The organism is Pseudomonas costantinii, assembly GCF_001870435.1.
GTDB lineage: Bacteria > Pseudomonadota > Gammaproteobacteria > Pseudomonadales > Pseudomonadaceae > Aquipseudomonas > Aquipseudomonas costantinii.
In genome coordinates this window covers 227992-394052 of sequence record NZ_MDDR01000057.1, presented here as the reverse complement: position 1 = coordinate 394052, position 166061 = coordinate 227992, and the positions used below count along the sequence as shown (strand labels likewise).

Genomic DNA, 166061 nt, shown 5'->3' with positions numbered 1-166061 from the left:
GGGGACTGTCATAAATTTTGTGTTCGGGCATAACATGTTGAAGAGGTGCATGTATGCCGACCAAAAAGAAACCGGCCCGTGAGGCCCAGCGCGACCTTCCATCGATTCCAAAAGAGCTGATCGACCAGTTCGTCAGTGGCCCGATGAGTGCCGAAGCCATTCAGGACGCCTCGATGGCGTTCAAAAAGGCGCTCATCGAACGAGCCCTCGGTGCCGAACTGGGTCATCACCTTGGCTATCCTCAGGGCGCGGAGCGCCCTGAGGAGTCGAGCAATCAGCGCAACGGAAAAAGCGGTAAGACAGTGTTGACCGATGACGGCCCACTTCGCCTGGATATTCCCCGAGATCGCGATGGAAGCTTTGCGCCGATCTTGATCCCCAAGCATGAACGCCGTTTTACCGGCTTTGACGACAAAATCATTGCGATGTACGCCCGAGGCATGACGGTGCGTGAGATCCGTGCGTTTCTGTCGGAACAGTACGGAACAGACGTCTCGCACAACTTCATCAGCTCGGTGACCGACGCCGTTTTGGAGGAAGTCACCGCTTGGCAACAACGGCCGCTTGAGCCGATGTACCCAGTGATTTTCTTCGATGCCTTACGCGTCAAAATTCGCGATGAAGGTTTGGTACGTAACAAGGCTATCTACTTGGCGCTGGGTGTTTTACCAGACGGCACGCGAGATATTCTGGGCATTTGGATTGAGACAACCGAAGGCGCTAAGTTCTGGATGAAAGTCTTCAATGACCTGAAGATCCGGGGTGTCGAGGACGTCTTGATTGCGGTAACTGACGGTCTGAAAGGCATGCCCGAAGCCCTGGCTGCAGTGTTTCCTGACGCGACATTGCAGACCTGCATCGTTCATCTGATCCGTAACAGCCTTGAGTACGCACCGTGGGATAAGCGTCGCGAACTGGCAAAAGCACTGAAGCCGATCTATCAAGCGCTTAACGCGGACACGGCCGAACAAGCGCTTCTGGCCTTCGAAACAGGGCCTTGGGGCAGGCAATATCCGACGGTGGTAGCTGCTTGGAAGCGCGCTTGGGATCGCGTCATTCCGTTCTTCGTGTTTCCCCCGGCGATACGAAAAGTGATCTACACAACGAACGCCATCGAGAGTATCAATGCTCAATTGCGAAAGATCATTAAGACCCGAGGCCACTTCCCGACGGACGAAGCAGCGACAAAGTTGATCTGGCTGGGCTTACGCAATATCACTGCGAACTGGGGCAGCGCAGCTCATGATTGGAAGAATGTGATGAACCAGTTTGCGATCCTGTACGGAGACCGATTTATCAGACCGACCTGGTAAAACCAAGGCCTGCCTGAAGGCAGGCCGCTACCGGCCCGCACACAAAAAATCTGACACTCTCCCTTACAGCGACTCACTTTGGGGCTTTTCCAAAGTGAGTCGCTGTAAGGGCGAAACCATACGCGGCCGTTACCCAAACAACGGATATGTACTCACCCAGCAAACCGCTCAACCCGCCCGAGAGCCCTGGCCGCCTGCTCAGGCAACCCCAACGCTTCATAAACCCTGACCAAACTCCGATTAGTCGGCACATCCCACCCGTCATACCGCCGCCGCAATTCCAGCGCCTGCTGCGCCCCAAACCAATCCCCAGCCTGCAACCGCGCATCCAACTCAACCTGCGCAAACAAATCCCGCTGCGCATGGCTCCCACCAATCTCATTCAACCGCGGCAAGGCGATCGCCAGTTGCTCCAACGCCCTCTGCGCATCCCCCCGCGCATGCGCCAACAACCCCCGTGCCAATGGCAACGTCACCTCACCCCACACCGGCCGCGCCTCAACACTATATTGGTGCAGCGCCGCCAGCAGCTCATCCGCCTCAGGCTTGCCCGCCCGCGCCAACCCATACACATACTGCACGCTGAGAAACGGCTGCACCGTATCGCCAACCCGCCGCTGCAGGTACGGCGCCAACGCCTGCCAGCGCTCCCCCACATCAATCCCCGCCAACTCCAGCCGCGCCAACAAGGACACCGCACCAACCTGGTCCTGAGAGTATTCCGGCAAGATGCCCCACACGTGCTGGTCGTAAATCTCCAACACACGTTGATCCTCCCCGCGCGCCAGGTAGAACAGCGCCAGGTGCCACCAGTTATGGGTGTACATGAACGAGTTCAAGCCGGACCAGTGATGCGCCACGCTTTCCAGAAACGCCGTGCCTTCTTCGACACGCCCCTGGGTCAGCATCACATGGGCCAACGCGTGCTGGGCCCAGGGCTCAGACGGTTGCAAACGCAGGGCTTGCAACGCACTGGCTTCGGCCTCTTCGAGCAGGTGGCACTGCTCGTAGGCGAAGGCCAGCAAGCCGTGGCTGTGGGCGATATCCGGGGCACCGGCTACAGCCTTGAGGCCGATGCGCAACAGCGCCGGCCAGTTGCCTCGGTTGAACTCCAGGTACTGGTTGAGCTTGGCGGCAAACAGGTCGCGGGGGTAGCGCTCCAGCAGGTGTTCGCTCAGATGCAGGACTTGCTCCAGGTCGTCGTGGACCCAGGCGTGCAGCAGTGCCAGGTACAGCTGGGTGCGGGGGTGGTCGGTGTTAACGGCTGCGGCGCGTTGGCGGTATTGCTCGGCCAGCGCCGGGCCTTCGGGGGACTCGATAAACATCAGCAGCAACCCGGCGAAGGCATTGGCCAGCGCGGAGCCGGGGTTGGCATCGGCGGTGGCGAGGATGCCTTCGGCGCGGGGCTGGTAGCCGAGGAAACCACCGATGAAATCGTCCAGGCCCTGGCGGGTGGCGGAATCAGTGGTGTCGATGGGGTTGCCCAGGTAATCCAGTGACATGGTGTGAAGGCTCATTGGTTCAGATCAATGCGGCTTCGCAAACCTTGTGCCACCCGCCGCCGTAGCAGCTGTCGAGCCTTGGCGAGGCTGCGTTTGCGGTGTGTCAGGTACGCCCTCGACGCAGCCTCGCCAAGGCTCGATAGTGGCTACGCGAAATAGAGGTGTTGTTTTTTGCGCACTCATACCAGCCACTGTGGTTTTTTCATCACCCCGCCTGCCATCAGCCCCAGCAATCCCTGTCAAAACCCCCATGGCACAGCCCTTGCAAAATCCCCGGTATATCTTTCAACCCGAGGAGCATCCATGCGCTCATTCTCTTTCCGCCGCGTCCTCTCGTCCGTGGGGCTGTGCACCGTGTTGCTGGCCGGCCAAGTCCAGGCGCAACCACAAGACGGCGGGGTGCTGAACCTGGTGGCCCAGCCTGAACCGCCGTCGCTGATGCACGGCGTGGTCAGCCACGTGTCCACCCAATACGTCAGCGGCAAGATCCTCCAGGGCCTGCTGACCTACGACACCGACCTCAAACCCAAGCCGGTATTGGCCAAAGCCTGGACTATTTCACCCGACGGCCTGACCTACACCTTCGATCTTCAGGATGGTGTGCACTGGCACGACGGCCCGGCGTTCACGGCCGATGACGTGGTGTTCAGCTTCCAGACCTTCTACCCCGAGGTGGACAAGCGTCTCGGTGGGATCATCACCGAGTACGTCGACAGCATTACCGCCAAGGGCCCGTTGCAGGTGGTCTTCCACCTGAAGAAACCCTTCGCGCCGTTGCTCTCGGCCTTGGGCAGTGGCCTGCGTCCGGTGGTGCCCAAGCACCTCTACGAGAACACTGACTTTCGCAACAACCCCTACAACCTCAAGCCGGTCGGTACCGGGCCGTTTGTGTTCGTCGAGTGGAAGCGCGGGGCCTACATCAAGCTGGCGAAGAACCCCAACTATTGGAAAAAAGGCCTGCCGCACCTCGACGGCATCATTTTTCACGTGATTCCCGACGGCTCCTCGCGGGCCGCTGCGTTTGAGCGCAACGACGTGCAAGTGCTGCGCAGCGGCGATGCCGATTACTCCGACCTCAAGCGCCTCAGCGCCTTGCCGGATGTGCAGTCGTCGGAGCAGGGCTGGGAGTTGTATGCGGGCCTGGCGTTCCTGCAAATCAACACGCGCAAGCCGCCGCTGAACAACCCCAAGGTGCGCCAGGCGATCCTGTATGCGCTGAACCGCCAGTTCATTGTCGACAACATCTTCTTCGGCTCGGGCAAGGTGGCGCAGGGCGAGTTCGTGTCGACCACGCCGTACCACGATCCGCAGTTGCCGCAGTACACCTATGATGTGAAAAAGGCCAAGGCGCTGATTGCCGAGTCTGGCGTGGACGTGGGCGCGGTGCGTATTCGCCTGCTCAATGGCGAGAAGGGCGGTGCCTGGGAGCGTTTGGCCGAATACACCAAGCAGTCCTTGCAACCCCTGGGCTTCAAGGTGCAAGTGGTGACGTCGGATGCGGCGACCTGGTTCCAGCGCGTCAGTGATTGGGACTTCGACCTGACCTACAACTTCATCTTCCAGATCGGCGACCCGTACCTGACCAGCGCCTACCTGTTCCGCTCCGACTACATCCTCAAGACCTCGCCGTTCGCCAACGTCAGCGGTTACAACAGCCCGGAGGCCGATGCCCTGTGGACCAAAGTCGCCGACACCCCGGAAGGCCCGGAGCGCAAGAAACTCTACAGCCAGCTCGAAAACCTACTGAACACTGATCTGCCGATCGCGCCGATTTTCGAAATGCGCTACCCGACGTTGTTTCACAAGCAGGTGAAAAACCTGCTGCAAACCGCCACCAGCCTTAACGAAGACTATGAAAGCGTCTACCTCGAGGCCCCTGCGCCATGAACGGCGCGCTGTATATCAGCGGGCGCTTGTTCAAGGCGCTGCTGATGGTGGTGGCGGTGTTGGTGCTGAGCTTTTTGCTGATCCACCTGGCGCCGGGTGACCCGGCGTTGCTGCTGGCCGGTGAGGCGGGGGTGGACGATGTGCAGTTTATCGAGCAACTGCGCCAGACCATGGGCCTGGATAAACCGTTGCTCCAGCAGTTGTTGATTTACCTGGGACATATCGCCCATCTGGATCTCGGTTACTCCTATCGCAACCAGACTTCGGTGTGGTCTTTGATTGCCGAGCGTTTGCCGGCGACATTGGCGCTGATGGGCTCGGCGTTTGTGGTTTCTTCTGTGTTGGGTGTGACCCTCGGCGTAGTGGCCGCGCAGGCACGGCAGAAGCGTCACTGGTTGGACGGGCTGATCTCCCACGGCGCGTTGCTGCTGTATGCGATGCCGCCGTTCTGGTTGGCGATGCTGTTGATCCTGTTGTTTTCCGTGAGCCTGGATTGGTTGCCGGCATTTGGCATGGAGAGCGTGGGTCAGGACTTCTCGCTGCTGGACCGCTTGCAGCACTTGCTGTTGCCCTGCCTGTCGCTGAGCGTGTTGTTCTTAGCCTTGTATATCCACCTGACGCGCGCCGCCGTGCTTGACGCCCTCAGCCAGGAATACGTACGCACCGCCCACGCCAAAGGCCTGCATCCGCGGCGGATTCTCTACGTGCATGTGCTGCGCAATGCGTTGTTGCCGGTGGTGACCTTTGCCGGTTTGCAATTGGGCCAATTGGCCAGCGGCGCCTTGCTGGTGGAGGTGGTGTATTCCTGGCCCGGTATCGGCCGCTTGATGTATGACGCCCTGGCTCAACGCGATTACGGCGTGTTGATGGGGGGCTTTCTGGTGATCTCGATTCTGGTGGTGGGCTTCAATGTGTTGACCGATGTGATCTGCCGTTTTCTCGACCCGCGTATTGGCGCTGGAGGGCTGGGCTGATGGCGGTGCTCAGACGCTTTATTCGCCAACCTTCAGCACTGGTCGGCGCAGTGTTTTTGCTGGTGTTGGCAGCATTGGCGATTGCCGCCCCATGGCTCACCAGCAGCTCGCCCTGGGAGATGAATACCCAGCCGATGCTTGCACCGTTTCATGACCCGGCGCATTGGCTGGGCAGCGATCTACTTGGCCGTGATCTCGGCAGCGGCTTGCTCTACGGTGCCCGGGTGTCACTGGCTGTGGCCGCGCTGGCCAGTCTGGCGACGTTGCTGGTGGGGCTGATCGTCGGCGCCATCGCCGGTTATTTCGGTGGGTGGCTCGACGGGCTTTTAATGCGCGTGGCTGAGTTTTTTCAGATCATTCCGCAACTGGTGCTGGCGGTGATTCTGGTGGCAGTGCTGGAGCCATCCCTGGGGACTATCGTGTTGGCGATTGCGCTGGTCGCATGGCCGGCGGTGGCACGCTTGGTGCGTAGTGAGTTTCTTACCCTGCGTCAGCGCGAGTTTGTGCAGGCTGCGCGGGTGCTGGGTCAGTCGCCATTGGGGATTATCACCCAACAAATCCTGCCGAATGCCCTGGCGCCGTTGCTGGTGGTCATGACCTTCGTCATGGCCACCGCGATCCTCACCGAAGCCGCCCTGGCATTCCTCGGCTTGAGCGACCCGGAAGCCATGAGCTGGGGCTACATGATCAACGCATCCCGTGGTTTGTTGCGGGATGCCTGGTGGATGAGTTTTCTGCCGGGCCTGGCGATTGTGTTGTGCGTGTTGGCGGTAAACCGGGTGGGCGAAGGCTTGCGCGTGGCCTTTGAACCGGGGAGGTCGCTATGACGTTATTGAGTGTCGAGAACCTGCGCATCGCCTTGCCGCGCGGTGCAGACCGCAGCCATGCGCTGTATGACTTGTCATTGCAACTGCGCAGCGGCGAATGCCTGTGCGTGGTGGGCGAGTCCGGCTCGGGCAAGTCCATGTTGGCCAAGGCGCTGCTGCGCCAATTGCCGGTGCCGCTGACGGTGGAGAGCGGGCGGCTGGTGTTTCGTGATGAAGACCTGGCTGCCCGCAGTGAAGCCGCTATGCGCCAGCTACGCGGGCGCGATATCAGTATGGTGTTCCAGGAGCCCATGAGCGCGCTGAACCCGTTGATGCGGGTGGGTGAGCAGATCGATGAAACCCTGCGTGCCCATGGGGTGAAATCGACTCAGGAGCGTCGTCGGCGTGTTTTGGATTTGCTGGGTTATGTCGGCCTGCCGGATCCGCAGCGACTGCGCCTGGCCTATCCCTTTGAGCTGTCCGGTGGCCAACGCCAGCGCGTGGTGATCGCCATGGCCCTGGCGTTCGATCCGGCGCTGCTGATTGCCGACGAGCCGACCTCGGCCCTTGACGTGACCACCCAGGCGCAGATCCTCGATCTGTTGCGCAAAATCCAGCAGGACAAGGGCATGGCGCTGTTGTTTATCACCCATGATTTTGCTGTGGTCGAGGCGATTGCCGACCGCGTGCTGGTGCTGGAAAAAGGGCATCTGGTGGAGCAGGGCAGTGCGCGCCAGGTGTTGCGCGAGCCGCAGGCGCTTTATACCCGGCAACTGCTGGCGGCGGTGTCGGCACAACCCCTGGCACCGCGCGCGCCCGTGGCGGGTTCGGTGGTACTCAAGGCCGAGCAGTTGGGCAAGGTCTTCAGTACCCGCAGCGGTTGGTGGGGGCGCCGCACGACGCTGGCGTTGGATGCCGTCCAGTTGCAAGTGCGCGAAGGTGAAACCCTGGGGATTGTCGGCGAGTCCGGCTCAGGCAAATCCACATTGGGCCGCTGCCTCGTGCGCTTGTTGCGTGCCGACAGTGGGCATATCCAATGGCTCGGTCAAGAGGTGGTGGGGTTGTCTGAAGCGCGTCTGCGGCCGTTGCGCAGTGAGGTGCAGATGATCTTCCAGGACCCGTTTGCCTCCCTCAATCCGCGCCAGACGGTGGGCCGGATCATCATGACCGGACCGCTGGTGCAGGGGCGTTCCAAGGCGGATGCCGAATACCGTGCGCGGGAGTTGCTGGCGTTAGTGGGCTTGCCGGCCACTGCATTCGAGCGCTACCCCCATGAGTTTTCCGGGGGGCAGCGACAACGTATCGGCATCGCCCGGGCGTTGGCGGTGGAGCCGAAAATTCTGATTGCCGATGAGTGTGTCTCGGCCCTCGATGCGCTGATCCAGGTGCAGATCCTGGAGCTGTTGGAGTCCCTGCAACGGCGCTTGAAATTGAGCATCGTCTTTATCACCCATGACCTGCGGGTGGCGGCACGTTTATGTGATCGCATTGCCGTCATGCAAAACGGGCGGGTAGTGGAGCAGGGCGAGACCACGAGGTTGTTTGCCGATGCTCGCCATCCCTACACCCGAACCCTGTTGCAATGCGTGCCGAGTACAGCAGTGCTTGAGGCTGACGCTATCTAATGTGGGAGCAGGCCTGCGATCGTGTTGTGACAGCTTGTATTTGCGGTGGCTGACACACTGCTATCGGGGCATGGGGGTATTCACAAATCTTTTTATGGGTGGGGTTCTATGGTTGTTGCTGGTGTGCTGAGTACATATCCGTTATTGGGCAACGGCGGATTATGGTTTCGCCCTTACGGCGACTCACTTTGGAAAAGCCGGAATGCCGGCCCAGCCCAAAGTAAGCAAAGGGCTCTTGCCCCACCACTCGGCACACCGAGCCACAGCGAGGTGCCGAGTGGTGGGGCAAGAGCCTTTTGGTTACTTTTGGGCTCCTTTCAAAAGTGACCCGCTGTAAGAGCGGAACCAATAGCGGCCGTGACCCAAACAACGGATATGTACTCAAAAAACTACCTAAAGAAACCGGCCAAGACCGCCACGCAAGCAAGCTCCCACACTGACCGAATTTATTCATTGAGGAATGTGGTGTTTATGAGTGACAACGTTAGAGATCTGCCAATGGTGCGCGGTGAGATTGTCGAAATTCGCCCAAACCGCTCCCTGAGCATCGCCCACCACCCAGGCCCCCGCCAGCCCGACACCGTGGTGCTTTTCTGCCACGGCGCCGGTGGCAACAAGGACCAATGGCGTGCGCAATGGCTGGCACTCAAGACGCAAGGCTACAGCCTGGTGGCCTGGGACCTGCTCGGTCACGGTGACAGCGCCAAGCCTCGGGATGAAGGGGCCTACGCCTGGTCGGAACTGGTGGCCGATTACCTGGCGATCCTGCAGCGCTACGGCGGCGCGCGTAATGTGATCGTGGCCCATTCGTTCGGCACGGGTTTAAGCCTCAGCACATTGCTGGCCAAGCCTGCTGTACCTATCGACGCAGCGCTGTTGCTGGGCACGCAGCTGTATCGACCTGTCACGAGCGGTGGGTTGATGTCATTGCCCGCGTGGCTGCTTGAATGGCTGCGACCCCTCTTGGCCAAGGGCTTTCGCGAGCGCGCCTGGGATGCAACGGCCGACCCGGCACTGGTAGCGTATGAAGAGAAACTCACCGAACGCAACCGCCTGTACATGTTCAAAGCGCTGATGAAAAACGCCCAGTGGCCGGATGCCGACCAGCTCCCCACCCTGGTGTTGCCGGTGAGTGTACTGGCGGGGGACAGCGACGGCCTGACGCCAGCCAGCGGTGGGCAGGCGCTGGCCAGTCATTTGCCCAACACGGATTTCCAAGTGCTGGACGCGTGCGGTCACCAGCTAATGCTGGAAAAACCGCTGGAGGTGCTGAAGGCGTTCAACACACTCATGGCAAAGTTGGTGTAGGGATAAACGCCACACTGCCTGCCGAACGCTTCTTGAATAGCCGCTCGCCATTGTCCGGCTGGGTGGTGATCACCTGATGGTCCGCGCCCAGGTAGGCCAGCGGTGTCGGATCGTCCTTGGAATACTGCGCGACGATAATCGTGCGCTGTGGATCGAAGCCCTGGCCGCTGGTTTTTACCAGCCAGGCCATTAACGCGGCACTGTCGCCCTGGCGCGGGAAGTCCTGGGCTTCATTCACGTAGTAGAACGGCTTACCACCATTTTGCAGGTACATCGGCAGCTTGTTATCGACTTCCACCAGCACCATCTGCCACTGATTCCACGGCGCGCTTTTCACTGCCTGGGCTTGTACATCTTCGGCGAAGCGGGTCACGCCGCCGTTGCCGGTGGTCCACGGGTAGACGACCCCAAGCACCAGCAGCAACAACCCGGCGGTGAAGCCAAAGCCTTTTTGCCAGCGCGGCCAGCTGGCCTGTTTTTTCTCGAGGCGTTCACTCAACCACCAGGCGGCCAGCAATTGGGCAAACGGTACCAGCGGCAGCACGTAGTAACTGCGGCGGCTGCCACTGGCCGTAAAGAACACGAACAGCAGACCCAGGCCCCACACCAGCCAGCGCACGTTGGGTGGCGTTTGGCGCCAGTGTCGCAGCGCCAGCCACAAGCCGAGCAGCCAGCACGGCGCCCATGGCAGGGTGTAGGCGGGCAGGTAGATCAGGTAGGTGTAGATCGGCCCCATGTGGTCGAAGGGGTCGAAGAAACGCACGACGTTTTCTTTGAAAACCAGTTCCAGGCCGCTCTCGCCATAGGTCGGTGCCCCGTAGAGGTGGGACAGTACGAAAGGAATCGCGTAGAACGCCGCAGCGATCACCATCGCCAACAACAGGCGCAGGTTGAGGTGACGTTTGTAGCGGTGCTCGCTGAGCAGGTGCGGCAACAGCACCAGGCCCGGCAGCACAAAGCCGATCAAGCCTTTGAACAGCGACGTCGCCGCTAGCAGCAGGAAAAACACCGTGTAGCGTCCAAGCCGTGTGTCATCCGGCCCGCGCCAATACCACCAGACCGACGCCAGTACGCCACACACGGTCAGCACATCGGCGGTGGCCACGCGTGCCCAGAATAGAAAGTAGAAGGTGGTGGCCAGCATCCAGCCCGCGATCAACCCCGTGCCTTTGCGAAACAGGCGCTCGCCGATCAGGTAGACCAGCCAGATGCTCAGCCACGCTGCGATCACTGACGACAGGCGCAGTGACCATGGGCCGAGACCTCCCATCAGGTTGGCGAAACCGGTGATCAGCCAATAAGAGGGCAGGGGTTTGTCGTAGTAGGGCGCGCCCTTGAGATAAGGGTCGAAGTAGTCGCCGCTCTGCAACATTTGCAGGGCGATGTTGGCCCAGCGAGTTTCCGGCCCCCACAAGTCGCGACTGCCCAGGCCCAGTAGCAGGAGTAGCGCGGAGACGCCCAGTAGTAACACCAGGGCGCCGCGTTCGGTTTTCCAGAAGCTCATGGGTTTTTCCTGTGGCAGACGCGCATTTAAGGTTGTTGTGGGTAAATGACCATCAGCAGATCGCCTTTGCGGTAGCGCTTGCCACCTGGTGGCAGTTGCCCTTCTTCCCGATGTTCACTGGTGCTTTTGACTCGCATCAGCACGCCTACCGAACCTTGCTGGCGCGCGTCGGCGAGCCAGGTCTGGACGCTGTCCAGGTCGACCTTGCGGTGTACCGAGTCTGCATACTGCAAGCCGTAGCGCAGTTCGCCCACCGTGTCATAAAACGCCACTTCAGGCCGACGCAGGCGCCAGGACAAGGCGGATGCTGAGCCGAGTTCATTGCTGATCAGAGCATGGGTTTGTTGCAGTTCGTCCATATGTTCGAGCACGAACTGGTCAGGCATTTCGTTATCCGTGATCATTTCCGGCATGCCCACCGGCAACAGCGCCACCAGCAAGCCAATACCCAGGGCCGGCATCGCCCACAGGGTCAGTGGGCGAACCGCTTGCAACAGGTTGGCCAGGATCCACACCAACAGCACGATAAAGGCCAGGGACAGGCTGAACATCTCGGCGTGGCTGTTACCGTACATTGGGTTGGTGACTTGCAGGTAGATCAACGCCACCATCGCAACCAGGCCGATCACGAAGTTGACCAGGCCATTGATGAGGATCGTGCGCGTCTTGCCTTGTTTGATGAGGTCGATCAAGGCGTGCCCCATCAACAAGGCCAGGGGCAGCAGGCACGGCATGATATAGGTTGGCAGCTTGCCTCTGCTCAGGCTGAAGAAGGCCAGAGGCAGCAGCATCCACAGGGCGAGAAAAACAATCGCCGGCTGGCCTTTTTCTTTCCAAGTCTTGATCAGTGTTGTCGGCAACAGCGCGGCCCAAGGCAAGCACGCCACCACCATGATCGGCAGGAAGAACCACCACGGCCGCGTGTGCTGTGCGTTGTCGGCGGCAAAGCGGCGGATGTGCTCATGCCAGAAGAAGAAGCGCCAGTAATCCGGCTCCTGCAGGTGGATCGCCAGGGCCCACGGTACGCAGACCAGCGCGGCGACCAGAATCGCCAGCGGGCCATACCGCAACAGTTCGCCCACGCGGCGCTGCCACAGCAGATACGGCACGGCGATCAATACCGGTAACAGCCACGCCAGGAACCCCTTGGTCATGAAGCCCATGCCGCAGGCCACTCCCAGCAGTGCCCAGGCGCCAAGCCGGCCGCGCGATGTGCGGCTGTCGAGGGCAAACCACAGCGCGACCAGGCTGAGGTTGACCCAGAAGGTGAACTGCGGATCAAGGTTGGAATACCCCGCTTGCCCTGCCACCAACCCAAAGCTCATGTAGAGCAGGGCACAGGCAAAGCTTTTGCGTGGGTCGTTCCACAAGCGACGTGCGATGAGATAGGCGAGCATGACGCTCAGGCCGGTGGTCAAGGCTGAGGCGATGCGAACGCCGAACAGGTTTTCACCGAACACCGCCTGGCCGAGGGCAATCAGCCAATAGCCGGCGGCAGGTTTTTCGAAATAACGTACACCCATGAAATGCGGTGCGACCCAATTGCCGCTCAGGAGCATTTCCTGGCTGACCTGGGCATAGCGGGTTTCATCGGGGATCCACAAGCCGTGCAGACCCATGGGCAACAGATAAAACACGGCGAAGGCCAGCAGCAATAAAGGTAAGGGCTTCAATCGGGTCATGAAAACGTCGCTCCCTGACGTTCAATGGTGGAGTATGGGTGTGTGCAATTATTAGCGGAAAGCATTAAAAAATTCACTAAGCTGCTGAAAGTATTCATGACGTCCTGAAATAACGGGCGCAGTTAAACATGCCAGAGGAGGGCTGTCGTTTCGCTGAATAGGCGTGGCTGTAAATGTAAAAGAGTGTCTACAGCTTCTTCAGTACGGCAGCCCAGGCCGTGGTGTTCATGATGCCCAGTGTCTCGAACTTGCCGTTTGCCAGCACTCGAACAAACAAGGCACTGCCGTACTCTGAAAAATGCGCGCGGGGGAAACCCAGGGCTTTTTCGAAGTCGGCGATACAGCCACTGTGGGTGACAAATACCAGGTTGCGTCCAGGCTGTTTGCGGCTGAGAAGTTCTTCACCCATGGCCGCACCGCAGATAGCTTGTGCGCTTGAGGTCAACTCGACCTTGCCGAACATAAAGTGCGAGGTTTGGGCTGTGCGAATGGCGGGGCTGGCGATCACGTCGCTGCCTTCCATACCGAGTGCCTTAAAGGCCTTGCCCAGCTCTTCTGCGCGTTGAGTGCCCAAGACCGTCAGGCCTTCAGGTGGTCCGAAGCAGGGGTTTGTCGAGCGATCGCAGCGTTCTTCGTGGCGTACCAGCACGACCAGTTCGCCCTTGCGCCAAGCGGGCAGGACTTGTGAGCTTAACAGGCGATCACCAACACCCAGGTTGCGCGGCGACGACGGCCACAGCAGGAAGCCTGCGAGCAACAGGACGACGACGGCAAGCCCCGCCCACCACTTCATATAACGCTTGATAAAGCCCCGGCGTGAGCGCGGTTTGGTCAGGGTAAGGTCAACCACATCATTCACCATGGGCACTGTTGGCAGTGTTTTATTGAGTAGGCGCAACGCATTGACGGATGCCCGTAGGGGAGCAAGAGCCTGTCATAGGACTGCTGTCTTTTCGCTGAACATGTTGCGGTTAAAAAATGTCGCGGCTGGCAACTGACAAGTGGCCGAATTTCGCTGCCTGGAGGGCAATTTAGAGAGGCGAGAGTGGGCAAGCGGTGAAATCCATGTGAAAAATTTGCGTAGGGCCGATAGTCAGCCGTTATTCTCGTTTGCAATCCCTCAAACGAGCGTTCTTATGCTGCAGGTGCAAGGTGTCCTTAAAAGCTACGCCACCCCGCAAGGCAAGCTGGAGGTATTGGCGGGTGTCGACCTGTACCTGGGTGAGCGTAGCAGCTTGGCGCTGATGGGCGAATCAGGCAGTGGAAAAAGTACGTTGTTGCATCTGGTGGCCGGGCTTGATCGGGTAGACGGCGGCCGAATCCAGGTTGGCGAGCAGCGCCTTGACCAACTGAGTGAGGCCCAGCTCGCCCACTGGCGGCGCACTGAAATTGGCCTGGTGTTCCAGCAGTTCAACCTGATCGGCAGTTTGCGCGTCGAGGACAACCTGGCGTTTCAGGCTCGGCTGGCGGGGCGCTTTGACCGGCAGTGGCAGGCGCAGTTGGTGGAGCGTCTGGGTCTGGGGGAATTGCTCGAGCGGTATCCCGAACAACTCTCCGGTGGCCAGCAGCAACGGGTCGCGGTGGGGCGCGCGTTGGCGTCGCGCCCAGGCTTGCTGTTGGCCGATGAGCCGACTGGCAATCTTGATGAAGCCACCAGCGATGAAGTCCTGCAACTGCTGCTGGACTTGCTTCGCGACAGCCCCACCAGCCTGTTGATGGTCACCCACAGCCCGCGTATCGCTGCGCGCCTGGACCAACAGGTGGTGTTGCATCGTGGTCGTGTCGTACCTGCGGACGCCCGTTGAGATGACGGTGTTTTATTGGACGTTACGCGCGCTGCTGAGCCATTGGCGACGTCATCCGGTGCAATTTTTCAGTGTACTCACCGGTTTGTGGCTGGCTACCGCGTTGTTGACCGGAGTACAGGCGCTCAACAGCCAGGCGCGGGATAGCTATGCGCGTGCCAGCCAACTGATTGGCGGTGAGCCTCAAGCCAGCCTCAGTGCACCGGACGGCGCCGGCTTCCCACAAGCACTGTTTGCCGAACTGCGTCGCGCCGGGTGGCCGGTATCGCCGGTGGTGCAGGGGCGGTTGGTGCTCAAGGGGCATGAGGATCAACGCCTGCAATTGATGGGTATCGACCCGTTGTCGTTGCCTGGCAGCGGAGTGGTGGCGGGGCAGCGTTTGAGCCAGGCGCAAATGCTCGCGTTTTTCGAGCCGCCGGGGCGTACCTGGATTTCGCCGAAAACCTTGTTGGCCCTTGGACTGCACGAGGGTGAGCAGCCACTGACGACAAGCGGGAAAACCCTGCCACCGTTGCAGGTTCAGCAGGATATGGCCCCAGGCATGCTGCTGACTGACATCGGCTTTGCGCAATCCTTGCTGGAGATGCCTGGGCAACTGTCGCGTTTGCTGCTGGATAAGGCATTTGCCGCCACCCATCCCACCCCGCCTGCCGCGTTGCAACTCAAGCAGGGTGAGGACAACAACCTCTCGCGCCTCACCGAAAGCTTTCATCTGAACCTTGATGCCCTGGGATTTTTGTCCTTTGTAGTGGGGTTATTTATCGTCCACGCCGCCATCGGCCTGGCGCTGGAGCAACGACGAGGGTTGCTGCGCACCTTGCGTGCTTGTGGGGTCAGCGCGCGTATGTTGATCCTTAGTCTGGGCGTTGAGCTCGGTGTTTTGTCTCTGCTCGGTGGTGTGCTTGGCGTCGCCAGCGGTTACTTGCTGGCCAGCCTGTTGCTGCCGGATGTGGCGGCCAGCCTGCGCGGTCTGTACGGTGCCGAGGTGCCGGGTCAATTGAGCCTGAGCCCTTGGTGGTGGGCTGCGGGGCTGGGTTTGAGCCTGCTTGGCGCGCTGCTCGCAGGGGTTGGCAGCCTGTGGCGGGCAGCGCGTTTGCCACTGCTGGCGCTGGCCAACGCCCAGGCCTGGCATGACGCCCATGGACGCTGGTTGCGGCGCCAGGGCTGGGTGGCGGGTACGGCACTGGTGATTGCACTCTTGGCGCTGTGGTTGGGCGACAGCCTGGCCGCCGGTTTTGTGCTGATGGCGGCCTTGTTGCTGGGGGCGGCGCTCGGTCTGCCGGTGGTACTTAGCGGCCTGTTGAAGGCGGTGCTGGGGCGCAGCCGTTCAGTACTGGGCCAGTGGTTTCTCGCCGACTGTCGCCAACAGCTGCCGGCCTTGAGCCTGGCGCTGATGGCGTTGCTGTTGGCCCTGGCAGCGAATATCGGTGCGGGCTCCATGACTTCAGGCTTTCGCCAGACGTTTAATCACTGGCTGGAACAGCGCTTGACCGCCGAGTTGTACCTCAACCCACAAAACCCGGCTCAATCAGACCAATTGCGTACCTGGTTGGTGCAGCAACCGTTGGTGCAGACGGTGCTGCCCACCTGGCAGGTTGCGCTACAATTGCAAGGTTGGCCGGCAGATCTATTCGGCGTGGTCGACGACCCCACCTATCGCCAACATTGGCCGTTGCTGGAGGCTGTGAGTGAGCCCTGGGATCGGTTGCTGCAAGGCGACAGCGTGATGCTCAGCGAACAACTGGCGCGACGGCTGAATGTGCAGTTGGGCGATGCGGTCGCTGTCCCAACGCCTCAGGGTGTTTGGTCGCCCAAGGTGGTGGGGATTTACGCCGACTACGGCAACCCCAAAGGCCATCTGCTGGTGAATTCGCAGCACTTGTTGGCACATTGGCCGACGCTGGCACCGGGGCGCTTCAACCTGCGTGTGGCGCCGAAAAACGTGGCGCTCCTGGTGCAGGCCGTACAGCACGAGTTTGGCCTGGAAGACAGTCGCATCGTCGATCAGCAGCAACTCAAAGGCTGGTCGAGCCAGGTGTTCGAACGTACTTTCGCGGCCACCGCCGCCTTGAATAGCCTCACCCTCGGCGTCGCGGGTGTTGCGCTGTTTATCAGCCTGCTGACCCAGAGCCAGAGCCGTCTTGGTCAGCTCGCACCGCTATGGGCGCTGGGTGTGACGCGTCGGCAATTGATGCTGCTCAATCTGGGCCAAACCTGGTTGCTGGCGGTACTCACCTTGGTACTGGCGTTACCGTTGGGACTCTTGTTGGCGTGGTGCCTGGATGCGGTGATCAATGTGCAGGCGTTTGGTTGGCGCCTGCCGTTGCAGGTGTTCCCGTGGCAGCTTGCTCAACTGTTGGGGCTGGCGATGCTCGCCACATTGTTGGCGTCGGCCTGGCCGCTGTTGCAGTTGTACCGCAGTCGCCCGGCGGATTTGTTGAGGACTTTTGTCCATGAAGATTAAGGCGCTGGTGTGGGCCGCGTTGTTGCTGTTGGGGGCGTGCGACAAAGTACCCGCGCCTGAAGAGAGCTTCGCCGGACTGGGCAGCGATGCGGCTGACTTTGCCCAAGTGGTGCCCGGCAAGGTCTTCAGTTTTCCCGAGGACCACGGCCCCCATGAGGGCTTTCGCATCGAATGGTGGTACGTCACCGCCAACCTCAAAGATGCACAAGGCAATGTGTTCGGCGTGCAATGGACGTTGTTTCGCAATGCGTTGAAGGCGGGCCCAACGCAATCGGGTTGGAGCGACTCAACCATTTGGCTGGGCCACGCCGCCGTCACGTCCGCCACCCAGCATTACGCCGCTGAACGCCTTGCCCGAGGTGGCATCGGACAGGCCGGTGCCCAGGCGGCGCCGTTCAACGCCTGGATCGACGACTGGAATTTTGCCACCCGTCCCGGCGCCGCAAACCCACTGGCGGATATGCAACTCAAGGCCAGCGGCCCGCAATTCGCGTACGACTTGCACCTGACCTCCAGCCGGCCACTGGTGCTGCAAGGCGACAACGGCTACAGCCGTAAATCCGACCAGGGCCAAGCGTCTTACTACTACAGCCAGCCGTTTTTCAACGCTGCCGGCAGCGTCAGTATCGACGGCAAAACTTATCAGGTCAGTGGCCCCGCCTGGCTAGACCGCGAATGGAGCAGCCAACCCCTGGCCGCCAACCAGACCGGCTGGGACTGGTTTTCCCTGCACCTGGACCATGGCGAGCAACTGATGCTGTTTCGTGTCCGGCAAAAAGACGGTGCGGGTTACCTGACCGGCACTTGGATCGACAGGCAAGGTCGCACCGAGACCCTGCACAATGCCGACATCCAGCTCACACCCTTGGCCTCCACCGACATCGACGGGCGCCGTATTCCTACGCGCTGGTCGCTGAAAATCCCCGGCAAACAGCTGGATATCATCACCCAGGCCGTCAACCCGAAGGCGTGGATGAACTTGAGTATTCCGTACTGGGAAGGGCCGGTGCAATTTGAGGGCGGGGTGGGGTATCTGGAGATGACGGGTTACTAGAAGGAGTAAGTCGCTCTCAAAAAAGCTGGACATATATACAGTTGTTGGTTAGATTTCTTCCCAGGTGACCGGATGTCGCCTGAGCTTCACTTTTTAACTATGGATGGATAAAAAATGAAATCGAAAAAAGCCCTGATACTGGGCGTGGCCATGATGGCCTCCTGTGTCGTTTCGGCCTTTGCCCTGGCCGAGCAACCCCTTCCCAAACTCAGTACTGGAACGGTCAATCAGGCCGCGTTCAAGGCGCTGAAACCTGGCGGCACGCTTGATGCTGCGAAGGTTCCGGCCGAGCACCGGCAAAAGCTTCTGGATGCCAGAAATGGTCCGACTAAAACAGCGGCCAAGACGGTCAAGTCCGCACCGTTCAACACGGTCGTCGGCGAGCTGAAAAAACCTAGCCAGGCCGAGCTGAAAAGTGTTGCCGTAGCTGCCTTTGAACCGCTGTTCCCGACCCTGGAGATCAACACCCTTTACACCATCACCGAGGTGCAAGCGGGCCAGGAATTTCCTTACCACTTCAATCTGCCGCAAAACGCTCGAGTACTCGTGCAGTTGATTGATCAGAGTGCCGGCGCCGACATGTCGTTGACCCTGTTCCGTGATGATGGCCAAGGCAATCCGCAGCTGATTGATACGTCCGACAACCCAGGCAATGCCGATGAATACCTGGGTGGCGTGCTGCCTGCGGGAGATTATTACTGGTACATGGTGGCCAAGGTCGCGAGCAACGCACAGTTCAGTTTCGGCGTGGCCGTGGACACCAACATCGATGCCTTTGAACCCAACGACACTGCACAAACCGCGTTTGTGCTGCCGGACTCGATTAATAAAGTGACCGGCAACATCGACAACGCCAACGATGTCGATTATTTCGACTTCAAAGCGGTGCGTGGGCAGAGTGTGAGCATGTACCTGGCGGGGGATGACGGCGGCAGCCGCAACCAGTGGATCTTCGAGCGCTTCGATGGCGTCAATTGGGTCACCGTGCCAGCGGGTTCCACCTCGACCTATCCAAGCGTAACGCCCGGCACCAGCGTCAAGGTGCGCGTGCGTGCCAACCCTGTTGTGGCTCAGGACCCAACCAAGTATTACCAACTGAGCCTGGGCTCCACGCCGCGCTTGAACACGCATAGCGTGAAAGGCGACAACATCGTGCGGGTGCCGGTGAGTGAGATGCCGCTGGCCACGCAGACCGCGCGCCTTTTGAACTGGTCGACCCAGTGGTCGGATTCCACCGGTGCGCCGCTGTTGGGCGTCACCCCGGTGTTGCGAGTGGATAGCCACTTCATCGACTTCAACTACCGTTGGGTCGACTATAAGGCGACCACCGACAGCGCCGGTGTTTCTTCGGCCACGGCGAATATCGGCAGTTGCTTCGGTGATTTCCGTACGGTGATCAACGACAGCAGCACCGGCGTACCGTACAAGTGGGACACCACCTACAACCAGGGTGGCTGGCGCATCGAGTTGGCCGAGTTCCCGGGAGTGGGGGTGGGCGGTGACAACGTGCAGTACGTGAGCCTGGGGCATATTTGTACCCAGAACATCATCCGCTGATGCGTTGAGTTGAGTGAGAAGGGGCAGCCTCTGTGGGCTGCCCCTTTTTTATTCGCGGGCCAGCGCGAGCTTCAACGGCAGGCGCGCCATGCTCGTGTTTTTCAACGAGCCCAGGTACAGCCAGTCGCCATATTCCCTGGCAGTGGTGATCGGCGAGTAATTGCCGCTGCTGCCGTCCTGCAAGTTGGCGATGACCTTGCCATCAGTATCCAGCCCGAGCACGAACGCTTTGCGTTCGATGGGTTTGGGTATGACCATCAACGCCCGTACCATCACCTTGCGCAATACGGGATAGCCTGCGAGGCCATCCAGCAGAGGATTGCGTGGCGAATACAGGGCTACCCAGAAACGATCACGACCGTTGAAACTGAGGTTGTCCGGCAGGCCAGGGAGGTTATCGATAAACAGGTCGTGACTACCGGCCCGGTCGCCCTTGAGCCAGTAGCGGCTGATGCGATAGGCGCCAGTTTCATTCACCAGTACGTAGTTTTCATCCGGTCCCAGCGTGACGCCATTGGCGAATTGCAGTTGGTTGAGCAGCACCTCGGTGGTGCCGTTGCTGAAGTCATAGCGCAATAACCGTCCATCACCGCCATGTTCGATAACCGCTTCACCGTCTTGCCCGTAACCCCAGCGGCTCGATGCATCGCTGAAATACGCATAGCGGCCGCCGGCGTCCACCGTCACATCATCGGTAAAACCAAAAGGCACGCCATTGGCACTGGTGCTTAAGGAGGTGAGTTGGCGATTTGCATCCAGTGCGAGCAAACCCTTGACCCCATCGGCAATGATCAAACGCCCGTCCGGGTGCAACGCCAGGCCCAGGGGGCGGCCGCCGGTGTTGGCCAACACTTGCAGGGTGTGGCTGTCGGGCGAGGTGCGGATGATTCGCCCGTCATGCAGCCCACTGATCAGAAAGCCTTGGACATCGAGTATCAAGGCTTCGGGACCTGCAATGTCCTGGGCGCCGATTCTCTGTGCGTCTTTGAGGCGCTGGTTTTCGGCATAAGGGCCGTCTTTCATTGACGGCGCTTTCGGTGGCGCCCAATTCACTGGCTGTACTTTTGTGGGCATCAGCAGCAGAAAAGCGATCGCCGCGAGAAACAGTACAAACAGCAGGTGACGCAGTTTTTTCGGGCGACTACTCATGAGGATTCCTGGTTGTCGTTGGTGGCCGGCTCCCAATGCAAGGTGCCGAACAGGTAATCCATCAGCGGCAGGACGATATTGAAGTTGCGCCCCTGCATCAGCTCACGGCGGTGATGCAGGGCGTGCAGTTGATGCATCTGGCGAATCCACGGCAGGCGCGCCACCGGATGGTCGGCGGGTAGGTGTTCGCAGGCGTGGAACACTTCGTAGAGCAGGTAGCCGAGGATCATGCACCCGGCAAACAGCCCGGCGACGTTGGGGCTCAGTTGTTTGAGCAGCCACCAGGCGGGGAGGGTGATCGCCAGGCTGTGGAGCACGATCAGCCAGGCGGGAAACAGGATCACGCGCCAGTCCCTGGGGGTGTCGTAGGTCATGTGGCCAGGGGTGAAGAAGCTGTGGTGGTCGCCGGTGTGGCGGGCGTAGAACAGCCGGGCGAAGGTGTGTTTGTGATGACCGAGGTGGCGGTGGACGAGGTAGATGGCGAGGTTGAAGAACACCAGGGTCAGGGGGATGGTTAGCCACTCGAAGGGGGTGATGTTTTCGGTGGAGGACCAGGCCAGGGTGATGCAGGTTGTGCCGTAGGCGAGCACGAATAGGGCGTGGAGCCAGGGGTTGTAGTGGGGGGTGATTTGGGCGCGGTAGTGGGCGCGGAAGGCTTCGGTGGGGTGGGGCATTTGGGGGCGCTCGGTGTCTTTTTTGTTGGAGGGTGAGCTTAGTTGGTGGTGGGGAATGTGCGAGTGCATATCCGTTTTTTAGGTAACGGCTACTTAGGGTTCCGCCCTTACGGCCAGCTCTTTCAAGGTCTTTGAAAAACTGGCCATATCTGGCTGATACCAACCAGTTAAGGGCGAACACTGTCCCTGTGGCGACCCGACAAGCCCGCTCGCCACAGGTTACTTATTGCCTGTTCTATCTAAAGACCTTGAAAGGGCTGGCCGTAAGGGCGGAACCCTAAGTGGCCATGACCAACGAAACGGATATGTCCCCGGCAGCCGACCAACGGGCACTTGCGCATCCCACACTTCCTTGGTAGTTTCTCGAAAAATGTTATCGATAACATTTGCTCTAAAAACAAAAACAAAACAGAGACCCATGCTATGAAAATGCTCCCGAAAGCCCTGTGTTTATTGGCTGCAAGCATCACCCTAGCCACCGCTTCCCCAGCGTTTGCCGACGCTGCCAAGCCCATCCGCATCGGCGCGTCTTTCCAGGAAATCAACAACCCCTATTTCGTCACCATGAAAAACGCCCTTGAAGAAGCCGGCGCGACCATCGGGGCGAAACTGATCATCACCGACGCCCGCCACGACGTGTCCAAGCAAGTCAGCGATGTCGAAGACATGCTGCAAAAAGGCATCGACATCCTGCTGATCAACCCGACGGACTCGGTCGGTGTGCAATCCGCCGTCAAGTCCGCCCACGCCGTAGGTGTTGTGGTAGTCGCGGTAGACGCCCAAGCCGATGGCCCGCTGGACTCCTTCGTCGGCTCGAAAAACTTCGACGCCGGCTTCCAGGCCTGTGAATACCTGGCCAAGAACATCGGCGATAAAGGCAATATCGCGATCCTCGACGGCATCGCCGTGGTACCGATCCTTGAACGTGTACGCGGTTGCAAAGAGGCCGTGGCCAAGCACCCGGACATCAAGATTGTCAGCGTCCAGAACGGCAAGCAGGAACGTGATCAGGCGCTGACCGTCACCGAGAACATGCTGCAGGCCCAACCGACCCTCAAGGGCATTTTCAGCGTGAATGACAACGGCTCACTCGGCGCGCTCTCGGCGATTGAAGCCAGTGGCCTGGACGTGAAGCTGGTAAGCGTCGACGGCGCGCCGGAAGCGATCAAGGCGATCCAGAAGCCCGGCAGCAAATTCATCGCCACCTCGGCCCAATACCCGCGTGACCAAATCCGCCTCGCCCTGGGCATCGCCCTGGCCAAGAAGTGGGGTTCGCAAGTGCCCGCCACCATTCCGGTGGACATCACCTTGATCGACCAGGCCAAGGCCAAGGACTTCAGCTGGTAAATCGCCCAGGCCCCACGCAAACCGTGGGGCTTAAGGTTTCCTTCTGAATACGAGGTCGGCGGTATGAGCAGTCTTCTGAAGCTGGAAAATATCTGTAAGCGTTATCCGGGGGTGCAGGCCCTCAAGTCGATCAATCTGCAAGTGGAACGTGGCGAAATTCACGCGTTGCTTGGGGAAAATGGCGCGGGCAAATCAACCCTGATGAAAATCCTCGGCGGCGTCGAGCATCAGGACGAAGGCCAGATTCTGATCGACGGCCAGGCGCAGCATTTCGCGACCTACCGCGATGCAATTGCCGCCGGTATCGGCATCGTGTTCCAGGAATTCAGTCTGATTCCCTACCTCACAGCGGTGGAAAATATCTTCCTCGGCCATGAGCTGAGCAACCGCTTTGGCCTGCTGCGCAAACGCGAGATGGTCGAGGCGTCCGAGGCGTTATTCAAGCGCCTGGGCGTGACCATCGACCTGCAATGCGCGGTCAAGCACCTGAGTGTGGCCGAGCAGCAGTTTGTCGAAATCGCCAAGGCCCTGGCTCTGGATGCGCGCTTGCTGGTGCTGGATGAACCGACCGCCACCCTCACACCCAGCGAAGCCGAACTGCTGTTCGAGATCATGCGTGAACTCAAGCGCCAGGGCGTGGCGGTGATTTTTATCTCCCACCACCTGGAGGAGATTTTCCAGGTGTGCGATCGCATCAGCGTGCTGCGTGACGGCGGCAATGTGGGGGTTACCGATGTGGCTGACAGCGACATCGACCGCCTGGTCGAGATGATGGTGGGCCGTCGCCTGGAAAGCAGTTTTCCGCCCAAACCGACGAACGAACGCGGCCCGCTGTTATTGGAGGTCAAGGACATCCAGCTGGTACGCAACGGTCCCCACAACAGTTTCCAGCTGCACAAGGGCGAGATCCTCGGCTTCGCTGGTTTGGTCGGTTCCGGTCGCACTGAACTGGCGCTGGGCATGATGGGCGCGCTGCCGTCGGTGAGCAAAGACGTGTGGCTGCGCGGCGAAAAGGTCACGCTGGACGACCCGGCGCAAGCCCTGGCCCATGGCATTGGATTGCTCCCGGAAAGCCGCAAGAGCGAGGGGCTGATCACCGATTTCAGCATTCGTGAAAACATCTCCCTGAACAACCTGCCCAAGTACCAGAACGCCTCGGGTTTGATCGACAAGGGCCGCGAGTGCGCGAGTGTCGACAGCCTGATGAAGCAACTGTCGATCAAGGCCCCCAGTGGCGAAAGCCGAGTGTTCAACCTCAGCGGTGGTAACCAGCAAAAAGTCGTGATCGCGCGCTGGATCAACCACCACTGCGACGTGCTGGTGTTCGACGAGCCCACGCGCGGCATCGACGTTGGCGCCAAGGCGCAGATCTACGCCTTGATGCGCAGCCTCACCGAGCAGGGCTACGCAATCATCATGATTTCCTCCGAACTGCCCGAAGTCATCGGCATGTGTGACCGCGTCGCCGTGTTCCACAAGGGCGCCATCGTCAAGCTACTCGAAGCGTCCGCCGTCAATCCTCAAGAGGTCATGCGCCATGCAACAGGGGGCTCAAGTGAATATGTCCATTAACACCGCTGACAGCGGCCGCCTGCGCCTGAACCTGGCGCGGTTGGTGCGTTCACCGGCGTTTTATCCCTTTGTCGGGCTGGTGGTGGTGACCCTGGTGATGATCCTCGCCAGCGACACATTCCTGACCGCCAGCAACCTGTCGAACATCGCCCGCCAGGTGTCGATCAACGCGATTATCGCGGTGGGCATGACCTGCGTGATTCTCACCGGCGGTATCGACTTGTCGGTGGGGCCGGTGATGGCGTTGTCCGGCACCTTGACCGCCGGGTTGATGGTTGCGGGCTTGCCACCAGGCTTGGCGATTGGCGCGGGCATGTTGATCGGCGTGGCCTTCGGTATCGGCAACGGGTTGTTCGTCGCCTACCTGCATATGCCTCCGATCATCGTCACCCTGGCGACCATGGGCATCGCCCGTGGCCTGGGCTTGATGTACACCGACGGCTATCCGATTTCCGGGCTGCCGGAGTGGTTCGGCTTCTTCGGTCGCCAAAGCCTGTTCGGCATAGACGTACCGATCCTGATCATGTTGATCACCTATCTCGCGGCCTATGTGCTGCTGCAACACACGCGTATCGGTCGCTACATCTACGCCATCGGCGGCAATGAAGAAGCGGTGCGTTTGTCCGGGGTGCGGGCGGCGCGCTTCAAGTTGCTGGTGTACGGCATCAGTGGCCTGACCGCGGCGATTGCCGGGCTGGTGCTGACCTCACGCCTGATGAGCGGCCAGCCGAATGCCGGCGTCTCGTTCGAGCTGGATGCAATCGCGGCCGTGGTGTTGGGCGGAGCTTCGATCGCGGGTGGGCGCGGTGTGATCGTCGGCACCTTGCTCGGCGCCATGCTGCTCGGCGTATTGAATAACGGATTGAACATGCTCGGGGTCTCGCCCTACGTCCAGAGCGTGATCAAAGGCGCAATCATCTTGCTGGCGATCTTTATCAGCCGTCAGCGCCATAAATAAACTCCTAACAAAAACAGGACCGAACACCATGGACAAACACACCGAAATGCAAGCCGTCGTCTGCCACGGCCCGAAAGACTATCGCCTGCAGCGCATCAGTAAACCCCAGGCGCGCCCTAATGAACTGGTGATCCGCATCGCCGCCTGTGGCATCTGCGCCAGTGACTGCAAATGCCACTCGGGCGCGGCGATGTTCTGGGGTGGCGATAACCCGTGGGTCAAGGCGCCGGTGGTGCCGGGGCACGAATTTTTTGGCTATGTGGTGGAAGTGGGCGAGGGTGCCGAGGAGCACTTCGAGGTCAAGGTCGGCGACAAGGTGATCGCTGAGCAGATCGTGCCGTGCGGTAAGTGCCGTTTCTGCAAGTCGGGCAAATATTGGATGTGTGAAGTGCACAACATCTTCGGCTTCCAGCGTGAAGTGGCCGAAGGCGGCATGGCCCAATACATGCGTATTCCCAAGACGGCCATCGTGCACAAGATTCCGGAGGCAGTGTCGCTGGAAGACTCGGCGTTGGTGGAACCGATGGCCTGTTCGATCCACACGGTCAACCGTGGCGATGTTCAGCTCGATGACGTGGTGGTGATTGCCGGCGCGGGCACCCTCGGCCTGTGCATGGTCCAGGTCGCAGCGCTGAAAACCCCGAAAAAACTGGTCGTGATCGACATGGTTGACGAGCGCCTGGAGCTGGCGAAGAAATTCGGTGCCGACGTGGTGATCAACCCGTCCCGCGACAACGCCCGCGAGATTATCAACGGCCTGACCGATAACTACGGCTGCGACGTGTATATCGAAACCACCGGCGTACCGGCAGGTGTTACCCAAGGCTTGGATCTGATCCGCAAGCTCGGGCGTTTTGTCGAGTTCAGCGTGTTTGGTGCCGAGACCAGCGTCGACTGGTCAATCATCGGCGACCGCAAGGAGTTGGACGTACGCGGTGCCCACCTCGGGCCTTACTGCTACCCGATTGCCATCGACTTGTTCGAACGAGGCCTGGTCACCTCCAAAGGCATCGTCACCCATGACTTCCCGCTGGATGACTTTGCCGAGGCGTTCGAGCTTGCCAACTCGACGAAGTCGATCAAGGTGCTGTTGAAGCCGGTGCTTTGATATGAATTACGTAATGGGTGTCGATATTGGGACCCAGAGCACCAAGGCATTGCTGGTGGATGGTCAAGGCACGATCATCGCCCAGCACAGCCAGGGGTATCGCGTGGATACCCCGAAAGTGCGCTGGGCCGAGCAATGGCCGCAGGTCTGGCTGGATGCGGTCCAGGCGTGTGTTTCACAGTGCATGGTCAAGGCTGGCGTGGCATCGGAGCAGGTCAAGGCGCTGTGTATCAGCAGCCTGTACGGCGGCTCGGGGATTGCGGTGGATGCACAGATTACGCCGCTGCATCCGTGTCTGATCTGGATGGATCGCCGCGCCGGCGAGCAGGTGGCGTGGGTGCGTGAACACGTGGACCTGGAGCGGTTGTTCGAGGTCACCGGCAACTCGGTGGACAGCTACTACGGTTTCACCAAGATGCTCTGGCTCAAACAGCATCAGCCTGATGTATGGGCGAACACGCGCTACTTGCTGCCGCCCAACAGCTATATCAACTGGTGTTTCACCGGTGAGTTGGCGGTGGACCACAGCAGCGCCGGCAATATTGGCGGCGTTTACGACGTGAAGACGCGCGGTTGGTCCGCCGAAATGCTCGATGCCTTGGGCATTCCGCAGGCGATGATGCCGCAGCGGTTGGTGTATTCAGGCGATGTGGTGGGCGGCCTGCAAGCTCACTGGGCTGAGCGCCTGGGCTTGCAGGCGGGCACGCCGATACTGGCCGGTGGCGTTGATGCGGCCATGGCCACCCTGGCCGCTGGCGTCACGCAGCCGGGCAATCATGTGGCGATGATCGGCACCAGCATGTGCTGGGGTTATCTGAACCAGCAGGTGGATGCACACCATGGTTTGGTGAGCATGCCCCACGTCTACAACGGCCATCAGGACCTGTACATCTTTGGTGGCGCGATCACCGCCGGGGCGTCGGTCAGTTGGTTTCGCGAGCAGTTTTGCCAGGCCGAAGAGCAACAGGCCAAGGCCACCGGGCAAGACAGCCTGGCGCTACTGGAACAGGCAGCGATGAAGATCCCGGCGGGCAGCGAAGGTTTGTTGTTCCTGCCGTATTTGATGGGTGAACGCAGCCCGGTGTGGGACGACCACGCCAGTGGCAGTTTTGTCGGACTCAACCTCTATCACAGCCGGATTCACCTCTATCGTGCGGTGCTGGAGGGCGTGAGTTTTGCCCTGCGCCATAACATCGAGGCGGGCACGCGTGGTGCGCACTCGCTGGACCCTCGCCTGATTGTGGTAGGGGGTGCCAGCCATTCGGATTTGTGGATGCAGATCATCGCGGATGTCACGCGCTACCCGGTGTACACCATTGTTCAGGAGGTGGAAGCGGCCTTGGGTGCGGCGTTGTTGGCGGCGCATACCGTGGGGTTGGTGAGTGATGGGGAGATGGAGCAGGGGTGGGTGCAGTTGGAACTGCGGGCGCAGCCGAAGCGGGAAAATGTCACGGCCTATGAGCAAGCGTTTGCCGAGTATTTGAAGCTGTATCCCGCCCTCAAACCCATCATGCATAGCTTGCAAAACAACTGAATTCACACGGTCCAGAAATGTGGGAGCAGGCAAGCCAGCTCCTACATTGGATCTTCATTGTTTTTGAGATTTTTATTCATGAACGCAGCCTTCGATTTCACTCACCAGCGCATACTCGTCACCGGCGCCAGTAGCGGCATCGGTCGCGAAATCGCCCAGCAGCTGATCGCCAGCGGCGCCGAAGTCTTCGCGCTTGGCCGTGACGTGCAAGCCCTGTCCCAATTGGGCTGCCACACGCTGAGCATGGACATCGCCGACAGCGTGGCCCTCGACAAAGCCTTGCAAGACCTTCCGCCCCTCCACGGCCTGGTCAACTGCGCGGGCATCTCGCGCCTCGAACCCGCCGCCGCCATCAGCGCCGACGCCTTTGACCAAGTGATGAACGTCAACGCCCGCGCCGCCGCCCAGGTCGCCAGCCGTGTCGCCGCAAAGATGATTGAGGCGAACATTGCCGGCAGCATCGTCAACGTCTCCAGCCAGGCGTCGTTGGTGGCGCTGGATGATCACCTCAGTTACTGCGCCTCCAAGGCTGCGTTGGATGCAATCACCCGCGTGCAATGCGCCGAATGGGGTCGCTTTGGTATTCGCGTCAACAGCGTCAACCCCACGGTCACCCTCACGCCAATGGCAGCCATGGCCTGGTCTGACCCGGCCAAACGCGACCCGGCGCTGGCGGCCATCCCATTGGGGCGTTTCGCTGAGACGGTGGAAGTCGCGTTGCCGGTGCTGTTCCTGCTGAGCGATGCCGCCAGCATGATCAGCGGCGTAAGCCTGCCGATCGACGGCGGCTACACCAGCCGTTAGCCGTTTTCCAACTTCCCGGCGATGACCACCTTGTCCCGTGGTTTGTATGGGTCTTCCAGGCGGTCGAGCAGCAGGCGAACCGCGCTGCTGCCCGCCAGGGACGCATCGTGGGCCACGCAGGCGATCGGCACGCCGAAGATGTCGGCGAAGGGCAGGCGGTCGATGCCGCAGATGGTCAGGCTGTCGTGGGGGATGTTGTGCATGCGCAGCGCGCGCAGGGCGCCGAGGGTGATCAACTGGTTGAACCCCATGATCGCGTCCGGCGCGGCGTGTTCGGCCAGGTAGTCGAGGGTGTGCAGGTAAGACGGCATCAGCGTGTAGTCACCGGCTTGTACTTCGACCAGCACCTGTGGGTGTTCAGCCAGTACCTCGCGCAGGCCTTTGAGGCGCTCCACGGTGATGCGTGAATGCTCGGGGCCGGTGAGCACCAGCAGGCGCTTGAGGTCTGGTGTTTGGCGCAGCAGGTAGTGCGCGGCCTGGATGCCGCTGTGGTAGTTGTCGAGTACCACGCGGCTGAACGGGCTGTCATGAATGGTGCGGTCGAGTAGCACCACCGGGGTCTTGCCGTTACCCAGGCGTTCCAGGTAGTCGGGTTGGTAACTCGGCTCGTCGGAGACCGGCGACAGGATGATTCCTGCTACGCGGTAGCCCAGCAGGGTGTCGACGGCTTTGCTTTCCAGCTCTTCCAACTCGTCGGTGTCCACCAGCATGATGGTGTAGCCGTGCTGCTTTGCCTCGCGGGAAATCGCCTTGATCATCTCGCTGTAGAACGGGTTATCAACCGACGCGGTGATCACGCCGATGATCAGGCTTTCGCTGCGCTTGAGCCCACGCGCGAAGGTGTTGGGCACGTAGTCCAGCTCTCGCGCCACTTCGAGAATGCGCGCCAGGGTGGCAGGCTTGACCAGGTCGGGTTTGCTCAGCGCACGGGACACCGTGATGGTGGTCATGCCGACTCGTTTGGCGATGTCGCTGATGGTGACAGACTTTTTCTTGTTCATCGGTAAGGCTGCGAAAGGAAACACCCGCAGGCTAGCATGCGCGGCGGCATCGGGTGATTCAAATCAGCGGGTCCCAGCGTTGTGACCAGTCGGTTTCGGCCTTGACCACGCCGCGCAGCAGCTCTAGCGCCTGTTGCAATACCGCCGAGTCCCGCGCCCGCGAATACACCACGTACGTCGGGAAGTTGAACTCCGGCGCCTTGGGCACACGTCTCATCACGCCGCTGTCCAGATAGCTCTGCACCACCCGCGTGCGGAAATAGCCGGCACCGCCGTTCTCGAGGATGTACTGCAACGCCAGCGGGCCGAGGTTGAAACTCACGGCGGCGCGCGCTTTGTCGGGCAGGGCGGCGTCATGCTGCTGGCGAAAGCCCGGGCCCCAATCGTTGTAGACATAGGGGTCTGGCTTGCTCACCAGTTGCACCAGGATCAGTTTTTCTTCCAGTACCTGCTCCACCTGCAATCCCGGCCAGTATTGCGGCTGGAACACCAGCGCGGCATCGAGCACGCCCAGTTCCAGTTGGCGCAGCAGGTATTCGCCTTCGCGCACTTCGGTGCGCAGGGCATGTCCCGGGATATGTTCGCGCAGGGCCTGGGCCCAACCGAGCATCAGCGGGTTGCACAGGCTGACTTCGCCACCGATATGCAGCACATTGCGGTAGCCGTCGGGCAGCGGCAGGTCACGCCGCGCGGCTTCCCAGGTTTGCAGCAACTGGTTGGCGTACACCACAAACGCCTCGCCATCCGGCGTCAGGCGTGCACCGGCGCGGTTGCGCACAAACAACGTGCTGCCTAGCTGGCTCTCGAGGTTTTTGACCCGCGCGGTGATCGCGGTCTGGGTGACGTGCAGTTTCTCGGCGGCTGCGGCCAGGCTGCCGCAGCGGGTGATTTCGAGGAAGGTGCGTGCCAGTTCGATGTCCATGGGGTGCCCATTTCAGATGAAGGGCTAGTGTAGAGCATGGGGATTTGGTGTGGGAGCTGGCTTGCCAGCGACGCAGGCACCTCGGTGTATCAGGCAGACCGAGGTTGTGCTATCGCAGCATAGGTATCTACACAACTTTTAGTGTTGCGTGAGGCCTGTGGCGAGGGAGCTTGCTTGCGTGGGGGGCCTCGGGTTGGGCGTTTTCTTTTGGTGGGTTTTTGAGTACATATCCGTTGCTGCGGTAACGGCCGCTTATGGTTTCGCCCTTACGGCGACTCACTTTGGAAAAGCCCCAAAGTAAGCAAAGGGCTCTTGCCCCACCACTCGGCACCTCGCTGTGGCTCGGTGTGCCCGCACGCAGTCTTGAATCCGTGGGCCGCCGCGATGGGCCATCCTTGGCCCAGCGCGGCTAAACCGGCATCCTTGCCGGTTTACCCGCTCCACCGTGCCTACTTGCGGCCAGCGTGGTTAATGGGGCGCCTAAGATCAAGATCAAAAAGATCAAAAGCAGAGCACGGCGGCCTGAAAGCCGACCTGAGTGGTGTGGATCAAAAGCCAGATCAACAGCAGTGGGTGTTTTCCTGATGCATGGAGATTAAAAATGTGGAAGCGGGCTTGCTCGCTCACATGTTTTACCGCTTTTGATCTACACCACTCAGGTCGGCTTTCAGGCCGCCGTGCTCTGCTTTTGATCTTTTTGATCTTGATCTTAGGCGCCCCATTAACCACGCTGGCCGCAAGTAGGCACGGTGGAGCGGGTAAACCGGCAAGGATGCCGGTTTAGCCGCGCTGGGCCAGGGATGGCCCATCGCGGCGACCCGCGCAGCCGTGCCTTCGTTCGGGCACACCGAGCCTAGGCGAGGTGCCGAGTGGTGGGGCAAGAGCCCTTTTGGTTACTTTTGGCTGGGCCGGCATTCCGGGCTCTTTTCCAAAAGTGACCCGCTGTAAGAGCGGAACCAATAGCGGCCGTTACCCAAACAACGGATATGTACTCAGCAAAAAAGATGTGTAGACACCTATGGCTATCGCAAACAAGCCACACACATTTGATTGGATTTCAGGCCAAGTCTCTCGGCGCATGCAGGTGCTGGGTGGGGAATGCCGTCGCATACGCCTGGCACACCCGCAGCACCTGTTCATCGGCAAACCGCGCGCCCACCACATGCAACCCCACCGGCAAGCCATTGGCTAACCCGCATGGCACCGAGGCCGCCGGCTGTTGGGTCAAGTTGAAGGGGTAAGTAAACGGCGTCCATTGCGTCCATTCCTGCATACCCGAACCGGGTGGCACGTCGTGCCCAGCCTCAAACGCGGTGATTGGCATCATCGGCGACACCAGTACATCGTAATGTTCATGGAACGCTGCCATCCGTGCCACCAGCGCCGCGCGGGCTTCGAGGGCGGCGCTGTAGTCGCTTAGGGTGAGCTGTTCACCGCGTCTCGCGATGCGCAGCAAGCCTGGGTCCAGCCGTTGTTTTTGTGCCTCGCTCATGGGGCCGGTCAGGCGTGCGGCGCCGGCAGCCCACAGGGTACTGAATACTTCCAGCGGGTCGCTGAAACCGGGATCGATCTGCTCGACATGCGCGCCCAACTGCACCAAGCCTTGCACGGCTTGGGCGACGACTTTGGCGACCTGCGGGTCGACGTCCACATAACCGAAGGTAGGACTGTAAGCCACGCGCAAGCCTTTCAGGTCCGCTCCCGGCGTCAACCACGGTGTAGACCTCGGTGCACCGATCAAGCCATCTCGAGCATCCGGCTGTGCGATGGTTTGCAGCATCAGCACGGTGTCTTCCACGGTTCGAGTCATCGGCCCCAAATGCGACAGGATCGTCATGGAACTGGCCGGCCACTGCGGCACATAACCAAACGTCGGCTTGATGCCGAAGGTGCCGGTAAACGCACACGGAATCCGGATCGATCCCCCAGCGTCGCTGCCCTGATGCAGCACACCCAGGTTCAACGCCGCTGCCGCGCCAGCGCCACCCGACGAACCGCCCGCCGTGGTGCGCGTATCCCACGGGTTTCGGGTGATGCCGTACAGCGGGTTGTCAGTGACGCCTTTCCAGCCGAACTCCGGGGTGGTGGTTTTGCCCAGTAGCACTGCGCCGGCTTTGCGCATCAAGGCCGAGAACGGTGCGTCTACGTCCCACGGTCCCTCGGCGGATGTGGTGCGCGAGCCTTTGCGCGTGGGCATGCCGATCGTCAGCGTAAGGTCTTTTATTGAAGACGGTACGCCGTCCAATGCACCGCAAGGTTCACCTTTGAACCAGCGCTGTTCGGACGCCCGCGCGGCCGTCAATGCACCTTCCGGGTCGACGTGGCAATAGGCGTTCACCACCGGGTTGTAGCGTTCGATGCGTAGCAAGGCGTCTTCGGTGACATCCACCGGCGACAAGCTCTTGTCGCGAAAATGCTGCAGTAGTTGTACCGCCGTCAGTTGACCCATCTCACTCATGCCACTTCCCCCTGAGCTGCGTTCACCATGGCGCGCAGCAATACCGCGCAGCCTGCCGCCAGGTCCTCCGGCGCGGCGTTTTCGATTTCGTTGTGGCTGATGCCGCCTTCGCACGGCACAAAGATCATCCCGGCCGGGCCTAGTTCGGCGACGAAAATCGCGTCGTGCCCGGCGCCGCTGACGATGTCCATATGGCTCAAGCCCAGGGCACTCGCGCCGTCACGCACGGCGTTGACGCAGGCCGAGTTGAAGTCCAGTGGCGGGAAGTCGGCGGTGGGCGTCAGTTCAAACGTCAGGCCATGGTGCTTGGCCGTCGTTTCGATCACGCCGCGCACTTCATCGACCATGGCTTGCAGCTTGTCGGCATGCAGATGGCGCAGGTCGATGGTCATGTGCACTTGGCCGGGAATCACGTTGCGCGAACCTGGGTGCAGGCTCAGGCAACCGACGGTGCCGCAGGCGTGGGGTTGCTGCTGATGGGCGATGCGGTTGACCGCGCTGACCACCTCGGCGGCGCCCACCAGGGCATCCTTGCGCAGGTGCATGGGCGTCGGGCCCGCGTGGGCTTCGACGCCGGTCAAGGTCAGGTCGAACCACTTCTGGCCGAGACAGCCCATCACCACGCCAATCGTAGTTGCCTGGTCTTCCAGCACCGGGCCTTGCTCGATATGTGCCTCGAAATACGCGCCCACCGGGTGGCCCAATACCGCGCGGGAACCGGCATAGCCGATGCGCTGCAACTCGGCACCCACCGACAGGCCCTGGTCGTCGAGTTTGTCGAGGGTGTCCTGCAAGTCGAACTTACCGGCGAATACGCCGGAGCCCATCATGCACGGCGGGAAACGCGAGCCTTCTTCGTTGGTCCACACCACCACTTCAATCGGTGCTTGGGTCTCGATGTTCAGGTCATTCAGGGTGCGGATCACTTCCAAACCGGCCATCACCCCATAGCAGCCGTCGAACTTGCCGCCGGTGGGCTGGGTGTCGATATGGCTGCCGGTCATTACCGGGGGCAGGGCCGGGTTGCGTCCGGCGCGGCGCGCAAAAATATTGCCGATAGCGTCGACCGTCACACTGCACCCGGCCGCCTCGCACCAGTGCACAAACAGATCACGGGCCTGGCGGTCGAGGTCGGTCAGCGCCAGGCGGCACACGCCGCCTTTGACGGTGGCGCCGAGTTGGGCCAGCTCCATCAGCGATTGCCACAGGCGGTCGCGGTTGATCAGCGGGGCGTTGCTCTGGAGCGGTTGCGCGAAACTATTCATCTGCAATCTCCGGTCAGGCACTCAGGGCCAGGTAGCGGTTCTTGATCGTCGGGTCGGCGCGGAAGGCGGCGGCGCTGCCCTCGTACACCACGCGGCCCTGTTCGAGCACGTAATGGCGGTCGGCGAGCTTGTCGCAGACCATCAGGTTCTGTTCCACCAGCAGCACGGGCAGGCCGTCTTCCTTGACCTTGCGCAGGATCTTTACCAGCTCATCGACGATCACCGGGGCGAGGCCTTCGGTGGGTTCATCGAGGATCAGTAGCTTGGGGTCGTTGAGCAGTGCGCGGGCGATAGCGAGCATCTGCTGCTCACCGCCGGACAACGCGTGGCCCGCGTTTTTGCGGCGTTCCTTGAGGCGCGGGAACATGCCGTAGACGTCCTCCATCTGCCAGCGGCTGGTCTTGCGCACGGCGATACGCAGGTTTTCCTCGACGCTGAGCAGGCGGAAAATCCCACGGTTCTCCGGCACCAGCGCTAAGCCCTGACGCGCGATTTCAAAAATCTTCTGGCCTACCAGCGCCTGGCCGTTGAAGTGAATCTGGCCCTGACGCGGACAAATGATTCCCAGGATGCTGCGCAGCGTGGTGGTCTTGCCGGCGCCATTGCGGCCGAGCAGGGTCACCAGTTCACCGGGGTTGACGGTCAGCGACACACCTTCCAGTACATGGCTTTTGTCGTAGTAGGAGTGGATATTCTCGACGATCAGCATCAGGCGGCCTCTCCCAAGTAAGCGGTGCGCACGCGCTCATCGGCGCGCACGAATTCCGGTGTGCCTTCGACCAGGATCTGCCCGTGGCTCATCACCGTGATGCGTTGGCTGATGGACATGACGATGCTCATGTTGTGTTCGATCAGCAGCACCGTGTGGTCGCGGCCGAGGTCGCTGATCAGCTGAGTCATGATCGGGATGTCATCGATGCCCATGCCCGAGGTGGGTTCGTCGAGCATCAACAGTTTGGGTTTGGAACAGATCGACATGCCGACCTCCAGCACCCGCTGCTGGCCGTGGGACAACTCGCCGGCCAGGGTGTCGGCGCGGGCGGTGAGTTGCAGGCGTTCCAGCACCTGATCGGCCATTTCCACGTGCTCGCGTTTGCTGTCGACGCGGCGCCAAAAATTCAGGGCACGGGCGCCGTCACGGCCTTGGGCGGCCAGGCGCAGGTTTTCGCGCACGCTGAGGTTTTGGAACAGGCTGGTGAGCTGGAACGAGCGCGCCATGCCCAGGCCAACACGGCCGTGGGCCGGTTTGCGGATCAGGTTCTTGCCGTCGAAATGAATCGCCCCGGCAGTGGCCTGGCGCTCGCCGGTCAGGCAGTGGAACAGGCTGGTTTTGCCTGCGCCGTTGGGGCCGATGATGGTGTGGATGGTGCCGGCTTCGACCTTGAGGTTGACGCCGTTCACCGCGTGGAACGCGCCATAGGCCAGTTCCAGGTCTTTAGTTTCCAGCAGGATGCTCATAACAGCTCCTCCTTGGTCACGACGCTGGCCTTGCGGCTGCTGCGTACCTTTTCAAACAGTGACGACAAACCGCCCCACAACCCACCGCGCATAAAGATCACCACCAGGATCAGGATGATCCCGAGCAGCATCAGCCAGCGCGGCCACAGGTCGGAGAGGAAGTCTCCCAGCAACACGATGGACCCGGCGCCCAGCAAAGAGCCGAACAACGAGCCGGTGCCGCCGACGATGGTCATGATCAGAATGTTCTCGGACATCGCCAGGTCGATATTCGACAGCGGCACAAAGTGCAGCAACATGGCGTAGAGCGCCCCGGCGATGCCGGTGACCGCGCCGGACAGCACGAATACCAGGATCTTGAAGTGGCGGGTGTCGTAGCCGATGGCAGAGGCACGAGTTTCGTTTTCGCGGATCGCCATCAGGGTGCTGCCGAACGGCGAGGCGATTACCCGGCGTGCGCCGATGAAGATCAGCAGGAACAGCACCGCGACAAAGCCGTAGAACGCGCGGGCGTCGGTCAACGACAGCAGCACCGTGTCACCGATGCGGATTTCCGGGCGTGGCACGCTGAGCAGGCCGTTATCACCGCCGGTCCAGTCGCTGAGGGTGTAGGCGACGAAGTAGGCCATCTGGCTGAACGCCAACGTCAGCATCACGAAGTAAATGCCGGTGCGGCGGATCGCCAGGGCGCCGACCAAAAAGGCCAGGAAACCGCCCGCTACGGCAGCGCCGATCAACGCGCTGAACAAGCCCAATTGCAGATGAATCATCAGCAGCGCGGCACAGTAGGCGCCGGCACCAAAGAAGATGCCTTGGCCAAATGACAACAGGCCGGTGTAACCCAGTAGCAGGTTGCAGGCGAGGGCGGCCATGGCAAAGATCAGGATCTCGGTGGCCAGGGTCGCCGAGGGCAGGATCAACGGCAAACCGATCAGCACCGCCAGCACCCACAGCAACATCGCCTTGGATTGGGTTTTTGCGAACGGCAGGGGGTTTTTCTCGCTCATGTCAGGCTCTCCCGAACAGGCCGTAAGGGCGTACCAGAATCACCACGGCCATCGCACCGTAGATCATCAGGCTCGCGCCCTGGGGCCAGAGTGTGGTCATCAGGCTTTGCACCACGCCCACCAGCAAACCGCCAACCAACGCACCGCTGAATGAACCCATGCCGCCGATTACCACGACAACAAAGGCGACGCCGAGGATTTCCGGGCCGACAAAGGGCTGGGCACCGCGTAATGGCGCGAACAACACGCCAGCAACCCCGGCCAAGGCCACGCCGAGGGCAAAGGTCATGGAGAACAGGCGGAAGATATTGGTACCCAGCAGCGATACGGTTTCGGTGCTTTCACTGCCGGCCCGCACGAGTGCGCCGAAGCGCGTGCGTTCCAGCAGCAGCCACAGCCCCAAGCCTACCAGCCCGGAAAACACGATCAGGAACAGGCGGTAGTAGGGGTAGACGAAATCACCCACCACCAGCACGCCGCGCAGCAGTTCCGGCACGGCGACGCTTTTGCCCACCGGGCCCCAGATCATCACGCTGGCTTCCTGGATGATCAACGCGATACCGAGCGTCACCAGGATCTGGAACATATGCGGCAAGTGATAAATCCGCTGGATCAATAACCGCTCGATCACCCACGCCAGTGCAGCCACCACCAGCGGCGCGATCAGCAGCGCCAGCCAGAAGTTGCCGGTGAGGCTCACGGCGGTGTAGCAGATGTAGGCGCCCAGCAGGAAGAACGCGCCGTGGGCGAAGTTGACGAAGTTGAGCAGGCCGAAAATGATCGTCAGCCCGACCGCGATCAGGAAGTAAATCATCCCCAACCCAAGGCCGTTAAGTATCTGGAACAGGTAAAGATTAAGCATGCGCAAACCCTCGAACAGGTGGCCGCCGAGGCGGCCCTGTCGTGTGCAACCGGTAGTGTTTTAGCGGATCAGCCGAGCACGCAGCCCGTGGCTTCCACCGGCGGGAACGACTGGCCGGCGCTGAGCACCTTGGCGAGGTCGTCCTTGTCGGCCATGTCGGCGGTAGCCTTGCCGATCATCAGGTAGTAATCCTTGATCACCTGGTGGTCGCCGGCGCGGATCGATTCCTTGCCGGTGGGGCCTTCGAAATTCAGGCCTTGCATGGCCTTGGCCACGGTTGGGCCGTCGAAGCTGCCGGTTGAAATGATGGTGTCGAGCATGACCTTGGTGCTGATGTAGTCAGCGGCCAGCGGGTAGGTGGGGTTGATGCCGTATTTGGCCTGGGTCAGCTTGACCAGTTCACGGTTGAGCGGGGTGTCGACCTGGTGCCAGTACTGCGCGCCCAGGTACACGCCTTCGAGTACATCGCTGCCCAGTTCCTGGAATTGGTCGAGGCCGGCGGACCACACCAGTAGCACTTTCATGCGCTGCTTGATGCCGAAGTTCACCGCCTGGCGCAGGGTGTTGGACGACTGGCTGCCGAAGTTGAGCAGCACCAGCACGTCGGGTTTGGCGGCGATGGCGTTGGTCAGGTAGCCGGAGAACTCTTGTTCTTGCAGCGAGTGATAGCTGTTGCCGACATGCTCCAGGCCGTTGTCCTTGAGCACGCTCTTGGCGCCTTCGAGCAAGGCTTCGCCAAACACGTATTGCGGCGTGATGGTGTACCAGCGCTTGGCGTCCGGCAGCAACTTGATCAGCGGCACCATGGTTTCGCGGATTGCGCCGTAGGTCGGCACTGACCAGCGGAACGTCGCACTGTTGCAGTCTTTGCCGGTGACTTCATCGGCGCCCACCGGGGTCATGAACACGCCGCCGACCTTGCTCACTTCCTTGGCCACCGCCAACGCGGATGACGACAGCGTGCAGCCCTGGAAGAAGCGCGCGCCGTCTTGCTGGATCGCCTCCTGCACCTTGCGCACCGCCTTGCCGGCGTTGCCTTCGGTGTCGATGACCTTGTAGTTCAACGGGCGGCCGAGAAGGGTGGGGTGTTGTTCCACCGCCAGGCGCGAACCCATGTCGGCAAACTTGCCATAGCTGGCAAAGGCGCCGGACATGGACTTGAGGCCGTAAAAGGTAAAGGGCTCGGCGGCGAATGCAGAACGCACACTCAGCGGAAGGCTGAGGGCGGCTGCGGCGGTAAGACTGGCTTTCAACAACGTACGACGCTGCATGGGGTGACTCCCTGGTTTAGTTATTGGCAGGAGCGGCAAGGGCGATACGGTGGAGCAGGGCCTGTGGGCAGGCCTGTTATTAAGTTGGGTGAAACGCTCAAACGGTTGGAGCTCGGTGAAATGTGGGGTGTGCTCAGCGGTGATCGAACTCCAGCAAAAAGTGCGGGCTGACTTCGCCTTCAAGGGCGGTCATGTGGTGTTCGGCGTCACACATGTGTTCATGCATCAAGCCTCGCACTGCGCTTTCGTCACCGGCGCGAAAGGCAATCAGCAGTTGCTTGTGATAATCGAGGTTGGCCGCATCGAACTGTTTGCGCTTGGGTTTGTAGGCTTTTTTCAGCACCACCAGGTCGCGCAGCAGGTCATTGAGAAACTGCGCCATAAAACTCAGCAGTGGGTTGGGGCAAGCCTTGGCCAGCAGGTTATGGAACTCCAACTCCGCCAGTCGCTGTTCGCGCTGGCCCGCTTCGCTGTCTTCCGGTGCGCTGCAAAAATCCACGTTGTCTTGCAGGGCCAGGTAGTCGTCTTCGCTCAAGCGTCCGAGTACGGACACGGCGAGTTCCACTTCAATGACCTTGCGCAGTTGGTACACCTGCTCGCCGTCCAAATGCTGGAAGTGCAGGTAGTTACGCAGCGCACGACTGGCGGGCTCAGTACCGGCCTGGTTCAGGTAAGCCCCGCCGCTGGGACCGGTGCGGGTACTTACCAGGCCTTCCACTTCAAGGGCCTTGAGCGCTTCACGGGCCGAGCCCTTGGAGCATTGGAAGCTTTCCATCAGCTCACGCTCGGTCGGCAGTCGGTCGCCGGGCTTCAGCGCATCGGTGACGATAGAGCGCTTGACCGATTCGACAATCACGTCGGAGAGCTTTTGGCGTTTGCGTCGTAGCGGGCGGCTGAGCATGGTGTTCTATTTATCCTATTAATGCGGATTAATAGCACTTAATAACGATTGGGCGAGAGCGTCAACGCAGGGTGTCGTTTTCGGCGTGAAGAGGTCGTAAACGCGGCGATTATTCCCAACTACCGCGGTCGAGACAGCGCGTGGAGGCCGGTGGCTGTTTGCCGTTGACCAAAAAACCACCCACCCATTGGTTGACACACCCGGCGGCGATGGTGCCGGGCCGACTCGAGTCTTTGAGCAGCAACAGGTCGACGCCAGCGGCGACGGGTTCACCGTGCCCGACGTTGACCAACACCATGCGTGCGACGCGCTCGGGAAACAGCTTGGCATACCGACTGCCGAGCCGGGTTGCAACAGCGTTGCCGAGGTAGTTGAGCTGTGCATCGCCCAGTTGCGCGCGTACAAACTCCATGTCCCGCGCAGCCTGCTCGATCGCATTGTCTTGATTAAGGTCGCGAGTGCTCAACTCGATCACGTCGTAGCGGTTGGCCAGCGTGCGATAGGCCGGTGTGGCGTAAGACTCCCAGCGACTGACCAACTGGAGGGCGAACGTTGCGTCTTGGCCTTGTTGCGCCTCACCGGCCTGGATGAACACCACGCCCTCGCGGCTGAGCGGCTCTCGGGCGCCCACACGTGTCAGCGTCAGGCGCACAGTGCCGCGCGCAGGCGCGGCGTGGTCGCGGGGTACGTTCACCGTGCCGCATTGGGTTCGGTCAAGCACCTCGGGGTCCGGCCGTTGTAAAGCGGGGAAGGGGCAGTCCAGCAGCCAGTCAATCGCAGTAGGCGCGATCAGCGGCTCGGCAAAGCCCAGGCTCGCTATAAGCCAGAGGCAAGCGCACGCCAGGCTTTTTACAAGAACGCTGGATTTCATCGGGACGTACCGGGCAGCCGTGTGAGGACGGCTTTTTACCAAGGACCCGGGGTCAAGGAATGTAGGATAAATAAACGCTTTGTGTAAGGAATCGGAGTTTCGTTATCGGATATCCACTTTCCAGCCGCCACCCAAGGCTTTGTACAGGGCAATGCTGGCTTGCAGCCGTGACAGCCGTAGCTGCACGTTCAAGTCCTGGGCCGCGTACAGCGTGCGTTGGGTTTCCAGCACGGTCAGCCAATCTTCTGCACCGGCCTGGTAGCGGCTTTCGGCGATCTGGAACGCAGTCTGGGCCTGTTGCAGTTCTTCGGTTTGCCATTGGCGCTGCTGGTCCAGGCGCGTGATGCTGCTGAGGGATTTCTCCACATCGGCAAAGCCCTTGATGATTGCGCCACGATAGGTTTGCAGCAGCTCGTCCTGGCGGGCGCGAGCCTTGTCGCGTTCGGCGCTTAAACGGCCATTGTTGAAGATCGGCGCCATCAGGCCGGAGGTCAGGTTGTAGAAGGGGCTGCGTAGAATATCGGCGGCCTTGTCGGACCCTGAGCCAAACGTTGCGCCCAAGGTCACGGTGGGCAGCATCGCCGCGCGGGCCACCGTGACATCGGCACTGGCCGCAGCAAGCTGCGCTTCGGCCTGGGCGAGGTCGGGGCGACGACTCAACAGTTGGCTGGGCGCGCCCGCACCAATGGTCGGCCAGGTCAGTGCCTGGAAGGGTTCGGTGCCAAGGTTCAGGGCTTGCACGGGTTGACCGAGCAGGGCGGCGAGAGTGATCAAGGATTCTTCGGCCAGTTGCTGAATCAGCGGCAGTTGCCGTTGCTGGCTGGCGACCAGGCTTTTCTGTTGGGCCAGCTCCAAGGCCGTGGCGGAGCCAGCGTCGTAGCGGGTTTGGACCAGGTCAAGCACATTGCGCGCATTTGCCAGGTTCAGCTCGGCGATCTGTTGGCGTTGGCGGGCGGCGAGGGTTTGCGCGTAGCGGTCGGCCACGCTGCTGAGCAGGGTCAGTTCCACGGTGGCCCGGTCGAACTCACTGGCCCGCAGGGTTTGCAGGGCGCTGTCCCGGGCGGCGGCGCGGCCACCCCAGAAATCCACTTCGTAGCTGGCGGTAAGGTTGGCACCGAAACTGTCGACCGTGTTGTTGCTTTGCGTCGCATCGAGTGAAGCGTTACCGCTGCCATGCAGCAGCTTTTCACGGCTGGCGGTGAGGTTGAACTTCACCTCGGGCAACAGCGGCGCGCCGGCAATGACTGCACTTGCCTGGGCCTGGCGCACCCGCGCCATGGCGGCGGCCACGTCATAACTGTCACGACGGGCCTGGTCGATCAGACGGTTCAATTGCGGGCTGCCGAATTGCATCCACCAGCGCTGGTTGGTGGCCTGTGCAGCGTCACGCTCGGCGTATTGCCAGGCAGCGGGCGGCGCAATGCCGCTCTCCACAACGGGCGGGTTACCGGCGCAGGCGTTGAGCAGCAGGCACAGGCTTAGGAGGGACAGGTGCGGTGTGATGGATCGTTTATTCACTGGTCAATGCCTTAACCGGATCAAGCCGGGCAGCTTTACGGGCCGGCATAAAGCCGAATACGACACCGGTGACCAGCGCACAGCCAAACGCGCCAAGCACCGCCACCAGGGAAAACTGCACCGCCACTTTGGCCAGTACCAGCACGCCACCCACCAGCAGAGCCAGGGCGATACCGCACAGGCCGCCGACCACCGAGAGCATCACCGCCTCGGTGAGGAACTGGCGCAAGATGTCGCGCTGGCGCGCACCGGTGGCCATGCGGATACCAATTTCGCGGGTGCGTTCGCGCACCGTCATCAGCATGATATTCATCACGCCGATCCCGCCTACCAACAGGGAAATCGCGGCAATCGAACCCAGCATCAACGACAGTGTATTTTGCGTGCGCGCCTCGGCCTGGATCATCGCGGCGTTATTGGTCAATTGGTAATCGCGCTTACCGTTGTGCAGCTTGAACATAAGTTGGTCGATCGCCTGTTCGGCCTCATGCACCTTGCGCGCATCGGCGGCGGCAATCGCCACGTATTCGGGGTTATAGGTGCCAAACAGGCGCACGCTGGCGGCGGTGTAGGGGATGGCGACACGGTCGTCGCTGTCTTTATTGCCGGAGCTGGAGCCTTTTTCCGCCAGCACGCCGATCACCTGGAAGGGCACGTTTTCAATCAGGATGTATTGGCCGATGGGGCTGGCCACACCCTTGAACAGCTTCTCGCGGATACGATGGCCGATCACCGCCACGGTGGCACCGGCGCGTTCGTCGGCCTCGGTGAAGTAGCTACCCTCGACCACCGGCCAGTTGAAAATCGCTGGAAAGTTGACGTCGTTGCCGCCCACGTACGCCAGGTAGTCCAGGTTGCCGAAGCGTACCCCCGCGTCGTTGCCGTTGACCGGCATGATGCGCTTGACCTGGGGCAGCGCCGCCAAGGCCGCGACATCGTTGAGGGTCACGATACCCAGTGGCGTGCGCGGGTTAGGCGAGGAGCCGCTGAGGTAGATAATGTTGGAGCCGAACGCGCCCATCTGTGCCATGACCTGGCGTTTGCTGCCTTCACCCACCGCCAGCATCACCACCACCGACGCCACGCCGATGATGATCCCCAGGAGTGTCAGTGCGGTGCGGAACCGGTTGATCCACATTACCCGCCAGGCAGCCTGAATGGCATCCTTCAGTTCGGCCTTCCAGGCGCCGTTGTGCTCGGCGCCGTCGGCCAGACGCTGGCGCAAGTCCACGGCCTGCAAGGCATCGCTGTTGGCGGTCGCCGGTACATAGGTTTCACCCTCGGCCGAGTCGCTGATGATCAAACCGTCGCGAATCTCGATGATGCGGTTGGCGCGCGCCGCTACTTCGCGGTCGTGGGTAATCAGGATGACCACATGGCCCTGGCTCGCCAGCTCGTCGAGCAGCGCCATCACTTCGGCGCCGCTGTGGCTGTCAAGGGCGCCGGTGGGTTCGTCGGCGAGGATGATATGGCCGCCGTTCATCAGCGCGCGAGCAATCGAAACGCGTTGCTGCTGGCCTCCGGAAAGCTGGTGTGGACGGTTGCCGGTGCGGTCGGCCAGGCCCAGTCGGGTGAGCAGGGCCTTGGCGCGGGCATGCCGTTCGGCGGCGCTGATGCCTGCATAGATCGCCGGCATCTCGACGTTTTCCTGGGCCGAGCCCGATGGGATCAAGTGGTAGCCCTGGAACACAAAACCAAAGGCCTCACGGCGTAGCCAGGCCAGTTCGTCGCTGTCCAGATGGGCGACATTTTCCCCGGCGAACAGGTAGTCACCGACGGTGGGGCGGTCGAGGCAGCCGAGGATATTCATCAGCGTGGATTTGCCGGAACCGGAAGCGCCGACGATGGCCACGAATTCCCCGGCATGGATCGACAGGTCGATCCCTCGCAACACGTCGACTTGTGGGCTGTCGCCGCCGCCGTAGGATTTGCGGATGTTCTTGAGTTCGATCAACGGCGTGGTCAAATCAACCCCCGCTGCCGTCGACTGGGCCAATCAGCAAGTGATCGCCTTCATTCAGACCCTCGATCACTTCGACCCGCAGGCGATCGCTGATACCCAGGCGCACGGCACGTTCCTCAATAGAGCCGTTTTTTGCCACCACGCGGGCGATCGGTTTGTCGGCGCCGTGGTTGCTCAACAGGGCGGCGACCGGCGCCGTGAGGGCGTCCTTGACTTGGCCCGCGACGAAAAACACCTGGGTGGTCATTTCGGGCATCAGCGCATTGTCGGCGTTGTCCACATCCAGCAGCACGGTGTACAGCACCACGCGGCCGCTGCCGCTTTTGTTCGAGCTGCTGGGGCTGCCACTGCCTTGGCTGGTTTCATTCAACGGTTTGGGCGGGATTGGCAGGATCTGCCGTACGGTGCTGGTCCAGCGGCGGCTGCCGCCGCTGAGCGTGGTGAAATAGGCAGTCATACCGGGTTTGACGTGGCCGATGTCGGCTTCGGACACTTCGGCCCATACGGTCATCGGCGACAACTTGGCGATGCGCAGGATCAGCGGCGTCTGTTGCTGGGCGTTGAGGGTTTGGCCGACCCGCGCATCCACCGCCACCACGGTGCCGGTCATTGGCGCGAAGATCCGCGTATACCCCAACTCGGCTTCGTCGCTGCGCAGGCTGGCTTGGGCCTGGCGAATCTGCGCCTGGAACATGTCGACCCGCGCCTGGGTCGCGCTCAGCTCGGCCTTGGCGGTTTGCACATCTTCTTCGCGGGTGGCGTTACCGGCTGCCAGGCGCTGCTGGCGCTGGTACTTCTGGCGCGCCAGTTCATGTTGGGCTTTCTGTTCTTGCAATTGGGCCTTGAGGTTTTCGATGGCGTAGCGGCTGGCGTCGAGTTTGGCCTTCTGGGTGGAAGGGTCGATCTCCACCAGCAATTGGCCTTCCTTGACCTGGTCGCCGGCCTCGACGTGAATCTTCTGGATTTGCCCGGACGCCTGGGCCCCCACGTCGACATAACGGCGCGGTTGCAGGGTGCCCAAGGCGGTGACGCTGCTTTCGATGTTGCCGCGGGTCACGGTGACGGTGGCCAGGGTGTCGCGGCCCGGTGGCAGCACTTGCCAGGCGGCGACGGCGAACACAGGAATCAGGCACGCCACCACAAGCAGGGCGCGTCGGGCAGGTCGAGGGCGTTTCATGCTTAGGTTCCAGCCAGGAAAGATCGGAGCGCAGTTGCGCAGAGCTGACTGTTAAACGAGAGAATTACTTGGGGATTTAGGCCGTTACACAATCAGTAACAGCTGCGCTGAGTAAAAAAAGTCGACGGTTGATGCAAGACTTCTTTAAAAGTAGATGAGAATTATTATAAATTGCACACATTCAAACTGCCATCATCCATGGGCTGCCTTTTTAGCACTCAAGGATCAAATACTGTCCCTCTGCGGGCGGACGGGAGTCATGTTGGAAAACTACTATCGCGAGCTGGTGTGTTTCCTCAACGCCAAGTTGGGCAACCGTCAGGTGGCCGAAGATGTGGTGCATGACGCTTATGTGCGGGTGTTGGAGCGAGCCAGCGATACGCCGATCGAACAGCCACGGGCGTTTCTGTATCGCACCGCGCTGAACCTGGTGATTGACGGCCATCGGCGCAACGCCTTGCGCCAGGTCGAACCCCTGGAAGTACTGGACAGCGAAGGGCGCTTCGCCACCTGTTCACCCCACGCCAGCCATGATCAGGGGCAGCGCCTGGAAATGCTGGAGCGTGCCTTGGCGGAACTGCCGGCCGTGTGTCGCGACAGTTTTCTACTGCGCAAACTCGAGGGCCTGACCCACCTGCAAATCGCCGAACGCCTGAGCATTTCCCGCAGCCTGGTGGAAAAACACATCGTGAACGCCATGAAGCATTGCCGGGTGCGCATGCGCGAGTGGGATGCTCACTGACAGCTCATCGGCTAAATTTTATTTCATTGTCCTCGTTTCCTATCAACACACGACCTGTTGATCAGCCTTCAGGTCTCGAAGGTATTCCCGCCCCACCGCCACGGGGCTTATCCAGAGGACACTGGAATGACACAGGCAATTGCTTCGCCCGCGGTTCATGACCTGATCGGTATCGGTTTCGGCCCCTCGAACCTGGCGCTGGCCATCGCGCTGCAGGAACGTGAGAAGGCCCAGGGCAAACTGGACGTGCTGTTTCTCGACAAGCAGGCTGACTACCGCTGGCACGGCAATACCCTGGTGACCCAGAGCGAACTGCAGATTTCTTTCCTCAAGGACCTGGTGACCTTGCGCAACCCCACCAGCCCTTACTCCTTCGTCAATTACTTGAAAGCCCATGACCGCCTGGTGGACTTCATCAACCTGGGCACCTTCTACCCCTGCCGCATGGAGTACAACGACTACCTGCGCTGGGTCGCAGGCCAGTTCCAGGTCCAGGGCCGCTATGGCGAGGAAGTGCTGGCCATCGAGCCGATCCTGCATCAGCAGCAGGTTGAAGCGTTGCGCGTGATTTCCCGTGATGCGCTGGGCGAACAGCATGTGCGCACCACCCGTTCGGTGGTGGTCAGTGCCGGTGGCACGCCGCGTGTGCCGGTAGCATTCAAAGGCCTCAAGGATGACGGCCGGGTGTTCCACCATTCGCAGTACCTGGCGCGCATGGCCCAGCAGCCGTGCGTTGACGGCAAGCCGATGCGCATCGCGATCATCGGCGGTGGGCAGAGCGCGGCCGAAGCCTTTATCGACCTGAACGACAGCTTCCCGTCGGTGCAGGTCGACATGATCCTGCGCGGCTCGGCACTCAAGCCCGCCGATGACAGCCCGTTCGTCAATGAAGTGTTCTCGCCGGCCTTTACCGACCTGGTGTTCCAACAGGTTGGCGCCGAGCGTGAGCGCCTGGTCGCCGAGTACCAGAACACCAACTACTCGGTGGTGGACCTGGACTTGATCGAGCGCATTTACGGTATTTTCTACCGCCAGAAAGTCTCCGGCATCGCCCGCCATGCCTTCCGTACCATGACCGTGGTCGAGAAAGCCGTCGCCGGCCCGTTGGGTGTCGAGCTGACCCTGCGCAACAACGCAACCGGCGAAACCAGCCTGGGTCATTACGACGCCGTGGTGTTGGCCACCGGTTACGAGCGCCAGATGCACCGCGAATTGCTGGCGCCGCTGGACGCCTACATGGGCGATTTTGAAGTCAGCCGTGACTACCGCATCGTGACCGACGAGCGCTGCAAGGCCGGGATCTACATCCAGGGTTTCAGCCAGGCCAGCCATGGCTTGAGCGATACCTTGCTGTCGATCCTGCCGATTCGCGCCGACGAGATCGCCGCGTCGCTGTATGAGCACGACCGCAGCCGGGGCAAAGCGCGCTCGGTACAGGACCTGCTGTTGGCAACGGCCAGCTGACAGGCCGTACTTGTGACAAGAGGTTGCTGCTGATACTGTACAAAAAACCAGTATCGGTAGCCCTCCATGCAGTTGATCGAAAAACTCAGCATCCTCGCCGACGCCGCCAAGTACGACGCATCCTGCGCCAGCAGTGGCGCGCCCAAGCGCAGTTCCGAGGGCAAGGCGGGGCTGGGTTCGACCGATGGCATGGGCATCTGCCACAGCTACACGCCCGACGGGCGTTGTGTGTCGTTGCTCAAGGTGTTGCTCACCAACTTCTGTCTTTACGACTGCCAATATTGCGTCAACCGCCGCTCCAGCGACGTGCCCCGTGCACGCTTCAGCCCGGAGGAGGTGGTCACCCTGACCCTGGATTTCTACCGACGTAATTGCGTCAGCGGGCTGTTTCTCAGTTCCGGCATCATTCGCTCGGCCGACTACACCATGGAGCAGTTGGTCCGAGTCGCCAAACTGTTGCGCGAAGAGCATGACTTTCGCGGTTATATCCACCTCAAGACCATTCCCGAAGCAGACCCTGCGTTGATCACCGAGGCGGGGCGCTATGCCGATCGGCTGAGCGTGAATATTGAATTACCCACCGACGCCAGCCTGCAAACCCTGGCGCCGGAAAAGCAGATCGTCTCGATCAAGCAAGCGATGCAAACCATCTACACCGGCGAGCAGACTGTACTTAACGAACCGCGTGCGCCACGGTTTGCCCCGGCCGGGCAGAGCACGCAGATGATCGTCGGCGCCGACGACACCGACGACAGCACCATCCTTCACGGTGCCGAAGCGTTGTATGGCAACTACAAGCTGCGCCGTGTGTATTACTCGGCGTTCAGCCCCATCCCCAACAGCCCGAAAAGCGTACCCCTGGCCGCGCCGCCGCTGATGCGTGAGCACCGCTTGTATCAGGCGGACTTCCTGCTGCGCAGCTACGGTTTCAGCGCCAACGAGTTATTCGAAGGTCCTGGCCACCTGGCGCTGGATATCGACCCCAAGCTGGCCTGGGCGCTGGAACACCGCGAGGTATTCCCCCTGGACCTGAACCGCGCCGAACCGACTTTGATCGCACGTATCCCCGGCATTGGCCTGCGCACCACCCAGCGCCTGGTGGACCTGCGCCGCGAACGCAAGATCCGTTTCGAAGACCTGGCACGCATGCGTTGCGTGTTGGCCAAGGCCAAGCCGTTTTTCATCACCAGCGACTACCACCCGCAACAGGCGGACAGCACCAGTGTGCTGCTGCGCGAGCAACTGCGTGATCGCCCGCAACCCCAGCAAATGGGGCTGTGGGGATGATCAGCCTGGAGTGCGGCAACCTGTTCGGCACCTGGCGTGAACAGGCGCGCTGGCTGCTCAGCCATCAGGTCGATCCCAGCCAGGTGAGCTGGGGCGAGGCGGAAGTGGCGGACCTGTTTGCCACAGACGAACCGATTCCCGAGGAGCTTGGCCCGTTCCAGGCGCGTATTCCCAAGGCGTTACTGGCGTTGCTGGAATCCGCTGCCGGTTACCACGGCGACCAGCGCTGGAGCCTGTTGTATGAAGTGTTGTGGCGGGTTAGCCATGGCGACCGCACGGCGATGCTGGCGGGGGACAAGCTGGGGAGTGAGTTGCAACGGCGGATCAAGCAGGTGAGTCGCGAAGCCCATCACCTGCATGCGTTTGTGCGGTTTATTGCGTTACCCGCCGGGGCGGGGGCCGAGCTGCCGGAGTATGTGGCCTGGCACGAACCGGCTCACGATATCTTGAAGTCGGCCAGCCAGCATTTCATAGGGCGCATGGGGCGCCATCGCTGGATGATCGCCACGCCACTGGACGGGGTGTATTACGACGGCGAGCAGTTGATTCATCAACGTGAGTGCCCCGAGGCGTGGCGGCAATTGGCGCAGAATGTCGACGATCCCCACAGCGCCATGTGGCTGACGTATTACAGCCACATCTTCAACCCGGCGCGGTTGAATCCCAAGGTGATGGAAGGGCACTTGCCGAGTCGGTTCTGGAAGAATTTGCCGGAGGGCAAGTTGATACCCGGGTTGATCAGTGAGGCGCGGACGGGGAAGCAGAAGGATGGGCAGGCAAAATGGGTTGGGGCCAAGCCCGGTAAGCGGATCAACACCTCACTGTAGGAGCCGGCAAGCCAGCGCCTACAGTGGACAGGTTAGGTCAGCTCCGTGGCAGTGTTTTTCACTACCGCCAACTCCGGATGCGCCACCAACTTATCAATGTGCAACTCATCGTTGTTCAACCAGGTCTCCGTCAGCACGCGGTAATGCTCCATATCGCGGCAGCGCATGCGCAGGCTGTAGTCGAACGGCCCGCTGATCAACTGGCATTCAAACACCTGCGGGCAAGCTTTGACACACGCCTCGAAAGCCTTCTGCGCCGAGCGCCCGCTCTGATTGGACAAGGCCACCAGCACCAGCAGCGACAGGCCCGGTGAGACCATCTGCACATCAATGATCGCCCCATATCCGCGAATCACCCCGCGTCGTTCCAGCTTGCGCACCCGTTCCAGGCAGGGCCTGGGGGTCAGGTGCACCAAGGAGGAGAGCTTTTCGTAGGTGATACGCCCCTGGTGCCGCAGCACGTCGATGATTGCCTCATCGATGCGGTCCAGCGCGGGGGAAGAATGGGGTCCGTTGGCCTTGGTATCCATGAGTTCACTTCAAACGGTTGGAAAGAAATTGCTGCAAGCGTTCGCTGTTGGGGTGGTCGAGGATTTCGGCGCCGCCTTGCTCCTCGACCCGACCCTGGTGCAAAAACAGCACTTGGCTGGACACCTGGCGGGCAAAGCCCATTTCGTGGGTGACCATCAGCATGGTACGACCTTCCTCGGCCAACGTCTGTATGACTTTGAGGACTTCTCCTACAAGTTCTGGGTCGAGCGCTGACGTCGGTTCATCGAACAGGATGATCTCCGGTTCCATCGCCAAGGCGCGGGCGATGGCCACGCGCTGTTGTTGGCCACCGGACAGAAATGCCGGGTATTGATCTGCCACACGGCCCGGCAAGCCGACTTTGTCCAGGTACATCCGCGCACGTTTTTCCGCCTCGGCGGCGCGGACCCCCAGCACCCGGCACGGGGCCATGGTGATGTTTTCCAGCACGGTCATGTGGCTCCACAGGTTGAAATGCTGGAACACCATGGCCAGGCGTGTGCGCAGGTTTTGCAGTTGCGCCTGGTGCGGCGCGCGCGTGCCGGCGCGGCCTTGCTGCATTTCGATGCTGATGCCGTCCAGGGTGATCACTCCGGCGTCCGGCTGCTCCAGAAAGTTGATGCAACGCAGCATCGTGCTTTTGCCCGAGCCGCTGGCGCCGATCAGGCTGATCACATCGCCATTGCGTGCGTTAAGGGACACGCCCTTGAGCACTTCGTGTTCGCCGTAGCGTTTATGGATGCCTTCGACCTGAAGCTTGATCGCAGCGGTTTGTGTGGTTGTTTTGGCTGCGGGTTCATCAACAGGATAAGTGGCCAGGGCCTGCGCGGACTGATTCATGGGTTAGCCTCGGGTAGGAACAAGAAAACGCATCCAGCGACGTTCGGCCAGTCGAAACAGGCCCACCAGTGCAAAGGACAGCAGCATGTAGAGCAGGGCGGCGATACCGAACGCCTGGAACGTCAGGAACGTTTCGGCATTCGCGTCGCGCGCCACCTTGAGGATGTCGGCGACGGTGGCGGTAAACGCCAAGGACGTTGCGTGCAGCATCAAGATCATTTCATTGCTGTAGGACGGCAGCGCACGACGCAGCGCCGCGGGCACCACCACAAACAGGTTCAGCCGCCAGCCGTGCAGGCCATAGGCGCGTGCCGCTTCGATTTCGCCGTGGGGAATATTGCGGATCGCCCCGGCGAAAATTTCTACGGTGTAGGCGCAGGTGTTGAGCACGAAGGCCAGCAGCGTGCAGTTCAGTGCATTGCGGAAAAACTGGTTGAGCAGGGCGTTGTCCTGCACCACCTCCAGGCTGTACAGCCCGGTGTAGCAAATCAGCAGTTGGATATACAGCGGCGTGCCGCGAAACAAATAGGTGTAGACCTCCACCGGCCAGCGCAGCCAGAAGTGCTCCGAAACGCGGGCCAGCGCCAGCGGGATCGACAGGAAAAACCCCACGACCACGGAGATGATGAACAGCCACAAGGTCATGGCGACACCGGACAACCCCGTGCCATCGCTGAACAGATAGGCCAAGCCGTATTGCTGGAACAGTTCGATCATCGCGCCATCCCCTTGATGCCGAGGTTGTAGCGCCGTTCGAGGCGCTTGAAGATGCGGTTGGAGAGGGTGGTGATCACCAGGTAGACCAGGCCCGCGAGGATCAGGAAGTACAGCGGCTCATTCGTGGTTTTGCCGGCGTTCTGCGCGGCCTTTACCAGGTCTGACAGGCCGATGATTGACACCAGCGCCGTGGACTTGAGCAGCACCAGCCAGTTATTGCCCAGGCCCGGCAGGGCAAAGCGCATCAACTGCGGGAACAGCACCAGGTGAAAACGCTGCCAGCGGCTCAAGCCGTAGGCGGTCGCGGCTTCCAACTGGCCGGCGGGCACGCTGAGGATTGCGCCACGGAAGTTCTCGGTGAAATACGCGCCGTAGATAAAGCCCAAGGTGACCACCCCGGCGGTAAACGGGTCGATTTCAAAGTAATCCCAGCCGAACATTTCGCTCAGGTCGTTGAGCCACAGTTGCAGGCTGTAGAAAATCAGCAGGATCAGCACCAGGTCCGGCACGCTGCGGATCAGCGTGGTGTACAGCGTGGCCGGCACCCGCAGCCATTTGACGCTGGAGAGCTTGGCGCCGGCGGCAATCAGGCCGAGGGCGAGGCTCAGGGCCAGCGCCAGGAGCGCCAGCTTGAGCGTCATCCAGGCACCCTGGGCCAGCATCGGGCCGTAGCCCTGCAAGTTGAAGAATTCGTTCACGGGGGAGATCTCCATTGGACATCGAACCGCCATCACCCGCCGTAGCAGCTGCCGAGCCCCGGCGAGGCTGCGTTGGGCGCACCGCTGATTCTGGACCGAGGTGCGGCCAACGCAGCCTCGCTTAAGCTCGACAGCTGCTACGTGTGGGGAAACGGGGGGTTACTCGTTGTAGATGTCTTGATCGCCGAAGTATTTTTTCTGGATTTGTGCGTAGGTGCCATCGGCCTGCACGGCGGCGATGCCCTTGTTGATCAGGTCGCGCAACGCCTGGTCGTTCTTGCGCAGGCCCATGGCGATGTCCAGGGGCAGCGTCGGGTCCTTGAAGGCTGGGCCGGTCTTGAAGTCGGCGCCTTCGGGCTTGGACAGGAAGTTAAGCTGGGCTTCGAGCTTGTCGGTCAGGGTGGCGTCGAGTCGACCGTTTTGCAGGTCGGCGTAGTTCTGCTCCTGGGACTGGTACGCCTTGATCTGCGCACCGAGCTTGGCCAGGTGCGCGCGGGCATAAGCCTCTTGCAGCGAACCTTGCAGCACGCCCACCTGCTTGCCTTTCAGCGATTCAGGGGTATCGCCGAAGTCGGCGCTTTTGCGGGTGATCACCGAGGTTGGGCTGAGGAATAGCCGGTCGCTGAAGTCGATGACTTTCTCGCGGGCCGGGGTCACGGCCATGGAGGACATGATGGCGTCGAACTTACGTGCGCGCAGGGCTGGGATCATGCCGTCGAATTCGTTGTGCACCCAGGTGCATTTGACCTCGAGTTTGGCGCAGATTGCGTTGCCCAATTCGATATCGAAGCCTTGCAGGCTGCCGTCAGCGGCGACGGATTCGAAGGGTGGGTACTCGGGGAATACGCCGAAGCGGATTTCTTTCCAGTCCTGGGCGTGGGCGGCGGTGGCGCACAGTGGCAACAGCAACGCGGCGAAGAGTGATCGCAGTGGAGTCATGTGGAGTCCCTATATTTTGTAATTGATGTCAGGGCAGTGAAAAGGGTACGGCTTGCATTCATTTGCTGACTCTTTGGTCGCGCTCAGAATGCTTCATGATGGTGCGTTTTTTGTGTCGTTTACCCCGTGCAGAAACCGCGAATTGCGCTGTTAAAAAGTGCAATGCAGCGGAATCGGCTGCTGCATGCGCTGAATCGGCTTTTTACCTGTGAGGTTCTGGCCCGCCTTGGGCGCAAAGCGGCAGGCCAGAGCGGTCTCAGGCGCGCTTTTTGTGCTGTGCGCGAGGCTGTTGGGCCAGACGCGCAAACAGGTTTTTCGGGTCGGCCAGGTCCGGCACCAGCTCAAGTGTGCTGCCCACCTCCAACGCCTTGGCCACGTCCAGCACGTAGCGCAGGGCCGAGTAGTCTTCGATGGCAAAACCCACCGAGTCGAACAGGGTGACCTGGCGTGCATTCTCTCGACCAGGTTTCTGGCCGTTGATGACTTGCCACAGCTCGGTCACCGGCGAGTCTTCCGGCATGTGCTGGATTTCCCCTTCGATGCGGCTTTGCGGCTCGTACTCGACGATCACGCGGGAGCGCTCGACGATGCGTCGGTCCAGCTCGGTCTTGCCTGGGCAGTCGCCGCCGACGGCATTGAGGTGCATGCCGGGCTCGATCATCTCGTCGGTCAAGATGGTCGCGTAAGCCTTGTCGGCGGTGACGGTGGTGACGATGTCCGCGCCCTTGACCGCTTCGGCCACGCTGCTGGCCAGGATCACCTTGATCGCCGGGAAGGCCTTGAGGTTGGCCGCCAGCTTGGCGGTGGCCTTGGCGTCGATATCGAACAGGCGGATCTCAGTGATGCCGAGCATCGCGTGGAAGGCCAGGGCTTGGAATTCGCTCTGGGAGCCGTTGCCGATCAGCGCCATGCTGCGGCTGTTATCACGGGCCAGGTAGCGCGCCACCAATGCTGAAGTGGCGGCGGTGCGAATCGCGGTGGTCAGGGTCATTTCCGCGAGCAGCACCGGAATGCCGGTGTCCACATCACCCAGCGCGCCGAAAGCCATCACCGTGAGCATGCCGGCCTGGGTGTTTTTTGGGTGGCCGTTGACGTACTTGAAGGCGTACAGCGACGCGTCGGACACCGGCATCAGCTCAATCACGCCATCCGGGGAGTGGTTGGCCAGGCGCGCGCATTTCTCGAAATCCTGCCAGCGCAGGTAGTCGGCGCGGATGTACTCGGCCATTTCGCTGATGCAGGTCAGCAGGCCTTTTTGCGAGACCAGGTAGCTGAGGTCGTTGACGTCGATATAGCGGGTCATGGCAAGACTCCTTTATTTATTGGAAGGTGGCGCGGGCGGGCAGATGCACTTCCGCCAGCATGCAGCGGGCACTGCCGCCGCCGATGCGTTCGATGTTGTCGATGTTCACCACCACCGGCCGAGTGTGGCGTTCCACATGCTGGCGCTGCGCGGGCTGCAGGGCGCCCCAGGCGCTGGCGGACATCACCAACAGCGGCTGGCCGTCGCGGTCGTGAACTTCGAGCATGTTGCCGGCGAAGGCTTCGAGCTGGTCGAAGTCGAGGGCGAGGATGTCTTTGCCGGTATCGCGCAGGGAGCGTTCCAGGGCCTGGCGTTCGTCGGTGTCTGGCAGGGCTTGCAGGCAGACCACCGAGAGGTCGCGGCCGACGCTCATCATCACGTTGCTGTGGTAGATCGGTGCTTGGTGGCGGTCGACGGCGTGGAATACGCACAGCTGGTAGTCGAGGCGTTCGGCGAACTGGCGCAGGGCGTCATGGTGGGTGCGCCCGGAGTGGCAGGCGTAGCTGATGCGGTGTTGGCGGTCGAGCACCATGCTGCCGGTGCCTTCGAGGAAGATATTCTGTTGTTCGAGGTGGCTCAGGTCGATGGTGCTGTTGATCGCGAAGCGTTGCTCCAGTACTTGCAGCACGCCTTTATTGCGCTCTAGTCGTCGGTTCTGGCCTTCCATCGGGTACAGCACCAGGCTGCCATCGGCGTGGCTGCTCCACCAGTTGTTGGGGAAGATCGAGTCGGGGGTGTGGGGCGCCGGGGTGTCCTGTACCACTAGCACCTCCACGCCGTGTTGGCGCAGGGTGTCGACATAGCCGTCGAACTCTTCCAGCGCTTTGTGCTGCGCGCTGAGTGGATCGAGGGGTGGGCGCTGGAAGCGGTTGTTGATCGCGGTGTCCGGGTTGAAGGCAAAGCGCGCCGGGCGAATCATCAAGACGGTGTTAGTGGTTTGCATGGGTGCACGAAATCCATGGGGTGAGCAGTGGAGCTATTTTGTGCGTTGTGGTGGGTGAATCCCGGCTGAAACAGAGGGGCTGCTCAGCCGGGAGAGCTGAAAAGTGGGGTTTGGCAGCCGAATCGGCTGTAAGGGCGAAACCATAAGCGGCCGTTACCGCAGCAACGGATATGTACTCAATCTACCTAAAGAAAATGGCCAAGCGCCAAGAGCTGTGTAGATATCTATGGCTATCGCAGGCAAGTCAGCTCCCACATTGTTATTGTGGCGTCTGACATAGTTGCGTCAGCCAGGAGGAATCATGTCTACCGCCGTTCGTCTCGCCCAGGCAGCCGATGCCGAGGGGATCAGCCAGGTCATCCTGGCGGCCTTGCACAGCAGCAATGCGCGGGATTACCCGGCGGATGTGATCGCCCGGGTTGCGAGTAACTTCACCCCGGATGCCGTGTTGGCGTTGCTGAAACGTCGCGTTGTGCTGGTGGCAGTCCAGGGCCAAGTGATTGTCGCCACCGCTGCCCTCGATGCCAATGTGGTGCGCTCGGTGTTCGTCAATCCGACGCTGCAAGGGCAGGGTATTGGCCGGCTGCTGATGATTGAAATCGAGTTGCGTGCCCGTGAAGCGGGGGTGACGGTCTTGAGTGTGCCGTCATCGCTGACTGCCGAGCCGTTCTATACCAAGCTTGGGTTTCATACTGTGCGCGACGTTTACCATGGCAACGAGCGCACGCTGGTGATGGAAAAGCCTTTGTCGTCCCGGCACCCCATTGGGCTATACCGCGACCGTCAACATCGGGCACAGGTGGCTGCCTTGTGGCAGGCGGCTTTCGGCTATGACACCGCTCACAACTTGCCGACCCTGGCGATCGATAAAAAACTGGCGGTCAACGACGGGCTGTTCTTCGTGGCCACGGATAAAAAAACCGTGATCGGCACCCTTCTCGCCGGGTACGACGGCCATCGTGGTTGGCTGTATTCGGTGGCGGTGCACAGTGACTATCGTCGGCAAGGCTTGGGTGCCTCGCTGGTGCGGCATGCGGAGCAGGCGTTGATCGCCCTGGGTTGCATGAAGATCAACCTGCAGATCACCGGCGGCAATGATGGGGTGATCGGGTTCTATGAGGCGTTGGGGTATGGGGTGGAGCCCAGGATCAGTATGGGCAAGAAGATTGCGCAGAATATCCCCAAATAAACAAGAACCCCGCCAATTTGGCGGGGTTCTTGTTTAAAGCTGTGTGGCTTAGACCTTGACGATCCAACCTGCTGGCGCTTCAACGTCGCCAGTCTGTACACCGGTCAACTCTTTGTAGAGTTTCTGGGTGATCGGGCCGACTTCGGTCTCGCTGTGGAACACGTGCAGCTTGCCGTTGTACTGGATACCGCCGATTGGCGAGATCACAGCAGCAGTACCGCAAGCGCCGGCTTCCTTGAACTGATCCAGTTTGTCGATGAACACTTCGCCCTCGACCACTTTCAGGCCCAGGCGGGTCTGGGCCAGTTCGATCAGCGACAGACGAGTGATGCCTGGCAGCACCGAAGGCGACTTCGGCGTGATGAACTGGTTGTCGTGGGTGATCCCGAAGAAGTTGGCCGAACCGACTTCTTCGATTTTCGAGTGGGTCATTGGGTCCAGGTAGATCGCATCGGCGAAACCGGATTTTTTAGCTTCCGACCCCGGCATCAGGCTGGCGGCGTAGTTGCCACCGACCTTGGCGGCACCGGTGCCTTGTGGCGCGGCGCGGTCGAAGGTGGAGATCTGGAAGTTGTGTGGCACCAGGCCGCCCTTGAAGTAGGCGCCGACCGGGATCGCGAATACCGAGAAGATGAACTCCGGTGCGGTACGCACGCCGATGTTGTCACCGGTGCCAATCACGAACGGGCGCAGGTACAACGCGCCGCCGCTGCCGTACGGCGGGATGAACCGCTCGTTGGCTTTGACCACTTGTTTGCAGGCTTCAATGAACACGTCGGTCGGTACATGCGGCATCAGCAGGCGGGCGCAGCTGCGTTGCATGCGCGCGGCGTTCTGGTCCGGGCGGAACAGGTTGATCGAGCCGTCTTTGCAGCGATAGGCCTTGAGACCTTCGAAGCACTGCTGGCCATAGTGCAAGGCGGTGGAGCCCTCACTGATGTGCAGCACGTTGTCTTCGGTCAGGGTGCCTTCTTGCCATTCGCCGTTTTTCCAGACCTGGAGAAACCGCTTGTCGGTCTTGATGTAGTCAAAACCCAGCTTGTCCCAATTGATGCTTTCGTTACCCATGACACCCTCTATCTCTGGTCAACCGCCTGGTCGAAGGCAGGCTTGTCGGTTTTTTTCTGGATGGGCGCAACAATACTTCATTCTTGCTTTGTGTGGGAGCGGGCTTTACAGGTGCAGCGCGTGGCCCAAAGCTCTTAACGCGGCTTCCTGCACAGCCTCGCCGAGGGTCGGATGGGCGTGGACAGTGCCCGCCACATCTTCCAGGCGTGAGCCCATTTCCAGGCTCAGGCCGAAGGCGGTGGACAGCTCGGACACGCCGACACCCACGGCTTGCCAGCCGACGATCAGGTGATTATCGCGTCGCGCCACCACCCGTACGAAGCCGGTTTTCGATTCCAGGGTCATCGCCCGGCCATTGGCCGCAAACGGAAAGCTGGAGACGATACAGTCCAGGCCCGCCGCCTTGGCTTCGTCCGGGGTCTTGCCGACGACCACCAGTTCCGGGTCGGTAAAGCACACTGCGGGGATTGCGGCCGGGTTGAATTCGCGGTGTTGACCGCTGATCAGTTCGGCAACCATTTCGCCCTGGGCCATGGCGCGGTGGGCCAGCATCGGCTCACCGCTCAGGTCGCCAATGGCATACACATTGCGCATGCTGGTCTGGCAACGGCTGTCGATCTTGATCGCCGAACCGTTCATCGCAAGGTTCAGCGCTTCGAGGTTCCAGCCCTGAGTGTTGGGTTTACGACCCACGGCCACCAGCACCTGATCGGTTTCCAACGACAGGGTGTCGCCATTCGGGTCACGCACTTGCAGGCAGTTGTTCTCGAAACCGGTGACGCTGTGCTTGAGGTACAGCTTAACGCCTAAGTGCTTCAGGGATTCGTTGACCGGTTGGGTCAGCTCGGCGTCATAGGCGGGCAGGATACGATCCTGCGCCTCGACCACACTGACCTCGGCGCCCAGCTTGCGATAGGCAATGCCCAGCTCCAGGCCGATATAGCCACCACCGACCACGATCAGCCGCTTGGGCACGCTTTTAGGGGCCAGGGCTTCGGTGGAGGAGATGATCGGCCCGCCAATCGGCAGCATCGGCAGGTTGACGCTTTTCGAACCGGTCGCCAGCAACAGGTGTTCGCACTGGATGCGCTGATTGCCGACATCGACGGTTTTGCCGTCCACCACCTTGGCCCAGCCGTGGATCACTTGCACTTTGTGCTTTTTGAGCAGTGCGGCGACGCCGGTGGTCAGGCGGTCGACGATGCCGTCTTTCCATTCCACGCTTTTGCGGATGTCCAAGGTCGGTACATCCACTTCGATACCCAGTTGCGAACCCTGGCTGTGGTGCACGGTTTGCTGGAACTGCTCAGCCACATGGATCAGGGCTTTTGATGGGATACAGCCGATATTCAGGCAGGTGCCGCCCAGCGCCTGGCCTTCCACCAGAATGGTCGGAATGCCCAGCTGGCCGGCCCGAATCGCCGCCACATAACCGCCAGGGCCGCCGCCGATAATCAGCAGTTTGGTATTCAAGGTTTGCATCACTTACTCCAGGAACAGGCTGGCGGGTTGTTCGAGCAGGCCGCGAATGGCCTGGATGAATTGCGCCGCGTCCATGCCATCGACCACGCGGTGATCGAAGGAACTGGAGAGGTTCATCATCTTGCGGATCACGATCTGGCCTTTGATCACCATCGGCCGCTCAACGATGCGGTTGACGCCGACGATGGCCACTTCCGGCAGGTTCAGCACCGGCGTGCTGACGATACCGCCCAACGCACCCAGGCTGGTCAAGGTAATGGTTGAACCCGACAGCTCATCGCGGCTGGCCTTGCCATTGCGCGCGGCGGTGGCCAGGCGTGCGATTTCCTCGGCATTGCCCCACAGGCTGCGGGCTTCGGCGTGACGTACCACCGGCACCATCAAGCCAACGTCGCTCTGGGTGGCGACACCCACATGCACCGCGCCGAGGCGGGTGATGACTTGGGCTTCGTCGTCGTAACGTGCGTTGATCTGCGGGAAGTCACGCAATGCCACGACCATGGCGCGCACGATGAACGGCAGCAGGGTCAGCTTGCCGCGTGTGGCGCCGTGCTTTTCGTTGAGATGCACACGCAGCTCATCCAGGGCGGTGACGTCGATCTCTTCCACATAGCTGAAATGCGCGGCGCGCCGGGTGGCGTCCTGCATACGCTGGGCGATCTTGCGGCGCATGCCGATCACCGGGATCTGTTCTTCGTTATTGCGTTCAGCGTACGGGTTGGCCGTGGCCGAGTGGTTTGCCGGACCCTGGAGCAAGAACGCGTCCAGATCTTCGTGCAAAATCCGGCCCGCCGGGCCAGAGCCCTGAACCAGACGCAGTTGAATCCCAGCGTCCAACGCATGTTTGCGCACAGCGGGGGAGGCCAGGGGGCGTTCGTCGGCTTCACGGGCCACGGGCGCTTGAGCCGCTACGACAGGCACGGGCTTGCTTTCAAGCGGAATCGGTGCCGGTTTGGCTTCGACCACGGGCGCGGCTTTAGCGGGTTCAGCCAGCACTGGTTTATCAAAAACCGGCACATCCTTGGTGTTGCCCGCGCCTTCCACTTCAATGCTGATCAAAATACTGCCCACGGCCATGACTTCACCCGGCTCGCCGCCGAGGGAAATCACTTTGCCGTGCACCGGCGAGGGAATATCCACCATCGCCTTGTCGGTCATTACATCCGCCAGCACCTGGTCTTCAACCACCAAGTCGCCGACCTTTACGTGCCATACCGACAGTTCAACTTCTGCAATGCCTTCGCCAATGTCCGGCATCTTGATAACGTGCGTGCCCATTCAGACCTCCATAACCCGTTTCAACGCCGCGCCCACTCGGGACGGCCCTGGGAAATACGCCCACTCTTGCGCGTGCGGGTAGGGGGTGTCCCAACCGGTGACGCGTTCGATCGGCGCTTCCAGGTGATGGAAGCAATGCTCTTGCACCAGCGACACCAGCTCGGCACCAAAGCCGCAGGTGCGGGTGGCTTCATGCACCACCACGCAACGGCCGGTCTTTTTCACCGACTTGACGATGGTTTCCAGGTCCAGCGGCCACAGGCTGCGCAGGTCGATGACCTCGGCGTCGATGCCGGTTTCTTCGGCGGCGACTTGCGACACATACACGGTGGTGCCGTAGGTCAGCACAGTGACGGCCGAGCCCGGACGCACGATGGCGGCTACATCCAGGGGCACGGTGTAGTAACCATCCGGTACTTGCGCTTGCGGGTGTTTCGACCACGGCGTAACCGGGCGGTCGTGGTGGCCGTCGAACGGGCCGTTGTACAGGCGCTTGGGTTCGAGAAAGATCACCGGGTCATCGTTTTCGATGGAGGCAATCAGCAGGCCCTTGGCGTCATACGGGTTGGACGGCATCACCGTGCGCAGGCCGCAGACTTGGGTGAACACCGCTTCGATACTCTGGCTGTGGGTCTGACCGCCATAGATGCCGCCGCCGCACGGCATGCGCATGGTCAGCGGGGCAGTGAACTGGCCCGCCGAGCGATAACGCAGGCGCGCAGCTTCGGAGATGATCTGGTCGGTGGCCGGGTACACATAGTCGGCGAACTGAATTTCCGCGACCGGACGCAGGCCGTAGGCACCCATGCCCACCGCCACGCCGATGATGCCGCTTTCGGAGATCGGTGCGTCGAATACCCGCGAACTGCCGTATTTGCTCTGCAAGCCTTCGGTGCAACGGAACACGCCGCCGAAGTAACCCACGTCCTGACCGAACACCACTACGTTGTCATCACGTTCGAGCATCACATCCATGGCCGAGCGCAGGGCCTGGATCATGGTCATGGTGGTGGTGGTCATGGCGGTTTCCAATTCGATGCTGTTGTTGTGATCGTTCATGTCAGACCCCCAACTCTTGACGCTGGCGCTTCAAGTGCTCCGGCATCTCTTTATAGACGTCCTCGAACATGGTCGCGGCGCTTGGAATCTGGCCGCCGGCAAGGGTGCCGTACTGTTCGGCTTCTTTTTGCGCGGCAATCACTTCGGCTTCAAGCTCGGCACTGACCGCCGAGTGTTCCTCTTCGGACCACTGGCCAATCTTGATCAGGTGCTGTTTGAGACGGGTAATCGGGTCACCGAGAGGGAAGTGGCTCCAGTCATCGGCAGGGCGATATTTGGACGGATCATCCGAGGTTGAGTGCGGACCTGCGCGGTAGGTGACCCACTCAATCAGCGTTGGCCCCAGGTTGCGGCGCGCGCGCTCGGCAGCCCAGGCGGAGGCGGCGTACACCGCGATAAAGTCGTTGCCATCCACGCGCAGCGAAGCAATGCCACAACCGACGCCGCGTCCGGCGAAGGTGGTGGCTTCACCCCCGGCGATGGCCTGGAAGGTGGAGATGGCCCACTGGTTGTTGACCACGTTGAGAATCACCGGCGCACGGTACACGTGGGCGAAGGTGAGGGCGGTGTGGAAGTCGGCTTCTGCGGTGGCACCGTCGCCGATCCAGGCCGAGGCGATCTTGGTATCGCCCTTGATCGCCGAGGCCATGCCCCAGCCCACGCCTTGTACGAATTGGGTGGCCAGGTTGCCGGAAATCGTGAAGAAACCGTGATCGCGCACCGAATACATGATCGGCAACTGGCGCCCCTTGAGCGGGTCGCGCTCGTTGGACAGCAGTTGGCAGATCAGGTCCACCAGCGGCACTTCACGGGCCATCAGGATGCTTTGCTGGCGGTAGGTGGGGAAGCACATGTCGTCGATGTTCAAGGCCAGGGCCTGGGCGCTGCCGATGGCTTCTTCGCCAAGGCTTTGCATGTAGAACGACATTTTTTTCTGACGCTGGGCGACCACCATACGGTTGTCGAAGATCCGGGTCTTGAGCATGGCGCGCATGCCTTTGCGCAGGATCTCGACGGGAACGCCTTCAGCCCATGGGCCCAGGGCTTGGCCCTGGTCGTCGAGCACGCGAATCAGGCCCTTGGCCAAGTCGGCGGTGTCGGCGGGTTCTACGTCGATGGCGGGTTTGCGCACCAGGCCGGCGTCGGTCAGGCGCAGGTAGGTAAAGTCGGTCTTGCAGCCTGGGCGGCCTGAGGGTTCAGGCACGTGCAGGCGCAGTGGTGCATACGGCTGGGTCATGGCTTTCTACGCTCTATCTTGTGAATTTCTTGTAGTGGGCGCGCTAGCTGACAGTCAGTCTCCGGGTAGGAGAAATCTTGTCCTACAACAATCATAGGCGTGGCGTAGAAGAATATTTATCTCTGTTTCGTTGCACCTGAGATCATTTGCGGATAAAAAAACTGCATAAACATAATAAACAGGTGATTTTGTCTCATGCGCAAACTGGACCGTACCGATATCGGCATTCTCAACGCCCTGCAGGAGAACGCCCGCATCACCAACGCCGACCTGGCCCGCTCGGTCAACCTGTCGCCCACGCCGTGTTTCAACCGGGTGAAGGCGATGGAAGAGTTGGGCTTGATTCGTGACCAGGTCACGTTGCTGGACGCCGACCTGCTGGGGCTGCATGTCAATGTGTTCATTCATGTGAGCCTGGAAAAGCAGAATGAACTGGCATTGCAGCAGTTCGAAGGCGCGATCTCGGACCGGCCGGAAGTGATGGAGTGCTACCTGATGGCCGGCGACCCGGACTATTTGATCCGGGTACTGGTGCCGACGATTCAGTCGCTGGAGCGTTTTATGATGGACTTTCTGACCAAGGTGCCGGGGGTGGCCAACATCCGGTCAAGCTTTGCGCTTAAGCAAGTGCGCTACAAAACGGCGCTGCCGTTGCCGGCCAATGGCATCAACCTGGGCGTTTAGGCGGATAGGGCTATGACGCGCTTGTCGCGTCTGCTGTCTCGCTGGCCGCCCATTTTTCATAGCAATAGGATTTCTGGTCGGCATAACCCGATGCTGTTTCGCCTGCTGCGCTGATTTCACGCTCCAACAACCAGTGGCATTGAAGCTCGGCTCGGGTGATGCCCACATAGGCAAGACGCAAGGCCTCGTCGGCCTGGGCACGGTCATAGGCCATAGGCTTGCCGTCCCCCAGGCCCGCCAAGTTATACAGCTGATTGCGCTTGGATTTGGTCGGCTTGTAAAAGGTATCGCCGATGACGAATACGGTTTGTGCTTGCAGCCCCTTGGACTTGTGAAACGTCATCAACTTGACGTTTCGGTCGTGTTTTCTGGCATCACGCAACAACCCACTCAGGGCCCGCCTGTAGGCGGTGACCACTGTGCCTACCCGAAATACCATCAGGATGCTGTGCCCGTCTTCGTAGGCTTTTTGGACAAGATCCAGAATCGTTTTGTCGGGCTGAATGATCTTTGTCTTGGCCTTCACGTAATGCAAATACACCGGCGATAGGCGGTCAACCACCTTGGCATTCGAGGCGACACCGTGCTTGGCCTTGTCATTCGACGTTGAGCACACCACCTGTTCTGCCGCATCAATGATTGCCTGATGGGAGCGGTAGTTGTTCTGCATGTAGAGCGTTTGTCGTGTGTGGCTGAGAAAGTGCTGGTGAAAGTCCATCAGGTACTGCGGCGAGCTGCCACGCCAGCCGTAAATGCTCTGCCAATCGTCGCCGACCGCCATCAACGAGTTGCCGATACCGGTCTGACCCTGGTTGCGGCGACGAATCTCCTTGCAGCACTGGCGAATCCAGGAAATGTTCAAGCCGGAGACATCCTGGAATTCATCGATCATCAGGTGACGCATACCGTCCAGTTCGGCGGTGGGGATTTTTTTGATCTCCTCGGGGTTGTGTTCACCAAATAGGGCGAATGCTTGATTGAAGGTGATCAGGGGCTTGGGGGACATGCCTTGAAGGTGCGTATGAAAGGCTCGCCAAAAGCCCTTGAGTGCCAGGTAGAACGATTCACGCGCGTCGCCTGGAACAAAGGTCATCTTGCCGATCGCATTGTCGACGTCCAGCCCAAGGTTTTCGATGTAATTGCCTTCCGAGAAAAATACCTGGATCAGGTTGGTTTCTTTCAGCGTGGTGCCAGGCAAGTCGTATTCGAATTGTGGAGCGCTGATGACCATATGTTCAGCGTTGTCCATCAGTGTCTTTGCTGCCGTCACATGATTGAGCAGCACGAAGTTCTTCTTGTAGCAGTCACTGATGATTGCCTGCCTGGCCCAGCTCTCGCGCTTGAGGTTGACGCGGGCGCCCTCGCGAAAAGGGATATCGTCCTGGGTCACACCGGTATCCGGCCAGCCGAGAATCAGCGCTGCGTCATATTCCTCCAGGTACCCATTGACGATATAGGGATGGCCTTCCAAGGTAATGATCTGGCGCTCGCCCACGCCTGCAATCGGCCACAGTCCAAGATCCGTCCAGGCCTTTTCGATGGCGTCACACACTGCCAGGTCTCGCTCGGAGGTCGCCTTGATCGTGTGGGCTCGGTTTTTGCGCATTTTGTCCGTCATCGGCATTGGCGGTGCAAACGCTACCGATTTATAGAGGGCCAGGATGTGCTTTTTGAACTCGGCATCGTGCTTATAAAGGTCATTGAACACCTTATAGAGCACTGCCAACTGTTCGGTGTTGAGGGTGGACGAAAACGGGTTGTCGAGTTCCTCGTCATCGTCCTTCATGTCGGGGCCTAAAAAATCAAAATAACCAAGGGGGCCCCCGGTAAGGGCTTTCATAAAACCGAATATTTTGCTGTGGAACGTGCGCACCAGGCTCTTGATTTGGTCTTCACCGAGAGGGATACCCCAGAGCCCAAAGATCTTGATGATTTTTTTTATCAGGTCTTTTTTCGATTCTTTCGTGAACGTCGTGACTTGAAGGTGATTGAGTGGAATGCCTAAGTGGACGTATTTCAGCACGACCCGCAACGCCAGGGTCGTCGACTTGCCCGAGCCCGCGCCGGCAATCACCGAGGTACAGGTTTTTTCGGCGAAGATCATTGCCCATTGTTCTGCGCTCGGTTGCTCGTGTTCGGGTAAAAACCTGGCTACCTCGGCACGCATTTTTTGCTTGATGGTCTCGGTGACCGGCAGTAACTCGTCATCGAATAAACAGTGATCTTCGCCCGGCAAGGGTGCGACGCTTCGCAGGTCGTTGAACTCAAGAACGGCACGCCCCGCCGCGTAGCCGTCGTCATAACCGATGAGCTTTCCTTCCTCGATGCCGCGCTGTGTGCCTTGCTTGAGCCCCACGGACTTTCCCTTGAGAAACGAAGGGGCATTTATCGCGCCCAGCCCATCGAGTGAAAGGGATAAGAGAGAGGCTAGTAGGCGTTGGGTTACAGAGAGGTGTTGATTCAGGCTGGACGCGGACTCTTCGCCGGGTTCAGGGGAGGGGGGTTGGGTACTCATAGTGTCCTTGCCAATAAAATCCTGACGACGAAGAGCGTCTTCGACGAAAACCGTGTAGTAACAGGCCGCAGAAGCGCACAGGGCCTGGGTGGGAAATATCTATTTCCGAATACTACACGGTGCTGGCTTTTTGGCTACGCCGCGATTGACCTCCACCTGTCTCCGTGCCTGGATCGTTGCAGCCTCGACAAGGGACTGGGTTCTAAAGTTGATTGAGCGGGATTTTCAAATACACCACACCGTTGTCTTCCGCCGGCGGCAAATTCCCCGCCCGCACATTCACCTGGATCGCCGGAAGCAGCAACGTCGGCATCCCCAGTCCGGCATCGCGTTTGGTGCGCATCGTCACAAACGCCGCCTCATCCACGCCGTCATGCACATGAATGTTCCCCGCGCGCTGTTCGGCCACCGTGGTCAGGCATTTGGCTTCACGGCCTTCAGGCGGATAGTCATGGCACACGTACAGTTGGGTTTCAGCTGGGAACGCCAGCAACTTGCGCATCGATGTATATAACTGGTGCGCATCACCGCCAGGAAAGTCGCAGCGGGCAGTGCCGACATCGGGCATGAACAGGGTGTCGCCGACCAGGATCAATCGGTCTTCGATCAGGTAGGCCATATCCGCCGGAGTATGCCCGGGAACATGCAGCGCCTGAGCTTTCAAATTGCCGATATGGAAGATTTCATCGGGGGCAAACAGGTGATCGAACTGCGAGCCATCCACTCGAAACTCCGGCTCCAGGTTGAACAGCTTTTTGAACACGTCCTGAACCTTGCTGATCGACTGGCCAATGGCGATTTTGCCGCCCAACGTGCGGCGCAGGTAAGGCGCTGCGGACAGATGATCGGCGTGGGCGTGAGTTTCCAGCAGCCATTGCACGTGCAGATCGTGCTCACGCACAAAGGTGATCACGTTGTCGGCCTGGGCAGTGTCGGTACGCCCCGAAGCCGGATCGTAGTTGAGCACCGAGTCGACGATGGCACACGGGCCACCGTGGTGTTCATAGATGACGTAGGTGTAGGTCGACGATGCCTCGTCCAGAAAGGCTTGAATCAACGCTGGCATGGCGGCTGTCCCCGATGAAGAAAAAAGTGGTTACAATCAGTTTACGTTTACACATAATGTTTTGAGCTTAAGTGACACAAAGGACCCGAAGCAAATGGAATCTACTCTGAGTGAAGGCGAAGTCGCCCAGTTGCGGGCGTCGGCGTCCAAGGCCTGTTCCTTGCTCAAGGCGCTGGCCAATGAAGACCGCTTGTTGATTCTCTGCCAGTTGACCCAGGGCGAGCGCAATGTCGGTGAGTTGGAAACCATGACGGGCGTACGCCAGCCCACCTTGTCTCAACAGTTGGGCATCCTGCGCGACGAAGGGTTGGTCGCCACCCGTCGAGAAGGCAAATACATCTACTACGGGCTGGCCAGCCACGAAGTGATTCAAGTGATGAAGACCCTGTCCGGGCTGTACTGCGGCGCGGTCATCAAAAGCTGGGCGTGACGCCATCCGGCAGCGACCCTTGTGTGCACGACTATAAGAAAGGCGATCGACCATGAATGACCAACACTGGGGACCGACCATCAGTGGCGATATCGTAGTCATCGGCGGCGGCTCGGCAGGCATCGGCCTGCTGGCCAGCCTGCTCAAGCGTGACCCGCACCTGAATATCACCCTGATCGAACCGAGTGAATACCACTGCTACCAGCCCGCCTGGACCCTGGTGGGCGGCGGTGCCTACGACGTAAAAAAGACTCGGCGCCCCCTCGCTGACGTGCTGCCCAATGGCGTCACCTGGGTGCAGGCCGCCGTCACCGAAGTGCTGGCGGACGAACAGACCCTGGTGCTCGACAGCGGCCAGCGTGTGACCTGGAATAACCTGATCGTCTGCCCCGGCCTGCGCCTGGCCTGGGAGAAAATCGAAGGCCTGGAAGACACCCTCGGTCAGCACGGCGTCACCTCCAACTACAGCTACGAGCACGCCGCCTACACCTGGCAACTGGTGCAGCAACTCAAGGGCGGCAAGGCGATCTTTACTCAGCCGGCCATGCCGATCAAATGCGCGGGTGCGCCGCAAAAAGCCCTGTACCTGTCCTGCGATCATTGGCTCAAGCAAGGCCATCTGAAAAATATCGACGTCGAATTCAACCTCGCGGGTGCCGCACTGTTTGGCGTCGCAACGTTTGTGCCGCCGTTGATGAAATACATCGAGAAATACAAGGCTCGCCTGGCTTTCAACGCCAACCTGGTCAAGGTTGACGGCCCGGCGCGCAAGGCTTGGTTTGAGGTGAAGGATGCCGAGGGCAAGGTCACGGTCGAAGAAAAAACCTTCGATCTGCTGCACGTCGTCCCACCGCAAGTGTCTCCGGACTTTATCCGCCAAAGCTCGCTGGCCGACGCCGCCGGCTGGTGCGAGGTGAACCCCCACAGCCTGCAACACGTGCGCTACTCACATATCTTCGGTCTCGGCGACGTGTGTTCCACCACCAATGCCAAAACCGCCGCCGCCGTGCGCAAGCAAATTGTAGTGGTCGCCGAAAACCTGCTGGCCCTGCGCAAGCAGGCGCCGTTGCCGCTCAAGTACGACGGTTACGGTTCCTGCCCGCTGACGGTGGAGAAGGGCAAGGTGGTGCTGGCCGAGTTCGGCTACGGCGGCAAGCTGCTGCCGACCTTCCCTCTGGACCCGACCCAGGCGCGTCGCTCGATGTGGTTCCTCAAGGCCACGCTGCTGCCGTGGTTCTATTGGAACGGCATGCTCAAGGGGCGCGAGTGGCTGACCGGCCTGAGCAAGGTGGATTAAATGCTGCTGGCCAGTGTGTTGGGATTATTGATGGGCTTGGTCATGGGCCTGACCGGTGCGGGTGGTGGCATTCTCAGTGTTCCGGCGCTGGTGCTGGGGCTGGGTTTGACCATGACCCAGGCCGCCCCGGTGTCGCTGTTGGCGGTTGGCGCGGCGGCAGCGGTCGGGGCGGTCGATGGTTTGCGCCATGGCCTGGTGCGCTATCGCGCGGCGTTGTTGATTGCCTTGCTGGGTGGCTTGTTTTCGCCAGTGGGGGTGTTTTTCGCCCACCAATTGCCGGAGCAACTGCTGATGGGCCTGTTCAGCGCACTGATGGTGCTGGTGGCCTGGCGCATGTTGCAGCGTGAAAAGGTCGAGGCCGGGCCGAGTGACCATGGTACTGCTTCATGGGGGCAGAAGAACTGCATGCTCGATCAGCAGACCGGACGCTTTGCCTGGACCGCCAAGTGCACTGCCACCTTGGCCGCGTTGGGCGCGGTGACTGGCGCGGTATCGGGCTTGCTGGGTGTCGGCGGCGGTTTTCTGATCGTGCCGGCGTTCAAGCAACTGACCGATGTGCAGATGCGCGGGATCGTCGCCACGTCGCTGATGGTGATCAGCCTGATTTCATTGATTGGCGTGGCCGGCGCGTTTCACGCCGGGGTGCGCATCGAACCCATGGGGTGGGTGTTTATCGGTGCGAGCATTGTCGGGATGTTGGTCGGAAGGCGCCTGTGTGCGCTGATCTCCACGCGTACGTTGCAAGTGGGGTTTGCCAGCCTGTGTGTGCTGGTAGCTGCCGGCATGTTGTTAAAGGCTTTCCTCTGAGGGGGCTTGCTGGCGTAGCGCGTTGACACCTGTCAACACGCCGCGCGACGGTTTGCCCCATGCTGCCTTCCTGATGTGAAGGCCGACGGAGAACCCCATGAGCGCCCCCGCAACAACCGCTGCTGCATTCAAGTTACCCCTGGGCCTGGTGGTCGCCGTGCTGGTGATGGTCGGGGTGCTGCTGTTGCCGCTGCCCGCTGACTTACCGGTGGCCGGGCACCGGATGCTGGCGATCCTCGCGTTTGCCGTGGTGGTGTGGATCAGCGAAGCGGTGTCCTATGAAGCCAGCGCGATCATGATTACTGCGTTGATGGCGTTTCTCTTGGGCACCGCACCGTCACTGCAAGACCCTGCGCGCCTGATCGGCTCCAGTCCGGCCATCAGCATGGCCCTCACCGGGTTTGCCAATCCCGCGCTGGCCTTGGTGGCCGGCGCGTTGTTTATTGCCGCCGCCATGACCCACACCGGCCTGGACCGGCGCATCGCCCTGGTGACCTTGACCCGGGTCGGCACCAGTACCCGAGGCATTTTGCTGGGGGCTATTGCCGTGACCATTCTGCTGAGCCTGGTGGTGCCCAGCGCCACGGCGCGCAGTGCCTGTGTGGTGCCGATCATGATGGGAGTGATCGCCGCATTCGGCGTCGACAAACGTTCCAATATTGCCGCTGGAATCATGATTGTCGTGGCCCAGGGTACGAGTATCTGGAATGTCGGTATCCAGACCGCTGCTGCGCAGAATCTGCTGACGGTCGGGTTTATGGACAAGATGCTCGGCCAGCGAGTGTCGTGGATCGACTGGTTGATCGCGGGTGCGCCGTGGGCGGTGATCATGTCGGCGGTGTTGCTGTTTTTGGTGATCAAACTGCTGCCGCCGGAAGCCGATAGCATCCCTGGTGGTAAGGAAGCGGTGGCTCAGTCGCTGGTGGACATTGGTCCGATGACGGGGCCACAAAAGCGCCTGCTGACGGTGTCGGTATTGCTGCTATTGGCTTGGGCCACCGAAGGGCGCTTGCACAGTTTCGATACCACCTCGACCACCTATGCGGGTTTGGTATTTCTACTGTTGCCGGGAATTGGGGTGATGACCTGGAAGGATGTGCAGTCGCGTATTCCGTGGGGTACGGTGATTGTGTTTGGTGTTGGCATCAGCCTTGGTACGGCGTTGCTGACCACTCAGGCCGGGCAGTGGCTGGGGTCTCAGGTGGTGGCGCACACTGGGTTGGATCAGGTCGGGTCGTTGGGGGTGTTTGCGATCCTTGGGGCGTTTCTGATTGTGATTCACTTGGGGTTTGCCAGTGCCACGGCGTTGACCTCGGCGTTGTTGCCTATTTTGATCGCGGTGTTGCAGACCTTGCCCGGTGAGTTCAGTCGGCTGGGGATGACGATGTTGCTGGGGTTTGTGATGAGCTACGGGTTTATCCTGCCGATTAATGCGCCGCAGAATATGGTGTGCTTGGGGACTGGGACGTTTACGGCGCGGCAGTTTGCCAAGGTGGGGATTTTGGTGACGCTGGTGGGGTATGGGTTGATGCTGGTGTTTGCGGCGACCTATTGGAGCTGGTTGGGGTGGATTTGATAGGCCAGTTGGTTGTGCCGGGTACATATCCGTTGGTGCGGTAACGGCCTCTATTGGTCCCGTTTTTACAGCCAGCCCTTTCAAGGTCTTTAGGTAGAACAGGCATAAGTACCCTGTGGCGACCCGACAAGCCCGCTCGCCACAGGGGCAGTGTTCACCCTTAACTGGTTGGTATCAGCCAGATATGGCCAGTTTTTCAAAGACCTTGAAAGGACTGGCTGTAAGAGCGGAACCAACCCCCGCCATACCCACAAAAACGGATATGCACTCCAACCCTCAATTCCCCCCCACAAACATGGCAAGATGAACTCCGCTCAGGTTTACTACTCCTTGAGTAAGTGCATCACCGACCTTGCACGTCGGATCACCAAGGTCATCGAATGGACAAATACACCCCCCACATCTGGGAGCCCCACGAGCGGCCGAGCCTGCCCGGCTCGCCATCGACCCCATTGCACGCCACGCACAAGCGTTGGCTGTTTGCGCTGGTGGGCGTGCTGGTGGCAATCACCGGCGGCCTGGGTAACGCGTTGGTGATCGCCAACCTGCAATACCTGCAAGGCGCACTCGGCGCGACCACGGCGGAAATGGCCTGGCTGCCCGCCGCCTATGTCATGACCAACGTATGCATGAACCTGCTGCTGGTGAAGTTCCGCCAGCAGTTCGGCCTGCGTGCGTTTACCGAGGTGTTCCTGGTGCTGTATGCGCTGGTGACCTTCGGCCACTTGTTCGTCAACGACCTCAGCTCAGCCATCGCGGTAAGGGCCGCCCACGGTATGGTTGGTGCGGCGCTGAGTTCCCTGGGTTTGTACTACATGATCCAGGCGTTCCCGGCCAAGTGGCGCCTCAAAGCCCTGGTGCTGGGGCTGGGCACCGCGCAGTTGGCGTTGCCCCTGGCGCGGCTGTTCTCTGAAGACTTGCTGCAAATCGCCGAATGGCGCGGCCTGTATCTGTTTGAATTGGGCTTGGCGCTGATCTGTCTGGGCTGCGTGTTCCTGCTCAAGCTGCCACCTGGCGATCGCTTCAAGACCTTTGAAAAACTCGACTTCCTCACCTTCGCCATCCTCGCCACCGGGGTCGCGTTGCTGTGTGCGGTGCTGTCCCTGGGCCGTATCGACTGGTGGCTTGAGGCGCCGTGGATCGGCGTGGCGGCGGCGTGTTCCCTAGTGCTGATCATGACCGGTTTGGCCATCGAGCATAACCGCGCCAACCCAATGCTGATGACCCGCTGGCTCGGCAGCGGCGTGATGATTCGCCTGGCGCTGGCGGTGATCCTGATTCGCATGGTGCTGTCCGAGCAGTCCACCGGCGCGGTGGGTTTCATGCAGATGTTGAACATGAGCTACCAGCAGATGCACACGCTGTACGTGGTGATGTTGGCCGGGGCGATTGCCGGGTTGGTGGTCAGTGCGTTGACGATCAACCCGGCGCATTTGCTGATGCCGCTGATCATTTCCCTGGCGCTGATGGCCGTGGGGTCGGTGATGGACAGCTTTTCCAGCAACCTGACCCGCCCGGAGAACCTGTACATCAGCCAGTTCCTGCTTGGCTTTGGCGGCACCTTCTTTCTAGGGCCGACCATGGTGCTGGGCACGAAAAACGTGCTGACCAACCCGCGCAACCTGGTGAGCTTTTCGGTGATGTTCGGGATTTGCCAGAACCTCGGCGGCCTGATTGGTGCAGCGTTGCTTGGCACCTTTCAGATCGTGCGCGAGAAGTTTCACTCCAGCATGATCGTCGAGCACCTGACCTTGCTTGACCCGCGTGTGGCCGCGCGGGTGCAGAGCGGCGGTTCGGCCTACGGCGGTATCATTGCCGACCCGGAACTACGCAACCTGATGGGCATTCGCAGCCTGGCCACGGCGGCGACCCGTGAGGCGAACGTAATGGCCTACAACGATGTGTTCATGCTGATCGCGATCATCGCGATACTGACCATGCTCTGGATCTTTACTCGCAGCCTGTGGCTGATGAGCACGACTAAAGCGGCAACCCCTCCCGTTCAACCCAGCGGCGCGACTTCATGACCGAACCTTCAACGACTACCACCACCGCCATCGCTGCCACGCCCGAAGGCAGCACCCCTCCGGGGGCCGTGCCCACCGAGCTGCGGCCGCTGCGGGTGCGCATCGTCTCCTCGCTGGGCTTTGCCGCGATTGCCATCGTCGGCGTGCTGATCGTGCTGTATGCCTGGCAATTGCCGCCGTTCAGCAGCGCGGTGGAAACCACCGAAAACGCCTTGGTGCGGGGGCAGGTGACGATCATTGGCCCGCAGCTCAGCGGCTATGTGTTTGAGGTGCCGGTGCAGGACTTCCAGTACGTCAAGACGGGCGACCTGCTGGTGCGCCTGGATGATCGCATCTACAAACAGCACCTCGACCAGGCGCTGGCGCAACTGGCGGTGCAGAAAGCCGCGTTGGCGAATGTGGTGCAGCAGCGCAACAGCGCTGAAGCCACGATCAAGTTACGTCAGGCCGCGCTGGCGGACAGCGAGGCCCAGGCGCGCAAGGGCACCGCGGACCTGCGGCGTAATGAAGAGTTGATCAGCGACGGTTCGGTGTCCAAGCGCGAGCTGGATGTAACCCGCGCCGCGAATGCACAGACCATCGCCGCTGTCGCCCAGGCCCAAGCGAGCCTGGAAATCGCGCGGCAGGATCTGCAAACGGTGATCGTCAACCGTGGTTCATTGGAAGCCGCCGTGGCCAGTGCCGATGCGGCGGTGGAACTGGCGCGCATCGACCTGTCCAACACCCGTATCACTGCGCCGCGCGACGGCCAGTTGGGGCAGATTGGCGTGCGCTTGGGGGCTTACGTCAACTCCGGCGCGCAGTTGATGGCCCTGGTGCCGCCCCAGTTGTGGGTAATTGCCAATATGAAAGAAACCCAGATGGACAACGTGCAGGTCGGCCAGCCGGTGACCTTCACCGTCGATGCGCTGAACCACCGCAAGTTTCACGGCACGGTGCAGCATATTTCCCCGGCGACCGGTTCTGAGTTCAGCTTGTTGCAGGCGGACAATGCCACCGGCAACTTCGTGAAGATTGCCCAGCGCGTGCCGGTAAGAATTACGGTGGATCCTGATCAGGCCGAGAGCGAGCGGTTACGGCCGGGGTTGTCGGTGGTGGTCAGTATCGACACGGCGGGGCGTTTGAAAAACAGTCCGCCCTGACACACTGCCGATCAAAAATGTGGGAGCTGGTTTGCCTGCTCCCACAGGGTTTTGGGGTGTTACAGAGGTTTGTATTTCAAGTTGAAGGTCAGTTCGGTCGACTGGCCTTGCTCCAACAGCGTTAAGCCCGGCCGACCTGGCAGATGATGAGCATTCACCGGATGACTCACCGGCTCGATGCAAAAGAACTCCAACCCCGGCGGGCAGAACAGCAGGAAGTATTCGCTCCCGGTAGCCTGGCATTCCAACGCATACCCCAACTCGGGCTGCTCAATCACGCAGCGCCCATCCCACTGGCAGAACCCGTTGTCCACCAGCCCCTGCGGCAAGGTCTTGAGTTGCTGGAAGTCCCATTCGGCGGGTACCGGAGCCAATCCCGTGGGCAGTTTTGACGCATCACTCATCCACACCTGCGAAGCCTTGGCCTGCAAACGTGTACCCGGTCTACGTGGCAAATACGGGTGCAATCCCAAACCGTGCCACGCCGCTTTCTCGGCCAGATGGGTCACGCGCAGTGCGATATTCAGCTCCCCGTTGCTCAACCGAAAGTGCTGCTCGGCACGATAGGCAAACGGTGTATCGCACGTCACTGCCAGTACCACTTCATCCGTTGTTTGGCTGACTACCTGCCACGCCTGTTGCCAGGCCGAACCGTGAATCGGCAACGGATCCAGCGAGCTGTTGGGCTTCAGGGCCATCCAACCGTCGGGGTTGTCAAAACCGCCTTCGGCAATCCGGTTGGACCAAGGCGCCAATGGATAGCACCCCAGCTTGCCCGGCAGGCCAGTGTTCAACGCCTGTTGGTCGCTATGCCGCAACAGGGGCTGGCCCGTGGTGCGCACACACCAGTTGACGATGCTGCCCCCCACGGCGGGGGCGAGGGTGAGGTGGGTCAGGTTGTCTTTGAGTTCGATCATCATCGCAATCCCATTAGAGGGCGAAGGTCGGTTCGGGTAAGCCCTGGACGCCGGGGTTAAGGGCGAACACGCCACCGGACAGCGACTGGGCGCTGTGGTCGTCGCGGATCGAGGTGACGAACAAGGTGTCCAGCCGACTGCCGCCAAAGGCACACATGGTGGGTTTTTTCACCGGTACGGCCAGGGACCGGTCCAGGCGACCGTCGGGGGTGAAGCGGTGAATCAGCCCGGCGTCGTTGGCGCAGATCCAGTAGCAGCCGTCGGCGTCTACTGCGGCACCGTCGGGGCGGCCGGGGTACTCGTGCATATCCACAAACAGGCGGCGGTTGGACGGCGTACCGGTGTCGGTGTCGTAGTCGAAGGCCCAGATCTGCTGCACCAACGGGTGTGAATCCGAGGCATACATCGTGCGGCCATCTGGGCTGAAGGCCAAGCCATTGAGGGTGATAAAACCATCTAGCTGAGCATGGGGCGCCACGCCTGCCGTGTAGCGATAGAGGATGCCCTCGGCCGCATTTGCGCCCATGTTCAGCACCATGCTACCCGCCCAGAAACGCCCCTGGCGGTCACAGCGGCCATCGTTCAGGCGCATGTCCGGTCGCGGATGTTCAACACTGGCCAGTGGCGTGGTGTCGAGGCTGCCGTCGTTGTGCGGGGTGAGTTGGAAAAAGCCGGTTTCCATCCCAGCGACCCAATTTCCCGCCGTGGTGCGGGCAATACAGGCGAGCATCTGCGGGGCTTTCCAGGCAGCGAGATGCCCAGTGGCGGCGCTCCAACGCTGCAGTCCACCGTTGGGGATATCCACCCAGTACAGGGCGTTTTCTTCGGGCACCCACACTGGACATTCACCCACGGCATTGCGGGCGTCGACAATCAATTCAGCGGTCATGGCCACTCATTCCCTTGGGTTGATGTGCGCTCAGTCACCGAACGGTCCCGCCGCGCAGAATGCTCCGCCCTGATAGACCTTGGCCGGGTCATTAGCAGCGAGCGGTGGCTGGGTTTCGACCTGGGCGCGGAACACTTCGGAATTGTCCTTCGGTGCAAAACCCAGGTGCGCGGCGTAGCGGTTGTCCCACCAGGTATCGAGGTTGTCGGACATGCCGTAGACCACGGTGTGGCCGACGTTGGGTGTGTACAGCGCGCGCTCCAACAGTTGAGTGAGGTCATCAAAGCTCAGCCAGGTGTGCATCATCCGGCGATTCTGCGGTTCCGGGAACGATGAGCCGATGCGGATGCTCACGGTCTCGATGCCGTAGCGATCGAAGTAGAAACTGGCCATGTCTTCGCCGTAGGACTTGGACAGGCCGTAGTAGCTGTCCGGGCGGCGCGGTGAGTGGGCGTCAATGGTTTCGTCCTGTTTGTAGAAACCGATCACGTGATTGGAACTGGCGAAGATCACCCGCTTCACACCATGGCGGCGCGCGGCTTCGTAGATATGGAAAATGCCGCAGATATTCGCGCCGAGCACTTCTTCGAAAGAGCGCTCCACTGACACGCCGCCGAAGTGCAGGATGGCGTCCACGCCTTCCACCAGATGGTGCACCGCTTGTTTGTCGGAGAGGTCGCAGGCCTGTACTTCTTCGGACTCATCGGCCGCCGGAGCCATGTTGGCAATGTCCGACAGGCGCAACACCTGGGCGTAAGGGCGCAGGCGTTCGCGCAAGACTTTGCCCAGGCCGCCGGCGGCACCGGTGAGCAACAGGCGGTTGAATGGAACAGGCGTGGTGGTGGTCGTGGTCATGAGGGTTCCATTGTTGTTGTAGGTTGTCGTATGACTTGGTGGAAGTATCGTTATGGACTCCCTGGGTTGTCAACGTTCTTGCAGGCGACAACATTCAAATGTGGGAGCTGGCAAGTCAGCTCCCACATTCGGCGAGTTACAACAGTGAGATCGGATAGCTGATAAAGATCCGGTTCTCATCAAACTCATTGTTGCTGAAGTCCCGGCGCATGGTCGAATTCCGCCACCGTACATTCAGGTCCTTCAGCGCACCACTCTGCACTGTGTAGGCCAGTTCCGATTCGCGGCCCCACTCCTTGCCGTTAGTGATTGCCCCGGTGTGCACGTTATCGCCGCTGATGTAGCGGTTCATCATGGTCAGTCCTGGAATGCCAAGCACCACGAAGTTGAAATCATGGCGCACCTGCCAGGATTTTTCCTTGGCGTTGTCGTAGCTCGCGTTGTAGCTGTCGTTGGCCAGGGTGCCGCCGCTGGTGCCGTTGACCCTCATCCACAGGCTGTCGCCGGTGAGTTTTTGCAAGCCGACATAGAAGGTATTGCCGTTGTATTTGGCCGAGAGCAAGGCGTAAGCGGTCTTGTTGTCGAGGTCGCCGGCCAGGGCTTTTCCGTCTTCCTTGCCGTTGAAGAAACCGAGGTTGGCGCCCAGCGTCCAGTCGCCCACAGGCTGGCTGTGGGTCAGGTTGAAAAACTGTTGCTGGTAGATATCGGCCAATTCGGCGTACCACACGCCGACCTGGGTGCGCTTGTCGTTGAAGCTGTATTCGCCGCCACCGAAGTTGAAACGGTTGGAGGTGAACGCGGCTTTGCCGTTCATGAACATGTCTCCCATGCTCGAGTCGTTGCGCGGGCTGTTGGCGCGAAACTGCCCGCCGTAGAGGGTCAAACCGGCGATTTCATTGGACGTGACCTGGCCACCACGAAAGGTCTGGGGCAGGGAGCGGCCATCGTCGGAGCGCAGGATCGGCAACACCGGCATCCATTCGCCGACTTTCAGTTCGGTCTTCGACAGCTTGGTTTTCAACGCCACGCCCAGGCGTCCGAAGTTATCGGCAGGGCGGCCGTCGCTGTCGAGCGGCAGTAACTGGGTGCCGCCGGTGCCTTTGCCGCCATCAAGCTTTTGCGAATATAGGCCCAGCACGTCAAGCCCGAAACCCACGGTGCCCTGGGTGAAGCCGGATTTGGCGTCGAGAATGAAGTTTTGCGTCCACTCTTCGGCCTTGGCTTGGGGGTACGTGGGGTTGGTGAAGTTGCGGTTGAAGTAGGCATTGCGCAGGTTGAGCGTGGCCTTGGCGTCGTCGATAAAGCCGTCGGCATGGGCGCTGAGGGGGAGTGTGAACGCCAGGCTGCCGAGGCCGATAAGGCCGATACGCGAGGAGGAATTACGGGCGAATTGACTCACAGTGAAGCTCCATTTTTTGTTGTTTTTATTATTTGTCGTACGTCGTCGTACAACATCGGAGTGAATATTTGCGAGGTTTTCGAGGCTTGTCAATCAGAAGTTATACGATGACCTGATCGCTATCGATCAACGGTGGGCGCGGTCGATATGGGAGCTGGCTTGTCTGCTCCCACACTAGTTACCAGCCATGACCATTGGAGGGAGCGTGCCGAGGAGGGAAACAACCGCTACAGCTGAAACACCTAATAACCATTCGGCCATCACGCTGGCCTTTAAGCTACTCAGTCGCTCTTCGCAGCGCTCTATACGCAGCCGGTTCAGCAGCGCCAAGGCCAACATGCCCAGCACCAACATCACCTTGATCAGCAGAATCAAGGCGAACCCGTTGAACAAAGGCGTGGGCCACAACTGCCCGGTCAGCACACGCACGTTGATCAAACCCGTCACCAGCAAACCGGCAACCAGGCCGTAACCTACGCCACTGAAGCGCCTGAGGATCGGCTCCAGCGCATAACGTTCAGGGTTCTTGAGGATCAACACCAGCAACAACAACCCACCGAGCCATGCACCCACGCAGACCAGATGCACCACTTGATTGAGGATCAGCAATTGTCCGCTAAGCCCATTGAGCATGGCGCCATGGCCCACGGGTGCCAGCGTCGCGAGCAACAGGGCGGTCAATGGCAGGCGCAAGGCCGGCCAGGGTTTGATCAGCACAATCACCAGCAGCAGGTTCAGCAACAGATGCCAGACCCACACTTGGCCAAAGAAGGTTTTGCCCAGTACCAACTGCACGGTGGCCGGTTGCAGCGCCGCGTCCCAACTGCCCGCCATGCTGGCGGTGATCAACAACAACCAGGCCACGCCGGAGGCAAGCCCCAGCCAGGCCAGGCCACGGGTGATGCGCAGTAATTGCCGGTCCAGCGCCGGCTGCGGTTCAGCGCCGAGTAACCAGGGCCTGAACACACAGGCCCCGAACATTAACAATACGACGATGAAATGCAGGAAGCGGCACAGGACCAGCAGCGTCGCCATGGGTTATTGGCCAACCTTGAAGCTGTACTCACCGTTGCTCTTGTGGGTGTCGACCGAGACCGCGTTCCACACCACCTTGTAGTTACCGGCCGCCAGCGGGGCAGCAGGCGTCACCACCAGGACTTTCTTGTCGGCGTCCGGGGTTTCCAGGCCCTTGATCGCGACTTCGGTGCCGTCTTTGCTCAGGGAGACTTTGGTGAAGGTGGCTTCGACGCCTTCGCTGAAGGTCAGGCGCAGGTCCGCAGGGGCCGCAACGGTACTGTCTGCTGCGGGCGTTGCGCTTTTCAGGTGGGCATGGGCAAACGCCGCCGAGGCGCCCAGCAGGGATGCGAGCAGGGTGACGGTGGTCAGGGTTTTCTTGATCAACATTGTTCAATACCTTCAGGTTTAAGGAGTCGGTAAAGCCATGTGCAGCAAGGGAAAGGGTTTGCCTTCGCCATCCAGCGGCGAGCGCGCGACCTGGATAAAACCATAGTGCAGGTAGAAACCCACGGCCTGGGGGTTTTGTTCGTTCACGTCGACGGTCAAGGTGTCGTGGCGTGCGCGGGCATGGTCCAGCAGTTGACGGCCGATGCCCTGGCCACGGCGCTCGGGGTCGATGAACAGCATTTCCACATTGTGCCCGCCGGTACCGATAAAACCGGCGATGCCGTCGTTGTCTTCAAACACCCATACATCCAACGCGGGCATGGGCAGGTAAGTATCGCGGACCAGGGGCAGCAAACGCTGGATGTCATCCTCGGGGAGGAAGGCATGGGTGGCCCGCACCGAGCGTTCCCACAGCGCTCCCAGCACTGGGTCGTCGGTGGCCACGCGAGGTCGAATAGTCATTGCGATGATCCTTCATAGGGACCGCGATCCTAACCAATCCGTTTTCTCTGGGAAAGGTTCGCGTAAGAAGTTTCATTATGGCCTGTCGCCGCGACTTAGAGCCGATGGTAGTCTCTAACCCAAGTTGTTGTCAGGGAGCCCTTATGGGCAATCACAAGATCGGAATTCGTCGGGTCAACGTCGAAAAAATCCTGCTGGCGGCGGAGAAAGTTTTCGCCGAGAAGGGCTATGGCAGCACCGCCATGGCTGACATCGCCGAAGAAGTGCAACTGCCACGCTCCAACCTGCATTACTACTTCACCACCAAGAGCGAGCTGTACAGCGCGGTGCTGTTTGACCTGCTGGAAGTCTGGAAGCAGGATGCCCTGAGCTTCGAAACCTTCGATGATCCCCGGGTGGTACTCAGCAGCTATATCCGCGCCAAGATGCAGCGCTCGCGTACGCGGCCGTATGGCTCCAAGGTCTGGGCCAATGAAATTATCCACGGCGCGCCGACACTCGGTGAGGCGCTGGATGAAAGCCTGTACGACTGGGCCAAGATGAAGGAGGCGAAGATTCGCCAGTGGGTGGAAGACAAACGCATCCTGCCGGTGGAGCCGTCGAGCCTGCTTTATATGATCTGGGCTTCGACTCAGCACTATGCCGACTTTGATCATCAGGTGAAGATTTTGAATGATCATCAGCCGTTGTCGGATATGCAGTTTGAGAAGGCGATTCAGACGGTGACGGGGGTTATTTTGCGGGGGATTGGGTTGGAGCCTTGAGCCTTGAGGCTTGTGGTGAGGCTGAGGGCCTCATCGCAGGCAAGCCAGCTCCCACATTTTGATGTGTGAATACAATCAAATGTGGGAGCTGGCTTGCCTGCGATAGCGGTCTACAAAACTACACAGCCTCTCGATAAGGATTACGCGGATCCTGCGTCCAATTCAAAAACGGCTTGCCCGTGTCCACCGGCACCATCTCTATACAGTCGGCAACCGGACAAGTGATCTGGCACAAATTGCACCCCACGCACTCATCATCGATCACCTCGTATTTATGCGTCCCGTCCGCCAATTTCAAACTGGCAATCGCTTGGTGCGATGTATCCTCACACGCAATGTGGCAACGCCCACATCCAATACACGCCTCTTGATCAATCTTGGCGATCACCTGGTAGTTGATGTCCAGGTACTTCCAATCCGTGGTATTGCCCACCGCCCGCCCGGAAAACGCCTGCAAGCTTGTGTAGCCCTGACTGTCCATCCACCGCGACAGTCCATCCTTCATCTCTTCCACAATTCGAAAACCATGCAGCATGGCCGCCGTGCACACCTGCACCGCGCCGCAGCCCAGGGCGACAAATTCCGCCGCATCGCGCCAGTTGCCGATGCCGCCAATCCCACAGATCGGCAGGCCTTGGGTCTGCGGGTCGCGGGCGATTTCCGCGACCATGTTCAAGGCAATCGGCTTCACCGCCGAACCGCAATAACCGCCGTGAGTACTTTGGGTGCCGACCATCGGCAGGGCGACCATGCGTTCCAGGTCCACGCTGGTGATGGAGTTGATGGTGTTAATCAGCGACACGGCGTCCGCGCCGCCGCGATACGCAGCGCGCGCCGCCACACGGATGTCGGTGATATTCGGTGTGAGCTTGACGATCACCGGCAGTGAGCAATACGTCTTGCACCAACGCGTCACCTGTTCCACATATTCCGGCACCTGGCCGACTGCCGCGCCCATGCCGCGCTCGGGCATGCCGTGGGGGCAGCCGAAGTTTAATTCGATGCCGTCGCAACCGGTGGCTTCCACCAGCGGCAGGATATTTTTCCACGACTCTTCAACGCACGGCACCATCAGCGACACGATCAGCGCACGGTCCGGCCAATCTTTTTTCACCTGGGTGATTTCCCGCAGGTTGATTTCCAAAGAGCGGTCGGTGATCAGTTCGATATTGTTGATGCCCAGCACTTCACGATTGGCGCCGTAGTGGGCCGAATAGCGTGACGACACGTTAACTGCCGCCGGGTCTTCACCCAGGGTTTTCCACACCACGCCGCCCCAGCCTGCTTCGAAGGCGCGGACCACGTTATAGGCTTTGTCGGTGGGGGGGGCGGAGGCCAGCCAGAAAGGGTTGGGGGCTTTGATACCGGCGAATACAATCGAGAGATCGGCCATTACGCAGCCTCCACATTCAGCATGAGTTGGGTGTGCATGGCTTGCGCGGCCAGTTTGCCGTGCTGCACTGCTTGTACGGTGAGATCCTGGCCGAGACTGACGCAATCGCCCCCCGCGTAGACCCCAGGAATGCTGGTGCGCAGTTGCTCGTCGACGAAAATTCGCTCGCCCACGCGCTGCAGTTGCTGGGCCAGTGGGTCGTGCAGCGCCTCGTTGTCAAAACTTTGTCCGATGGCCTTGAAGATCGCATCGGCGGCCAGTTCAAAGGTCTCGCCGGTGGGGTGAAGGCGACCGTTCTCCATGTGCGTGCGCAGGAAGCGCATGCCGCGGACTTGGCCCTTGTCGTCCAGCAAGACCTCTTCCGGTTGGGCCCACGTCAACAGGCGCACCTGGTTGGCCTTGGCAATGTCTTGCTCATGTTGGGTGGCGCCCATGTCAGCCAGGCCACGGCGGTAGACCAGGTTCACATCGCGGGCACCGAGCCGGGCCATTTGCACGGCCATGTCGATGGCGGTGTTGCCGGCGCCGAGCACGATACAGCGATCGGCCAGGGGCAGTTGGGTCAGGTCATCGGCCTGGCGCAGTTCGCGGATGTAGTCGGTGGCGGCGAGCAGGCCGGGGGCGTCTTCATGAGGTAAACCGAGCTGTTTACTGGCGGCGAGACCCAGGCCGAGGAACACCGAATCGAATTGCTGGTGCAGTTCGCTCAGGGTCAGGTTGTCGCCCAGGCGTTGGCCGTGGCGAATCTCGATACCCCCGATTTGCAGCAGGAAATCCAGCTCCTTCTGGGCAAAGTCATCCACCAGCTTGTACTTGGCGATACCGTATTCATTCAGGCCGCCAGCCTTTTCCCGTGCCTCGAAAATCACCACGTCATGGCCATGCAATGCACTGCGATGGGCACAGGCCAAACCGGCTGGCCCGGCGCCGACCACGGCGATGCGTTTGCCGGTGGGGGCCGCGCGGTGGAAGGGGTGTTCGCTGAAGTGTGCGTTGTCTATGGCATAGCGTTGCAACAGGCCGATCAACACCGGGGCGCATTCTTCGGCGTTGTTGCGCACGCAGGCTTGCTGGCACAGGATCTCTGTGGGGCAGACCCGGGCGCAGCTGCCACCGAGGATATTCGCCGAGAGAATCTTCTGCGCTGCGCCTTGTACGTTTTCGGTGTGGATATTGCGGATGAACGACGGAATATCGATCTCGCTGGGGCACGCATTCACGCAAGGCGCGTCGTAGCAATACAGGCAGCGCGAAGCTTCCAGTTGAGCTTGGCGGGCGTTGAGCGGCGGCGCCAGGTCGGTGAAATGGCTGGCGAGTGTCGGCCCATCTTCGTGGGGATGGGGGAGGTGGGTCAGGGTCTGGATCACGGTATTGGCCTCACGGTTATTGAGGTGCTGCCTCTGATGGGCGATCGTTCCCATGCTCTGCCTGGGAATGCCTCACTGGGCGCTCTTGGGACGCCGAGCGTCCCTGGCTGCATTCCCACGCAGAGCGTGGGAACGATCAAATGTGGGAGCGGGCCTTAGCGTTTCACAGCAGTGGGCCTGGAAAGCTCAGCCCGCTTACTCAACTGCTCAAACACCGCCGGATACGCCGGCCGCTCCACATACCGCCCGGCACCGCGCTCGGCACGCAGGTCGCCATCGGCCCAGACCAGCTTGCCCTGGCTGATGGTGTGGCTCGGCACGCCGCGCACGGTCTTGCCTTCGAAGATGTTGAAGTCGACTTTCTGATGGTGGGTCTTGGCGGAAATGGTCCGCGTACCCTCGGGATCCCACAGCACCAGATCGGCATCCGCACCCACGCGAATCGCACCTTTGCGTGGGTAGAGGTTGAAGATCTTCGCGGTGTTGGTAGAGGTCAGCGCAACAAAGTCCTGCATCGACAGACGCCCGGTGTTGACGCCTTCATCCCACAACAGCGCCATGCGGTCTTCGATACCGGCGGTGCCGTTGGGGATCTTGCTGAAGTCGTCACGCCCGGCGGCTTTTTGCTCGGCGCAGAAGCAGCAGTGGTCGGTGGCGGTGGTGTGCAGGTTGCCCGATTGCAGGCCGTGCCACAGCGCCTCTTGATGCCCGCGCGGGCGGAACGGTGGGCTCATCACGTAGCCGGCGGCGGTCTGCCAGTCGGGGTGCTGATAGACACTGTCGTCCAGCAGCAGGTGGCCAGCGAGTACTTCGCCGTACACCGGCTGGCCCTTGGCACGGGCGTAAGTGATTTCGTCGAGGGCTTCCTGGGTGGACACGTGCACCAGGTACAGCGGCGTGCCGATGGTCTCGGCGATACGAATTGCGCGGCTGGCCGCTTCGCCCTCCACTTGGGACGGCCGCGACAGCGGATGCGCTTCCGGCCCGGTGATGCCCTGGGCCATCAGCTTGCGCTGCAGGTGATACACCAGCTCGCCATTCTCCGCATGCACCGTGGGGACCGCGCCCAGCTCCAGGCAGCGCTCAAAGCTGGCGACCAGGGTGTCATCGGCCGCCATGATCGCGTTCTTGTAGGCCATGAAGTGCTTGAAGCTGTTGATGCCGTGCTGGCTGACCAGCTCGGCCATTTCCTCGCGCACCTGCTCGCTCCACCAAGTGATCGCCACGTGAAAACCGTAGTCGGAGGCGGACTTTTGCGCCCAGCCGCGCCATTGATGAAACGCTTCCATCAAGGATTGCTGCGGGTTGGGAATCACAAAGTCGATGATCGAGGTAGTGCCCCCCGCCAGACCCGCCGCGGTGCCACTGAAAAAGTCTTCACTGGCCACGGTGCCCATGAAGGGCAGTTGCATGTGGGTATGGGGGTCGATGCCGCCGGGCATCAAGTATTGGCCGCTGCCATCGAGTATTTCAGTGCCGGCGGGAACATCCAGATTCGTGCCAATAGCGCGAATTAGACCGCCTGCGCATAAAACATCGGCGCGGTAACTTTCATCATGGGTAATAACGGTGGCGCCACGGATCAACAGCGACATGTCGAGTTCCTCACAGGCTTGACCGGCTTGTGCCAGTTCTAAGTGTTGTAGTACTGCTTGCCGATAGCTGGTTAAAACCTGTCATCGGTGACAGGAATAGAAGCTAGCTCGAGTTTTTATAATGAGCAAGAAGATTTTTTATAAGCTTATATAGTATTTAATTGTTTGATTTATAAGGATAAAAAATAAAAATCACCAAAATGTGGCGACCTCTCACCATTTTGACGCACTTGACAGGTTCTTAAATTGAGCAACATTTCTTATTGCAAATCAGACGCTTGAGACGTGCCTCTTGACGGGGGCAGGAAATAAAAATAATTGTGTTGCACCAGATTGAGTCCTGAGGTTTCGGACAACTTCCGCGCTATTTAGCCTGAGTAACGTGGCAAGTGCCGAAGGCCAATCGGAAAGCTGATAAACATCAGCAAGTTAGTTAAGCGGTGTGGGTTGAAGGGCAGTGGTCGGCACGGTTATTGAGTGCAGTGGCGGCTGGCCGGGCCCGTGATGTCATGTTGTTTACGAGGTACTCCGGCCATCCAGCGTCTAGCGTTGGATGAGCAACAATAATTCGAAAAAACCGTGGAGCGGCCATGCAACAGAACAGATCGCAAGTTATTGAGCGCAACGGCCTGTACGAACTTGAGGCCGGCCCCGACGTCCTCGACAGCCCTCGCTACAACCACGACATGGCACCCACCAAGGTGCGCGAACGAACGTGGAACAAATGGCACATCACCGCACTGTGGATCGGCATGTCGATCTGTGTGCCGACCTACACCCTGGGCGGCGTGCTCACGGCGTATTTCGGGCTGTCGGTGGGCGAGGCGCTGATGGCGATCCTGCTGGCCAACATTGTGGTGTTGATCCCGCTGACCCTTAACGCCTTCCCCGGTACCAAGTACGGCATTCCGTTTCCGGTGCTGCTGCGCTCCTCGTTCGGCATCCTCGGTTCCAACGTGCCATGTTTGATTCGGGCGCTGGTGGCGTGTGGCTGGTTTGGTATCCAGACGATGTTTGGCGGGCTGGCGATTCACTTGTTCCTCGGCTCGATTTTCGAGGGGTGGAAGTCCCTCGGCGGCACCGGCGAAGTGATCGGGTTCATGATTTTCTGGACGCTGAATTTGTGGGTGGTGTTGCGTGGCGCCGAGTCGATCAAACGGTTGGAAACCTTGTCGGCTCCGCTGCTGGTAGCGGTGGGGATTGGCTTGCTGGTGTGGGCGATGCCCAATGTGTCGCTCAGTGAGTTGATGGCGATCCCGCCGAAACGGCCTGAAGGCGCAAGCCTCACCGGTTACTTCATGGCGGGCCTGACCGCAATGGTCGGTTTCTGGGCGACCTTGTCGCTGAATATTCCCGATTTCAGCCGCTACGCCAAAAGCCAGAAGGACCAGATCCTCGGGCAGATTTTCGGCCTGCCGCTGACCATGTTCCTGTTCGCGGCCCTCGGCGTGATCATGACCGCCGCATCGGTGAAACTGGTGGGTGTCAGCGTGTCCGATCCGGTGACCTTGATCGGCCATATCCAAAGCCCGGTGTGGGTGGCCATCGCCATGGCGTTGATCATCATCGCCACCTTGTCCACCAACACCGCTGCGAACATTGTCTCGCCAACCAACGACTTCCAAAACATCGCGCCCAAGCTGATCAACCGCACGACCGCGGTGATTCTCACTGGCCTGGTCGGGTTGGCGTTGATGGGCCATGAGCTGCTGAAAAAACTTGGGCTGATCGTCTCGGATGTGAGCCTGGAGACCGTCTATTCCAACTGGTTGCTGGGCTACTCAAGCCTGCTGGGACCCATTGCCGGGATCATGGTGGTGGACTACTTCATCACCCGTAAACAGCAATTGGACCTGGCCGGTTTGTACCGCGATGACGTGTACCCGGCATGGAACTGGAGCGGCTTTATCGCCTTCGGCGTGCCGGTGGTGCTGACGCTGTTGTCGTTGGGTAGCGACGCGTTCAGCTGGTTTTACAGCTATGGCTGGTTTACCGGTTCGGCGTTGGGCGGCTTGTTGTATTACGGCCTGAACGCCAAGCGCGGGGCCAGCCCCATCGCCATTAAGTCTTCGTTGTGAACACGGCCAAATGATAAGAAATCTAGCCTGAGGAGATCCCCATGAACGCTGCCCTGGACGTTCTGCAATCCACCCATCAGCACATTAACCGAGACCGCTTGTGGCAGTCCCTGATGGACCTGGCCAAACTCGGCGCCACCCCCAAAGGCGGCGTGTGCCGCCTGGCCCTCACCGACCTCGACCGCAAGGCCCGCGACCTGTTTGTGAAGTGGTGTGAGGAGGCCGGTTGCACCGTGACCATCGACGGCATCGGCAACATCTTCGCCCGCCGCCCTGGGCGTAACCCCAACCTGCCGCCGGTGATGACCGGCAGCCATATCGACACCCAACCCACGGGCGGCAAGTTTGACGGCTGCTTCGGCGTGCTCGCCGGTGTGGAAGTGCTGCGCACCCTCAATGACCTCAAGCTGGAAACCGAGGCGCCGTTGGAAGTGGTGGTGTGGACCAACGAAGAAGGCTCGCGCTTTCCTCCGTGCATGATGGGCTCGGGGGTGTTTGCGCAGAAATTTACCCTGGCGGATACCTTGGCCAAGGTGGATGTGGACGGTATCTCTGTGGGCGATGCGCTGAATGCCATTGGTTACGCAGGGACGCGCGCGGAGAGTGGGCATAAGGTTGGCGCCTACTTCGAAGCGCATATTGAACAAGGCCCGATTCTGGAGGACGAGAAGAAAACCATCGGCGTGGTGTTGGGTGCCCTTGGGCAAAAATGGTTCGACCTGAAATTGCGCGGTGTTGAGGCGCATGCGGGGCCAACGCCGATGCATCTGCGTAAAGATGCCTTGGTGGGTGCTGCGGCGGTGGTTGCAGCGGTGAATGCGGCGGCGTTAGGGCATCAGCCGCATGCGTGTGGCACCGTCGGTTGCCTTCAGGCCTATCCCGGATCACGCAATGTCATCCCGGGCGAAGTGCGCATGACCCTGGATTTCCGTCATCTGGAGCCGGCGCGGCTGGATTCGATGATCGCCCAGGTGCGTAAAGTCATCGACGACACCTGTGCCAAGCATGGATTGAGTTTTGAAATGGAGCCCACGGCTGACTTCCCGCCGCTGTATTTCGACAAAGGCTGTGTGGACGCCGTGCGCGATGCGGCGAATGGGCTGGGTTTGTCGAACATGGACATCGTCAGCGGGGCAGGGCATGACGCGATTTTCGTTGCCGAGTTGGGCCCGGCGGGGATGATCTTTGTGCCGTGTGAAGGAGGGATCAGCCATAACGAAATCGAAAACGCCGCGCCGGATGATCTGGCGGCAGGATGTGCGGTTCTGTTACGCGCAATGGTTGCGGCTTCGGCTGCGATTGCCAGCGGCAAACTCGCCGCGTGAAATGCCGGCAGATGATCGTTCCCACGCTCTGCGTGGGAATGTCGCCCTGGACGCTCCGCGTCCGCTCTTGAAGTCGTGACGCAGAGCGTCACAGGATGCGTTCCCACGCGGAGCGTGGGAACGATCAGGTCAGGCGCCGGGTTGCCAGCCGCCGCCAAGCGCGGTGACCAACCCTACACTCGCCTGCAACTGCCGCGTCTGCACCGCTTGCAACGTCCTCTGCGCTTGCAACGCCGCCGTCTGCGCGGTCACCACATCCAGATAACTCACGGCTCCCGCTTGATAGCTGTTCATCGCCAGCGATTGCGTGTGCTGCGCCGCATCTGCCGCCGCCTGCTCATCCTGCGCTTCCTGTTGTAAGTCCCGCAGTTGCGCCAGGTTGTCTTCCACCTCGCGCACAGCTTTCAACACATGGCTGCGGTACTGCGCAGAGGCCTCTTCGAACTCGGCTTTGGCTTGGCGTTCATTAGCACTCAAACGCCCACCGTCAAAAATCGGCACATTCATCAACGGCCCCAACGCCCAATAGCGATTGCCCGCCGAAAGCAAATTGCCAACGCCTTGGGTTTGCCCGCCAATCAACCCGGTCAAACTGAAGTCCGGGTACCACGCTGCCTTGGCCACACCGATATTCGCATTGGCCGCAAACACTCGACGTTCCGCCGCCGCAATGTCGGGGCGACGTTGCAGCAGGTGGCTCGGCAGTTGCGAGGGTATGCCCGGTAAGGCGATCAGTTGCTGACTAGGCGCCAGCGTGAAATCGCTGGCGGCCACCCCCACCAATTCACCAATGGCATGCTCGGTGAGATTGCGCTGGCCGCGCACTTCATCCAGTTGTGCCTTGGCCTCGGCCAACTGATTTTGCGCCCGTGTAAGGTCCAGCTCTGAAGCAATCTGGCCCTCATAGCGGCTGCGCGTCAGTTGCAGCGCCTGGCTGAAGTCATCCAGCGAGCTATTCAAGATTCGACTCTGCGCGTCCAGCCCATTGAGTTGCACAAACAGCGTCGCCAACTGATGCTGCAGACTCAGCCGCGCTACCGCCAAGTCATCACTCGAGGCTTGCGCCTGAGCGTCACCCGCTGCCACTTGGTTGCGGATTTTGCCCCACAGGTCCAGGTCGTAGCTCAACGAAAAACCAGCCGTATTGCTGTTGTACACCGCAGGCTGGGTAGCCCCACGCAATGGTCGCGAGTCCGATTGCCGCTGACGCAATGGCTGTGCGCTGGCGGTGATCTGCGGGAACAGCCCGGCATGCAATTGGCTGGCGTAAGCCTGGGACGCATCGAAGTGCGCCAGCGCCGCTGCCAGGTCCGGGTTGGCCTTGAGTAACTGCTGTTGCAGGTCATTCAGGCGCGAGTCGTTGTAAAGCTTCCACCAGCGGGGTGCCAGTTGGTCGGAAGGTTGCGCGCTGTGCCAGGGCCCATCGCTGGTCTGTTCGCGATAACCCGCCGGTAGGTCGACCGTCGGCACCTTGTAGGTCGGCGCCATCGAGCAACCTTGCAGCGCCAGCAGCATCAACGCCGCGAGGGGTTTAAGCCTTGGGCGCATGCGCACCTCCGGCGTCGGCCAGTTGTACCGGGTCACCTTCGCGCAGGGCGTCGGGTGGGTTGTCGACGATGCGGTCGGCAGGTTTCAGGCCTTGGTCGATCACCAGGCGTTCGCCGAGGTCGAGGCCGATATGGATGTTTTGCAAGTGCACGTGGTTCTGCGCATCCAGCACCGCGACCTGAGTACCTTGGGCGCGGAAAATCAGCGCGCTCGCAGGAATGCTGACGCCGTGGGTGTCGGCTGGGATCGGCAGGGTGGCTTCGGCGTAATCCCCAGGCAGCAACTCTCCGTTGGGGTTGTCGGCGACGAACTGGGCGAGCAGGGTGCCGGAGCGGCGGTCGATGGCGGTGGAGTCACCGATCAGGCGTGCCTTGAAATGCTCGCCGGGGTGCTCGGGCACCGTCAGTTCAGCTTCGAGGCCAGGGTGGATGACCGCCGCATAGTTCTGCGGCACCGGCACATACAGGCGCAACTGGTGCGTGTCGGCGATGTTGAACAGCTCGGGGTCGCTGTCGGTATCGGCCTTGATTAACTGGCCGATATCGGTGTTGCGCGCGGTGATGGTGCCGGCGAACGGCGCGCGGATGGTCTTGTAGTTTTCCAGAGCAGACAGGCGCGCGTAGTCGGCTGCGGCAGCCTGCGCGTTAGCTTTGGCAGCGGCGGCGTTGGAGGTTTTTTCATCGGCCTCCTGGCGCGACACCGAATGGCTGGCCAGCAGGTTTTGCCAGCGTGTAGCGGTGGTCTCCGCCAGGCGCGCATTGGCCTGTTCCTGCACGAGGCGGGCGTGGGTTTGCGCCAGTTGTTGGTCGAGGTCCGGGCTGTCGATTTCCGCCAGTATTTGCCCGGCTTTGACCTGGCTGCCGATGTCGACTTTCCAGTCCTTCAAGTAGCCGCTGACTCGGGCGTGGATCGGCGCCTTGCTCCAGGCTTCCAGGTGCGCGGGCAACCGCAGGGTGTCACCCGCCACGTTCTGTTTCGGTTGGAACACCATCACTTGTGGGATAGCGGCAGTTTCCGTCCAGGCGGTGACCGATTGTTCGTGCATCGTGCGGGCGTGCAGGCCGTTGGCGACCAACAGGGCGGCCAGTGTCAGGCCGCCGACACCCATGAGCATCAGACGCTTGCGCGAGGGTTTGTGATCAGACGACATGTGGGGTTTCTCCAGCAGCAACGCGAGTAGGGTGACGACCGTGGACCAGGCTGAAGACCACGGGAACAAACAACAAAGTGGCGACGGTGGCGAAGATCAAACCGCCGATGACCGCGCGGCCAAGCGGGGCGTTTTGCTCCTCGGAAATCGCCAGGGGCAGCATGCCGATAATCATCGCCAGGGCGGTCATGCACACTGGACGGAAACGCGTGTAACCGGCCTCCATGGCAGCCTTCAACGCGTCGCCATGCTCGGCCAGGCGTTCACGGCAGAAGCTCACCACCAGGATCGAGTTGGCGGTGGCCACGCCCATACACAGGATGGCGCCGGTCAATGCGGGCACCGACAATGAGGTGCCACTGAGGAACAGCATCCACACGATTCCCGCGAGTGCCGCCGGCAAGGCGGTGATGATCACAAACGGGTCGGCCCAGGACTGGAAGTTGACCACGATCAGCAGATAGATCAGTACCACGGCGCCGAGCAAGCCGAAGCTCAAACCGCTGAACGCTTCATGCAGTGCGTCGATCTGCCCATGCAGGCTGATCACCGCACCTTTGGGGCGCATGGAGGCGGTGTCATCCAGCACTTTTTGCACGTCACGCGCCACGCCGCCGAGGTCGCGACCTTGCACGTTGGCGTACAAGTCCAGGGTTGGTTCGATGTTGTAGTGAGTCACCACCGCCGGGCTTTGCACCCTTGCAATGGTTGCTACCCCGCCGAGGATTTGCGACTGGCCGTCGGCACCGGTTACCGGCAATGCTTCCAGAGAGGGCAGGCTGTCGAGGCGGTATTGCGGGGTGGCAGCCACGATCGAATACGACACACCGTTGGCCGGGTTGAGCCAGAAGGTCGGCGCGACCTGGGAGCTGCCGGCGAGGGAGGCGACCATGCTGTTGGTCACATCGCGCTCGGTAATGCCCAGGCCGTTGGCGCGCATGCGGTCAACATTGACCTGTAGCGACGGGTAACCGGTGGACTGCTGGATACGCAGGTCGGCGATGCCTGGTACGTGTTGCAGACGACGTTCCAGTTCCACGGCGTAGGCGCGGTTTTCTGCGTCACTGCGCCCGGAGATTTTCACGTCCAGCGGGGCCGGGGCGCCGAAGTTGAGGATCTGACTGCTGATGTCGGCGGGCAGGAACGCAAAGTGGCTACCGGGGAAACTTTCCGGCAGGGCTTCACGCAGTTTTTTCACGTAGTCGGCGGTGGGCGCGTGGTCCTTTTTCAAGGTGACCTGGATGTCGCCATCCTGCGGACCGATGGTGCCGCTGCTGCTGTAGGCCATGTCGATGCCGCTCAGCGGAATGCCGATGTTGTCGACGATGGTGTCGAGTTCTTCGGCCGGAATGATTTCGCGAATCCGCGCTTCAATGCGGTCGAAGGCGGCGGCGCTTTCTTCAATTCGCGTGCCCAGTGGCAGGCGTACGTGAAGGGCGAGGGCACCGGCATCGGTCGCCGGAAAGAAGTCCTGGCCCAGGCTTGGCAACAGCAGGAATGACGCCAGCACGCAGGCCAGGAACCCGACGATAAAGCGCTTGCGGTTACCCAGCGCCAGCGTCAGCAGGCCATGGTAGGTGTCGCGGACATTCGAGAAGTGACGCTCGAAACCCTGCTGGAAGTTCAGCACCGACTGCAGCACGGCATTGCGCTGCTTCTTGTGCTGTTCACCCTCGTGATGGTTGATGAATTCATCTTCCGGATGGTGTCCCGCACCTTGCTCCGGCACATGCGGTTTGAGCAGGAACATCGCCAGGGTTGGCACTAAAGTCCGCGAGAGGATGAACGAGCTGGCCATGGCAAAGATCACCGCCAGGGCCATTGGCCGGAACAGGTAGCCGGCGATACCTTGCAGCAAAAACATCGGCACAAACACGATGCAGATGCACAGCAACGAGACGAATGCCGGACCGACGATCTGCGCGGCGCCGTCGAGGATTGCGGTCTTCACCGCCTTGCCTTGCTCCAGGTGCCAGTTGATGTTTTCGATGGTCACCGTGGCATCGTCCACCAAAATCCCCACCGCCAACGCCAGCCCGCCGAGGGTCATCACGTTGAGGGTTTGCCCGGTGGCCGCCAACAATGCAATGGCCGACAGCACCGCGAGGGGAATCGAGGCCGCGATGATCAGCGTCGAACGCCAACTGCCGAGGAACAGCAAGATCATCGCGCTGGTCAGCAGTGCGGCGATGATGCCTTCCTGGGCCACGCTGCCCACCGATTGTTTAACGAACACCGAGGCGTCACCCAGCAGCGAAGTCTTCAGTGAAGGCGGCAGGGTTTCGTTGATGCGCGGCAGCATCTGGCGAATGCCGTCGATGATCGACAGGGTAGAGATGCTGCCGTTTTTCAATGCGGGCATCAGTACTGCGCGATGGCCGTCGACGCGCACGATGTTGGTCTGCGGCGGCGAACCGTCACGCACGTGGGCCACTTGGCCGATGGTGATCAGCGCGCCGTCGACGGTTTTGATCGGCAGGTCATTCAGCTCATCGATTGCCTTGGGGCTATTGTTGAGCAGGATTGTGTATTCGTTGGGGCCGAGCTTGGCGGTGCCCACCGGAATGATCTGGTTCTGCAAGGCCAGTGCATTGCCCACATCCTGCGCCGACAAACCTTTGGCGGCCAGCGCCTGCGGGTCGAGGTCGAGGGTGATCTGTCGCTGTTTGCCGCCCATTGGCGTAGGCATGGCCAGGCCGGGCAGGGCGCTCAACGGCAGGCGGATATTGTTCTGCACCAGGTCGCGAATCTTGGCTTCCGAGAGGCTGGGGCTGGAGAACGCCATCTGCAGGATCGGCACCGTGGAGGCGCTGTAGTTGAGGATCAGCGGCGGCGTGATGCCCGGTGGCATCTGCTTGAGCACGGTTTGTGACACGGCGGTCACTTGGGCGTTGGCGGTGCGGATATCCACGCCAGGTTGGAAGAATATTTTGACGATACCCATGCCGGGCAGCGATTGCGATTCGATATGTTCGATGTCGTTAACGGTGGTGCTCAAAGAGCGTTCGTAGGTGTAGATCACCCGACCGGCCATGGCGTCCGGCGACAGGCCGTTGTACTGCCATACGACAGCGACGACGGGGATGCCAATATCGGGGAAAACGTCCGTAGGGGTTCGCAGGGCCGCCATCGGCCCAATGATGCAGATGAATATAGCCAACACGATAAACGTGTACGGCTTTTGCAGTGCGGTCTTTACCAGCCCGAGCATGCGTGAACCTCCGAGGGAGCAAAATTGCAAACCCCGGCAGTCTTGCCCGACCCACCTAACACGCACCTTTCAGCCAGGTGAAGGAACATTTAGTTAACGGCTGAAGATCGTTTCATATGTATTCATTTGTTCTACATAGGATGGCTCTCCAAGCTTGTAGCCCATCGGACGCGACACATTTGAGCCTCGTCCAATGCTTTTTATTGATGTCCTTTGGAGCCCTGCCATGTCACTTAAACCCTTGTTGTTGATTCCCGCCCTCGGTGCTGTATTGCTACTGTCGGCGTGTGCCGGCCCGATCCCGAAAGCTGACCCGAGCGAAGCGTGGATTGGATTAAAAGAGGAAGCGCCGAACGACCTGATGGCCGAGCGCGTTGATGGCAAGCGTGTGGATGACGGGCGCTTCTTTGAAGTGACCCCGGGGGACCATCGCCTTGACGTGACGTTGTTCGAGGAAGAAGCCGGCGACGACAACCAGCAGGACTGCCAGGGCCGGGTCGAGTACAAGAACTTCAAGGCGGGCGAGCATTACACCCTGGTGGAATCGAGCCTGGGCACTACCGTACGTGCTGTCCTCAAGGACGGTCACGGAAAGGAAGTCGCCTCGACTCAGGACTTCAACTGCATGCCAGGCTAGGCATGGTGCACCGTCGCCGTATGCGGTTTGGCGGGTGCAGTGGGTTTGACGTGGGGGTGATGATGCCGGCGGGTAACGCGCATGATCCCCCACAGCATGGCGCCGGCTACCGCCAGCCAGCCGCAGATCAACAGGAAAATCGTTGTAGCAAGGCTCATTCGGGCCTCCTTTCGCCCCACACGGGGCACACAGTCTTCTCAATCGACAGTCTAGCCACCTGGCGGTTGCCCGCTATTGACCAATGGTCGAGTCAGTCCAACTTCTTTGCTCTATCACGGGCGTTTTACTAACGTTCAAGGCTATACCCGCGTTGCCGGGCGCCCTATGATCAAGGCCCTCACCGGCAGTTGATCAAGAGAGTAAAAAATTGCGGTTACGGTCGAATGTTAAAACCTCCTTGCTGTTGGCCTGCGCCCTGGGGCTTGCGGCGTGTTCCGGGCACCCCTCGAAACTGGCGGGCCTGCCGGAGCGCGTCGAACTTAACAGCGTGCCAGCCTTTCGCAGCGAGGCCTACCAGAGCGGTCCCAGCGCTTTAGCCAGCATGCTGTCGCAACAAGGCATCGTGATGACACCCGGTTTGTTGGACAAGCCGCTGCACTTGCCCGGCGCCGAGGCGGGTCTTGAGCGAAACATGCAGGTGCTGGCGCGCGAGTACGGGTTGATGGTGTATCCGCTGGATACCCAACTGACGGCGGTGCTGGCGCAGGTGGCGGCGGGTTACCCGGTGATGGCGCGGATCAACCCCAGTATGTGGTCCGGCACGCGGTATGTTGTGGTGGTGGGGTTCAACCAGCAGAAGAGCACGGTGCTGTTGCGCTCGGGGATGGATCGGCGATTGTTGATGAGCTTCAGTGACTTTGAGTCGGCGTGGAAAAGTGCTGGCAACTGGGCGATCTTGACTCAGCGCCCGAGCCAGTTGCCGGCGAAGGTGGATGCACAGCGTTGGCGCGACTCGGCGAATGCCACTGCACAGGCCGGGCAGGAACAGGCGGCGGCGCAGGCCCTCAAGGTGTTGGCGGAAAGAAAATAAAAAACGGCGCTCAGGCGCCGTTTTTTTTGGAGCGTCGCTTAGCGACTGACTTCTGCAGCGTTCGGGCGGTTCTTCAAATTCTTATCAGCCTTGTAGCGCAGTGCCACATCCGGCACCGAACCACTCTTGCCGGTTTCGACCCAGTTGCGGATGCGGGTGGCATCGGCGAAGTGGGTGAGTTTGCCGAAGGCGTCGAGGATTACCAACGATACCTGACGGTTACCCATCGTTGTCACCAGCACCAGGCAATGGCCGGCCTGATTGGTGAAACCGGTCTTGGTCAGCTTGATATCCCAGTTGGCACGGTTGATCAGGTGGTCGGTGTTGGAGAAACCCAGGGTGTAGTTGGGCTTGCGGAACGATACGGTCTTTTCCTTGGTGGTGCTCAGTTGGCTGAGCATCGGGTACTTGCGTGCGGCAGCCAGCAACTTGCTCAAATCGCGTGCGGTGGACACGTTGTGAATCGACAGGCCGGTAGGCTCAACATAGTGAGTGCTGGTCATGCCCAGCGCCTTGGCCTTGGCGTTCATCGCTGCGATAAACGCTGGGTAGCCACCCGGATAGTGGTGGGCCAGGCTGGCGGCCGCGCGGTTTTCCGAGGACATCAGGGCGATCAGCAGCATTTCCTTGCGCGGCATTTCGCTGCCGATTTTCACTCGGGAGAACACGCCTTTCATTTCCGGTGTGTCTTTGATGTTGATATCGATGTATTCGTCCATGTTCTGCTTGGCTTCCAGCACCACAAGGCCAGTCATCAGTTTGCTCACCGAAGCGATGGGTACCACCACGTCGGGGTTGCTGGAGTAGATGACCTTGTTGGTCTGCAGGTCCACGAGCATGGCGCTGCCGGAAGCGATTTTCAGTTTGGAGGTATCACGCGGGGCCTGGGTGGTTTCGGCGGCGTGCGCGAAGGTGCCTGTCAATGCAAAAAATAGGCTGACGATAGAGAGACGAATTTTCACGCGGATGAACTCGCTAAAAAAGTAAGGAAATACCGTTAGGGAACCGGCTTTTTGACAAATTACGTTACATTCTAGAAGTATGGATCAGAAACTGTCGAATGTTCTTCGAGAACCGGACGAAAGTGCTTAAAAACTAAGAAAAAACAGGTTTTCTTTCGGGCAATAAAAAGCCCTGCGATAAGGCAGGGCTTTTTCAGTACTACTGGTTATTAGCTGTGCAGGGTTTCTGCCGCATACAGCGTATTTTCCAGCAGGCAGGCGCGGGTCATCGGACCAACACCACCTGGTACTGGCGTGATCCATCCGGCGCGGGGCAGGGCGGTTTCGTACACCACATCGCCCACCAGCTTACCGTCTTCCTGGCGGTTGATGCCCACATCGATAACGATGGCGCCTTCCTTGATCCACTCACCTTTCACCAGGCCCGGCTTACCGGCGGCGACGACTACCAGGTCAGCACGACCGACGTGGCCGGCCAGGTCCTTGGTGAAACGGTGGGTGACGGTTACGGTGCAGCCGGCCAGCAGCAGCTCCATGGCCATCGGGCGGCCCACGATGTTGGATGCACCAACGATCACGGCATCGAGGCCGTACAGATCCACGCCGGTGCTTTCCAGCAGGGTCATGATGCCTTTCGGAGTGCACGGACGCAGCAGCGGAATACGCTGTGCCAGACGGCCGACGTTATAAGGATGGAAACCATCGACATCTTTGTCCGGGCGGATGCGCTCCAGCAACTTGGAGGCGTCCAGGTGCTCAGGCAGCGGCAATTGAAGCAGGATGCCGTCGATGCTTGGGTCATCGTTGAGGCTGTCGATCAGGTCGGTAAGTGCCTGTTGGGTGGTCTCGGAAGGCAGGTCGTAGGCCTTGGAAATAAAGCCGACCTCTTCGCAGTCTTTACGCTTGTGCGAGACATAAACCTGAGAGGCAGGATCGCTGCCGACCAGGATCACCGCGAGGCCAGGCGTGCGCAGGCCTTGCAGGCGGCGCTCGGTGACTCGTTTGGCGATCTGCTGGCGCAGGCTGGCGGCGATTGATTTGCCGTCGATAAGTTGTGCAGTCATTACGCGTGATTAACCATCGAGAGGGGGAAGAAAAGTGTGCGCATTCTCGCATGCCAAGGCGTGAGGGCAAAGGCGCTTGGTCTGCAAATTGCCCTAACTCCTTAAATAAAATCAGTTTTTTTCAAAAAAGATTTGACGGCTTTCCGGGCCGTCTATACTATTCGTCGCACTTGTCGGGCACAGCCTAGCACTGGTTAAGAAGGTCAAGCAGAATTGTTATTCTGTAAGGCTGGAAGCACTTAGTTTGTAATCCTCCAAGAGTACAGATTAATAAGGCGCCCGTAGCTCAGCTGGATAGAGCATCCGCCTTCTAAGCGGATGGTCGCAGGTTCGAGTCCTGCCGGGTGCGCCATTAGGCAGCTTTGGCACAAGTAGCGCTATATGGTGGGCGTAGCTCAGTTGGTAGAGCACGGGATTGTGACTCCCGTTGTCGAGGGTTCGATCCCCTTCGTCCACCCCATATTTTAAAAGGCGCCAGATTAATCGTCTGGCGCCTTTGCTTTAAGAGCTTCAAGCGCGGATGTGGTGGAATTGGTAGACACACTGGATTTAGGTTCCAGCGCCGCGAGGCGTAAGAGTTCGAGTCTCTTCATCCGCACCAATTAAGCTTCACTCGGCCTTCGGGTTGGGTAAGGCTAGACAAAGAAGATGTTCGAGTTCTTTGTTGATGCAATATGGTGGGCGTAGCTCAGTTGGTAGAGCACGGGATTGTGACTCCCGTTGTCGAGGGTTCGATCCCCTTCGTCCACCCCATATTCGGAAAAGCGCCAGATCATTGATCTGGCGCTTTTTTTTGTGCCTGGAAATGTCCCCTCTCGTATGTGCTGACGGGAGGGGCTTGGGGTTTTCCGCTATTGATCTGTGTCGGGTGTCCGATAGTTATTGACGCCAATAAAAAACAAGCATTCTCAATGCCTTGGCGTTAGAATCGTTGCCGGTTTTGAGCGTGTAAAACTGATCCGAGGCTATATCGGGGTTGGTGCAGCTATTTAATAGCGAATAACGGCGCAGTACCTGGAAAAGGGCTGTGCCGTTTTTGTTTGAGTGTTTTGAGTTTTTAGGGCGGGGCGTTTCGTCGTTTTTGTGTTTCTCGATGCTGCCGCCGTGCCCTCCGGTCTTGTTTGCAAGGTCGGTAGTCGGGGAGTGTGTCCAGGCTCTTCTATATATAGAAGGGTTGATGCAGAGCCCTGGCGTGATGAGCTGTATTTGCTAACGGGATGAGGTGCATGCGTGCACTTGAACCTATAAATGGCCTGCTGTTTTTCTACCCGTTTTCAGTAGGGTGACTTCTTGAGTTTGACCCACTAGAATGCATGCCCTTGATTCTGGGGTCGGAAACGGCCGGCTAACGTCTGTGCAACGAGGAATATTCATGCAAGTTTCTGTTGAAAATACTACTGCTATCGAGCGCCGCCTGAGCATCACCGTGCCGGCAGAGCGTATTGAGACTGCGGTCAACAAGCGTCTGCAGCAGACTGCCCAAAAGGCCAAGATCGCTGGCTTCCGTCCAGGCAAAGTGCCAATGAGCGAAATCAAGCGTCGTTTTGGCGCCGATGCGCGTCAGGACGCTGTGGGTGACGTGATCCAGGCTTCCTTCTACGAAGCTGTTGAAGCGCAAAACCTGAAGCCTGCCGGTCAGCCTTCGATCGAGCCTAAGTCTTTGGAAGCGGGCAAGGACCTGGAATACGTTGCCGTATTCGAAGTGTTCCCGGAGTTCACCGTTGCCGGTTTCGACTCCATCGCCGTTGAGCGCCTGAGCGCTGACGTGGCGGATAGCGACCTGGACAACATGCTGGAAGTCCTGCGCAAGCAGAACACTCGTTTCGAAGTGGCTGATCGCGCTGCCCAGAACGAAGACCAACTGAACATCGATTTCGTTGGCAAGGTTGACGGCGAAGTGTTCGCTGGCGGCTCCGCCAAGGGTACTCAGCTGGTGCTGGGTTCCAACCGCATGATCCCTGGTTTCGAAGACGGCCTGGTTGGCGCTAAAGCCGGCGAAGAGCGCGTTCTGAACCTGACTTTCCCTGCTGACTACCAGAACCTGGACCTGGCTGGCAAAGCCGCCGAGTTCACCGTTACCGTCAACAGTGTTTCCGAGCCTAAGCTGCCAGAGCTGAACGAAGAGTTCTTCGCTCAATTCGGTATCAAGGAGACCGGCATCGAAGGCTTCCGTACCGAAGTTCGCAAGAACATGGAACGCGAGCTGCGTCAGGCCATCAAGTCCAAGGTCAAGAATCAGGTCATGGACGGTCTGCTGGCCGCCAACCCGATCGAAGTGCCTAAGGCTCTGCTGTCCAACGAAGTGGATCGCCTGCGCGTTCAAGCGGTTCAGCAGTTCGGTGGCAACATCAAGCCTGATCAACTGCCGGCCGAGCTGTTTGAAGAGCAAGCCAAGCGCCGCGTTGTACTGGGTCTGGTTGTGGCTGAAGTGGTCAATCAATTCGACCTCAAGCCTGACGAAGACCGCGTTCGCGAAATGATCCAGGAAATGGCTTCGGCCTACCAGGAGCCTGAGCAGGTTGTGGCTTGGTACTACAAGAACGACCAGCAACTGAACGAAGTACGTTCGGTTGTGCTGGAAGAACAAGTTGTGGATACTGTTCTGCAGAAGGCTAAGGTGACCGACAAAGCGGTCTCTTACGAAGAAGCAGTCAAGCCGGCGGAAGCAGCACAAGCCGACTGATTGTCCAACTCGTTTGAAATACAACCATAAGCCAGCCTCGCGCTGGCTTATGCGTTTTCAAGACATGACTATTTGGGAGTAACTGCAGAGCATGTTCCGTAATTCCTATATTCAGCAGAACTCTGATATCCAGGCCGCTGGCGGCTTGGTCCCGATGGTTGTCGAGCAGTCCGCTCGTGGCGAACGCGCCTACGACATCTACTCGCGCCTGCTCAAGGAGCGAGTGATCTTTCTGGTTGGCCCGGTAGAGGACTACATGGCTAACCTGATCTGTGCGCAACTGCTGTTCCTTGAAGCGGAAAACCCGGACAAGGACATCCATCTTTACATCAACTCCCCAGGCGGTTCGGTGACGGCGGGCATGTCGATCTACGACACCATGCAGTTCATCAAGCCGAACGTGTCGACTACCTGCATCGGCCAGGCGTGCAGCATGGGCGCTTTCCTGCTGACCGCTGGTGCCGAGGGCAAGCGTTTCTGCCTGCCGAACTCGCGCGTAATGATTCACCAGCCATTGGGCGGTTTCCAGGGCCAGGCTTCGGATATCGAAATCCATGCCAAGGAAATCTTGTTTATTCGTGAGCGTCTCAACACGCTGATGGCCAAGCACAGCGGGCGCACCCTGGAAGAAATCGAGCGCGATACCAACCGCGACAACTTCATGAGTGCCGAAGCTGCGCAAGCATATGGCCTGATCGACAAAGTGATTGACCGTCGCCCAGCTTAATTACGCCGCTCAAAATAGGGCTGGTCGGCATGCCCGACCACTTGCGGGCTTGAAAAAGCCCGCATAAGCCTTCATCTTGTGTTGCAAGCCTATCGGATTTGGATCGAACGAATGACTGACACCCGCAACGGCGAGGACAACGGCAAGCTGCTCTATTGCTCCTTCTGCGGCAAAAGCCAGCATGAAGTACGTAAATTGATTGCCGGCCCCTCGGTGTTTATCTGTGACGAGTGCGTCGACCTGTGCAATGACATCATCCGTGAGGAGGTGCAGGAAGCCCAGGCCGAGAGCAGCGCGCATAAATTGCCTTCGCCTAAAGAAATCAGCGGCATCCTTGATCAGTATGTGATTGGTCAAGAGCGTGCAAAAAAGGTTCTGGCCGTAGCGGTGTACAACCACTACAAGCGTCTGAACCAGCGTGACAAGAAAGGCGACGAAGTCGAACTCGGCAAGAGCAACATCTTGCTGATCGGTCCTACAGGCTCGGGTAAAACCTTGCTTGCAGAAACCCTCGCTCGTCTGCTGAACGTTCCGTTCACTATCGCCGACGCCACCACCCTCACCGAGGCTGGCTATGTGGGTGAAGACGTCGAGAACATCATTCAGAAATTGCTGCAGAAGTGCGACTACGACGTAGAGAAAGCCCAGATGGGTATTGTCTATATCGATGAAATCGACAAGATTTCTCGCAAATCCGACAACCCGTCGATCACCCGAGACGTTTCTGGTGAAGGCGTGCAGCAAGCTTTGTTGAAACTGATCGAAGGCACGGTTGCTTCCGTACCGCCACAAGGTGGCCGCAAGCATCCACAGCAGGAATTCCTTCAGGTTGATACGCGCAACATCCTGTTTATCTGTGGCGGTGCGTTCTCCGGGCTGGAAAAAGTTATTCAGCAGCGTTCTACCCGTGGCGGTATCGGTTTCGGTGCAGAAGTGCGCAGCAAGGAAGAAGGCAAGAAGGTGGGCGAGTCCCTGCGTGAAGTCGAACCTGACGACTTGGTCAAGTTCGGTCTGATCCCGGAGTTCGTTGGCCGTCTGCCGGTCCTGGCCACGTTGGACGAGCTGGATGAGGCTGCGTTGATTCAGATCCTCACCGAGCCGAAAAACGCCCTGACCAAGCAATACGCCAAGTTGTTCGAGATGGAAGGTGTAGACCTCGAGTTCCGTACCGACGCTCTCAAATCGGTGGCCAAGCGGGCACTGGAGCGCAAAACCGGTGCACGTGGTTTGCGTTCGATCCTCGAAGGCGTGTTGCTCGACACCATGTACGAAATCCCCTCGCAGTCCGAGGTGAGTAAAGTGGTGATCGACGAAAGCGTTATAGAAGGTAAGTCCAAGCCACTGTATATCTACGAAAACAGTGAGCCGGCTGCCAAGGCTGCGCCAGACGCGTAAGTGTTTTGCAGTTGCAGTACAAGCAAGGGGCCTTTCGGGGCCCCTTATTTTTTAAGGCTACTTTTAAAATCGCGTTTATTCATGCGTTTAACTGCTGGCATTGAGCTTGTTTTTTTTGCATGCAGCCCCCATCTTGGTTTCAAGCTTACTTTTCAACTGTCATAGAGGCGAAATCATGAAGACAACCATCGAATTGCCTCTCCTGCCGTTGCGTGATGTCGTCGTCTATCCGCACATGGTTATCCCGCTGTTTGTGGGGCGCGAGAAGTCTATCGAAGCCCTCGAGGCCGCGATGACGGGCGACAAGCAGATCCTGCTGTTGGCCCAGAAGAATCCTGCTGATGATGATCCGGGCGAAGAGGCCCTGTATCGCGTCGGCACCATTGCCACTGTCCTGCAATTGCTCAAGCTGCCCGACGGCACCGTCAAGGTGCTGGTGGAAGGCGAACAGCGTGGCGCGGTGGAGCGTTTCATGGAGGTGGACGGCCACCTGCGCGCCGAAGTGTCGCTGATCGACGAAGTCGAAGCCCCTGAGCGCGAGTCTGAAGTGTTTGTGCGCAGTCTGCTCTCGCAGTTCGAGCAGTATGTGCAGCTGGGCAAGAAAGTCCCGGCTGAAGTCCTGTCTTCCCTCAACAGCATTGATGAGCCAAGCCGCCTGGTCGATACCATGGCTGCGCACATGGCGCTGAAAATCGAGCAGAAGCAAGATATTCTCGAAATCATCGACCTGTCGGCCCGTGTTGAACACGTGCTGGCGCTGCTGGATGGCGAGATCGACCTGTTACAGGTTGAGAAGCGCATCCGTGGTCGTGTGAAGAAACAAATGGAGCGCAGCCAGCGCGAGTACTACCTGAATGAGCAGATGAAGGCCATTCAGAAAGAGCTCGGCGACAGCGAGGAAGGCCATAACGAAATCGAAGAGCTGAAAAAGCGTATCGATGCGGCCGGCCTGCCGAAAGACGCCCTGACCAAAGCCACTGCGGAGCTGAACAAGCTCAAGCAAATGTCACCAATGTCGGCCGAAGCCACTGTGGTTCGTTCTTACATTGATTGGCTGGTGCAGGTGCCGTGGAAGGCCCAGACAAAAGTACGTCTGGACCTGGCGCGCGCCGAAGACATTCTTGACGCTGACCACTACGGCCTCGAAGAAGTCAAAGAGCGCATCCTCGAATACCTCGCCGTGCAAAAACGCGTGAAGAAAATTCGTGGTCCCGTGTTGTGCCTGGTCGGTCCTCCGGGTGTGGGTAAAACCTCCCTCGCCGAATCCATCGCCAACGCCACCAACCGCAAATTCGTGCGCATGGCCCTCGGTGGTGTGCGTGATGAGGCGGAAATTCGTGGTCATCGCCGGACGTACATCGGTTCGATGCCAGGAAGATTGATTCAAAAGATGACAAAGGTGGGGGTGCGCAACCCGCTGTTCCTGCTCGATGAAATCGACAAAATGGGCAGCGACATGCGCGGCGATCCGGCATCGGCCTTGCTCGAAGTGCTCGACCCCGAGCAGAACCACAACTTCAACGACCATTACCTGGAAGTCGACTACGACCTGTCCGACGTAATGTTCCTGTGCACCTCCAACTCCATGAACATTCCTCCAGCTTTGCTGGACCGGATGGAGGTGATTCGTCTGCCGGGTTACACCGAAGACGAGAAGATCAACATCGCCGTCAAATACCTCGCGCCCAAGCAAATTTCGGCTAATGGCCTGAAAAAGGGCGAGATCGAATTTGAGGTCGAGACGATCCGTGACATCGTTCGTTACTACACCCGCGAGGCTGGTGTACGGGGGCTTGAGCGCCAGATCGCGAAGATTTGCCGCAAGGCGGTCAAGGAGCATGCGCTGGAAAAACGCTTCTCGGTCAAGGTGACGGCTGACTCCCTGGAGCACTTCCTGGGCGTACGTAAATTCAGTTACGGCCTGGCTGAACAGCAGGACCAGGTAGGGCAAGTGACTGGCCTGGCGTGGACCCAGGTGGGTGGCGAATTGCTGACCATCGAAGCCGCAGTCATTCCGGGCAAAGGTCAGTTGATCAAGACCGGTTCCCTCGGTGATGTGATGGTCGAATCCATCACTGCCGCGCAGACCGTGGTGCGCAGCCGCGCCAAGAGCCTGGGGATCCCCCTGGACTTCCACGAGAAGCACGACATCCACATCCATATGCCGGAAGGGGCTACGCCGAAGGACGGCCCTAGCGCGGGTGTAGGCATGTGCACGGCCCTGGTGTCGGCATTGACCGGCATTCCTGTGCGAGCCGATGTGGCAATGACTGGGGAAATTACCCTGCGTGGTCAGGTATTGGCCATCGGTGGCCTGAAAGAGAAATTGCTCGCTGCACACCGGGGTGGTATCAAGACCGTGATCATTCCTGAAGAGAATGTTCGCGACTTGAAGGAAATTCCTGACAACATCAAGCAAGATCTTCAGATTAAACCCGTTAAATGGATTGACGAGGTCCTGCAAATTGCGCTGCAATACGCGCCGGAGCCCTTGCCGGATGTGGCTCCGGAGATAGTCTCGAAGGACGAAAAACGTGAGTCTGATTCCAAGGAAAGAATTAGCACGCATTAATGCGATTAAGCCTGGGGGCTTCCTTGACAGCTTTTTAGAGCCCTTGTTATAAAGCGGCTCTTAAGTGTCTGTAGGCCATTCAGCACTGGTTTTTGCTTTTACCAAAAAACTTAGAATCATACTCAATAGATATATAAGGGGACTTAGAGTGAACAAGTCGGAACTGATTGATGCTATCGCCGCATCCGCTGATATCCCGAAAGCTGCTGCTGGCCGTGCGCTGGATGCAGTAATCGAATCCGTCACTGGCGCTCTGAAGGCCGGCGACTCCGTGGTATTGGTAGGCTTCGGTACTTTCTCTGTGACTGACCGTCCAGCTCGCACTGGCCGTAACCCACAGACTGGCAAAGCACTGCAAATCGCTGCTGCCAAGAAACCAGGTTTCAAAGCCGGTAAAGCTCTGAAAGAAGCCGTTAACTAAGCTTCGCTCAAGCCTTATCCATCCGGGTTGGACGCAGGTCTGACCTGGCAGCGGAGCGGCAATTGACCCAAGTATCCATCGGGTCGCCACGCCGGGGGTGTAGGTTCAAACCCCCGTCCGCTCCGCCAGCTACGAGAAGGCGCATCCTCGGATGCGCCTTTCTTCTATCCGGATTCTACCCACGCTCCACGGTTGCCTAATTTTTGAAGTTCAACCGTTTCTGGGGGACGCATGCTGCAAAATATCAGGGACAATTCACAAGGCTGGATTGCCAAGACCATTATCGGGATCATCGTCGCATTGATGGCGTTCACCGGTATCGAGGCCATTTTCCAGGCTTCGACCAACAACAAGCAGGACGTGGCCAAGGTCAACGGTGAAGAGATCACTCAAACCGAATTGAGCCAGGCCGTCGACATGCAACGTCGCCAGCTGATGCAACAGCTGGGCAAGGATTTCGATGCTTCCCTGCTGGACGAAAAACTGCTGCGTGATGCAGCCCTCAAGGGGTTGATCGATCGCAAGCTGTTGCTGCAAGGCGCTGCGGATTCCAAGTTCGGTTTCTCCGAAGCTGCTCTGGATCAAGTGATCCTGCAGACTCCTGAATTCCAGGTGGACGGCAAGTTCAATGCCGAACGCTTTGACCAGGTGATTCGTCAATTGGGCTACAGCCGTATGCAATTCCGTCAGATGCTGACGCAGGAAATGCTGATCGGCCAAGTTCGCGCAGGTATCGCCGGCAGTGGTTTTGTGACCGACGCCGAGGTGCTGGCATTCGCCCGCCTGGAAAAACAGACGCGTGATTTCGCCACCGTGAATATCAAGGCCAACCCTGCGGCGGTGAAGCTCACCGACGACGAGGTCAAGGCTTACTACGATCAGCACGCCAAAGAGTTCATGACCCCGGATCAGGTGGTTGTCGACTATCTGGAACTGAAGAAGTCTTCCTTCTTCGACCAGGTCACCGTCAAGGACGATGAACTGCAAGCGGCCTATCAGAAAGAAACCGCCAACCTCGCTGAACAGCGTCGTGCCGCGCATATCCTGATTGAAGTCAACGACAAGGTCACCGAGGCGCAAGCCAAGGCCAAGATCGAAGAAATCCAGGCACGCCTGGCCAAGGGTGAGAAGTTCGAAGCCCTGGCCAAGGAGTTCTCCCAGGATCCAGGTTCGGCCAACAATGGCGGTGACCTCGGTTTTGCTGGCCCTGGCGTCTACGATCCGGACTTTGAAACTGCCTTGTACGCGTTGAACAAGGACCAGGTCTCGGCACCGGTGCGCACCAGCTTCGGTTGGCACCTGATCAAGCTGTTGGGCGTTGAAGCACCACAAGTGCCATCGTTTGCCAGCTTGAAAGACAAGCTGACCCGCGAACTCAAGACCCAGCAGGTTGAGCAGCGTTTTGTCGAAGCGACCAAGCAATTGGAAGATGCGGCATTCGAAGCTTCCGACCTGGCTCAGCCGGCGTCTGACTTGAAGCTGACGGTACACACCTCCGCGCCATTTGGCCGTGAAGGTGGCGAAGGCGTTGCAGCCAACCGTGCCGTGGTGACTGCTGCGTTCAGCCCGGAAGTACTGGATGAGGGTGCCAACAGCACCGCCATCGAGCTGGACCCGGAAACCATCATCGTGCTGCGTGCCAAAGAGCACTTGAAGCCTACGCAACTGCCGCTGGAAAGCGTTGCAACGGCGATTCGTGCTCAGATGACCAAGGAGCGCGCCAGCGCTGCTGCCAAGGCTCATGCTGACGAGTTGATCGCCAGCCTGCGTGATGGCAAGACTGCGCTGAACCAGCCGGTCGACGGTCAGGCCTGGAAAGTCACCGCAGCGGCTACCCGTAGCCAGGAAGCGATTGACCCGGCCGTGCTGCAAGCTCTGTTCCGCATGCCTAAGCCTGCGAGCAAGGACAAGCCGACCTTCACCACCGTGACCCTGGCTGACGGTAGCCTGGTGATCGTGCGCTTGAACGGCGTCAACGAAGCGGCTGCTCCGACGGACGAAGAAAAGGCGCAATACCGCCGCTTCCTTGCTTCTCGTATTGGCCAGCAAGACTTTGCTGCGTACCGCAAGCAGTTGGAAACCAAGGCTGACATCAAGAAGTTCTGATGTCGGTTTGAATAGAGAGCCCCCGGTCTGAAAGGATCGGGGGCTTTTTTTTGCGCCCGCTAAAGCGGCCTATCTATGGATGATGCCCGTTGATTTCGCGCGGTCGTCCGGCTCTTTTTCAACTTGCCTGCCGCCGCCTTGAGCAGCCGCTGAAAAGTCGGGCATTGCGCATGATTAGCGGCGGGGCATGCTGCGGCATGACGCAGGCCCTGGCTCATCGCTTTCAGGCGTTTGATAGTCGCGTCGATGTGCTCGGCCTTGTCCAGCAATACCTTTCTGTCGATCTGCAGGGTGCCTTCGGACGGGAGCATGATGCGGATCTCGTCCAGTGAGAGGCCGCCGGCCTGGCCGAGCGCAATCAGCGCCAGCTGATCGAGCACATTGGGTGCAAAGTGCCGCCGCTGGCCTGCGCAACTGGTCGCCTTGATCAATCCCGTCTTTTCATAAAATCGCAGCGTGGAGGAGGGCAGTCCCGTATGCCGGGCAACTTCTGAAATATCCATAATGCACCGCTTGACTTGAAGTTAACTTCAACTTCTATCCTGCCTGTGAACTGGAAACTCATCAATGGGAGGGCAGGTAATGTTATCGATGGACGAGTGGGTAAGGCTGGTATTGATCGGGGTCGGCGCCACAGCCGTGATGGACCTGTGGTCAGTGATTCTGAAGCGCCTGGGCATTCCCACACTTGACTATGCGATGGTGGGTCGATGGGCGGGCCACCTTTGTCGAGGGCAGTTTGCCCATGCCAGTATCGGCAAGGCTGCGCCGGTGCGTAGCGAACGATCACTGGGATGGGCGATTCATTATGCGGTCGGCATCGTGTTCGCGGCTTTGCTGGTAGGCGTCTATGGTGTGAAGTGGTTGCATGATCCTGAGTGGTTACCTGCCGTGATCGTGGGCACAGTAACGGTGGTTTTCCCCTACTTTGTGATGCAGCCGGCAATGGGTGCAGGCATTGCAGCCTCTCGCACGCCCACCCCATGGAGAAATCGCCTGCGTAGCTTGCTGGCGCATGGCATCTTTGGCGGCGGGCTTTATCTATCTGCAACATTGCTCAACCAGGTGTGTAAGTGAGTGGGGCACTTGGAAACAAACAGGCCGTCTGGTAGCGGTCGGTGACGCTGACGAAGGAGTTTCAAGCGTGTTGACTCAAGGAATAGATGACTGGGTAATCCGCCGCGCGAGTGCCGCAGATGCCCCGGCCGTTCTGCAGGTGTTTGATGATGTGATTGCCTGGTTTGTCAGCATAGGCAATCAAGGCCAATGGGGCACTGAACCGTGGTCGGCTTCGGCCGAGCGGGTTGCGCGGATAGCTGAAGCCTGTGCGATGCCCGACGCTTGGGTCGTAGAGGCCCCGGGAGGGCGTATCCGAGCCGCACTCGTGTTGGGCGAACCCATGCCGTATGTGCCCCCCGCGACGGAGCCTGAGGTGTATGTGCGTTTGTTGATCGCTGCACGTGATGACGGCGTGCGCGGTGTGGGTCGGCGTCTGCTGGCCTTTGCCGATGACCGCGCCCGCGCTATGGGGGTGAAGCGCTTGCGTGTGGACTGTTACGGCGGTGGGACTGGCGCTCTGGTAGGTTTTTATGAGTCTTGTGGGTATGCGCGAATCGCCACCTTCGACGTCGAAGGTTGGCCGGGTCAGTTATTGGGCCGCCGGCTGGGGCAGCCGGCCAAAGCCAGTACCATCAGCACAACTACCGCCCATGGAAACGCTGCGACCCCCCAGCCCTGAAGCAATACGCCGCCCGCCAACCCGCCGCCCGCGATCCCCAGGTTCCATACGGTGACCAGCATCGACTGCGCGGCATCCGCCGATGCCCCCGCCGATTTTGCCAGCGCCGTTTGCAGCAACGCCGGCAGGCCGCCGAACGCCAATCCCCATAAAGCGACAGTGATGTAAATCACCGCAGGTAGAGCGATCCAGAATGCCAGCGCCAAGGCGACCAGGCCAAACAGCACACAACTGATCAGGAGCAGAGTACGTAACCACCGATCAATCAATAGGCCGGCCAGCCAGATGCTCAATACAGCCGCAAGGCCGAATACCAGCAGCACGCGGTCGACATCGGCGACAATCCCGGCCGGCTCCAGCAGCGGGGCGATGTAGGTGTAGAGAATGTTGTGGGCCAGCACGTAGGTAAAGGTCACCCACAACACCGGACGAATGCCTGGCAACTTCAGCACTTGGTTGAGCCCCAAGCGTTTGTCCGCTCGTTCGCCGGAGAAGTCCGGGAGCTGCCAGCGCGCCCAAATCAGTAGCAGCAGTGTCAGGCCGGTCATGATCGCAAAGCTCAGGCGCCAGCCAACGGCGGTACCGAGGAAGGTGCCGGCCGGCACACCCAGGGACAGTGCCAGCGGAGCACCCAGCATCGCCACCGCAATCGCTCGACCTTGCAGGTGTGGCGCAACCATACGGCTGGCATACCCCGCCAGCAGCGCCCAGAGTAGCCCGGCAAACACCCCGGCGAAGAAGCGCGCTACCAGGGTCAACCCATAGTGGCTGGACAGCGCCGTCACGCTGTTGACCAACGCAAAGCCGCCGATGGCCACCAGCAGTAAGGGGCGTCGACGCCAGCCACGGGTCCACAGCGTCAGCGGGATGGCCGCCAGCAATGATCCAAGGGCATAGAGGGTTACCAACTGGCCGACCAGTGCTGGCGAAACGCCGAGGCCGTCGCTCATCTGTGGCAGCAGCCCGGCGGGCATGGCCTCGGTGAGGATGGTAATAAAGCCCGCTGAAGCCAGTGCCAGCAAGCCGGCGAGGGGCAGCGCATCGCGTTGGGTTGTGGGTGTAGCATCGGCAAATGAAGGACAGTCGTTCATGTTCCGTATCCATGCAAAAGGGCAAGGAGCCAGAGTAGGGGGCTGTGAACGGCGGAAAAACAGGCTAAGGTTCCGAACTTATCGGACGCAGGCGTCCGCAATCTTCAAGGGGAAGGCCATGGACAGTCTGGGCAGTCTTTCGGTGTTCGTGCAGGTCGCGGAGACCCGTAGCTTTACCGCTGCCGGCCGCATGCTGGGGGTATCATCATCGGCCGTGGGCAAAAGCATCGCACGTACTGAAGAGCGCTTGGGCGTCCGGTTGTTTCATCGCAGTACGCGCAGCATCACCCTGACCAGCGAAGGGGCGCTGTTTCTTGAGCGTTCGCGGCGCATTCTGGCCGAGGTCGAGGCAGCCGAGCAGGAGCTGACCGAGGCCAGCGCTGCGCCCCGGGGCAAGCTGCGCGTCAGCCTGCCGCAAGTGCGCGGCCTGTTGATGCCGGTGCTAAGCGACTTCATGCGTGCCTATCCGGATATCGAACTGGATGTGGACTTTTCCGACCGCATGGTGGATGTGATCGAAGAAGGTTTCGACGCGGTGATTCGCACCGGCAAGCCAGAAGATTCGCGCTTGATGGCGCGTCATCTGGGGCATTACCAGTTGGTTCTGGTCGGCACCCCCGAGTACTTCGCCCAATACGGCACCCCGCAACAGCCCCAGGACTTGAACCGCCACGCCTGCCTGCGCCATAAATTCTGCGCCACCGGCAAGCTGGAGCCCTGGCCATTGCGTCACGTGCCAGGCGCCGCAGAACCGGTTTTGCGCACCCCGCTGGTCAGCACCACGATTGAATCCCTCAACCATGTGGTACATGAAGGGTTGGGCATCGCTTGCCTTCCGGACTTCATGGTCAGTGACGCGGTGCGTGAAGGGCGTTTGCAACGGGTGCTGGACGACTATCTCGAACACCGCGGCAGTTTCTGGATGTTGTGGCCATCAAGTCGCCATGCCTCGGCCAAACTGCGCGTGTTTATCGACCATATGTGTGCCGAGCTTTTTCCTGCGGACACCGTCCTATAGGTCTGTGACGTTTTACCGAACGGAATGCGCGCGCCAAGGCCTCGTTCTGTTGCACAATACCGCCCGGACCGTTTTCCTCAGGATTTTCAATGTCGACATCATTTCACTTGCGCAGCTTCGGGCTGGCGCTGGTGCTGGCGGGCGCCGCGGGCTGCTCGTCACCCAAGACCGCTATTTATGAACATGAGAATTTCGACGACTCCGGTACGTTTTCCCGTGATTACCCGGTCAGTGATGTAGCGGCGTGTGAAGCGGCGCGACGTGCGTTGTTGAGCCAGGGCTACATCATTACCAGCAGCGATCCGAAACTGGTGGTGGGCAACAAGAGCTTCCAGCAGACCGGCGAAACCCACATGCAGATCAGCTTCAACGTGGTGTGTGCCAATGACGGCAAAGGCAACAATCACTCGACGATGTTTGCCAACGCCTTGCAGGACCGTTATGCGTTGAAGAAGGTCAACAACTCGGCGAGCTTGGGTGTGGGTGTATTGGGCTCGGTGTCGATGCCGATTGGTTCCACCGATGACTCGATGGTGAAGGTGGCGAGCGAGACGGTCTCGGCACCGAAGTTCTATGAGCGTTACTTTGCGCTGGTGGACGTGTTCCTGCCGCAGGAAGTGAAGCAGGCTGCGCATATTCCCGAGCAGCCAAAGGCTGAGCTGGGTGTGCCGGAGCCCAAGGTGGCTCCGGCGACCGAGAAAGTCGAAGCACCGAAGGTAGAGCCGGCGGCTGCCGCCGTGTCGGAACCGGTAGCACCGCCAGTTGAGGCGGCGCCGATTACCCCTAAGGTCGAGCCAGTATCGGCACCTGCCGCGACTAATCCGGCTTTGCCGGCGCCGACAGAGGCGATTCCGCCCCTGCCAACGCCCGCACAGTAACTCAGACCGCTACGGGGTTCGCCTTGTCGACGTTGATCCCGTAGCGGCTGATAGCCTCACTGACTTTATCGCGACCCATCACCCCTTCATCCGCCAGCGCCTTTAACGCTGCCAGTACGATGAAATGCCGGTCCACCTCAAAGAATTCACGCAAGGTTTCCCGGGTATCCGATTGCCCGAAGCCATCCGTGCCCAATGCCACAAAGCGGTGGCCCGAGACGAATGGGCGAATCTGGTCGGCAAACAACTTCATGTAGTCAGTTGCTACCACCACCGGTCCCGTCTGCCCGGCCAAGCATTGCTCCACATAACTCAAGCGTGGCTCGTTTTCCGGGTGCAGCAGATTCCAGCGTTCCACCTCGTGCCCGTCGCGGCGTAGTTCGGTAAGGCTGGTCACGCTCCAGACAGCGCTTTGTATGTTGAAATCACTGCTGAGCAATTCAGCGGCGGCAATCACTTCCCGCAAGATTGAACCACTGCCCATCAATTGCACCTGCGCCTGCTTGTGGGTGCTCAATCGGTACATGCCTTTGAGAATCCCACTTTCTGCGCCTTCGGGCATCGCCGGGTGCGGGTAGTTTTCGTTGAGCAGGGTGATGTAGTAGTAGATGTCCTCCTGCTCGACATACATGCGCCGCATGCCCTCACGAATGATGACCGCCAGTTCGTAGGCAAAGGTCGGGTCATACGAGACGCAGCATGGGATCACCGATGAAAGGATATGGCTGTGGCCATCGTCATGCTGCAAGCCTTCACCCATCAACGTGGTGCGCCCGGACGTAGCGCCGAGCAGGAATCCACGCGCTCGCGCATCACCTGCCGCCCAGGCCAGGTCACCGACGCGCTGGAAGCCGAACATCGAGTAGAAAATATAGAACGGGACGGTCATCAGGCCGTGGTTGCTGTAGGACGTACTGGCTGCGATCCATGAGGAAATGGCGCCAGACTCATTCAGGCCTTCCTGCATGATCTGTCCGTCTTTGCTTTCCTTGTAGTAGCTCAGTTGCCCGGCATCCTGTGGGGTATAGAGCTGGCCGACGGCGGAGTGGATGCCGATCTGGCGGAACAGGCTTTCCATGCCGAAGGTCCGCGACTCATCCGGCACGATGGGCACGATCAGCTTGCCCAGGTGCGGGTCTTTGAGCAGGGTGCCGAGGATGCGCACAAAGGCCATGGTGGTGGAGATGGCGCGGTCGCCGGTGTCTTTCAGTTGCGTGACAAATGCATTCAAGTCGGGGATTTTCAGCGACTCGACCGCGCTGTGGCGCGCGGGAACGTAACCGCCCAAGGCTTGGCGACGTGCGGCGAAATAGCGGGCTTCCTCGCTGTCGGCGGCCGGCTTGAGGTAAGGGATTTCGTCGAGTTGGTCGTCGGCCACTTCCAGACCGAAGCGATCGCGAAAGGCTTTTACGGCGTCGGCGCCCATCTTCTTCAGTTGGTGGTTGATGTTCTGGCCTTCGCCGGCTTCGCCCATGCCAAAGCCCTTGACGGTCTTGGCCAGGATCACCGTCGGTTGGCCACTGTGGCGTACGGCGGCGGCGTAAGCGTTGTAGACCTTGTCCGGGTCATGGCCGCCCCGTGAGAGTTTCCAGATATCGTCGTCGGACATGTCCGCAACCAACGCCAGCAACTCGGGATATTTGCCGAAGAAGTGTTCGCGCACATAGGCGCCGTTTTGCGATTTGTAGTTCTGATAGTCGCCGTCTACGCATTCCATCATGCGTTGACGCAGCAAGCCGCTTTTGTCTTTTTCCAGCAGGGCATCCCAGCCACCGCCCCAGATTACCTTGATCACATTCCAGCCGGCAGCGCGGTACAGGCTTTCGAATTCCTGGATTACCTTGGCATTACCCCGCACTGGGCCGTCCAGGCGTTGCAGGTTGCAGTTGACCACGAAGATCAGGTTGTCGAGTTTCTCGCGACCCGCCAGGGATATGGCGGCCAGGGATTCCGGCTGGTCCATTTCGCCATCACCGAGGAACGCCCAGACCTTGCGGCCCTGGTACTGCTTGAGGTTGCGAAACTCCAAATAACGCATAAAGCGCGCTTGATACGCCGCAGTGATCGGCCCGAGCCCCATGGACACGGTGGGGAATTGCCAGAAGTCCGGCATCAGACGCGGGTGAGGATAGGAGGACAAACCCTCACCGCCGGCCTCGCGGCGAAAGTTGTCCAGTTGCGCTTCGCTGATACGGCCTTCGAGGTAAGCGCGGCCATAGATACCCGGTGAGGAGTGGCCCTGGATATACACCAGGTCGCCGTCAAAGCTATCGGTTCGGCCACGGAAGAAGTGATCGAAGCCTACGTCGTACAGCACGGCGGCTGACGCGTAGGTCGCGATATGCCCACCGACGCCTGAGTGTTTACCCGCGCGCAACACCATAGCCATGGCATTCCAGCGGATAAACGCATTGGTGCGACGCTCGATAGCCAGGTTGCCGGGGTAGGGCAATTGGCGGTCTACCGGGATGGTGTTGATGTAGGGGGTGGTCACCCGCCCGTAGAAGTCGCCATGCCGCGCTACGTCGAAATCCAGCAACTGATCAATCAGGTAATGGGCACGTGGGCGGCCTTCGGTGGACAGCACCGATTCGATGGACTCCAGCCACTCGCGGGTTTCCTGTGGATCGTCGTCCAGTCTTACTGCGTTCTTCGGGGTCATGTGAGGCTCCAGGGTAGGCGGATTTCAAGCGGCGAGCTCTTTGTGGGAGTATCGCCAATGTAATTGCAATTGCAACTACATGCCTGAATCTAGCGCGGGATGAGCTACTATTGCAACCTTCTTGAAATTCCCCGGATGGTGTTGCATGTCGTCGAAAGAGCCTGATGTATGGTTCCGTTTTGTCAGGGCCCACAGGACGGTCATCCGTGAAATCGAACGCCGGCTGGCCGAGGCAGACCTGCCGCCGTATGCCTGGTACGACGCGTTGTGGGGCCTGGAAAGCGGTCCCGATGGCACCCGTCGCATGCATGAGTTGGCCGATGTGCTGGCCATTGAGCGCTACAACTTGACGCGCTTGGTAGACCGCCTGGAAAAGGACGGCCTGGTGGAGCGGTCCCGTTCTGATGGCGACGGACGCGCAGCCTTTGCCTCAATCACCGACGCCGGCCGGGTGTTGCGCAAAAAGATGTGGAAAATTTACGAAAGCACGGTCGATGAGTTGTTCCTGTCGCAAATCGAGCCGGAGCAGCGCCAGATGTTTGCCGATGCGCTGGAGCGCGCTGCGGGGTTGGCGATGGAGGCGGGTGTGCAGACCCGGAGCCGCCGCAAAACCTGAGATACCGTGAGGGGCCAATTCATTTGAGGTGATACCGACGTATCGCGGCTTTGACTCGCTCGGCATCAATACGCCCCTCATCCGCTAACGCTCTGAGCGCCGACACCACAATCCAATAGCGATTGGGCGCGCACGCCTGCACAGACCCCGCGCCCAGCGCGACAAATCGCGCGTCTACATAGGCCGCCAACTGATCGACAATCGGCTGCGGATAACCCGTGACGGCAATCACCGGCGCCGTATTCCCGGCCAGGCAATCACGCAAATGGCAGCTTTGTTTGGGCGCCGTGGGGTGCAGGCGGTTCCAGCGCTCAGCCGACGCTGCCTCGCGGGCCAACCGTGTGTAGCTGGGGCAACTCCACAGTTGCGCCGTGACGTTCCAATCCTGTTCAAGCAATTTCGCGGCCTGCACGACTTCCTCAAACGCCCGCCCTGCGCCGAGCAAGCGCACATTGCCTGAGTGACCCCGCTGGATCGGGTACATGCCCTTGAGCGCATCCTCACGATCCTGCGTGTTCAGCGGCATTGCGTTTTCATGATCATGCAGCGCCAGGTAATAAAACCCTGGCTTGCCGTCGACATACAGCGTACGCAACCCCTCCAGCACAATCGCCTGGGCCTCTTCCCCTGAGGCGGGGTCATATGGCGTGCAGCGTGGATGGGTTGCCAGCCACATCGGCAGGGAAGGCTGGGTTCCCTTGGGCCAAGGCGAAGGCTGATTTTCGATGTCGTTGCACAGGATGCCCCGTTGCGAGGTCTCGCCTGACAGTGCGCACAGCTGCGCCGATGACGCTGCGCTGTGCAGATACAACATTGGCTTTTCCCCGGTGTTGCGGGCAAACCAAGTGGGCCAACCCTTCACCCGCCGGGAGCGTGACTGGCCGCGAATCACCCATGCCTGTCGGCTGAATTCCAAGGTATTGGCCATGGTCATGACCGTGTACAGCGGCGAGCTGCTGGTATGTCCTGTGGTGCTCAATGCGTCGATGCAAAGCTGCGCGGAGTGTGCGGTAGTGGTGGTCATGGGGTGGGGCACCTGGCTACGAATGCCACTACCCTAATGGAAATTGTTATTTGATTGCAATTGCAATGATTGCAATCGCATCTAAAAACCCGAGTGCTAAATCAGCACAGCGCTGCTACGTTTAATCTTGAAGTGCAGGAACGTCATGGCGCCGACATTTTTTCGTCATCACGGCACTTTAGGCTGGGTTTGCAGGTCATTTATCTGCAACCGCTTTTAACAGAGAAGGAGTCCACCATGGACGATTACCAGGAAGAACTGCTGGAGTACCACGCGTTTGAATTGGATCCCCTGGATCCGGCTGATGACGCAACCGAGCTGTAAGACCGACTTCAGGCGGAATGCCGTTGACTGCGGCGAAACTCCCCTGGGGTCTGGTTGTTCCACCGCCTGAACGCCCGTTGAAAGGCTTGGGCTGAGGCAAAACCGAGCAAGTAGGCGATCTCGCCGAACGCCAATTCCGTATCGCGAATGTAGGTCATGGCCAAGTCGCGGCGGGTATCGTTGAGAATCGCCCGGAACTGAGTGCCTTCTTCGGCCAGTTTACGGCGCAATGTCCAGGTCGGCAGCTTCAAGCGTGCCGCCACTTCTTCCAGGTCGGGTTCCCGGCCACCATTGAGCATCGGCCCGAGCAACCGGGTAATGCGCTCGCGCAGGCTGCGGGTGCGGGTCAACTGCTCCAACTCCCTTTCACACAGCTGCAATAACAGTTGCCAGGTGCTCGGGCAATGCTGTGGATTGCGCATGGCCAGGGTTTGTTGGCTGAGGCGCAGTTGATTGGCGTCGGCGCCGAAGTGAATCGGGCTATCACCCAACACGCGGTAGTGTTCGCTGTAATCCGGTGTATCGAATTCAATGTCGATGCGCTGCGCCTGCACCGCGTGTTGGGCCAGGCTCGACAACTGGTGCAGCCAGCCGGAGATGATCGAGTCCACTACAAAACGGTTGTAGGCGTTGTACGGGCTGATCGAATAGAAACGCAGCCAGGCGCCGTCGGCATCCTCATGAAAGCTCGACTGCCCGCGATAGTTGGAACCGTACAGCGCTTCGAAACGGGTCAACGTGCGGGCGGCTTCGCGTACGTTGGGCGCTTGAGCGGCGGTGACACCCGCAAGACCCGCCTGGCTCAAGCGACTGAGTTGGCCCATGCGCAGGCCCAGGCTCGGGTCGCCGGTGAGTTGGATGGCCGCATGGCCCAGGCGCATATAGCGCGGGATCGATAGGCGTGCGCCAGCTTCGGCGAGGCGCGCCGGGTCCAGGCCGTATTGCAGCAGCAGCGGTTGCGGGTCCAGGCCGTGGCTTTGAATAGCGTCGGCCAGGGTGTGCACGAAACCCACTGACAGATCGCCTAGGCGCACCGGTTTCAAGGCGTTACAACCAGATGTTCAGCAGGCGCGCGCCACGGGCGTCGCGGTCGGCAAAGATTTGCCCGTTGCTGCTCAAGAAGCTGTGTCCGGCCGTGCCCAAGTCCCAGAACTGCCCGCGCAGGAACACGCTCATGCCAGCGGTTGCCTGGCTGATCGGCTGCTGACTGATCAGGGTGAGGCGGCGCCAGGCTTCGCCCTCACTGAGTTCTTCGGGTTTGAGGCTGATTTCGGGTGGCGTCGAGACGCTTTTGAAGCCGCGCCATGGTCTATCCCAAGTGTCGCGGCCAGTCACAAATGCTGGCACCGCGACCAATTGCGCGCCTTGCTCATTGAGTTTTCGGTAGTTGTCCGGGTACCAGCTGTCGCTGCCGATCAGGATACCCAGGCGCCCGGCGGGGGTGTCGACCACGCTGACGATGTTTTCATCACCCGGTTCGATAAAACCGCGCTCATCGTAGATCGGATAGAGCTGGCGCTGCGGTTGGCCCACGGGTAAGCCGTTCGCATCGAACACCAGGCTGGCGTTGTACAACGCGCCATGGCCGACCTGCAGTTGCCCCTCGCTGACGCTTGGGTTGGGCAGGGCAATGGAGCCGGCTACCAAGGTGACGCCAAATTCCTTGGCCAAACCACCGAACAGCACCTGATAGTCGCGGGCCATCGCCGGGGCTTTCATGCGCAAGTAAGCGTCATCCATACGGTTGTCGCCCGTGGCGCTGATCCACGCCCGCGCAAACAACAGTGGGTTGCTGGCCGACAGCCAGTTCATTGCGTCCTTGAGATGGATGGCCTGGTACAGCTCGTTTTTTTCGCCGCTGAGCATCAGCCAAGTACCGATATGTTCCGGCAGCACGACGATGGTCTTGTTGTTGATCAAGCCCTGAACTCGGGCTTTTTGCAGGTAAGCCGCAAGCTTCAGGTGCAGGCGTTCCAGGCTCTGGTAGTCGGCGGGGAACAGCTCCGGCTGGATGCCCAGCAAATTGCCACGATCGGCGGGCACGCCTTCGTTGACGGCCAAGGTGATGCGCAGGTCGGACAGGTAATGCGCCACGGGGCGCTCCTGGGTCCAGACCAGATACGCGGCGACGGCGGCAATCAGGGCCATGGTGACGGTGAACGCTAGAAGTTTACGCATGGGGCAACAGACAACAGACCGTGTATAGGGTTCGCCGACTAGGGTAGGGCCCATGGCTTGGCTTGCCAAGGGGCGCTGTGCATTTGGATCAATAACTTGTCAGTTTCAGTCATTGAGCGGTAGTCCATCGACTCTTAGTCTGTGGGACATAAACCGATGGCAGGCCATTCGAGCCTTCCACGTCCCGTGATGATCCGTTGTGGAGCTGTACCATGACCGCTGCTGCCTACCCGCACCTGCTGGCCCCGTTGGACTTGGGTTTTACCACCTTGCGCAACCGCACCCTGATGGGCTCGATGCACACCGGCCTTGAAGAAAAGCCTGGCGGCTTTGAGCGTATGGCGGCCTACTTTGCCGAGCGCGCCCGTGGCGGTGTGGGCCTGATGGTTACCGGCGGCATTGGCCCGAATGATGAAGGCGGGGTGTACGCCGGTGCAGCCAAGCTGACCACCGACGAAGAAGCGCGCAAGCACAAGATCGTGACCCAGGCAGTGCACGAGGCAGGCGGCAAGATCTGCATGCAGATCCTCCACGCCGGGCGTTATGCCTACAGCCCCAAGCAGGTTGCACCGAGCGCGATTCAAGCGCCGATCAACCCGTTCAAGCCTAAGGAGTTGGACGAAGAGGGCATCGAGAAGCAGATTCAGGACTTCGTCACCTGCTCGTTGCTGGCTCAGGTCGCCGAGTATGACGGCGTCGAAATCATGGGCTCCGAGGGCTACTTCATTAACCAGTTCCTCGCCGCCCACACCAACCACCGCACCGACCGTTGGGGCGGCAGCTTTGAAAACCGCATGCGCCTGGCAGTGGAAATCGTGCGCCGAGTGCGTGAGGCCGTGGGTCCGAATTTCATCATTATCTTCCGCCTGTCGATGCTCGACCTGGTGGAAGGCGGCAGTATTTGGGAAGAAATCGTGCAGTTGGCCAAGGCCATCGAGCAGGCGGGTGCGACGATCATCAACACCGGTATTGGCTGGCACGAAGCGCGTATCCCGACCATTGCGACCAAAGTACCGCGTGGTGCTTTCAGTAAGGTCACCGCCAAATTGCGCGGTGCGGTGCAGATTCCACTGATTACCACCAACCGCATCAACACCCCGGAAATTGCCGAGCAGATTCTGGCAGAAGGCGATGCCGATATGGTCTCGATGGCGCGCCCGTTCCTGGCCGACCCGGAGTTCGTCAACAAGGCTGCTGCTGGCCGCGCAGATGAAATCAACACCTGCATCGGCTGTAACCAGGCCTGCCTGGACCACACCTTTGGTGGCAAGCTGACCACCTGTCTGGTTAACCCGCGGGCGTGCTACGAGACCGAGCTCAACTACCTGCCGGTTAAACAGATCAAGAAAATCGCCGTGGTGGGTGCAGGCCCAGCGGGTTTGGCGGCGGCAACCGTTGCCGCCGAACGTGGCCATCAAGTGACTTTGTTCGATTCGGCGAGCGAGATCGGTGGCCAGTTCAATATCGCCAAGCGTGTGCCTGGCAAAGAAGAGTTTTTCGAAACCCTGCGCTACTTCAAACGCAAATTGCAGACCACCCATGTCGAGCTGTGCCTCAACACTCGGGTGGATGTCGAGCAATTGAAGGCGGGCGGTTATGACGAGATCATCCTGGCCACCGGCATTGCGCCGCGTACCCCGGCAATCCCGGGTATCGAGAACGCCAAAGTGCTGAGCTACCTGGATGTGATCCTCGAGCGCAAGCCGGTGGGCAAGCGCGTGGCAGTGATCGGCGCCGGCGGTATCGGTTTCGACGTCTCCGAGTTCCTGGTACATGAGGGCGTGTCCACCAGCCTGGACCGTGAAGCGTTCTGGAAAGAATGGGGCATCGACACCCAACTCGAGGCCCGAGGCGGAGTGGCCGGGATCAAGCCACAACCCCATGCGCCTGCGCGCGAGGTATTCCTGCTGCAACGCAAGGCCTCCAAAGTCGGCGACGGCCTGGGTAAAACCACCGGCTGGATCCACCGCACAGGCTTGAAGAACAAGCAGGTGCAGATGCTCAACAGCGTCGAATACCTGAAAATCGACGATGAAGGCCTGCATATCCGTATCGGCGCCGAGGGTGAGCCCAAGGTGCTGGCGGTAGATAACATCATCATCTGCGCCGGTCAGGACCCGCTGCGCGAATTGCAGGACGGCCTAGTCGCCGCAGGGCAGAACGTGCACCTGATCGGCGGCGCCGATGTGGCCGCCGAACTGGATGCCAAGCGCGCCATCAACCAAGGCTCGCGCCTGGCGGCTGAGCTGTAAGACGACACGCGGGGCGGTGTTAGACTACCGCCCCGTTTTTCATGCAGAACCACCCTGATGGGTCCTTTCGATTGGCTTCCCCACGCTCCGCTTGAACCCTTGCGCCTGGATTGGCTGAAGGGGGTCGAGTTGGCCGTGCTGCGCCTGGACCGTATCGACCCGCTGATCAGCGGTAACAAGTGGTTCAAGCTCACCGAACACCTGACCCAGGCGCAACAGGCCGGTGCCCGTGGGATCATCAGCCTGGGCGGCGCCTACTCTAATCATCTGCATGCACTGGCGGCCGCCGGGAAGCGCTTTGATTTCCCGACTGTCGGCCTGCTGCGTGGCCATCCTCAAGACACACCCACCGTCCTCGACCTTAAAGCCTTCGGCATGCAACTGCATTGGCTGGGGTATGGCGGCTATCGCGAGCGTCATACGCCGCAGTTCTGGTCTCCCTGGCGCGAGCAATATCCCCATCTTTATCCCGTGCCCGAAGGCGGCGGTGGAGTATCCGGTGCATTGGGTTGCGGGGTGCTGGTGGAGCAAGCGCGTGAGCAGTTGAACAACCTGGGCTGGGCCGATTACGACGCGTGGTGGTTGGCGGCGGGAACCGGCACGACCCTGGCCGGTTTGGCGCTGGCGGAAGCGGGGGCGCATCCGGTCTATGGTGCGTTGGCGGTGCCGGATGATCACGGTGTCGCGCAGAACATCGGCGCCATTGTGCAGTCCGGTTATGAGCTGCTGGACGCCAGCCGAGGCGGCTTCGCCAAGGTCGATCCGCTATTGCTGGCGTTTATTGAAACTGCGGAGCAGGCCTGTGGTTTGCCGCTGGAGCCGCTTTACACGGGCAAAGCGTTGCTGGCCTTGAAGCAACAGATCGAGGCCGGGCGCTTCGCCCCCGGCACCCGCCTGATATTCGTTCACACCGGCGGCCTGCAGGGCCGCCGAGGGTTCAAGGGTTAGCGCGTTTACCCGGCATCATGCGCATTGCCGTGTTGTCGCGCAGCACGTAATGGTGAACCAACGCTGCCAATGCATGCAGCCCGATCAACCAGTAGCCAACTTTGCCGAACAGCACATGCCAGCCTTCAATCTCCTTGGCCAGTGCTTTGTTCTCGCCGATCAGCGGCGGCAACTCAATGCCATAGAACATTACCGAATGGCCTTCGGCGCTGACGATCAGCCAACCGGCAATCGGCATACCGATCATCAGGGCATACAACGCGAAGTGCATCAGCGTCGCCAGCCAGTTCTGCCACTGCGGCGGTGCCGGTACGATCTTCGGCGCCATACCCAGGCTTCGCGCAAACAGGCGCAGCCACACCAGCACAAACACGGTGAGGCCGAACATGAAGTGCATTTCGATGATCAACGTACGCCCGCCACTGCCTTTGGGGAACTGGCCGCGTAACTCAATGCAGGCGTAAACCACCGCCAGCAGCACCACCATCACCCAATGCAATGCAATCGACATGGTGCTGTAACGTGTATCGGAGTTTTTCCACGGCATCGCTGGTTTCCTCACTCATCAGGGCAAACCTCCGTTCTTTAGCGACGGAGTCCTCTAACTGTATGCCGGTTTTGAGCGGTTTGCCTGGCGCAAATGCCGTTGTTTTGACCTCCATCAGTGGCTTTGTGGCATTTCACCGCGGGCCAGGCGCCGGTTGATATCGGCAATGACCTGCGGCAGGTCGGTGATGGTGTCGATCAGGTAGTGTGGGCGCGAGCCTTCGAACATCGCCTCGATGCGTTTGCGCTCAGTCGCCAGGGTGGCGCTGTCCAAGGCACGGAATTGCTCGTAGGTCAGGCCCAGCGCGTTGCCGGAGCAGGTCAGGGCGACGGTCCACATCCCGGCACGACGACCTTCGAGGATGCCCGGCACGGTGTCGTCGACCTTCACGCACGCCGCCACATCGTCAATGCCCAGGGCAATCACGTTGGCCAGGGCCTGGGCCGGCCAGGGTCGGCCGTTGGGCACCTCGTCGGTAGCGACCACATGGTCGGCGATGTAGCCATTGGTGGCGGCCAGCGCGACGACCTTGTCCATCACTTGCTTGGGGTAGCCGGAGCAGGAGCCGATCTTTATGCCTTGCAGGCGCAGTCGCGCGATCGTGTCGAGGGCGCCGGGGATCAGTGCTGAGTGTTCGGCAATCTTTTCGATCTGCAACGGCATGAAGCGCTGGTAGATGGCGGTGACGTCATCATCTGTCGGCGTACGGCCGAATGCCTGGTGGTAGCGTTCTGCCACCTGCGGTTGATCGCACAGGGTGCGGATGTGGTCCCACTTGCCCATGCCCATCGGGCCACGGGCTTCGTCGATGGAGACTTGCACGTCGAACTCGGCGAAGGCTTCGACAAAAATCTGTGTGGGGGCGAAGGAGCCGAAGTCGACCACGGTGCCGGCCCAATCGAGGATGACAGCCTGCAGGGTGTTGGGGGTTTGATAGTTCATGATTGCGATCCGAAAGATGAAAGGGTGATTTCCATGGCGTGCAGCACCTCGGCGATGGCGGCGACGGCGGCGTGCATGTCGGCCTCGTCGACATGGCCGATGCAGCCCACGCGGAAGGTCTCGACCTGGGTCAACTTGCCGGGGTACAGAATGAAACCCTTGGCCTTGACCCGTTCGTAGAACTCCTTGAACTGGTAGCGCGGGTCTTGCGGGGCATGGAAGGTGACGATGATCGGGGCCTGGATGGCCTCCGGCAGAAAGCTGCGCAGGCCCAGTTCAGCCATGCCGTCCAACAGCGCCTGGCAGTTGCGGGCGTAGCGTTGATGGCGCGCGGGCAAACCACCTTCCTCAGCGTATTGCAGCAGCGCTTCGTGCAAAGCCGCGACCACGTGGGTCGGCGGAGTGAAGCGCCATTGGCCGGTCTTGGCCATGTAGTTGTGCTGGTCGAACAGGTCCATCGCCAAGGAATGGCAGTTGCCTTGGGCGGTGGCCAGCGCGTGTTTTTCGGCGAAGATAAAGCCCATTCCCGGCACGCCTTCCAGGCACTTGCCAGAGGCTGCGATCAGCGCGTCGAACGGCACGTTGCGGGCATCGATCGGCAGCGCGCCGAAAGAACTCATGGCGTCGATGATCAGGCGCTTGCCGTGGTTTTTAACGACCTGGGCGATTTGCGGCAGTGGGTTGAGAATGCCGGTGCTGGTTTCGCAGTGAATCAACGCGACATGGGTGATGGCCGGGTCAGCGTGCAGCAGGCGATCGACGTCGGCAGCCGTGGTGGGTTCATCTTCGGCGGTTTCAAAGGTGCTGAACTCGCGGCCGAGTACTTCACATATTTTCGCCAGGCGTTTGCCGTAGGCGCCGTTGATCAGCACCAGCACCTTGCCGCTGCGTGGAACCAGGGTGCCGATGGCGGCTTCGACCGCGAAGGTGCCGCTGCCTTGCAAGGGCACGCAATGGTGGCTGTCGGCGCCGTTGATGATCGCCAGCAATTGCTCGCAGACACTGGCGGTCAGTTGGTTAAAACGTTCATCCCATGAACCCCAGTCCACCATCATCGCCTGGCGCGTGCGGGCAGACGTGGTCAGGGGGCCGGGGGTGAGCAGGATCGGCGCGGCGGTGGTCATCTCAGGTCCTTGCATGGCATGGGGTTGAATCTACGGCGCCTAAATTGCAGTTTGGCTTGTCATCAATCAAATTGTTTGTTGTTATGCGAGCTATCAGTGAGGCCGATAGCTATGAACTTGTTCCAACTGCGCGCATTCGATGCCGTGGCTCGTGAGGGCAGCTTTACCCGTGCTGCGGCGCGGCTTTTCATCAGCCAGCCGGCGGTGACCGGGCATATCAAGGCCCTGGAAGAGCACTACCAGATCCCATTGTTGCGACGTACGGCTCGGCGAGTGGAGTTGACCGAGGAAGGCACACGCCTGGCGGCAATCACTCGGGCAATCTTTGGGCTGGTGGACGAGGCGCAGGCCTTGCTTGAGGCCAATCGGCAACTGCTCACGGGGCGCCTGGAAGTGGCGGCGGACGGCCCGCATCTGGTGATGCCGATGATCGCGAGGCTGCGCGCACGCTACCCAGGTATTACCGTCAATCTACGTCTGGGCAATGCCCAGGAAACCCTGGCCGCGCTGTTGTCCGAGCATGCGGATGTGGCGGTGCTCACCGAGGTGGAGCCGCGCAACGGCTTGCATCTGCAACCCCTCAGCGAATCGCGGATTTGCGCGCTGGTGCCGGCTGGGCACCCGTGGTTGGCCGACCCGGCGGGCATCCGCCTGACGCAATTGCACGAGGTGATCATGGTGCTGCGCGAGCCGGGTTCCATCACTCGCCGCACCTTCGATGACGCCTGCTCAGTCGCCGGTGTGCAGCCCAAAGTGCTGCTGGAACTGGACAGTCGTGAAGCAGTGACCGAAGCCGTCGCCGCTGAACTGGGGGTGGGCGTGGTCTCGTCAATGGAGGTCAGCCCTGATCCTCGGGTACGGGCGATTCCGATCCAGGGTGATGGGCTGGCCAATCAGCACGTGCTGGGTTGCATGGAGCGACGTCGGTCGCTGCGGCTGATCCAGGCGTTTTTCGAGTTGGCGTCTTGACGGTTTTTTGGTGGAACGATGGGTTTTTGCCCTATAAACTCTGCCCCCAAAGCGCCGGCCAGTAGACGTTTCGGCGCGATGGACGAAAAGAGAGTGAGTCATGGGCGCACAGTGGAAAGTCAAACATAAAGAAGCGGCATCCAATGCCAAGGGCAAGATCTTCGGCAAGCTGGTGAAAGAAATCACCATCGCCGCCCGCAACGGTGCCGATATCGCGACCAACGCCCACCTGCGTCTGGTGGTGGAACAGGCCAAAAAGGCTTCGATGCCCAAGGAAACCCTGGAGCGCGCGATCAAGAAAGGCGCCGGTCTGCTGGGTGAAACCGTGCAGTACCACCGTGTGACCTACGAAGGGTTCGCTCCGCACCAGGTGCCGCTGATCGTCGAGTGCGTGACCGACAATATCAACCGTACCGTGGCGGAAATCCGCGTGGCATTTCGCAAGGGGCAACTGGGGGCTTCCGGTTCTGTGGCCTGGGACTTCAACCACGTTGGCCTGATCGAAGCTTCGCCGGATACCCCGGATGCTGATCCTGAAATGGCTGCGATTGAAGCCGGTGCCCAGGATTTCGAAGACGGTGAAGAAGAAGGCAGCACCCTGTTTATCACCGAGACCACCGACCTCGACGCGGTACAGAAAGCCTTGCCGGAGCAGGGTTTCACTGTGTTGTCGGCCAAGCTGGGGTATATCGCGAAGAACCCGGTCAGCGGGTTGACCGATGAGCAGATGGCTGAAGTCGAAGCGTTCCTTGAAGGTTTGGACAACCATGACGATGTGCAGGATATGTTCGTCGGTTTGGCTGGCTAAACGTCTGTAGAGAATGTGGGAGCTGGCTTGGGGTTGGCCATTTTCTTTAGGTAGATATCAGTACATATCCGTTACCCAATAACGGATATGTACTCAGCACACCAGCGACAACCATAAAACCCAAGCCATAAAAAAGATGTGTAGATACCTATGCTGCAATGGGGGTACATCAGTCATGAATACATCGACTGACACACCACTGTCGCAGGGCAAGCCAACTCCCACGTTTGGATTGGGTTTCAGCCAAAGTTAAGCAGCGTTTCGATTTCCTCAAAACTTGGTCGGGCCAACACATCGGGCTGACAGCAGCGTTCCTGCAACGCTACCAATGCCTCATCGTTCACCCCGTCAACCCGCTCCAACAACTCCCCCAGCAACACGCCAAACGCCCGCACTTCAATACGCTGCAGAGCCCTGGTCTCCAAGGTGTCCGCCGTGGCATGGAACGACGCCGCACCAAAATCCCCGAGCAAACAGTCGCCCGCCGCATTCCACAGAATATTGTGGCCGTACAAGTCGCCATGGGTGATGCCGTGTCGGTGCAAGTGCGCGGCCACCGACGCGATGCCCCGCGCCATGCGCAACGCCACCTCAACGCTGAAGCGTGTGGTGGGCTCGTAGATATCCCGGGTGCAGGACGCCAGGCTCGGCAAGGCCGCGAGGTTGCGGTAGCTCGGGTCGATCAGGTCCATTACCAGTGCGGCTTGGTCATCGGGGTGACCCACGACGCGACCTTCCACCTTGATCAGGTTCGGGTGCAGCCCGGCGGCGATGCAGGCCTGCATTTCATGCAGCGGTGAGCCGTCGCTGGTGATGGTGCCTTTGTACAGTTTGACCGCGACGGGCAAGGCCTGCGGCTTCCACAACGCCTTGCGAATGATGCCGGAAGCGCCTTCGCCGAGTACCTCGGCCAACTCCAGTTCCGACCAATGAATATCCGGCGTCGCGTCATCACCGGTCATGTCCACCGCCATTTCCACCGGGTTACCGGCGTAAGCCAACCAGGTCAGGCTCGGCAGGGCCAACAGCCATTCCGGCAGTTGCGTCAGACGGTTGGAGGCGATGCGGATCAGCTCCAGGTTCTTGCACTGGGCCAGGCTTTGCGGCAAGTGCGCCAAGTGGTTGCCGGCCAGCATCAGTTTTTGCAACAACGGCCGCTCGCCCAACTCGCTGGGTAATTGGCTGATGCAGTTATCGGTGAGGATCAACCAGCGCAGCAGTGGCGGCAGGGCGGCGGCGGGCACGCGGCTGATCTTGTTCGCCTTGAAGCCGATCATGCTCAGTTTCGCGCACTGGCCCAGGCATTCCGGCAACTCAGTAAAGGCGTTGTCTGAGCAGAACAGCACGCGCAAGTGCGGCAGGCGGTGCAGATCGTCGGGCAGACTGCTCAGGGCATTACCGCTGAGGTTGAGAATTTCCAGGGAGTCGGCCAGTTCGAAGATTTCCCGGGGGAATTCGGTCAGCCCGCAGGACAGGTCCAGGCGCGTGATGCCGGCCAATTGGCCAGCCTTGAGTTGGGCAAGGGTATTCATGAACGGCGCGGTCACTCGGCTTGAAGGTGTAAATGGCGCTCATGATACCGGGTCGGGCGTGCGTTGCGGGCAGACCGTTTGCAATTGGTTCAGGCGGCTGGCAGTGCGGGCGAGGTCGATGGCCTGGCCCGCCAGGGCGTGCGCCAAGGGCTGTTGGCCGATCAGGGTCAGGCGTTTGTCTCTGTCGTAGAGCACGTCCACCAGGTTGATAAAGCGCTGCTGCACGGCGATCGGGCACTCCGCGAGTTGGGGCAGCCCGTCGATGATCCAGTGGTCGAAGTCCTGGCACAGCAGCAGGTAATCCATCACGGCCGTGAGCTGTTCGCAGAGGTCGCTGAAAGTGAAGGTGATGACCGGTGCCTGATGACTACGGCAAATCAACTGCCGGTTGCCGACCGTCAGGGTTTGAGCCGGGCAATCCGTGGCGGGCAGCCCAAGCGCTTCACGCTGGACCGCTGTGCCCGGCCACACATACTGACCGCCGGTAAAGCGCTGCTCGGTGTGGGCCTGGTGCAGGCTGCGAAAGTCCTGGGGTGAGCTGACTTCCAGGACGTCCATGCGTGCGGCGATCAGGTCGATCACCGGCTTGAAACGCTCGTGGTAGAGGGGGTTGGGCAACAATCCTTCGGGCGGGTAATTGGAAGTCACCAGCACCAGCACGCCACGCTGGAACAACGCCTTGAACAGGCGGTTGATGAGCATCGCATCGCCGATATCGTGGACGTGGAACTCGTCGAAACACAGCACGCGACAGCCCGCCAGCAGTTCATCGAGGGTGACGGCCAGGGCATCGTCATGCTCGCGGTGCTTGAACATGCCCCGGTGCAGGTGGGCAAAAAAGTCATGGAAATGCACGCGCTGCTTCTCGGCAATGGACAGCGCCTGGAAAAAAACGTCGAGCAGCCAGCTTTTGCCGCGCCCTACCGGGCCATGCAAGTAAAGACTGCGGGTGGGGTGCCCGGCGAGCAGGTGCCCGGTTTCGCGGGCCAGAGCAGCAATCGCCTGGGTTTGCCCCGCGCTCAAGGTATAGCCCTGTTGCTCGGCCTTGTGCTCAAAGTACGTCGGGATAGGTGAGGTGTTCTGGACCTCGGTTTTTTTACCCAGCAGACGCTGAATCAGGGGAAGCACGGCCAATGCAAGTCACTCTGTATTTCGGTGGTTGTTCACTTTAGGGCGCCTGCCGCGATTTGACCAATAAAGAAGGGGGCGGCCAGCTATCTCGAAAGAGCATGGCATAGTCCAGGTCCGACTGGCAGTTTCTCCCTTAATGACTAACCTCTTACACAGTGATTACCCCTGTACAAGGATTTGGGGCAGTGAAGGGACGATCAGTATTGGCTGTCATGGGCGCGATGCTCTGCAGCACGGCTTACGGTGCGCAGCTTCAGGTGGAGGTGCGCATTGATGTGCAGAGGGGCTGCCAGTTGGTGGGCACCACCCGCAATGCCGGCATCGAGCAACTTGGCCTATTGGATTTCGGTAGCGGCCCGCGTCTGGATGACCCGGCCGGTCCCTTGAGTGCGGCCCTGATCAGCCAGCGCCAGCCGCGCCTGGAATGCAATCCGGACACGCCCTACCAAGTGCGTGTTGACGGCGGTCTGCATGGCGGCACGGGCGAAGTTCGTTATCTGACGAACGCCGCGCTTTCGACCAAACCTATTCCCTATCGTCTTTATGCTGACGCCGCACGGCGTATCCCTTTACCGGTGAATGAACCACTGAGCGGTCGCGTGCCGGATTCCGGTACCGTCGACCTGCCGCTATATGGCCGCATCGAACCGCTCAAGGACATTCCTGTCGTCGGCCGCTATACCGACCTGCTCAAGGTCACCGTCACATGGTAGGCCGGGGCTGGGCCCTCGTGGCGGTGAGCGGCCTGTTGCTGCTGGTCGGTGACGCGCAGGCGGCGGCCGTTACTGGGCAGATCCACGCGCGGTTGGTGATCACCGCCAGTTGCGAGGTGAGCAAAGGCGTCGACAGCACACCGGTCAACCCGACGGGCGGCGCATTGCTGGACTTTGGCAGTCAGGGGCCGACCTGGAACAACACGTTGGCTGCAGGTGTCACGGACGATGGCAAGGCGCCGCTGTCGGTGTCCTGCAACCCGTCAGTGGTCAGCAGTTTTACGGTGACTATCGATGGCGGTGCCCACGGTGACGGTACCACCCGGCGCCTGAGCAACGGTCGCCAGACCATACCGTATCGGCTATCGGCTGATCCGCTGGGCCAGAGTGCCTACAGCATCGGCCAGCAACGCAATTTCGTCGTGACCAGGGGCACAGAAGTACCGATTCCGGTATTCGGCTCGGTGGTGGCAAATACCAGGGCCCTGCCAGCCGGCATCTACACAGACACCCTGACGGTGACTCTGGATTGGTAAAACATGAGGGTGAACATCATGCATGCACTTATATCTAAAGCGGTTTTTCCATTAATGGCGCTGGCGTGGGTATCGGGTGCGCAGGCGACCACGGTCGCCGGTACTGTCAGTGCCACCCTGATCCTGACCAGCAGTTGCCAAGTCAACGGCGCGGCGGCGACCGGTGGGATGAGTTTCGGTACGTTGAACTTCGGTACCGCCAACAGCCTGTTCACTGAAGCCGATGCCCAGGTGGTGGGCGGTGGCGGTAGTGCGCTGTCCATCCTGTGTTCGGCGGGCACCACACCCACGTTGACGGTGTCTGCCGGCGCCAACGACGCCAAGTCCCCTGGTGGTGGTCGCGCGCTGTACGACGGTGTTGCCAACTACGTGCCTTATGACCTCTACACCGATAGTGCTCATTCGAGTTTGCTGGCAATCGGTGGGGTGATCAACCTGACGGCCAGTACAGGAGTGGCCCAAACCGTGAATATTTACGGCAAAGCCAACGGTAAGGTGGGGTTGCCGGCCGGTACTTACACCGACACGGTCAACGTGACCCTGACGTTCTAAGTGTCATGAACCGGGCCGGTTGGGCGGCGTTGGCGGTGTGCTTCGGCTGGGGGATGCCGGTGTCGCTGTTGGCGGTTACCAGCCAGTCGTTTCAGGTCAGCGCGACGATCACTCCGGGGTGCCTGGTGGTCGGAGGGGGAACCAATTACGGCAGCTTGGCTTTCGGCACCTATTCGGCACTGTCGACCAGCACGGTGTCCGTCGCGCTCAGCAGTGGCGTGACCCTGCAATGCACGCCGGGGGTCACCCTGAACATGACTGTCGATGGCGGGTTGCATAACAGCAGTGGCCGGCGCATGCAGCTCAATAGCGGTAGCGCTTTGGTGGCTTATTCACTGTTTCAGGATGCTGCGTTGAGCCAGAGCCTGGGGGTTAGCCAAAGCGTCAGCGTGGCCTACAGCAATGCCAATAACATCACCTTGCCGATTTATGGGCGAGTGCAGTTACCGGGTAATCAGCCTGGGGGGACGTACAGCGACACGCTGCAGGTGCAGCTGTCGTGGTAAGGCGATTGGCTTAAGGAGTGAAACTATGTATGTAGCTTCCCGGCGGTGGTGGGTGGCGGGTTTTAGCGGGCTGTTGGCATTGGCAGCGGGGCAGGCCCAGGCGGCCAGTTCGGTGCTGATCTGGCCGATTGACCCGGTGCTGGAGGCCGATCAACAGGCCAGCGCATTGTGGCTGGAGAATCGCGGCACTGAGACCGCCAACCTGCAAATCCGCGTGTTTGCCTGGACCCAGAGCGGGTTTGATGAGCAGTACCAGAACCAGCGCGATGTCATTGGCAGCCCGCCGGTGGCGAAAATCGAGCCGGGGCAGAAGCAGTTGGTGCGCCTGACCCGTACCAAGGAAGTGCCGCCGGGCCAGGAGCTGGCCTATCGCATCATCATTGATGAGATCCCGTCGGCCACGCCTCCGGCAGCCCCTGCCGATGGCAAGACCGCCGCCGCGATCCGCTTTCAGATGCGCTATTCGGTGCCGTTGTTTGCCTATGGGCCAGGCCTTTGGAGCAAGGTCGACAGCACCCGCGATCGTGACCCGAAGAGCGCAGGCAAGCCTGACCTGAGCTGGAAAAAAGTCACGGTCGCCGGGCGCAATTATGTGGAAATGCATAACCAAGGCGCGGTGCACGCGCGTCTGACCGATGCCACGTTCAAGCAGGGAGGCCAAGCGCGGCCCGTGGTGGAGGGCCTGATGGGGTATGTGCTGCCGGGCGCGAGCATGCGCTGGGCGGTGCCGGAAGGGTTACCTGCCGATCAGCCGTTGCAGGTACGAATCAATGGTGCGACGCAACTGGAGAGCCTTGCACCCGGGCGATAAAGCAGAACAGCCCCTGGTGTTAACGGATGGAGATGTCCATTGATGGACACAAAGCCTTGGTGAGCCATGATCGGGCTCGATGTCTATGGCGATCGGTGTGGGTGGTGGGCGGCCTGTCTGGCTGGGTGTTTGCGCCGCTGGGCGTGGCAGCGCCGTTGCCGCCCCCGCCCAGTAGCATGGAGGCTGTTGCCGATGCGCAGTTATTCCTGGAACTGGTGGTCAACCAGATGGATACCGGCCGCGTGGTCGCCGTCAATCAACGCGCGGGGAAGCTGTATTTACCTGCATCGGTGTTGCAGGAGGTGGGCATGAAACTGCCTGCCGAGGTCGCCACCGAGGTTGCGCTGGAGAACCTTCCAGGGATGCACACCGATTACGACAGCCAGGGCCAGCGGCTGATGCTGACGGTGCCGCCTACTTGGCTACCGGAACAGTTTATCGGCAATCGCAACAACTACCCCCGCACCCAGGCGATGACCAGTTTTGGCGCGTTGCTCAACTATGACGCCTACCTTAACGACACCGATGGAGCGGGCACCTATCTCGGCATTTTCAACGAAGTACGGCTGTTCGACACCTGGGGCACGTTGTCCAACACCGGCCAGTACCGCACCACCATTGGCCGCGACACCGCTGGTAGTAGCCTGAACAATGGTTACCGGCGCTATGACACGACCTGGCGTTTCTCCGACGATGATCGCCTGTTGACCTACGAAGCGGGCGACGTGATCAGTGGCTCCTTGCCCTGGAGCACCTCGGTGCGCCTGGGCGGGGTGCAGGTGTCGCGGGACTTTGGCGTACGCCCTGATCTGGTGACCTACCCTCTGCCGCAGTTCGCCGGGGAGGCGGCGGTGCCGTCGTCGGTGGACCTGTTTATCAACGGTTATAAATCCAGCAGCGCCGATCTGCAGCCGGGGCCCTACACCTTGACCAACGTGCCGTTTATCAACGGGGCCGGGGAAGCGGTGGTGGTCACCACCGATGCACTGGGCCGGCAGGTGTCGACCACGGTGCCGTTTTATGTCACCAGTACGCTGTTGCAAAAGGGCTTGTCGGACTTCTCCGTGGTGGCCGGTAATCTGCGCCGTGACTACACCTTGCGGGATTTTGGCTACGGCCCCGGAGTGGCCAGCGGCACCTTTCGTTATGGGCTGTCGGACGTCTTCACCTTGGAAAGCCACGCCGAAGCGTCCAATGACCTGACCTTGGGGGGTGTCGGCGGTAACCTGCGCGTCGGCAACTTCGGCGTGCTCAATACCGCCATCAGCCAAAGCCAGTTTGATGGCAGAACAGGCCAGCAACTGAGCCTGGGTTACCAATACAGCAACCAGCGTTTCAGCCTGTCGTATCAACGGGTGGAGCGCCGCGATCAATACGCTGACCTGAGCTTGATCGACACGCCCTATGTCAGCCTCAGCAAGCGTAGCCAGCAGGCCACCTTGAGCTTGAACCTCAACGATTTCGGTAGCCTGGGTGTGGGTTACTTTGATGTGCAGGCGGCGGATGATTCTCGCACTCGCCTGGTGAATATGACCTGGAGCAAATCGCTGTGGCGCAGCAGCAGTTTTTACCTGTCGGCCAACCATGAGGTCGGTGACAGCAGTTGGGCGGTGCAGGCGCAAGTGGTGATTCCCTTTGACGTCTACGGCAGTCTCAGCCTGGGCAGCGAGCGCAGCAAGACCGGGCAGAGCCAACAGCGGGTCAACTACAGCCGTGCGGTGCCCGCCGAAGGTGGCCTGGGCTTTAACCTGGGTTACGCGAGCGGCGATGGGCCGGCTTATCGTCAGGCCGACCTGACCTGGCGCTTGCAGTCGGTGCAGTTGCAGGCGGGCGTGTACGGCACCAGCGACGCCGAAACCCGTTGGGCGGACGCCAGCGGATCGCTGGTGTGGATGGACAATGAGGTCTTCGCCGCCAACCGCGTCAACGATGCGTTTGTGGTGGTGAGCACGGATGGATTCAGCGGCGTGCCGGTGCGCTACGAGAATCAGGTGGTGGGCGAGACCGACCGCAACGGGCATCTGCTGGTGCCTTGGACCAGCGCCTACTACCGCGCCAAATATGAGATCGACCCACTGAACCTGCCGTCCAACGTGCAAGTGCCGAATGTGGAGCAACGGGTGTCCGTGCGCCGAGGCAGTGGCTATCTGTTGGAATTCCCGGTGCGTCGGGTGATTGCGGCGAGCATTACGTTGGTGGATGCCAAGCACCAGGACTTGCCCCTGGGCAGCCAGGTACGGCACGAGCAAAGCGGTGCGCTGGCGGTAGTGGGCTGGGACGGCCTGGTGTACCTGGAAAACCTGGTGGCGCATAACACCTTGCAAGTCACCGTCGGCAACGGCCAGACCTGCCAGGCAACGTTCGAACTGGATACCACGCAGGAGCAGGTGCCACTGATCGGGCCACTGGTGTGCCAATGACATGAGGAGTGTGCGTGTGCGGGTCAAGGAGTGGTTGTTGCGACTGCTGGTACTGGCGAGCCTGGGGCTGTCGGCGCAAGTACAGGCGCTATGCTCGGTGGTCGCCACCTCACCGGCCAGTTTTGGCACGACGGTGAGCTCGATGACCGTGCGTACCACGTCCGAGCCCAGTTCGACCACCAACGCTGGCTTGAGCTGCACCCCTGCGTTGCTGTCGGTGTTGGCCACCAGTGATCATTTTTACGCAACCATCACCGGCTCGTCGCAAGGCGGCCTGCTCGGGCCGACCGGTGATGTTATCGGCTATACGATCTATGCCAACAACTCCACCGCGTTTCCGATGACACGGGGCACCGCGTTCGATTTCGGCGGCAGCGGCGGTATTGCAGCGTCGCTAGGCCTGGTGTTCGGGCCCGGCACAAAAACAGTGCCGCTCTATTTAGCCACCACCGTCGGCAGTAATGTGGCAGCGGGTGTGTACAGTGAAACCTTGAGTATTTTCTGGAACTGGAACTATTGCTCGGGCATTGGACTTCTCGGGGCATGCCTGGGCCGTGAGATCAACAGTGGCACGGAGACGCTGAACGTCAGCATGACGGTGGTCAATGATTGCCAGATCACCACGCCGGCTATCGCGTTTGGCAGTGGCCCGGTGGTCAGTGCGTTCGCCACCGTCAGCGGGCAGGCCACCGTGGCCTGCACCAAGGGCAGCGCCTACACCGTCGGCCTCAGCGATGGGCAGAACCCGGTGAGTGTGGGCGGCCGCCGGCAGATGAGCTCCGGCAGCAATTTTTTGGCCTACGACATCTTCCAAAGCGCAGGGACCACGCGTTGGGGCAGTGTGGGCGCGGCGCGGCGGGCCAGTTCCTCGGCGGAGGTCAACCCGGGCAATGGCCTGGGTACCGGCAGCCAGGTGTTCAACTACAACGCCAAGATCTACACCGACCAGGCCACACCGCCTGGTGGTACCTATATCGACAACGTGGTGCTGGACGTGGGGTTCTAGAACTTCAACATCTGTGTGGTCAACTGACCCACCGGGCTGACCACCGCATAGTTGTACCCGCCACCGGACCAGTACTCGGCCTGCAGCCCATCGGCACTGCGGCTGCCACGGGGCAGAAAGCCGTTTTCCGGGCCGGGCGGACGGATGTAGAAGCTGATCCGCCGACCTTGCAAATCTTCGTACAGCACCATGGCGGCCGCGCCTTGCTCTGTGGTGAGCAGGCGCCCGCTGACCGGCCGGAAGCCAGACTGGCTCAGGTCGGGCAGGCGATGTGCCTGGTTGAAGTAGCGATCGAGCCAGGCCTGCATCGTGCCGCCGTCTCTGGCGTTGTAGTCGGCGGGCATGATGCCGTCCTGGGCAAACAGGCGGAACGCTTGCATTGCATCGGCCATCGGCAGCATGGGCGGTTGGGTGGCCTCGCGGGCGTGCCAGCCGCCAATACCGCCGAGGCTGACGGCGATCAGCAGTACGGCAGCTGTGGCGAGGTGGCGGCGTGATTGATGTTTTATGCGTTGGCGAATCAGCGCCGGGTCCAAGTCGTGGTTGGCCGGTTGTTGCAAGGCTCCGCTCAATGACGCACGCAGCAATTGCGCATCCTGTTGCCAGGCATGCACCTGGGCGGCGACATCGGGATGGGCCGTCAACCAGGTTTCAAGCATGCGGCGATCGCTCTCCAGCAGTTGGTGATCGACGTAGGCATGCAAATCGCGTTCGCTTGGGGGGAGGTTGATCATTTGAGTATCCGCAGGGAGGGGCTGGCAATTTCGCCATCGCTGAGTTGACGCAAGGCTTGCCGCGCGCGGGACAGGCGCGACATCACGGTGCCGATGGGCACCTCAAGAATATCGGCAACCTGCTTGTAGCTTAGGCCTTCGACGGACACCCAGAGCAGCAGGGCGCGCTGTTCGGTATTGAGTTTATCGAAGGCTTGCAGAGTCGACTGGGCCATCACCGTGCGCTCCACCGAGGGCTGTGTGTCGTCACGACCCGTAAAAAATTCGAGCATGCGCGCGTAGCGCCGGCTGCGACGGTGGGCGTCGAGAAACTGCCGATAGAGGATCGAGAACAGCCAGGCGCGCAGGTCGCCTTCGATGCGTTTGTCGGCCCAACTGATGATCGCCCGCTCCAGGGTCGACTGCACCAGGTCATCCGCGCTGCTGGCGTGACGGGTCAGCGACACGGCAAACCGTCGCAGCCTGGGGATGAGTTCACGTAACTGTTCGTCGAGTTCATGCATGGGCGTCTGGCTGGTCACTACGCTGGGACTAGAGAGACGTCCGGTGTTGAAGGTTATTCCAGGCACTGAAAAATAAACCTGAGGCCTTGGAATAGAGCAGATCGGCATTCGTCTTAATGCTCCGACCTTATGTTTCACCCCTAAGGCCTCTGGCCCAGGAGTCATTTCATGGTAGATCACCCATCACCGCCCCGTCCCCCGCTGAGCACTGCGAGCCTGATCGCGCGTCTTGTCGGTATCGGTGCCGTGGTTGCTGTTATTGCGGGGGCATTTGCCTACGTCAACGGCACCCTCGACCCACAACGCTTGCGGCCCAAGACTCTGGTCAATGCCCTGGAAACCAATAACGGCATACACCCAGGCTTTCGGCGCAATCACGCCAAGGGCGTGTGCGTGGCCGGTTACTTCGAGAGCAGCCCTGAGGCGCGCGCGTACTCCAGCGCTCAGGTGTTCAGCGAGGCTAAAACCCCTGTAATCGGTCGGTTTGCCTTGCCCAGCGGTAACCCTTATGCGCCGGATAGCAGTGTGCCGATCCGCAGTTTCGCGTTGCAATTCAACCAAGCTAACGGTCAGCAGTGGCGCACGGGGATGAACAGCATGCCGGTATTCCCGGTGGGCACGCCTGAAGCGTTCTACCAGATGCTCAAGGCGGGTGCGCCAGACCCGGCCACCGGCAAGCCGAATCCAGCGAGTATGCCGGCGTTTTTTGCCGCACATCCAGAGACTGCGCCGTTTTTGGCGTGGGTCAAGACCGCCAAGCCGTCGGCCAGTTACGCGACAGAAACCTATAACGGGATCAATGCGTTTTACTGGGTAAGTGCCGATGGCAAGCGCCAGGCTGTGCGTTGGGGCGTGGTGCCACAGAGCCAGGATGCGGCGGGTGACACTGCGCCGTCGGGTAGTGATTTCCTGGAAAAGGACTTGGTGCAGCGCCTGGCTTCAGGGCCGCTGCGTTGGCAGTTGAATGTGACTCTGGCCAACCCTGGCGACCCGTTGGACGACGCGAGCAAGACGTGGACCGGTGAGCACAAAGTGCTGAACGCCGGCACCCTCGTGCTGCAAAGCAGCCAACCGCAAGCAGACGGCGATTGCCGCGATATCAACTTTGACCCACTGATTTTGCCGAGTGGTATCGAAGCCTCCAACGACCCGCTGCTGGCCGCGCGTTCGGCAGCCTACGCCAGTTCGTACCTGCGCCGCGCCGGTGAAGTCAGCCCATTGCACAGCACCCCTCAGGAGTCGAAACCATGAATGCTCAACCACGGTTTTTCGCGCCTCTGGCTCGGCTGCTGCATTGGCTGATGGCGTTGATGATCATCGCCATGCTGTTTATTGGTGCGGGTATGGTGGCGTCGGTCTCAGAGCGCCATGAGTGGCTGATTCATCTGCACAAGCCGCTGGGGATTGCGATTCTGGCATTGGTTATCGTACGGCTGGTGGTGCGGTTTTCTACTCGGCAACCGCCATTGCCTGTGGATTTGCCACTGTGGCAAGTGTTGGCAGCCAAGGCATCCCATGGGGTGTTGTACGCGTTGATGCTGGTGTTGCCGCTACTGGGCTGGGCGATGATTTCGGCAGCGGGCGATCCGGTGATGCTCAGCAGTTCGGTGCAGCTGCCGGCGCTGGTGGGGGCAAATGCGCCGTTGTTTGCGCTGTTGCGCAAGGCCCATGGGTTTCTAGCCTACCTGTTGTTCCTGACGGTGCTGTTGCATCTGGCCGCGGCGCTGTTCCACGGGCTGATTCGTCGCGACGGCGTGCTGCAAAGCATGACCGGCACCAAAGACTGATGCCGGGGGCAGGGGAGGGTTAGCGCAGGGCTGTGACGATATCGGCCACGGTGCTCAATACGTCCTTGCCCAATTGCATCGAACGTTTGCCTGACCAACCGGTGTGCGCGTTGGGTGCATCGTCGTTGTCCTTGAAGGGCATTTCCAGGGTCAGCGACAGGCAGTCGTACTTCTCGCCGACGGCGTTGCAGGCCAAGGTCATATTGGCTTCGCCCGGCAGGTCGCGGGTGTAGCCGTGGGTGGTCTGGAAGTCGCGGGTCAGGGCGCTCAAGTGGCTGCGGAAGCGTTTTTCCAGCGCCTCGATGCGTGGGGTATAGCCGGGATTACCTTCGCAACCGGCGGTGAAGACGTAGGGGATTTCTTCGTCGCCGTGGATGTCCAGGAACAGGTCGACGCCATACGTTTCCATCTGCTGCTGTACGAACAGCACTTCCGGGCTGATCTCCTGGCTGGCGCTTTGCCAGGCACGGTTGAGGTCTTGGCCCATGGCGTTGGTGCGCAAGTGGCCATGGAAGGCACCGTCGGGGTTCATGTTGGGTATCAGGTACAGGTCGGCGACGGACAGGAGCTTTTTCAGCTCAGCGTCACCGTCCTGTTGCAGGCGCTCGATGATGCCTTCCATGAACCATTCGGCCATGTGCTCGCCGGGATGTTGCTGGGCGATGATCCATACCTTGCGCTGGCCCTCACCACCCTTGCCACGGCGCAGCAGTTGGATGTCGCGGCCTTCGGCGCTTTTGCCGGTGGCGAGCAATTGGGTCCCGGCGCGGTTCAAGGCTTGCTCGATCAGCCAGTCGTGGCGTTCACGGCTGTAGGGTTCGAAGTAGGCGATCCAGGCGTGTTTCTCGCGGGTTTCCAGGCTGATGTGCAATGTTTCGCCATCAAAGCGTGTGGGGACGCGGAACCAGTTGATATGGTCGTAGGACGCCACGGCGTTATAGCCACTCCAGGCGTTTTTGTAGGAGGACTGACTCGCGTTGCTCAGGCGGAAACTGTGGGTGTGGCCCACGTGCATGCCTTCGGCCTTGAAGTGGAACCATTGGAAATGTTGGCTGCGGGTATCGGGTTTGATCGCCAGCAGTAAGTGATAGGCGTCGCTGGCATCCAGGACCTGGATGTTGCCGCTGTCGAAGTCGGAGCTGATCTTGATGGAGGTCAAGGCCACGGTCATAGTCTGGGTGCCTGAGTATGAGTGTTGTGGCGGATATCTTACACAGGAGTCAGGCAAAATCTTGATGCAAAATTGTTGCAGGGGGGAGGGGGCGTCATCCTTGACGCAGAAGCAGCTTAGAATCTATGAAATTGATTCTCAAGCGCTATTTCGCAAAGAACTGGATTGGAGCGCCCGTTCGTCTTTCTTTTGGAGATGGTCTTTTGCTACCATGCGCGCCATCAAGCAACACACAGTCTTCATTAGCCTGAAGCCATGCCAGGGAAACTGGCAAAAAAAAGACCCGGCCAAAGAGCCGGGTCAAAAACCGTGATTAGCCTGATGAGGAGATATTCCAAGAGTCCGACCTAAGGTCCCTTGGTCTATCGACTGATCTCGCGATCAGCTAGATCCAATAATAATCATTATCATTTGCAAGTCAAATGTTTTTATCCATGAGATAGAAATATTTTTCTTCGCGCCTGTTATGCGTTTGCCTGAGTAGCGGTGGGCGCTTGCAACGATCGCTCCACCATCGCCTTCGCCATATCAATCAAATACACCACTGAAAACGCCAGGTCGCGTTGATTGCCCTGATGGTTGCTCGCCGATTCGTAGGCCGTGGCAGCGGCACTGCGCAAAAGGTCTGAGGCGTGCACCAGGGCTTCTTCCTGGCTGATGCCGGGTTTGATGGCAAAGAGCGTCCCATCCGGGCTTGATGCCGACATATCTTCTTTCAAGTAATAGTCCAGCGCGCGTTGGGCAGCACCACTGCTGCGCATGTCGTGCAACTCATCGCTTTCGGGTGTTTCAGGCAGGAGGAGCGGGCTTGTCGTCATAAGGGTCGGTACTCTGGTGGGTGTCGAAAACCATATGACCGATGATAGTACGTATCGTATTTATGTCGTTTTATGGATTACTACAAACTGTTTATTGCTCTGAAAAATACGCAACGTATTGTCAGGCCCCATGGATAACTGGATAGCGTTGGTCAGAGCCAACATGAAAGACCGCAAGGTCACGCAGGATGAGCTGGCTGAGCGCTTGGGCATGTCCCAGGGCGGTGTGGGCCATTGGCTCAATAAACGCCGTGTGCCGAGCCTGGCGGATATGAACCGGGTGCTCGCGGAGTTGGGGTTGGGGTACTTGGAAGTCGCGCTGGAAATTCGCGAGAGAACCGACGAAGAGTCAGCCTCGGAACAACACTACAACTCGTATTTCCGCTACCCGGTCAGCGACTGGAAAGGCGTCTGCGAAATACGTGAAGAGCGACCGGTTTATGCTGCGGCGCGTTTCGAACTGACGGATTACCACGCCCAAGGCGAAGCCTTCTGGCTACCCGTGACGGGAGACGCCATGACTGCCCCCAGCGGCCTGAGCATCGGCGCAGGCATGATGATTCTGGTGGACCCGGCCATCGATGCCGAACCCGGAAAACTGGTAGTCGCTCAATGGGCCGACAGCTTCCAGGCGACCTTTCGCCAGTTGCTGGAAGAGAGCGGCCAGCTTTACCTGGTGCCACTCAATCCAACTTACCCGAAGTTGCTGTTCACCGAGGATTGCCGAATTCTTGGCGTCGTCGTGCAAGCCACTGCGAAGTTTTAGTCCGCCGTTTCAAGCTCTACCAAGGCACAGCCTTCGGCAACCATTTCGCCTTCCTGGCAAAACAGCGCCTTGACCACCCCGGCCTGGGGCGCTCGGATGCTGTGCTCCATCTTCATCGCCTCCAGCACGACCAATTGGGTGCCGGCCTCCACCGTTTGTCCAACCTCCACCAGGACCCGCACGATGCTGCCGTTCATCGGCGCCGTGAGGCCGCCCTGATGAGACTGGTTGGCCTCGACCGCAGCAATCGGGTCAAACAGGCTGACCGCGTGCATCTCTCCGTCCCAGCGCAGATACACAGTGCCTTCGCTGCGCACCGCCAGATGGGAGCGGCGTACGCCTTGGTGCTCGATCAGCAACTGCTCACCCCGTAACTGCGGCATGCCCACGTTCAAGGTCACCAGCCGATCCTGCCCACCGCTGCTCAAATGCAGTGACACCTCGGCAGGCAACCCTGCGCGAAACCCCCGCGTATCCGCCCAAGGCCCATTACCCGTCGGCAAACTTTGCATAAATGCCGAACCCGCGGCCTGCCAGAATGCATCGCTTAATGTCCCGGCCACCGGCAACAGCTCATCCTGATAGCGCGGAATAAACCCGGTATCCAGCTCAGCCGCCGCAAATGCCGGATGGCCGATGATCCGCCGCAAAAAGCCCAGGTTGGTCTTGAGCCCGCCGACGGCAAACTCATCGAGCATGCTTAACAACCGCAGGCGTGCCTGCTCACGGTCTTCGCCCCAGGCAATCAGCTTGCCGAGCATCGGGTCGTAGAAGGGCGAGACGCTGTCCCCTTGCTCTACGCCGCTGTCCACACGGCGACCTGGGCCCGGTGCAGATTCTCGGTACAGCGCCAGGTGACCGGTGGCCGGCAGGAAATCATTGGCCGGGTCTTCGGCATACAAGCGCACTTCAATCGCATGCCCAATCAATGGCACCTGTTCTTGAGTGATCGGCAGTGGTTCACCCAGAGCAACACGAATCTGCCAGGCCACCAGGTCGAGACCGGTAATCGCCTCCGTCACTGGATGTTCCACCTGCAGCCGCGTGTTCATCTCCATAAAGAAAAACTCGCCACGAGCGTCCAGCAGGAACTCCACTGTGCCTGCGCCCACATAACCGATGGCTTGGGCCGCGCGCACTGCGGCTTCGCCCATGGCTTTGCGCTGTTCAACACTCAAGCCAGGCGCAGGCGCTTCTTCCACGACCTTTTGATGGCGACGCTGAATCGAGCAATCACGCTCATTCAGGTACAGGCAATGCCCATGCTGATCGGCAAACACCTGGATTTCCACATGGCGCGGCTTGAGCAGGTATTTCTCCACCAGCATCTGTCCATTGCCGAACGATGACAGGGCCTCACGCTGGGCGGACGCCAAGGCTTCGGCCAGTTGGCTGACCTCCTCGACCACCTTCATGCCCTTGCCACCGCCGCCAGCCGTAGCTTTGAGCAGCACCGGATAACCGATACGCTCGCACGCATCGCGGAAGGTCTCCAGGTCCTGGGCTTCGCCGTGGTAACCCGGCACCAGCGGCACACCGGCGGTCTCCATCAATGCCTTGGCTGCCGATTTGCTGCCCATGGCGTCGATGGCCGAGGCGGGCGGGCCGAGGAAGATCAACCCTGCGGCTTCAATCGCGCGGGCAAATCCGGCATTTTCCGAAAGAAAGCCATAACCCGGATGAATCGCCTGGGCGCCGCTGGCCTGGGCTGCGGCGATCAGTTTGTCGATTTGCAGGTAACTCTCAGTGGCTTTGCTGCCACCCAGATCAACGCGAATATCCGCCTCGCGGCTATGGCGCGCATCGCGGTCGATGGCGCTGTGCACCGCCACGGTGGTCAGTCCCATCGCCTTGGCGGTGCGCATCACTCGGCAGGCAATCTCGCCGCGGTTGGCTACCAGCACGGTGGTCAATTTGCTCATGGGCGTGGCTCCTGCGACTGCCAGTTCGGCGGGCGCTTTTGCAGGAAGGATCGCAACCCTTCCTGGCCCTCGGCGCTGACGCGAATCCGGGCGATGGCGTTCTCGCAATAACGACGCAGGGCCGGGGTGAGGGCGCCGTTGCCGACTTCGCGTAACAGATCCTTGCTGGCACGCATTGCCGCCGGGCTGTTTTGCAGCAGATTGGCGACCCACAGTTCCACTTGCTGGTCCAGCTCGCCGGCCGGGTAACTTTCCGCCAGCAGGCCGATTTCCCGCGCACGCTGGCCGCCGAAACGTTCAGCGGTCAGGGCATAGCGCCGGGCCGCACGTTCACCGATAGCCTTAACCACGAACGGGCTGATCACTGCCGGCGCCAAACCAATCCGTACTTCCGACAGGCAGAACTGCGCATCATCGGCGCCAATGGCCATGTCACAGCAACTGATCAACCCCAGCGCGCCCCCATAGGCCGCACCTTGCACCACCGCCAGGGTCGGGATTTTCAGCTTGGCCAGGTTGTACATCAGTTCCGCCAACTCACGGGCGTCGTCCAGGTTGGTGTGGTAGTCCAACTCGGCCGATTGCTGCATCCAGGCCAAATCGGCACCGGCACTGAAGTGCTTGCCGCGCCCGCGCAGTACCAGAAAGCGCAGGGAAGGATCGCCCTGTACGTGGTCGAGGGCGATGATCAGTTCGCGGATCATCTCGGCGTTGAACGCGTTGTTCTTGGCTTCACGACTGAGCCACAGCGTGGCAAAGCCACGGCTGTCGGTGATCAGTTCGAGGGTATTGAAATCGCTCATGGGGTACAGCTCCATTTACATGCGGAACACGCCGAAGCGGCTCGGCTCGATGGGGGCATTCAGCGAGGCGGACAGGGCCAGGGCCAGCACGTCACGGGTCTGCAACGGGTCGATGACACCGTCATCCCACAGGCGTGCGCTGGAGTAGTAAGGGTGGCCCTGGGTTTCGTACTGGTCGAGGATCGGTTGCTTGATCGCGGCTTCTTCCTCTGCACTGAACTCGGCGCCTGCGCGCTCGGCCTGTTCACGCTTGACCTGCACCAGCACGCCCGCCGCCTGTTCGGCGCCCATTACGCCAATGCGCGCATTCGGCCACATCCACAAAAAGCGCGGGTCATAAGCGCGACCGCACATGCCGTAGTTACCGGCACCAAAGCTGCCGCCGATGATCACCGTAAATTTCGGCACCTTGGCGCAAGCCACCGCCGTGACTAGCTTGGCGCCATGCTTGGCGATGCCGCCAGCTTCGTACTTCTGGCCGACCATAAAACCGGTGATGTTTTGCAGGAACAACAGGGGAATCCCGCGTTGGCAGGCCAGTTCGATAAAGTGCGCGCCCTTTTGTGCGGCTTCAGCGAACAGAATCCCGTTGTTGGCCAGGATCGCAATCGGGTAGCCATGCAAGTGCGCAAAGCCGCATACCAAGGTGGTGCCAAACAGCGCCTTGAACTCATCGAATACCGAACCGTCCACCAGCCGCGCGATCACTTCCCGCACATCGAAGGGTTGTTTGGCATCGGCCGGGATCACGCCGTAGAGCTCCTCGCTGCTGTACAACGGCGCCACCGGCGTGCGTTGCAGCAACTCGCCCTGTTTGCGCCAGTTCAGGTTGGCCACGCTGCGCCGAGCCAAGGCGAGGGCATGTTCGTCGCTGTCGGCATAGTGGTCGGCCACGCCGGAGATCTTGCAGTGCACATCGGCACCGCCAAGGTCCTCGGCGCTGACCACTTCACCGGTCGCGGCTTTTACCAACGGAGGCCCGGCGAGGAAAATGGTCGCCTGCTGGCGCACCATGATCGCTTCGTCCGCCATGGCCGGCACGTAGGCGCCACCGGCGGTGCACGAGCCCATCACCACGGCAATTTGTGGGATGCCTTGAGCGCTCATATTCGCCTGGTTGAAGAAGATCCGCCCAAAGTGCTCGCGGTCCGGGAACACTTCATCCTGACGTGGCAGGTTGGCGCCACCGGAGTCCACCAGGTAGATGCATGGCAGGCGATTCTGCTCGGCGATGGTCTGTGCGCGCAGGTGTTTTTTCACCGTGAGCGGGTAGTAGGAACCGCCTTTCACCGTGGCGTCGTTGGCGACGATCATGCACTCGACGCCTGCCACGCGGCCAATCCCGGCGATCACGCCAGCGGCCGGTACGTCTTCGCCATACACCTGATGGGCGGCCAGTTGGCTGAGCTCAAGGAATGGCGAGCCCGGGTCGAGCAAGCGATTGATCCGCTCACGGGGCAATAGTTTGCCGCGCGAGGTGTGCCGCTCCTGGGCTTTGGCGCCGCCACCTTGCTGCACGTGGGCGAGCAGGGTGTGCAGGGCGTCGACCTGTAGGCGCATCGCCGCGCTGTTGTCGGTAAACTCCGCCGAGCGCGGGTTGAGCTGGGTGTGCAAGGTGGCCATGGTGCGCTCCTTCAGCGGGTTTCGTTGAAGAGTTCGCGACCGATCAGCATCCGGCGGATCTCACTGGTGCCGGCGCCGATTTCGTACAGCTTGGCGTCACGCAGCAAGCGCCCGGCGGGGAATTCGTTGATGTAGCCGTTACCGCCCAGAATCTGAATGGCGTCGAGGGCCATCTGCGTGGCGCGTTCGGCGCTGTAGAGAATCACCCCAGCGGCATCCTTGCGTGTGGTTTCGCCGCGCTCGCAGGCTTGGGCCACCGCGTAGAGGTAGGCGCGGCTGGCATTGAGCTGGGTGTACATGTCGGCAACCTTGCCCTGGATCAGCTGGAATTCACCGATGCTCTGGCCGAACTGCTTGCGGTCGTGGATGTAGGGCACGATCAGGTCCATGCAGGCTTGCATGATCCCGGTCGGGCCGCCAGAGAGCACCACACGCTCGTAATCCAGGCCGCTCATCAGCACTTTGACGCCACCATTGAGCACGCCGAGGATATTTTCTTCCGGCACTTCTACATCATCGAAAAATAGCTCGCAGGTGTTGGAGCCACGCATGCCCAACTTGTCGAACTTGTTGCTGCGGCTGAAGCCTTTCCAGTCGCGCTCGACGATGAACGCGGTGATGCCGTGGGGACCTTTCTCCAGGTCGGTCTTGGCGTAGATCACGTAAGTGTTGGCGTCGGGGCCGTTGGTGATCCAGGTTTTGCTGCCGTTGAGGACGTAGTGGTCGCCGCGTTTGTCGGCGCGCAGTTTCATCGAAACCACGTCGGAACCGGCATTCGGCTCGCTCATGGCCAGGGCGCCGATATGTTCGCCGCTGATCAGTTTGGGCAGGTATTTGAGTTTTTGTTCGTGGTTGCCGTTGCGGTTGATCTGGTTGACGCACAGGTTGGAGTGAGCGCCGTAGGACAACGCCACCGATGCCGAGCCTCGGCTGATCTCTTCCATGGCAACTACGTGGGCCAGGTAACCCAGGCCGGCGCCGCCGTATTCTTCCGGCACGGTGATACCCAACAGGCCCATGTCACCGAACTTGCGCCACAGGTCGGCAGGGAACAGGTTGTCGATGTCGATTTGTGCCGCGCGGGGGGCGATTTCCTTGGCCACGAAGGACTGCACCTGGTCGCGCAGCATGTCGATGGTTTCGCCGAGGGCGAAGTTCAGGGACGGGTAACTCATGACAGGCACCTTAATGTGAGCGTTGTTTTTGTATGGATTGAGCGCCGGACAGGGTCGCTCACCTTTACGTTAACGTAAGCTTGCGTTGCGAGGCTGTCAATCGTAGTTTACGTTTACGTCAAGCAACCGCCGTCCACCTTACAAAAAAGACAAAAGGGGTCGTTATGGATCAACCGAATAAGAGCTACAGCCGTGGCTCTCAGGACAAGACCTTGCTGGCTGAGACCATTGGTCAGGCTTTCGATAACACCGTTTCGCGGTACCCGGAAGGCGAGGCGTTGGTAGTACGCCAGCAACAACGCCGCTACACCTGGCGGCAACTCGCAGAGGCCGTTGACCTGCACGCCCGTGCGTTTTTGGCGCTGGGTATGCAAACGGGCGACCGTCTCGGAATTTGGGCACCCAACTGCGCCGAGTGGTGCATCAGCCAAATCGCCAGCGCCAAGCTCGGGGTGATTTTGGTCAACATCAACCCGGCTTATCGCAGCAGCGAATTGGAGTACGTGCTCAAGCAATCCGGCTGCCAATGGCTGGTGTGTGCCGGCGCATTCAAATCCTCCGACTACCACGTAATGTTGCAGGAACTGGTCCCGGAACTTGCCACAAGCCCACTGCGCAGCGAAAAACTGCCAAACCTGCGTGGCGTGATCAGCCTGGTCCCCAATCCGCCCCCGGGATTCTTGCCCTGGCCTGAGTTGTCGGCCCTCGGCACAGGCGTCCCACCCGAGCAGTTACACACCCGTCAAGCCAGCCTGCACTTCGATCAAGCCGTCAACATTCAGTACACCTCCGGCACCACTGGCTTCCCCAAGGGCGCCACCCTCAGTCATCACAACATCCTTAATAACGGTTACATGGTTGGCGAAAGCTTGGGCCTCACGGCGCAAGATCGCCTGGTGATCCCGGTGCCGCTGTATCACTGCTTCGGCATGGTCATGGGCAACCTCGGCTGCATCACCCACGGCACCACCATGATCTATCCCAATGATGGTTTCGACCCGCTGTTGACCCTCACCGCCGTCGCCGAAGAGCGCGCTACCGGGCTGTACGGTGTGCCCACCATGTTTATCGCGATGCTCGATCACCCACGTCGAGGCGAGTTCGAACTGTCGACTCTGCGCACCGGCATCATGGCCGGCGCTACGTGCCCCATTGAGGTGATGCGCCGAGTCATCAGCGAGCTGCACCTGGGCGAAGTACAGATCGCCTACGGCATGACTGAAACCAGCCCGGTGTCATTGCAGACCGGTCCCGATGATGACCTCGAGCGCCGCGTCACCACGGTCGGCCGCACCCAGCCGCAATTGGAAAACAAGATCATCGACGCTGCCGGTAATACCGTTGCGCGCGGCGAGGTCGGCGAGTTGTGTACCCGTGGCTATAGCGTGATGCTCGGTTACTGGAACAACCCCGACGGCACCCGCGAAGCCATCGATGACGCGGGATGGATGCACACCGGCGACCTGGCGACCATGGACGAGCATGGCTACGTGTGCATCGCCGGGCGCAACAAGGACATGATCATTCGCGGCGGCGAAAACGTGTACCCACGCGAGTTGGAAGAGTTTTTCTTCACCCACCCCGCGGTGGCGGATGTGCAGATCATTGGCATTCCCGACAAACGCTACGGTGAAGAGATCGTCGCGTGGGTCAAGTTCCACCCAGGTCATGTCGCCAATGAGTTGGAGCTGCAAACCTGGTGCAAAGGCCGCATTGCGCACTTCAAGACGCCCAAGTATTTCAAGTTCGTGGACGAGTTTCCGATGACGGTGACAGGCAAGATCCAGAAATTTCGCATGCGCGAGATCTCGATCGAGGAGCTACGGGGGGAGGAGGGGTAAAGCCCAGAAAGCACAAAGGGGACCCGAGGGTCCCCTTTAATTTGTCGTTGCGTGCTCTTTTTTTATTATTGAGGGGCGGTCTATTGTTGTTTTTGGCAACCGTTACCCTTTACCGCTGTTTTTGGCGACCCCCATCCGGGGTCAAGAGCAAACGTATTTTTTTGAGCGCTGATCTGCTTCTTCGTCATCGATCCAACCAGTGGGTAGCTACCTGAGGTAGTTTTATTTTTCTCTAACCGGTTGCGGGTTTCGGCACGCCGTACCCTGCGAAGCACATCTTCTCCAAAAAAATCTGTTAGCTGCGTCTCTGCCGTGTTGTTTTTGTTATGTCAGAGTCGTTTCGTCTTATTTTTATTAGGTTTGGCGCTTTTTATTCTTGTTATGCCATAGAGATAGCAGAAGCCGTGCCAACTTTTTAAAGTCCTTTAAAATCAATGGTTTGATTTTTTAGTAGGACATAGCCTTCAGCAAATGCGACAAAATATGTTCCCGTGTTACTCGATATGTAGGCGAGCGGTAACACATTGTCACAGCCGCGCTACTCAAACGGCGTTACGCGCCTTCGCTACGCGCGATCCGGTCGGGCGGCCCAGCACCTGGCTGATCTGCTGGCCCGCGCGAATCAATGCGTCCAGGTCGATACCCGTCTCGATCCCCAGGCCATTGAGCAGGTACAGCACATCCTCGGTGGCGACGTTACCGCTGGCGCCCTTGGCGTAAGGGCAGCCGCCGAGGCCTGCAATAGAGCTGTCAAACACATTGATACCTTCCAGCAGGCTGGCGTAGATATTCGCGACCGCCTGGCCATAAGTGTCATGGAAGTGCCCCGCCAATTTGTCCCGTGGCACCTGCGCCCCGACCACGTCGAACAACCGCCGCGTAGCGCCCGCCGTGCCGGTGCCGATGGTGTCGCCCAAGGAAACCTCATAGCAGCCCATGGCATACAACTCGCGCGCAACCACCGCCACTTGCGCAGGCGCAATCTCGCCTTCGTAAGGACAGCCCAACACACATGACACATAGCCGCGCACGCTGATGCCGTGTTGCTTGGCCGCCGCCATGATCGGCGCAAAACGCTCCAGGCTTTCGCTGATGGAGCAGTTGATATTGCGCTGGGAAAACGCTTCGGACGCCGCCGCAAACACCGCCACTTCCTTCACTCCAGCGGCCAATGCATCTTCAAACCCGCGCAGGTTTGGGGCCAGGGCACCATAGGTCACGCCGGGCTTGCGCTGAATTTGCGCAAACACCTCAGCGGAACCCGCCATCTGCGGCACCCACTTGGGTGATACAAAACTGCCGACTTCGATATAGCTCAAGCCCGCAGCGCTGAGGGCGTCCACCAACTGGACCTTATCGGCCACGCTGATAGGTTGAGCTTCGTTCTGCAAACCGTCGCGGGGGCCAACTTCTACCAGGCGGACATGGGAGGGGAGGGACATGGCAGCTACCTTCTGAGATTAATCGCCAACCTGGCTCATGGTATGCGCGAGGGCCTGGGTGCAACGCTCTTCGGCGGTGTCCAGTTCCAGCTTCATCTGTTCGATATCCAGCAACTGTTGCTCAAGCTGCTCTCGGCGCTCGGCGATTTTTGCCAGCATGCTGTTGAGTTGGATGTGGTTACCGCCGGTTGGGTCGTAGAGTTCGATCAACTCGCGGCATTCGGCCAGGGAAAAGCCGATGCGCTTGCCGCGCAGGATCAGCTTGAGGCTGACCTTGTCCCGCGCCGAGTAAATACGCTCCTGGCCCCGGCGTTCCGGGGCCAGCAGACCCTGTTCTTCATAGAAGCGAATGGCGCGGGTGGTGATGTCGAGCTCGCGTGCGAGGTCGGAGATGCTGTAGGTCGTGCTCATGGGGGCGCTCAAGAAGGTCTTGGCGCTAAGCTAATGTCAGGTTGACGCTTACGTCAAGCGGCGGGTCAAGCCTGCTTGCCATCCAACTTTTTCTCATGCGCCGTCACCTGCTGGCACAACTCGATCATCTGCTCACGCATCCAACGGTTGGCCGGGTCCTGGTCGGTGCTTTCGTGCCAGTACAGATGGGTTTCCACCGGCGGCACGTCGTTCACCGGCAGATTGAACCAGTGCAGTTCGTGGCGCCGGGCGAAGCGCTCGGGCACGGTCATCACCATGTCGGTCTGTTGCAGCACTTGCGAGGCCATCAGGTAATGCTGCGAGCGTAGGGCGATCTTGCGCTGGATGCCCATCTTGCCCAGGGCCAGGTCGACATGGCCCAAGCCATTGCGGCGGCTGGAGATATGGATATGGGTCAGCGACAGGTAGTCATCCAGGGTCAGCTTGTCCTTGCTCGCCATTGGATGGCCCTTGCGCATGGCGCACACATAGCGGTCTTCCATCAGCTTGACGTGGCGCACTTGCGGGTCAGTGTTGAGCGGCGCATCCACGGCAAAGTCCAGGCGCCCGGCGGCCAGTTCTTTAGTGGTTTCGCGGCGTTTGGACAGGAAGCTTTCGATCACCACGGTCGGCGCCAGACGGCGCAGGCGTTGGAACAACAGCGGCAAAATCACCGCCTCGGTGAGGTCGGTCATGCTGATGCGATACGTCTTGACCGCTTGTTGCGGGTTGAAAATCCGGCTTTCCTGCACCGACACCCGCAGCAACGACAACGCATTGCGCACCGGGCCGATGATGTTCTGCGCCATCGGCGTGGGCACCATGCCTTGGGCGGTGCGCACGAACAGCGGGTCGTTGAAGGTTTCCCTAAGACGCGCCAGCGCGTTGGACACTGCCGGCTGGGTGATGCCGACAATCTGCCCGGCGCGGGTCAGGTTGGCTTCGGTGTAGATCGCGTCGAAGACGATAAAGAGGTTGAGGTCGACCTTGCTCAGATTCATTTCTTTGCGCTCTTATTGTTAGGTGCCGATAGGCCGATCATATATCGGTGATGAATGTTAATACACGCCGAGAATAGGCTAGGTAAATTATCAACGCTGTTCTAGCATCGATTGCATGACCTAAACAACCTCTCAAAGAAGGGAGCTGCTCATGGATTTCGCCTATTCGCCCAAGGTTCAGGAACTGCGTGAACGCGTCACTGCGTTTATGGACACCTATGTTTACCCGGCCGAGCCGGTGTTCGAACGCCAAGTCAGCGAAGGTGACCGCTGGCAGCCCACCGCAATCATGGAAGAGCTTAAGGCCAAGGCAAAAGCCGAAGGCCTGTGGAACCTGTTCCTGCCGGAATCCGAGCTGGGTGCCGGCTTGACCAACCTTGAATACGCGCCGCTGGCCGAAATCATGGGGCGCTCCCTGCTGGGTCCAGAGCCGTTCAACTGCTCCGCCCCCGACACCGGCAACATGGAAGTGCTGGTGCGCTACGCCAACGAAGAACAGAAACAACGCTGGCTCGAACCGCTGCTGCGCGGTGAGATCCGCTCCGCTTTCGCGATGACCGAGCCGGATGTGGCTTCTTCGGATGCCACCAACATGGCCGCCCGTGCCGAGCGCCAGGGCGATGAATGGGTGATCAATGGCAAGAAGTGGTGGACCTCCGGCGCCTGCGACCCGCGCTGCAAAATCCTGATCTTCATGGGCCTGAGCAACCCGGATGCACCGCGCCACCAGCAGCACTCAATGATCTTGGTGCCGGTGGATACTCCCGGCGTAAAAATCGTGCGTCCGCTGCCGGTATTCGGCTACGACGACGCCCCTCACGGCCACGCCGAAGTGCTGTTCGACAACGTGCGGGTGCCCTATGAAAACGTGCTGTTGGGTGAAGGTCGCGGCTTTGAAATCGCCCAGGGCCGTCTTGGCCCAGGCCGTATCCACCACTGCATGCGCTCCGTCGGCATGGCCGAGCGGGCGTTGGAATTGATGTGCAAACGCTCCGTCAGCCGTACCGCGTTCGGCAAGCCGTTGGCGCGGTTGGGCGGCAACATCGACAAGATCGCCGACTCGCGGATGGAGATCGACATGGCACGCCTGCTGACACTCAAAGCCGCCTACATGATGGATACCGTGGGCAACAAAGTGGCGAAAAGCGAAATCGCCCAGATCAAGGTGGTGGCGCCGAATGTGGCGTTGAAGGTGATCGACCGCGCGATCCAGATCCATGGCGGCGCAGGTGTTTCCAACGACTTCCCGCTGGCCTACATGTACGCCATGCAGCGCACTTTGCGCCTGGCCGACGGCCCGGACGAGGTGCATCGTGCGGCGATCGGTAAGTTCGAAATCGGTAAATACGTGCCTAGAGAGCTGATGCGCAGCGGGCAATAACTCCCTGACTGATCGTTCCCACGCTCCGCGTGGGAATGCCTCCTGTGACGCTCCGCGTCACGCTTTCCAGTATTCCCACGCAGAGCGTAGGAACGATCAGTGAGATCAATACACCCAAACCTCCACCCGCCGATTCTTGATCCGCCCCTCATCCGCCGTATTCGCCGCCACCGGCATCTGTGCGCCGAACCCGCGAATATCGCGCAGCACCACGCCATTCTTCACCAGCTCCCGGCGCACCGCCATCGCCCGCAACTTCGACAGCAAAGCGGCCCGCTGCGGATCATTCTTGGCGTCGCCAAACCCCACCAACGTTATTTGTTTGTCGAGTTTGCCGTGGCCCTTGATATAGGCCACCACCCGCTGCAAATCCTGGCGTGCCTTGTTGTCGAGGCTGGCGCTGCCTTCCTCGAAGCGAAAATTCACGGTCAAGCGCTGGGCGTCACGGGCGATGGCTTGATAGTCCTCGGGCATCGACGCGCGTGGCTCTACGGCCATCGCCTGCACTTGCTGCGCGATAAATCCGTTGGCGGCCACAATCGCCTGGCCCTTGCTGCTCTGGGTAAAGTCCACCAGCGCCTTGGCCCACGGGTTGCGGGTCGACGGTGGCAGATAAAAGAACAGCCGTCGTGACAGCGGGTAATCCTCGGTGGCAATCAGGCTGGTCAGCGGCAGCATGGCTTGCGAGTCACCATCGACAATCGCTACTGCTTTGGACTGACGCACATAAGGCAGGCCGATAAAGCCGATGCCCTGAGGGTCATGACTTACGGCATCGGACAATTGCTCGCTGGACTCGAAGCGCTTGGCGGCAGAGGCGAGGGGCTTGCCGCGTCGGCTCAGCACCAGTTCCTTGAAGGTGTCATAGGTGCCGGACTGATCATCCCGGGCATACAGATGAATGGCGCCACCGATGCCGCCCAGTTCCTCCCAAGTGCTGATCTCACCGTTGAAAATCTGCGCCAGTTGCTCGGTATTCAACGTAACCAGTGGGTTGCGCGGGTTAAGGATGATGGCCAGGCCGTCGATGGCGATCACCTGTTCGGCTTCGGGGCTTTTCAAGTCGCCGAGGGCTTCGAGGTCTACCAATTCGCTATCTTTAATCGGGCGGGACGAGGCAGCCAAATCGGCGCGGGCTTTTTTCAGCGCAGTAAATCCGGTGCTGGAGCCATGAGCTGCGACCTCGATGGTCACGGTTTTACCCTGGCGAGTCTTGCCGACCACACGCTGTTCATTGGTGCCTTGGGCCGGTTCACTGCGCACCTCCTGCAAACCCTGACGCTCCATCAGGCCCTTGACCAGCGCCGGTCCCAGCGCTGCACCAATGGTGTTGGAACCCTGGATGCGCAACGCAGGGCCTTGATCGGGAACGGGTAGGGGGGCGGAAACAGCGTAGAGGGGAAAAAGAGTCAGCAGGAACAGAACGCGCAGCCTCATGCCGGCACCTTCTTAAGCCAAAGGAAGTGCTACGAGATTAAGTCAGGCAGGTTGCAAAAATATGACTAAAACAACATCGATCAAAAATGTGGGAGCAGGCAAGCCAGCTCCCACACTTCTTGATGTTGTCAGCTCAGCTCAAGCCAGATCGGCGCATGGTCCGAGGGCTTTTCCAAACCGCGCAGCTCGTAGTCCACCCCGGCATCCTTGACCCGTGGCAGCAAACCGTTTGAGGCCATGATCACGTCAATGCGCAGCCCTCGCTTAGGCTCATCCTCAAACCCACGGCTGCGGTAGTCGAACCAGCTGAAGCGGTCGGTCACGTCCGGGTTCAGGTGACGGAAGCTGTCCACCAGGCCCCAGTTCTTCAGGCGTGCCATCCACTCGCGCTCTTCGGGCAGGAAGCTGCACTTGCCGGTTTTCAGCCAGCGCTTGGCGTTGTCGGCGCCGATGCCGATGTCGATGTCTTCCGGGGAAATGTTCACGTCGCCCATCACCACCAGCGCCTGGTCATTGCTGAACTGGCTTTCCAGTAGTTGCTGCAAATCTTCGTAGAAGCGTTGCTTGGCCGGGAATTTGGTGGGGTGGTCGCGGCTTTCGCCCTGAGGGAAGTAGCCGTTCATGACCGTGACGGGGTTGCCATGCTCATCATTGAATGTGCCCCAGATGAAGCGGCGTTGAGCATCTTCTTCATCACTGGCAAAGCCTTTGTGCAGGCTTAACGCCGGATGACGCGAGAGCAGCGCCACACCGTAGTGACCTTTTTGGCCGTGGTAATACACGTGATAGCCCAGGGCCTGCACTTCGGCCAGCGGGAATTGATCATCGTGGACCTTGGTTTCCTGCAGGCCGATTACATCGGGTTGGTGTTTCTCGATCAGTGCTGCCAGCTGATGAGGGCGCGCGCGCAGCCCGTTGATATTGAAAGAGACGATTTTCATGGTCGGCAGTCCAGTCTGGCAAAAAGCCGATGCTAGCCGACAAGTCGGACGGGGGCCAGCGTGGCGGTAGGACGGATGCACTGCTAAGGTCTGGGAACGACTCGCGCCGCACAAGTTCGTACCCATAAGAACGCCACTTTTTAAAGGGCGCCCAGGGAGATTGAACGTATGCCCGACACTATTGCCCAGATTCACCTGCTCGACAGCGGCTACTCCAGCGAGGCCCGCTCACTGTTGTATCAGGCCTACCGCCATGAGCCTACCTTCGCCTACATCTTCGAAGCCGAGCGTCCGGGCTACGAGCAGCGCGTGCGTGCCACCGTACGCGAGCTGGTCAAACAGCATTTTTTCCAGAACTTGCCGGCGATTGGCTTGCTGGTGAACGATCGGCTGATCGGCATCGCTCTGATCGCGCCACCACAGCGCCGGCTGGGCATCACTGAGAGTTGGGCCTGGCAATTGCGTATGTGGCTGAGCACCGGCGTGCGTGGTACTCGGCGTTATCTGGAATACCACCACGCGGTACTGGCGTGCCTGCCTACCGAGTCGGTGCATGTGCTGCCGCTGCTGGGCATTCACCCGCAATTCCAGGGTAAACACTACGGTGAGCAACTGTTGGAGGCGGTGCACAACTGGTGCGCAGAAGACCCGCACTCGTCGGGCGTGGTGCTCGACACGGGCAATTCCCGCTATCTGGATTTTTACAAACGCCAGGGCTATGAGGAAATCGGTGAAGTCGCTGTAGGACCTATCCGAGAGCACGTGTTTTTTCATCCCAATCCCCAGGCGTTACATGCTGCAACGGCTTAGGACAGAATTATTCAGACAATTGCTTGTTCAAAGAGTCTCCCAAGCTCGTGTAGCATCCGCGCCTATGAAGTTTCCAGGAAGATTTACCAGCGGCTTGATTCTGCTGTTCACAAGCTGCGGCGCCTTGGCGCAAAGCGAATTGGACGTGCGGGTCAAACCCTCAAACGACGCGTTGAAAGCCAACATCGAAGGCTATATCGGCGGGGTAGGCGATCGTGATGAAGAAGCCCTGCTGCGGTTCAGCCGTGGCGCCGAGGAGCAGGCGCGCAAAGCTGCCCAGGCCTTGGGTTTCTATCAGCCACAAGTCACCAGTGACGTGAAGGGCGGCAAGAACCCGCGCCTGATTCTCACCATCGACCCCGGCGAACCGGTGCATTTGCGAGACGTGACCATTCGGGTCGACGGCCAGGCCGCGAGCCTGAAGGCTTTTCGCGTGCCTGCCGGCGACGACCTCAAACCCGGTGCCGTGCTCAACCACGGCTATTACGAAGACGCCAAGCGTCTGATCCAGAACCAGGCCTCGCGCTATGGCTTTTTCAGTGGGCGTTTTACCCGCCAGAAACTCACCGTAGACCCCCAGGCGGGCGTCGCCGATATCGAACTCATCTATGACAGCGGCCCACGCTACACCATGGGCAACGTCAGCTTTACCGGCGACACGCCGTTTGATGAGGACCTGCTGCGCCGCATGGTGCCCTTCAAAAGTGGCACACCTTACGATTCCGAATTGATCGCCGAACTCAACCAGAACCTGCAATCCAGCGGCTTTTTCGAAGGCGTGCGCGTGGATGCCGCTCCCGCCGCCTCGGCCAACGATGTGATCCCGGTGGCGGTGCAACTGGAAACCCGCAAGCCACGCACCATGGGGCTGGGCCTCGGTTTCTCGACGGACGTTGGCCCGCGTGGCAAAGCCAATTGGACCCGCCACTGGGTCAATCCCCAAGGCCACAGTTATGGTTGGGAGGCTGAACTGTCGGCGCCGCGCCAGAACGTCGGCCTGTGGTACGACATTCCGCTGGACCCACCGCTGACCGACAAGTTGCGCTTCGCCGGCGGCTATCAGAATGAAGAATTGGCCGGCACCGACACCCTGAGTAAATTGCTCACCGTCGGCCCCGAATGGCACAGCAAGCTGCCCAGCGGCTGGACCCGGATCATCTCGCTCAAATACCAGCGTGAAGAGTACCGCCTGGGCAACGACTCCGGCCTCAGCAACCTGGTGATGCCGGGGATCAGTTACTCCTACCTGCGCAGCGATAACCGCATCGACCCGCACAATGGCTACCGCCTGATGTTCGACACCAGGGTCGCCAAAGAAGGCCTCGGTTCCGACACCAACTTGCTTTATGGCACGGCCACGATCAAGGGCCTGACGACCTTATGGGACAACCACCGCTTCCTGGGCCGTGCGCAGTTCGGCGGCAGCGCCACCAACGGTTACAAATCGGTGCCACCGTCGCTGCGCTTTTTTGCCGGTGGTGACCAGAGCGTGCGCGGTTACGAATACCAGACGTTGTCGCCGGAGAACGACCAGGGTGACCGCATCGGTGGCCGCTACATGGTGGCCTTGAGCGCCGAATATCAATATTCCATCGCCGAAAAATGGCGGATCGCGACCTTTATCGACCAGGGTAACTCGTTCAATACCCTGGAAATGCCCAGCTTGAAAACCGGTGTTGGCGTGGGCATACGCTGGGTCTCGCCGGTCGGGCCGATTCGCCTCGACCTGGCCCATGCCCTGGAAGACCCGGGCGGTATTCGTTTGCACTTTTCCATGGGGCCTGAGCTGTGATGCGTGGTTTGAAAATAGCGGGGCTGGCCGTGGTGGCCGTCCTGGCCTTGGTGTTACTGGCACTGTGGACGTTGCTCGGGACCCAAGCGGGCAGTCGCTGGGCCTTGGGCCAGGTGCCGGGGCTGACCGTGGAGAATTTCCAGGGGCGTCTGGGCGGACAGTGGAGCGCCGATTATTTGATATGGCAGCAAGACGCCAGCCGCGTCGAGCTCAATGCACCGAAGTTTGATTGGTCGCCGGCGTGCCTGCTACGCATGACGGTGTGCATCAATCAGCTGGATGTGGAGCAGGTCAGCCTGCAGTTTCCACCCAGCGCTGAAGAGAGCAGCAGCGGGCCGATTCAACTGCCGGAGTTGAAACTGCCGGTCGCCATCCAATTAGGCGACGTTCGCGTCGGTAGCCTGCTGTTTAACGGCAGCGAAGAGGTCAAGGGCCTGCAACTGGCGGCGCACTGGACGGCTGCCGGGATGCAGATCGACTCAGTGCACGTGCAACGTGACGACCTGGTACTGGACTTGTCCGGTTTGCTGCAACCCACCGGCAACTGGCCGCTGAGTGCCACCGGCAACCTGAGCCTGCCATACGCCCCCGGCGGCGCGCCGTGGAAGGTCGCGCTCAAGGTCGACGGCGATCTGCTCAAGACCCTCAAGCTTGACGCCGACAGTAGCGGTTACCTGCCCGCCAAGCTCAGCGGTGAGCTGCAACCCCTGGTGGAGAACCTGCCCGCGCAACTGCACATCACCTCCGACAGCTTCAAGCCCAGCGCCGATTTGCCCGACACCCTGCAACTCAACCAACTGGACCTCACCGCCAAAGGCGACCTGAACAGCGGCTACCAGCTGCTGGGCAAGGCCGTACTACCCGCAGAGAAAGGCCCGGTAGATTTGCTGCTGCAAGGCAAGGTCGATGCCAAGGGGGCGCAGATCGCGGGTCTGGACCTGAATGCCGGTGACAAACAAAGCCTCAAACTCAGCGCCCAGTTGGATTGGCAGCAAGGCTTCAGCGCCGACGCCAAGATTGACTGGCTGGACTTCCCCTGGCATCGCCTCTACCCATTGATCGATGAACCGCAAGTTACATTGCGTACTTTCAATGGTGAGATCTCTTACAAAGACGGCAATTATCTTGGCAACCTCAAAGCCGACCTCGACGGCCCGGCCGGTAAGTTCAGCCTGGTCACGCCGTTCAGTGGCGATCTCAAGCAAGTCTTCCTGCCCGAGCTGAAACTGACCGCCGGCCAAGGCAAGGCCGAAGGCCACCTGAACCTGCAATTTGCCGAGGGTATTGCCTGGGACACTGCGTTGGACCTGTCGGCGCTGAACCCGGCGTACTGGGTCGCTGAATTGCCGGGCACGTTGGCTGGACCACTGCGCAGCAAGGGCGAGTTCAAAAATGAACAGCTCAAGCTGAACGCCGAACTCGACCTCAAAGGCCGTTTGCGCGGCCAAACGGCGGTGCTGGCCGCCAAGGCTGAAGGCGCGGGCGAACAATGGACCCTCGCCAACCTGGATCTGCGCCTGGGCGATAACCGCATCAACGGCAGCGGCAGCTTGCAGCAACGTCTGGCCGGGCAGATCGATATCAAGTTGGCGCGTCTGGCCCAGCTGTGGCCGCAGCTGCGCGGGCAGATCAATGGTCGGGTTGATGTAGCCGGCACTTTGAAGGCGCCGCAAGGCAAGCTTGACCTCAACGGTCAGCAACTGGCGTTCGCCGACAATCACCTGCAAAGCCTCACCCTCGACGCCACGCTCGACAACGCGCAGCGCGCGAAGATCGACCTCAAGGGCAGCGGCATCCAAGCCGGTGACACTCAGGTCGGTACGCTGACCGCCAGCGCCCAAGGCGATATCAAGAGCCAGAAAGTCCAGTTGGACCTGGCAGGGCCTCTGGTCAAATTGGCCTTGGCATTGGACGGCAATCTCGATAAAGGCAACTGGCGCGGGCGCCTGGCCAGTGGTGATGTACAAGCCGGAGGCCAGGACTGGCAACTGCAAGCCCCGGCGAAGATCGAACGCCTGGCTGATGGCAAGCTGACCTTCGCCGCGCATTGCTGGGTGTCCGGCCCCGCCAGCCTGTGCGGCGAAGACCAGCGCCTGATGCCCGAACCCAAGCTGCGCTACCACCTCAAGCAATTCCCTATCGACAGTTTGGCGGCGTTTTTGCCGAAAGACTTCGCCTGGCAGGGCAAGCTCAACGCCGACGTACAGCTCGACCTGCCTGCCAGTGGCCCTAAAGGCGTAGTGTCGGTGGACGCCAGTGGTGGCACCTTGCGCGTCAAGGACAAGGATCACTGGCTGGATTTCCCCTACGACACGTTGAAGCTGGAAACCACCCTTAACCCCAAGCGTATCGACACCCAGCTCAACTTCCGCGGCGGCAAGCTCGGCGAATTGCTGTTGCAGGCGCAGATCAACCCGCTGCCGAAGAACAAACCGATCACCGGCAATTTCAGTCTTACTGGCCTGGACCTCGCGGTGGCGCGACCGTTTGTGCCGATGGTGGAAAAACTCAACGGCAAGCTCAACGGCAGTGGCCGCATTTCCGGTGGCCTGCTGGCGCCGCAGGTCAACGGCAATGTGAACCTTATCGGCGGCGAGATTTCCGGGCCTGAATTGCCGGTCAGTCTTGAAGGTTTGAACGTGCAGGCGCTGATTGCCGGCGAAAGCGTGCAACTCAACGGCGGTTGGCGCAGCGGCAAGGCCGGGCAGGGCAGCCTCAAGGGGCATATTGGTTGGGGCCAGGCGCTGGCGGTGGACCTCGCCCTGCAAGGCTCGCAACTGCCGGTCACGGTAGAACCTTACGCGGTGCTGGAAGTGGCGCCCGACCTGAAGATCAGCTTGAAAGACGACAAGCTGGCCATCGCCGGCAAGGTGCAGATCCCGCGCGGCGATATCACTGTGCGTGAACTGCCACCGTCGACCGTCAAGGTCTCGGATGACACGGTGATCGTTGGCAACCAGACCGAAGAGGGCAAGCCACCGATGGCGATGGCCATGGATATCGACGTGGCGGTGGGCGAAGACCAGCTTAATTTTGCAGGCTTCGGCCTCACCGCCAAGGTGCAAGGCCATGTGCATATCGGTGACAACCTCGACACCCGTGGCGAGCTGTGGCTCAACGACGGCCGTTACCGTGCCTACGGCCAGAGACTCGATGTGCGTCGCGCACGCCTGCTGTTCGCCGGGCCGCTCGACCAGCCCTATCTGGACATCGAAGCCATCCGCAAGACCAACGACGTCACCGCCGGTATCCGCCTGAGCGGCAGCGCCGAACAGCCCACCACGCAGATCTTCTCGGAGCCGGCCATGAGCCAGGAACAGGCGTTGTCCTACCTGGTGCTCGGTCGTCCGCTGAGTACCACCGGTGAAGACAACAATATGCTTGCCCAAGCCGCATTGGGCCTGGGCCTGATGGGCAGCGCCGGGGTGACCTCGGACATCGCGAAAAACCTGGGCATCCAGGATTTTGAACTCGACACCCAAGGCAGCGGCACCACCACCGCCGTGGTGGCCAGCGGCAAAATTACCGAAAAACTCAGCCTGCGCTATGGGGTGGGGGTGTTCGAGCCGGCTAACACGATTGCCTTGCGCTATCTGTTGAGCAAGAAGGTGTACCTGGAAGTGGCCAGTGGCGTGGCCAGTTCGTTGGATATCTTCTACAAGCGGGATTTCTAGGTCCGCCTCTGATTAAAATTGTGGGGGCTGGCTTGCCTGCGATAGCGATGCTTCAGTCACTTATCTGTTGACTGACACACCGCTATCGCAGGTAAGCCAGCTCCCACATTCGTTTGCATTCCAATCCTTCTGTCGTGAAATTAGCAAGCAAGCTAATAATTCCATTTGACTTCTGCTGCCTAGGCAGTAACATCTTGTCATACATTCACTGCCTAGGCAGTAATAAGGTGACTTCCGATGACCCATTTCACCCCTGACAGCTTCCGCAACTGCCACCTCGGTCTGTTGCTGGGCCGTGCGGCGCTGCTCAAGGACCGCATTATCGACACCCACATGGAGCCGTACGGCGTGACCGCCGCGCAGTTCAAGGTGTTGATCATCATTGCCCAGTTCGACGTCGACACCCCGGCCGAGCTGTGCCGCAACCTGTCCCTGGACAGCGGTTCCATGACGCGCATGCTCGACCGTCTGGAGCAGAAGGGCCTGCTGGCGCGCAAGCGTTCCGAGCAGGATCGGCGTCAGGTGCAACTGGTGCTTACGCAAGACGGCCAGCGCCTGGCGGACATGCTGCCGCACATCGGCGCGCAGTCGATGAACGAGCTGGCCGGTGCTCTGGAACCCGGCGAGTTGCAAACCCTGGAAGCCATCCTCACGAAAATTCTGGTAGCTGCCGGTGACGCCATCGTCATCCAGCGGGTAGGTAAACAATGAACACACGCGCACTTAGCCTAGTGCTGGTGGCGATGACGCTGGCCGGTTGCGCCAACTTCAGCGGCCTCGACACTCAAGGCAAACGCCTCGATGCCAACACCCTGCAAACCGGTAAGTCCCTCAGCGGTGTGACGCTGTCGAGCGCTGCCTGGCCGACCGCTGACTGGTGGAAAAGCCTCGGCGACCCACAGCTTGATGGCTTGATTCACGAAGCCCTGCAAAACAGCCCCGACATGCAAGTGGCCAGCGCCCGTGCCCACCAGGCCGAAGCCGCTGCCTTTGCCGCCGACGCTGCGCGCATGCCAACCCTGGATGCCAGCGCCGGCGTGAGCCGTTCGCGCCTGGCCAAAGACCAGGACCCGCGGGGTGTGGGCGATACCTACGCCACCGTGCGTAACATCGGCGCGAGCTTCAATTACAACTTCGACCTCTGGGGTGGCCAGCGCGCCGCCTGGGAAGCCGCCTTGGGCCAGGCCCGTGCCGCCGAAGTCGACCAGCAAGCCGCACGCCTGACCTTGGCCGCCAACGTGGCCAAGGCCTACAGCGACTTGGGTCAGGCGCATATCGTGCGTGACCTGGCCAATGACGACCTTAAACGCACCCGCCAGATGCTCGACCTGGGCAAGCGTCGTCTCAGCTCCGGCATCGACAGCCAGTATCAGTACCAGCAAACCGAAAGCCTGGAAGCCAGCTCCCAGTCGCAACTGATCGATGCGGAAAAACAGTTGCTGAGCGCCAAGATTGCCCTGGCCGTATTGCTCGGCAAAGGCCCGGACCGTGGCAGTGAGCTGACCCGCCCGAACGTGTTGAAACCCAGCGCTGTCGCCGTGCCTTCGGTACTGCCGGCCGAGTTGCTGGGCCGCCGCCCGGACCTGATCGCCGCGCGCTGGCGTGTGGAAGCGGCGAGCAAGAACGTCGCCGCGAGCAAAACCCGCTTCTACCCCAACCTCAACCTGAGCGCGAGCGCCGGGGCCGAGTCGTTGTTAGGCGATGCGATGTTTGGTTCGGCCAGCCGTTTCTTCAGCATTGCGCCCACGATCTCGTTGCCGATCTTCGACGGCGGCCGCCTGCGCGCCGACCTCGATGCCCGCGACGCCGATTACGACCTGGCCGTGGCCCAGTACAACAAAACCCTGGTGCAAGCCTTGGGCGATATCGGCAACACCCTGGTGCAACTGCGCGAAACCGGGCGGCAGATCCAGGCACAGCAACATGCCGCCGACATTGCCCAGCAGTCCTACGACACCGGGGTTCAGCGTTACAGCTCAGGTATCGGGAATTACCTGGATGTGCTCAGCATCGAGCAGCAATTGCTGCAGGCCCAGCGTCAGCTGGCGACCCTGAATGCCGCGCAAATCGATCTGTCGATTCAATTGATGCAGGCCCTGGGTGGCGGGTTCAACGCCGATAACGTGGCCGCGACCACGACCCGTCCCGCCATCCGCACGGAATAATTTGAGGTAATTGTCATGGCCACTGCCCAAAGCAATAACGCAACTGAACAACCGAACGACAGCAACCCACGCAAACGCAAAGTGATGCTGACCGTCCTGGCGCTGATCGTCATCCTTGGCGCCGTGGGCGTGTGGGGCTGGTATGAGTTTTACGGGCGCTTTAACGAAAGCACCGACGACGCCTATGTGAACGGTAACGTGGTGGAAATCACCCCACTGGTCACCGGTACCGTGGTCAGCATCGGCGCCGACGATGGCGACCTGGTCCACGAAGGCCAGGTGCTGATCAACTTCGACCCGAACGATGCGGCCGTCGGCCTGCAAAGTGCCCAGGCCAACTTGGCCCGCACCGTGCGCCAGGTACGCGGTTTGTATAGCAACGTCGATGGCATGAAAGCCCAGGTGCTGGCGCAGCAAGCCAATGTGCAAAAGGCTCAGGACAACTACAACCGGCGTAAAAACCTCGCCGCCGGCGGGGCTATTTCCCAGGAAGAACTGTCCCATGCTCGTGACGATCTGACCTCGGCGCAAAACGCCCTGGCCAACGTGCAGCAACAGTTCAAGACCAGCAGCGCGCTGGTGGATGACACCGTCATTTCGTCCCACCCGGATGTGCAGGCTGCCGCCGCGCAACTGCGTCAGGCTTACCTGACCAATGCACGCAGCACCTTGATCGCGCCGGTCACCGGTTATGTCGCCAAGCGCACCGTGCAACTGGGCCAGCGCGTCCAGCCGGGCACCGCGTTAATGGCTGTGATCCCGCTGGATCAACTGTGGATCGATGCCAATTTCAAGGAAACCCAGCTGCGTAATATGCGCATCGGCCAGCCGGTGGACATCGAGTCGGATATCTACGGCAGTGACGTGAAATTCAGCGGCACCGTCGACAGTCTCGGCGCCGGCACCGGCAGCGCGTTTGCCCTGCTGCCTGCACAGAACGCCACGGGTAACTGGATCAAGATCGTGCAACGGGTGCCGGTGCGCATCCACATAAACGCCGAAGAGTTGGCCAAGAACCCGCTGCGTGTCGGCCTGTCCACCGTGGTTAATGTGAACCTGCACGACCAGAGTGGCCCGGTGTTGGCGCAACAGGCGCCGCAAAAAGCCTCGTTCACCACCAATGTGTATGACCGCC

141 protein-coding genes and 4 tRNA genes (1 of these 145 running past the window's edge) are annotated in these 166061 nt (G+C 60.1%); 71 read left to right on the top strand and 74 right to left on the bottom strand.

Annotated elements, in window-relative coordinates; all coding sequences use genetic code 11:
* Nucleotides 1-53: 53 nt before the first annotated feature.
* On the top strand, nt 54-1313 hold the full coding sequence (locus BFL40_RS29455; RefSeq protein WP_071487231.1) for an IS256 family transposase: 1260 nt from the start codon (nt 54-56) through the stop codon (nt 1311-1313).
* Between the two features lie 152 nt (nt 1314-1465).
* On the opposite strand, the gene BFL40_RS29450 is transcribed toward BFL40_RS29455, so the two are convergent.
* Nucleotides 1466-2815: a tetratricopeptide repeat protein gene (locus tag BFL40_RS29450; RefSeq protein WP_071487230.1), complete on the bottom strand. Its 1350-nt coding sequence runs from the start codon at nt 2813-2815 to the stop codon at nt 1466-1468.
* A 303-nt stretch (nt 2816-3118) separates the two neighbouring features.
* Between BFL40_RS29450 and BFL40_RS29445 the strand changes: the two genes are divergently transcribed.
* The 5 genes from BFL40_RS29445 (at nt 3119) to BFL40_RS29425 (ending at nt 9415) form a co-directional block, all read left to right on the top strand.
* Entirely contained in the window at nt 3119-4702 is a 1584-nt protein-coding gene (locus BFL40_RS29445; protein ID WP_071487229.1) for an ABC transporter substrate-binding protein, read from the top strand.
* Nucleotides 4699-5676, top strand: coding sequence for an ABC transporter permease (locus tag BFL40_RS29440; RefSeq protein WP_071487228.1), 978 nt, complete (start codon nt 4699-4701; stop codon nt 5674-5676). Before BFL40_RS29445 ends, BFL40_RS29440 begins: the two co-directional genes overlap by 4 nt.
* Nucleotides 5676-6503 carry an ABC transporter permease gene (locus tag BFL40_RS29435; protein ID WP_071487227.1) on the top strand — a complete coding sequence of 276 codons (828 nt, stop codon included), beginning with the start codon at nt 5676-5678 and terminating at the stop codon, nt 6501-6503. Before BFL40_RS29440 ends, BFL40_RS29435 begins: the two co-directional genes overlap by 1 nt.
* The gene (locus BFL40_RS29430; protein WP_071487226.1) at nt 6500-8107 is read left to right on the top strand and encodes a dipeptide ABC transporter ATP-binding protein; all 1608 of its coding nucleotides are present in this window, start codon (nt 6500-6502) and stop codon (nt 8105-8107) included. Before BFL40_RS29435 ends, BFL40_RS29430 begins: the two co-directional genes overlap by 4 nt.
* 471 nt (nt 8108-8578) lie before the next feature.
* Nucleotides 8579-9415 carry an alpha/beta fold hydrolase gene (locus BFL40_RS29425; RefSeq protein ID WP_071487225.1) on the top strand — a complete coding sequence of 279 codons (837 nt, stop codon included), beginning with the start codon at nt 8579-8581 and terminating at the stop codon, nt 9413-9415.
* On the opposite strand, the gene BFL40_RS29420 is transcribed toward BFL40_RS29425, so the two are convergent.
* The 3 genes from BFL40_RS29420 to pmrG form a co-directional block, all read right to left on the bottom strand.
* Entirely contained in the window at nt 9396-10919 is a 1524-nt protein-coding gene (locus BFL40_RS29420; RefSeq protein ID WP_071487224.1) for an ArnT family glycosyltransferase, read from the bottom strand. The genes BFL40_RS29425 and BFL40_RS29420 overlap by 20 nt on opposite strands.
* A 26-nt stretch (nt 10920-10945) precedes the next feature.
* Nucleotides 10946-12601: a lipid IV(A) 4-amino-4-deoxy-L-arabinosyltransferase gene (gene arnT / locus BFL40_RS29415; protein ID WP_071487223.1), complete on the bottom strand. Its 1656-nt coding sequence runs from the start codon at nt 12599-12601 to the stop codon at nt 10946-10948.
* A gap of 187 nt (nt 12602-12788) precedes the next feature.
* Nucleotides 12789-13463 carry a lipopolysaccharide core heptose(II)-phosphate phosphatase PmrG gene (pmrG, locus tag BFL40_RS29410; protein WP_071487222.1) on the bottom strand — a complete coding sequence of 225 codons (675 nt, stop codon included), beginning with the start codon at nt 13461-13463 and terminating at the stop codon, nt 12789-12791.
* Between the two features lie 274 nt (nt 13464-13737).
* Here pmrG and BFL40_RS29405 point away from each other — a divergent pair, with 274 nt between their 5' ends.
* The 4 genes from BFL40_RS29405 to BFL40_RS29390 all read left to right on the top strand — a co-directional run bounded on the left by BFL40_RS29405 (nt 13738) and on the right by BFL40_RS29390 (nt 19481).
* Nucleotides 13738-14406 carry an ABC transporter ATP-binding protein gene (locus BFL40_RS29405; RefSeq protein ID WP_071487221.1) on the top strand — a complete coding sequence of 223 codons (669 nt, stop codon included), beginning with the start codon at nt 13738-13740 and terminating at the stop codon, nt 14404-14406.
* A gap of 1 nt (nt 14407) precedes the next feature.
* Nucleotides 14408-16870 carry an ABC transporter permease gene (locus tag BFL40_RS29400; RefSeq protein WP_071487220.1) on the top strand — a complete coding sequence of 821 codons (2463 nt, stop codon included), beginning with the start codon at nt 14408-14410 and terminating at the stop codon, nt 16868-16870.
* Nucleotides 16860-17924 carry a lipocalin-like domain-containing protein gene (locus tag BFL40_RS29395; RefSeq protein WP_071487219.1) on the top strand — a complete coding sequence of 355 codons (1065 nt, stop codon included), beginning with the start codon at nt 16860-16862 and terminating at the stop codon, nt 17922-17924. The genes BFL40_RS29400 and BFL40_RS29395 overlap by 11 nt, the downstream gene beginning before the upstream one ends.
* 114 nt (nt 17925-18038) lie before the next feature.
* Nucleotides 18039-19481, top strand: coding sequence for a hypothetical protein (locus BFL40_RS29390; protein ID WP_071487218.1), 1443 nt, complete (start codon nt 18039-18041; stop codon nt 19479-19481).
* A gap of 48 nt (nt 19482-19529) precedes the next feature.
* Here BFL40_RS29390 and BFL40_RS29385 read toward each other — a convergent pair whose 3' ends face one another.
* Together BFL40_RS29385 and BFL40_RS29380 are read right to left on the bottom strand one after the other, a co-directional pair.
* Nucleotides 19530-20630, bottom strand: coding sequence for an SMP-30/gluconolactonase/LRE family protein (locus tag BFL40_RS29385; protein ID WP_071487217.1), 1101 nt, complete (start codon nt 20628-20630; stop codon nt 19530-19532).
* Nucleotides 20627-21304 (bottom strand): sterol desaturase family protein, encoded by a 678-nt coding sequence (locus BFL40_RS29380; RefSeq protein WP_071487216.1) that lies wholly within the window; start codon nt 21302-21304, stop codon nt 20627-20629. The genes BFL40_RS29385 and BFL40_RS29380 overlap by 4 nt, the downstream gene beginning before the upstream one ends.
* Nucleotides 21305-21727: 423 nt before the next feature.
* On the opposite strand from BFL40_RS29380, the gene BFL40_RS29375 reads away from it, so the two are divergent.
* The 6 genes from BFL40_RS29375 to BFL40_RS29350 all read left to right on the top strand — a co-directional run bounded on the left by BFL40_RS29375 (nt 21728) and on the right by BFL40_RS29350 (nt 28627).
* A complete protein-coding gene (locus tag BFL40_RS29375) occupies nt 21728-22651 on the top strand; it encodes a substrate-binding domain-containing protein (protein WP_071487215.1) in 924 nt (307 codons plus the stop codon).
* Nucleotides 22652-22714: 63 nt separating this feature from the next.
* Nucleotides 22715-24223 carry a sugar ABC transporter ATP-binding protein gene (locus tag BFL40_RS29370; RefSeq protein ID WP_071487214.1) on the top strand — a complete coding sequence of 503 codons (1509 nt, stop codon included), beginning with the start codon at nt 22715-22717 and terminating at the stop codon, nt 24221-24223.
* Nucleotides 24189-25181 (top strand): ABC transporter permease, encoded by a 993-nt coding sequence (locus BFL40_RS29365; RefSeq protein ID WP_071487213.1) that lies wholly within the window; start codon nt 24189-24191, stop codon nt 25179-25181. Before BFL40_RS29370 ends, BFL40_RS29365 begins: the two co-directional genes overlap by 35 nt.
* Before the next feature lie 28 nt (nt 25182-25209).
* Entirely contained in the window at nt 25210-26289 is a 1080-nt protein-coding gene (locus BFL40_RS29360) for an alcohol dehydrogenase catalytic domain-containing protein (protein ID WP_071487212.1), read from the top strand.
* Between the two features lies 1 nt (nt 26290).
* On the top strand, nt 26291-27823 hold the full coding sequence (locus tag BFL40_RS29355; RefSeq protein WP_071487211.1) for an FGGY-family carbohydrate kinase: 1533 nt from the start codon (nt 26291-26293) through the stop codon (nt 27821-27823).
* 78 nt (nt 27824-27901) lie between these two features.
* Entirely contained in the window at nt 27902-28627 is a 726-nt protein-coding gene (locus BFL40_RS29350) for an SDR family oxidoreductase (protein ID WP_071487210.1), read from the top strand.
* Here BFL40_RS29350 and BFL40_RS29345 read toward each other — a convergent pair.
* From BFL40_RS29345 to BFL40_RS29280, 14 genes are all read right to left on the bottom strand, one after another.
* Nucleotides 28624-29628, bottom strand: coding sequence for a LacI family DNA-binding transcriptional regulator (locus BFL40_RS29345; protein WP_071487209.1), 1005 nt, complete (start codon nt 29626-29628; stop codon nt 28624-28626). The genes BFL40_RS29350 and BFL40_RS29345 overlap by 4 nt on opposite strands.
* Before the next feature lie 58 nt (nt 29629-29686).
* On the bottom strand, nt 29687-30550 hold the full coding sequence (locus BFL40_RS29340) for a LysR family transcriptional regulator (RefSeq protein ID WP_071487208.1): 864 nt from the start codon (nt 30548-30550) through the stop codon (nt 29687-29689).
* A gap of 1057 nt (nt 30551-31607) precedes the next feature.
* Nucleotides 31608-33008, bottom strand: a complete 1401-nt coding sequence (locus tag BFL40_RS29335; RefSeq protein WP_071487207.1) for an amidase — start codon at nt 33006-33008, stop codon at nt 31608-31610.
* Nucleotides 33005-34273: a Zn-dependent hydrolase gene (locus tag BFL40_RS29330; RefSeq protein WP_071487206.1), complete on the bottom strand. Its 1269-nt coding sequence runs from the start codon at nt 34271-34273 to the stop codon at nt 33005-33007. The genes BFL40_RS29335 and BFL40_RS29330 overlap by 4 nt, the downstream gene beginning before the upstream one ends.
* Before the next feature lie 13 nt (nt 34274-34286).
* Nucleotides 34287-34982: an ABC transporter ATP-binding protein gene (locus tag BFL40_RS29325; RefSeq protein WP_071487205.1), complete on the bottom strand. Its 696-nt coding sequence runs from the start codon at nt 34980-34982 to the stop codon at nt 34287-34289.
* Nucleotides 34982-35731, bottom strand: a complete 750-nt coding sequence (locus tag BFL40_RS29320) for an ABC transporter ATP-binding protein (protein ID WP_071487204.1) — start codon at nt 35729-35731, stop codon at nt 34982-34984. The genes BFL40_RS29325 and BFL40_RS29320 overlap by 1 nt, the downstream gene beginning before the upstream one ends.
* Nucleotides 35728-36738 (bottom strand): branched-chain amino acid ABC transporter permease, encoded by a 1011-nt coding sequence (locus tag BFL40_RS29315; RefSeq protein WP_071487203.1) that lies wholly within the window; start codon nt 36736-36738, stop codon nt 35728-35730. The genes BFL40_RS29320 and BFL40_RS29315 overlap by 4 nt, the downstream gene beginning before the upstream one ends.
* 1 nt (nt 36739) lies before the next feature.
* Nucleotides 36740-37600 carry a branched-chain amino acid ABC transporter permease gene (locus tag BFL40_RS29310; RefSeq protein ID WP_015884776.1) on the bottom strand — a complete coding sequence of 287 codons (861 nt, stop codon included), beginning with the start codon at nt 37598-37600 and terminating at the stop codon, nt 36740-36742.
* Nucleotides 37601-37668: 68 nt separating this feature from the next.
* The gene (locus tag BFL40_RS29305) at nt 37669-38871 is read right to left on the bottom strand and encodes an ABC transporter substrate-binding protein (RefSeq protein WP_071487202.1); all 1203 of its coding nucleotides are present in this window, start codon (nt 38869-38871) and stop codon (nt 37669-37671) included.
* A gap of 133 nt (nt 38872-39004) precedes the next feature.
* Complete coding sequence (locus BFL40_RS29300; protein WP_071487201.1) at nt 39005-39772, bottom strand: FadR/GntR family transcriptional regulator; 768 nt, start codon at nt 39770-39772, stop codon at nt 39005-39007.
* A 109-nt stretch (nt 39773-39881) separates the two neighbouring features.
* Entirely contained in the window at nt 39882-40643 is a 762-nt protein-coding gene (locus tag BFL40_RS29295) for an alpha/beta fold hydrolase (protein WP_071487200.1), read from the bottom strand.
* Between the two features lie 102 nt (nt 40644-40745).
* Nucleotides 40746-42161 (bottom strand): efflux transporter outer membrane subunit, encoded by a 1416-nt coding sequence (locus tag BFL40_RS29290; RefSeq protein ID WP_071487199.1) that lies wholly within the window; start codon nt 42159-42161, stop codon nt 40746-40748.
* A complete protein-coding gene (locus tag BFL40_RS29285) occupies nt 42154-44127 on the bottom strand; it encodes a MacB family efflux pump subunit (RefSeq protein WP_071487244.1) in 1974 nt (657 codons plus the stop codon). Before BFL40_RS29285 ends, BFL40_RS29290 begins: the two co-directional genes overlap by 8 nt.
* Before the next feature lies 1 nt (nt 44128).
* Nucleotides 44129-45301, bottom strand: a complete 1173-nt coding sequence (locus BFL40_RS29280) for an efflux RND transporter periplasmic adaptor subunit (protein ID WP_071487198.1) — start codon at nt 45299-45301, stop codon at nt 44129-44131.
* A gap of 259 nt (nt 45302-45560) precedes the next feature.
* Between BFL40_RS29280 and BFL40_RS29275 the strand changes: the two genes are divergently transcribed.
* From BFL40_RS29275 to BFL40_RS29260, 4 genes are all read left to right on the top strand, one after another.
* Nucleotides 45561-46043, top strand: a complete 483-nt coding sequence (locus BFL40_RS29275; protein WP_071487197.1) for a sigma-70 family RNA polymerase sigma factor — start codon at nt 45561-45563, stop codon at nt 46041-46043.
* A gap of 126 nt (nt 46044-46169) precedes the next feature.
* Complete coding sequence (locus BFL40_RS29270; RefSeq protein WP_071487196.1) at nt 46170-47507, top strand: lysine N(6)-hydroxylase/L-ornithine N(5)-oxygenase family protein; 1338 nt, start codon at nt 46170-46172, stop codon at nt 47505-47507.
* Nucleotides 47508-47573: 66 nt separating this feature from the next.
* Nucleotides 47574-48794 carry a putative DNA modification/repair radical SAM protein gene (locus tag BFL40_RS29265; RefSeq protein ID WP_071487195.1) on the top strand — a complete coding sequence of 407 codons (1221 nt, stop codon included), beginning with the start codon at nt 47574-47576 and terminating at the stop codon, nt 48792-48794.
* Nucleotides 48791-49621 carry a TIGR03915 family putative DNA repair protein gene (locus BFL40_RS29260; protein WP_071487194.1) on the top strand — a complete coding sequence of 277 codons (831 nt, stop codon included), beginning with the start codon at nt 48791-48793 and terminating at the stop codon, nt 49619-49621. The genes BFL40_RS29265 and BFL40_RS29260 overlap by 4 nt, the downstream gene beginning before the upstream one ends.
* Nucleotides 49622-49653: 32 nt before the next feature.
* Here the strand turns inward: BFL40_RS29260 and BFL40_RS29255 are convergent, their stop codons facing one another.
* From BFL40_RS29255 to ctlX, 7 genes are all read right to left on the bottom strand, one after another.
* Complete coding sequence (locus BFL40_RS29255) at nt 49654-50151, bottom strand: Lrp/AsnC family transcriptional regulator (RefSeq protein ID WP_071487193.1); 498 nt, start codon at nt 50149-50151, stop codon at nt 49654-49656.
* Between the two features lie 4 nt (nt 50152-50155).
* Complete coding sequence (locus BFL40_RS29250; protein WP_071487192.1) at nt 50156-50992, bottom strand: ABC transporter ATP-binding protein; 837 nt, start codon at nt 50990-50992, stop codon at nt 50156-50158.
* Between the two features lie 3 nt (nt 50993-50995).
* The gene (locus tag BFL40_RS29245) at nt 50996-51709 is read right to left on the bottom strand and encodes an ABC transporter permease (RefSeq protein ID WP_071487191.1); all 714 of its coding nucleotides are present in this window, start codon (nt 51707-51709) and stop codon (nt 50996-50998) included.
* Nucleotides 51706-52407 (bottom strand): ABC transporter permease, encoded by a 702-nt coding sequence (locus BFL40_RS29240; protein WP_071487190.1) that lies wholly within the window; start codon nt 52405-52407, stop codon nt 51706-51708. The genes BFL40_RS29245 and BFL40_RS29240 overlap by 4 nt, the downstream gene beginning before the upstream one ends.
* Nucleotides 52408-52566: 159 nt before the next feature.
* Entirely contained in the window at nt 52567-53346 is a 780-nt protein-coding gene (locus tag BFL40_RS29235) for an ABC transporter substrate-binding protein (RefSeq protein WP_071487189.1), read from the bottom strand.
* A 256-nt stretch (nt 53347-53602) separates the two neighbouring features.
* Entirely contained in the window at nt 53603-54649 is a 1047-nt protein-coding gene (gene ocd / locus BFL40_RS29230) for an ornithine cyclodeaminase (protein WP_071487188.1), read from the bottom strand.
* A gap of 16 nt (nt 54650-54665) precedes the next feature.
* A complete protein-coding gene (gene ctlX / locus BFL40_RS29225) occupies nt 54666-55592 on the bottom strand; it encodes a citrulline utilization hydrolase CtlX (RefSeq protein WP_071487187.1) in 927 nt (308 codons plus the stop codon).
* A 301-nt stretch (nt 55593-55893) separates the two neighbouring features.
* On the opposite strand from ctlX, the gene BFL40_RS33415 reads away from it, so the two are divergent.
* Entirely contained in the window at nt 55894-56781 is an 888-nt protein-coding gene (locus tag BFL40_RS33415; protein WP_074851550.1) for a GNAT family acetyltransferase, read from the top strand.
* Between the two features lie 48 nt (nt 56782-56829).
* On the opposite strand, the gene BFL40_RS29215 is transcribed toward BFL40_RS33415, so the two are convergent.
* From BFL40_RS29215 to BFL40_RS29195, 5 genes are all read right to left on the bottom strand, one after another.
* Nucleotides 56830-57849, bottom strand: coding sequence for a branched-chain amino acid aminotransferase (locus BFL40_RS29215; protein WP_071487186.1), 1020 nt, complete (start codon nt 57847-57849; stop codon nt 56830-56832).
* Between the two features lie 105 nt (nt 57850-57954).
* The gene (gene lpdA, locus BFL40_RS29210) at nt 57955-59334 is read right to left on the bottom strand and encodes a dihydrolipoyl dehydrogenase (protein ID WP_071487185.1); all 1380 of its coding nucleotides are present in this window, start codon (nt 59332-59334) and stop codon (nt 57955-57957) included.
* Nucleotides 59335-60609 (bottom strand): dihydrolipoamide acetyltransferase family protein, encoded by a 1275-nt coding sequence (locus tag BFL40_RS29205; protein ID WP_071487184.1) that lies wholly within the window; start codon nt 60607-60609, stop codon nt 59335-59337.
* The gene (locus BFL40_RS29200) at nt 60610-61668 is read right to left on the bottom strand and encodes an alpha-ketoacid dehydrogenase subunit beta (protein ID WP_071487183.1); all 1059 of its coding nucleotides are present in this window, start codon (nt 61666-61668) and stop codon (nt 60610-60612) included.
* Between the two features lies 1 nt (nt 61669).
* The gene (locus BFL40_RS29195) at nt 61670-62905 is read right to left on the bottom strand and encodes a 3-methyl-2-oxobutanoate dehydrogenase (2-methylpropanoyl-transferring) subunit alpha (RefSeq protein ID WP_071487182.1); all 1236 of its coding nucleotides are present in this window, start codon (nt 62903-62905) and stop codon (nt 61670-61672) included.
* A gap of 195 nt (nt 62906-63100) precedes the next feature.
* On the opposite strand from BFL40_RS29195, the gene bkdR reads away from it, so the two are divergent.
* Nucleotides 63101-63589: a Bkd operon transcriptional regulator BkdR gene (gene bkdR, locus BFL40_RS29190; protein WP_071487181.1), complete on the top strand. Its 489-nt coding sequence runs from the start codon at nt 63101-63103 to the stop codon at nt 63587-63589.
* Between the two features lie 10 nt (nt 63590-63599).
* Here bkdR and BFL40_RS29185 read toward each other — a convergent pair whose 3' ends face one another.
* Together BFL40_RS29185 and BFL40_RS29180 are read right to left on the bottom strand one after the other, a co-directional pair.
* Nucleotides 63600-66104: a UvrD-helicase domain-containing protein gene (locus BFL40_RS29185; RefSeq protein ID WP_083374551.1), complete on the bottom strand. Its 2505-nt coding sequence runs from the start codon at nt 66102-66104 to the stop codon at nt 63600-63602.
* Between the two features lie 202 nt (nt 66105-66306).
* Nucleotides 66307-67170 (bottom strand): MBL fold metallo-hydrolase, encoded by an 864-nt coding sequence (locus BFL40_RS29180; protein WP_071487179.1) that lies wholly within the window; start codon nt 67168-67170, stop codon nt 66307-66309.
* A 94-nt stretch (nt 67171-67264) separates the two neighbouring features.
* Here BFL40_RS29180 and BFL40_RS29175 point away from each other — a divergent pair, with 94 nt between their 5' ends.
* The 6 genes from BFL40_RS29175 to BFL40_RS29150 all read left to right on the top strand — a co-directional run bounded on the left by BFL40_RS29175 (nt 67265) and on the right by BFL40_RS29150 (nt 74449).
* Nucleotides 67265-67600 (top strand): ArsR/SmtB family transcription factor, encoded by a 336-nt coding sequence (locus tag BFL40_RS29175; protein ID WP_071487178.1) that lies wholly within the window; start codon nt 67265-67267, stop codon nt 67598-67600.
* 52 nt (nt 67601-67652) lie between these two features.
* Nucleotides 67653-68897, top strand: coding sequence for an NAD(P)/FAD-dependent oxidoreductase (locus tag BFL40_RS29170; RefSeq protein ID WP_071487177.1), 1245 nt, complete (start codon nt 67653-67655; stop codon nt 68895-68897).
* Entirely contained in the window at nt 68898-69704 is an 807-nt protein-coding gene (locus tag BFL40_RS29165) for a sulfite exporter TauE/SafE family protein (RefSeq protein WP_071487176.1), read from the top strand. It begins immediately after the preceding gene.
* 97 nt (nt 69705-69801) lie between these two features.
* Nucleotides 69802-71280 (top strand): DASS family sodium-coupled anion symporter, encoded by a 1479-nt coding sequence (locus tag BFL40_RS29160; RefSeq protein ID WP_071487175.1) that lies wholly within the window; start codon nt 69802-69804, stop codon nt 71278-71280.
* 380 nt (nt 71281-71660) lie between these two features.
* Nucleotides 71661-73307, top strand: a complete 1647-nt coding sequence (locus BFL40_RS29155; protein WP_071487174.1) for an MFS transporter — start codon at nt 71661-71663, stop codon at nt 73305-73307.
* Nucleotides 73304-74449, top strand: coding sequence for an HlyD family secretion protein (locus BFL40_RS29150; RefSeq protein WP_071487173.1), 1146 nt, complete (start codon nt 73304-73306; stop codon nt 74447-74449). The genes BFL40_RS29155 and BFL40_RS29150 overlap by 4 nt, the downstream gene beginning before the upstream one ends.
* Before the next feature lie 59 nt (nt 74450-74508).
* Here the strand turns inward: BFL40_RS29150 and BFL40_RS29145 are convergent, their stop codons facing one another.
* The 7 genes from BFL40_RS29145 to BFL40_RS29115 form a co-directional block, all read right to left on the bottom strand.
* Nucleotides 74509-75366, bottom strand: a complete 858-nt coding sequence (locus tag BFL40_RS29145; RefSeq protein ID WP_071487242.1) for an aldose 1-epimerase — start codon at nt 75364-75366, stop codon at nt 74509-74511.
* Between the two features lie 13 nt (nt 75367-75379).
* Entirely contained in the window at nt 75380-76255 is an 876-nt protein-coding gene (locus tag BFL40_RS29140) for an SMP-30/gluconolactonase/LRE family protein (RefSeq protein WP_071487172.1), read from the bottom strand.
* A gap of 30 nt (nt 76256-76285) precedes the next feature.
* Nucleotides 76286-77110, bottom strand: a complete 825-nt coding sequence (locus tag BFL40_RS29135) for an NAD-dependent epimerase/dehydratase family protein (RefSeq protein WP_071487171.1) — start codon at nt 77108-77110, stop codon at nt 76286-76288.
* A gap of 136 nt (nt 77111-77246) precedes the next feature.
* Complete coding sequence (locus BFL40_RS29130) at nt 77247-78509, bottom strand: OprD family porin (RefSeq protein WP_071487170.1); 1263 nt, start codon at nt 78507-78509, stop codon at nt 77247-77249.
* Nucleotides 78510-78683: 174 nt separating this feature from the next.
* Nucleotides 78684-79544 (bottom strand): copper homeostasis membrane protein CopD, encoded by an 861-nt coding sequence (gene copD / locus BFL40_RS29125; RefSeq protein ID WP_071487169.1) that lies wholly within the window; start codon nt 79542-79544, stop codon nt 78684-78686.
* 3 nt (nt 79545-79547) lie between these two features.
* The gene (gene copC / locus BFL40_RS29120; RefSeq protein ID WP_071487168.1) at nt 79548-79913 is read right to left on the bottom strand and encodes a copper homeostasis periplasmic binding protein CopC; all 366 of its coding nucleotides are present in this window, start codon (nt 79911-79913) and stop codon (nt 79548-79550) included.
* Nucleotides 79914-79931: 18 nt separating this feature from the next.
* Nucleotides 79932-80375 (bottom strand): GNAT family N-acetyltransferase, encoded by a 444-nt coding sequence (locus BFL40_RS29115; protein WP_071487167.1) that lies wholly within the window; start codon nt 80373-80375, stop codon nt 79932-79934.
* Between the two features lie 143 nt (nt 80376-80518).
* On the opposite strand from BFL40_RS29115, the gene BFL40_RS29110 reads away from it, so the two are divergent.
* Nucleotides 80519-81139: a TetR/AcrR family transcriptional regulator gene (locus tag BFL40_RS29110; protein ID WP_041160967.1), complete on the top strand. Its 621-nt coding sequence runs from the start codon at nt 80519-80521 to the stop codon at nt 81137-81139.
* 118 nt (nt 81140-81257) lie between these two features.
* Here BFL40_RS29110 and preA read toward each other — a convergent pair whose 3' ends face one another.
* The 3 genes from preA to hydA form a co-directional block, all read right to left on the bottom strand.
* Entirely contained in the window at nt 81258-82532 is a 1275-nt protein-coding gene (preA, locus tag BFL40_RS29105; protein ID WP_071487166.1) for an NAD-dependent dihydropyrimidine dehydrogenase subunit PreA, read from the bottom strand.
* The gene (locus BFL40_RS29100) at nt 82532-83899 is read right to left on the bottom strand and encodes an NAD(P)-dependent oxidoreductase (protein WP_071487241.1); all 1368 of its coding nucleotides are present in this window, start codon (nt 83897-83899) and stop codon (nt 82532-82534) included. The genes preA and BFL40_RS29100 overlap by 1 nt, the downstream gene beginning before the upstream one ends.
* 155 nt (nt 83900-84054) lie before the next feature.
* On the bottom strand, nt 84055-85494 hold the full coding sequence (gene hydA, locus BFL40_RS29095) for a dihydropyrimidinase (RefSeq protein WP_071487165.1): 1440 nt from the start codon (nt 85492-85494) through the stop codon (nt 84055-84057).
* Between the two features lie 590 nt (nt 85495-86084).
* Here hydA and BFL40_RS29090 point away from each other — a divergent pair.
* Nucleotides 86085-87572 carry an NCS1 family nucleobase:cation symporter-1 gene (locus tag BFL40_RS29090; RefSeq protein ID WP_071487164.1) on the top strand — a complete coding sequence of 496 codons (1488 nt, stop codon included), beginning with the start codon at nt 86085-86087 and terminating at the stop codon, nt 87570-87572.
* 41 nt (nt 87573-87613) lie between these two features.
* Nucleotides 87614-88897, top strand: coding sequence for a Zn-dependent hydrolase (locus BFL40_RS29085; protein ID WP_071487163.1), 1284 nt, complete (start codon nt 87614-87616; stop codon nt 88895-88897).
* A gap of 129 nt (nt 88898-89026) precedes the next feature.
* Here BFL40_RS29085 and BFL40_RS29080 read toward each other — a convergent pair whose 3' ends face one another.
* The 3 genes from BFL40_RS29080 to BFL40_RS29070 are packed head-to-tail and all read right to left on the bottom strand — an operon-like array spanning nt 89027 to nt 94806.
* Complete coding sequence (locus tag BFL40_RS29080; RefSeq protein WP_071487162.1) at nt 89027-90445, bottom strand: efflux transporter outer membrane subunit; 1419 nt, start codon at nt 90443-90445, stop codon at nt 89027-89029.
* Complete coding sequence (locus tag BFL40_RS29075) at nt 90429-91595, bottom strand: efflux RND transporter periplasmic adaptor subunit (protein WP_071487161.1); 1167 nt, start codon at nt 91593-91595, stop codon at nt 90429-90431. The genes BFL40_RS29080 and BFL40_RS29075 overlap by 17 nt, the downstream gene beginning before the upstream one ends.
* Nucleotides 91585-94806, bottom strand: a complete 3222-nt coding sequence (locus BFL40_RS29070; RefSeq protein WP_071487160.1) for an efflux RND transporter permease subunit — start codon at nt 94804-94806, stop codon at nt 91585-91587. Before BFL40_RS29070 ends, BFL40_RS29075 begins: the two co-directional genes overlap by 11 nt.
* Before the next feature lie 226 nt (nt 94807-95032).
* Between BFL40_RS29070 and BFL40_RS29065 the strand changes: the two genes are divergently transcribed.
* Complete coding sequence (locus BFL40_RS29065) at nt 95033-95443, top strand: PA0061/PA0062 family lipoprotein (RefSeq protein ID WP_071487159.1); 411 nt, start codon at nt 95033-95035, stop codon at nt 95441-95443.
* Here BFL40_RS29065 and BFL40_RS34150 read toward each other — a convergent pair.
* Nucleotides 95440-95601, bottom strand: a complete 162-nt coding sequence (locus BFL40_RS34150) for a hypothetical protein (protein ID WP_162843029.1) — start codon at nt 95599-95601, stop codon at nt 95440-95442. The genes BFL40_RS29065 and BFL40_RS34150 overlap by 4 nt on opposite strands.
* Before the next feature lie 209 nt (nt 95602-95810).
* On the opposite strand from BFL40_RS34150, the gene BFL40_RS29060 reads away from it, so the two are divergent.
* On the top strand, nt 95811-96473 hold the full coding sequence (locus tag BFL40_RS29060; protein ID WP_071487158.1) for a peptidase C39 family protein: 663 nt from the start codon (nt 95811-95813) through the stop codon (nt 96471-96473).
* A gap of 38 nt (nt 96474-96511) precedes the next feature.
* Here BFL40_RS29060 and pbpG read toward each other — a convergent pair whose 3' ends face one another.
* Entirely contained in the window at nt 96512-97435 is a 924-nt protein-coding gene (pbpG, locus tag BFL40_RS29055) for a D-alanyl-D-alanine endopeptidase (protein WP_071487157.1), read from the bottom strand.
* A 209-nt stretch (nt 97436-97644) separates the two neighbouring features.
* Entirely contained in the window at nt 97645-98499 is an 855-nt protein-coding gene (folD, locus tag BFL40_RS29050; protein WP_071487156.1) for a bifunctional methylenetetrahydrofolate dehydrogenase/methenyltetrahydrofolate cyclohydrolase FolD, read from the bottom strand.
* A gap of 275 nt (nt 98500-98774) precedes the next feature.
* Here folD and BFL40_RS29045 point away from each other — a divergent pair.
* The 10 genes from BFL40_RS29045 to BFL40_RS29000 all read left to right on the top strand — a co-directional run bounded on the left by BFL40_RS29045 (nt 98775) and on the right by BFL40_RS29000 (nt 108403).
* Nucleotides 98775-98851: transfer RNA gene (locus BFL40_RS29045), tRNA-Arg, on the top strand.
* 32 nt (nt 98852-98883) lie between these two features.
* Nucleotides 98884-98959, top strand: a tRNA-His gene (locus tag BFL40_RS29040).
* A gap of 56 nt (nt 98960-99015) precedes the next feature.
* Nucleotides 99016-99100, top strand: a tRNA-Leu gene (locus tag BFL40_RS29035).
* 76 nt (nt 99101-99176) lie between these two features.
* Nucleotides 99177-99252, top strand: a tRNA-His gene (locus BFL40_RS29030).
* A 619-nt stretch (nt 99253-99871) separates the two neighbouring features.
* Nucleotides 99872-101182 (top strand): trigger factor, encoded by a 1311-nt coding sequence (gene tig, locus BFL40_RS29025; protein ID WP_071487155.1) that lies wholly within the window; start codon nt 99872-99874, stop codon nt 101180-101182.
* A gap of 91 nt (nt 101183-101273) precedes the next feature.
* On the top strand, nt 101274-101909 hold the full coding sequence (gene clpP / locus BFL40_RS29020; protein WP_071487154.1) for an ATP-dependent Clp endopeptidase proteolytic subunit ClpP: 636 nt from the start codon (nt 101274-101276) through the stop codon (nt 101907-101909).
* Between the two features lie 111 nt (nt 101910-102020).
* Nucleotides 102021-103304: an ATP-dependent Clp protease ATP-binding subunit ClpX gene (clpX, locus tag BFL40_RS29015; RefSeq protein WP_017136464.1), complete on the top strand. Its 1284-nt coding sequence runs from the start codon at nt 102021-102023 to the stop codon at nt 103302-103304.
* Nucleotides 103305-103479: 175 nt separating this feature from the next.
* Nucleotides 103480-105876 (top strand): endopeptidase La, encoded by a 2397-nt coding sequence (gene lon, locus BFL40_RS29010; RefSeq protein ID WP_071487153.1) that lies wholly within the window; start codon nt 103480-103482, stop codon nt 105874-105876.
* Between the two features lie 133 nt (nt 105877-106009).
* Complete coding sequence (locus BFL40_RS29005; protein WP_221034285.1) at nt 106010-106297, top strand: HU family DNA-binding protein; 288 nt, start codon at nt 106010-106012, stop codon at nt 106295-106297.
* A 231-nt stretch (nt 106298-106528) separates the two neighbouring features.
* Nucleotides 106529-108403 (top strand): SurA N-terminal domain-containing protein, encoded by a 1875-nt coding sequence (locus BFL40_RS29000; protein ID WP_071487152.1) that lies wholly within the window; start codon nt 106529-106531, stop codon nt 108401-108403.
* Between the two features lie 59 nt (nt 108404-108462).
* Here the strand turns inward: BFL40_RS29000 and BFL40_RS28995 are convergent, their stop codons facing one another.
* On the bottom strand, nt 108463-108906 hold the full coding sequence (locus tag BFL40_RS28995; RefSeq protein WP_071487151.1) for a MerR family transcriptional regulator: 444 nt from the start codon (nt 108904-108906) through the stop codon (nt 108463-108465).
* A 79-nt stretch (nt 108907-108985) separates the two neighbouring features.
* Here BFL40_RS28995 and BFL40_RS28990 point away from each other — a divergent pair, with 79 nt between their 5' ends.
* On the top strand, nt 108986-109480 hold the full coding sequence (locus tag BFL40_RS28990) for a DUF2938 domain-containing protein (protein ID WP_071487240.1): 495 nt from the start codon (nt 108986-108988) through the stop codon (nt 109478-109480).
* 67 nt (nt 109481-109547) lie between these two features.
* A complete protein-coding gene (locus BFL40_RS33410) occupies nt 109548-110141 on the top strand; it encodes a GNAT family N-acetyltransferase (RefSeq protein WP_235864682.1) in 594 nt (197 codons plus the stop codon).
* Here the strand turns inward: BFL40_RS33410 and BFL40_RS28985 are convergent.
* The gene (locus BFL40_RS28985) at nt 110048-111232 is read right to left on the bottom strand and encodes an MFS transporter (protein WP_071487150.1); all 1185 of its coding nucleotides are present in this window, start codon (nt 111230-111232) and stop codon (nt 110048-110050) included. The genes BFL40_RS33410 and BFL40_RS28985 overlap by 94 nt on opposite strands.
* A gap of 118 nt (nt 111233-111350) precedes the next feature.
* Here BFL40_RS28985 and BFL40_RS28980 point away from each other — a divergent pair, with 118 nt between their 5' ends.
* Together BFL40_RS28980 and BFL40_RS28975 are read left to right on the top strand one after the other, a co-directional pair.
* A complete protein-coding gene (locus BFL40_RS28980; protein WP_071487149.1) occupies nt 111351-112250 on the top strand; it encodes a LysR family transcriptional regulator in 900 nt (299 codons plus the stop codon).
* 89 nt (nt 112251-112339) lie between these two features.
* Nucleotides 112340-113128 carry a DUF2242 domain-containing protein gene (locus BFL40_RS28975; RefSeq protein ID WP_071487148.1) on the top strand — a complete coding sequence of 263 codons (789 nt, stop codon included), beginning with the start codon at nt 112340-112342 and terminating at the stop codon, nt 113126-113128.
* Nucleotide 113129: 1 nt separating this feature from the next.
* On the opposite strand, the gene aceE is transcribed toward BFL40_RS28975, so the two are convergent.
* Nucleotides 113130-115790, bottom strand: a complete 2661-nt coding sequence (gene aceE, locus BFL40_RS28970; protein ID WP_071487147.1) for a pyruvate dehydrogenase (acetyl-transferring), homodimeric type — start codon at nt 115788-115790, stop codon at nt 113130-113132.
* Between the two features lie 145 nt (nt 115791-115935).
* On the opposite strand from aceE, the gene BFL40_RS28965 reads away from it, so the two are divergent.
* Nucleotides 115936-116406 (top strand): MarR family winged helix-turn-helix transcriptional regulator, encoded by a 471-nt coding sequence (locus tag BFL40_RS28965; protein ID WP_071487146.1) that lies wholly within the window; start codon nt 115936-115938, stop codon nt 116404-116406.
* A gap of 19 nt (nt 116407-116425) precedes the next feature.
* On the opposite strand, the gene BFL40_RS28960 is transcribed toward BFL40_RS28965, so the two are convergent.
* The 3 genes from BFL40_RS28960 to BFL40_RS28950 all read right to left on the bottom strand — a co-directional run bounded on the left by BFL40_RS28960 (nt 116426) and on the right by BFL40_RS28950 (nt 119932).
* A complete protein-coding gene (locus tag BFL40_RS28960; protein WP_071487145.1) occupies nt 116426-117430 on the bottom strand; it encodes a transketolase-like TK C-terminal-containing protein in 1005 nt (334 codons plus the stop codon).
* A 332-nt stretch (nt 117431-117762) separates the two neighbouring features.
* Entirely contained in the window at nt 117763-118797 is a 1035-nt protein-coding gene (locus BFL40_RS28955) for an AraC family transcriptional regulator (protein ID WP_071487144.1), read from the bottom strand.
* Nucleotides 118798-118801: 4 nt separating this feature from the next.
* Nucleotides 118802-119932, bottom strand: a complete 1131-nt coding sequence (locus BFL40_RS28950) for a carbon-nitrogen hydrolase family protein (protein ID WP_071487143.1) — start codon at nt 119930-119932, stop codon at nt 118802-118804.
* Nucleotides 119933-120144: 212 nt separating this feature from the next.
* Here BFL40_RS28950 and BFL40_RS28945 point away from each other — a divergent pair, with 212 nt between their 5' ends.
* Both BFL40_RS28945 and BFL40_RS28940 read left to right on the top strand, forming a co-directional pair.
* Nucleotides 120145-122184 (top strand): NADPH-dependent 2,4-dienoyl-CoA reductase, encoded by a 2040-nt coding sequence (locus BFL40_RS28945; protein WP_071487142.1) that lies wholly within the window; start codon nt 120145-120147, stop codon nt 122182-122184.
* Nucleotides 122185-122241: 57 nt separating this feature from the next.
* Nucleotides 122242-123132: a 1-aminocyclopropane-1-carboxylate deaminase/D-cysteine desulfhydrase gene (locus tag BFL40_RS28940; protein ID WP_071487141.1), complete on the top strand. Its 891-nt coding sequence runs from the start codon at nt 122242-122244 to the stop codon at nt 123130-123132.
* Here BFL40_RS28940 and BFL40_RS28935 read toward each other — a convergent pair.
* From BFL40_RS28935 to BFL40_RS28925, 3 genes are all read right to left on the bottom strand, one after another.
* On the bottom strand, nt 123122-123679 hold the full coding sequence (locus BFL40_RS28935; RefSeq protein ID WP_071487140.1) for a cytochrome b: 558 nt from the start codon (nt 123677-123679) through the stop codon (nt 123122-123124). The genes BFL40_RS28940 and BFL40_RS28935 overlap by 11 nt on opposite strands.
* Before the next feature lie 114 nt (nt 123680-123793).
* Nucleotides 123794-124621, bottom strand: coding sequence for a phosphonoacetaldehyde hydrolase (gene phnX / locus BFL40_RS28930; protein WP_071487139.1), 828 nt, complete (start codon nt 124619-124621; stop codon nt 123794-123796).
* Nucleotides 124618-125745, bottom strand: coding sequence for a 2-aminoethylphosphonate--pyruvate transaminase (locus BFL40_RS28925; protein WP_071487138.1), 1128 nt, complete (start codon nt 125743-125745; stop codon nt 124618-124620). Before BFL40_RS28925 ends, phnX begins: the two co-directional genes overlap by 4 nt.
* 111 nt (nt 125746-125856) lie before the next feature.
* On the opposite strand from BFL40_RS28925, the gene BFL40_RS28920 reads away from it, so the two are divergent.
* Entirely contained in the window at nt 125857-126714 is an 858-nt protein-coding gene (locus BFL40_RS28920) for a LysR substrate-binding domain-containing protein (protein WP_071487137.1), read from the top strand.
* Between the two features lie 100 nt (nt 126715-126814).
* Nucleotides 126815-127522, top strand: a complete 708-nt coding sequence (locus BFL40_RS28915; RefSeq protein WP_071487136.1) for a YebC/PmpR family DNA-binding transcriptional regulator — start codon at nt 126815-126817, stop codon at nt 127520-127522.
* 239 nt (nt 127523-127761) lie between these two features.
* Here the strand turns inward: BFL40_RS28915 and BFL40_RS28910 are convergent, their stop codons facing one another.
* Both BFL40_RS28910 and zapE read right to left on the bottom strand, forming a co-directional pair.
* Complete coding sequence (locus BFL40_RS28910) at nt 127762-129054, bottom strand: protein kinase (protein ID WP_071487239.1); 1293 nt, start codon at nt 129052-129054, stop codon at nt 127762-127764.
* A 39-nt stretch (nt 129055-129093) separates the two neighbouring features.
* The gene (gene zapE, locus BFL40_RS28905; protein ID WP_071487135.1) at nt 129094-130188 is read right to left on the bottom strand and encodes a cell division protein ZapE; all 1095 of its coding nucleotides are present in this window, start codon (nt 130186-130188) and stop codon (nt 129094-129096) included.
* A 209-nt stretch (nt 130189-130397) separates the two neighbouring features.
* Here zapE and BFL40_RS28900 point away from each other — a divergent pair, with 209 nt between their 5' ends.
* Genes BFL40_RS28900 through BFL40_RS28870 form a run of 7 tightly spaced genes read left to right on the top strand, consistent with a single transcriptional unit; the run spans nt 130398 to nt 136729 of the window.
* Nucleotides 130398-130898 (top strand): Csu type fimbrial protein, encoded by a 501-nt coding sequence (locus BFL40_RS28900; protein WP_071487134.1) that lies wholly within the window; start codon nt 130398-130400, stop codon nt 130896-130898.
* On the top strand, nt 130892-131434 hold the full coding sequence (locus BFL40_RS28895) for a Csu type fimbrial protein (RefSeq protein ID WP_071487133.1): 543 nt from the start codon (nt 130892-130894) through the stop codon (nt 131432-131434). Before BFL40_RS28900 ends, BFL40_RS28895 begins: the two co-directional genes overlap by 7 nt.
* 18 nt (nt 131435-131452) lie before the next feature.
* A complete protein-coding gene (locus BFL40_RS28890) occupies nt 131453-131986 on the top strand; it encodes a Csu type fimbrial protein (protein WP_071487132.1) in 534 nt (177 codons plus the stop codon).
* Nucleotides 131987-131991: 5 nt separating this feature from the next.
* Nucleotides 131992-132492, top strand: a complete 501-nt coding sequence (locus tag BFL40_RS28885) for a Csu type fimbrial protein (RefSeq protein ID WP_071487131.1) — start codon at nt 131992-131994, stop codon at nt 132490-132492.
* A 25-nt stretch (nt 132493-132517) separates the two neighbouring features.
* Entirely contained in the window at nt 132518-133303 is a 786-nt protein-coding gene (locus BFL40_RS28880; protein WP_071487130.1) for a fimbrial biogenesis chaperone, read from the top strand.
* A 26-nt stretch (nt 133304-133329) separates the two neighbouring features.
* Entirely contained in the window at nt 133330-135723 is a 2394-nt protein-coding gene (locus BFL40_RS28875) for a fimbria/pilus outer membrane usher protein (RefSeq protein WP_071487129.1), read from the top strand.
* 1 nt (nt 135724) lies between these two features.
* Nucleotides 135725-136729 carry a Csu type fimbrial protein gene (locus BFL40_RS28870; protein ID WP_071487128.1) on the top strand — a complete coding sequence of 335 codons (1005 nt, stop codon included), beginning with the start codon at nt 135725-135727 and terminating at the stop codon, nt 136727-136729.
* On the opposite strand, the gene BFL40_RS28865 is transcribed toward BFL40_RS28870, so the two are convergent.
* Both BFL40_RS28865 and BFL40_RS28860 read right to left on the bottom strand, forming a co-directional pair.
* Entirely contained in the window at nt 136726-137463 is a 738-nt protein-coding gene (locus BFL40_RS28865) for an anti-sigma factor family protein (protein ID WP_071487127.1), read from the bottom strand. The genes BFL40_RS28870 and BFL40_RS28865 overlap by 4 nt on opposite strands.
* Complete coding sequence (locus BFL40_RS28860; RefSeq protein ID WP_071487126.1) at nt 137460-137966, bottom strand: sigma-70 family RNA polymerase sigma factor; 507 nt, start codon at nt 137964-137966, stop codon at nt 137460-137462. The genes BFL40_RS28865 and BFL40_RS28860 overlap by 4 nt, the downstream gene beginning before the upstream one ends.
* A gap of 168 nt (nt 137967-138134) precedes the next feature.
* On the opposite strand from BFL40_RS28860, the gene BFL40_RS28855 reads away from it, so the two are divergent.
* Both BFL40_RS28855 and BFL40_RS28850 read left to right on the top strand, forming a co-directional pair.
* On the top strand, nt 138135-139217 hold the full coding sequence (locus tag BFL40_RS28855) for a catalase family peroxidase (protein WP_071487125.1): 1083 nt from the start codon (nt 138135-138137) through the stop codon (nt 139215-139217).
* Complete coding sequence (locus BFL40_RS28850; RefSeq protein WP_071487124.1) at nt 139214-139753, top strand: cytochrome b; 540 nt, start codon at nt 139214-139216, stop codon at nt 139751-139753. The genes BFL40_RS28855 and BFL40_RS28850 overlap by 4 nt, the downstream gene beginning before the upstream one ends.
* Before the next feature lie 19 nt (nt 139754-139772).
* On the opposite strand, the gene BFL40_RS28845 is transcribed toward BFL40_RS28850, so the two are convergent.
* Nucleotides 139773-140924 (bottom strand): M14 family metallopeptidase, encoded by a 1152-nt coding sequence (locus BFL40_RS28845; RefSeq protein WP_071487123.1) that lies wholly within the window; start codon nt 140922-140924, stop codon nt 139773-139775.
* A 100-nt stretch (nt 140925-141024) separates the two neighbouring features.
* On the opposite strand from BFL40_RS28845, the gene BFL40_RS33925 reads away from it, so the two are divergent.
* Complete coding sequence (locus BFL40_RS33925; RefSeq protein WP_139213489.1) at nt 141025-141237, top strand: hypothetical protein; 213 nt, start codon at nt 141025-141027, stop codon at nt 141235-141237.
* A 151-nt stretch (nt 141238-141388) separates the two neighbouring features.
* On the opposite strand, the gene BFL40_RS28835 is transcribed toward BFL40_RS33925, so the two are convergent.
* Nucleotides 141389-141742, bottom strand: a complete 354-nt coding sequence (locus BFL40_RS28835; protein WP_071487121.1) for a DUF6124 family protein — start codon at nt 141740-141742, stop codon at nt 141389-141391.
* Nucleotides 141743-141872: 130 nt separating this feature from the next.
* Here BFL40_RS28835 and BFL40_RS28830 point away from each other — a divergent pair, with 130 nt between their 5' ends.
* Entirely contained in the window at nt 141873-142508 is a 636-nt protein-coding gene (locus BFL40_RS28830) for a LexA family protein (RefSeq protein WP_071487120.1), read from the top strand.
* Here the strand turns inward: BFL40_RS28830 and BFL40_RS28825 are convergent.
* From BFL40_RS28825 to BFL40_RS28810, 4 genes are read right to left on the bottom strand one after another with little or no spacing between them, the layout of a single operon-like run.
* Nucleotides 142505-144430, bottom strand: coding sequence for an acetyl/propionyl/methylcrotonyl-CoA carboxylase subunit alpha (locus tag BFL40_RS28825; protein ID WP_071487119.1), 1926 nt, complete (start codon nt 144428-144430; stop codon nt 142505-142507). The two genes, BFL40_RS28830 and BFL40_RS28825, sit on opposite strands and share 4 nt — an antisense overlap.
* Nucleotides 144427-145233 carry a gamma-carboxygeranoyl-CoA hydratase gene (locus BFL40_RS28820; RefSeq protein WP_071487118.1) on the bottom strand — a complete coding sequence of 269 codons (807 nt, stop codon included), beginning with the start codon at nt 145231-145233 and terminating at the stop codon, nt 144427-144429. Before BFL40_RS28820 ends, BFL40_RS28825 begins: the two co-directional genes overlap by 4 nt.
* Nucleotides 145234-145248: 15 nt before the next feature.
* Nucleotides 145249-146856, bottom strand: a complete 1608-nt coding sequence (locus tag BFL40_RS28815) for a carboxyl transferase domain-containing protein (protein WP_071487117.1) — start codon at nt 146854-146856, stop codon at nt 145249-145251.
* Between the two features lie 11 nt (nt 146857-146867).
* Complete coding sequence (locus BFL40_RS28810; protein WP_071487116.1) at nt 146868-148031, bottom strand: isovaleryl-CoA dehydrogenase; 1164 nt, start codon at nt 148029-148031, stop codon at nt 146868-146870.
* A 164-nt stretch (nt 148032-148195) separates the two neighbouring features.
* Between BFL40_RS28810 and BFL40_RS28805 the strand changes: the two genes are divergently transcribed.
* Nucleotides 148196-149872, top strand: coding sequence for an AMP-binding protein (locus BFL40_RS28805; protein ID WP_071487115.1), 1677 nt, complete (start codon nt 148196-148198; stop codon nt 149870-149872).
* Nucleotides 149873-150414: 542 nt separating this feature from the next.
* Here BFL40_RS28805 and BFL40_RS28800 read toward each other — a convergent pair.
* From BFL40_RS28800 to BFL40_RS28790, 3 genes are all read right to left on the bottom strand, one after another.
* Complete coding sequence (locus BFL40_RS28800; RefSeq protein WP_071487114.1) at nt 150415-151314, bottom strand: hydroxymethylglutaryl-CoA lyase; 900 nt, start codon at nt 151312-151314, stop codon at nt 150415-150417.
* 18 nt (nt 151315-151332) lie between these two features.
* Nucleotides 151333-151725: a MerR family transcriptional regulator gene (locus BFL40_RS28795; RefSeq protein WP_071487113.1), complete on the bottom strand. Its 393-nt coding sequence runs from the start codon at nt 151723-151725 to the stop codon at nt 151333-151335.
* A 65-nt stretch (nt 151726-151790) separates the two neighbouring features.
* On the bottom strand, nt 151791-152726 hold the full coding sequence (locus BFL40_RS28790) for a LysR family transcriptional regulator (RefSeq protein WP_071487112.1): 936 nt from the start codon (nt 152724-152726) through the stop codon (nt 151791-151793).
* A gap of 151 nt (nt 152727-152877) precedes the next feature.
* Here BFL40_RS28790 and BFL40_RS28785 point away from each other — a divergent pair, with 151 nt between their 5' ends.
* Complete coding sequence (locus tag BFL40_RS28785; RefSeq protein ID WP_071487111.1) at nt 152878-154107, top strand: acyl-CoA dehydrogenase; 1230 nt, start codon at nt 152878-152880, stop codon at nt 154105-154107.
* A gap of 105 nt (nt 154108-154212) precedes the next feature.
* Here the strand turns inward: BFL40_RS28785 and BFL40_RS28780 are convergent, their stop codons facing one another.
* Together BFL40_RS28780 and xthA are read right to left on the bottom strand one after the other, a co-directional pair.
* Nucleotides 154213-155544, bottom strand: coding sequence for a substrate-binding domain-containing protein (locus tag BFL40_RS28780; protein WP_071487110.1), 1332 nt, complete (start codon nt 155542-155544; stop codon nt 154213-154215).
* A gap of 128 nt (nt 155545-155672) precedes the next feature.
* A complete protein-coding gene (xthA, locus tag BFL40_RS28775) occupies nt 155673-156485 on the bottom strand; it encodes an exodeoxyribonuclease III (protein WP_071487109.1) in 813 nt (270 codons plus the stop codon).
* 168 nt (nt 156486-156653) lie between these two features.
* Between xthA and BFL40_RS28770 the strand changes: the two genes are divergently transcribed.
* The 6 genes from BFL40_RS28770 to BFL40_RS28745 all read left to right on the top strand — a co-directional run.
* Nucleotides 156654-157295 carry a GNAT family N-acetyltransferase gene (locus BFL40_RS28770; RefSeq protein WP_071487108.1) on the top strand — a complete coding sequence of 214 codons (642 nt, stop codon included), beginning with the start codon at nt 156654-156656 and terminating at the stop codon, nt 157293-157295.
* 64 nt (nt 157296-157359) lie between these two features.
* Nucleotides 157360-159087, top strand: a complete 1728-nt coding sequence (locus tag BFL40_RS28765) for an autotransporter assembly complex protein TamA (RefSeq protein ID WP_071487107.1) — start codon at nt 157360-157362, stop codon at nt 159085-159087.
* On the top strand, nt 159087-162761 hold the full coding sequence (locus BFL40_RS28760) for a translocation/assembly module TamB domain-containing protein (protein WP_071487106.1): 3675 nt from the start codon (nt 159087-159089) through the stop codon (nt 162759-162761). Before BFL40_RS28765 ends, BFL40_RS28760 begins: the two co-directional genes overlap by 1 nt.
* Before the next feature lie 237 nt (nt 162762-162998).
* Complete coding sequence (locus BFL40_RS28755; protein WP_071487105.1) at nt 162999-163472, top strand: MarR family winged helix-turn-helix transcriptional regulator; 474 nt, start codon at nt 162999-163001, stop codon at nt 163470-163472.
* Nucleotides 163469-164926: an efflux transporter outer membrane subunit gene (locus BFL40_RS28750; protein ID WP_071487104.1), complete on the top strand. Its 1458-nt coding sequence runs from the start codon at nt 163469-163471 to the stop codon at nt 164924-164926. Before BFL40_RS28755 ends, BFL40_RS28750 begins: the two co-directional genes overlap by 4 nt.
* Before the next feature lie 15 nt (nt 164927-164941).
* Nucleotides 164942-166061, top strand: partial view of an HlyD family secretion protein gene (locus tag BFL40_RS28745; RefSeq protein ID WP_071487103.1) — the 5' portion only. Its footprint extends 80 nt past the window's final position; 1120 of the gene's 1200 nt are visible here — the first part of the coding sequence; it begins with the start codon at nt 164942-164944; its stop codon lies beyond the right edge, outside the window.

Excerpts from the sequence above, each read along its gene's own strand:
- BFL40_RS29420 (WP_071487224.1), bottom strand. The coding sequence starts at position 10,919 with ATGAGCTTCTGGAAAACCGAACGCGGCGCCCTGGTGTTACTACTGGGC.
- BFL40_RS29195 (WP_071487182.1), bottom strand. The coding sequence starts at position 62,905 with ATGACCCAGCCGTATGCACCACTGCGCCTGCACGTGCCTGAACCCTCA.
- BFL40_RS29305 (WP_071487202.1), bottom strand. The coding sequence starts at position 38,871 with ATGCAGCGTCGTACGTTGTTGAAAGCCAGTCTTACCGCCGCAGCCGCC.
- BFL40_RS29320 (WP_071487204.1), bottom strand. The coding sequence starts at position 35,731 with ATGAGCATCCTGCTGGAAACTAAAGACCTGGAACTGGCCTATGGCGCG.
- BFL40_RS28980 (WP_071487149.1), top strand. The coding sequence starts at position 111,351 with ATGGACAGTCTGGGCAGTCTTTCGGTGTTCGTGCAGGTCGCGGAGACC.
- BFL40_RS29310 (WP_015884776.1), bottom strand. The coding sequence starts at position 37,600 with ATGCTTAATCTTTACCTGTTCCAGATACTTAACGGCCTTGGGTTGGGG.
- BFL40_RS28995 (WP_071487151.1), bottom strand. The coding sequence starts at position 108,906 with ATGGATATTTCAGAAGTTGCCCGGCATACGGGACTGCCCTCCTCCACG.
- BFL40_RS28965 (WP_071487146.1), top strand. The coding sequence starts at position 115,936 with ATGTCGTCGAAAGAGCCTGATGTATGGTTCCGTTTTGTCAGGGCCCAC.
- copD (WP_071487169.1), bottom strand. The coding sequence starts at position 79,544 with ATGGCGACGCTGCTGGTCCTGTGCCGCTTCCTGCATTTCATCGTCGTA.
- BFL40_RS29400 (WP_071487220.1), top strand. The coding sequence starts at position 14,408 with ATGACGGTGTTTTATTGGACGTTACGCGCGCTGCTGAGCCATTGGCGA.
- BFL40_RS29115 (WP_071487167.1), bottom strand. The coding sequence starts at position 80,375 with ATGACTATTCGACCTCGCGTGGCCACCGACGACCCAGTGCTGGGAGCG.
- BFL40_RS28860 (WP_071487126.1), bottom strand. The coding sequence starts at position 137,966 with ATGCATGAACTCGACGAACAGTTACGTGAACTCATCCCCAGGCTGCGA.
- BFL40_RS29385 (WP_071487217.1), bottom strand. The coding sequence starts at position 20,630 with ATGAGTAGTCGCCCGAAAAAACTGCGTCACCTGCTGTTTGTACTGTTT.
- BFL40_RS28865 (WP_071487127.1), bottom strand. The coding sequence starts at position 137,463 with ATGATCAACCTCCCCCCAAGCGAACGCGATTTGCATGCCTACGTCGAT.
- BFL40_RS29090 (WP_071487164.1), top strand. The coding sequence starts at position 86,085 with ATGCAACAGAACAGATCGCAAGTTATTGAGCGCAACGGCCTGTACGAA.
- BFL40_RS29205 (WP_071487184.1), bottom strand. The coding sequence starts at position 60,609 with ATGGGCACGCACGTTATCAAGATGCCGGACATTGGCGAAGGCATTGCA.
- phnX (WP_071487139.1), bottom strand. The coding sequence starts at position 124,621 with ATGAACTATCAAACCCCCAACACCCTGCAGGCTGTCATCCTCGATTGG.
- BFL40_RS29215 (WP_071487186.1), bottom strand. The coding sequence starts at position 57,849 with ATGGGTAACGAAAGCATCAATTGGGACAAGCTGGGTTTTGACTACATC.
- BFL40_RS29140 (WP_071487172.1), bottom strand. The coding sequence starts at position 76,255 with ATGACCGCTGAATTGATTGTCGACGCCCGCAATGCCGTGGGTGAATGT.
- BFL40_RS28795 (WP_071487113.1), bottom strand. The coding sequence starts at position 151,725 with ATGAGCACGACCTACAGCATCTCCGACCTCGCACGCGAGCTCGACATC.
- BFL40_RS28875 (WP_071487129.1), top strand. The coding sequence starts at position 133,330 with ATGGAGATGTCCATTGATGGACACAAAGCCTTGGTGAGCCATGATCGG.
- BFL40_RS29375 (WP_071487215.1), top strand. The coding sequence starts at position 21,728 with ATGAAAATGCTCCCGAAAGCCCTGTGTTTATTGGCTGCAAGCATCACC.
- BFL40_RS29335 (WP_071487207.1), bottom strand. The coding sequence starts at position 33,008 with ATGAGTGAGATGGGTCAACTGACGGCGGTACAACTACTGCAGCATTTT.
- BFL40_RS28940 (WP_071487141.1), top strand. The coding sequence starts at position 122,242 with ATGGGTCCTTTCGATTGGCTTCCCCACGCTCCGCTTGAACCCTTGCGC.
- BFL40_RS29145 (WP_071487242.1), bottom strand. The coding sequence starts at position 75,366 with ATGATCGAACTCAAAGACAACCTGACCCACCTCACCCTCGCCCCCGCC.
- BFL40_RS28895 (WP_071487133.1), top strand. The coding sequence starts at position 130,892 with ATGGTAGGCCGGGGCTGGGCCCTCGTGGCGGTGAGCGGCCTGTTGCTG.
- BFL40_RS29280 (WP_071487198.1), bottom strand. The coding sequence starts at position 45,301 with ATGAAACGCCCTCGACCTGCCCGACGCGCCCTGCTTGTGGTGGCGTGC.
- BFL40_RS28850 (WP_071487124.1), top strand. The coding sequence starts at position 139,214 with ATGAATGCTCAACCACGGTTTTTCGCGCCTCTGGCTCGGCTGCTGCAT.
- tig (WP_071487155.1), top strand. The coding sequence starts at position 99,872 with ATGCAAGTTTCTGTTGAAAATACTACTGCTATCGAGCGCCGCCTGAGC.
- BFL40_RS29275 (WP_071487197.1), top strand. The coding sequence starts at position 45,561 with ATGTTGGAAAACTACTATCGCGAGCTGGTGTGTTTCCTCAACGCCAAG.
- BFL40_RS29345 (WP_071487209.1), bottom strand. The coding sequence starts at position 29,628 with ATGAACAAGAAAAAGTCTGTCACCATCAGCGACATCGCCAAACGAGTC.
- BFL40_RS28810 (WP_071487116.1), bottom strand. The coding sequence starts at position 148,031 with ATGAGTTACCCGTCCCTGAACTTCGCCCTCGGCGAAACCATCGACATG.
- BFL40_RS29435 (WP_071487227.1), top strand. The coding sequence starts at position 5,676 with ATGGCGGTGCTCAGACGCTTTATTCGCCAACCTTCAGCACTGGTCGGC.
- BFL40_RS29315 (WP_071487203.1), bottom strand. The coding sequence starts at position 36,738 with ATGAGCGAGAAAAACCCCCTGCCGTTCGCAAAAACCCAATCCAAGGCG.
- BFL40_RS29260 (WP_071487194.1), top strand. The coding sequence starts at position 48,791 with ATGATCAGCCTGGAGTGCGGCAACCTGTTCGGCACCTGGCGTGAACAG.
- BFL40_RS28760 (WP_071487106.1), top strand. The coding sequence starts at position 159,087 with ATGCGTGGTTTGAAAATAGCGGGGCTGGCCGTGGTGGCCGTCCTGGCC.
- BFL40_RS29175 (WP_071487178.1), top strand. The coding sequence starts at position 67,265 with ATGGAATCTACTCTGAGTGAAGGCGAAGTCGCCCAGTTGCGGGCGTCG.
- BFL40_RS29360 (WP_071487212.1), top strand. The coding sequence starts at position 25,210 with ATGGACAAACACACCGAAATGCAAGCCGTCGTCTGCCACGGCCCGAAA.
- BFL40_RS28835 (WP_071487121.1), bottom strand. The coding sequence starts at position 141,742 with ATGACGACAAGCCCGCTCCTCCTGCCTGAAACACCCGAAAGCGATGAG.
- BFL40_RS28785 (WP_071487111.1), top strand. The coding sequence starts at position 152,878 with ATGGATTTCGCCTATTCGCCCAAGGTTCAGGAACTGCGTGAACGCGTC.
- BFL40_RS28780 (WP_071487110.1), bottom strand. The coding sequence starts at position 155,544 with ATGAGGCTGCGCGTTCTGTTCCTGCTGACTCTTTTTCCCCTCTACGCT.
- BFL40_RS28945 (WP_071487142.1), top strand. The coding sequence starts at position 120,145 with ATGACCGCTGCTGCCTACCCGCACCTGCTGGCCCCGTTGGACTTGGGT.
- BFL40_RS29135 (WP_071487171.1), bottom strand. The coding sequence starts at position 77,110 with ATGACCACGACCACCACCACGCCTGTTCCATTCAACCGCCTGTTGCTC.
- BFL40_RS28765 (WP_071487107.1), top strand. The coding sequence starts at position 157,360 with ATGAAGTTTCCAGGAAGATTTACCAGCGGCTTGATTCTGCTGTTCACA.
- BFL40_RS28755 (WP_071487105.1), top strand. The coding sequence starts at position 162,999 with ATGACCCATTTCACCCCTGACAGCTTCCGCAACTGCCACCTCGGTCTG.
- ctlX (WP_071487187.1), bottom strand. The coding sequence starts at position 55,592 with ATGCAAACCACTAACACCGTCTTGATGATTCGCCCGGCGCGCTTTGCC.
- BFL40_RS29355 (WP_071487211.1), top strand. The coding sequence starts at position 26,291 with ATGAATTACGTAATGGGTGTCGATATTGGGACCCAGAGCACCAAGGCA.
- BFL40_RS29065 (WP_071487159.1), top strand. The coding sequence starts at position 95,033 with ATGTCACTTAAACCCTTGTTGTTGATTCCCGCCCTCGGTGCTGTATTG.
- BFL40_RS28920 (WP_071487137.1), top strand. The coding sequence starts at position 125,857 with ATGAACTTGTTCCAACTGCGCGCATTCGATGCCGTGGCTCGTGAGGGC.
- BFL40_RS28855 (WP_071487125.1), top strand. The coding sequence starts at position 138,135 with ATGGTAGATCACCCATCACCGCCCCGTCCCCCGCTGAGCACTGCGAGC.
- BFL40_RS29160 (WP_071487175.1), top strand. The coding sequence starts at position 69,802 with ATGAGCGCCCCCGCAACAACCGCTGCTGCATTCAAGTTACCCCTGGGC.
- BFL40_RS29380 (WP_071487216.1), bottom strand. The coding sequence starts at position 21,304 with ATGCCCCACCCCACCGAAGCCTTCCGCGCCCACTACCGCGCCCAAATC.
- BFL40_RS29255 (WP_071487193.1), bottom strand. The coding sequence starts at position 50,151 with ATGGATACCAAGGCCAACGGACCCCATTCTTCCCCCGCGCTGGACCGC.
- aceE (WP_071487147.1), bottom strand. The coding sequence starts at position 115,790 with ATGACCCCGAAGAACGCAGTAAGACTGGACGACGATCCACAGGAAACC.
- arnT (WP_071487223.1), bottom strand. The coding sequence starts at position 12,601 with ATGACCCGATTGAAGCCCTTACCTTTATTGCTGCTGGCCTTCGCCGTG.
- BFL40_RS28830 (WP_071487120.1), top strand. The coding sequence starts at position 141,873 with ATGGATAACTGGATAGCGTTGGTCAGAGCCAACATGAAAGACCGCAAG.
- BFL40_RS29080 (WP_071487162.1), bottom strand. The coding sequence starts at position 90,445 with ATGCGCCCAAGGCTTAAACCCCTCGCGGCGTTGATGCTGCTGGCGCTG.
- clpX (WP_017136464.1), top strand. The coding sequence starts at position 102,021 with ATGACTGACACCCGCAACGGCGAGGACAACGGCAAGCTGCTCTATTGC.
- BFL40_RS28925 (WP_071487138.1), bottom strand. The coding sequence starts at position 125,745 with ATGACCACCGCCGCGCCGATCCTGCTCACCCCCGGCCCCCTGACCACG.
- hydA (WP_071487165.1), bottom strand. The coding sequence starts at position 85,494 with ATGTCGCTGTTGATCCGTGGCGCCACCGTTATTACCCATGATGAAAGT.
- BFL40_RS29330 (WP_071487206.1), bottom strand. The coding sequence starts at position 34,273 with ATGAATAGTTTCGCGCAACCGCTCCAGAGCAACGCCCCGCTGATCAAC.
- BFL40_RS29440 (WP_071487228.1), top strand. The coding sequence starts at position 4,699 with ATGAACGGCGCGCTGTATATCAGCGGGCGCTTGTTCAAGGCGCTGCTG.
- xthA (WP_071487109.1), bottom strand. The coding sequence starts at position 156,485 with ATGAAAATCGTCTCTTTCAATATCAACGGGCTGCGCGCGCGCCCTCAT.
- BFL40_RS29085 (WP_071487163.1), top strand. The coding sequence starts at position 87,614 with ATGAACGCTGCCCTGGACGTTCTGCAATCCACCCATCAGCACATTAAC.
- BFL40_RS28885 (WP_071487131.1), top strand. The coding sequence starts at position 131,992 with ATGAACCGGGCCGGTTGGGCGGCGTTGGCGGTGTGCTTCGGCTGGGGG.
- BFL40_RS29390 (WP_071487218.1), top strand. The coding sequence starts at position 18,039 with ATGAAATCGAAAAAAGCCCTGATACTGGGCGTGGCCATGATGGCCTCC.
- BFL40_RS29395 (WP_071487219.1), top strand. The coding sequence starts at position 16,860 with ATGAAGATTAAGGCGCTGGTGTGGGCCGCGTTGTTGCTGTTGGGGGCG.
- BFL40_RS29110 (WP_041160967.1), top strand. The coding sequence starts at position 80,519 with ATGGGCAATCACAAGATCGGAATTCGTCGGGTCAACGTCGAAAAAATC.
- BFL40_RS28935 (WP_071487140.1), bottom strand. The coding sequence starts at position 123,679 with ATGCCGTGGAAAAACTCCGATACACGTTACAGCACCATGTCGATTGCA.
- BFL40_RS29245 (WP_071487191.1), bottom strand. The coding sequence starts at position 51,709 with ATGATCGAACTGTTCCAGCAATACGGCTTGGCCTATCTGTTCAGCGAT.
- BFL40_RS28770 (WP_071487108.1), top strand. The coding sequence starts at position 156,654 with ATGCCCGACACTATTGCCCAGATTCACCTGCTCGACAGCGGCTACTCC.
- BFL40_RS28870 (WP_071487128.1), top strand. The coding sequence starts at position 135,725 with ATGAGGAGTGTGCGTGTGCGGGTCAAGGAGTGGTTGTTGCGACTGCTG.
- ocd (WP_071487188.1), bottom strand. The coding sequence starts at position 54,649 with ATGACCCGCTATATCGACGTCAACGACCTCAGCTACCTGGTCTCGCAA.
- BFL40_RS28815 (WP_071487117.1), bottom strand. The coding sequence starts at position 146,856 with ATGGCCACCTTGCACACCCAGCTCAACCCGCGCTCGGCGGAGTTTACC.
- BFL40_RS29150 (WP_071487173.1), top strand. The coding sequence starts at position 73,304 with ATGACCGAACCTTCAACGACTACCACCACCGCCATCGCTGCCACGCCC.
- BFL40_RS29200 (WP_071487183.1), bottom strand. The coding sequence starts at position 61,668 with ATGAACGATCACAACAACAGCATCGAATTGGAAACCGCCATGACCACC.
- BFL40_RS28880 (WP_071487130.1), top strand. The coding sequence starts at position 132,518 with ATGTATGTAGCTTCCCGGCGGTGGTGGGTGGCGGGTTTTAGCGGGCTG.
- BFL40_RS28990 (WP_071487240.1), top strand. The coding sequence starts at position 108,986 with ATGTTATCGATGGACGAGTGGGTAAGGCTGGTATTGATCGGGGTCGGC.
- lon (WP_071487153.1), top strand. The coding sequence starts at position 103,480 with ATGAAGACAACCATCGAATTGCCTCTCCTGCCGTTGCGTGATGTCGTC.
- BFL40_RS28800 (WP_071487114.1), bottom strand. The coding sequence starts at position 151,314 with ATGTCCCTCCCCTCCCATGTCCGCCTGGTAGAAGTTGGCCCCCGCGAC.
- BFL40_RS29455 (WP_071487231.1), top strand. The coding sequence starts at position 54 with ATGCCGACCAAAAAGAAACCGGCCCGTGAGGCCCAGCGCGACCTTCCA.
- BFL40_RS29300 (WP_071487201.1), bottom strand. The coding sequence starts at position 39,772 with ATGCTCAGCCGCCCGCTACGACGCAAACGCCAAAAGCTCTCCGACGTG.
- BFL40_RS29165 (WP_071487176.1), top strand. The coding sequence starts at position 68,898 with ATGCTGCTGGCCAGTGTGTTGGGATTATTGATGGGCTTGGTCATGGGC.
- BFL40_RS29445 (WP_071487229.1), top strand. The coding sequence starts at position 3,119 with ATGCGCTCATTCTCTTTCCGCCGCGTCCTCTCGTCCGTGGGGCTGTGC.
- BFL40_RS29070 (WP_071487160.1), bottom strand. The coding sequence starts at position 94,806 with ATGCTCGGGCTGGTAAAGACCGCACTGCAAAAGCCGTACACGTTTATC.
- BFL40_RS29000 (WP_071487152.1), top strand. The coding sequence starts at position 106,529 with ATGCTGCAAAATATCAGGGACAATTCACAAGGCTGGATTGCCAAGACC.
- BFL40_RS29365 (WP_071487213.1), top strand. The coding sequence starts at position 24,189 with ATGCAACAGGGGGCTCAAGTGAATATGTCCATTAACACCGCTGACAGC.
- BFL40_RS28985 (WP_071487150.1), bottom strand. The coding sequence starts at position 111,232 with ATGAACGACTGTCCTTCATTTGCCGATGCTACACCCACAACCCAACGC.
- BFL40_RS28750 (WP_071487104.1), top strand. The coding sequence starts at position 163,469 with ATGAACACACGCGCACTTAGCCTAGTGCTGGTGGCGATGACGCTGGCC.
- folD (WP_071487156.1), bottom strand. The coding sequence starts at position 98,499 with ATGACTGCACAACTTATCGACGGCAAATCAATCGCCGCCAGCCTGCGC.
- BFL40_RS29370 (WP_071487214.1), top strand. The coding sequence starts at position 22,715 with ATGAGCAGTCTTCTGAAGCTGGAAAATATCTGTAAGCGTTATCCGGGG.
- BFL40_RS34150 (WP_162843029.1), bottom strand. The coding sequence starts at position 95,601 with ATGAGCCTTGCTACAACGATTTTCCTGTTGATCTGCGGCTGGCTGGCG.
- BFL40_RS28805 (WP_071487115.1), top strand. The coding sequence starts at position 148,196 with ATGGATCAACCGAATAAGAGCTACAGCCGTGGCTCTCAGGACAAGACC.
- BFL40_RS28890 (WP_071487132.1), top strand. The coding sequence starts at position 131,453 with ATGCATGCACTTATATCTAAAGCGGTTTTTCCATTAATGGCGCTGGCG.
- preA (WP_071487166.1), bottom strand. The coding sequence starts at position 82,532 with ATGGCCGATCTCTCGATTGTATTCGCCGGTATCAAAGCCCCCAACCCT.
- BFL40_RS28790 (WP_071487112.1), bottom strand. The coding sequence starts at position 152,726 with ATGAATCTGAGCAAGGTCGACCTCAACCTCTTTATCGTCTTCGACGCG.
- BFL40_RS29325 (WP_071487205.1), bottom strand. The coding sequence starts at position 34,982 with ATGCTGATCGTCGAGAATATCCACTCCTACTACGACAAAAGCCATGTA.
- BFL40_RS29270 (WP_071487196.1), top strand. The coding sequence starts at position 46,170 with ATGACACAGGCAATTGCTTCGCCCGCGGTTCATGACCTGATCGGTATC.
- BFL40_RS29430 (WP_071487226.1), top strand. The coding sequence starts at position 6,500 with ATGACGTTATTGAGTGTCGAGAACCTGCGCATCGCCTTGCCGCGCGGT.
- BFL40_RS29350 (WP_071487210.1), top strand. The coding sequence starts at position 27,902 with ATGAACGCAGCCTTCGATTTCACTCACCAGCGCATACTCGTCACCGGC.
- BFL40_RS29340 (WP_071487208.1), bottom strand. The coding sequence starts at position 30,550 with ATGGACATCGAACTGGCACGCACCTTCCTCGAAATCACCCGCTGCGGC.
- pmrG (WP_071487222.1), bottom strand. The coding sequence starts at position 13,463 with ATGGTGAATGATGTGGTTGACCTTACCCTGACCAAACCGCGCTCACGC.
- BFL40_RS28825 (WP_071487119.1), bottom strand. The coding sequence starts at position 144,430 with ATGAGCAAATTGACCACCGTGCTGGTAGCCAACCGCGGCGAGATTGCC.
- BFL40_RS28915 (WP_071487136.1), top strand. The coding sequence starts at position 126,815 with ATGGGCGCACAGTGGAAAGTCAAACATAAAGAAGCGGCATCCAATGCC.
- BFL40_RS29155 (WP_071487174.1), top strand. The coding sequence starts at position 71,661 with ATGGACAAATACACCCCCCACATCTGGGAGCCCCACGAGCGGCCGAGC.
- copC (WP_071487168.1), bottom strand. The coding sequence starts at position 79,913 with ATGTTGATCAAGAAAACCCTGACCACCGTCACCCTGCTCGCATCCCTG.
- BFL40_RS28845 (WP_071487123.1), bottom strand. The coding sequence starts at position 140,924 with ATGACCGTGGCCTTGACCTCCATCAAGATCAGCTCCGACTTCGACAGC.
- BFL40_RS29250 (WP_071487192.1), bottom strand. The coding sequence starts at position 50,992 with ATGAATCAGTCCGCGCAGGCCCTGGCCACTTATCCTGTTGATGAACCC.
- bkdR (WP_071487181.1), top strand. The coding sequence starts at position 63,101 with ATGCGCAAACTGGACCGTACCGATATCGGCATTCTCAACGCCCTGCAG.
- BFL40_RS28960 (WP_071487145.1), bottom strand. The coding sequence starts at position 117,430 with ATGACCACCACTACCGCACACTCCGCGCAGCTTTGCATCGACGCATTG.
- BFL40_RS29180 (WP_071487179.1), bottom strand. The coding sequence starts at position 67,170 with ATGCCAGCGTTGATTCAAGCCTTTCTGGACGAGGCATCGTCGACCTAC.
- BFL40_RS33415 (WP_074851550.1), top strand. The coding sequence starts at position 55,894 with ATGTCTACCGCCGTTCGTCTCGCCCAGGCAGCCGATGCCGAGGGGATC.
- BFL40_RS29075 (WP_071487161.1), bottom strand. The coding sequence starts at position 91,595 with ATGTCGTCTGATCACAAACCCTCGCGCAAGCGTCTGATGCTCATGGGT.
- BFL40_RS29235 (WP_071487189.1), bottom strand. The coding sequence starts at position 53,346 with ATGACTCCACTGCGATCACTCTTCGCCGCGTTGCTGTTGCCACTGTGC.
- BFL40_RS29425 (WP_071487225.1), top strand. The coding sequence starts at position 8,579 with ATGAGTGACAACGTTAGAGATCTGCCAATGGTGCGCGGTGAGATTGTC.
- BFL40_RS28910 (WP_071487239.1), bottom strand. The coding sequence starts at position 129,054 with ATGAATACCCTTGCCCAACTCAAGGCTGGCCAATTGGCCGGCATCACG.
- BFL40_RS28950 (WP_071487143.1), bottom strand. The coding sequence starts at position 119,932 with ATGCGTAAACTTCTAGCGTTCACCGTCACCATGGCCCTGATTGCCGCC.
- BFL40_RS29450 (WP_071487230.1), bottom strand. The coding sequence starts at position 2,815 with ATGTCACTGGATTACCTGGGCAACCCCATCGACACCACTGATTCCGCC.
- clpP (WP_071487154.1), top strand. The coding sequence starts at position 101,274 with ATGTTCCGTAATTCCTATATTCAGCAGAACTCTGATATCCAGGCCGCT.
- BFL40_RS28900 (WP_071487134.1), top strand. The coding sequence starts at position 130,398 with ATGGGCGCGATGCTCTGCAGCACGGCTTACGGTGCGCAGCTTCAGGTG.
- BFL40_RS28975 (WP_071487148.1), top strand. The coding sequence starts at position 112,340 with ATGTCGACATCATTTCACTTGCGCAGCTTCGGGCTGGCGCTGGTGCTG.
- BFL40_RS29185 (WP_083374551.1), bottom strand. The coding sequence starts at position 66,104 with ATGAGTACCCAACCCCCCTCCCCTGAACCCGGCGAAGAGTCCGCGTCC.
- BFL40_RS29170 (WP_071487177.1), top strand. The coding sequence starts at position 67,653 with ATGAATGACCAACACTGGGGACCGACCATCAGTGGCGATATCGTAGTC.
- BFL40_RS29265 (WP_071487195.1), top strand. The coding sequence starts at position 47,574 with ATGCAGTTGATCGAAAAACTCAGCATCCTCGCCGACGCCGCCAAGTAC.
- BFL40_RS29295 (WP_071487200.1), bottom strand. The coding sequence starts at position 40,643 with ATGAAATCCAGCGTTCTTGTAAAAAGCCTGGCGTGCGCTTGCCTCTGG.
- BFL40_RS28820 (WP_071487118.1), bottom strand. The coding sequence starts at position 145,233 with ATGAGCGATTTCAATACCCTCGAACTGATCACCGACAGCCGTGGCTTT.
- BFL40_RS29405 (WP_071487221.1), top strand. The coding sequence starts at position 13,738 with ATGCTGCAGGTGCAAGGTGTCCTTAAAAGCTACGCCACCCCGCAAGGC.